The 221,385-nt window shown below is 68.9% G+C and carries 234 protein-coding genes and 14 pseudogenes (1 of these 248 cut by a window edge); 92 read left to right on the top strand and 156 right to left on the bottom strand.

Features of this window, described 5'->3' with window-relative positions:
* Window positions 1-47: 47 nt before the first annotated feature.
* Together QRX50_RS50595 and QRX50_RS50350 are read right to left on the bottom strand one after the other, a co-directional pair.
* Window positions 48-308 carry a hypothetical protein gene (locus QRX50_RS50595; RefSeq protein WP_491700790.1) on the bottom strand — a complete coding sequence of 87 codons (261 nt, stop codon included), beginning with the start codon at window positions 306-308 and terminating at the stop codon, window positions 48-50.
* 22 nt (window positions 309-330) lie between these two features.
* A complete protein-coding gene (locus QRX50_RS50350) occupies window positions 331-600 on the bottom strand; it encodes a hypothetical protein (RefSeq protein WP_434533290.1) in 270 nt (89 codons plus the stop codon).
* A 356-nt stretch (window positions 601-956) separates the two neighbouring features.
* Between QRX50_RS50350 and QRX50_RS20060 the strand changes: the two genes are divergently transcribed.
* Both QRX50_RS20060 and QRX50_RS20055 read left to right on the top strand, forming a co-directional pair.
* Window positions 957-1,310 carry a hypothetical protein gene (locus tag QRX50_RS20060; protein ID WP_285973462.1) on the top strand — a complete coding sequence of 118 codons (354 nt, stop codon included), beginning with the start codon at window positions 957-959 and terminating at the stop codon, window positions 1,308-1,310.
* 403 nt (window positions 1,311-1,713) lie between these two features.
* The gene (locus QRX50_RS20055; RefSeq protein ID WP_285974511.1) at window positions 1,714-1,908 is read left to right on the top strand and encodes a hypothetical protein; all 195 of its coding nucleotides are present in this window, start codon (window positions 1,714-1,716) and stop codon (window positions 1,906-1,908) included.
* Window positions 1,909-2,072: 164 nt separating this feature from the next.
* Here the strand turns inward: QRX50_RS20055 and QRX50_RS49590 are convergent, their stop codons facing one another.
* The 10 genes from QRX50_RS49590 to QRX50_RS20005 all read right to left on the bottom strand — a co-directional run bounded on the left by QRX50_RS49590 (window position 2,073) and on the right by QRX50_RS20005 (window position 10,647).
* Complete coding sequence (locus QRX50_RS49590; protein WP_353074129.1) at window positions 2,073-2,378, bottom strand: hypothetical protein; 306 nt, start codon at window positions 2,376-2,378, stop codon at window positions 2,073-2,075.
* Window positions 2,375-2,701, bottom strand: coding sequence for a gas vesicle protein GvpJ (gene gvpJ, locus QRX50_RS20045; RefSeq protein WP_285973460.1), 327 nt, complete (start codon window positions 2,699-2,701; stop codon window positions 2,375-2,377). Before gvpJ ends, QRX50_RS49590 begins: the two co-directional genes overlap by 4 nt.
* 75 nt (window positions 2,702-2,776) lie before the next feature.
* Entirely contained in the window at window positions 2,777-3,895 is a 1,119-nt protein-coding gene (locus QRX50_RS20040) for an SRPBCC family protein (RefSeq protein WP_285973459.1), read from the bottom strand.
* A gap of 5 nt (window positions 3,896-3,900) precedes the next feature.
* Window positions 3,901-4,515, bottom strand: coding sequence for a hypothetical protein (locus tag QRX50_RS20035; RefSeq protein ID WP_285973458.1), 615 nt, complete (start codon window positions 4,513-4,515; stop codon window positions 3,901-3,903).
* Window positions 4,516-4,816: 301 nt separating this feature from the next.
* Entirely contained in the window at window positions 4,817-5,308 is a 492-nt protein-coding gene (locus QRX50_RS20030; RefSeq protein WP_285974510.1) for an ANTAR domain-containing protein, read from the bottom strand.
* Window positions 5,309-5,598: 290 nt separating this feature from the next.
* Window positions 5,599-6,404, bottom strand: a protein-coding gene (locus tag QRX50_RS20025; RefSeq protein WP_285973457.1) for an IS5 family transposase whose coding sequence is annotated in 2 segments (ribosomal slippage) — window positions 5,599-6,059 and window positions 6,059-6,404 — 807 coding nt in all. Because the reading frame shifts where the segments join, the coding sequence is not laid out codon by codon here.
* A gap of 57 nt (window positions 6,405-6,461) precedes the next feature.
* The gene (locus QRX50_RS20020) at window positions 6,462-7,229 is read right to left on the bottom strand and encodes a GAF and ANTAR domain-containing protein (protein ID WP_285973456.1); all 768 of its coding nucleotides are present in this window, start codon (window positions 7,227-7,229) and stop codon (window positions 6,462-6,464) included.
* Window positions 7,230-7,760: 531 nt separating this feature from the next.
* Complete coding sequence (locus QRX50_RS20015; protein WP_285973455.1) at window positions 7,761-7,997, bottom strand: nuclear transport factor 2 family protein; 237 nt, start codon at window positions 7,995-7,997, stop codon at window positions 7,761-7,763.
* A 752-nt stretch (window positions 7,998-8,749) separates the two neighbouring features.
* On the bottom strand, window positions 8,750-9,922 hold the full coding sequence (locus QRX50_RS20010; RefSeq protein ID WP_285973454.1) for a hypothetical protein: 1,173 nt from the start codon (window positions 9,920-9,922) through the stop codon (window positions 8,750-8,752).
* 587 nt (window positions 9,923-10,509) lie between these two features.
* Window positions 10,510-10,647 carry a hypothetical protein gene (locus QRX50_RS20005; protein WP_285973453.1) on the bottom strand — a complete coding sequence of 46 codons (138 nt, stop codon included), beginning with the start codon at window positions 10,645-10,647 and terminating at the stop codon, window positions 10,510-10,512.
* Window positions 10,648-10,933: 286 nt separating this feature from the next.
* Between QRX50_RS20005 and QRX50_RS20000 the strand changes: the two genes are divergently transcribed.
* From QRX50_RS20000 to QRX50_RS19985, 4 genes are all read left to right on the top strand, one after another.
* Complete coding sequence (locus QRX50_RS20000; RefSeq protein ID WP_285973452.1) at window positions 10,934-11,074, top strand: hypothetical protein; 141 nt, start codon at window positions 10,934-10,936, stop codon at window positions 11,072-11,074.
* Between the two features lie 362 nt (window positions 11,075-11,436).
* Complete coding sequence (locus tag QRX50_RS19995; RefSeq protein ID WP_285973451.1) at window positions 11,437-12,909, top strand: nitrilase-related carbon-nitrogen hydrolase; 1,473 nt, start codon at window positions 11,437-11,439, stop codon at window positions 12,907-12,909.
* Between the two features lie 1,958 nt (window positions 12,910-14,867).
* Window positions 14,868-15,068: a cold-shock protein gene (locus tag QRX50_RS19990; protein WP_285974509.1), complete on the top strand. Its 201-nt coding sequence runs from the start codon at window positions 14,868-14,870 to the stop codon at window positions 15,066-15,068.
* A 95-nt stretch (window positions 15,069-15,163) separates the two neighbouring features.
* Window positions 15,164-15,742: a DUF6292 family protein gene (locus QRX50_RS19985; RefSeq protein ID WP_285973450.1), complete on the top strand. Its 579-nt coding sequence runs from the start codon at window positions 15,164-15,166 to the stop codon at window positions 15,740-15,742.
* A 597-nt stretch (window positions 15,743-16,339) separates the two neighbouring features.
* Here the strand turns inward: QRX50_RS19985 and QRX50_RS19980 are convergent.
* The 4 genes from QRX50_RS19980 to QRX50_RS19965 all read right to left on the bottom strand — a co-directional run bounded on the left by QRX50_RS19980 (window position 16,340) and on the right by QRX50_RS19965 (window position 20,075).
* Window positions 16,340-17,527, bottom strand: coding sequence for a hypothetical protein (locus QRX50_RS19980; protein WP_285973449.1), 1,188 nt, complete (start codon window positions 17,525-17,527; stop codon window positions 16,340-16,342).
* Window positions 17,524-17,886, bottom strand: a complete 363-nt coding sequence (locus QRX50_RS19975) for a hypothetical protein (RefSeq protein ID WP_285973448.1) — start codon at window positions 17,884-17,886, stop codon at window positions 17,524-17,526. The genes QRX50_RS19980 and QRX50_RS19975 overlap by 4 nt, the downstream gene beginning before the upstream one ends.
* On the bottom strand, window positions 17,853-18,341 hold the full coding sequence (locus QRX50_RS19970) for a CBS domain-containing protein (RefSeq protein WP_285973447.1): 489 nt from the start codon (window positions 18,339-18,341) through the stop codon (window positions 17,853-17,855). Before QRX50_RS19970 ends, QRX50_RS19975 begins: the two co-directional genes overlap by 34 nt.
* 645 nt (window positions 18,342-18,986) lie before the next feature.
* Entirely contained in the window at window positions 18,987-20,075 is a 1,089-nt protein-coding gene (locus QRX50_RS19965) for an IS630 family transposase (RefSeq protein WP_285973446.1), read from the bottom strand.
* Between the two features lie 57 nt (window positions 20,076-20,132).
* Between QRX50_RS19965 and QRX50_RS19960 the strand changes: the two genes are divergently transcribed.
* From QRX50_RS19960 to QRX50_RS19950, 3 genes and pseudogenes are all read left to right on the top strand, one after another.
* Window positions 20,133-22,073 (top strand): ATP-dependent nuclease, encoded by a 1,941-nt coding sequence (locus QRX50_RS19960; protein ID WP_285973445.1) that lies wholly within the window; start codon window positions 20,133-20,135, stop codon window positions 22,071-22,073.
* 2 nt (window positions 22,074-22,075) lie between these two features.
* Entirely contained in the window at window positions 22,076-23,884 is a 1,809-nt protein-coding gene (locus QRX50_RS19955) for a UvrD-helicase domain-containing protein (RefSeq protein WP_285973444.1), read from the top strand.
* A 183-nt stretch (window positions 23,885-24,067) separates the two neighbouring features.
* Window positions 24,068-24,864, top strand: a pseudogene (locus QRX50_RS19950) (IS5 family transposase); the annotation flags it as partial.
* Between the two features lie 254 nt (window positions 24,865-25,118).
* Here the strand turns inward: QRX50_RS19950 and QRX50_RS19945 are convergent.
* From QRX50_RS19945 to QRX50_RS19900, 10 genes are all read right to left on the bottom strand, one after another.
* Window positions 25,119-26,171 carry an EcsC family protein gene (locus QRX50_RS19945; protein ID WP_285973443.1) on the bottom strand — a complete coding sequence of 351 codons (1,053 nt, stop codon included), beginning with the start codon at window positions 26,169-26,171 and terminating at the stop codon, window positions 25,119-25,121.
* Between the two features lie 308 nt (window positions 26,172-26,479).
* The gene (locus tag QRX50_RS19940; protein WP_285973442.1) at window positions 26,480-27,694 is read right to left on the bottom strand and encodes a KTI12 family protein; all 1,215 of its coding nucleotides are present in this window, start codon (window positions 27,692-27,694) and stop codon (window positions 26,480-26,482) included.
* Window positions 27,695-27,719: 25 nt separating this feature from the next.
* Window positions 27,720-29,105, bottom strand: a complete 1,386-nt coding sequence (locus QRX50_RS19935; RefSeq protein ID WP_285973441.1) for an nSTAND1 domain-containing NTPase — start codon at window positions 29,103-29,105, stop codon at window positions 27,720-27,722.
* Window positions 29,106-29,697: 592 nt separating this feature from the next.
* Window positions 29,698-30,066, bottom strand: coding sequence for a hypothetical protein (locus QRX50_RS19930; RefSeq protein WP_285973440.1), 369 nt, complete (start codon window positions 30,064-30,066; stop codon window positions 29,698-29,700).
* A gap of 830 nt (window positions 30,067-30,896) precedes the next feature.
* On the bottom strand, window positions 30,897-31,628 hold the full coding sequence (locus QRX50_RS19925; protein ID WP_285974508.1) for a DUF2637 domain-containing protein: 732 nt from the start codon (window positions 31,626-31,628) through the stop codon (window positions 30,897-30,899).
* 380 nt (window positions 31,629-32,008) lie between these two features.
* Window positions 32,009-33,325, bottom strand: coding sequence for a tyrosine-type recombinase/integrase (locus QRX50_RS19920; protein WP_285973439.1), 1,317 nt, complete (start codon window positions 33,323-33,325; stop codon window positions 32,009-32,011).
* A 388-nt stretch (window positions 33,326-33,713) separates the two neighbouring features.
* Window positions 33,714-34,385 (bottom strand): hypothetical protein, encoded by a 672-nt coding sequence (locus QRX50_RS19915; protein WP_285973438.1) that lies wholly within the window; start codon window positions 34,383-34,385, stop codon window positions 33,714-33,716.
* 19 nt (window positions 34,386-34,404) lie between these two features.
* Entirely contained in the window at window positions 34,405-36,675 is a 2,271-nt protein-coding gene (locus QRX50_RS19910) for a hypothetical protein (protein ID WP_285973437.1), read from the bottom strand.
* Window positions 36,662-37,186 carry a hypothetical protein gene (locus QRX50_RS19905; RefSeq protein WP_285973436.1) on the bottom strand — a complete coding sequence of 175 codons (525 nt, stop codon included), beginning with the start codon at window positions 37,184-37,186 and terminating at the stop codon, window positions 36,662-36,664. The genes QRX50_RS19910 and QRX50_RS19905 overlap by 14 nt, the downstream gene beginning before the upstream one ends.
* Before the next feature lie 155 nt (window positions 37,187-37,341).
* On the bottom strand, window positions 37,342-37,536 hold the full coding sequence (locus QRX50_RS19900) for a hypothetical protein (RefSeq protein ID WP_285973435.1): 195 nt from the start codon (window positions 37,534-37,536) through the stop codon (window positions 37,342-37,344).
* A 451-nt stretch (window positions 37,537-37,987) separates the two neighbouring features.
* Between QRX50_RS19900 and QRX50_RS19895 the strand changes: the two genes are divergently transcribed.
* Complete coding sequence (locus tag QRX50_RS19895) at window positions 37,988-40,429, top strand: hypothetical protein (protein ID WP_285973434.1); 2,442 nt, start codon at window positions 37,988-37,990, stop codon at window positions 40,427-40,429.
* Between the two features lie 559 nt (window positions 40,430-40,988).
* Here QRX50_RS19895 and QRX50_RS49585 read toward each other — a convergent pair.
* The 11 genes and pseudogenes from QRX50_RS49585 to QRX50_RS19840 form a co-directional block, all read right to left on the bottom strand.
* Window positions 40,989-42,029, bottom strand: a complete 1,041-nt coding sequence (locus QRX50_RS49585) for a tyrosine-type recombinase/integrase (protein WP_353074160.1) — start codon at window positions 42,027-42,029, stop codon at window positions 40,989-40,991.
* Window positions 42,030-42,618: 589 nt separating this feature from the next.
* Window positions 42,619-43,008 carry a hypothetical protein gene (locus tag QRX50_RS19885; RefSeq protein ID WP_285973432.1) on the bottom strand — a complete coding sequence of 130 codons (390 nt, stop codon included), beginning with the start codon at window positions 43,006-43,008 and terminating at the stop codon, window positions 42,619-42,621.
* 555 nt (window positions 43,009-43,563) lie between these two features.
* Window positions 43,564-43,752, bottom strand: a complete 189-nt coding sequence (locus tag QRX50_RS50590; RefSeq protein ID WP_491700789.1) for an RHS repeat-associated core domain-containing protein — start codon at window positions 43,750-43,752, stop codon at window positions 43,564-43,566.
* Between the two features lie 37 nt (window positions 43,753-43,789).
* Window positions 43,790-44,887, bottom strand: a pseudogene (locus tag QRX50_RS50585) (type IV secretion protein Rhs); the annotation flags it as partial.
* Window positions 44,884-45,774 (bottom strand): RHS repeat domain-containing protein, encoded by an 891-nt coding sequence (locus QRX50_RS19870; RefSeq protein WP_285973431.1) that lies wholly within the window; start codon window positions 45,772-45,774, stop codon window positions 44,884-44,886. The pseudogene QRX50_RS50585 and the gene QRX50_RS19870, both read right to left, overlap by 4 nt.
* A 233-nt stretch (window positions 45,775-46,007) precedes the next feature.
* A complete protein-coding gene (locus QRX50_RS19865; protein ID WP_285973430.1) occupies window positions 46,008-46,430 on the bottom strand; it encodes a hypothetical protein in 423 nt (140 codons plus the stop codon).
* A gap of 16 nt (window positions 46,431-46,446) precedes the next feature.
* Window positions 46,447-46,635: a DUF6531 domain-containing protein gene (locus QRX50_RS19860; RefSeq protein ID WP_285974506.1), complete on the bottom strand. Its 189-nt coding sequence runs from the start codon at window positions 46,633-46,635 to the stop codon at window positions 46,447-46,449.
* A gap of 99 nt (window positions 46,636-46,734) precedes the next feature.
* The gene (locus QRX50_RS19855; RefSeq protein ID WP_285974795.1) at window positions 46,735-47,214 is read right to left on the bottom strand and encodes a golvesin C-terminal-like domain-containing protein; all 480 of its coding nucleotides are present in this window, start codon (window positions 47,212-47,214) and stop codon (window positions 46,735-46,737) included.
* A gap of 199 nt (window positions 47,215-47,413) precedes the next feature.
* Window positions 47,414-47,722 (bottom strand): cytochrome c oxidase assembly protein, encoded by a 309-nt coding sequence (locus tag QRX50_RS19850; RefSeq protein ID WP_285973429.1) that lies wholly within the window; start codon window positions 47,720-47,722, stop codon window positions 47,414-47,416.
* A 194-nt stretch (window positions 47,723-47,916) separates the two neighbouring features.
* Complete coding sequence (locus tag QRX50_RS19845) at window positions 47,917-48,285, bottom strand: SDR family oxidoreductase (RefSeq protein WP_285973428.1); 369 nt, start codon at window positions 48,283-48,285, stop codon at window positions 47,917-47,919.
* A complete protein-coding gene (locus tag QRX50_RS19840) occupies window positions 48,279-48,488 on the bottom strand; it encodes a hypothetical protein (protein ID WP_285973427.1) in 210 nt (69 codons plus the stop codon). The genes QRX50_RS19845 and QRX50_RS19840 overlap by 7 nt, the downstream gene beginning before the upstream one ends.
* Before the next feature lie 243 nt (window positions 48,489-48,731).
* On the opposite strand from QRX50_RS19840, the gene QRX50_RS19835 reads away from it, so the two are divergent.
* Entirely contained in the window at window positions 48,732-49,328 is a 597-nt protein-coding gene (locus tag QRX50_RS19835; protein WP_285967564.1) for a DUF2231 domain-containing protein, read from the top strand.
* A complete protein-coding gene (locus tag QRX50_RS19830; protein WP_285967565.1) occupies window positions 49,325-49,819 on the top strand; it encodes a hypothetical protein in 495 nt (164 codons plus the stop codon). The genes QRX50_RS19835 and QRX50_RS19830 overlap by 4 nt, the downstream gene beginning before the upstream one ends.
* Before the next feature lie 257 nt (window positions 49,820-50,076).
* Here QRX50_RS19830 and QRX50_RS19825 read toward each other — a convergent pair whose 3' ends face one another.
* A complete protein-coding gene (locus QRX50_RS19825) occupies window positions 50,077-50,313 on the bottom strand; it encodes a hypothetical protein (protein WP_285973426.1) in 237 nt (78 codons plus the stop codon).
* 258 nt (window positions 50,314-50,571) lie between these two features.
* Between QRX50_RS19825 and ctaD the strand changes: the two genes are divergently transcribed.
* Window positions 50,572-52,344, top strand: coding sequence for an aa3-type cytochrome oxidase subunit I (ctaD, locus tag QRX50_RS19820; protein ID WP_285973425.1), 1,773 nt, complete (start codon window positions 50,572-50,574; stop codon window positions 52,342-52,344).
* 444 nt (window positions 52,345-52,788) lie between these two features.
* On the opposite strand, the gene QRX50_RS19815 is transcribed toward ctaD, so the two are convergent.
* A complete protein-coding gene (locus tag QRX50_RS19815) occupies window positions 52,789-53,472 on the bottom strand; it encodes a DUF6766 family protein (RefSeq protein WP_285973424.1) in 684 nt (227 codons plus the stop codon).
* Between the two features lie 82 nt (window positions 53,473-53,554).
* Window positions 53,555-53,932 (bottom strand): hypothetical protein, encoded by a 378-nt coding sequence (locus QRX50_RS19810; protein WP_285973423.1) that lies wholly within the window; start codon window positions 53,930-53,932, stop codon window positions 53,555-53,557.
* 161 nt (window positions 53,933-54,093) lie between these two features.
* Here QRX50_RS19810 and QRX50_RS19805 point away from each other — a divergent pair, with 161 nt between their 5' ends.
* Genes QRX50_RS19805 through QRX50_RS19795 form a run of 3 tightly spaced genes read left to right on the top strand, consistent with a single transcriptional unit; the run spans window position 54,094 to window position 57,508 of the window.
* Window positions 54,094-56,496 (top strand): molybdopterin oxidoreductase family protein, encoded by a 2,403-nt coding sequence (locus tag QRX50_RS19805; protein ID WP_285973422.1) that lies wholly within the window; start codon window positions 54,094-54,096, stop codon window positions 56,494-56,496.
* A complete protein-coding gene (locus QRX50_RS19800; protein ID WP_285973421.1) occupies window positions 56,493-56,972 on the top strand; it encodes a hypothetical protein in 480 nt (159 codons plus the stop codon). The genes QRX50_RS19805 and QRX50_RS19800 overlap by 4 nt, the downstream gene beginning before the upstream one ends.
* 59 nt (window positions 56,973-57,031) lie before the next feature.
* On the top strand, window positions 57,032-57,508 hold the full coding sequence (locus QRX50_RS19795; RefSeq protein WP_285973420.1) for a DUF6098 family protein: 477 nt from the start codon (window positions 57,032-57,034) through the stop codon (window positions 57,506-57,508).
* A 50-nt stretch (window positions 57,509-57,558) separates the two neighbouring features.
* On the opposite strand, the gene QRX50_RS19790 is transcribed toward QRX50_RS19795, so the two are convergent.
* Window positions 57,559-57,801 carry an acyl carrier protein gene (locus QRX50_RS19790; RefSeq protein ID WP_285973419.1) on the bottom strand — a complete coding sequence of 81 codons (243 nt, stop codon included), beginning with the start codon at window positions 57,799-57,801 and terminating at the stop codon, window positions 57,559-57,561.
* 172 nt (window positions 57,802-57,973) lie between these two features.
* Complete coding sequence (locus QRX50_RS19785; protein ID WP_285973418.1) at window positions 57,974-58,390, bottom strand: DUF6292 family protein; 417 nt, start codon at window positions 58,388-58,390, stop codon at window positions 57,974-57,976.
* A gap of 594 nt (window positions 58,391-58,984) precedes the next feature.
* Here QRX50_RS19785 and QRX50_RS19780 point away from each other — a divergent pair.
* From QRX50_RS19780 to QRX50_RS19760, 5 genes and pseudogenes are all read left to right on the top strand, one after another.
* Window positions 58,985-61,015: a CocE/NonD family hydrolase gene (locus QRX50_RS19780; protein WP_285973417.1), complete on the top strand. Its 2,031-nt coding sequence runs from the start codon at window positions 58,985-58,987 to the stop codon at window positions 61,013-61,015.
* 104 nt (window positions 61,016-61,119) lie between these two features.
* Window positions 61,120-62,396 (top strand): annotated as a pseudogene (locus tag QRX50_RS19775) (ATP-grasp domain-containing protein).
* Between the two features lie 315 nt (window positions 62,397-62,711).
* Complete coding sequence (locus tag QRX50_RS19770; RefSeq protein ID WP_285973416.1) at window positions 62,712-63,191, top strand: hemerythrin domain-containing protein; 480 nt, start codon at window positions 62,712-62,714, stop codon at window positions 63,189-63,191.
* 104 nt (window positions 63,192-63,295) lie between these two features.
* Complete coding sequence (locus QRX50_RS19765; RefSeq protein WP_285973415.1) at window positions 63,296-64,486, top strand: zinc-dependent alcohol dehydrogenase; 1,191 nt, start codon at window positions 63,296-63,298, stop codon at window positions 64,484-64,486.
* Window positions 64,487-64,595: 109 nt separating this feature from the next.
* The gene (locus tag QRX50_RS19760) at window positions 64,596-65,393 is read left to right on the top strand and encodes an SDR family oxidoreductase (RefSeq protein WP_285974505.1); all 798 of its coding nucleotides are present in this window, start codon (window positions 64,596-64,598) and stop codon (window positions 65,391-65,393) included.
* A gap of 30 nt (window positions 65,394-65,423) precedes the next feature.
* On the opposite strand, the gene QRX50_RS19755 is transcribed toward QRX50_RS19760, so the two are convergent.
* Both QRX50_RS19755 and QRX50_RS19750 read right to left on the bottom strand, forming a co-directional pair.
* Window positions 65,424-65,834 (bottom strand): ANTAR domain-containing response regulator, encoded by a 411-nt coding sequence (locus tag QRX50_RS19755; protein WP_285973414.1) that lies wholly within the window; start codon window positions 65,832-65,834, stop codon window positions 65,424-65,426.
* 72 nt (window positions 65,835-65,906) lie between these two features.
* The gene (locus QRX50_RS19750) at window positions 65,907-66,158 is read right to left on the bottom strand and encodes a hypothetical protein (RefSeq protein WP_285973413.1); all 252 of its coding nucleotides are present in this window, start codon (window positions 66,156-66,158) and stop codon (window positions 65,907-65,909) included.
* Between the two features lie 828 nt (window positions 66,159-66,986).
* On the opposite strand from QRX50_RS19750, the gene QRX50_RS19745 reads away from it, so the two are divergent.
* Together QRX50_RS19745 and QRX50_RS19740 are read left to right on the top strand one after the other, a co-directional pair.
* Window positions 66,987-67,325: a helix-turn-helix domain-containing protein gene (locus tag QRX50_RS19745; protein ID WP_285973412.1), complete on the top strand. Its 339-nt coding sequence runs from the start codon at window positions 66,987-66,989 to the stop codon at window positions 67,323-67,325.
* A gap of 756 nt (window positions 67,326-68,081) precedes the next feature.
* Window positions 68,082-69,137, top strand: coding sequence for a fatty acid desaturase family protein (locus QRX50_RS19740; RefSeq protein WP_285973411.1), 1,056 nt, complete (start codon window positions 68,082-68,084; stop codon window positions 69,135-69,137).
* Window positions 69,138-69,775: 638 nt separating this feature from the next.
* On the opposite strand, the gene QRX50_RS19735 is transcribed toward QRX50_RS19740, so the two are convergent.
* Entirely contained in the window at window positions 69,776-70,384 is a 609-nt protein-coding gene (locus QRX50_RS19735; protein WP_285973410.1) for a TetR/AcrR family transcriptional regulator, read from the bottom strand.
* Window positions 70,385-70,502: 118 nt separating this feature from the next.
* Between QRX50_RS19735 and QRX50_RS19725 the strand changes: the two are divergent.
* The 3 genes and pseudogenes from QRX50_RS19725 to QRX50_RS19720 form a co-directional block, all read left to right on the top strand.
* Window positions 70,503-71,062: pseudogene (locus QRX50_RS19725) on the top strand (YihY/virulence factor BrkB family protein); the annotation flags it as partial.
* Between the two features lie 122 nt (window positions 71,063-71,184).
* A complete protein-coding gene (locus QRX50_RS50345; protein ID WP_434533289.1) occupies window positions 71,185-71,352 on the top strand; it encodes a hypothetical protein in 168 nt (55 codons plus the stop codon).
* 183 nt (window positions 71,353-71,535) lie between these two features.
* Entirely contained in the window at window positions 71,536-72,600 is a 1,065-nt protein-coding gene (locus QRX50_RS19720; RefSeq protein ID WP_285973407.1) for an NUDIX domain-containing protein, read from the top strand.
* A 234-nt stretch (window positions 72,601-72,834) separates the two neighbouring features.
* Here the strand turns inward: QRX50_RS19720 and QRX50_RS19715 are convergent, their stop codons facing one another.
* From QRX50_RS19715 to QRX50_RS19705, 3 genes are read right to left on the bottom strand one after another with little or no spacing between them, the layout of a single operon-like run.
* Window positions 72,835-72,996, bottom strand: coding sequence for a hypothetical protein (locus QRX50_RS19715; RefSeq protein WP_285973406.1), 162 nt, complete (start codon window positions 72,994-72,996; stop codon window positions 72,835-72,837).
* Window positions 72,993-73,223, bottom strand: a complete 231-nt coding sequence (locus QRX50_RS19710) for a hypothetical protein (RefSeq protein WP_285974794.1) — start codon at window positions 73,221-73,223, stop codon at window positions 72,993-72,995. The genes QRX50_RS19715 and QRX50_RS19710 overlap by 4 nt, the downstream gene beginning before the upstream one ends.
* Window positions 73,183-73,413, bottom strand: coding sequence for a hypothetical protein (locus QRX50_RS19705; protein ID WP_285974504.1), 231 nt, complete (start codon window positions 73,411-73,413; stop codon window positions 73,183-73,185). Before QRX50_RS19705 ends, QRX50_RS19710 begins: the two co-directional genes overlap by 41 nt.
* A gap of 127 nt (window positions 73,414-73,540) precedes the next feature.
* Between QRX50_RS19705 and QRX50_RS49580 the strand changes: the two genes are divergently transcribed.
* Window positions 73,541-73,702, top strand: a complete 162-nt coding sequence (locus QRX50_RS49580) for an ANTAR domain-containing protein (RefSeq protein WP_353074159.1) — start codon at window positions 73,541-73,543, stop codon at window positions 73,700-73,702.
* Window positions 73,703-73,831: 129 nt separating this feature from the next.
* Here QRX50_RS49580 and QRX50_RS19700 read toward each other — a convergent pair.
* Window positions 73,832-74,029, bottom strand: a pseudogene (locus tag QRX50_RS19700) (AMP-binding protein); the annotation flags it as partial.
* Window positions 74,030-74,369: 340 nt separating this feature from the next.
* Here QRX50_RS19700 and QRX50_RS19695 point away from each other — a divergent pair.
* Window positions 74,370-75,551: a serine/threonine-protein kinase gene (locus tag QRX50_RS19695; protein ID WP_285973405.1), complete on the top strand. Its 1,182-nt coding sequence runs from the start codon at window positions 74,370-74,372 to the stop codon at window positions 75,549-75,551.
* Between the two features lie 217 nt (window positions 75,552-75,768).
* On the opposite strand, the gene QRX50_RS19690 is transcribed toward QRX50_RS19695, so the two are convergent.
* Together QRX50_RS19690 and QRX50_RS19685 are read right to left on the bottom strand one after the other, a co-directional pair.
* Window positions 75,769-76,539, bottom strand: a complete 771-nt coding sequence (locus QRX50_RS19690; protein ID WP_285973404.1) for a DUF2382 domain-containing protein — start codon at window positions 76,537-76,539, stop codon at window positions 75,769-75,771.
* Window positions 76,540-78,127: 1,588 nt separating this feature from the next.
* A complete protein-coding gene (locus QRX50_RS19685) occupies window positions 78,128-79,147 on the bottom strand; it encodes an ATP-dependent DNA ligase (RefSeq protein ID WP_285973403.1) in 1,020 nt (339 codons plus the stop codon).
* A gap of 315 nt (window positions 79,148-79,462) precedes the next feature.
* On the opposite strand from QRX50_RS19685, the gene ligD (QRX50_RS49575) reads away from it, so the two are divergent.
* From ligD (QRX50_RS49575) to ligD (QRX50_RS49565), 3 genes and pseudogenes are all read left to right on the top strand, one after another.
* Entirely contained in the window at window positions 79,463-79,972 is a 510-nt protein-coding gene (gene ligD, locus QRX50_RS49575) for a non-homologous end-joining DNA ligase LigD (RefSeq protein WP_353074128.1), read from the top strand.
* Window positions 79,920-80,045, top strand: a pseudogene (ligD, locus tag QRX50_RS49570) (non-homologous end-joining DNA ligase LigD); the annotation flags it as partial. The gene ligD (QRX50_RS49575) and the pseudogene ligD (QRX50_RS49570), both read left to right, overlap by 53 nt.
* A 79-nt stretch (window positions 80,046-80,124) precedes the next feature.
* A complete protein-coding gene (gene ligD / locus QRX50_RS49565) occupies window positions 80,125-80,385 on the top strand; it encodes a non-homologous end-joining DNA ligase LigD (RefSeq protein WP_353074127.1) in 261 nt (86 codons plus the stop codon).
* Between the two features lie 49 nt (window positions 80,386-80,434).
* Here ligD (QRX50_RS49565) and QRX50_RS19675 read toward each other — a convergent pair whose 3' ends face one another.
* Entirely contained in the window at window positions 80,435-80,839 is a 405-nt protein-coding gene (locus QRX50_RS19675; RefSeq protein WP_285973402.1) for a DUF2188 domain-containing protein, read from the bottom strand.
* Here QRX50_RS19675 and QRX50_RS19670 point away from each other — a divergent pair.
* The gene (locus QRX50_RS19670; RefSeq protein WP_285973401.1) at window positions 80,832-81,149 is read left to right on the top strand and encodes an ANTAR domain-containing protein; all 318 of its coding nucleotides are present in this window, start codon (window positions 80,832-80,834) and stop codon (window positions 81,147-81,149) included. The genes QRX50_RS19675 and QRX50_RS19670 overlap by 8 nt on opposite strands.
* A 174-nt stretch (window positions 81,150-81,323) precedes the next feature.
* Here QRX50_RS19670 and QRX50_RS19665 read toward each other — a convergent pair whose 3' ends face one another.
* Complete coding sequence (locus QRX50_RS19665) at window positions 81,324-81,458, bottom strand: hypothetical protein (RefSeq protein WP_285973400.1); 135 nt, start codon at window positions 81,456-81,458, stop codon at window positions 81,324-81,326.
* A 170-nt stretch (window positions 81,459-81,628) separates the two neighbouring features.
* Here QRX50_RS19665 and QRX50_RS19660 point away from each other — a divergent pair, with 170 nt between their 5' ends.
* Window positions 81,629-82,465, top strand: coding sequence for an SAM-dependent methyltransferase (locus QRX50_RS19660; RefSeq protein WP_285973399.1), 837 nt, complete (start codon window positions 81,629-81,631; stop codon window positions 82,463-82,465).
* A 264-nt stretch (window positions 82,466-82,729) separates the two neighbouring features.
* Here QRX50_RS19660 and QRX50_RS19655 read toward each other — a convergent pair whose 3' ends face one another.
* Both QRX50_RS19655 and QRX50_RS19650 read right to left on the bottom strand, forming a co-directional pair.
* Entirely contained in the window at window positions 82,730-83,503 is a 774-nt protein-coding gene (locus tag QRX50_RS19655; protein ID WP_285973398.1) for an AbiV family abortive infection protein, read from the bottom strand.
* Window positions 83,504-83,878: 375 nt separating this feature from the next.
* Window positions 83,879-84,142 carry an ankyrin repeat domain-containing protein gene (locus QRX50_RS19650; protein WP_285973397.1) on the bottom strand — a complete coding sequence of 88 codons (264 nt, stop codon included), beginning with the start codon at window positions 84,140-84,142 and terminating at the stop codon, window positions 83,879-83,881.
* 171 nt (window positions 84,143-84,313) lie between these two features.
* Between QRX50_RS19650 and QRX50_RS19645 the strand changes: the two genes are divergently transcribed.
* Window positions 84,314-84,757 carry an amidohydrolase family protein gene (locus tag QRX50_RS19645; RefSeq protein ID WP_285973396.1) on the top strand — a complete coding sequence of 148 codons (444 nt, stop codon included), beginning with the start codon at window positions 84,314-84,316 and terminating at the stop codon, window positions 84,755-84,757.
* 59 nt (window positions 84,758-84,816) lie between these two features.
* Here QRX50_RS19645 and ilvD read toward each other — a convergent pair whose 3' ends face one another.
* From ilvD to QRX50_RS19620, 5 genes are all read right to left on the bottom strand, one after another.
* Window positions 84,817-86,514, bottom strand: coding sequence for a dihydroxy-acid dehydratase (gene ilvD, locus QRX50_RS19640; protein WP_285973395.1), 1,698 nt, complete (start codon window positions 86,512-86,514; stop codon window positions 84,817-84,819).
* Between the two features lie 9 nt (window positions 86,515-86,523).
* Window positions 86,524-87,060 carry an iron chelate uptake ABC transporter family permease subunit gene (locus tag QRX50_RS19635; protein ID WP_285973394.1) on the bottom strand — a complete coding sequence of 179 codons (537 nt, stop codon included), beginning with the start codon at window positions 87,058-87,060 and terminating at the stop codon, window positions 86,524-86,526.
* Window positions 87,061-87,293: 233 nt separating this feature from the next.
* Window positions 87,294-87,512 carry a hypothetical protein gene (locus tag QRX50_RS19630; protein ID WP_285973393.1) on the bottom strand — a complete coding sequence of 73 codons (219 nt, stop codon included), beginning with the start codon at window positions 87,510-87,512 and terminating at the stop codon, window positions 87,294-87,296.
* A gap of 1,314 nt (window positions 87,513-88,826) precedes the next feature.
* Window positions 88,827-89,186 (bottom strand): MmcQ/YjbR family DNA-binding protein, encoded by a 360-nt coding sequence (locus tag QRX50_RS19625; RefSeq protein WP_285973392.1) that lies wholly within the window; start codon window positions 89,184-89,186, stop codon window positions 88,827-88,829.
* Window positions 89,187-89,298: 112 nt separating this feature from the next.
* Complete coding sequence (locus QRX50_RS19620; RefSeq protein ID WP_285973391.1) at window positions 89,299-89,868, bottom strand: TetR/AcrR family transcriptional regulator; 570 nt, start codon at window positions 89,866-89,868, stop codon at window positions 89,299-89,301.
* Window positions 89,869-90,009: 141 nt separating this feature from the next.
* Here QRX50_RS19620 and QRX50_RS19615 point away from each other — a divergent pair, with 141 nt between their 5' ends.
* The 3 genes from QRX50_RS19615 (at window position 90,010) to QRX50_RS19605 (ending at window position 92,341) form a co-directional block, all read left to right on the top strand.
* Window positions 90,010-90,573, top strand: a complete 564-nt coding sequence (locus QRX50_RS19615) for a TetR/AcrR family transcriptional regulator (protein WP_285973390.1) — start codon at window positions 90,010-90,012, stop codon at window positions 90,571-90,573.
* A 160-nt stretch (window positions 90,574-90,733) separates the two neighbouring features.
* Window positions 90,734-91,531, top strand: a complete 798-nt coding sequence (locus QRX50_RS19610) for an SDR family NAD(P)-dependent oxidoreductase (RefSeq protein WP_285973389.1) — start codon at window positions 90,734-90,736, stop codon at window positions 91,529-91,531.
* Window positions 91,532-91,699: 168 nt separating this feature from the next.
* Window positions 91,700-92,341 carry a nitroreductase family protein gene (locus QRX50_RS19605; RefSeq protein ID WP_285973388.1) on the top strand — a complete coding sequence of 214 codons (642 nt, stop codon included), beginning with the start codon at window positions 91,700-91,702 and terminating at the stop codon, window positions 92,339-92,341.
* 28 nt (window positions 92,342-92,369) lie between these two features.
* Here the strand turns inward: QRX50_RS19605 and pcaDC are convergent, their stop codons facing one another.
* Window positions 92,370-93,539: a bifunctional 3-oxoadipate enol-lactonase/4-carboxymuconolactone decarboxylase PcaDC gene (pcaDC, locus tag QRX50_RS49560; protein ID WP_353074126.1), complete on the bottom strand. Its 1,170-nt coding sequence runs from the start codon at window positions 93,537-93,539 to the stop codon at window positions 92,370-92,372.
* A gap of 231 nt (window positions 93,540-93,770) precedes the next feature.
* On the opposite strand from pcaDC, the gene QRX50_RS19590 reads away from it, so the two are divergent.
* The 5 genes from QRX50_RS19590 to QRX50_RS19570 all read left to right on the top strand — a co-directional run bounded on the left by QRX50_RS19590 (window position 93,771) and on the right by QRX50_RS19570 (window position 98,382).
* Complete coding sequence (locus QRX50_RS19590; protein WP_285973387.1) at window positions 93,771-94,028, top strand: hypothetical protein; 258 nt, start codon at window positions 93,771-93,773, stop codon at window positions 94,026-94,028.
* Window positions 94,022-95,260, top strand: a complete 1,239-nt coding sequence (locus QRX50_RS19585; RefSeq protein ID WP_285973386.1) for a Rieske 2Fe-2S domain-containing protein — start codon at window positions 94,022-94,024, stop codon at window positions 95,258-95,260. The genes QRX50_RS19590 and QRX50_RS19585 overlap by 7 nt, the downstream gene beginning before the upstream one ends.
* 80 nt (window positions 95,261-95,340) lie before the next feature.
* Window positions 95,341-96,303, top strand: coding sequence for a PDR/VanB family oxidoreductase (locus QRX50_RS19580; RefSeq protein WP_285973385.1), 963 nt, complete (start codon window positions 95,341-95,343; stop codon window positions 96,301-96,303).
* A 136-nt stretch (window positions 96,304-96,439) separates the two neighbouring features.
* A complete protein-coding gene (locus tag QRX50_RS19575; RefSeq protein ID WP_285973384.1) occupies window positions 96,440-97,702 on the top strand; it encodes a GAF domain-containing sensor histidine kinase in 1,263 nt (420 codons plus the stop codon).
* A gap of 5 nt (window positions 97,703-97,707) precedes the next feature.
* On the top strand, window positions 97,708-98,382 hold the full coding sequence (locus tag QRX50_RS19570) for a response regulator (RefSeq protein WP_353074158.1): 675 nt from the start codon (window positions 97,708-97,710) through the stop codon (window positions 98,380-98,382).
* A gap of 24 nt (window positions 98,383-98,406) precedes the next feature.
* On the opposite strand, the gene QRX50_RS19565 is transcribed toward QRX50_RS19570, so the two are convergent.
* The gene (locus QRX50_RS19565) at window positions 98,407-99,084 is read right to left on the bottom strand and encodes an SDR family oxidoreductase (protein WP_285973382.1); all 678 of its coding nucleotides are present in this window, start codon (window positions 99,082-99,084) and stop codon (window positions 98,407-98,409) included.
* Window positions 99,085-99,439: 355 nt separating this feature from the next.
* On the opposite strand from QRX50_RS19565, the gene QRX50_RS19560 reads away from it, so the two are divergent.
* Together QRX50_RS19560 and QRX50_RS19555 are read left to right on the top strand one after the other, a co-directional pair.
* Window positions 99,440-100,207: a GAF and ANTAR domain-containing protein gene (locus QRX50_RS19560; protein WP_285973381.1), complete on the top strand. Its 768-nt coding sequence runs from the start codon at window positions 99,440-99,442 to the stop codon at window positions 100,205-100,207.
* A gap of 60 nt (window positions 100,208-100,267) precedes the next feature.
* A protein-coding gene (locus QRX50_RS19555) for an IS5 family transposase (RefSeq protein ID WP_285973380.1) occupies window positions 100,268-101,136 on the top strand; the annotation gives its coding sequence in 2 pieces (ribosomal slippage) (window positions 100,268-100,642 and window positions 100,645-101,136; 867 coding nt in all).
* 15 nt (window positions 101,137-101,151) lie between these two features.
* Here the strand turns inward: QRX50_RS19555 and QRX50_RS19550 are convergent.
* Together QRX50_RS19550 and QRX50_RS19545 are read right to left on the bottom strand one after the other, a co-directional pair.
* Window positions 101,152-101,889, bottom strand: coding sequence for a GAF and ANTAR domain-containing protein (locus tag QRX50_RS19550; RefSeq protein ID WP_285973379.1), 738 nt, complete (start codon window positions 101,887-101,889; stop codon window positions 101,152-101,154).
* 25 nt (window positions 101,890-101,914) lie between these two features.
* Entirely contained in the window at window positions 101,915-102,646 is a 732-nt protein-coding gene (locus QRX50_RS19545; RefSeq protein WP_285973378.1) for a GAF and ANTAR domain-containing protein, read from the bottom strand.
* 189 nt (window positions 102,647-102,835) lie between these two features.
* Here QRX50_RS19545 and QRX50_RS19540 point away from each other — a divergent pair, with 189 nt between their 5' ends.
* The 4 genes from QRX50_RS19540 to tal all read left to right on the top strand — a co-directional run bounded on the left by QRX50_RS19540 (window position 102,836) and on the right by tal (window position 107,771).
* Entirely contained in the window at window positions 102,836-103,915 is a 1,080-nt protein-coding gene (locus QRX50_RS19540) for a fatty acid desaturase family protein (RefSeq protein WP_285973377.1), read from the top strand.
* Window positions 103,912-104,343, top strand: coding sequence for a DUF5994 family protein (locus QRX50_RS19535; RefSeq protein ID WP_285973376.1), 432 nt, complete (start codon window positions 103,912-103,914; stop codon window positions 104,341-104,343). Before QRX50_RS19540 ends, QRX50_RS19535 begins: the two co-directional genes overlap by 4 nt.
* Before the next feature lie 65 nt (window positions 104,344-104,408).
* Window positions 104,409-106,610 carry a transketolase gene (gene tkt / locus QRX50_RS19530; RefSeq protein WP_285973375.1) on the top strand — a complete coding sequence of 734 codons (2,202 nt, stop codon included), beginning with the start codon at window positions 104,409-104,411 and terminating at the stop codon, window positions 106,608-106,610.
* A gap of 36 nt (window positions 106,611-106,646) precedes the next feature.
* The gene (tal, locus tag QRX50_RS19525) at window positions 106,647-107,771 is read left to right on the top strand and encodes a transaldolase (protein WP_285973374.1); all 1,125 of its coding nucleotides are present in this window, start codon (window positions 106,647-106,649) and stop codon (window positions 107,769-107,771) included.
* Between the two features lie 34 nt (window positions 107,772-107,805).
* Here tal and QRX50_RS19520 read toward each other — a convergent pair whose 3' ends face one another.
* Both QRX50_RS19520 and QRX50_RS19515 read right to left on the bottom strand, forming a co-directional pair.
* Window positions 107,806-108,057 (bottom strand): hypothetical protein, encoded by a 252-nt coding sequence (locus QRX50_RS19520; RefSeq protein WP_285973373.1) that lies wholly within the window; start codon window positions 108,055-108,057, stop codon window positions 107,806-107,808.
* Complete coding sequence (locus tag QRX50_RS19515; RefSeq protein WP_285973372.1) at window positions 108,057-108,392, bottom strand: hypothetical protein; 336 nt, start codon at window positions 108,390-108,392, stop codon at window positions 108,057-108,059. The genes QRX50_RS19520 and QRX50_RS19515 overlap by 1 nt, the downstream gene beginning before the upstream one ends.
* Window positions 108,393-108,863: 471 nt before the next feature.
* Between QRX50_RS19515 and QRX50_RS19510 the strand changes: the two genes are divergently transcribed.
* A complete protein-coding gene (locus QRX50_RS19510; RefSeq protein WP_285973371.1) occupies window positions 108,864-111,284 on the top strand; it encodes a lysylphosphatidylglycerol synthase transmembrane domain-containing protein in 2,421 nt (806 codons plus the stop codon).
* Between the two features lie 25 nt (window positions 111,285-111,309).
* Here QRX50_RS19510 and QRX50_RS19505 read toward each other — a convergent pair whose 3' ends face one another.
* The 9 genes from QRX50_RS19505 to QRX50_RS19465 form a co-directional block, all read right to left on the bottom strand.
* Entirely contained in the window at window positions 111,310-111,600 is a 291-nt protein-coding gene (locus tag QRX50_RS19505; protein ID WP_285973370.1) for an iron-sulfur cluster biosynthesis protein, read from the bottom strand.
* A 52-nt stretch (window positions 111,601-111,652) separates the two neighbouring features.
* Entirely contained in the window at window positions 111,653-112,471 is an 819-nt protein-coding gene (locus QRX50_RS19500) for a GAF and ANTAR domain-containing protein (protein ID WP_285973369.1), read from the bottom strand.
* A gap of 5 nt (window positions 112,472-112,476) precedes the next feature.
* Window positions 112,477-113,175, bottom strand: a complete 699-nt coding sequence (locus QRX50_RS19495) for an ANTAR domain-containing protein (protein ID WP_285973368.1) — start codon at window positions 113,173-113,175, stop codon at window positions 112,477-112,479.
* Entirely contained in the window at window positions 113,172-113,435 is a 264-nt protein-coding gene (locus QRX50_RS19490) for a WhiB family transcriptional regulator (RefSeq protein WP_285973367.1), read from the bottom strand. The genes QRX50_RS19495 and QRX50_RS19490 overlap by 4 nt, the downstream gene beginning before the upstream one ends.
* Window positions 113,436-113,461: 26 nt before the next feature.
* The gene (locus tag QRX50_RS19485) at window positions 113,462-113,815 is read right to left on the bottom strand and encodes a hypothetical protein (protein ID WP_285973366.1); all 354 of its coding nucleotides are present in this window, start codon (window positions 113,813-113,815) and stop codon (window positions 113,462-113,464) included.
* A 337-nt stretch (window positions 113,816-114,152) separates the two neighbouring features.
* Window positions 114,153-114,392, bottom strand: coding sequence for an STAS domain-containing protein (locus QRX50_RS19480; RefSeq protein ID WP_285973365.1), 240 nt, complete (start codon window positions 114,390-114,392; stop codon window positions 114,153-114,155).
* A gap of 383 nt (window positions 114,393-114,775) precedes the next feature.
* Window positions 114,776-115,918 (bottom strand): ice-binding family protein, encoded by a 1,143-nt coding sequence (locus tag QRX50_RS19475; RefSeq protein ID WP_285973364.1) that lies wholly within the window; start codon window positions 115,916-115,918, stop codon window positions 114,776-114,778.
* A 272-nt stretch (window positions 115,919-116,190) separates the two neighbouring features.
* Complete coding sequence (locus tag QRX50_RS19470) at window positions 116,191-116,700, bottom strand: DUF5994 family protein (protein ID WP_285973363.1); 510 nt, start codon at window positions 116,698-116,700, stop codon at window positions 116,191-116,193.
* Window positions 116,701-116,763: 63 nt separating this feature from the next.
* A complete protein-coding gene (locus QRX50_RS19465) occupies window positions 116,764-117,228 on the bottom strand; it encodes a DUF5994 family protein (protein WP_285973362.1) in 465 nt (154 codons plus the stop codon).
* 252 nt (window positions 117,229-117,480) lie between these two features.
* On the opposite strand from QRX50_RS19465, the gene QRX50_RS19460 reads away from it, so the two are divergent.
* On the top strand, window positions 117,481-117,933 hold the full coding sequence (locus QRX50_RS19460; RefSeq protein ID WP_285973361.1) for a DUF5994 family protein: 453 nt from the start codon (window positions 117,481-117,483) through the stop codon (window positions 117,931-117,933).
* Window positions 117,934-118,019: 86 nt separating this feature from the next.
* Here QRX50_RS19460 and QRX50_RS19455 read toward each other — a convergent pair whose 3' ends face one another.
* From QRX50_RS19455 to QRX50_RS19415, 9 genes are all read right to left on the bottom strand, one after another.
* Entirely contained in the window at window positions 118,020-118,172 is a 153-nt protein-coding gene (locus QRX50_RS19455) for a hypothetical protein (protein ID WP_285973360.1), read from the bottom strand.
* The gene (locus QRX50_RS19450) at window positions 118,169-118,339 is read right to left on the bottom strand and encodes a hypothetical protein (RefSeq protein ID WP_285973359.1); all 171 of its coding nucleotides are present in this window, start codon (window positions 118,337-118,339) and stop codon (window positions 118,169-118,171) included. Before QRX50_RS19450 ends, QRX50_RS19455 begins: the two co-directional genes overlap by 4 nt.
* Window positions 118,318-118,782, bottom strand: a complete 465-nt coding sequence (locus tag QRX50_RS19445) for an alpha/beta fold hydrolase (protein WP_285973358.1) — start codon at window positions 118,780-118,782, stop codon at window positions 118,318-118,320. The genes QRX50_RS19450 and QRX50_RS19445 overlap by 22 nt, the downstream gene beginning before the upstream one ends.
* A gap of 157 nt (window positions 118,783-118,939) precedes the next feature.
* Window positions 118,940-120,091 (bottom strand): N(5)-(carboxyethyl)ornithine synthase, encoded by a 1,152-nt coding sequence (locus tag QRX50_RS19440; protein ID WP_285973357.1) that lies wholly within the window; start codon window positions 120,089-120,091, stop codon window positions 118,940-118,942.
* A 239-nt stretch (window positions 120,092-120,330) separates the two neighbouring features.
* On the bottom strand, window positions 120,331-121,452 hold the full coding sequence (locus tag QRX50_RS19435; RefSeq protein WP_285973356.1) for an AI-2E family transporter: 1,122 nt from the start codon (window positions 121,450-121,452) through the stop codon (window positions 120,331-120,333).
* A gap of 93 nt (window positions 121,453-121,545) precedes the next feature.
* Window positions 121,546-122,535 carry an acyl-CoA desaturase gene (locus tag QRX50_RS19430; RefSeq protein WP_285973355.1) on the bottom strand — a complete coding sequence of 330 codons (990 nt, stop codon included), beginning with the start codon at window positions 122,533-122,535 and terminating at the stop codon, window positions 121,546-121,548.
* Between the two features lie 234 nt (window positions 122,536-122,769).
* The gene (locus tag QRX50_RS19425; protein ID WP_285973354.1) at window positions 122,770-123,450 is read right to left on the bottom strand and encodes a hypothetical protein; all 681 of its coding nucleotides are present in this window, start codon (window positions 123,448-123,450) and stop codon (window positions 122,770-122,772) included.
* A 31-nt stretch (window positions 123,451-123,481) separates the two neighbouring features.
* Complete coding sequence (locus tag QRX50_RS19420) at window positions 123,482-124,009, bottom strand: hypothetical protein (RefSeq protein ID WP_285973353.1); 528 nt, start codon at window positions 124,007-124,009, stop codon at window positions 123,482-123,484.
* 52 nt (window positions 124,010-124,061) lie between these two features.
* A complete protein-coding gene (locus tag QRX50_RS19415; RefSeq protein WP_285973352.1) occupies window positions 124,062-124,769 on the bottom strand; it encodes a hypothetical protein in 708 nt (235 codons plus the stop codon).
* 373 nt (window positions 124,770-125,142) lie between these two features.
* On the opposite strand from QRX50_RS19415, the pseudogene QRX50_RS19410 reads away from it, so the two are divergent.
* A pseudogene (locus QRX50_RS19410) lies at window positions 125,143-126,144 on the top strand (ferritin-like domain-containing protein).
* 69 nt (window positions 126,145-126,213) lie between these two features.
* Here the strand turns inward: QRX50_RS19410 and QRX50_RS19405 are convergent.
* Genes QRX50_RS19405 through sigK form a run of 3 tightly spaced genes read right to left on the bottom strand, consistent with a single transcriptional unit; the run spans window position 126,214 to window position 127,722 of the window.
* Window positions 126,214-126,393, bottom strand: coding sequence for a hypothetical protein (locus QRX50_RS19405; RefSeq protein WP_285973351.1), 180 nt, complete (start codon window positions 126,391-126,393; stop codon window positions 126,214-126,216).
* 46 nt (window positions 126,394-126,439) lie between these two features.
* The gene (locus QRX50_RS19400) at window positions 126,440-127,162 is read right to left on the bottom strand and encodes an anti-sigma factor (protein ID WP_285973350.1); all 723 of its coding nucleotides are present in this window, start codon (window positions 127,160-127,162) and stop codon (window positions 126,440-126,442) included.
* Complete coding sequence (gene sigK / locus QRX50_RS19395; protein WP_285973349.1) at window positions 127,159-127,722, bottom strand: ECF RNA polymerase sigma factor SigK; 564 nt, start codon at window positions 127,720-127,722, stop codon at window positions 127,159-127,161. Before sigK ends, QRX50_RS19400 begins: the two co-directional genes overlap by 4 nt.
* A gap of 198 nt (window positions 127,723-127,920) precedes the next feature.
* On the opposite strand from sigK, the gene QRX50_RS19390 reads away from it, so the two are divergent.
* Together QRX50_RS19390 and QRX50_RS19385 are read left to right on the top strand one after the other, a co-directional pair.
* On the top strand, window positions 127,921-129,489 hold the full coding sequence (locus tag QRX50_RS19390; protein WP_285973348.1) for a molybdopterin-dependent oxidoreductase: 1,569 nt from the start codon (window positions 127,921-127,923) through the stop codon (window positions 129,487-129,489).
* A gap of 133 nt (window positions 129,490-129,622) precedes the next feature.
* On the top strand, window positions 129,623-130,288 hold the full coding sequence (locus QRX50_RS19385; protein ID WP_285973347.1) for a fasciclin domain-containing protein: 666 nt from the start codon (window positions 129,623-129,625) through the stop codon (window positions 130,286-130,288).
* Between the two features lie 80 nt (window positions 130,289-130,368).
* On the opposite strand, the gene QRX50_RS19380 is transcribed toward QRX50_RS19385, so the two are convergent.
* The 6 genes from QRX50_RS19380 to QRX50_RS19355 form a co-directional block, all read right to left on the bottom strand.
* Window positions 130,369-130,719 (bottom strand): DUF6292 family protein, encoded by a 351-nt coding sequence (locus QRX50_RS19380; protein ID WP_285973346.1) that lies wholly within the window; start codon window positions 130,717-130,719, stop codon window positions 130,369-130,371.
* 100 nt (window positions 130,720-130,819) lie between these two features.
* On the bottom strand, window positions 130,820-131,248 hold the full coding sequence (locus QRX50_RS19375; protein WP_285973345.1) for an ATP-binding protein: 429 nt from the start codon (window positions 131,246-131,248) through the stop codon (window positions 130,820-130,822).
* An 87-nt stretch (window positions 131,249-131,335) separates the two neighbouring features.
* Window positions 131,336-131,716, bottom strand: coding sequence for an STAS domain-containing protein (locus tag QRX50_RS19370; RefSeq protein ID WP_285973344.1), 381 nt, complete (start codon window positions 131,714-131,716; stop codon window positions 131,336-131,338).
* Window positions 131,717-131,798: 82 nt separating this feature from the next.
* Window positions 131,799-132,164 carry an STAS domain-containing protein gene (locus tag QRX50_RS19365; RefSeq protein ID WP_285973343.1) on the bottom strand — a complete coding sequence of 122 codons (366 nt, stop codon included), beginning with the start codon at window positions 132,162-132,164 and terminating at the stop codon, window positions 131,799-131,801.
* On the bottom strand, window positions 132,161-133,408 hold the full coding sequence (locus QRX50_RS19360; RefSeq protein ID WP_285973342.1) for a PP2C family protein-serine/threonine phosphatase: 1,248 nt from the start codon (window positions 133,406-133,408) through the stop codon (window positions 132,161-132,163). The genes QRX50_RS19365 and QRX50_RS19360 overlap by 4 nt, the downstream gene beginning before the upstream one ends.
* Complete coding sequence (locus QRX50_RS19355) at window positions 133,408-134,205, bottom strand: alpha/beta fold hydrolase (RefSeq protein WP_285973341.1); 798 nt, start codon at window positions 134,203-134,205, stop codon at window positions 133,408-133,410. The genes QRX50_RS19360 and QRX50_RS19355 overlap by 1 nt, the downstream gene beginning before the upstream one ends.
* A gap of 154 nt (window positions 134,206-134,359) precedes the next feature.
* Here QRX50_RS19355 and QRX50_RS49555 point away from each other — a divergent pair.
* Together QRX50_RS49555 and QRX50_RS50340 are read left to right on the top strand one after the other, a co-directional pair.
* Window positions 134,360-134,611: pseudogene (locus QRX50_RS49555) on the top strand (GMC family oxidoreductase N-terminal domain-containing protein); the annotation flags it as partial.
* Window positions 134,565-135,344 carry a GMC oxidoreductase gene (locus QRX50_RS50340; RefSeq protein WP_434533288.1) on the top strand — a complete coding sequence of 260 codons (780 nt, stop codon included), beginning with the start codon at window positions 134,565-134,567 and terminating at the stop codon, window positions 135,342-135,344. The pseudogene QRX50_RS49555 and the gene QRX50_RS50340, both read left to right, overlap by 47 nt.
* Here the strand turns inward: QRX50_RS50340 and QRX50_RS19340 are convergent.
* Window positions 135,341-136,546, bottom strand: coding sequence for a beta-ketoacyl-[acyl-carrier-protein] synthase family protein (locus QRX50_RS19340; protein WP_285973340.1), 1,206 nt, complete (start codon window positions 136,544-136,546; stop codon window positions 135,341-135,343). The two genes, QRX50_RS50340 and QRX50_RS19340, sit on opposite strands and share 4 nt — an antisense overlap.
* A gap of 180 nt (window positions 136,547-136,726) precedes the next feature.
* On the opposite strand from QRX50_RS19340, the pseudogene QRX50_RS49550 reads away from it, so the two are divergent.
* The 3 genes and pseudogenes from QRX50_RS49550 (at window position 136,727) to QRX50_RS19320 (ending at window position 138,770) form a co-directional block, all read left to right on the top strand.
* Window positions 136,727-137,778, top strand: a pseudogene (locus QRX50_RS49550) (LLM class F420-dependent oxidoreductase).
* An 18-nt stretch (window positions 137,779-137,796) separates the two neighbouring features.
* A complete protein-coding gene (locus QRX50_RS19325) occupies window positions 137,797-137,928 on the top strand; it encodes a hypothetical protein (protein ID WP_285973339.1) in 132 nt (43 codons plus the stop codon).
* A gap of 314 nt (window positions 137,929-138,242) precedes the next feature.
* Window positions 138,243-138,770, top strand: coding sequence for a winged helix-turn-helix transcriptional regulator (locus tag QRX50_RS19320; protein WP_285973338.1), 528 nt, complete (start codon window positions 138,243-138,245; stop codon window positions 138,768-138,770).
* Window positions 138,771-138,808: 38 nt separating this feature from the next.
* Here QRX50_RS19320 and QRX50_RS19315 read toward each other — a convergent pair whose 3' ends face one another.
* The 5 genes and pseudogenes from QRX50_RS19315 to QRX50_RS19300 form a co-directional block, all read right to left on the bottom strand.
* The gene (locus QRX50_RS19315) at window positions 138,809-138,964 is read right to left on the bottom strand and encodes a CGNR zinc finger domain-containing protein (RefSeq protein WP_285973337.1); all 156 of its coding nucleotides are present in this window, start codon (window positions 138,962-138,964) and stop codon (window positions 138,809-138,811) included.
* 125 nt (window positions 138,965-139,089) lie between these two features.
* Window positions 139,090-139,398: pseudogene (locus QRX50_RS49545) on the bottom strand (ABATE domain-containing protein); the annotation flags it as partial.
* A 7-nt stretch (window positions 139,399-139,405) separates the two neighbouring features.
* Window positions 139,406-139,564 carry a hypothetical protein gene (locus tag QRX50_RS19310; RefSeq protein WP_285973336.1) on the bottom strand — a complete coding sequence of 53 codons (159 nt, stop codon included), beginning with the start codon at window positions 139,562-139,564 and terminating at the stop codon, window positions 139,406-139,408.
* Window positions 139,565-139,596: 32 nt separating this feature from the next.
* On the bottom strand, window positions 139,597-140,577 hold the full coding sequence (locus QRX50_RS19305; protein ID WP_285973335.1) for a Rossmann-fold NAD(P)-binding domain-containing protein: 981 nt from the start codon (window positions 140,575-140,577) through the stop codon (window positions 139,597-139,599).
* A 34-nt stretch (window positions 140,578-140,611) separates the two neighbouring features.
* Window positions 140,612-140,917 carry a putative quinol monooxygenase gene (locus tag QRX50_RS19300; protein ID WP_285973334.1) on the bottom strand — a complete coding sequence of 102 codons (306 nt, stop codon included), beginning with the start codon at window positions 140,915-140,917 and terminating at the stop codon, window positions 140,612-140,614.
* A 167-nt stretch (window positions 140,918-141,084) separates the two neighbouring features.
* Here QRX50_RS19300 and QRX50_RS19295 point away from each other — a divergent pair, with 167 nt between their 5' ends.
* The gene (locus QRX50_RS19295; protein WP_285973333.1) at window positions 141,085-141,624 is read left to right on the top strand and encodes a winged helix-turn-helix transcriptional regulator; all 540 of its coding nucleotides are present in this window, start codon (window positions 141,085-141,087) and stop codon (window positions 141,622-141,624) included.
* A gap of 142 nt (window positions 141,625-141,766) precedes the next feature.
* On the opposite strand, the gene QRX50_RS19290 is transcribed toward QRX50_RS19295, so the two are convergent.
* Genes QRX50_RS19290 through QRX50_RS19260 form a run of 7 tightly spaced genes read right to left on the bottom strand, consistent with a single transcriptional unit; the run spans window position 141,767 to window position 148,008 of the window.
* A complete protein-coding gene (locus QRX50_RS19290; RefSeq protein WP_285973332.1) occupies window positions 141,767-142,654 on the bottom strand; it encodes an alpha/beta fold hydrolase in 888 nt (295 codons plus the stop codon).
* Complete coding sequence (locus tag QRX50_RS19285) at window positions 142,651-143,367, bottom strand: alpha/beta fold hydrolase (RefSeq protein ID WP_285973331.1); 717 nt, start codon at window positions 143,365-143,367, stop codon at window positions 142,651-142,653. Before QRX50_RS19285 ends, QRX50_RS19290 begins: the two co-directional genes overlap by 4 nt.
* Before the next feature lie 37 nt (window positions 143,368-143,404).
* Window positions 143,405-144,187, bottom strand: a complete 783-nt coding sequence (locus QRX50_RS19280; protein ID WP_285973330.1) for an ABC transporter ATP-binding protein — start codon at window positions 144,185-144,187, stop codon at window positions 143,405-143,407.
* The gene (locus QRX50_RS19275) at window positions 144,184-144,957 is read right to left on the bottom strand and encodes an ABC transporter ATP-binding protein (RefSeq protein WP_285973329.1); all 774 of its coding nucleotides are present in this window, start codon (window positions 144,955-144,957) and stop codon (window positions 144,184-144,186) included. Before QRX50_RS19275 ends, QRX50_RS19280 begins: the two co-directional genes overlap by 4 nt.
* Window positions 144,954-145,937, bottom strand: a complete 984-nt coding sequence (locus tag QRX50_RS19270) for a branched-chain amino acid ABC transporter permease (RefSeq protein ID WP_285973328.1) — start codon at window positions 145,935-145,937, stop codon at window positions 144,954-144,956. The genes QRX50_RS19275 and QRX50_RS19270 overlap by 4 nt, the downstream gene beginning before the upstream one ends.
* Window positions 145,934-146,812, bottom strand: a complete 879-nt coding sequence (locus QRX50_RS19265) for a branched-chain amino acid ABC transporter permease (RefSeq protein ID WP_285973327.1) — start codon at window positions 146,810-146,812, stop codon at window positions 145,934-145,936. The genes QRX50_RS19270 and QRX50_RS19265 overlap by 4 nt, the downstream gene beginning before the upstream one ends.
* 8 nt (window positions 146,813-146,820) lie before the next feature.
* On the bottom strand, window positions 146,821-148,008 hold the full coding sequence (locus QRX50_RS19260) for an ABC transporter substrate-binding protein (RefSeq protein WP_285973326.1): 1,188 nt from the start codon (window positions 148,006-148,008) through the stop codon (window positions 146,821-146,823).
* 246 nt (window positions 148,009-148,254) lie between these two features.
* Between QRX50_RS19260 and QRX50_RS19255 the strand changes: the two genes are divergently transcribed.
* Window positions 148,255-149,049, top strand: coding sequence for an IclR family transcriptional regulator (locus tag QRX50_RS19255; RefSeq protein WP_285973325.1), 795 nt, complete (start codon window positions 148,255-148,257; stop codon window positions 149,047-149,049).
* On the opposite strand, the gene phtC is transcribed toward QRX50_RS19255, so the two are convergent.
* From phtC to QRX50_RS19220, 7 genes are read right to left on the bottom strand one after another with little or no spacing between them, the layout of a single operon-like run.
* The gene (gene phtC, locus QRX50_RS19250; protein WP_285973324.1) at window positions 149,046-149,762 is read right to left on the bottom strand and encodes a 3,4-dihydroxyphthalate decarboxylase; all 717 of its coding nucleotides are present in this window, start codon (window positions 149,760-149,762) and stop codon (window positions 149,046-149,048) included. The genes QRX50_RS19255 and phtC overlap by 4 nt on opposite strands.
* A complete protein-coding gene (locus QRX50_RS19245; protein ID WP_285973323.1) occupies window positions 149,759-150,985 on the bottom strand; it encodes an NAD(P)/FAD-dependent oxidoreductase in 1,227 nt (408 codons plus the stop codon). Before QRX50_RS19245 ends, phtC begins: the two co-directional genes overlap by 4 nt.
* Window positions 150,982-151,179, bottom strand: coding sequence for a ferredoxin (locus QRX50_RS19240; RefSeq protein ID WP_285973322.1), 198 nt, complete (start codon window positions 151,177-151,179; stop codon window positions 150,982-150,984). The genes QRX50_RS19245 and QRX50_RS19240 overlap by 4 nt, the downstream gene beginning before the upstream one ends.
* Before the next feature lie 19 nt (window positions 151,180-151,198).
* On the bottom strand, window positions 151,199-152,002 hold the full coding sequence (hcaB, locus tag QRX50_RS19235; RefSeq protein WP_285973321.1) for a 3-(cis-5,6-dihydroxycyclohexa-1,3-dien-1-yl)propanoate dehydrogenase: 804 nt from the start codon (window positions 152,000-152,002) through the stop codon (window positions 151,199-151,201).
* On the bottom strand, window positions 151,999-152,325 hold the full coding sequence (locus QRX50_RS19230) for a hypothetical protein (RefSeq protein ID WP_285973320.1): 327 nt from the start codon (window positions 152,323-152,325) through the stop codon (window positions 151,999-152,001). The genes hcaB and QRX50_RS19230 overlap by 4 nt, the downstream gene beginning before the upstream one ends.
* Window positions 152,322-152,903: a 3-phenylpropionate/cinnamic acid dioxygenase subunit beta gene (locus tag QRX50_RS19225; RefSeq protein ID WP_285973319.1), complete on the bottom strand. Its 582-nt coding sequence runs from the start codon at window positions 152,901-152,903 to the stop codon at window positions 152,322-152,324. Before QRX50_RS19225 ends, QRX50_RS19230 begins: the two co-directional genes overlap by 4 nt.
* Window positions 152,900-154,291 carry a Rieske 2Fe-2S domain-containing protein gene (locus QRX50_RS19220; protein ID WP_285973318.1) on the bottom strand — a complete coding sequence of 464 codons (1,392 nt, stop codon included), beginning with the start codon at window positions 154,289-154,291 and terminating at the stop codon, window positions 152,900-152,902. The genes QRX50_RS19225 and QRX50_RS19220 overlap by 4 nt, the downstream gene beginning before the upstream one ends.
* Window positions 154,292-154,699: 408 nt before the next feature.
* Here QRX50_RS19220 and QRX50_RS19215 point away from each other — a divergent pair, with 408 nt between their 5' ends.
* Complete coding sequence (locus QRX50_RS19215) at window positions 154,700-154,993, top strand: MDR/zinc-dependent alcohol dehydrogenase-like family protein (protein WP_285973317.1); 294 nt, start codon at window positions 154,700-154,702, stop codon at window positions 154,991-154,993.
* A 91-nt stretch (window positions 154,994-155,084) separates the two neighbouring features.
* Here the strand turns inward: QRX50_RS19215 and QRX50_RS19210 are convergent, their stop codons facing one another.
* The 4 genes from QRX50_RS19210 to QRX50_RS19195 all read right to left on the bottom strand — a co-directional run bounded on the left by QRX50_RS19210 (window position 155,085) and on the right by QRX50_RS19195 (window position 157,649).
* Entirely contained in the window at window positions 155,085-155,561 is a 477-nt protein-coding gene (locus QRX50_RS19210) for a hypothetical protein (RefSeq protein ID WP_285973316.1), read from the bottom strand.
* 5 nt (window positions 155,562-155,566) lie between these two features.
* The gene (locus QRX50_RS19205; RefSeq protein WP_285973315.1) at window positions 155,567-155,725 is read right to left on the bottom strand and encodes a helix-turn-helix domain-containing protein; all 159 of its coding nucleotides are present in this window, start codon (window positions 155,723-155,725) and stop codon (window positions 155,567-155,569) included.
* A 66-nt stretch (window positions 155,726-155,791) separates the two neighbouring features.
* Window positions 155,792-156,640, bottom strand: a complete 849-nt coding sequence (locus tag QRX50_RS19200; RefSeq protein WP_285973314.1) for an NAD-dependent epimerase/dehydratase family protein — start codon at window positions 156,638-156,640, stop codon at window positions 155,792-155,794.
* Window positions 156,641-156,926: 286 nt separating this feature from the next.
* Window positions 156,927-157,649 carry an alpha/beta hydrolase gene (locus tag QRX50_RS19195; protein ID WP_285973313.1) on the bottom strand — a complete coding sequence of 241 codons (723 nt, stop codon included), beginning with the start codon at window positions 157,647-157,649 and terminating at the stop codon, window positions 156,927-156,929.
* 409 nt (window positions 157,650-158,058) lie between these two features.
* Here QRX50_RS19195 and QRX50_RS19190 point away from each other — a divergent pair, with 409 nt between their 5' ends.
* Together QRX50_RS19190 and QRX50_RS19185 are read left to right on the top strand one after the other, a co-directional pair.
* Window positions 158,059-158,541, top strand: a complete 483-nt coding sequence (locus QRX50_RS19190; protein WP_285973312.1) for a CGNR zinc finger domain-containing protein — start codon at window positions 158,059-158,061, stop codon at window positions 158,539-158,541.
* 40 nt (window positions 158,542-158,581) lie between these two features.
* Window positions 158,582-159,355 (top strand): maleylpyruvate isomerase family mycothiol-dependent enzyme, encoded by a 774-nt coding sequence (locus QRX50_RS19185; protein ID WP_285973311.1) that lies wholly within the window; start codon window positions 158,582-158,584, stop codon window positions 159,353-159,355.
* Window positions 159,356-159,635: 280 nt separating this feature from the next.
* On the opposite strand, the gene QRX50_RS19180 is transcribed toward QRX50_RS19185, so the two are convergent.
* Both QRX50_RS19180 and QRX50_RS50335 read right to left on the bottom strand, forming a co-directional pair.
* Entirely contained in the window at window positions 159,636-160,850 is a 1,215-nt protein-coding gene (locus QRX50_RS19180; RefSeq protein ID WP_285973310.1) for an MFS transporter, read from the bottom strand.
* Between the two features lie 270 nt (window positions 160,851-161,120).
* A pseudogene (locus QRX50_RS50335) lies at window positions 161,121-161,327 on the bottom strand (alpha/beta fold hydrolase); the annotation flags it as partial.
* Between QRX50_RS50335 and QRX50_RS50330 the strand changes: the two are divergent.
* The 3 genes and pseudogenes from QRX50_RS50330 to QRX50_RS19170 form a co-directional block, all read left to right on the top strand.
* Window positions 161,278-161,481: pseudogene (locus QRX50_RS50330) on the top strand (hypothetical protein); the annotation flags it as partial. The pseudogenes QRX50_RS50335 and QRX50_RS50330 overlap by 50 nt on opposite strands.
* Complete coding sequence (locus QRX50_RS19175) at window positions 161,477-161,842, top strand: acyl-CoA dehydrogenase family protein (RefSeq protein ID WP_434533287.1); 366 nt, start codon at window positions 161,477-161,479, stop codon at window positions 161,840-161,842. The pseudogene QRX50_RS50330 and the gene QRX50_RS19175, both read left to right, overlap by 5 nt.
* Window positions 161,843-162,606: 764 nt before the next feature.
* The gene (locus QRX50_RS19170; RefSeq protein WP_285973309.1) at window positions 162,607-162,885 is read left to right on the top strand and encodes a hypothetical protein; all 279 of its coding nucleotides are present in this window, start codon (window positions 162,607-162,609) and stop codon (window positions 162,883-162,885) included.
* Here the strand turns inward: QRX50_RS19170 and QRX50_RS19165 are convergent.
* From QRX50_RS19165 to QRX50_RS19150, 4 genes are read right to left on the bottom strand one after another with little or no spacing between them, the layout of a single operon-like run.
* Window positions 162,872-163,171: an alpha/beta fold hydrolase family protein gene (locus QRX50_RS19165; RefSeq protein ID WP_285973308.1), complete on the bottom strand. Its 300-nt coding sequence runs from the start codon at window positions 163,169-163,171 to the stop codon at window positions 162,872-162,874. The two genes, QRX50_RS19170 and QRX50_RS19165, sit on opposite strands and share 14 nt — an antisense overlap.
* Window positions 163,171-163,530: an alpha/beta hydrolase family protein gene (locus tag QRX50_RS19160; RefSeq protein WP_285974501.1), complete on the bottom strand. Its 360-nt coding sequence runs from the start codon at window positions 163,528-163,530 to the stop codon at window positions 163,171-163,173. The genes QRX50_RS19165 and QRX50_RS19160 overlap by 1 nt, the downstream gene beginning before the upstream one ends.
* Window positions 163,530-163,760 (bottom strand): alpha/beta hydrolase family protein, encoded by a 231-nt coding sequence (locus QRX50_RS19155; RefSeq protein WP_285973307.1) that lies wholly within the window; start codon window positions 163,758-163,760, stop codon window positions 163,530-163,532. The genes QRX50_RS19160 and QRX50_RS19155 overlap by 1 nt, the downstream gene beginning before the upstream one ends.
* Before the next feature lie 8 nt (window positions 163,761-163,768).
* Window positions 163,769-164,296, bottom strand: a complete 528-nt coding sequence (locus QRX50_RS19150) for an aldehyde dehydrogenase family protein (protein WP_285973306.1) — start codon at window positions 164,294-164,296, stop codon at window positions 163,769-163,771.
* 422 nt (window positions 164,297-164,718) lie between these two features.
* Between QRX50_RS19150 and QRX50_RS19145 the strand changes: the two are divergent.
* Window positions 164,719-165,423, top strand: a pseudogene (locus tag QRX50_RS19145) (class II aldolase/adducin family protein); the annotation flags it as partial.
* Between the two features lie 247 nt (window positions 165,424-165,670).
* Here the strand turns inward: QRX50_RS19145 and QRX50_RS19140 are convergent.
* Window positions 165,671-166,543, bottom strand: coding sequence for an alpha/beta fold hydrolase (locus tag QRX50_RS19140; RefSeq protein ID WP_285973305.1), 873 nt, complete (start codon window positions 166,541-166,543; stop codon window positions 165,671-165,673).
* A gap of 93 nt (window positions 166,544-166,636) precedes the next feature.
* Between QRX50_RS19140 and QRX50_RS19135 the strand changes: the two genes are divergently transcribed.
* The 3 genes from QRX50_RS19135 to QRX50_RS19125 are packed head-to-tail and all read left to right on the top strand — an operon-like array spanning window position 166,637 to window position 168,566.
* Window positions 166,637-167,137 (top strand): CGNR zinc finger domain-containing protein, encoded by a 501-nt coding sequence (locus QRX50_RS19135; RefSeq protein ID WP_285973304.1) that lies wholly within the window; start codon window positions 166,637-166,639, stop codon window positions 167,135-167,137.
* 24 nt (window positions 167,138-167,161) lie between these two features.
* Window positions 167,162-167,743 (top strand): helix-turn-helix domain-containing protein, encoded by a 582-nt coding sequence (locus QRX50_RS19130; protein WP_285973303.1) that lies wholly within the window; start codon window positions 167,162-167,164, stop codon window positions 167,741-167,743.
* 10 nt (window positions 167,744-167,753) lie between these two features.
* Entirely contained in the window at window positions 167,754-168,566 is an 813-nt protein-coding gene (locus QRX50_RS19125) for an MOSC domain-containing protein (protein ID WP_285973302.1), read from the top strand.
* A gap of 79 nt (window positions 168,567-168,645) precedes the next feature.
* Here the strand turns inward: QRX50_RS19125 and QRX50_RS19120 are convergent, their stop codons facing one another.
* Entirely contained in the window at window positions 168,646-169,332 is a 687-nt protein-coding gene (locus tag QRX50_RS19120) for a nitroreductase family protein (RefSeq protein WP_285973301.1), read from the bottom strand.
* Between the two features lie 38 nt (window positions 169,333-169,370).
* On the opposite strand from QRX50_RS19120, the gene QRX50_RS19115 reads away from it, so the two are divergent.
* The gene (locus QRX50_RS19115; RefSeq protein ID WP_285973300.1) at window positions 169,371-170,315 is read left to right on the top strand and encodes a LysR family transcriptional regulator; all 945 of its coding nucleotides are present in this window, start codon (window positions 169,371-169,373) and stop codon (window positions 170,313-170,315) included.
* A 2-nt stretch (window positions 170,316-170,317) separates the two neighbouring features.
* Here the strand turns inward: QRX50_RS19115 and QRX50_RS19110 are convergent, their stop codons facing one another.
* The gene (locus QRX50_RS19110; protein WP_285973299.1) at window positions 170,318-171,166 is read right to left on the bottom strand and encodes a DUF427 domain-containing protein; all 849 of its coding nucleotides are present in this window, start codon (window positions 171,164-171,166) and stop codon (window positions 170,318-170,320) included.
* Window positions 171,167-171,271: 105 nt separating this feature from the next.
* Window positions 171,272-171,988 (bottom strand): SDR family oxidoreductase, encoded by a 717-nt coding sequence (locus tag QRX50_RS19105; RefSeq protein WP_285973298.1) that lies wholly within the window; start codon window positions 171,986-171,988, stop codon window positions 171,272-171,274.
* Between the two features lie 331 nt (window positions 171,989-172,319).
* Between QRX50_RS19105 and QRX50_RS19100 the strand changes: the two genes are divergently transcribed.
* Window positions 172,320-173,036 carry an SDR family oxidoreductase gene (locus tag QRX50_RS19100; protein WP_285973297.1) on the top strand — a complete coding sequence of 239 codons (717 nt, stop codon included), beginning with the start codon at window positions 172,320-172,322 and terminating at the stop codon, window positions 173,034-173,036.
* 66 nt (window positions 173,037-173,102) lie between these two features.
* Here the strand turns inward: QRX50_RS19100 and QRX50_RS19095 are convergent, their stop codons facing one another.
* Window positions 173,103-174,341, bottom strand: a complete 1,239-nt coding sequence (locus QRX50_RS19095) for a cytochrome P450 family protein (protein ID WP_285973296.1) — start codon at window positions 174,339-174,341, stop codon at window positions 173,103-173,105.
* Between the two features lie 205 nt (window positions 174,342-174,546).
* On the bottom strand, window positions 174,547-175,443 hold the full coding sequence (locus tag QRX50_RS19090) for a LysR family transcriptional regulator (RefSeq protein WP_285973295.1): 897 nt from the start codon (window positions 175,441-175,443) through the stop codon (window positions 174,547-174,549).
* 215 nt (window positions 175,444-175,658) lie between these two features.
* Here QRX50_RS19090 and QRX50_RS19085 point away from each other — a divergent pair.
* Window positions 175,659-176,129, top strand: a pseudogene (locus QRX50_RS19085) (MOSC domain-containing protein); the annotation flags it as partial.
* A 124-nt stretch (window positions 176,130-176,253) separates the two neighbouring features.
* The gene (locus QRX50_RS19080) at window positions 176,254-177,228 is read left to right on the top strand and encodes a 2Fe-2S iron-sulfur cluster-binding protein (RefSeq protein WP_285973294.1); all 975 of its coding nucleotides are present in this window, start codon (window positions 176,254-176,256) and stop codon (window positions 177,226-177,228) included.
* Window position 177,229: 1 nt separating this feature from the next.
* Here the strand turns inward: QRX50_RS19080 and QRX50_RS19075 are convergent, their stop codons facing one another.
* Both QRX50_RS19075 and QRX50_RS19070 read right to left on the bottom strand, forming a co-directional pair.
* Entirely contained in the window at window positions 177,230-177,448 is a 219-nt protein-coding gene (locus QRX50_RS19075) for a hypothetical protein (RefSeq protein WP_285973293.1), read from the bottom strand.
* Window positions 177,449-177,564: 116 nt separating this feature from the next.
* Complete coding sequence (locus QRX50_RS19070; protein WP_285973292.1) at window positions 177,565-178,911, bottom strand: MFS transporter; 1,347 nt, start codon at window positions 178,909-178,911, stop codon at window positions 177,565-177,567.
* Window positions 178,912-179,137: 226 nt separating this feature from the next.
* Here QRX50_RS19070 and QRX50_RS19065 point away from each other — a divergent pair, with 226 nt between their 5' ends.
* Both QRX50_RS19065 and QRX50_RS19060 read left to right on the top strand, forming a co-directional pair.
* Window positions 179,138-181,906, top strand: coding sequence for an AfsR/SARP family transcriptional regulator (locus QRX50_RS19065; protein WP_285973291.1), 2,769 nt, complete (start codon window positions 179,138-179,140; stop codon window positions 181,904-181,906).
* Between the two features lie 129 nt (window positions 181,907-182,035).
* Window positions 182,036-183,205, top strand: coding sequence for a serine hydrolase domain-containing protein (locus tag QRX50_RS19060; RefSeq protein ID WP_285973290.1), 1,170 nt, complete (start codon window positions 182,036-182,038; stop codon window positions 183,203-183,205).
* Here QRX50_RS19060 and gcvH read toward each other — a convergent pair.
* Entirely contained in the window at window positions 183,181-183,561 is a 381-nt protein-coding gene (gene gcvH / locus QRX50_RS19055; RefSeq protein ID WP_285973289.1) for a glycine cleavage system protein GcvH, read from the bottom strand. The two genes, QRX50_RS19060 and gcvH, sit on opposite strands and share 25 nt — an antisense overlap.
* Before the next feature lie 376 nt (window positions 183,562-183,937).
* Here gcvH and QRX50_RS19050 point away from each other — a divergent pair, with 376 nt between their 5' ends.
* Both QRX50_RS19050 and QRX50_RS19045 read left to right on the top strand, forming a co-directional pair.
* Window positions 183,938-184,531, top strand: coding sequence for a helix-turn-helix transcriptional regulator (locus QRX50_RS19050; protein ID WP_285973288.1), 594 nt, complete (start codon window positions 183,938-183,940; stop codon window positions 184,529-184,531).
* Between the two features lie 39 nt (window positions 184,532-184,570).
* A complete protein-coding gene (locus QRX50_RS19045; RefSeq protein WP_285973287.1) occupies window positions 184,571-185,983 on the top strand; it encodes a M20/M25/M40 family metallo-hydrolase in 1,413 nt (470 codons plus the stop codon).
* 41 nt (window positions 185,984-186,024) lie between these two features.
* Here QRX50_RS19045 and QRX50_RS19040 read toward each other — a convergent pair whose 3' ends face one another.
* The gene (locus tag QRX50_RS19040; protein WP_285973286.1) at window positions 186,025-186,210 is read right to left on the bottom strand and encodes a hypothetical protein; all 186 of its coding nucleotides are present in this window, start codon (window positions 186,208-186,210) and stop codon (window positions 186,025-186,027) included.
* A gap of 96 nt (window positions 186,211-186,306) precedes the next feature.
* Here QRX50_RS19040 and QRX50_RS19035 point away from each other — a divergent pair, with 96 nt between their 5' ends.
* The 3 genes from QRX50_RS19035 to QRX50_RS19025 are packed head-to-tail and all read left to right on the top strand — an operon-like array spanning window position 186,307 to window position 188,633.
* Window positions 186,307-186,765 carry a helix-turn-helix transcriptional regulator gene (locus QRX50_RS19035; RefSeq protein ID WP_285973285.1) on the top strand — a complete coding sequence of 153 codons (459 nt, stop codon included), beginning with the start codon at window positions 186,307-186,309 and terminating at the stop codon, window positions 186,763-186,765.
* A 37-nt stretch (window positions 186,766-186,802) separates the two neighbouring features.
* Window positions 186,803-187,399: a TetR/AcrR family transcriptional regulator gene (locus tag QRX50_RS19030; protein ID WP_285973284.1), complete on the top strand. Its 597-nt coding sequence runs from the start codon at window positions 186,803-186,805 to the stop codon at window positions 187,397-187,399.
* Between the two features lie 55 nt (window positions 187,400-187,454).
* A complete protein-coding gene (locus QRX50_RS19025; RefSeq protein WP_285973283.1) occupies window positions 187,455-188,633 on the top strand; it encodes a Glu/Leu/Phe/Val dehydrogenase dimerization domain-containing protein in 1,179 nt (392 codons plus the stop codon).
* Between the two features lie 12 nt (window positions 188,634-188,645).
* Here the strand turns inward: QRX50_RS19025 and QRX50_RS19020 are convergent, their stop codons facing one another.
* Entirely contained in the window at window positions 188,646-189,644 is a 999-nt protein-coding gene (locus QRX50_RS19020) for an outer membrane protein assembly factor BamB family protein (RefSeq protein ID WP_285973282.1), read from the bottom strand.
* A 394-nt stretch (window positions 189,645-190,038) separates the two neighbouring features.
* Here QRX50_RS19020 and QRX50_RS19015 point away from each other — a divergent pair, with 394 nt between their 5' ends.
* Window positions 190,039-190,335 (top strand): hypothetical protein, encoded by a 297-nt coding sequence (locus tag QRX50_RS19015; RefSeq protein WP_285973281.1) that lies wholly within the window; start codon window positions 190,039-190,041, stop codon window positions 190,333-190,335.
* 63 nt (window positions 190,336-190,398) lie between these two features.
* Here the strand turns inward: QRX50_RS19015 and QRX50_RS19010 are convergent, their stop codons facing one another.
* The 12 genes from QRX50_RS19010 to QRX50_RS18960 all read right to left on the bottom strand — a co-directional run bounded on the left by QRX50_RS19010 (window position 190,399) and on the right by QRX50_RS18960 (window position 201,899).
* Window positions 190,399-191,520, bottom strand: a complete 1,122-nt coding sequence (locus QRX50_RS19010) for a lactonase family protein (RefSeq protein ID WP_285973280.1) — start codon at window positions 191,518-191,520, stop codon at window positions 190,399-190,401.
* A gap of 110 nt (window positions 191,521-191,630) precedes the next feature.
* Complete coding sequence (gene gcl, locus QRX50_RS19005) at window positions 191,631-193,400, bottom strand: glyoxylate carboligase (RefSeq protein WP_285973279.1); 1,770 nt, start codon at window positions 193,398-193,400, stop codon at window positions 191,631-191,633.
* A gap of 26 nt (window positions 193,401-193,426) precedes the next feature.
* Window positions 193,427-194,308 (bottom strand): 2-hydroxy-3-oxopropionate reductase, encoded by an 882-nt coding sequence (locus QRX50_RS19000; protein ID WP_285973278.1) that lies wholly within the window; start codon window positions 194,306-194,308, stop codon window positions 193,427-193,429.
* A 79-nt stretch (window positions 194,309-194,387) separates the two neighbouring features.
* On the bottom strand, window positions 194,388-195,704 hold the full coding sequence (locus QRX50_RS18995) for a (Fe-S)-binding protein (RefSeq protein WP_285973277.1): 1,317 nt from the start codon (window positions 195,702-195,704) through the stop codon (window positions 194,388-194,390).
* Window positions 195,701-196,849: an FAD-binding oxidoreductase gene (locus tag QRX50_RS18990; protein WP_285973276.1), complete on the bottom strand. Its 1,149-nt coding sequence runs from the start codon at window positions 196,847-196,849 to the stop codon at window positions 195,701-195,703. The genes QRX50_RS18995 and QRX50_RS18990 overlap by 4 nt, the downstream gene beginning before the upstream one ends.
* A 5-nt stretch (window positions 196,850-196,854) precedes the next feature.
* Complete coding sequence (locus QRX50_RS18985; protein WP_285974500.1) at window positions 196,855-198,303, bottom strand: FAD-linked oxidase C-terminal domain-containing protein; 1,449 nt, start codon at window positions 198,301-198,303, stop codon at window positions 196,855-196,857.
* A 172-nt stretch (window positions 198,304-198,475) separates the two neighbouring features.
* A complete protein-coding gene (locus QRX50_RS18980) occupies window positions 198,476-199,222 on the bottom strand; it encodes a haloacid dehalogenase type II (RefSeq protein WP_285973275.1) in 747 nt (248 codons plus the stop codon).
* 30 nt (window positions 199,223-199,252) lie between these two features.
* Window positions 199,253-199,939: an ArsR/SmtB family transcription factor gene (locus tag QRX50_RS18975; RefSeq protein WP_285973274.1), complete on the bottom strand. Its 687-nt coding sequence runs from the start codon at window positions 199,937-199,939 to the stop codon at window positions 199,253-199,255.
* A gap of 54 nt (window positions 199,940-199,993) precedes the next feature.
* Window positions 199,994-200,662: a GntR family transcriptional regulator gene (locus QRX50_RS18970; protein WP_285973273.1), complete on the bottom strand. Its 669-nt coding sequence runs from the start codon at window positions 200,660-200,662 to the stop codon at window positions 199,994-199,996.
* 49 nt (window positions 200,663-200,711) lie between these two features.
* Window positions 200,712-200,831 carry a hypothetical protein gene (locus QRX50_RS49540; protein ID WP_353074157.1) on the bottom strand — a complete coding sequence of 40 codons (120 nt, stop codon included), beginning with the start codon at window positions 200,829-200,831 and terminating at the stop codon, window positions 200,712-200,714.
* A gap of 253 nt (window positions 200,832-201,084) precedes the next feature.
* Window positions 201,085-201,396, bottom strand: coding sequence for an ANTAR domain-containing protein (locus QRX50_RS18965; protein WP_285973272.1), 312 nt, complete (start codon window positions 201,394-201,396; stop codon window positions 201,085-201,087).
* A gap of 59 nt (window positions 201,397-201,455) precedes the next feature.
* Window positions 201,456-201,899, bottom strand: coding sequence for an ATP-binding protein (locus QRX50_RS18960; RefSeq protein WP_285973271.1), 444 nt, complete (start codon window positions 201,897-201,899; stop codon window positions 201,456-201,458).
* A 284-nt stretch (window positions 201,900-202,183) separates the two neighbouring features.
* On the opposite strand from QRX50_RS18960, the gene QRX50_RS18955 reads away from it, so the two are divergent.
* Window positions 202,184-203,563 carry an MFS transporter gene (locus QRX50_RS18955; RefSeq protein ID WP_285973270.1) on the top strand — a complete coding sequence of 460 codons (1,380 nt, stop codon included), beginning with the start codon at window positions 202,184-202,186 and terminating at the stop codon, window positions 203,561-203,563.
* Here QRX50_RS18955 and QRX50_RS18950 read toward each other — a convergent pair.
* Window positions 203,535-204,218, bottom strand: a complete 684-nt coding sequence (locus QRX50_RS18950) for a TetR/AcrR family transcriptional regulator (RefSeq protein ID WP_285973269.1) — start codon at window positions 204,216-204,218, stop codon at window positions 203,535-203,537. The genes QRX50_RS18955 and QRX50_RS18950 overlap by 29 nt on opposite strands.
* Window positions 204,219-204,293: 75 nt before the next feature.
* On the opposite strand from QRX50_RS18950, the gene QRX50_RS18945 reads away from it, so the two are divergent.
* A complete protein-coding gene (locus tag QRX50_RS18945) occupies window positions 204,294-205,415 on the top strand; it encodes an FAD-dependent oxidoreductase (protein ID WP_285973268.1) in 1,122 nt (373 codons plus the stop codon).
* 487 nt (window positions 205,416-205,902) lie between these two features.
* Here the strand turns inward: QRX50_RS18945 and QRX50_RS18940 are convergent, their stop codons facing one another.
* The 5 genes from QRX50_RS18940 to QRX50_RS18920 all read right to left on the bottom strand — a co-directional run bounded on the left by QRX50_RS18940 (window position 205,903) and on the right by QRX50_RS18920 (window position 210,518).
* Window positions 205,903-207,036, bottom strand: coding sequence for an IS701 family transposase (locus QRX50_RS18940; protein ID WP_285974499.1), 1,134 nt, complete (start codon window positions 207,034-207,036; stop codon window positions 205,903-205,905).
* Window positions 207,037-207,235: 199 nt separating this feature from the next.
* The gene (locus QRX50_RS18935; protein WP_285973267.1) at window positions 207,236-207,910 is read right to left on the bottom strand and encodes an NADPH-dependent F420 reductase; all 675 of its coding nucleotides are present in this window, start codon (window positions 207,908-207,910) and stop codon (window positions 207,236-207,238) included.
* Window positions 207,907-208,944, bottom strand: a complete 1,038-nt coding sequence (locus QRX50_RS18930) for an LLM class flavin-dependent oxidoreductase (RefSeq protein ID WP_285973266.1) — start codon at window positions 208,942-208,944, stop codon at window positions 207,907-207,909. The genes QRX50_RS18935 and QRX50_RS18930 overlap by 4 nt, the downstream gene beginning before the upstream one ends.
* Entirely contained in the window at window positions 208,937-209,989 is a 1,053-nt protein-coding gene (locus QRX50_RS18925; protein WP_285973265.1) for an LLM class flavin-dependent oxidoreductase, read from the bottom strand. The genes QRX50_RS18930 and QRX50_RS18925 overlap by 8 nt, the downstream gene beginning before the upstream one ends.
* A gap of 55 nt (window positions 209,990-210,044) precedes the next feature.
* Window positions 210,045-210,518 (bottom strand): MarR family winged helix-turn-helix transcriptional regulator, encoded by a 474-nt coding sequence (locus QRX50_RS18920; RefSeq protein WP_285973264.1) that lies wholly within the window; start codon window positions 210,516-210,518, stop codon window positions 210,045-210,047.
* Window positions 210,519-210,612: 94 nt separating this feature from the next.
* Here QRX50_RS18920 and QRX50_RS18915 point away from each other — a divergent pair, with 94 nt between their 5' ends.
* The 3 genes from QRX50_RS18915 to QRX50_RS18905 all read left to right on the top strand — a co-directional run bounded on the left by QRX50_RS18915 (window position 210,613) and on the right by QRX50_RS18905 (window position 212,694).
* The gene (locus QRX50_RS18915) at window positions 210,613-211,176 is read left to right on the top strand and encodes an NADPH-dependent FMN reductase (protein WP_285973263.1); all 564 of its coding nucleotides are present in this window, start codon (window positions 210,613-210,615) and stop codon (window positions 211,174-211,176) included.
* 170 nt (window positions 211,177-211,346) lie between these two features.
* Complete coding sequence (locus tag QRX50_RS18910; protein WP_285973262.1) at window positions 211,347-212,186, top strand: LLM class F420-dependent oxidoreductase; 840 nt, start codon at window positions 211,347-211,349, stop codon at window positions 212,184-212,186.
* A gap of 136 nt (window positions 212,187-212,322) precedes the next feature.
* Window positions 212,323-212,694, top strand: coding sequence for an ankyrin repeat domain-containing protein (locus QRX50_RS18905; protein WP_285973261.1), 372 nt, complete (start codon window positions 212,323-212,325; stop codon window positions 212,692-212,694).
* Window positions 212,695-212,750: 56 nt separating this feature from the next.
* Here QRX50_RS18905 and QRX50_RS18900 read toward each other — a convergent pair whose 3' ends face one another.
* The 3 genes from QRX50_RS18900 to QRX50_RS18890 form a co-directional block, all read right to left on the bottom strand.
* Complete coding sequence (locus tag QRX50_RS18900) at window positions 212,751-214,217, bottom strand: catalase (RefSeq protein ID WP_285973260.1); 1,467 nt, start codon at window positions 214,215-214,217, stop codon at window positions 212,751-212,753.
* A 25-nt stretch (window positions 214,218-214,242) separates the two neighbouring features.
* Complete coding sequence (locus QRX50_RS18895) at window positions 214,243-214,662, bottom strand: Fur family transcriptional regulator (RefSeq protein WP_285973259.1); 420 nt, start codon at window positions 214,660-214,662, stop codon at window positions 214,243-214,245.
* A 545-nt stretch (window positions 214,663-215,207) separates the two neighbouring features.
* Window positions 215,208-216,128 carry a LysR family transcriptional regulator gene (locus tag QRX50_RS18890; RefSeq protein WP_285973258.1) on the bottom strand — a complete coding sequence of 307 codons (921 nt, stop codon included), beginning with the start codon at window positions 216,126-216,128 and terminating at the stop codon, window positions 215,208-215,210.
* A 70-nt stretch (window positions 216,129-216,198) separates the two neighbouring features.
* Here QRX50_RS18890 and QRX50_RS18885 point away from each other — a divergent pair, with 70 nt between their 5' ends.
* The 5 genes from QRX50_RS18885 (at window position 216,199) to QRX50_RS18865 (ending at window position 221,125) form a co-directional block, all read left to right on the top strand.
* On the top strand, window positions 216,199-217,128 hold the full coding sequence (locus QRX50_RS18885; RefSeq protein WP_285973257.1) for an SDR family NAD(P)-dependent oxidoreductase: 930 nt from the start codon (window positions 216,199-216,201) through the stop codon (window positions 217,126-217,128).
* Window positions 217,125-217,955: an SDR family NAD(P)-dependent oxidoreductase gene (locus tag QRX50_RS18880; RefSeq protein ID WP_285973256.1), complete on the top strand. Its 831-nt coding sequence runs from the start codon at window positions 217,125-217,127 to the stop codon at window positions 217,953-217,955. The genes QRX50_RS18885 and QRX50_RS18880 overlap by 4 nt, the downstream gene beginning before the upstream one ends.
* A 117-nt stretch (window positions 217,956-218,072) precedes the next feature.
* On the top strand, window positions 218,073-218,723 hold the full coding sequence (locus QRX50_RS18875; RefSeq protein WP_285973255.1) for an alpha/beta fold hydrolase: 651 nt from the start codon (window positions 218,073-218,075) through the stop codon (window positions 218,721-218,723).
* A gap of 76 nt (window positions 218,724-218,799) precedes the next feature.
* Window positions 218,800-220,293, top strand: a complete 1,494-nt coding sequence (locus QRX50_RS18870; RefSeq protein WP_285973254.1) for a trypsin-like serine protease — start codon at window positions 218,800-218,802, stop codon at window positions 220,291-220,293.
* A gap of 58 nt (window positions 220,294-220,351) precedes the next feature.
* Window positions 220,352-221,125 carry a hypothetical protein gene (locus tag QRX50_RS18865; protein ID WP_285973253.1) on the top strand — a complete coding sequence of 258 codons (774 nt, stop codon included), beginning with the start codon at window positions 220,352-220,354 and terminating at the stop codon, window positions 221,123-221,125.
* Here the strand turns inward: QRX50_RS18865 and QRX50_RS18860 are convergent, their stop codons facing one another.
* On the bottom strand, window positions 221,126-221,385 hold the 3' portion of the coding sequence (locus QRX50_RS18860) for an LLM class flavin-dependent oxidoreductase (protein ID WP_285973252.1). 595 nt of this gene lie beyond the right edge of the window; 260 of the gene's 855 nt are visible here — the last part of the coding sequence; its start codon lies beyond the right edge, outside the window; the stop codon is at window positions 221,126-221,128.

Raw genomic sequence — 221,385 nt, 5'->3', positions numbered from 1 at the left:
GCCGCGGTCCCATCCCCGAGCACTGCGATGATCGAGCCACCAGCGCGCTACCGCGTAGACGAACGCCACCGCCACGTTCGTGCAGAACTCCGCCTCATCCCGTCCATGACCGCGAGGAACACCAGGCCGGCGGTGGTACGCGAGGCCGACGGCCGGACTCCGTGGCGATCGACCCAGATGTTCACCCTCCGCGGCCCGGCAGGGCTGAGCTCGACCGTGAGATCTCCACTGCGGGCCGCCCCGTCGGGCGCGGTCCACGTCCCGCGGACGTGGCGCGCAACGGCGAGCCCTCGCTGCCGACTGCGGATGCGGCAGAGTGACCGGGGACAGCTACCACAGATGCACGGTGCTTCCGCGGTTACGGCCTTTGATTTTGGTGGTGGTGGCCGCTACCCGGGTGGTGGGGATCAGCGTGCCCTCCACGATCACGCGGGTATCACCACGCAGCCGCCGGTCGGCGAGTACCTGGTGCAAGTCCGGGGCCTGGCCGGCCAGCCCGGTGATGGTTTCGTGCAGGTACCGGCAGGCGGTCGCGACACTGATCCCGTGGTCGGCGGCGAGGCGATGAACCGGGACAGCGTCGCGAAACCACCGCAGCACCAGCAGCGCCTGCTGATACGGGCTTAAGTGGGCGGTCAGATGGCCTGGAAGCCGACCTAACCGAGCCCGCCGGTGAAAATCGTGTCTATGAGCTCTGTTCCGACCAGCCTGGGAAATGTCGTGGCAGTTGCGGCCTGGCACGCGGGCTATGCTTCACTGGACGTCTCTTGTTGTCGACTCGCGGACCGTCCCGAAACGTCTTTGGGATGGCCCGGGCGCTCCGGCTGAGCCGCGTACGCCGGCAGGCTGGTGGGAGTCGCTGCCTTGGGCGAGGTTCCCCGGAGGAATAGTTCTCGTGCTCGCACGTCTCCGCCCGGACTGTCGCCGATGTGACGTAGTACGGCGAGGAGATAGCCGTGCGCGGCGACGAGATCGGAACGGGCCGCGTCATCGCGCATTTCCACCGCCTGTTGCTGGGCTTGGTCGAGGAGCACGCAGACGCGCGGCTCGTGGGCATCGAGAAACGGGCGGGCGCGGGCGGTCGTGTGGGCGAGCACGGTCATCATGATCGGGATCTCGGCGGTACTCGGGGAAACGGCGAGGATCGCGGAGAGAACCTTGATCTGCATGGCCAGGCCGCGCAAGAGCTCGTGGCTGGGTCCGTCGGCGTCGCGCGGAACGTGGTGGTCAGTGCACACGTGAAGCCCTTCTCTCTGGCAACGTCGCAGGAGAAACGTGGCCTGTCGCGGACAGTGACGGTGGCGCGGTGATCATGCGCAGCACACCGGGGTCGTTGCAGCTGCTCCTCCCTGGCGACGGTACGAGGGACACACCAGCGCGTCCCCTTACCCCCCGACGAACGAGGGGACGCGCAGGCACGCCCCGTCAGCTGAGGCTGATGACCTTGCCTGATCCTTCGGCGGGGAAACGCCTGGCGAACGCCGACATGACACTGCGGACGGTAGAACCCCCCGAGCGGGTGAGGTGCGGCAGGCAGCCGACCGATGGTTCCCGGCGGCGGGTCCCTCAGGCGGGTGGTTCGGTGCGGCAAGCGGAGGATTCGGCGTCATGACGGTGATCGCGCGCGGTTCACTCGTTGTGAGGGCTGTCCACAACACGAGGGGAGCGGCGACTGCGCCCGCCCATGACGAATCGTTCACGGCCGGAGATCACGTGACCTACTTGCCGGGCCGGCAACCTGACGCCACGCAGCGGTTGCTGCGCCGCGGCGTGGTGGCGGGCTCCACGGTCTTCGACGCCTACACCGAGACACAGTGGGTTACGGTGCGGGCCGAAATAACGGCGCAGGACACCGAGCCCGAGTGGGTGCGGGCGGACAACATCGTCGATGTCGTGCCGGTGTCATGACCGCACACTCCACAACCGGCCTCGATCCGGATGTCCACACACCAATCTTCGACGCTGTGCTCGCCGAGCACCGTTCACGCGCGAACGGCCCCGCCGCGCCTGACAACGGAGGCGCCCGCCACGAAACCCGGCAAACACCCGAAGAAGGTGTGGATGGCCATGGTTCAACTTTTCGAAAGTGGCAACGTGGCACCGGTCTTGGGTTTCTCCCCACGCGCCAGGATGTCGGCCGACGAGGGGTGCGATGCTCCTCGATCACCTCGACCTCCACTACCCAGCCGTCTTCGTGCGGCTCGACCGACGTAACGCAGCGCGGCGATCGGGCCACCGTGCACTGTGGTCACCTCCGCAGGTGGATCCCCTACTCCGCGCGCATCGTCGTCGATCTCGACGTCGCCGGGCAGGATGCCGTAGACGTAGATCGCCGGCTCGGTCCCGGTCTCCGTCCCGGTTTCGATTTCGGCGGTCACTGGCTTAACCGTCGCTTCCGGCCGCGGCCAACGGGTTCTTCCTCGTCTTCGCCGAGGATGTCGCGCAGCTTGTCCCGGCTGCCCCAAGCGCCCCGCGTCTTGGCCTTCGCGCCGCCGGAGGTCACGTCCTCCAACAGGTCAGGCAGGCCCTTTTTCTCGGTACCGGAGATGTCCAGCCGGTTCACCGCTTCCGCGAACCGCAGGTACGTGTCGACACCCGCCACCCCGATCCGGGCGTCGATGGTCAGCAGCTCGATGCCCACCAGGGACACCCGCACGTACGCGTCGATCACGAGACCCTTGTCCAGGATCGTGTCGATCACGTCGGCGAGGCTGCTCGAACTCGGCCGGTCGAGGCCACCGCCCTCGCCAGACGGCTGTCGTCATCGCTTGCTCCCTCAACTTCTGCCCGCGCCCGCACGGGCGCGGCCGCGGCGAGGCCGCTCTTCCTCGGCCGCCTCGTCGGTATCTTCGGCCTCTTCCGGCTCCTCTTCCTCCGGCTCCTCTTCGGACTCTTCTTCCTCGTCGGGCTCGTCCTCGGACTCGGCGGCCTCGTCCTCTTCGGAACCAGTGTCGGCGGACTCTTCGTCCTGCTCAGCCTCCGTGTTCGCGCTGTCGTCGCGGTCGGTGTCCTCGTCCTGCCGCTCGACGACCTGCCCGTCGTGGATCTCGCCGTGCCAGCCCTCGATGTCGTCGGGGTTCAGCAGGTCCTCCATCATCACCTGGCGGCGGAAGTGCTTGAGCTCCAGCCGCGCCCGACGGCCCTGGGCCCGCCAGATGTTGCCGGTGCGCTCGAACAGGCCCTGCGGGTGGTAGGCGAGGACCAGCACGACCTTGGTGAGGTCGGGCGTGAGCTCGTGGAACGTCACCGCGCCATCGACGTGGCCCTTGGCTCCCTTGGAACGCCAGACGATCCGCTCAAACGGCACCTGCTCCAGAATGCTGGCCTCCCAGGTGCGGTGCGACCAGAAAACCTGCGCCTTCCACTCGGTCTTCTCGTCGCTGACCTGCTCGACGTTGCTGACCTTCTTCATGAACGCCGGGAAATCGGTGAACCGGGTCCACTGGTCGTACACGAGGTTGATCGGCGCACCGATGTCGATCTCCTCGACAATATTGGTGAGCTTGATCTTGGCGCCTTTGCCGCCACCCCCACCCCCACCGCCGCCGCCGAAGGCGTTCTTCGCCTTCTGTGCGATGCCGGACAGGCCGCCCTTGACGGCGCCCATCATCGCCTGGCCCTTGATGCTGCCCTTGCTGCCGGTCACCGCCGCGAGCAGGCCACCGCCGTCGCCTCCGGCGAAGTCTGACAGTCGCCCGGCCGTCGAAGACATCTTTTTCGTCAGCGCACCCGTTGCTCGGGTCATCGCCGCTTGGCCCAGCCCGCGCAGGGCATCGGTCAGCTCACTCGTGTCCCCGCCGGTCGCCTTCGACGCGGTGCTGGTGGCCGTGCCGGCCGTGTTGCCGGCTGTGTCCGTCGCCTTGTCGGTGGCGTTCTTCAAAGTTTCGGTGACCACTGCGTTTACCTCCTTGCCCGTCGGGCGGGCGAGCGCTTGGTGGCGGTGCGTGCACTGCCGGAACTTTTGTCGTCATCGGACGACGCGGATCGCCGGCTCGGCGAACGCCGCTGTGGCGGCTGTTCGCCACCGTTGTCGGTGTCATTGTCGTCATCGCTCGGGTGGCGGCTCGCCGCACGCCGACGCTGGGGCTTCTCGGGCTCCGGCTCTTCCTCGGCTTCGGCTTCGTCCTCGTCGACGGCTTCGGCTTCGCCTTCCGGCTCTTCCTGGAGTTCGTCCTCGCCGTCGTGCTCCTCGTCGGCTTTGGACTTCTTGCCGCGGGTGAGCGCGCCACCGTCCTGGAGGCGTTCGCTCAGCGACTCGATCCTCCCGCTGGCCGCCGTCACCGCCGCGGACTTCGCCGCGGCGAGCAACTCGTCACGCGCCAGCGACGTCAGCTGGCCGATCTCCGCGGACGAACCCAGCTGCTCGAGACCACTTTGGACGAGCTTCGCCGGTGACACCCCGGCCTTGCCGGTCGCCCCGGCGGCCGCGATCATCAACGCGAGGCGCCCCTTCTTCGTCCGCCCCAGTAGATAACCGGCTGCGACCCCGAGCGCCATCGGTGTTCCTGCCTTCATTGCCGCTCCTCCCGACTCTTGCGGTAGCGAGATCCCCACGCACAACCCGCACGCCGCCCCCGAAAACAACGCGAACAGGAATGTGGCTTCGTCATCCAACTCAGCTACCCGCATCCTTGTGTGCAAAACACGAGATCATGGCAAACGGGTTTCTTCCTTTCACGGTAAGGACAAAACTGTTCACGGGAGCGGTTCCGAAGCTCGTTTTCTGTGATGCTGAAAATCAACTTCCTTGGCACCCTGGTTGCGCCTGCAGGTCTTCGGGAAAATGCGCGAACCGATGCACGTCGGCTTGATCTACCTATTTTTCAACACACCATCCACACGCGAACGGTGCCGGTGGCGCCAGGCTTCTTGGTTGCGCCCGCCTTGCCGGGTTCGACTCCATCGACGGAGGAGGGACGCAGAGTCGCCAACCATGGATCACGACGGAGTTCAGTGCACAAGAGCACGACCAGGACTTGATCGGCATCAAGCGCGGTTCGGGCAGGACCGGTATCGAGGACGTGGACGCCTGCCGACACTCGAACATCGACAACGCTGTGAGCAGCGCGGACGCCTCTACTCGGGCGATTCGGCGTGCACCTCGAATGCCCGGCCGAGGAGGGAGCGGCGGATCTCGGCCTGCGCGCACCGCACTGTGGTGGGGTCGGAGAGTGTCGGCTCGGCTTGGCTGCCGACGGCCACGAAAACGGTTGCGACGGTCGTGCCGCTTGAAGTTGGTGTGCTGGGAGGCCTTGCGCAGCGCGTCGAACGCCTCGTCGGCCGACCAGTTGCGCAGCAGCATCAGCATGCCCTTGGCCTGCTCGATCACCGGCGGCCGCGACGCCAGCGCCTCCTCCAGCTGTGCCACCGTGGCCTCGAAATCCGCGTCTCTGTCCCTACTCGTCTCCTCTGGTCGCACCGCATCCCGCGCGCGGACGCCTTTCTTTCTTGCAGCCTGGTGACTCAACAACCCGTCGATGCCGCGGTCGGAGCTGGAGCGGATCGCGTCCGGCCGCGGGACAATAACGGCTCGCGGGGACGGAATGAGGGAGCAACTGAGTAACGCGTCGGTCCGAGGTCGTGGGCTTAGAGCATGTCTCACTTGGTGAGTTTCTTGTAGCAGGTGATGGCGGCGCCGAGGGTGAGGAAGGCGAGGTAGTGGCTAGGTTTGCGTTCGTAGCGGATGGCGAGTCGGCGGTAGCCGAACAGCCAGGCGATGGCCCGTTCGATGACCCAGCGGTGTTTGCCGGGTTTGTCGCTGGATTCGATGCCTTTGCGGGCGATGCGCGGGATGATCCGGCGGTGGCGGAGCCAGTCGCGCCGGGCGGGGATGTCGTAGGCCTTGTCGGCGTGCAGCTTGGCCGGTTTCCTGCGGCGCGGTCCGCGGTGGGAGCGGATGGCCGGGATGGCGTTGACCAGGGGTTTGAGCGCGTGGCTGTCGTGGGTGTTGGCCGCGGAGATCGCGACAGTGAGGGGCAGGCCGTTCCGGTCGGACAGGGCGTGGATCTTCGAGCCGGGTTCGCCGCGGTCGACCGGGTTCGGGCCGGTCAGCCCGCCCCTTTATTGGCCCTGACGGACGCTCCGTCGAGGACCGCACGGGACCAGTCGATCACGCCTTTGCTGCCCAGCTCGTCCAGGACTGCTCGGTGCACCTCGCGCCACAGTCCGGCGGTCGCGCACTCGCTGAACCGGCGATGCGCCGTCGGTACCGTGACCCCGAAGCTGGGCGGCAGGTGTCGCCAGGCGCACCCGCTGGTCAGCACGAACACGATCGCGGTGAACACTGCCCGGTCGTCCACTCGCGACATTCCACCGCCCTGCGGGCGCGTCTTTCGCGCCGGGATCAGCGGTTCGACCAGCGCCCACAACTCGTCCGGCACCAGCCGCCGTGACAACTCGTCCATCACATTTCATGATCTTGCCCGCAGGCCAATCAAAATCCAAGTGAGACACGCTCTTAGTCACGAACGCGGGTGTTTCAAGATCGCGGCCAGGTCGGCGGTGCCGTCGCCGACGGCGCGGGCGAGGTCGGTCAAGCGCAGGTGGCGGGAGCGGGCGTATCCGCGAAGCCGCGTGAACGCTTCGTCCATCAAGACCCTCCCGTGCTGGGCGAGTGCCCCTTTTGCTTGTTCGATCACCACGCGGCTGTTGAGCGCGGTCTGCAACTGGTCGGTGAGCTGGTCGCCGCGTGCGATGGTCCGTTGCTGCAGAATGCCGATGGTGGCGACGTCGGCCAGCGCCTGCCCGAGCTCGATGTCTGCGCGGTCGGCGCCGCCGGGTTCGGCGTTCAGCAGGGTCAGGCCGCCGATGACCTGGTCACGCAGCCGCATCGGCAGGGCCTGTGCTGCACGGAAGCGGCACTCTGCCGCCGCTGCAGTGAACTTCGGCCAGCGCTGCGTCTCGGCCGCCAGGTCCGTGCAGGACATGGGTGCTCCGCTGCGCACGCAGTCGATACAGGGGCCGTCGTCGGCCTGCACGGCGAACAGCTCCAGCAGCTCCGCCCGCTGGGAAGAGGACGCCGCGACCTGCAGGTTCCCGTCGGCGTCGAGCAGGATCACCCCGGCGGCGGACACCCCGAGCAGATCGACGCAATGTTCCGTCAGCAGGTGCAGGAAGTCGGCGATGTCGAAATCGGCGACGAGGGTGTCGGCGAGCCTGACGAACGTGCGGGAGACCCGCCGCAGCCGGTCGTGCAACGTCGTTTCGGGCCATTCAGTGGTGTTTGTCATGAGCGTGATTCCCCCGTCCTTCCCCCGGTCACGACCGGGACACGTCGGTGGTGTCGGTCAGCAGTTCGTGGGGGTCGAGTTCCGTCGTGGCGATGTCGCGCGCGACGTCAGACAGTCGGCGCCGGTGCGCGGGCGTAGCCGCGCATCGCGAGGTACGCCTGGTGCACGCTGACGCCGGTTCTCCACTCGCTCCTCCAGACGCACGACCTTCCTACGACTACCCACAGCGCACGCCCCTCATACGCAACCGCGTGAGGACTCATCGCGGCCACCGACGCGGTGGTTATGAGAGGTGTTGCGCGAATCGCGACCTGCGAGAACGTCGCGCGGAAAGGCTGTTCGAAGACCTGTCACCACTGACCATTTATGCGACAACAGCAATCGCGCTCGGTCGGCACCTCGTCGAGGTCGAGGTGAAGTGGACCGACCACGCGGCCGGTGAGGAGCGAAGCGAGTGAAGCCCGTCGGCGGACGCGTGCACATCACTGCGAGCAGAAGCGCCTTCCGGCCGCCCGGGAAGGACTTGCCGGGTCAGGAGCCGAAATCGGTCATGGTGCGGTGCGCGAAGAGCCACTCGCCGTCCACGCGCACGACCGGATCGTCGAACCGGGCGAGTGCGGCGACGCGAGGTGTGTTCTGCTTCGGCGGCTCGACCGACGTCACGACGAGGTAGCTCCAGACGCTCGCGGTGTCGGTATCGGACTTCCACCCGACAGCATCGACGATGAGACGCTCGAGATCGGGCCCGCACTGTTGAGCCGGCGCCACACTCTGAAGTACGTCGCGCTCGTCGACGGTTCTCCAACAGTGAGCCTGCACCGACGGCCGGCCTACGTCCAAGTCCGAAAGAGGATTCGGACAAACTTGCCGCTCCGGTGGCTTATGACGGCGTTGATCATCGCGATGGTAGTGGCCGTCGCTGCCCCGTTGCCAGGGTCGTAGAACCACGGGATACCCGCTGGTGTGTTTTGGGTGGTCGCGGTGGTCTTCTCGGTGATCCTGCTGATCACCACGTGGAGAAGGTGACCTGCTCGGCGCCCTCTGGCGATCCGCCTCGACCACGCCGACGGAGCCACCCCTGCACCCACCACGCCGGCCAAGCGAGCACCCGCACCGGAGCCGCGCGAGCTGGGCAACGGCCACGCTGCCGCGCGGCTGCCGATCGCCGTGCCACCGATACATCGGGGAACCCTCGCCTCCTACCTGGATCGGCTCGCCGCGTCACCTGACGAGAACCGGGCCCAGGGCAGTCAGACTGCGCCGACCCCGCGGCACGCAAGGCTTCACAGTCACTGAGGACTACCTCCGACACCTACTCGCGTCCGACCGATCGAAGCAGTTGAACTTCTCGCTTCGGAAGCAGTCGCCTCACCCCGACTGTGCACATGCGTCTCTAAAACGATCGTTCGCGAGACACACGTGGCTGATCGACGTTTCCGCAGGAGAGATCTGTAACGCATGTCGTGTCCGCGCCAATGTCACGTTCTCGGTTTGGGATACGGTCTGGACCATTCGACGGGTCAGCCTGTTGCGTTCCACCAGGCATTCGGTTGCTCGCCGGGCTGCTCGACTGCCGCCCGGTCGCCCGCGCCCGCGGTGGCGAGGGAGGGGGCGGCCGGCGTGGTCGGGAGGTCGAACAGCTTCGGAAGTCGGGCGTTCATCAGCTCGTCGTCCGCCCGTTCGTGCTGTATCACGCGGACCACGCGCGCTTGCTGCGCCGGGTCGTGCAGGTTCGCCCGCCGGCGGGCGCGGCGCACCTTGCGCGTCCACCGCGCCGCGGCCGACCACCGGCGCTTGCCATCGCCCTGAGGTTTGCCCGCGCTCAGCAGCCGGGCGTACCGGTCGGCGGCCCGCTCGCGGCGACGTTGCAGCGCGTCCCGCTCCGGCTCGCCCAGCCCCGTCCAGGACAGTGCTGCATCGCGCAACTCGCGCAGCAGGCGGCCAAGGTAGGACAGCTCGGTGGTCGTGCCGCTGTGGCGGCGGGCTTCGCGGACGTCGACGCCGAGGGCCTGATGGATCGCCAGCAGGCCGAACACGGCGAAGACCAGCCGCACGACCAGCTCCCGCGGATCGATGTTCAGCGCCACTGCGACAACCGCCTGGCCGCCGAACAGCGTCCACAGCAGCGCCCGGGCCTTGCCGAGGCCGGACCGCCCACCCTCAGGCCGGGTGAGGATGTCGCGCATCTCCAGAGCCGCCGATAGCAGACCGATCTCGATGAGCAGGAAGACCACGGCGGTCTCCCACAGGTGGAAGTGCAGCACCTGGGTGAAGTACCGGGCAGACGTGTCGCCAGACAGGAACAGCGCCCCGGCGAACATCGCGTACCAGCCCTTGGCGTGCAGTGGCGACCCCGCCTGCACCTCGACGGTCCGCTTCGGCGCGAGCGCCACCAGCACACCGCCGGCTGCGAGCAACACGACCACCGCGCCACCGGCCGCGATCAGACCGAGCCGCCAACCTGGGCCCTCGATGAACCACGCGAGCCAGCCCGGTGCCGCGTGGAGCAGCCGGAGCGCGATCACCAGCGCCAGCGCCACGAAAGCCACCAGGCCCAACGTGACCATGGCCCCGCCAACGGAGGCGCGCCAGCCCGTCCGACGCTCGCGAGTCTCCACGGGGACGGCTGCGAGCGAGGGCTCGGTGGGCACCTCTGCCGTCGGCTGCCCGGCGGGCTGGTCATCGGTCGACACGGCAGGCGCCCGGTCAGCTAGGGCGGTCGGCGCGACCATGGGAGCCTCGACGTCCTCCTGGTCAAGCGGCAACTGGGGGTCTGTGTGCGGCTTTGACGGGTCAACCCGCGCGTCGAACAGCGGATGGGGCCGGTCACGGCTGGTCGGGTCGGCCCGACCGGCGACAGGATCGGCCTCAACCTGCGGAGACGTCATGCGCAGCCCCTCGTTCCTCTCGATGCCGGCGGCTTGCTCACCCACCAGTGACCTCGGCTCCAGGCGGGCCGGTCGATTGTGGCCGGACTCCCCGGCCGCGTCCCGTCGGGGTAGGGCTGGGCCGAGATGAGACCCTGACGCCGAGTGCCAGCCGCCGTGGCCGGCGCGACCGGGCGGCTCAGTCCTCACCCGAGCACAGCTCGAGCAAGCCTGTACCGCGTGACCGCGCACAGGCGGGCTCTGGTGGTGCAACGAAGACCTCCCGCGCGCGACATTGACCGATATGACCGAAGATCAGTCCGCTGCTGACACCACTGGCACCGACACCGGTAGGCCGAAACTGCCGCTGAGCCCCATGGCGCTGTTCTGGACCATCACGGGCGTCGTTCTCTTCACTGCGGCCGCGGCGGTTGCCTTGTGGTGGCCGGCCACTCGGCCTCAACGGCGCCGACCTCGCCTCGGCCCGCCTCGACGGGCTCAAGATCGCCCTCAGCATCGGCGTCGGCGGCGGCGTCGTCGATCTCGACCATCCTGATCCCGCTGGTGGCAGTCACGCGGCCGCTGCTGGTCGCGACCCTCGTCATTCTTGTGCGGTGGCTGGTGAAGATCGGCCGGTACAAGCTGGAGAGGGTCGGCAAACTCGACCAGTAGCAGCGGGCTATCGATCAACCCGCTGCCATCAGATGCCGGGCTCCCCGGTAGCTCTACCGAAGCCGGTACTGACCGCTGGCCGCGCGGGCGGTCGAGGAGGCACAGCAGTGAAGCGCTACCAAGTCACCGTCACCCGCGAGGGCAAATGGTGGCGCAAAATGGTGGATGGTGCACATCCCCGAGATCGACGGGCTCACCCAGGCCCGCCGCCTCCGCAAAGCACCCCTCATGGCCCGCGAAGCCATCGCCGCCGCCCTCGACCTCAACCCGGACGACATCACTGTCGACGTCCACGTCGAGTCGTAAACCAAGCTCGCCGCGGACGCCCGGCCCGCGCTGGCCGCTGCGATCGACTACATGCGCGGCGGGGACATGCTTACGGTGCAGGAAGTCGACGGCATCGCCGCCGAGAACACCTCGAGCGCGACCGAGCAGCCAGCTGTCGCCGGTGAGCTGAGCGGCACAGTGATCTTCAGCGCTCCCGATGACTGTCCAAGCGCGAAACGAGCGCGCGAACACGGCCAACTTCTCGATCCCACATAAGACCTGGTCGTCGACGCCTGGCAAGGCGCGGAGGTGGGGTTGGCCCTACCCCGATTGCTCCGGTCTGGCCCAGTGCCCAGCTGCCGGGCTGCTGGGAAAGTCAGCGGGAACTGAGAGGGGCAGGGATGAAGTCAGCTTTCGCCCTCCTGGCCGGGTTGGCCGGCTCCGCGGCTCTGTTCTATTTTGGCACCGGGCTCGCCCCGGTTGCCGCGCTGACCTGGCTCGCGCCGTTGCCCGTACTGCTGCTCGCCCCGCGCGTGCGGCAGGCGAGCGCGCTGGGGGTGGCGTTCGGCGCATACCTGCTCGGCACGAGCAACAGCTGGGGATTTCATGTGCATTCCCATGACGAACCGATGCTCCCGGTCGGCCTGGTGATCATTTTAGGCATGTCGCTGACGTTCATGCTCGTCGTCTGGCTTTTCCGGGCGCTGGTGGTGCGTGGCCGTACTCTCTTGGCCGCAGTGGCCGCCCCCGCCGCGTGGACGGGTGTTTTGTACATCGTGTCCGTCACGAACCCGATGGGGCTGGTTGGGACCCGCGCCAACGATCAGGGCGACGTGGCGTTGGTACTGCAGACCGCGGCCATCGGTGGGATGTGGATGGTCGAGTTCCTGGTGATCTTCGTGCCCTGCGCGGTCGCGGGGCTGGCTGCACCCGGTGTGCCGAGAGGAGCCCGCCTGCGCACCGCGACCGTGGCCGTGGTGGTTGTCGTGGCCGCTCTCGGGTTCGGTGCACTGCGCCTGGCGGGCACCGGTGGCGCACCACAACGCGTTGCGGCCATCGCACCCAATCAATACTCCTGGGCGCCGCCGGTCAGCGAAGCGCTCGTAGCCGGCTACGTGCGCGAGATCGAGAGCCTGCCGACTGGGGTACGGACCGCGGTGCTGCCGGAAGGTGCGTTGGCCGTCGAAGGGGCTGCCCCCGCCTCGCTCATCGAGCCGATGCGCCAGGCCGCTCAGGCGCGCGACATCGACATCGTGCTCGGCTTCGTCCAGACCGAGGGCCACGCGCATGACAACATCGCCCTGGTCTTTCCCGCGGACGGCGGAAACCCGGTGCGATACCTCAAGCAGCACGATCTCGTAAACCCGCACGGACACGATCTGGTCTTTGCTCCGGGAACCCGAACCGGTATCGAGATCTGCGCCGACCTCGACTTCTCCCAGCCGAGCCGCGACTACGGCACGGCGGGCACCACCCTGCTCGCGGTTCCCGCCTCGGACAACAACGAGAACGGTTGGCAGCACAGCCGCACCGGCCTGCTGCGGGGCGTGGAGAACGGGATGCCCGTGGCATGGTCGGGTCAGAACGGCTCACTGATGATCGCCGACGGCTGGGGGCGGGTGCTGGCGCAGGCACACACCGGCGGGCCAGCCGCGTTCACCACGATCGTGGCTGACGTCGCGGGCCCCGGGCCGACGAGCTACAGCCGTCTCGGCGATTGGTTCGCCTGGCTCTGCCTCACCATCGCCCTCGGTGGCCTGATCGCCGCCCTGCCCATCTCCGCGAAGCTGGGGCGAGCTCGCGATCATCGGCGAGTTGTCCGGTCGGCAGCTGAAGGTGGCGAGGGAGCAGGCCGGAGCGCGAAGCCGAGGTAGGTCCCCCCGCACGCGCCCGCAGGGCAGGCCTGCGGTCGCGGTCACCCACCATGCGGGCTCGGTGGACGAGGCGTGCCACGGCGCGATTCGCAAGCTCGAAAGCGTGCTGGATACCCAGTCCGGACGGTCGGACCACCGCAAGGGTGGGGAGTCCATCCGGCACATGACAGAGGACGGTCCGCGGTGAGGCGCGCAGGCTCCCGAGCGGGTTCGCTCGATGCTCTGATCTTGACCACGATTCTCGTTTGAGCGACGCTGCGCGGGGACTATCCCCGTCTGGCGCGGCAGTCGGCTGACGAGGACAAGGGCGAGCAAGGAGATCGTGAGCGGCAGCACAGGGCTGTTGCCACCGGGAGGGTCCGCCCGCGCGGCAACAACGCGCGGGGAGTCTCGGTCACAACGTTCCTATCCATTCGCTCGGCGAACCCAGGGACGGTCACCCAGCACACCTGCACCGGGTCACACCGGGCCGGTGTCGTTGCCGGTCGTGTTACCTCGGCCGAGTGTGTCCAGGGCGTCGGAGATCGCTTCGGCTGACGGCCAGCCGAGCTAGTAGCTCCGCCCGGGCTGTGATGGGCCAGCGACTGGCCCTGGACCCGGCTTGAGCACGACCGGGCATTGTTGTAGCCAGCCACCCCGGAGGGGCCCACCGCTCCGGCCATACCAGGCCGACCTCGACACCGTCCAACTGAGGAAAGACCTTGGGCAGGCCGAGGCGCTCCGAGCCGCCGACGGTCGTGGCCGCCCGGTTCACCCCGGCGTCGTGGAAGGTGGGGACCCGCTTGACGGCGCGCTCGTCGACCGCCCGGGCAGGACTCTCGAGCACGGGCAGCAGTCAGCGAAAGCGTCTTCGGTCGCGGCGCCACTGATTGGCCAACGATCAGCTGTTGGATTTGCTCGTCGCCGAGCTGTCGCCGTCGAGGCCGGTCCGGTCCCGCTGTGCCTGTGGCGGCTGGGTATGTCGAGGCTGGGGGCTGCTCACGGAGCTATTCCAGGGCCCTGACCTGGTCTTTCGGATTGCAATAAGCTCCCCAGGTCCACACTCTAGGGCGTTCACACCGCGCCAGCCGGCCCACGTGACCTGTTATCCCAGGTCCGACAGGGTGACCGGTGCGTGACCAACACGCCAGCGAAGAGAGAGCGGGACTACCGGCGCCAACCTGGCGTCCGGGGACGGCGTCGGTGACGGCGGAATCGCACCCCACCACCGGTGCTCCAGAGGTGAGCAACCGCTCCTCGACCTCGGGCGCCAGGTGTGAATAGGTCTTTACGACCCGGTTGTCCAGGTGATGCCGAGCGGTCGCGCCTGCGCGCTCTCTTGGAGCCGGGCGTAGTCGCCGGCGGTGCGTGTGGCGTCGCTCATCGACTCCGCGGTGCCGACGTAGCGGTCGCTGGCGTGGAGAAACGAATGTCGCGCGCACGGTGCAGATCAGCCTCAGACAGGCCGTGGACAGTGGGGTGCGACGTGGGATGACTGAACAGCACCTGCGGGACCGGTGTCGTGACGTGGCGGGAATGTGCGTACGTGCGTAACAGAGAAACTCCTCGGTGATCAGCCGACCGACGAAGGTGGCTGGTGAAAGAAAAAGTGATAGCCAGCCGCAGCGCGAATCATGTATCGGCCGCTGCGACGGTCACAGGTTGCCGGTGATCGGACAGCGTCGTCTTCGTGACCTGGGTCGGAAGCACGACGCGAACCTGCTCGTAAGAGGTTACACCCCTCCGGCCAGTGACCGCCGACCAGGGGAGGCCGTGACCCCTTCCGCTTGACGGTCTCCCTGCAGGTGTGCTCCACTTATGATGGTTGAAGATTTTTGTGTTCGTTTCTCTTATGACGCCCGCAGAGGTTTTTGGCGGGCGGTGTCTCGATGTCCTTCCGGCTCCTGATTTCCGCGCTCGCAGCCCGGTCGCCTCGTCCGAGGTTATGCCGCATGTTCGACGCGACAAGGAGTTCGTGTATGTCCCAGGGCACTGTGAAGTGGTTCAATTCCGAAAAGGGCTTCGGTTTCATCGCCCCCGACGACGGCAGTGCTGAGTTCGTCCACTACTCGGAAATCACCGGCGGCGGTTTCCGCAGCTTGGACGAAACCGCCCGGGTGCAGTTCGACATCGGTCAGGGCAATCGGGGCCCGCAGGCCACGGCGGTGTCGGTCCTTTGATTACCACCGCAGCGGCCGGCCCAGACACGGCGACACGGCCGGCTGACCGCCCCGCCGCAGCGTCCGGTTCTCCGGCGGCCCGCGAGGTGTCGGCCATGACGTCCGCGTCTACCGGGAGAGACGCGGGACCAGCGGCCCGTTTCGCCGCAGCCCATGACAATGGCCTGCGGGAGCGCGATGAATACCGCGAGCTCGCCGCCCGCACGGTCACCCGGATGGCCCACGACCGGACGGACAAGGCTCTCCTGCTGTCCATCCTCGGCCTGGAACCCGCAGCGGACACCGGCCCGCGGGACCTCGAGCCCGCACTCGCGGAGTACACCCGCCAAGTCGCCGAGCAAATCGGCGTGCCCGCCGACGCGGTGACGTACGAGGTCACCGACACGGCGACCGCCTATCTCGGACTCACCCGGCGTACCACCGATCTCCCGCGGCGCGACCTGATGCTCGTCTGGGACGAACGACACGGCTGGTACATCGCGATCGAGCCACGCGGAAACGACCAACCGCCAGTGATCAGTCATCTCGGCATCCAGATCGCGCCACCCCCGGCCACCGTCGCGAGGTTCGTCGCCGACGTGCTCCACGGCCGCAGGCGCGGGCAGCTCAGCCCGCTACCGCCGCTGCTCGACCGGGTAACACTGGCAGCACAGATGGCCGGAATCCCGGCGTAACCGCGCAAGTCGGGTCGCACCGCCGCCGGCCTTCAGCTGGGGTTCACTTCTCTCGGGAACGGTTTCGGCTTTCTGGACAACACTTCCTTGGTGCTGGCGCAGCAGTCAGGGCTGGGCGTGTGGAGCATCGGGACTCCTGTGGCCGTTCTGCGCGCTCATTGTGCTGGGCGAGGCCGGCGACCAATTTCCCGGCGTGCCCGGTTCCACCACGATGGACGACTCGATGCTCGTGAGCGCCCAGCCAACCGCCGGCTACGTCAGCGTCGCCCTGGTCAACGGCCGCTGCGTCCACGGCCCCTATCCGCCGACTGCTTTCACAGCCATCGGTGGGAATCAGCGCTTCCAGCCGGAAACCGCAGCCACCGCAGACAGCTCGAGTTTCCGCCGCGACGCGATCGTCAAGTCTGGCAATCCAGGTGGATATTGCCTCCACGTCACAGAGGACCCAGGGTGCCGTACACGGCACCCGGGGTCCTCAAGGGTTGGGTTTCACCATTGTCAACCGGCGTGACCGCCGGCGTCGCCGGCCAGTCCAGGCTAACTATCCCGAAGTTCGACTCGTGATTGACAAATGGTTCGGGCCTTCACACCTGCACGTCAGCCTTCTTCCGGAGGCGAATCCTTCAAGGCTGGCAGCACGTCAACCCCGTCGACCACACGCAGCTCGACCACTCTTACATTCCTTCCAGGTCGTCGCCATGACAGCTGGTCGATCAGCACGCGGCTCGAGAAGGCAGGCCAGAAAACGACCGTTGTTGCCGAGGGAAGTACATCGACGGCATCAGCGGCGGCAAAAGTGCCGACCATGCCCTCTCCAGGCAGAAGATCAGCAAATTTGCGGCGCCTCTCAGTAACGCGTGTTTGGCCGCTCACCACGTCCCCGCCAAGCAAGCCAAAGACGTCCAGATAGTCGCTAATATAGTGAGCCTCTGTGCTGGTTTCGACCATAACGACGCAGCTACGTACTTGGCCGAAAGCACGATCGACCTCAGCCTTTGTGGCGACGAGCCAGGAGTCGATCGCAGTGCTCTCCATCCGCTCCAACAGCGCCCAAGCGCGCTCTACAATCTCCGGCTCTTTGTCGGGGTCGGATGCCAGGACCAGTAGCTCTCGGTGCAATGTTGGCCAGCTGCGGGACAGGGATCGCCAACGCGCACCCTTACGCACCGCTTCCTCGCGTAAGAGCGCAAGAACGTCGTCGCGTACTTGTCGCTCCTCGGATGATTCTTGAAGGAAGACAACCTTTGCGACCATGACGCCACGTTCGATGAACTCCTCGCGAGTCATCTGCCAGATCACCGGCCCCGCCGTGGCGTGGTGGGGCAACTCCTCAATGTGGACGAGGGAGATCACTCTGCCAGCGTTGGAATCGAGATTCTGTATCACTTCGGAATCCTGGCCGCCACGAAGATGATCGTGCACGACCAGCGCCGGGCGCAATCCGAGCAAGATACGGCGACTTGGCCCGTGCTCCGCAGCAGCACTCGTGGTGATCAATACGTCAGCACACAGCTGAGAGCCGTCCAGGACGTCAAGCGCGATGGGAGCCAAAGGCGTCGCCTCGACATCTTCCTCTTCGCGCAGGCGTTCGGCCCACTGGTCAGCCTCAACTCGGGTTCGCGTGAGGATCACAACCAATCCCGACCCGGCGATCGAGCGGATGTAGCGCTGGATCGCACGACGCACTCCCACACCAGCTGGAGCAGCGACGATCCCGGTCCGGGGACCATCCGCGGCTTCCAGAGCACGGAGCAAGTCGGCCTGATGAACCCACAGCGCGATCATCGGTCGCCATCCCGGGTCCGAATCTTACGGCGCAGCCAGATGGTAGCGTTCCGCAGTTTTTGCAGATCTTCCGGCGAGGCAACTTCCCGAAAATGGAACACCTTGTTCCTGATCTCGATAACCGGCTCCACCGTGATGCGCACAAGCTCCCGGTTCGCGCGGAACTGAGCCTTAAAGAAACGTCCGAAGTTGGAGCCGTGCAACAAGACTGAGATCAGCTCTCCTAGGGTCAGGTCCTCGAATCGCTCTCCCGAGCCATCGGGATGCCCGGGTAGGGCGAGTCCCAGCGCCTCGACCAGGTCATCAGCCGTGCAGACGTCACGCATCAGGTCCCGAATCGCGAGCTCGATGTCCTGCAACAGGATGAACGGCCGCGTCTTCGACCAGAGGAAGCGTTCAGATCATCCGTAGTCACCACCGCGATAAGGTTTTCTTCGTCGCCGACCAACACCGCGCGGTCAGCTTCCAAAGAGCCCAAGACGGCGCTGATCTCGTCGGCACTGCGGACAAACTGCAGGTCCTCCACGAGGTCGTCAACGGGCGCGACCAGCGGGTCGTCCTGGGCACGCAGGTGGGTCAGCCCGCGCGCCAGCGAACGGTAGGTGAAGGTGCCGATCACACCGCCACGCGCGGTGAGCACCGGGAGCTGGTCGAAGTCCCGAGCGCGCATGGTTTCGAGCGCGTCGCAGACCCGAGTGCCAACCGGCACGCTCACCACGTCCTGGTCAATCGGTACCAGCTGGTTCACCCGGAAGAATCCCGGAGTGGTCAGCAGAGCAGACGCCGGAAACAGGCGATCTGCTGATGCGGCCACGGACGACTCCCTCAGGTCCAACTGAGAGGATTCTAGCGGGCACGCTGGCACACCGTGCCTGTCCGCCGGTTCACGTCACCCGCGGCCGCCACATTGACCCTGGCAACCCACCTCGAGGACCGGGGCAAGATGGCCGCCGCCGGTGTGACACACCGGTTCTTCCAGGCGGCCGGCAGCCTGGAAGACTGCTGGTGGCGCGATGCACAAGCCGTATCGCCGCGTCCAGGAATTCAGTCCGGCGGATAGCGATCGAGCTGGGCAGCGGACTCGTTGAGTTCACGAGCCTCGATCAGGAGTCGGTCTAACAGCTCTCGGTCCACGCTCCAGCCGAACAACGAGCTTGCATGAGGGCGTTCCTGAACCGCTACGACACCGGGGTGTCGGCCGGGTCGCCGTGTCCGTGCTCGGTCACCACCACCCGGAGATCGCCTTGGCGTTTGCGCGAAAGACATCGACCGCTTGGGCCTAGTCGCTATACCGAGACACGGTCAGCTCCAACCCATTGCCACAACCACACCTTCGTGTACAGAACCGCCGATCGGTGTAACACGAGGTCGAAACCTGCGACTTAGTGCAACAACTGATCAAGTCGAGCCCTCGGACCGGGTTCGGCCTAAGGAGCGCACGGGTGAAGCTAGTGCCGTATCAAGCAACGTTGGGTAGGTAATCGGGGCGGCGGATTTTGGAGTTGATGGCGAAGTGGCGTTTGGGGTGGCTGTGGCGGTTGCGCCAGCGGAGGTAGCCGGTGATGGCGGCTTCCTGGGCGGCGTGGCTGGGGTAGTCGCTGCCGTCGAGGGTGAAGTAGCGGACCGCGGTGAACTCGCACTCGATCCAGTTCAGCCAGGACGCGTTGGTGGGTGTGTAGATCAGTTCGATGTCGTTGGCCGCGCACCAGTCCCGGACCTCGGCCTTGCCGTGTGGTCCGTAGTTGTCGCTGACCAGGTAGAGCTTCCCGGTCGGGAAGCGGCGGCGCAGTTGCTTGCAGAAGTCGAGGAACTGCGGCCAGCGTTTGCGGTCGCGGAACCGGTAGAACATCTGCCCGGAGGCCAGATCGAGCGCAGCGAACATCTGCCGGACACCCTTGGTGCGGGTGTAGGTCGCGCGCTGCCGGGCCGGGCGGCTGCGGGGAAACCAGCCGCGGCCGGGGCGGGGTTGCAGGTTCAGCGGCCCGAACTCATCGACACAGATCACTCGCCCGTCGGCGGGTGGGTGATCGTAGAGGTCGAGGATGCGGTTCTTCTTGGCCACGAAATCGGGATCCTTGCTGGCTTTCCACGTCTTCGTCGCCTGCCATGACACGCCTGCCTTGCGCAGGATCTGCCGGACGGTCTCGGTGCTCGCCCTGATCCATGCGTGTTCGGCGAGGTAGGCGACCAGCTTGGTCAGGCTCCAGGTCGTGAACGGCAATCCCAGCTCGGCGGGCTTGCAGGCGGCGATGCGGCTGATTTGATCACGGGCGGCCGGACCGAACTTACGAGGTCGACCGCCCCTCCATTTTGGGGACAACGCCGCGAACCCGGACTCGTTGAACGCGTGGATCACCTCCCGCACATAGCCTTCGGTCGCGGCGAACATCGCCGCGATCTCCTTCGCGGACCGGCCTTGCGACGAGGCCAGCACAATCCCGGATCGTCGCAGCCGCACCCGATCCCGGGCCGACCTCGTGATCTTGACCAGCCGCTGGGCCTCCTCCGGCTCCAGCGACCGCGCGAACACCTCCGGCTGACGCGCCACCAGCCTCACCTCCACAGCCAGCCTCGCGATCACCGGCCCGGATGTCCACACGACACGATGACAACGTCAACGTTTCTTGATGAGGCACTAGTCGAGGTCGAGGCGCAGAACTTCCGATCGCTACGGGACGTGCGCTTACCCGTGCGGGAGTTCTTGACCGTCGTGATCGGAGAGAACAACGGCGGCAAGTCCAACCTACTGAACGTCATCCGGCTGGTGACCGACCCGCTCGACGGGAGGCGAGACCGGTACTGGGATGTCGATGACGTCGCGCGGCTGCCCGGCGCGTCTTCGGTGACCCTGTCCGCCACGTACGCGTTGACAGCACGAGAGCAGCTGGGCATCTACAGCCAAGGCCTGCTCGAGGACATGACCTCGGTCCGCTACCAGGTCTCCTACCTACCGCCGATCGGGACAGAAGTACGCGGCAAGCTGCAGTGGACCGCTGGGCAGGGCCGGTCCACCGACCGCGATCCGGAGCCGGAAGCCCGGGGACGGCTGCGGCACGTCTACCTACCACCACTGCGCGACGCGCAGCGCGAGCTCAACTCCGGCTCCGGGAGTCGGCTGCGGGTCATCTTGCACTACCTGCTCGCCGAGCTCGGTATCGGCGAAGGCGACTTTGTCGGAGAAGTGCGGGACACGTTGGACGCGGTCAGGACCAGCTCGCGGGCCGGCAAAATCCTCGGCGCTGCGGAGACCGCGGTGCGCACACCACTCGCTGACATCTCGGCCGGCGCCAGTCCGCAAGACGCGGACGTATCGTTCGCCGACCCGACGCTGCTTTCGATCGCCCGTTCTCTACGCATCCGGATGAACGACCACGGGCTCTCCCCACGCGACATTGTCGGTTCTGGACTCGGCTATGCGAACCTGCTGTTCATCGCCACTGTCGTCGCGGAACTGCGTGCCGCCCGCGATCACGACCTCACGGTCTTCCTGGTCGAAGAGCCGGAAGCGCACCTGCACCCGCAGCTGCAGACCTTGCTTGTCGAATACCTGCGCGACGCGGCAGTGGCCTCGGCAACGGAATCGGAGATGCGTGAGCACGCCGGACGCATCCAGGTCATCGTCACCACACACTCACCGTTGATCACATCCTCCGCAGCTGTCGAGGACCTCGTCGTTCTCAAGCGCAAGCCCGTGACCAACGCGGGGCAGCAGGAAGCGCTCGACGATGCTGAGCCGCCGTCCCCGGCCACTGGCCTGCCGCAGCACGGCCAGCTCAGTCTGTTCGAGACGAAGGCGATCCCGCTGAGCGAGCTTGACTTGGACGGTGGCCACGCGAAGCTGAAGCGGTATCTTGACGCGACGCGCAGCGCGATGCTGTTCGGCCCGCGTGTCGTGCTTGTCGAGGGCATCGCCGAGTCGCTTCTGGTTCCGGTATTCGCTCGACAGGTACTGCATCGACCTCCCGCGACCCCTCTCTTCCCAACCGTGCACGATGGCAAGCCAGCCGAAATCGATGCGACCGCGGGTGAACGTGCCAGCTGGGCGCGGTTTGTCGGCACCACGATCGTCGCCATCGACGGGGTCGACTTCGTCCCGTACTTACGTGTCTTGCTCACCGAGTTCAACGGCGGACGCGTCGCCGAGCGAGTCGCCGTGATCACCGACCAGGACCCCACCGCTCCCGGGGATCGACGCGCCGCATTGGTCAACCTGGCCTCTGACCTCGGCGCCACCGACAAGGTAAAAGTCTTCGTTGCCCAGCCAACGCTTGAGCCTGAGCTGCTTGCCGCTGGTGCTGTCAACCGCGAGGTGATTGAGAAGATTTTCACGCTGCGCCGCAAGCAAGCCGGCCCCAAGGCATGGGCGAGATTGAAGGACTTGACCGACCGCGCCGCGATCGACGCCGCTTTCCTGGACGAGTTCACGCAGCTGAGGCTCCGCAAGGGCGACTTCGCCCAGGACATCGCGCAGCTAAGTGTCGATCATGAGGGTTTCACCGTGCCGGCCTACCTCGCAGACGCGATCCGTTGGATCTCGGAGACGTAGCCGTGGCAACTCTGGAGCAGCGGCGTGCCGCAGCCCGTGACCGACAGCAGCGCGCGATCACGCAGCCAGCTCCGCTGTACGTGCAAGCGTGCCCAGGCGCGGGTAAAACCCGAGTGATCGTCGACAGGCACCTGACGTCCACACGCAGCGGTCACCGCGGCCGCGCGGTCCTGTCCTTCACCCACGTCGCGTGCGATGAAGTGGTCCGACGATGCCGCGACGCAAGCCAACCCCACCTCGCTACTTTTCCGAACTTCGTAGGCACCATCGACACGTTCCTCTGGCGCTACCTCGTCCGCCCCTTCCTCAGCTCGGACAGAACCTGGAACCGCATCGACTCCTGGGACCGCATCAGCGCCACGGTCGAGGTCTGGGACGGCAAGATGCCGCACACCTTGCGGTTGAGCGACTTCCAATGGAGCCGTGAACCGGACGCAGCACACTGCCGCGCGCAGCTGCTATTCAAGGTGCGAAACGCGAAGTCGTACAAGACCCTGGAGAGCAAGGGATTGCTCGACGCGGCCGCCGAACAGGCAATCCACCGACGTAACGAGCTCGCCCGGCAAGGCCACGTCACCGGACACGAAGCTCGCATCCGTGCACTGCGTGCGCTGCGCGAGCAGCGCAACGACGCAATAGCCCTCGTCGCCGGCCGATTCGACGAGATCGTCATCGACGAAGCCCAAGACTGCTCGGGGCTCGACCTGGCGATCCTCGCCGAACTCAGGGACGCAAATGTCCCCCTGGTGTTCGTTTGCGACCCCGACCAGGCGATCTACGAGTTCCGCGGGGCGCAGCCCGACCGGGTCCGCACCTTTGGCGAGTCTCTAGGGTCCAGCATCGACCTCGTCGGCAACTGGCGAAGCAGCGCCGCGATCTGCGCGCTCGCAGCCACCCTGCGCCCGGCGTCAGTCACCAGACCCAAAGATGATCCAGTAGGACCGAACCACGCGGAACAGGATGGAATCCTTCTCATCCCAGCGGACAAGGCACAGGACGTCCACGCCCTCGCCGCGTTCAACGCCTACGCCGAAACCAGGGACATTCCCGCCGAGCATCGGCTTGTTCTGTCGCACGCTGCGGCTAAGCTGCCCAGCACTGCGCAGAACACCACGCTGACACCTCCGGACAACTATTCCGCCCGAGCGGCCTGGGCAGTCCGCATCATGGCCTCCGACACCGCCCCCACGACCTTGCGTGAGACCGCAACCGAAATCCTCGAGCGCACCATCCTCCGCTACTGGTACACCGACACGGACACCGAACTTCGCACCGTCGGTACAGCCTGTGAAAGCCTTGGCGTCGAGCGGTCACGGCTACGGATCCTGGCCGCGCGGATGGCCTCTGCTCTGCCCAGTCCCGACTCGACACCGTTCGTTGACTGGTGCGCGGCTGGCAACAGCTATCTCAGGACGATCCCGCCTGACCCCGCAATGACCCGACGCGACAACAGCGGAAGTCTCCGCAACAGCGCCTCAGCAGCAACGGTCGTGCAAGCGCTCAGACGTGGCGCCGAACCGACCCCGGAAACCCGCATCCGCGGCAGCGTCATCCACCAGGTCAAGGGCGAGGAAGAAGACGCCGTCCTCGTGGTGGTCCCAGACGACGCTCGCACCGATGCTCTCGTCGACGCCTGGTTTTCCGGAGTCCACTCGGCCGACGTCGCCGAAAGCCTCCGCGTGCTCTACGTGGCAGCAACCCGAGCACGTCGCCTTCTCGCTCTTGCACTGCCGACGGCGCACTGTCACGAGCTTGCCGACTACCTCAAGACCAAAGACGTCGCCTGCGAAGTTCTCACGCCGCTAACCTGACAGGCGCCGGTCGGGAAGGCAGCAACGCCCCAGGCCAGCGCCGGGCGCGCGGCACAGTTCCCCGATCACGGGCGATCCGCGGTCAGCACGACCATCGGATCGTCGGCATCCCCGACCCTTAGAGCGTGTCTCGTTTGGATCTTTCCCACTGGCCTGCGATGATCTTGTGCTGTGATCGACTCGCTGTCGCAACGGCTGGTGCCCGATGAGTTGTGGGCGCTGGTGGAACCGCTGATCCCCGCCGGCAAGGGAGCGTCCGCAGGGTGGTGGGCGTGCGCGGACGGATCCGCGCGCGGTGTTCACGGCGATCGTGTTCGTGTTGACCAGTGGTTGTGCGTGGCGGCATCTGCCGCCGTCGTTCGGTGTGTCGGTGCCCACGGCGCACCGGACGTTCACCGAGTGGACCGACGCGGGACTGTGGCGGCAGTTGCACCGGGCGGTTTTGGACGAACTGGGCGGCCGGGGACTGATCGACTGGTCACGCGCGGTCCTGGACGGGGCGTCCGTCAGGGCAAAAAGGGGGCGGACTGACCGGCCCCAGTCCGGTCGACCGCGGCAAACCCGGCTCGAAGATCCACGTGCTGTCCGACCGGGCCGGCCTGCCCCTGACCGTCGGAATCTCCGCGGCCAACACCCACGACAGTCACGCACTCAGGCCCCTGATCAACGCGCTGCCGGCCATCCGCTCCCGCCGGGGACCCCGGCGCCGGAAACCGGCCAAGCTCCACGCCGACAAGGCCTACGACATCCCTGCCCTGCGCGACTGGCTGCGCCAGCGCCGGATCCTCCCGCGCATCGCCCGCAAAGGCATCGAATCCCGGGACAAGCTCGGCAAACATCGGTGGGTGATCGAACGGGCCATCGCCTGGCTGTTCGGCTACCGCCGACTCACCATCCGCTACGAACGCAAAGCCGGCCACTACCTCGCCTTCCTCACCCTCGTCGCCAGCATCACCTGCTACAAGAAACTCACCAAATGAGACAAGCTCTTACCCGGGCCAGCCGCTGCAAGCTACAGGATGGCGGCCTCGAACTTCTCGTTACAAGCAACGCCGAATCATGTGCTCGCGAGGAAGATCAGGCACGTCGTCGGCATTGCGTGGAGACGCGCGATCATGCCGGTGTGCGTAGGTTCGACCTCGCCATTGGCTGCCACACCATCTACATGCGTGAAACGTGAGCCGCGAGCTGGACCAGGACGCCCTCCTTCAGGGTTTCGCATCAAGGTCAGCCATCAGCCGGCCCGTTGGGTGTCCTGCTCGTCTGCGGTCGCCTCCTCGACGATCTCCGCGATGTGGACCGTGTCGTCGCCCAGGGCGGGGTCAACACTCTCCGTGTTTACGGCGACATCGACCGTCTTCAAGTTGTGTTTCTCGCGCAGGAACCGCTCACGGTAAAGATGCTCGGCGTCACTGGTCAGGTTGGACAGCAACCGCGCGTTGAGGCCGGCGCCGATCGCGATACCGAGGACCGGCACGGCCTGTCCGAGCTTCTTCTTCGTCAGCTCCGTTGCGGATCGCTCATAGAACGCTTTGACGATCCGCGTGACGCCGTTCTTGTTCAGCTGTTCCCACGTCGCCCTGCGGGCAAGATCGTTCACGACCTTGTTCAACTGGACGTAGGCGAAGCTCTTGCCGGTCTGCTGAGCCATCCCGAAGTTGAGGACGCCGAGCGCAAAGACCCGCTCCTGCGGCAACTCGGTGTCGTAGCCGTAGTACGCGGCGGTGTGGGCGATCGCCCTTGTCATCGCACCCAGCACGAACACGGCGTCGGCCGCGATCGTCGCGGCGACCGTGCCCGCACCGGGTGCCGCACCGGCGCCCGCGCCGAAGACGCCGCCGGCTGTCGTGAGCAATTCGCCGCCGGAGACCGCCAGGCCGGCGCCCGCGCCCTCGACCGCGCTGAAGGTGGTGTAGCTCAGCCCGAGACGAGGTTTGGCCTTGTCGATGTCAACGAGGTCGAGCTGGTGAATGTCGCTCAGCTCGCTGACAGCGTGCCCGCGCTTGGCATAGGCCGCGACGACCGCCTTGCGCCGCAGCGTCGCCTCGCTGGCCTTATTCACCAACGTCAGCAGTCCGTCGATCGAGTTGTGGACGATCGCAGTCAGCTGATCCACGCCCGGCACTTGCTCCAGCCGTCCCTTGGCGATCTGGCCACCCCTGGCCATCCGATCACGAACGCGCTGCGGCACCAGACGGCGCTCGCTGACCGCCAACCGCTCGCTACGCCAGCGCTCGATGTCCTGCCACGCCGCAAGCTCATACGGGCTCATCTGCTCGATGCCCATGACCACCCCTCGATGACGAACCGCTCCGACTTCTGCGGCGAACTCATGGGGCATGGTAGGCGTTCACATTGCCGACAGCGCCGAGCAGTCGACGACGAGGAACGGCGGGAGTTCGATCGTCTGGGCGGCGGCCTGGGTCTTCGGCTACTCAGCCACCGCCTCGACCCCGACTTGCCTAGCGCGCCTACGATCACCATCACCCATTCTGGAGTCAGAAAAAGGTCGAGCTGCGAGCTGCACGAGACCAACCCGGCGCAATGGCGGAGAATAACGTAGACGCATCAGCGATTGTACTTAGTATGTATGCGTCATTGCACTGAAGGCATTAATGGGTTACCCCGTTTCCAACACGCTTCGTAGTTGAACGTAATACTCGACATCCTGACGACGACCGCTGATCCGGGATCGTCCATGCACAGAATCACCCCTGCGGTCGGCAAGATGTATCCGGCGTCGAAACTTGGCGAGACCAGGTGCCTGTCGTGCAGACGTGGAACGTCCGAATACGCCATCACGCGCGCATCGACACCAGCGATACCTTCGAGTGACCTGCCAATATCGCGTCGCACATTTGCATAGTCATCGACGGGCTTGCCGAGCAGTCGGACAGGGGCGTCGGTCGCGCTCCTCACATCCTTCAGGAAGCGGGCCAACTGGTCGGGCTTCTCGTAGACATAGCGGTCCACCCACAGGGCATTGGGTACGTCGTCGAGCAGTTCGGCGAACCGGGCGACCGAGTCGGCCCTGGCCTTGGGCCAGCCCGGGTTTCTGCGCCGCAGTTCGGTCAGCAACGTCGACTGCGTGACCGCCCTCGCGACTTCGTATGTCCCGTCGGCCTCGGCGCCGAGTCCGCGAAGTGCTTGACGGCCTGCGCCATCGGCGTCGGAGAAGCTGCGGCCTCCTAGCAGTACGCGCGCCGCGTCCGAAGGCAGGTCACGTATATACGACGGGGCGTTCGCCGAAACGAAATCCGAGACCGCGTCCGGACCAGAAAGCGCACCGGAGCGGAAGGCAGCGTGCGCCAGCGATGTCGCGTCTCCGTAGTACGAGCGCGCTTGATCGACAGTCAATCCGAGGACCGCCGCATCCTCCTCCGAGAGTCTTGGAAGTTCGATGAAGTCCGCGCGCCCGAGAAGTGGGCTGCCGCTGACTCTCAAGTCGAGAGCGTCCGCGTAGCGGCTGGTGAACAACGCTCCGATATCTCGGCCCCCCGGTCCGTCGACCAGCTGACCATAGAGCTGCGAGTGCAGTACACCACCCCGCGACTGCCGGACCGCGTTGCCATAGCTGTCAAAGACGAGCTGGGCGCACCTGTGCTCGGCCAGCCGACGCTCAACTTCCGACCGCAACAGTGCGTGTTCCTGTTTTTGGTTTGCGTCATTGACTGCTGCGCCGTCGAAATAGAAGGCGGAGTTGCCCAGCTCATCAGCGATCGCCTTCGATAAGATCGTCTTGCCCGAACGGGGCAATCCTCGGACCACCAGCAGACTCCCGTCGATGAGTCGACCGGCGATGTGGTGCACCCAAGCCTGTTCACTGGGCAGCAGTTCAGCGCGAGACACTACCGACCGCCCTCTTCACGGCGCGAATCCTAGGCTGAAGCGTGTCCTGCCAAAGTAAACCGTAGGGCGCAGCGTGCGCAATCTGGCTCACGTCCTCTTGGATCAGCTCGCGTGCGAATTCCGCTTCCTCGGTATCGGAAGACCAAAGCTGTTGAAGCAAAGCGGCCTCGCCCGGGAACCATCCGCCGAAGGATTCCAAGATCTCGGCTGCCTGCTGAAGTGGCGTACCTGAACCCGTCGTGTTCGTCGCCACCTCGACCGCCTCCACCGTCATGTTCCACGGGACTTCACCCCGTGGACGATCCATCGCGGCGAGCGAACATGCCTTCCGGGTCAACAGCGGATGCCCCCCGTACTCCGCGTAGAGGAAGTCGATCACCCGGTAGTCCCGCACGCGCACACCCATTCGACGACCGAGATCACGCACCATCTCGGCCATTTCGTCCCGGGACAGCGGAGCCAGATAGTGCAGGCGAACGAGCTTGTACAACAGGTTGTCCGTGCCGTTGGGCAGCAACGGCGTTTCGAAGATCGCCGGATCTACTCCCGCGCAGACAAGCACGATTTCCGCACCGGGACGCGCGCCCTGGATCATTCCCCGCAATTGGGTCAGCGCAACGAACAGTTGCGCCGCTTCCTGTTCGCCGAGGTAGGACCGGACGGGAAACAGCTGGTCCACCTCATCGATGAAGAGCTCGACGGTGACGCCGATGAACTCGGCAAGCACTTCCACGTCGCGGAGCCAGCTCTGTCGCACCAGAGCACTGTCTGTCGTCACCTCTCCGCGCCGGGAGATGGTTCGCAGTCTCGGCATCGAACCTTCACCCGCGGACGCCTTCGCCGCGGTGAACATGCCTTCCAGGACGCGGCCCCGGAAGTCGTCCGCCCCCGTCACGCCGCTGATGTCCAGCCAGACGACCGGCTTCCCGGCCTCGCGCCGAAGGTCGCTGACCAGATTCATCAGCGAGGTCTTCCCAGCCTTTCGCAGGCCGAAGATCCCGACCGACTGGCGACGCTCGATCGCGGCGATGATCTGGTCACGCTCCGCGCGGCGGCCGAAGAAGCCACTGGCGGCCCGAACCGGCGCCGTGATGTCGTAGTGGTCGACGGAGGTGAGCACCGAAGACATCCGGTTTCGGATATCCGGTGCGTCCGTCGCAAGATCGGTCAGCAAAAGGTTGATCGCGGCGAACTCACCTCGCCGCCGGCGAGTGAGCGCGTCGACCAGAGGGTCGAGGCCGGCGATCACCATCAGGCCGGGGTCGAGCCGGGCGTTGCTCCGAATTCGCTGTTGCACCTGCTCGAGCAGGCGAGGTTCGACTTGCTTGTACTCCACGTAGACCAATTGGATCTCCGCGTGAGCGTCGAACATCTCGGCTACGTATGCAGGTAGCGTGATGTTCAACCACCAGCGGTGAGCGTCGTCCTTTTCCGGCTCGAACCGCCATATTCCGCATTCGGAACGAGACAAATATTTGAGAAGCGCTTCTCCGTACCTCGTCTCCGCGGCAAACCTGCGACGAAACTGATCAAGGACCAGCTGGTTCTCGGTAGAAACATAGTTCCCACGCGACGCGGACAACGGTCCTCCAGAGTTTCCGAGCAATGGCCTTCGAGACCTAGTATATCGCCGAACCGCGGCGACACCTGTGCTGACACGCGTTACCGACTACCATCCTGCGCCGGACATCGGCCAGAAATACCTCACATGCCACGGGCATATCCGGTGAAATGTCGCCCTCCGCCCTGAGTGCCACAGTCCGGCCCTGGACAGCGGCGTTTGTACAGACCGAACGGCACGTCCCGCAACTGGGGGTTTTTCGCCGCTTCGGGGGTCTTGATGACGAGATTCTCGGTGTAGCCCTCGGTCGCCGCCTTTACAGTCAGGTCGACCCCCGGAAGAACCTCCGGGTATGTAGCGGTTTCTCCGGAAAGAGTCGGAGCCGGAAGGTCACTGGTCCACTTCATACTGCCGCCGTGCCGTCTTCTCCCGCCTGGACAATGGGCTTCGCGGCCGAGCCTGTGCCCCCGGGATTGAGGCTGACGTCCACGGTGACGGCTTTGGGGCCGATCGAGCCGTCGGGTCTTCGCACCAGCGTCGGGTCGATCGGCGCCCAGCCGGAGCCCTGCTTGACCCGCACTGGGTGCACGTACTCGGTCAACGTCCACGAACCATCCGGATTCGCGACCGTCTTCGACGTCTCCGTGGTCTCGGACGACACTTCGACCTGCTTGCCACCCGCACGGGCGCAGGCCGTCGCCGTCGCCTCGTCCGGCGCGGAATCCGGAACATTCGCAGCCGGAGCCGCGAACACCGGCTGAACCAGAGCCACCGAGCTGACAACAACCGCAGCCGTGACAACGACAGCGCGCACCAACAGAACGCACGGATATCCCCTCGCCACGAGCAACCAGCCAACCCGCTGGGCCCCCCACGAACCCAAGATCACCCTGCCAAATGCGATTAGTCAAAAAATAGACCAAGCGGCGTATTTAACGGAGAGCGGCCGCACTGGCCAAACCACACCTAGGGGAATTAAGCGGCAAATACAGCAAACCGGACCAGCACTGTGCGATCTCATCGCGACATGAGTCAACTCTCCGACATCCACCACATCGCCAGACGATCACCCCGCCGCAGGCAGGCGCGTAGCCGCGAGGACACACCATAGAGCGAGTCCACACTGCCCGATTCGGCCAAACGAAGACCCCGCCGCGAAATCACACACCAACGGATCCACACCGTCCCCGCGGCTGAGACGCCGCCCAATCAGGGTGACAGCCCAGCCCGCCATAACTGCTGGCTGGCCTGTGCGGCATCACCAACCCTGGAGCAAATCTGGAGCAGCGGCACGTGATCAACAGTGATCAACGGCGTCAAAATGCGCTGAGCTGCCACCAACTGCATCGCCCGACCAGCAGGTTCTCCATAACCGCAGGTCAGCGACTTGATCGAACCTCACTGGCAGTAAGAGGGTCACGGACTTCGCTCGTCGTCCGAGCTCGGTCGCGGCGACCATCTGCCCACCCTCACAACATGCTCGCCCAACCACAGCATGACGAAGCCGTGCAACCCCGCTCGCCTCCGGCATATCGTGGTCGGTTTGGCGCTGCGGCGCCTATGCGCTGATCACATGCACAGGCGCCGCAGCGGACCCCCAAGTCAGTCCGCTTGAGCGACGTCCACCCGGCCCAGTCGACCTTTCGGAATCTTGTTGGCAGCTCGCCACTGGCGCAAGACCCGCCGACCGTAGTTGTGCGTACCGGCCACCCGATCCAACTCGGCGCCATTCGGAGTCCGACCGCCGGCGGCTTCACGCAGGTAGTGCTCCCACATCCTCTGCTCGGCCGTCATCCCGCCCGGTGCGGACGAATGCGACACCGAGTGCAAGCCGACGATCTCGGCGGTCTCGTGAACCGACTCGTCGTCGAGACCGCGTTCGCTCCGCTCTCGGCGTGCGGCAGCCGTCTCGGAGCCAGTCTCGACCGCTGTCCGGCGCTTCAGTGCGCCGTTGAGCAGCTCGACCGCCAACAGCAACACCAACGGAGGACAAGCAGCCACCGTCACCTGAAGCACGCTGGGCATCGGCGCCGAGCCGATGTTAGCCACCAGCGACAAACAAATCCCGAACACGAACGCCAGCCACGCCACCCAACGACCTTCCGGCCGAGCACCATGGTGGCTCTTCCACAACTCAACCGTTGCGATCGTCAACAACCCGTCAACAAGCAGCGGCCAGATCGACGCCGTCACCCCATCCGCACCGAACCGAAGCGCGAACCCACGTCCGTGCCGATACGACGCATACGCCGCACCGAGAGCAACCACGCCGGTGCAGACGCACTGAACCGACAGAGCAAGGTCACGGACAACCCACCCGACCACGCGCCTCACAACCCCACCATCCCCAGCCGCGGCACACCCACCGGCTTCGTCCAGGTGCACGAGCAACGCCACACCGACCACCGAAGATGATCCAGACCAGGCAACACCACCCGGCACATGCGAGCCCGAGGCGAGCCCGAGCGTGCAGACACAGCCCGGCAAACCGCGGCACATCCCGACACCCCAGTGCCCCCAGACCCCAGGAAGACGACCTTCTCCGGCATCACTCGACACCATCCGACCTCTTAACCAGCGGGTTCGGGGTTCGAGTCCCTGATGGCGCACTTCCAGAAACCAAAGCCCACCAACGGTTTTCCCAATTTTTCGGGGTAACCGCCGGTGGGCTTTGATCTTGTGTGCAGCCCGCGTGCAGCCGACGTGTCGCCTGGTCAGTTACCGACCGCGACGAGCCGCGCCCGCGGCGACCCACTGCGTTGCCGGGGCACCACTACCTCGTGGATCCGGGCCCCACGGTGATAGCCCGCTCTCCGGACGAGCGCCGCTGTCGCATCAGCAGCCTGCTGCGCCAGGCACGGCAGCACACTCGTGTACGTGTCTGCAGTAAGCACGATGCTGGAATGCCCGAGCAAAGCCTGCACCACCCGCAGCTCGTTCCCCGCCGCGAGCGAAAGCGTCGCCGCGCCGTGCCGAAGGTCGTGGAACCTGATCGGCGGCAGACCTGCCTCGTCAACCAACGCCCGGAAACTGCGCGACACGTAACTCGGGCTCCACGGACGGCCGTGGTCGTGGGAGAACACCCAATCGCCGGCCGGATCCCGCCGGGCAAGCCGACGCAGCAGCGAGACGGTTCCCCTGTCCAACGCGACCAGGCGGCAGCTGGCATCCGTCTTCGGCAGGCAGACACCACGGCCATCACGCTCGATGAGCTGCCGCACCACCGACAGCGTCCGACTCGCCAGGTCGACGTCGCACCACCGCAGGCCCAACGCTTCCCCGCGCCGCAACCCTAGCAGCGCCGCCACGTGAAAGAGTGCATACAACTGGTGGTCACAGACGTGCTCGAGGAACATCGCGGTCTGCTCCGCCGTCCACACCGCGACGGGCGGACGCTCGCCGGTCCGGCGCCACTGCTCGACCCGGGCCTCGGTCCACACCATTGCACGGGGCCGACGCGCCGACGGCAACTCCACCCAGCGAGCCGGGTTGTGCACGATCAATCCGCGCCGGATCGCGCCGTTGAGCGCAGCCCGCAGAACTTCGCGGATCCGCTGCAGCGTGGTCGGCGACAACGGCCGGGACCGCGTCGCGTTCGCCCGCATCAACGCCGTGAACGCCGCCTGCACTTTCCCGACGCTCAGTTCCGACAGCGCAAGCCCGCCCACCCGCGGCTGCAAATAGTCCCGGATCAGCTGCCCATACAGCCCTCGTGTCGACGGCCGCAGCGCTGTCCTCGTCGCCAGCCACACGTCCAGCCACTGGCCCACCGTCACCAACGCCCGCCCGGGATCCACGTCGTCGCCGAGCCAGAACCCCCGCGCACGCTCAGCCGCGACACGCGACACAAACCCGCCACGCTGCAAACGACGCCGACCGCCATCACGACCCGCCGCCAGTTCGACCGTAAAGTACCAACGCCCGTGCCCGCGCTCGCTCAGCCGCGGACAACGCAGCCCCCACCGGCGGCCATCGGCCGGGTTGACGCATCCGCACCGCTTGAAGACCCGCCCACTGGATCGCTTCGCCATGACGCCTCCATTCACAGAGAACACCGACCCACCGAGGATGCGTGCGCGCGAAGACACCCTCCAGCGTCGGACGTCCAGGCACCGGTGCGGCCGCGGGATAGCGGACGCGGAGCGACTGGACGTCGAACGGTATGAGCACGTCGGGCGTCTCCAACATCGCGTTCCGTGGCTCCGCTCGCGGGGCGACGGAACTAGGGCGCCGACGACCTTGGCTTGGCGGTTTCGCCCAGCCATGCACGCGCGGAGGAGCTGTCAGCCAGTCGGCGGCGGGTAATGGCTTCGGCAGGATGCGGCCACGCGCGACGACGGCCCAGCCGTTCTCGCTGCCCACGCGCGGATCACCCGGGCGCGGTCGCGGTCGTCCGGCGGGGACGCGGTGCACCTCGGATCATTGGTTCTCAGGCAGGTGCGAGGCTACCTCGTCAGCCATCCGCTTGTTGCCGAACCGGACCATCTCGTCGGAAAGCAACTTCAGCAGTGCCTGCTTGTCCGCAACATCTAGATCTCGAATGAAGGCATCGAGGATGCGCGCGACGTGCAGCCAGCTCATCGATGGATCGTGCTCGGAGATCTTCGTGATCAGGTGCGTGATCTTGTCGTATACCCCCTCATCCAGCTGGTCAGGATGCTGCATGAACCAGTAGGACATCGCCGCCCCGGGATCAGTCAGCACGGTGTCTCGGAAGCGCTGCAGCCGCCGCAGTTCACGTTCTTGAGTTGCGTCGGCTAGTTCCTGCTCGCGGACCAGTTGCTCGTGATGTCGCGCCTGCCTGAGCGTCTCCGGCTCTACCGTGACAGTCGCCGAGGCATCGTGGACAGCGATCTCCGCCCCAGGCGCTCCGAGCCGACCCAAGGAAGCATTTATTTCGGCCTGAGCGGTGCTGAGGTGCGTGATCGGGGTCCGCGCGGCCACGTTCGCGGCGGTGCAAGTGAGCAGGGATCGCGCGGCCTGGTCGGGCTGAGATTGGCGGCGGGACGAAACGCGCAGCCGCCAGACGCCCTCGAAACGCGCGGTGAAGTAGAGGCCACGAGTACTGCTGGCGAGCCTTTCCGTGAACACGATGCGGCCACGTGGGCGCCTAAACATCCGGGTTGGCGACGGGCTGCTCATTCGGAGCTGCCGCGAGCCCCGGGGCATTGAGCATCTCGAGCTCCGGCGCGAGGCTCGCCACGTGAGAGAGCACCGACTCCCGCACCCGGGTGCGGGCCGTCTCCTGCCCGCCGGGTTGCTCAGGTGCCCAGACCACCAGTACCGAAGTGAGGTAAACGAAACTTCGCAGCGGCGTCTCAGTCGGCCCGGTCGGACGGACAGCGCCGGCGAGTATTCGGTGCAGGGGCCAGAGGAACTCAGGGTCGGTGACTGCCAGATCGAGCCAGCAACCGAGCGCGCCCAGCACTGCGTCGACTGGCGGTCGAACACGCATTACCGCGCGCCACCCGGCCACGAGACGCTCGTGTTCCGCGGATACATCCCAATCCTGCGTCCTGGCCAAGAGCTGAGGTTGGCCGGTGTTGTCGTCGCGGAGTGCGGCAAGTGTCAGGAACGCGGCCGCCCCGGCGCTGCGGCGGGCCGCATCTGCCGCGTTGCACCAGATGGAGATTTGGCGGACAAGGTCGGAACGCAGGTCGGCATTGCGCCACAAAGCCGCGACTGCAGCGCTGACTGCGCTGGCCAGTTCCGTGTTTTCGTCGCGCGCGAGTGTGGCGATACGGTAGAGCGCTGCCTTGGGATGGATTGTCGAGAGTTCGCCGGCGCAAACCTCGGCTACCATGGTCTTCATTGCGACGGACGGCTGCTCCGGCTTAGCCCAGGCCAGCAGCTCGTCGCGCATCTGTTTGCCCAAAGCCGGGTCCAGCGACGCAGCGGTGAGCAGGTGCCGCAGGATCGGTCTCACCTGCTCGTCAACAACCCATTCGGCGGCAACTTCGCGCAGCAATGTCAACGAGCGGTGCCGGACTGACCAGCGAAGGACATAGCTGGCGATCCGGTCGGTGACGGCGTCTGTTGGCAGGTCTCCCAGAGCTTGGGGCAGCCCACATAGCCAGGTCATGAATTTGGTCTGGAGGTGCTGGCGGTCGATCCAGAAGTAGTCGAGTATCGCGTCGGCATAGCCCGGCTTGTCGAAGGTGACCAGGTCGTCGTCGGCCAGAGTTGCACCGGCGTCGTGGGCCATCTCCAGGATGCCGGCGCCACGAAGTCCGGTGTTGTCGGGCCGGGATTCGCCTAGCGCCACCGCCAAGTCTCCGCTGGAGGTGAACACCAATCCGGCTGGGCACCCTTCCAGCACCGCGGCGGCCAACAGAAAGTGGCGGACCTGACTGTCGCGGTGAGCCCGGTGCCAGTCCACCAGTTGCTTCCGCCAGTTGCCGTGTACTCTCCAGACGGTTTCGACCCGAAGACGCAGCAGGTCGTCGCCGGTCGGTTCGGCACCGTCGTCCTCGGACAGCTGCGATGCAGATCGGGCTTCGACATCGATAATGGCATGTACCCACTGAACGGCCTCGACAGGTATGGCACGGGCAAGCCGGTCGCTGATCCGGGTGTCTGCCAGGTAAGGCCTGGCGTCGATCGGCGGAGTCAATACAGACAGGCGTGCCGTCACGATCGCGTCCGCGGCCACCGGCCGACAGGGATATTCGAGCTCAGCCGCGCCAGCGTTGGCTGTGTTCCAGAGATCTTCGTCGACGATCACCGCCAGATAAGACTCACGAGCACGCAGCCGGTCGCGTTCGCCCAGGAGCGCGCGACCAAATGACGACTCGAGTTGCGACTCGCCTCTCAGGTCAAGCAGCCAGCCTGAGAGGCGCTCGATACCGAGTGCGGCCACGTCCAGCCGATCATTGACTTCCCGACGCACTTCGCGCAGCACTACACCGGGCCGCTGCTGCAGCAGCGCGACTGCAGTGTGGTGCCGTCCCGAATCGGGGGCACCGACCAAGACGACGATGTGGTGCTCACGTAGGCGCTGCTGCGCTTCATGGAGGGTCGGTGGCTCGGCGAATGCCGTGGCGCACGCCGCGATGTAATCCGGCGTCAGGTCGTGGTAGTTCAGCAGACGCCGGACGTTTTCGACGATCCCCGCAGCCAGCCCCCCGCTCTGATTGCCAACGTGGATGTTGACCTGCACATCGCCTGGTGATCCGCGGCGGTACACCGCGGCGTCCTGGTATCCGGAATCACCGTCGCCAGGAGCCCCATCGACGGCAGTCCGAGACAGCAAGTGGCTCTCGGGTGTCGAGCCGGTCGGGTCAGGCACAGCAGCTTGGTTGCCCGCAGTTACCTGTTCCGTCGTGCCCTGAGCCTCTGCCGACACTGTGCGGGCCAGGCGCTCGTCGTCAGCCAATGTCATCGCCGTCGATGCCGATGATCGAACCACCAGTACGGACTTGGCCGACCACTTGCGTTACATCCGCGGAGCGGACGCGGCTGGCTCGGATGCCGATGGCCTCGTTGGCCAAGACCTCGATCCGCTGTTCCACGCGCGCACCAGTGCCGGGACGCTCCTCACCGTGGAAAGTGATGCGTTTGCCGTAGATTTGCTCCAGCAACTCCCGTGCTCGCGCCAGGTCAGCCCGCACCGCCGCGTCGGTTCCGTCGAGCCGTTCCGGCTTGCGCTCGTAGACGCTGAGTGTCCCGACTAGTTCCTGGATCTCCGGCAAGCGAGCTTCGACAACGGCCGACGTCGCGGTCACTGGGCCCAGTTCACCGCGCACAACTGCAGGTACCGCGATCTGTTCTACGTCTTCCTGGTCATGGTCGTCTCGAGAATCCAGTGTGTGCGCCAGACGGCCGAACAGAAAGTTGAACGCCTGGTTCAGCGCGGCTCCGGCCAATACCGGAAAACTTAATGGATCCACCATCCCGGTCCCCTCGCTCGAATAACCTTGTTATCTCAACAGTATTTCTGTCGGAGACCACAAGTCCACCGTGCAACCGTATCGACCGATCTTCGCGGCTCATCGCGTTTCCCAGATAATCACACATTCGGCGCAGGAAACTCCGAAGCCGATGACACTCAGTGCCCGACAAGATCACCCGTCGATCCGCTATGTTTGCGCCAACCGAGGGTCTCGCACATCACGTCCGCGACGACACCGGCGCCGCCGTCACGCACAGCACGCGCCATGGCGACGGCGTGGGTCAGCGCGTCGACGGCGGGGCGTTCGACCAACGCGCCGACTATGTCGCCCGACGCAGGCACCACGATCATCACCGGAGCATTCGGCTCGCCCCGCAGCGCGCACCTGCCGCACGTCCTCGACGTCGGCTCTGTAGACAGCCGCAGGGCTCATCGAGCCGGCCGCAGCTAGCGCAACTGGCGGATCGCGGGTAACCCTCGGACACGCCGCAGTGAACCGCACGTCAACACCGCATCCCTCGGCCAGCCGTCTCGGAGCAGCTTTCTTGTTCGTGGGCTGGCCGGGCACGAAAGTTCGCGCGCTCTGGGGTTTGTCCCGCGCGCCGTCACGTGCCGACTCCCCCCCAGCACCACCCGCCCGCCAGTGCGGATTGCTTGACCGGGTCGAGCAGTCCCATATTCGTGCTCGCCCCCTCCGTCGACCCTGCGATGCTCAGGTGCCGACGACAATGCGAACTCGGCCTACGAGCACCACGCCAAAGCGCCGATGCTCGCGGGCTCGGCACTTGGGTAAATTAACCCGATGAGCGGAAAACAGCAGAAGGCGCGACGGGCGAGACAGAAGCGCCAGAAGGCCCAACGCCAGCGTGCCACTGGCCACGCCGCGCCAGGCGTGGCCACCGAATTAGCCCTGATGGTCGAGCGGTTCGCTCAGTACACCGCAAATTCCGATGACAACTCAGGCGCTGCTGAGGCTGCTCGTCAACGGCTGCGGGAGCTGGCCCGGACGATCGAGCAGCGGGCCTGTGGCTTGGACCTGCTGAAGGCGGTCTCCGCCGTGCGCGTCGGAATGATCATGAAGCAAGGAAGTCACGGGATCGAGCAGTCTGCAGCCGCCCTCGAGGTGATCGCGCTGGTGCTGGCGTGCCGCGATCGCGCCGCCGAGCCGGTCGTTGTCCACCTGGACCCTGCACGGTTCACGCCGGATCCGCTGGAGGCGGCGGCGAGGGAGGCTCTGTCGGTGGGCAGCTTGATCGGCATTCTCGAATCCCCGCCGAGCAACGCAGAGCAGGCTGTCGTCTTCCGGTCGGTGCAGCGCGAGGTCAACCTGCGAAACCCGGTTTACCCACACATGCTGCTCGACACTTTGCTGGGGCTGTTCGGGGACGAGAAGGTCAACGACGTCTGCCGTGAGGTGCTCGGTTTCACTGGTCTTGAGGCGGTGCGCGTGATGGAGGCAGTACGTACCGCGCCACTGTCTTCTATCCAGCAACGTTTTTCTCGCATGGAAGACGCTCGCGACGCGTCGCTTCCTTACCTGGAAGCTTTCCGAGACGAGGAGCGGGATTCCACCTCAGCGCCTGATCCCGGCGCCGTTCGCGTGGCCCAGGCGATGTTCGATGCTGTGAGCGACCTGACGACGAATATCGGCGCGGCGACCCTCATCGACGTCAGCGCAATCGCCTCGTCCACAGGATACGAGCCGACCGTAATCGAGGCAGTGCTGGACACTTTCACCCTTGACAGCGATCTTGGACCTGACGAGACCCTGGACCGGTTCTTCCGCGGTGACAATCCGCTCCGGACAGCTCCGATCGTGGCCGATCCTGCCGGTCGGCGCGTCCTCGTTCACGATTGCCTGGCGCTACCCGCCGTGCGGGAGGTCATCGAGACCCGGCTCAAGGCGGCGGGGCGCATGACGGCCTACGAGGACCACCGTGGGCCGTGGGTGGAGAAAGCGGCTATCGACCTCCTCGAACGAGCCCTGCCGAACGCCCGCGTGTACCGGTCACTCAACTACTTCGTTCCCGATCCGCGAGCAGCGCAGCCCCAGCTCGAACCGGCCGATTTCACCAAGCGTGTCGAAGCCGACGGTCTTTTGCTCATCGATGACGTCGCGCTGATCATCGAGGTCAAGTCCGTCTCACTCACCGGCGAAGCACGCGGCGGCGTCGCTCGCCGCCTCCGCGGGAAACTCCGGGACATCATCACCTCGGCCGCTGACCAAGCCGGCCGTCTTCGCGACCGCATCCTCACCGATCAGCGCCTCCGCCTTGACAACGGCGAATGGCTCGACCTCAGCCGAGTGCGCGAGGTCCACACCATCGCGGTGGGCCTCGAAGACCTTTCCGGTGTCACCACCGCCATTCCAGCCCTGCTCGCCGCGGGGGTTCTCCGGCGCGACAACATCCCCTGGACCGTCTCGATACACGACCTGCGCGTCGTGTGCGAACTGCTCGACCGACCGAGCGAGCTGATCCTCTATCTCCGCCGACGCACCCAGCCGGAAACCACGTGGAAGTACCGAGCAGTCGACGAGCTCGACCTCTTCATGCTGTTCCTCGAAGCCCACTTCTTCTTCGAACCCGATCCTGAACGCCTCAACGCGGACCTACCGTGGTCGCTCGCACCACGGACCGGAGACCAGCGACGACATCGGGAACAGGTCCCTCAGGTGGTCGAAAGCAGGACCGAGCCGCTCGACGCCTGGTACTACGCCGACGAAGACGGCACCAACGCAGCCAAGCCCCGCTACAACGCCAACGACACCATCATCCGCTTGGTGGATGCCATCACCGAAGCCGCCGAGACCGGCTGGCTCGCGACCTGCACCGCGCTGCTCAGCCTGAACGGCGGGGCACAGAGAAAGTTCGGCCGCCTCGCCAAGGATCTCGCAAAGGTCGTCCGTCAAGATGGTCAGCATCACTCCGTGACGACGCTGCTGGGGGACGACACCGGACGGCACATGTTGCTCGTCTGGGCCTGTATCGGGCGCCGCGAACAACCGGCTGAAGCAGCCGAGTACCTGACGCCTTACCTGAAAGCCAAGAAGATCCAGACAGGTGCGTGCCGCGCGGCTTGCCTGATCTTCGACAGCCGCGGCCAGACCCTGCAACAGGTTCTGTACGACAACACACCAGTGGATCGAGACGCAGCGCCCGAACCAAATGCCGGCTTGTTCCCACTCGAACGGATGACCCGAAGCATCCCCCGTCCTGGACGAGCACAAAGACCGAAGCGGTAACACGACACCGAGCACAACGTCTGGCCCACACCCTGACGGGCGCAAGAAGGCGACGACCAAGGTCCGAGCCGCGACAACTCGACCAACTCGCGAAAACGGGCCAGTGTTGCGATCCCAGCACCGCCTCCTGAATGTGCCCTACGCGGAGATGCTCCGCCCCGCTCGGACCAACTTCACGAGGGCGCGCGACCGATCCGTGCCTACTCCCAGCGCCTTCCGGAGGTTTCGGCAGAGACCGGCCGCTGATACAGCTCACGATACCGCCGATACTCAAGCCGAGCCCAGTCCAGCAAATCAGCGTCCACGCTTTTGGCGGCTCGGCCGAGGTGCTGCCTGAGTCAGTGGTCTGGGCAACGCCAGCCGGACACTCGGCAACTGATACGGCAGCCAACGCCTGCAGCAGGGCCGGTCCCACCTCCGCCCAGCCGGTCAACAACAACGGACCCACTGCATCGAACAACGCCTTCCCACCTCGCCGACGATCAACGGCTCAGCAACGTTCAACGCCAAGGTCACCACACTCGCGGCCAACAACAGCCGCCGAGCCGGCCGAATCACCTCAGCAGGAGCGCCCCGCACCGACAGATCTACCGCAGGTGCCACCAGTGGAGCGACCCAGGCCGGCACTCCCAGCCGAAGCGCCAACGTGAACACGTTCCCGAAACCGGAAGATGAAGGTCAAAGCCACGATGACTCCCACAATCAGCGTGACCCCCGAGCGAACCGGACCCCGCCCCTCGGTTGGGCTCATCACGGCAACCCTCCTGTCCCGCAGTCCGCACCGCGCACCAGGACCGACCTGCACAAACACCTCGACAGAATCCGGCACACGCGAGCCCGAGAAGAGCCCGAGAGGTCGCGTACACGACGGCAGACGGTGACACAGGCCGACACACCAGCCACCTGGTGGCCCAGGAAAACGGCAATCTCCGGCATCACTCGACACCGTCCGACAGCTCAGGCCGCGAACTCTTAACCAGCGGGTTCGGGGTTCGAGTCCCTGATGGCGCACCCTCATTCCCCAGGTTCGGATCACCTCCGGTCTGGGGATTTGCGTTGCGTGGAAGCGAATCTTCCGGTTGCCCATCGTCCACAATGGCCGGTGACGTGCCCGAGTCGTGCCCGAGCTCTCGCGTTGCCGACCGCAGGAGCTCTTCGCGGTAGCCTCGGCCGCCGCAAGCGCGACTTCGGGCACGACGTCGTGCGAGTGTCCATGGTCACCGTGATCGACAAAATGCCTCAGCATGTGCTGCACAACCTTCATGTCCGCCCCTGCCTCGAGTGCCAAGCTTGCCGCGGTGTGACGCAGATCGTGCAGCCGGATCGGCGGCAATCCAGCACGACGGGTGAGCTCCTGGAACCGGGCCGCCACATCCGCCGAGCGCAACGGGCTGCCATCAGACTGGGTGAACAACAGGCCGATCTCGAACCACGCGGCGCCGAGTCTGGCCCGAGCGCCGGAGGCATTGGCGCCGGAGACGTACGCCTGGCCGCGGTGGTCGGGCTGGTGGATGGCTGGCTCGGCTGGGCGCACCTCGCCGCGGCGTTGCTGACGGCGTTGGTCCTCGCGCTGGTGCTGTCGGCCGTGCCTCGCCCGCATCAACGTGGTGCGGACGGCAAAACGCTGGTGCCCTTCGGGCCGTGCCTTCTTGCCGGCGCGCTGGGGGTCGTGCTGATCAGCGGTGGCCGGTGACGAATTGTTCTGGTCGGGATAGCTGTGCTCGAACCTCAGAGCCCTGGGGTACACACCGATCGAGAAGGCCGGGGTGACGCGTAGAGGGAGGGGCGTCACCCCGGCCAGCGAAATCGAGGCAAGGGCCGTCGGCCCCCCGAAAGGTTCAACAGCTCGGATCGAAGACTCGGCTCGCATGCATCCACAATGGAACGCCGACCGTCCCGGCGGAACCGGCGGAAGCGCACAGTCATGTGCTGATTTTGTGCGCGTTTTGTCAAGCCGGAAACCATTGTCAGTTCACCAGCAACGTCAGCGATGCCGCGCAGGATCGACGTCGTCACGACTACCTCGGCAGGCCAGTCGAATCGATAGGGATCTCAAAGGCACATCGTCAGGAGCGCACCGGTTGCGATTGTGGCGCGTTTGGAGCCGGCGCACCGTTATGCTGCGCTCTGTTGGCTTTCAACCGCGTAGTCCCCTGTCTGTGCTGCGGTGGATCGGGGCGCCGCCTCCATCATGGGCGATGCCAGGGCTGAGCTTTCAACCAGGTCAGGTAGTCATCGAAGATGGTAGCGGTCCCGCCGGGGGCGTCGCGCTTCTCGAAGAACTCGTCCAGCAGGGAGAAGAGCAGATCCACCGCCGCCTGCTTGCCCTCGCCAGCGGCCTCGTCGCGCCACCCCGAGGTGAGGTCGGGAAAGGCGAGGTGCAGCACCAAGGAGACCCAGGTCAGGTTGTTGCCGGCGCCGACCCGCGGCACGAGCAGCTCCGTGAACCCTGTGAGCAACTGGCCGTCGTTGCCGGCGTCGATGCCCAGCAGGTACGTGCAGTAGTCGTGGTAGCTGCCGTCCAGGCCGTACATCCTCGGGCGCCGATGGATCTCGGCGAACAGCTTGCGGTAGTCCACGATCGAAAATCCTTGTCTACTTCGGGGCAAACCTGAGTACGTCGGCGTACTCAAACTGCTCCTTGAACTCCTCCAACGGGACACCCTCAGGGCCAGTCCATTGATCGTAAGCCCAGCCGTCCTTGACCACGAATGTGTGATCGCCCCAGAACGTGTCCTCCCCGTGGTACGGCCCGAGGGTCATCTTCGGGCCTAGTGGTTTGACCTCCCAGAGTTCGCCACCGATCCGGCTCTGGATCTGGTCGGCGACCTCTTCGCAGCCTGAGCTGTTGGGGATGCCGGAGTAGGGCCGCTGCGCGACGCCGGAGTTTGCCGGGCTGCCACCGCTACTGCCGCTCGAGGATGAGCTGCTGCTGTTCGAGTGACCGCTGCCGCCGTTGGTCGCCGCGTGCATGGCGCCGCCGATCAGGCCGCCGGCCGCCGCCCCGGTGGCGATGGCGCTGCCACCCTCGAGCGCGAGTCCCCCGCCCAGCGCAGCGGCCCCGCCGGCACCCAACGCGACACCGCCTTCGACGAGGCCACACGGCTCAGCGATGATGCATGCGGCCGTACCGATCACCCTGCACCGACACCGACCCAGCACCAGAATCCGCACAGGCCGCTGAAGTCCGTGCCGTTGAGGGGGTTCCCACCGAGGTAGGAGTACGGCGTGCCGGTCTGATCGACGAGCGGGTCGACCGTGAGGAACTGCGCTGTCGACGGATCGTAGTAGCGGGCAACGCAGGTAGACGAGCCCGGACTCAGGATCGGTGTACTGCCCGGTGTAGCGCAGGCGGGTGTCGGCTGCGCCGGCGTGCGTCGCCACGCCGTACGGCGGGTAGGTGAAACTCCCGGCGACTGCTCCGGCGCCGTTGAGCAGCGCGATGGTCGAGCCGACCTGGTCGTGCACGAACCAGTTCGTCCCGCCGACCGAGGTCTGCTCGATCGGCAGTCCGTCCGGCCCATAGACGTAGGCGGTCGTGCCGTCGGAGAGCAGGTTGGGTGTCGGGCTGTCGTCCCAGGTGAATCCGATCGTGGCGCCGCCGGTCGTCTTCGTCGCCCGCAACCCGGCTCCGTCGTAGCCGTAGCTCGCCGCACCACTGGGTCCGACGAAACTGGTGAGCCGGTTGGCCTGGTCGTAGTGGTAGGTCGTCGAGGTGCCCGCCGAGACGCGGTTGCCTGACGTGTCGAAGCCGTAGGCGACCGTCCCGCTCGTGGTGAGCTGGCTGGCTGGGTCGAAGGTCTGCGCTACGTCTCCGACGGTGATCGGGTTGCCGGCCCCGTCGTTGGCGTAGGCCGCTGCACCACTGGTCGTAAGCTGTTCGCGGTCGTTGTAGGTGAAAGCCTGGGTGGAGCCGCCGGTTGTCAGGGAGCTGAGTTGGCCTGCGGGGTCACGGCCGTATCCGGCGGAGTTGACGGTGGCAGCGGGAGTCGTCGCCGTGGTGGAAGAAAGGGTCGCGGAGGGGTCGTAGCCGTTGGTGACCGTGACCCCGTCGGGGTAGGCAGTGGTGGCCAGGCGGCCGTCGGGGCGGTAGCCGAACGTGGTCTTGTTGTTGTTCCAGTCGGTCACGGTCGCGAGTCGGCCGGCCACGTCGAACGTGCGGCTGACCGGCGTTGTCTGGCCGGGGTACGTCAGGGAAGTCTGCTCGCCTGCGTCGTCGTACCCGTAGTCAACGGTCGGCCCGGCTCCGGTTGTCTTGGTGACGATGTCGCCGAACACGTCGTACGACCAGGTCGTCGTGCCGGTGCCGTCGGTCATCGACACCCGCTGCCCGGCGGGGTCGTAGCCGTAGTCGATCGCGTGGGTCGTACCGTCCGAATAGGACACGCTGGTGAGCCGGCCGGCCGGGTCGTGGCTGGTCGTGGTCGTGCGGCCGGACTGGTCGAAGACCTTCGTCAACAACCCGGCCGGATCCAGGGTGGAAGTGGCAACACGGTTGTCGGGGTCGGTGTGGGAGACACCGCGGCCCTGGCTATCGTAGCCGAACAAGGTTTTGTGTCCGAGCCCGTCGATGACATCGGCTTTGGTGCCGTTGGGGTTGTACTCGGTGGTGGCGAACGTCCCGTCGGCCGCCGTTGTTTGACCTGCTGCCCGGCCTCGTTGAAGGTGTCGGTCGTTGTGTGGTTGTTGGCGTCGGTGACCGAGGTCTTGTGCCCGTCAGCGTCGAAGCCCGACCGGGAGATGTGCCCCAGCGGATCGGTCGTGGCGACGACGTCGCCGTAGATGTCGTAGGTTGTCGTGGTGCACCCGTTCGCGGGCGGCACGCAGCCCGGTTGGACGCCGGCGGCCGTGCCGACCGGGCTGACGGTCGATGTCAGGAAGCCTCGACCGGTGTCGTAACCGTAGGCGGTCTTGTCCCCTGCGGGGTCCGTGCTCGACGTCTTGTTCCCGAAAGTGTCGTAGGTGACCTTTGTGGTGTGGCCGAGAGGATCTACCGTGCGCGAGCGATCGGCTGGGTGTGCGGCGTCGTCGTAGAAGTAGTTGATCGTCCGAGCCGGAGCGGGCCCGAAATTGCCGGTCGTCGATTCGACGACGTTGTTGGCTTGGGTGACCGTGGTCGCGGTCAAATCAACGATGCCGGCAGATCCGGCCGGGATGTGGTCGGCTTGGTCGTACTGATTGACGGTGGCGACGCCGTCGCCGTCGATCGATTCGATCTGGGTTGCCGTGGTCGTCGTAGAGGAAGTTCGTGGTGACACCGAGCCCGTCGACTCGGAGATCCGGTTGCCGTGGTCGTCGTAGGCGTAGGTGGTCATCGTGCCGTCGGGGTCGGTCGCCGTGGACACCCCGAGCGTGACGGGATCGTAGGTGTAGGACCAGGTGCCGGCGTCTGAGCTGCCGTATCCCTTGATTTCGGCGGTGAGCAGGCCGTTCGTGTATGTGTCGAGCGTCTTGTGGCCGCCAGGATCCGTGGTGAGGGTCTGCCCGGCGGCCAGCCCGCTCTCGGGGCCGTAGGTGAAGGTGGTCGTGTGACCGAGCGGCTCCGTATGCGTGGCGACACGTTCGAAACTGTCGTAGGTCATGGAGGTGACCGCCGACGCGCCGGCCGAGAAGTTGGTGCGGCTGCGCACGAGGACATCAGGTAGGCCGCGGTGTAGGTGTACCGGGCGTGGTCGTCGTCCTTGACCGCCGGGGTCCTTGTCGTGCCGACGCCGTAGACGTCGGTCAAGTTGCCGGCGGCGTCGTAGCCGTAGCTGATCTCGCGGCCCGTCTGGTCGGCCAGGTCTGTGATGTGGTTCCCGGTCCAGGTCAGCGTGTAGCTGCGACCGCCCGGATCAGTGATGGTGTGCAGGTGGCCGGCACTGTCATAGGTGAGGCTCGTCGAATACTGCGGGTTCGCCTTGGTACCGGCGAGATCCTGTTCTGCCGTCAGGTGCCCGGTCGCCTTGTCGAAGGTGAAGATGTCCTGACCTCGGCGGGTGTAGACGTAGCTGTCTCCCACCGCGCTCAGCGTCACGTCATACCGCGGCGCGGCCGGTATAGCTGCCGTTGGTGTGGACGAAAGCGACTTGTGAACCGTCTTCTTGTCGGATCGTCACCGTCCCGGAACCGGCGTCCGTTGCCGCGGAGAGGTTGTAGGAGTACGTCCAGCCCCAGCCGAACGGCCCGTCCGTGGGCGCCCGCTTTGTTGGGGCCGTTCGGGTCAGCGATGCTCTCGGCGTAGGTGCGGCTGAACTTGAGAGCTTCGCCTCGGCCCGGTGTCGCGAGGTCGGTCCACGTCTGTCCGAAGTAGCCGGTGGCGGTATCTACAGGGTCACCTGCTGTGCGAGCGACGCAGCTGCAATTGACCCAGGCGGGGTTGGATCCCTTGGGTGCATCGAGGATGCCGGGCGGCCCGCCGATGGGCTGGCCCGGAGTGCCACCCACAGGGACAAAGGCGATCGCGTCGTAGGCGACGTCAAAGTCCGAGTAGCCGGAACCGCCTCGGTCGAGCGAGTTGCCGCTGTTGGTGAGGACGACGTTGCCGCCGTTTCCATGGCGAAGGTCCCGATGGTCACCCATTGCTCGGAGTTCCACGCTTGGTTCACGCGGATCTTCCACGGCGCCACACCGCCACCGGGGTTGATGTTGTACACGACGTTGGTCGCTTCGGCGCCGAGGCCGGGGATGTGAAGCTTGATCTTGTAGTACTGCAGTGACGGCAGGTTCGGGGTCCAGGTGCCGGTGTTGATCAGGTCGGGTTCGGTGCCGTCCTCGGTGTGGGAGAGAAGAAGCTGACCGTGCAAGTCGGGGACCGCCAGCTGACACTGTCCAACCTGGACAAGCCGCTCTACTCAGGCGGCTTCACCAAAGGCGAGGGGCACTTACTCCCCGCAGATGCTCCGGCGAAAGCCCACCCCTGGGCCGTTCGCGGGGACCGACGCAACTGTTGGTGTCTGAACTACCTGGCATCGTCGCTTCTGTCTCTGAGATCCAGAGCCGGTGTCACGGCTCACCGTCTTCGGGCCGATCTGCGGTGCAGTCCGTCGCCTCCTGGGCCTGGCTGATGAAACCGGCCTCCGATGGATCGTCATGGGGCATGGGCACTCGTCGTGTGTTCGCGATCGGCGCCCCCGCCTTCGCATGGCACGCCTCCCAACACACCACTGCCGTGAACAGCAGCCCGGTCAGAAACACCTGGATGTGGACCACCCCGTGCGGCACCGGGTCGGCGTCGGAGGCAGCGCAGAGACCGGTCCGGTAGAGCAGCCACAGGCTGCCTGCCTCCAGGACGGCCGTGACCGGCGGGAACAATAGGACCCCCCACGGGCCGGATCTGAGAACCCGCGGGGTACCTGCGCACCGAAGGACTCCACCTGGTCTTCGGGCATCGTGGACGGGATCAGCGGGGGCCACATAGGGCCCGGCGCGACACTGTTGGCGCGAATCCCCTTCGGGCCCAGCATCTGCGTCAACGCGGCGGTCACGTTGGCGATCCCCGACCTTCGTCACGTCGTAGGGCAGCAGCAGCGGGCGGGTTGTCGGAGTTCACCGAGGGCCGCCGATGATCGACGAGTCCGGCCGCATGTGGGGCACGGCTTCACAAAGTGGAAGAACGCGCCGAGGTTGGTCGCGAGCGCGTGGTCCCACTCCTGGTCCGGGATCCCCTCGAGCGTCTCGGGGAACATCTGGAACGCTTCGTTGTTCACGAGGACGTCGATCCGGCCGAACTCCTCGACCGTCCGAGCGACCAACGCCCGGCAATGCGCCGGATAGGCGACATCACCGGGGACGAGCACCGCCTTGCGGCCGGCCTCTTCGACCCAGCGCCGCGTCTCCTCGGCGTCCGCGTGCTCGTGAAGATAGGAGATCAGCACATCCGCGCCTTCGCGCGCGTATGCGTCGCCACGGCGCGGTCGATGCCGCTGTCCGCGCCGGTGATGAGCGCGGCCTTGCCGGTCAGCTTGCCGGAGCCGCGGTAGGTGTGCTCGCCGTGCTCGGGCCGGGGCGTCATCGCCGACGTCGTTCCGGGCGGGCGCTGCTGCTGGGCAGGCTGGGCGGGCCGGGCCTCCCCTGTCACCCCGTTCGACCGCTTCCCGCGCGCCTGCCCGCTCTCGCGCTCAAGGCGTCACTCCCGTCCGGATCGGTCCGCCGCGCGAGCCTGTGGCGTCGTCCTTGAACTGCCCGTCCTCGGGTGCGGACTCCGCCTGGGTCAGCCGGCGCAACGTCGTCGCAGGCGGGTATCCGGCCATACGGTCACCACGGCCGGCCACGTTTTGGCCAACGCGAGATTGGTGCCGGGAACCACGGGGTAGCCCGCGGCATGACCGACGAGACCGCACAAGCTGTTCCGAAGATCCGCAGCGAAGGGGGACGGGCTGCGGCACCTCATCGTGTGTTGTCCGCGATGGAAACCGCACGAGGGATTGATGCGCCCGCGGCGACGGTGGCGAAGCCGTTGATCCGGCTCTTCGGCGGTCGGGTCGGCCGTGAGCTGCGCGGGCGTCGGCTCGGGCATCCGCTGCACCCGCTTGCCGTCACCGTCCCGATCGGGGCTTGGGTGTGTTCGGCGCTGCTCGACCTGGTCCCAGGCAGCGACGCAGCCGCCCGGCGGTTGGTTGGGATCGGCCTGCTCGCCGTGGCACCGGCTGCGGTGCTCGGCGCGGCCGACTACAGCGAGCTGGACGAGCGGCAGCGACGTGTCGGGTTCGGTCATCTCGTGCTCAACAGCCTCGGGGCCGCGTTTTTCACCGGCTCCTACCTGCGCCGCCGGCGCGAGCCGGTCGGCGGCAAGATCCTCGGCGTCGTCGGCTTGGTGGTTCTCAGCGCGGGCGGCGCGCTCGGCGGTCACCTCGCCTACGCGCAGGGCGCCGGGGTCTTCCGGTGGCAGTCCCCGCGCCCACAGGCGGTCGACCGGTGACCGAGTTCCTGCGCATCTACCTCCGCGACCAGTTCGCCCTGGGCATCACCTGGCGCGAACTGGCGCGCCGGGCCCGCGACAACAACCGCGGGACCGAACTGGGAGACGCGCTGGCCAAAGTCGCCCAAGCCATCGCCGAAGACGTGCGGACGTTCGAACTGATCATGCGCACGCTCAACGTGCGCCCGAACCGCGCCAAGGCCGCGGCCGCCTTCGCGGGGGAACGGCTGGGACGGCTCAAATACAACGGCCGCCTGCGGTCCTACTCCCCGCTGAGCCGTTTTCTTGAACTAGAGGCCCTGGCCATGGGCATCGAAGGCAAAAAGATCCTGTGGACCACCCTCGGTGACCTGGCCGGCCTGCGCGCACGCGTGCCGTCTGTCGACTTCGACGACCTCCTGGCTCGAGCCGACCACCAGCGAAACACAGTCGAACCCTTCCGCCGCCAGATCGGCATCGAGATCATGACCCCCACCCACCAGGAGAACTGAGCGCGGCGACGCCGTTGGCGTCCGCGCCATCGAAGACGCGGCCGGCGAGCCGGCGCATCCTCGCGCTGAAGCTTGCGGTGCTCATGAGGGGCGGCGCTGGTCGGCTTGGCGGCACGAGCTGATAGTGCGGTAACGGCACCGGCTTCCGCCAGGCCGCTCGAGCCCGGCTACTGGCCACGCTCAAGAGAGACCGGCCCACCCGTTCGCCACCACGTCGCCGCGGGAGCGCGCGAGGGTTTCGTTAACCAGGCGGCGGGTCACCGATTTCTCATACTGCCCTCGCTCCGGCTCTGGCGTTCGAGGTGCATGCAGACGGCGATGTTGCCCAGGACGAATCCCGCGAAGGCCACCGGTAACACCACGAGCACGCCGAACAGGATCAGCGCCAGCGCGATGACGTCCAAGGCGAGGTTCACCGCCAACCAGCCGCGACCCAGGCGCCACGCGACCTCACCGAAGGTCCGCCGCACCCAGACCGCGTCCGTGGCTTTCAACTGACGTTCGGTCGCGCGGAGACGTCGAGCCGCGTTCCGTGCTGAGACGGTCCTCCGCCCGCCCGGAACCGTTGAGTCCATCGCCGCCACCTCGATCCGGAGAAGCGGTGCTGTCGGCTGCGCTCGGCGCGTGGCATACCCGCACCGGGCGTCATCAACCATCGATTTTTTCAAGCACGGGTTTACCGACGGCCGGAGCGGGTAGGTGCGGGCCGTCAGCGATGAGGATGTTCCGGCGACGACGAGACCGAGGACCCGATGACCGACACCGCCGCGCGCCCCACGCCCGTCCCGCTCCGACCGGCCCGCAGGGAGCCGCTCGGATCGGTGATCCTGAAGACGATCCGCACCACCGATCACAAGACGATCGGCCTGCTCTACCTGTCGACCTCGTTCGGGTTCTTCCTCATCGGCGGGTTGACGGCATTGCTGATGCGCGGCGAGCTGGCCCAGCCCGGGCTGCAGTTCCTCTCGCCGGAGCAGTACAACCAGCTGTTCACCATGCACGGCACGATCATGCTGCTGCTCTACGCGACCCCGAACCTCTTCGGCTTCGCCAACTTCATCGTGCCCCTGCAAATCGGGTCGCCGGACGTGTCCTTCCCCCGCTTGAACGCCTTCTCGTATTGGCTTTATCTCTTCGGCGGCTTGATCGTCTTGTCCGGCTATATCACCCCGGGCGGCCCGCCGGACTTCGGCTGGACCGCATACACCCCGCTGTCGAGCGCCATCCACTCCCCCGGTGTCGGCGGGGACCTGTGGATCACCGGGCTGATCGTCACCGGCCTCGGCACCATTCTCGGCGCGGTCAACATGATCACCACCATCGTGTGCCTGCGGGCGCCCGGGATGCTGATGTGGCGGATGCCGATCTTCACCTGGAACATCCTGTTCACCGGCATCCTGATCTTGCTCGCGTTCCCAATCCTCACCGCCGCGCTGTTCGGGCTGCTCGCCGACAGACACATCGGCGCGCACGTGTTCGACCCGGCCAACGGCGGCGCCATTCTGTGGCAGCACCTGTTCTGGTTCTTCGGCCACCCGGAGGTCTACATCGTCGCGCTGCCCTACTTCGGCATCGTCACAGAAATCATCCCCGTCTTCAGCCGGAAACCACTGTTCGGCTACAAGACCATGGTATTCGCCACCATCGGTATCACCGCGTTGTCGGTGGCCGTCTGGGCCCACCACATGTTCGCCACCGGCGCGGTGCTGCTGCCGTTCTTCTCGTTCATGACGTTCCTCATCGCCGTGCCCACGGGGATCAAGTTCTTCAACTGGATCGGCACGATGTGGAAGGGGCAGCTGACGTTCGAGTCGCCGATGCTGTGGTCGATCGGCTTCCTCGTCACGTTCCTGCTCGGCGGGCTCACCGGCGTCATCCTCGCCGCCCCCGCACTCGACTTCCACGTGCACGACAGCTACTTCGTCGTCGCCCACTTCCACTACGTGCTGTTCGGGACGATCGTGTTCGCCACGTTCGCCGGCATCTACTTCTGGTTCCCCAAGATCACCGGCCGCATGCTCGACGAACCGCTGGCCAAGTGGCACTTCTGGACGACGTTCATCGGCTTCCACACCACCTTCCTCATCCAGCACTGGCTCGGCGACGCCGGCATGCCACGCCGCTACGCCGACTACCTGCGCAGCGACGGGTTCACGGGGATGCACACGGTCTCGACGATCGGGTCGTTCATCCTGGGTGCATCGGTGCTGCCGTTCATCTGGAACGTCGTCAAAAGCTACCGCTTCGGCCAAGAGGTCAACGTGGATGACCCTTGGGGTTACGGCAATTCGCTGGAGTGGGCGACGACCAGCCCACCGCCACGGCACAACTTCCTCGAGCTGCCCCGCATCCGCTCCGAACGGCCCGCGTTCGAGCTGCACTACCCGCACATGTTGGACCGCATGCGCGACGAAGCGCACGTGACCCGAGGGCACCCCCAGGGCAAAGCCTCGCTCTCCGAGGTCGCAGCAGGCGCGACCCAGCCGGACGAGCAAGGCGGCACTGAAGACCCCCGCGGACGCTGAACCGAGAGCCGTTGGCCGTTGCGCCGCGCGCATTGTCCTCGCGATCCGGACGTGGATCTTCGAGCAGATCCACGCCTTCGACCTCCGCATCTGCGGTGCCTCAGCTTGCCGTGCCGTCACGCACGGCCCGGCCGACTGCACCGTCTCGGCGGTGAGCAGCAGACCGGAAAGCCTGGCGCCGGAGAGTTCGTCGGCCAAGCGCAACTCAGGGTTTATCGGGCCCTCGCTGCGCCAGCTTCACTGGAGGGCGGTCGTCACGCAACAGCCCATGGGCCAGCAGCCGGTGCTTCACCGGTTCGGACAGCCTCGGCGCACAGCGGACGTCCCTCACCTGCGGCTCGGCCGAAACTGACCCGAAGGTCAGCCCGGCATCCGCATGCGAACGTCGGTGGAGTCTGGCCATCGTCGGGACAGGCGAGGGTTGAATCCCGATGCCGTCGCTGGTCAGCCTGATTCGTCAGTCACGTGGTGTTCAGCGCCGACGGGTTTGGATTCGGGCGAGCCGCGCTGGCGGAGGTAAACGCTGAAGATCGCCATGCAGCCGATGGCCAGGAACTCCGACTGCCAGTTCTGCAGGGTGCGGTTCCAGAAGTCGGCCGAGAGCAGGTACTCGCCCCAGCTGACCGGGTCACCGAAGTCGCTGAGCTGTTCCGCGTTGTAGGCGCTGACCCCGGCGATCGATTGGGCCAGCCACGACAGCAGGAAGACCGTGCCCATGACCAGCCCGAGCGAGCGGGAGAACACCGCCGTTCGCCGGCCGCCCGCTTTCGCCCACCGAGGGGACCCGTCTCGGACGTGCCGGCCGAGCAGCTGATCCCGGTCACTTTCGGGTCCGGCTTTGCGCAGAGCCTTCGATTCGGGAGAACCTCGCTGCACGAGCCAGACCGTCGCGGAGACGTAGAGGAAGAACTGCAGGTATTCGGATTGCCAGTTCTCGGCGACGTCGACGGCGAACGACGAGGACGTGAGGTAGTCCAGCAGACCGACAGTCTGAGCGCCGTGGGCGAGCTGCTGGTCGTTGAAGGCGGCGAGGCCCGACCACGCCTGGCCGACCAGGCTGAACAGGAACAGCACTCCGAAAGCGAGTGAGAGGCCGTTGTCCCGCATGAAGGACCGGAGTGTGGTCATCGGCCCAGCACCCCGATTGCGATGAAATAGGCCAATCCGGCGAGGACGAGCACCAGGTAAACGGCAAACACCGCGCGGGCCTTCATCGCCCGCCGATCGTGCAGTCGTAGACCTGCTCGTTGCGCGGGTGGCAGCCGGCGCCGGTGATGCGCCAGCCGTCCGGGAACTCGTGCAGGAACAGGGTGTCCGCAGCCGAGCGCGCCTGAGCTTCGTCGCTCCACACAGACGCTGACACGACGGGGGCGTGCGGCACTGTAGCGAGCGCCGGCTGGCACCCGGCCGGTCCGAGCGCGTCCCGTGCGCGCGGAGCGAGCAACGCGCAGGCCTCGACGGCCGTGCCTGCGGCGGCCGTGGTGACGAACGCCTGTGCTGCGGCCTGGGCATCCGGACTGTCGGCGGCACAGCCGACGACCGAGACCAAGAACGCCGCTGCGATCACACTGCCGATGACCTTGTGCACGCGTCGAAATACCCCGCTCGCGGCTGATTTACACCTCGGCGATGCTGTGATCGCCAGTTCTCGGAGTCGGCGATAGCAACAGTTGCGTTACGCAAACAAGACCGTTTGCCTCCGGCCCCCGCGGGTATTCACTGATCGCCAGATGAGTATCGGGAGGTGCAGTGCCACAGCGTGACGGGATCACCGAGCCCTGGGGAGCCAGGAGACCGTACGGGCCCGGTGAGCACTGGCCGACCCGCGTGGACAGTTACCTCGCCGACGGCGTGACACCGGAGAGCGTGCAGCGGTGGGTGCGGAGTGCGGCGGTGCTCCACTCGAATGGCGACGGGCTCGACATCGCGGTTCGAGACAGCCGAATCGTCGGAGTGCGTGGCCGGTCCGACGACCGCGTGAATCGCGGTCGGCTGGATCCGAAAGACCTTTTCGGGTGGCAGGCCAACTCGGCGAGCGACCGCCTGACCACGCCGCTGGTGCGCCGGCACGGCGAACTCGTCGAGGCGAGCTGGGACGAAGCGATGGACCACATCGTCCGCCGCAGCAGAGAGCTCCTCGACGAGCAAGGGCCCGGCGCGCTCGGGTTCTACACCAGCGGGCAGCTCTTCGCCGAGGAGTACTACGCCCTCGCCGCCGTCGCCCGTGGCGGCATCGGCACGAACCACCTCGACGGCAACACCCGGCTCTGCACGGCGACGGCAGCGGCGGCCTTGAAGGAGTCTTTCGGCTGCGACGGCCAGCCCGCGTCCTACACGGACGTCGACCACGCCGACGTGATCGCGCTTTTCGGGCACAACGTGGCCGAGACGCAGGCGGTGCTGTGGTCGCGCATCCTCGACCGGCTCGCCGGGCCCGAGCCGCCGGCCCTGCTGTGCGTGGACCCGCGCGAAATGCCGGTCGCCCAGGCCGCGACGCTGCACCTCGCGCCGCTGCCCGGCAGCAACGTCGCACTGATGAACGGCCTGCTGCACGAGATCATCGAGAACGGCTGGGTCGATCGCGGCTATGTCGAGCGGTGCACGGTGGGATACGACGATCTTGCGGCGACCGTCGCGGACTACCCGCCTGAGCGTGTGGCGGAGATCTGCGGCCTCGAGCCCGCGCAGATCCGGGAGGCGGGCCGCCTGCTCGGGACGGCGGAACGGCTGTTGTGCACTGTGCTGCAGGGCTTCTACCAGTCGCATCAGGCCGCGGCGGCCGCGGTGCAGGTGAACAACCTGGTGCTGCTGCGCGGGATGCTCGGCAAACCGGGCGCGGGCGTGCTGCAGATGAACGGCCAGCCCACGGCCGAGAACACCCGGGAATGCGGTGCCGACGGTGACCTGACCGGGTTCCGCAACTGGGCCAACGACGAGCACGTGGCCGAACTCGCGAAGCTGTGGAACGTCGACGTGAGCCGGATCCCGCACTACGGCCCACCGACCCACCTCATGCAAATGCTGCGCTACGCCGAAAACGGCAGCCTGCGGTTCCTCTGGGTCTCGGCGACCAACCCGGCCGTCTCCCTGCCCGACCTGCACCGCATCCGCTCGATCCTGGCGCAGGACCGGCTGTTCCTCGTGGTGCAGGACGCGTTCCGGACCGAGACCGCCGAGCTGGCCGACGTCGTGCTGCCGGCGGCGATGTGGGGTGAGAAAACCGGCACGTTCACCAACGCCGACCGCACGGTGCACCTGTCCGAGAAAGCGGTGGAGCCGCCGGGACAGGCGCGAGCCGATCTGGACATTTTCCTGGACTACGCCCGCCGGATGGACCTGCGTGACGCCGACGGCGCGCCCTTCCCGGCGTGGACCGACGCGGAGTTGGCCTTCGAAGCCTGGAAACGCGCGTCGAGGGGACGGCCGTGCGACTACAGCGGCCTGAGCTACCGGAAGCTGCGTGAGGTCAGCGGGATCCAGTGGCCGTGCACAGAGGAACGCCCGGACGGCACCGAGCGGCTCTACACCGACGGAAAGTTCTTCGCCGCCCCCGACTACTGCGAGAGCTACGGGCGCGACCTGGTCACCGGCGCGCCGACCGAACCCGTCGAGTACCAGGCGATGAACCCCTCCGGCAAGGCGATGCTCAAAGCCGCCGGGTACCTCCAGCCGCACGAGCGACCCGACGAGGCCCATCCGTTCCTCCTGATCAACGGCCGCACCATTCACCACTTCCACACCCGCACCAAGACGGGGCGCGCACCGCAGTTGGACGCCGCGGCCCCGGAAGTGTGGCTGGAAGTATCCGAAGCGGACGCTGCCGCGGCGGGTCTGTCCGAAGGGGACCTCGCCGAAGTGTCGACGCCGCGCGGTGCCGTACGCGCCCACGTCCGGCTCGGCGGGATCCGCGAAGGGGTGCTGTTCCTGCCGTTCCACTACAGCTACTGGGACGTCGACCACGCCGCGAGCAAGGACGGCGACCGCGCGGCCAACGAGCTGACCTTCACCGACTGTGACCCTGTCTCCAAGCAGCCGCTGTTCAAAGTCGCCGCCGCCGCGTTGCGCAAGGTCGGCGACGAACAGCCCGCGCCCACGATCGCGCCCGCCCACACGACCGTCCACGAAGAACTCGTCACAGGAGCCACCCGATGAAACTGGGCCTGGCGATACGCGAACTCCACCGAGCCGAGAAGTCGATGGCGCGCGACCTGCGCAAGACCGCCGACCGCCACGCGGCCGAGCACGAGGTGCACCACGTCGCCCAGGACCTGGCCGGATGGTCGGAAGAGCACGTGCACGAGCTGACCCGGCACGGGAGGAACTACGGGCTTCACCTCGACGAGCGTGTCCCCGGATCAGGGCCGCTGGCGCCGCTGCGGACCACGCTCGCCGAGCTGAGCGCTGGCCGACCCGAACCCGGGCTCCTGCTGCTCGCCGACCTGCGCCGCTTGCACCGCAAGGCCGCCGGCGTCTCGCTCGACTGGGAGCTGCTCGCCCAAGGCGCGCAGGCAGCGAAGGACACCGAACTCCTCGAGCTGGCGAGCCGCTGCCACCCGCAGACGTTGCGGCAGATGAAGTGGACCAACGCCATGCTGAAGAGCATGTCCCCGCAAATCCTCACCAGCTGAACGGCACCACGATGACCGGCTCCACACGGCGATCGTCCGCGCAACCGCAGGGACGGGACATGCCGACCGTCCACGACCTCGATCAGCTGTCCGAACTGTTCACGGCCGACGCCGGTGATGATCTCTACGTCCGCTGGTCACATGGACCCGACGTCGACCTCGACCCGGCGCGGGCACAGCAGTCCAGCCGGGACAGCCTCACCGGCGTGCCACTGCCCGGTCTGTCCGCGAACCCCCTGCGGAAGGAACCGTGGTGGGAGGACCGCTCGGTTCGGCTCTGGCTCGCGCGCCGGCTCTACGACTACCAACACCTGCGCGATCTGCGCGGTCCCGGCGTGCGCCCCTGGGTTCTGCGTGGCACGGAAGTCGCGCGCGGGCCGGACAACGAGCCACTCGTACGCTGCGACGAACCGCTGGCCTGGGTCGCAGACACCGTGCTGTGCGAATCACGCGCCCTCGTCGACGCCCAGGGATCGCGCGAATGGGGCCCGATGGACCGACGCCCTCGACCGGCCGAGCGCACGGCCACCGGCTGAGCCGGCGACCGTGTGCACCGGCGCCGCTTCCGGCTTGCGGCCGAACGGCTTCAGGTGACGGCTGGGCCCGATTCCGAGCTGCCGGACAGCTCTTCGATGAATTCGTGACACTGCTTGGCTCGCGCCGAGTCTTCCGCCATCACGGTGCGGAAGAAATCGGCGATGTCCTGCTTGCCTGCGTTGTCCGCGTCCCTGACGTACTGGCCGTAGTCGTGTCCCGCTTTCAGGGCGTGGTACTGCACCGACACGAGGTCGTAGGTGACGTCGTCGAATCCGGTTTCGCCGGTGGCCATGATGTCTCCTCTCCGCAACTGGGTTGCGCCGCGGCTGACACCGCTGCGGAGGTGGGGCACCCGCGCCACCTAGGTCGACACGGGCGGGTCGCTGCATCAGCATCGTTTGTGCGTCCGCGTCGGGCGGATGTCGACTCACAGCTGACGGTCCCCATGGGCGCATGGCAAGACTTCACCGACTGGTCGGTGTGGAGGCAAGTTCCGGCTGCCGCGACGGGTGGGCCGAAATTTCCGACGGCGTGGGCGTCACCGTCGCGGCTGACTGCGCCCGCGTTCGCAGCTCGTTCTGTAGGCGGCGCGCGACCCGCGACGGGGCCGGGCGGACCGATTCCGGCCACGCGGCAACGATCACAGGCGGTTCGTCTCTTTCAGGTTCGAGCGCGAGCCGCCAGCCGTCGTCACTGCTCCACGCGAGCATCAGCAGCCGCCCGGGCCACGCGCGTGACGTGTCGGCGAGCGCGACGTACGCGGTCGAGGGCGTGCCGCACTCGCACAGCACCGCGGTCGCTTCCACTCCGACCTGCTCAGCGACTGACTCTACGTAGTGGCGCAGCAGCAGTTCTTCTCGATACGTGGGCTCCGGTTTCACCGGTCACCACCACCTTCACGTGAGCCTGCCCCGTGGATGGATTCACCGTGCGGTGACTGGATTCCCGCGGGCGGAGGTGTGAAACCGACCCCTTTTGTGGCCGACCGGTCTCCGCGTTGCCATCGCTGGTGCCAACCGCGGCGAACGGACGTTGGCGGGTACGCAGGCGCGGTCATCCGGACGCGACGAGAACCAGGCTGTCCGCGCGTGGCGCGGAGGACGAGGAGAGGTGCCGATGGCACTGAGGCTGGGGTTTCCCGTGGTAGGGGTCACCGACCTGTCTCGTGCCAGTGCTTTCTGGAGCGCTGCGCTCGGGCTCGAGGTCTCACCGGAGTGGGATAGTGGAAACTGCCGGATCGCGACTTCGTGGTACTCGCCGACCCCGACGGGAACGTGTTCTGCCTCGCAGACCTCAGCCACGCGCCATCGGCGGCGGTTCGTGAACGAGCGCCACCTGTTTTGCGCATCGTCGGCCGCGAAGCCTGCGGTGATCCGCGCCAGTGGCAACCTCACCGCCGCGGCGGTGAGAAGCAGAGCTGCCGGTGGAACGGTTGGTGTGTTTCCGAGACCGTGGGTCCGGGTACGCGAAGATCCATGGGTACCCGTGCGCTCGCGTCGCTGCCGTACGACATCATCGAGGACGAGAACGTCTGGATTTCCGTGTCGGGCGGGATCCGGCTGGCGGCCAGAATTTGGCGACCGGCCGGCTCGGAATCCGTGCCGGTGCCGGGAATTCTGGAGTACATCCCCTATCGCAAGCGTGATCTCACTTCGGTTCGCGACTCGATTCATCACCCCTACCTCGCCGGCCACGGGTACGCCTGTGTGCGTGTCGACATCCGCGGCACCGGGGAGTCCGAGGGGGTTCTTGAGGACGAGTATCTGGAGTCCGAGCAGCAGGACGCGGAGGACGTGCTGGCGTGGCTGGCATCGCAGCCCTGGTGCAGTGGCGTCACGGGGATGATGGGCATCTCGTGGGGCGGGTTCGCCGCGCTGCAGGTGGCCGCGCGGAAACCGCCGAGCCTGCGGGCGATCGTGATCTCGTCGTTCACCGACGACCGGTTCGCCGACGACATGCACTACATGGGTGGTTGTCTGTTGTCGGACAACGTCGCGGAGTCCGGCACGATGTTCTCCGACGCGACCTTGCCGCCGGATCCCGCGCTGGTGGGGGATCGCTGGCGCGAGATGTGGCTCGCGCGGCTGGAGCACTGCAGCCTGTGGGCCGAGCAGTGGCTGCGGCACCAGCGGCGCGACGAGTACTGGCGGCACGCGTCGGTGTCGGAGAACTACCACGACGTGCAGGTGCCGGTACTCGCCTCCAGCGGCTGGGCCGACGGCTACTCGAACGCGGTGACGAGGCTGCTGGCCCACCTCGACGTGCCGCGGCGCGGCCTGATCGGCCCGTGGTCGCACAAGTACCCGCACCTGGGCGAACCCGGGCCGGCGATCGGCTACCTCCAGGAAGTGGTGCGCTGGTGGGACCACTGGCTCAAGGACGTCGACAACGGTGTGATGGACGGCCCGATGCTGCGCACGTGGATGCAGGACAGCGTCCCGCCGTCGACCTCCTATGAAGACCGGCCAGGGCGGTGGGTCGGTGAGGCGTGCTGGCCCTCGCCCCACGTAGCGCCGTCGGAACACCCGCTCGCGCCCCACCGGATCGCCCGGCCCGGCGAAACCGCCCCCGAGGAAACTCTGCATCTGTCCTCGCCGCTGTCGGTGGGTCAGTTCGCGGGGAAGTGGGCTTCCTACAGCGCACCTCCCGACCTGCCCTACGACCAGCGCGAGGAAGACGGCGGATCGCTCGTCTTCGACACTGACGTGCTCACCGACCGCTGTGAAATCCTTGGTGCACCTCAGGTGCGGCTGACGATCTCGGCCGACCGGCCGGTGGCGATGGTGGCGGCGCGGCTGTCGGACGTGGCCCCGGACGGGAGTGCCACCCGTGTGACGTACGGGCTGCTCAACCTCACGCACCGCGAAGGCCATGAAAACCCCGTTGCTCTGGAACCCGGGCAGGTCTACGAGGTTCAGTTCGAACTGAACGGGGTGGCGCAGGCTTTCCCAGCGGGGCACCGGATTCGGCTTTCTCTGTCCACTTCGTACTGGCCGCTCGCCTGGCCGCCGCCGGAGCCGGTCATGCTGTCCATCCACACCGGACAAAGCACGCTGACCCTCCCGGTGCGGCCGGTCGCAGAATCCGACGAGGTCTCCGAGCGGCCGTTCGAACAGCCGGAAGGGACGCCGCCGGTCTCGACCACCGCACTGACCCCGCCCGAGCAGCGCTGGACGGTCTCGCGGGACCTGGTCGACTACCACTCCGCACTGGACATCGTGAAGAACTCCGGCACCGTCCGGTACAACGACATCGACCTCGCGATCACCCGTGACGTGCACGAACGCTACAGCTGGGTCGCCGACGACTTCTGCTCCGCCATGGCCGAAACGGAATGGGTCGTGACGTTCGAACGAGGCGAGTGGTCGGCCCGGAGCGAGACCCGCACCCGGGTTTCCTGCACCCCCGACGAGTTCATCGTCGACGCCCGCCTCGACGCCTACGAAGGCGCCCGCCGGATCATCTCGCGCAACTGGCACCGCGTGGTCCCGCGCGATTTGGTCTGAACCGCGTTCACCCTGCTGTCGTGCATGTTGTGCCAGATGGCCCAGTTTGTCGCCGTGGTCACGGGGAATTCCATGACCACGACGACGAACGGGAAACCGACCGGATGACGAAGAACATTTTCGTGATCGGCCTCGACGCCGACAACGCACGAGTGCTGGAACGCTTGCCGGACGCCGAAAACTACACGTTCCACGGCCTGCTGACCCCGGAGGAGCTCCAGCACGGCGAGATCGACATCGTCGGGCTGCTGGACAAAGCCGCGGAGGAGTTGGCCGCGTTCGAGGGCCGGATCGACGCGATCGTCGGCTTCTGGGACTTCCCGGCCGCGACGCTGGTGCCTCTGCTGTGTGAGCAGCACGGCCTGCCGCACGTCCCGCTCGAGGCGGTTCTCAAGTGTGAGCACAAGTACTGGAGCCGGCTCGAACAACGGGCGGTGATTGACGAGACGCCGCCGTTCGGCATCGTCGATCTCGACGAGGAAGAACCAGGGTTGCCCGAGGGCATGTCCTTTCCCGTGTGGCTCAAGCCGGTGAAGTCGTTCTCCTCGGAGCTCGCTTTCCACGTGACCGATCAGGAGGATTTCGCCGCCGCTGTCACGGAAATCCGCCAGGGGGTCGGACGCGTCGGCGACCCGTTCGATCACGTCCTCGGCAAGGTTGATCTGCCGCTTGAGATCGCTTCGGTGGGTGGGGCCGCCTGCCTCGCCGAGGCGGAGCTGTCCGGGGTACAGGCCGCGGTGGAGGGGTACGTCTGGAACGGCGAGGTGACCGTCTACGCAGCACTGGACTCGGTCGACTACCCCGAACGCTCTTCGTTCCTCAGACACCAGTACCCATCCCAGCTGCCCGACGACATGGTGCGGCGCATGGAAGACGCCGCGCAGCTTGTGATGCCCCGGATCTGCTTCGACAACGCGACCTTCAGCATCGAGTTCTTCTGCGACGTCGGGACCGCTCAGGTCAGCCTGCTGGAGATCAACCCACGGCATTCGCAGTCCACGCCGAGCTTTTCGAACTGGTCGACGGTGTCACCAACCACGACATCATGGTCCGACTCGGCCTCGGCGAAGCACCGAAACCCCGTGATTCCCACGGTCCCTACCGCATCGCCGGGCGGTGGTATCTGCGGCGATTCTCCAGCGACGCTGTGGTGACGCGGGCGCCGACCGAAGCCGAGATCGCCGCGTTGGAGGAGAAGATCGACGGCATCGTGATCGACGTCAGCCCGCGCGAAGGGCAGCGCCTGTCCGAGCTTCCCGAGCAGGACAGCTACTCCTACGAGCTCGCGCAGATCCTCATCGCCGCGCAGAGCGAGCACGAGATGGAACAGAAGTACGAGCAGTGCGTCGCCGAGCTGCGGTTCGAGTTCGCCGAGTCGTGAGCGCCGACTTGCGATGACGAGTAAGCCGGTCCTGAGCCTGCAGGGCATACTTCTGTACTGAGCTCTACAGGGCGCGGTCATCCCTGAGGACCTGTGCGATGTCGGGTGCGTGGTGCACGAGTCGCCGGCCCGTAAAGCGGCCACCCCCGCGGTTCCCCCTGTGCTGGGCGGCCCGACCAGAACGATTCGCCACGCCGAGCGGGCGCGCAGCAACGGCACGCCGGATGTTTTCCCCGTGATCCCGGGGGTACTCCGGCGTGCATGTCGCCCCCGGGGGTCCGGGGGCGAGACGGCGAGGGTGAAGGAGGAGGGTCGGTGTCCACTGACGCGATCGTGTTGCTGAAGGACGACCACAAGACTGTCGAGAAGCTCTTCAAGCAGTTCGAAAAAGCGGGGGATAAGGCGTATCAGGAGAAGCGGCGGGTGGTCGACTCGATCATCGAAGAGTTGACTGTCCACGCCTACATCGAGGAAGAGATCTTCTACCCGGCTGCCCGGGAAGCCGTGCCGGAGACGGCGGATCACGTGCTGGAAAGCGTGGAGGAGCACCACATCGTCGTCTGGATGTTGTCCGAGCTCATCGGCTTGGACGCCGCGGACGAGACGTTCGACGCGAAGGTCACCGTGCTTGTCGAGAACGTCCGCCACCACGTGGGCGAGGAGGAGAACGACTGGTTTCCGCAGGTGCGCTCCGCGATGGGACGCAAACGCCTGCAGGAACTGGGGCAGCGCATGGTCGACGCGCGGGCACAGGCGCCGAAAGATCCACTGAAACTGCACAGCGCGACAGCCTGAGCAGCCGACACGAGCCGGTTCCGGACAGGTGAATCGCGTTTGCGCTGCCGGTCGTCAGGAAATCCGGGAACCAGTTGGCTTTTTCCATGGTGAAAGGGAGCGCGATGAAGGCAGTGACCTGGCACGGCAAGCGCGACGTCCGCGTGGACACCGTGCCCGACCCGAGGCTCGAGGAGCCGACGGACGCGATCGTGCGGATCACGTCCACCGGGATCTGCGGGTCGGATCTGCACCTGTACGAGGTGCTCGGTGCCTTCATGACCGAGGGCGACATCCTGGGGCACGAGCCGATGGGCGTGGTGGAGGAGGTCGGCGCGGCGGTGACCGGGATCAAGCCCGGTGACCGTGTGGTGGTCCCCTTCAACATTTCGTGCGGCCATTGCTGGATGTGCGAACGTGGCCTGCAGTCGCAGTGCGAGACGACGCAGGTGACCAGCCAGGGCAAGGGCGCGTCGCTGCTCGGGTACACCAAGCTCTACGGCCGGGTGCCGGGCGGGCAGGCGGAGTACCTGAGGGTGCCGCAGGCCCAGTACGGGCCGATCAAGGTCCCGGACGGCCCGCCGGACGAGCGGTTCGTCTACCTGTCCGACGTGGTCCCGACGGCGTGGCAGGCCGTCGAGTACGCGGACGTGCCCGGCGGCGGTTCGGTCGTGGTGTTCGGGCTGGGGCCGATCGGGCAGATGGCCTGCCGCGTCGCGCGGCACCGCGGGGCCGGCGAGGTGATCGGTGTCGACCTCGTACCGGAGCGGCTCGCGCGAGCGCGTTCGCACGGCGCCACTGTCCTTGACGTCCGCGACCACAAGGACATTGCCGAGTCGATCCGGCAGCTCACCGGTGGGCGGGGCGCGGACGCGGTGATCGATGCCGTGGGCATGGAGGCTCATGGCGCGCCGATCGGCCGATTGGCGCAGAGCCTCGTCGCCCTGTTGCCGCAGCAGGTCGGCGCGAAGATCACCGAGAAGGCGGGTATCGACCGTCTGAGCGTGTTGTACGCCGCGATCGACAGCGTGCGTCGTGGCGGCACGATCTCACTCTCGGGTGTGTACGGCGGGATGGTCGACCCGCTGCCGATGATGGAGCTGTTCGACAAGCAGATCCAGCTGCGCATGGGCCAGGCCAACGTGCGGCATTGGATCGACGACATCATGCCGGTCCTCACCGCTGACGGTGATCCGCTCGGGGTCGAGGGTTTCGCCACGCACAAGCTGCCACTGGCCGACGCGCCGCGGGCGTACGACATCTTTCAGAAGAAGCTCGAGGGCGCGCAGAAGATCCTGCTGCAGCCCGCCGCCTGAGCGCTGCACCAGTGGCACACACCGTCGATCCGCATCTCGAGGAGGGCCCGTGGCCGAAGAACGACTACGCCCGCCGCAGCGACAGGAACCGCCAGGCCTGACCGAGGACATGGACCCGCGGCCGCGAGACACGATGGCCGGCTACGAGGGGCGCGGCCTGCTCGCCGGGAAACGGGCTTTGATCACGGGCGGGGACTCCGGGATCGGACGTGCCGTGGCGATCGCATTCGCGAAGGAGGGCGCCGACGTCGCGATCGCGTACCTCAGCGAGCACGAGGACGCCGAGTACACCGCTGAGCGGGTTCGCGCCGAGGGCCGCGAATGCCTGTTGCTGCCGGGGGATCTGGCTGTCGCGCACCAGTGCCGCGAGGTCGTCGACCAGACTGTGCGCCACCTGCACGGGCTCGACATCCTGGTGAACAACGCCGCGACTCAGTGGCCGGTGGACAACCCCGAAGATCTGACCGAAGAACAGTGGATGCACACGTTCGACGTCAACATGCACAGCTACTTCCGGGTCACTGCGGCCGCACTGCCGCACCTGCGCGAGGGCGCGGCCATCATCAACACTGGTTCGGTGAACGGCCTTCGTGGCAACAAGTCCCTCATCGACTACTCCGCGACGAAGGGCGCGATACACGCGTGGACCATGGCTATGGCGCAGGCGCTCGCCGATCGCGGCATCCGGATCAACTGCGTGGCGCCCGGCCCCGTGTGGACGCCGCTGATCCCGTCGACGTTCCCGCCGGAGAAGGTCGAGAAGTTCGGGCTGCAGGTGCCGTTCGAACGCGCCGCGCACCCGGACGACCTTGCGCCGTCCTACGTTTTTCTGGCCGCCAACCGCCTTTCGTCGTACTACAGCGGCGAAGTCATGGCAGCGCTGGGCGGCGAGACGACACCGGGCTGAGCGATCCCGGCGGGGTCACCCCGAACCCCCTCAACTGCTCGGCAGTGCACGCACTGACGCCGGCGACGGACTGGGTGATGACCCGGAAGCGGGATGTCCGTACGTGGCACCCCGGTCAAGTCGAGGCCGTGGGGCCTCCTGGCGGGCTCGGGGTGCGGTGGTGAGGAACTCGTCGAGGAACGCGCGTGCGACGTCGCAGAGCTTGACGTTGGTGTCCTGGGACAGCTTCACAAGCACGGCGAACGCCTCGTCCGCACCGCAGCAGCGCTGTGCCATCAGCACACCCTTAGCCTGTTCGATCACCCCTCGGCTCTGCAGCGCCTGACGCAGCTGTCGGTTCTCCTCGGCGAGCACCGCCAAGGCATCAGTGCCCTCGGGCGCGTGCCGCGGGGTCGGCGTCGATCGGCTCGTCCGCCAAGGCTGTGACTCCACCGTGGACATGGTCGCTCCCCTCGATCCGCTGGCCATCCGATCCGCAGGACATTCGAATTTACCCGTGGCTGGCGCGGTTGGTCACGCGCCGAGCCGGCTGTAGAGGCGGCTGGCGAGGGCGGCGGCCAGCTGGCTGAGCTCGGCGGTGGGGTCGAGTTGGGCGTATTGGCCGAGCAGTTCGGCGATGACGTAGGCCTCGGTGCCGGACAGAAGCGCTGTCCACGGCTCCCGGCGGCCGCGTTCGATCAGCTGGGTAAGTGCACGGGTGTACTCCCGGTGGTCGCGCACCTTGTCGAGGTCGAACGGATCCTGCCGCGCGGTGGAGTCGGCCATGCCTCATCACCCTTCTGTGTACCGGTGCCCATCGCGTGTCGGCGCTGACCTGCGAGTTCGGGCCGGCGAGGGTTCATGTCGCCGACACGGGAGCAAATCTATGGTGGCTGGGGTAGACATTCAACCCGGGCCGTGTGTAGTGTTCTCCATGTACCGAGAGAGACAACGTCAAGCAGGCGCGGGAGATGACGGAACTACCCGCGAGATGAGACAAGGCGGTCAGGCAGGGCGGGGCCAATCAACGGACAGGTCTCGGCTGGTGACCGGTGAACGACCCGGGATCGGCACGGAAGACGGAATTGGCCAGACGGTCCCGGTGCAGGACGCAAGCGGCGCAGGTGCGCTTGTGAGGTTGTTGACCGCTGCAATATGTGAGTACCGCAGTATCTATCCGGTAAGTGGCAGTGCGAAGTCAGTGTGTGCAGGACGGTCAGGTGGCCGGAGCCGATCACGGACGGGGTTCCGGGCAGTGACCAGCGGCGTTACGCATGCTGGGGCCGATCAGGGAAAGGGTTCCGGCCTGGTGACGCCCGCAGCGGTAGCAGTGGAAGTGCACAGTAAGAAGAAGAACCCGGAAAGAAGGGAAAGGGCACATCATTGGATCGCCCGCGGCGGCTGTGCAGTAGTGCCGCGCGGGTACCGCAGTCCCATCGGATTGGAAGGTGGTTCTCGGTTACGAGTAAGCGATCCCCGCAGTCTCCGCCTCTCCGGCGGACGACGCGGGTACAGGAAGCCGACGTCCGCGTCGGTTGACAATGGTGAAACCCAACCCCTGGGACCCCGGATGCCGTGCACGGCATCCGGGGTCCCTTGTGACGTGGAGGTGGAATGACTCCTGACCAACGCAACGCCCCCGCACCCGGTTCGGGCGGGGCTGACAAATTCGACGACGACCAGTACCCCGCCTACACCATGGGCCGGGCCGCGGACATGCTCGGCACCACCCAGAACTTCTTGCGCAGCCTGGATGAAGGCGGCCTGATCGAGCCACAGCGCTCCGCCGGCGGGCACCGCCGCTACTCGCGGCACCAGCTGCGCATCGCCGCGCGAGTGCGAGAACTCGTCGACGAGGGCACCGCCATCGACGCCGCATGCCGCATCATCTCCCTCGAAGACCAACTCCACGAAGCCCAGCAGCGCGACACCAGTCAACAACCCGCCGGCTGAGCCTGCGAGGTGCACCGCCGACCCGCGCGGTACACCTCCCCAGGTGCAACCTCTACGCCGTGGCATTCGCCGCCGGACCGGAGCGGGAAAGCTCGAAGGAAGCGGGAGGTCGTCACGCGAGGGTCTGAGCTGCTCCTGCTCCGACGATTCCGACGATCAGCGAGAAGCCGTGGCTACACCAGGCCTCGGGCCCGGTGGCAACGACCCGTGCACAGTCGACACGGGGTGAGGGTTGAGCATCGGCAGCCCAACCAGTTCGGTGCTGCGTTCGTCGTGCGGCGGGCAGAGGAGAAACGCGGCTTCCGCGGGTGGGAAGAGCCGTCTCGTGCCGCGGGTCACAGCGGAGTGGATGGCGACGCGCGAGCGGTGAATTCGAGTGCCGCCCTACGCCGAATGCTGCAGTCTCGATGCGCATCGGCAGCGTCCCCACGGGAGCCAGGCGAATCTATGGCATTGGTGAGCGAGCCTAAGCCCGGCCCGGTGGTAACCCTGGTGGGCGCTCGATGAGGTGTTCACAGGGTTCGCCGGCTCGCCGGTCGCGGTGGTCCGCCGCGAGCTGTAGACGGCTGGGAGTGTGTGGCTGCCGGCTGCACGAGGATGCGGGGGATGTGTTCGCGGCCGAGATCGCCGCCGGTGAGCGGGTCGAGATTGACGCGGGTCGGGCGTGTTTGGGTTTCCCGCCCCTGGGGAATCCGATGATCCAGTCCAGTAACTCGCCCCGGACCTCGGCGACGTAGGAATCCGGGAAGGACCAGCATGCCCGTGCCCGCTGAACCGGCCTCAGCCAGTGTTCGCCCTGCCGTAGCGACGCCCCGAAGCCAGGGCGACCACCACTACCGTGAGCTCGCCCGAAAGGTGCGCTCGGCGGGTCTTCTACGCCGCCGGTACGGCTACTACGCGGTCAAGATCGGGGGCACCCTCCTCGCCTTCGCTGGCGGATGCGTTGCGTTCGTCGTGGTCGGCGACTCCTGGTGGCAGCTCGGAATCGCCGTGTTCTTTGCGGTGATGTCCGCGCAGCTCGCGTTTCTCGGCCACGACGCCGGGCACCGGCAGATCTTTCACGGGCGCGAAGCCAATGACCGGCTCGGCCGGGTCCTCGGTGGCCTCGTCGGCATCAGTTACGGCTGGTGGATGGGCAAGCACAATCGCCACCACGCGCAGCCCAACCACGAGGACGCCGACCCCGACCTCGACATTCCCCTGCTCGCCTTCACCCGAAGCCAGACCCGCGACCGGCGTGGACTCGTCCGCTGGACCGCCAAGCACCAGGCGGCGCTGTTCTTCCCGCTGCTCCTGTTGGAGGGCCTCAGTCTGCATTGGGCCGGCGTCCAGGCCGTGTGGCGCGGGGACGTGGACCACAGGCGCAGCGAAGCTCTTCTTCAGCTCGCACACCTCGCGATCTACCTGACCGCGGTGTTCACGGTCTTGTCACCGCCGGTGGCGATCGCTTTCATCGCTGTCCACCAAGGACTGTGGGGTGTCTACATGGGATGCTCCTTCGCGCCCGGCCACAAGGGCATGCCCACCTACACCGGCGGCGCCGTCCCGGGTTTCCTGCACCGGCAGGTTCTCACCAGCCGCAACGTCCGTGGCGGCCCCTGGGTCGACTTCGCGTTGGGTGGCCTGAACTACCAGATCGAGCACCACTTGTTCCCCGGCATGCCCCGCGTCAACCTCCGCCGCGCCCAACCGCTCGTTCGGAACTTCTGCACCGCACAAGGGATCGACTACGCCCAGTGCGGACTGCTGCGCTCCTACCGCTACGTACTGGCCCACCTTCACGACACCAGCGCACCGCTGCGCGAGGCCTAGCAGGTCGGCCGCCTACGAGAGCTACCTCGACGACCGGCTTTCCGACCACAGTGATGAGTTCTGGTCCGGATAAGCACCATCGTGATCGGCCGGCGGCTGATGTGGGGGAGCAGGCGCGGGGCGATGTGCGTGTAGTACCGCACGACGTCGCCTTTGGTGCACCCACTCGGATAAAGCAGTTTGTACAGGTTGGACAGCGTCAGCCGACGTTCCCCAACCTGCACGGTCAGCTGCTTCTCGGGCATTGGGTTCAGCCGCCGGCGCCGCGGCTGGTGTCGGGGACGAGGGCTTCGCTGCGAACGCGGTCCGGTCTCACGCAAGACGGCACGTGTATATGCACGTACATTCCCACCGCTCGTAGGCCGTACGGGTCGGCGGCGCCGGCCCGGTCACGGCCAGCGCCTTGATCAGGCCCCGCCGACGGAAGCCGACCAGCCGGGCCTGGCGTTGAGCCCGGTACGTCCGAGCCACGCACGCAGGCGACTGCGCACGCGCAAACGTGCGGGCTGGCTGCTGGCGCCGACGGCCGGCTCGACACGGACACGGCCCCAGCCTGCCCAGTAAGGCCGGCGTCGACGACCGGCCCGGACGACGCCGTCCGGTGGCGAGAAGCCGACAACCTCAGCCGAAGACCGACCTCAGGCGGGTCCGGCCGCCGCGTCGATGAGCGTTTGGGCGAGTTCCTGGGCGTCTTCGAACGGGCGGGGGTCGTTGAGCGAGGTCGAGAGCGCGCGAGCGCCCTCGAACAGCACCGCGAGCCGCCGGCCCAGGACTTCGGGCTCGCGCGCGCCCGCCTCGGCGGCGGTCTTGATCAGACGCGCGGCGAGTTCCCTCTTGTGACGCTCGACCAATGCCGCGGCTTCGGGCATCGTCCCGGCGGCTTCGACGGCGGCGTTGTGCAGCGGACAACCGCGCACCACCGTTGCCGAAGCCGGGCCGGCCGGACGTTCGGCGAACAGCTCCAGGAGCCGCTCGCGCGCACTGAGGTCGCTGCGTTCCAGCGCGGACTCGGCGAGGACCTCCTCGTCCGACTCGATCCACTGCACATACGCGCTCACCAGCGCTTCCTTGCTCGGAAAGTGCTGATAGAACGTCCGCGTGGACACGTGCGCCACGGCTGTCAGCTTCGCAATGCCGGTGGCGTGTATGCCATCGCTCGCGAACAACTCGGCCGCAGCACGCAGGATGCGCTGACGCGCCCCACGCCCGCCCGCGGGGGCAGCGACCGTCACCTCACTCGTTCCCATACCCTAAGTATAGCGATCGTTTTACATCTCGCCGACCGCCTGCCAGCTTCAAGTTCAGCGATCGATTTACTTCGCGTTGGCGTCCCGCACCGTCGGACCGCGCACGGTCGGACAGACGTGGAAGGTCGTCCCGCTGCGCGTGGCGCTGACGGTCGGCGTCGTGGTGGTCCTGGTGGTTTGCGCGCTCGGGGTGGTGGCGACCGGAACCGTCGCGTAGCGCCTGGGCGAGCTGCTCGGGGTGGGCCGGACCGGGGTCCTGGTGTGGGAGATCGCGAAGTGGCCGGTGATCGCAGTTCTCGTCAGCCTGGTGTTCGCACTGCTCTACTGGGCCGGCCCCAACGTGCGGCAGCCGAGCTTCCGGTGGCTCACGCCCGGCGGACTGGTCGCCGTCGTGCTGTGGGTGCTGGCCTCGGCGGGATTTGCGCTCTACGTGGCCAATTTCGGTTCGTACAACAAGACTTACGGGTCGCTCGCCGGGGTCATCGTGTTCCTGGTGTGGCTGTGGATCTCCAACATCGCCCTGCTGCTCGGTGCCGAGCTGGACGCCGAGCTGGCCCGCGGCCTCCGGCTCGAGGCGGGCGGCGGGGGTGGTGAAGACGAGCCGTTCCTGCGCGCGACACCACGGCGATGGACGCTGACGAAGCGGACGCCGTGTCCGGCGAGGTCGCGCGGGAATGAGCGCGCCGCCGACCGGCCCGTTGCCGCTCCTCGGTTTGGACGAGCGCTGGCGTGGTATTCGCCGGGCCAGGGGCACTCCGGCAGACATCGGCCGGTGAACCGGCTACGCCCGTGGAGGAAACATGAGCACACCCGAAATCGACCCGGTCACCGCGGAAAGCATGGAAGAAGACGCTGACTTCGGTGACGAACACACCGAACCGACCTTCCGCGACCAACCTCCGGAGACACCGGGCGCCAGGACAGAAGACGAGGGCGGCGGCGATCACGGCGGTATGGACCCGCGTTGAGGCCGAGCGAAAGCGTAGGCGCCCATACGCATCTGCGTGTATTGGGTCTGGGAGGCGAACCACTACGGGAGTTGAAGCGGTGTGAATTGCCGCGAAGGCGCCGAGGCGCGACGGGGTGGCCCGGACTTGGTGCTGTCCCTGACCGAGGATCAGAGAGCTGCACTGGGAACCGATGCGGCGGAGTTGGCAGAGGCGCTGGACACGGTGCTGGTGGGGCTGGCGGCGATGCGGAAGGGGCGTGACGCCGAGTCCCTGGGAGACGAGACCACCCTCAAGGACCGTCCGGGCGATACCGGACTGGCGTGGGACGAGCGGTTGCTGCGGGACGTGTGCGGGCTGCTGGCCCATCTCGAGGGTGTGCGTTCCGCCGGAATCCGGGCGCACACACGCGACGGCGGGTCGTACGGCCAGCTGGCGGCGGCCATGGGCGTGCCCCGGGCCACCGCGCAACGTTGTCGGGACGACCTCGGGGAGCCGGGGCCGGCCGAGTTGTGGGCGACCGGAAGCCGCAGCGGGGTGAGCCACGCCGGCTCGCGGGTGCCGGACACGATGCGCTCATGGTCCACGCCGTGGCCGGGATACATCCCGGTGGACATCACCCCGTCGGAACTCGTGGGCGCTGGACTGGAACGCAGCGTGCGTGAAGGTTGGGCTGATCCCTACGCGACGCCGAGCGATGTCCCGGACTGGGCTGACCGGCAGGCGGCTGCCCTGGTGCCGTACCGGCTCGATGAGCGGCGTCGGCCGCTGAACCCCACCGGCCGCACCGGAAGGTGTGGACGGCACCTCGGAAAATGGGGCGAGAACCAGGCCGCAGACCCGATCGTCGTGGCCGGCGCCGGCGGTGCGGAACCACAGGTGCTGCTCATCCTGCGCCAGGACTGCGCGGAGTGGGCCATCCCCGGCGGCATGGTCGACCCGGGTGAGACCGCAGAGCGCGCGCTGGTCCGCGAGCTGCGCGAGGAAACCGATGTAGACCTGGCCGGTATGGATCCGAAGATTCTGACGCGGACCTACGTGGACGACTGGCGGAACACCGATCACGCGTGGGCGTCGAGCACGGTGGCGCTCTACCAGATCGAGGAACCGCTTACGGCCACCGCGGGTGACGACGCGGCCGCGGTCTTGTGGGGTCCGTTCGCCAGCCTGGACGGACTCGTGACGGCGATCGAGGGTGCTGGAGGGAAGCTGTACGAAGGGCACCGGCCGTTGCTGTCGGCGGCTCTGAAGCACCTCCGCGACGTCTGATGCGCCCTCGCCGGCCACCGCGTCGGGAAGTGCGCCACCTCCGGTCTGAAAGGGCCGTGCCGGCCTGAACGCCCATCGGTGTGAGCCCGCCGTCGATGAGGGGTGATGCGCCGGCCAACGGCCGGTCCCGCCGGTTGATGCGACCGCTGAGCCGGCCACTTCCGGGTTGTCCTCAGCGCGGGCGGGTCGAGCCGGTGGTGCGACGGTACGCGGTCGCAGCACCGACACCCGACCTCACGTGTGATCCCGCACGTTCTCCTTCGCTTGGCGCGCGTGGTCCCCGACGTCGCCGGCAGCAGACTGTGGCTCGTCCGTGACGGTCGAGACGGCCTCACCGGCCGTGGATTTGATCGACTCGACGGCCCGCTGCACGGGCTCGGCCAGATTGTCCTTCATCTCCCGCGCGGCCTGCTCCACGACTGGCTGGGCGTGTTCGCGCGCGAGATCCTCGCTTGGCCCACGACCTCCCGCTCCCGCTCGGTGCCCGGCAGCAACGAGGCGACCAGCCAGCCCGCGCCGAAGGCGATCAGGCCGGCGGCGAGCGGGTTGCCCTCGGTTCCGCGGCGAACCGGCTTCGGGGTTTCACCCAGCGTTTCCGCCGCGGAAGCCGCGGCGGACCGCACCTGGTCGGCCGCGTCGGAGGCCAGAGAACCGGTGTGAGACGTGACCGATCCGAGGGCGTCCTTCGCCGACCGGGATGTCCTCGCCAGTGCCCATCACCTTGTCCTTGGCATTCGTCATCGCCGAGCGGACACGCCCGACGCGCCGCTGCACGATCCGGCTGGGAGTGACCTTCTCGCTCAACGCGTTCACATCGGCACTCAGCTCCCGCTGGGTGGTCTTCCGGAACACCGGCTACCACACCCTGCTACGCCTCCGCCCCGACCCTCACCGGGCGCTGCAGACCCGAGGAGGGATCGAGCAGGCCAAAGGGGTGCGGATGGCCCAGCGCCGCTGCGGCCCGCAGGAGGCGTTCGCCGGCCTCGTGAGGCTGTCCCAGGACACCAACGTCAAGCTCCGCGACGTCGCGCGAGCATTCGTGGACGAGTTTCTGTCCACCGTCCCCGCGGAACCGCAAGGTGGCCCCACAGCCGCTGCTTGACCGAGGGACCACCTGCGGATACGCCCTCTCCAGGCCACAGGGTGGTCTTCGCCGGCACGCCACCACGGGGCCTATCCGATCATCCTCGCGGGAAACACGCCGAACGGTGGGCGGGTGCCGCGCGCGGGCGATCTGCGTGAAGCGGTCGGAAATCGCGCGCACGCCGAAGTCGGGTGAGCACGACGACCAGATCGCGCCCAGCGACGCCGCCGCCAGGAACGCGACGAGCGTCTGCGGGCAGTTCGGCGCCAGCGCCACCACGCGGTCGCCCTTCGCGACGCCCAGCGCCTTCAACGCTCCCCGCGCCGCGGCGACCTGCGCGCGAATCACCCAAATTTCGACCTTCTACAACGGCATCGCGGTCAGCTCCAGTGGCACCCGGCTATGTTCGCCGTCCCGCCCCGGTTCCTCGCGTTCGACCCCACCTCGAGTCAGTCCGGCTCGCCGGACAGCCGGTCGCCGATCACGGAACTCGCTCCGGGCACTGGTGGCACCACTTTCCTGATTCTCGTTTAGCGGACTGTGCCGCTGGATACTTGGTGGGTCACCGACAACATGGGGGTAGCTGCCGATGACGGACGAGCGAGCGAGCGACGGCGTCACCGCTCCTCGGTTCTCCCTCGGTGGCGACGTTGTGCCCCGGGATGATCCAGACCAGCCTCTGGCTTTGACCGTCGGACGCTACGAGGTCCAGCACCTGATCGGCAGCGGAGGTACCGCGCGGGTCTACCGGGCGTTCGATCGAAGGCTCGGCCGCCCGGTCGCGCTCAAGGTGTACGACCGGGACGTCGTCGCGGCGGACCAGGTACGGCGGCTCCGGGAGAAGACCATCCAGGCCGGTATCGACCACCCCGGGGTGGTGGCCGTGTTGGACAGCGGGACCGATCACAGCAGGCCGTTTCTGGTGATGCAGCTGGTGGACGGCGGAAACCTCGCCGAGCGCCTGCTCGCCGGGCCCTTGCCGGCCGCAGAAGTGTCCGGGCTGGGGGTCCGCCTCACCGAGTCGCTGGCACACCTGCACAACCGGCGCGTCGTGCACCGGGACCTCAAGCCCGCCAACATCCTGCTCGGCCCCGACGGCCCGCTGATCGGCGATTTCGGCATCGCCCACGAACTCGGCTCGACCCACATCACCGGCACCGGGTTTGTGACCGGCACGGCCGCCTACCTCGCACCGGAGCAGATCACCGGTGAACCGGCCGGACCGGCCGCCGACGTCTACGCACTCGGCCTCATCCTGCTCGAGTGCTTGACCGCGGAGCGGGAGTATCCCGGCACGATGGCCGAATCGGCACTCGCGCGGCTGCACCGGTCTCCGCGTATCCCCGACGGGCTGCCCGGTCCCCTCGCACACACCCTCACACGCATGACCGCCCGCGAACCAGAGCACCGCCCCACCGCACACGAAGCATTGCAGATGCTGCGCCAGCCCACGACCACGCACACCGGCACCGCGGTCACTGGCCAGGCCCGCGTGCCGGGTTCCACGCGGCGCCGACGAACCCCGATCGCCTTGAGCGGCCTCGCAGCCACGGCCGCGGCGGCAGCAGTTGTCGTGGCGCTCACGAGTCCCGACGCGCCCCGCCCGTCAACTCCCGCCGCCGAAGCACCCACGATGACCGTCCCGGCCCCTTCGGCGACGCCTGTGCAGATCATCCCCGCCCCCTCACCGGCGACGTCCGCAAAGTCACCTGCGACGGCGATCGCTGGGCCACCAGCCCCGCCAGGCCCGGCCTCACTGCCCGGCCCTGGCGCTCTCACGGCCAACCGCGACGACAAGGCTGCCAATCCAGCCGACAAAGCCAAGGGGAAACCCAAGGACAAGGGCAAGGGCCACACCCACCCCTGACACCGCGCAGCCAACCGGACTTCGCCTCCGGCGGCACACCGCGCCCACCTACGGCGTGGCAAGCCGCGAGCCGTGCCCTCATCGCGGGCCGGGCGAGCGATCCGGATCTGGCATCGCCGTGGCGGCCGGTGACGGCGTCGGGGCGCGGTCGCCGGCCGTCCGGCGACGGCGCAGGGGTGCGCGCCCCGACGTCCGCTGACCGAGGTGAGCGCGGCGCTTAATGGCGCGGGCGGTTCTCGGGCAGGTCGTCGGTGTCGATGCGCTCCTTGCGCACCTCGCCGGAGACCGTCTCGGTCTCGGTGACCTCTTCCTTCGCCAGTCGTACTCGTTCGACCGGCACGGCCTCGGTCTCCACGACCGGCCGTTCGGCGTGCAGGGTCATCTCGTGCTCTTCCTCGGAGATGGCCGGGCCGTCGAGAGCGGCGCCGGCGTTGGCCTCGGTGATGGGTTCGCGCTCGACGTGGACCTCTTCGTGCGTCACCGGGACCGAGACCTGCTGAGTCTCGGTGACGACGTACTTGCGAAGCGTCGCCCGGCCGGTCTGCTCTCGCTGTGTGCCCACCCGCAGCCGTTCCTCCGAACGCGTCATCGCGTCGTCGGTGGTGGGGCCGGAGGTGTCCCGCCCGGTGTCGGCCACAGTGTCGGTCCGCCCGACCTGGCCTTGTCCGGTGTCGAGACCGTAGTGCTGGTAGAGCCGGCTTATCTCGCCTGGGTCGAGATGGTTGCCTGAGGGGTCGACGTGGGGTGCATCCTTGACGACGTCCTTGTCGTAGGACGCCTGGAGGTCGTCACCGCGGGGTTGCAGGCCCTGGACGGGCAGGAACGTCTCGCTCGTGCCGAACAGGCCGGTGTTGACGGTGACCCATGAAGGGGCGCCACTGGCGTCGTCGGCCCACAACTGGCCGACCTTGCCGATCTTCTGACCAGCCGTGTCGTGAATGGTTTTTCCGGCCCAAGAAGCGAAATCCTGGGAATGAGGCACTGTCATTTTACTACTTCCTCGTAGTGGTGGGGTCTGGCTTCGCCGCCGATTACCCGGCTGCGCAGAAGAGACACCTGTTCGCGGGGATTTTTTTCTGCCGGCCACCACTGTCACGTGTTTGATGATCTGCGACTTGCCGACAATAAGCGCGTTGAGCTGTACAGACGTCCTCTTTTGACCTTGCCCGGATTTCGATCAGCACCGGTTCACGAAATAAGTTCGCCGACGACGGTGGTATCCGGTCAATCGCAGCCTTCATCCGTCGATGCCACAACCGCTGCACAGACCCGAGCCAGGACTGCTGGCCGGATGATCTCAGGCGGATCCCTGTGGTGCTGAGTCGCGGGCAGCGGACACCGACTGTTGCTTGAAGCCCTTGCGCGTCCGTCGACGACGACCTGCTTTTTGCCCTCGCCGTCATCGCCGGTGGACCGACTCTGAGCCGGCTTCTTTTCTTCGGCGGAACGGGCGCACGATCAGCACCGTCACCTGTCCGCCGCGTTACCAGCAGACCTATCGGACGGCGATCGACCACACCCATCGCGCACTGGAGCTCTACCGGGCGCTGGGCCAAGCGATGTGGGAGGCGGAGGCCTTGAACCTGTTGGGCTGGTTCTCCGCCCGCCTCGATGACTACGACGCTGCAGCCGAGCACCTCCAAGCCGCTCTCTCCCTATTCCGGCCCCACCATGCACTGACCAACCAGGCCCATGCCCTGGGCAACGTGAACCTGATGTTTCGCCGATCAGTGACGAGCCACCGTGTTCTGCGAAAAGACAAGATCAATGGATACCGGTTTCAACGTCTGTCGTCTCCAGGCTCGACGGCCGAAGCCGGTGACGTAGCACCTATCCCTTCGAAGCCCGGATCCGGACCAATGGCGACGGCCGGAGCTGGCTGGCCTTGCTCGAGGGCATAGCGGAGGAACGGAGGTTCACCGGCGAACTGCTGCAGACGGTACCCGACGTCGCCGACGCCAGATATGACGAAAACGGAGGCTTAGTGGTGATCAGCCCCGCTGGCGCAGTTCGATGGCTATCCGGATCGCGGTGAACTCCAGTCCGAAATGCCGGTAGCAGCTGGCGACGGATGCCCACGGCCGCAGGTCAAGGCATTGCGCGTTCGGCTCTCTACCCCAGCCGTTCCACGATGGAGGCCAAGACCGGGCCGCTCCGGGTAGACCTGACGACCTGAACTGCGCGCCGCTCCCCCAACCCGTAACACCGGGCGCTCCGGCGGCGTCTCCTGCTGCGGCGCACCACACACCACCCGACTCATTCCCTGACGTTCTCCGTGAGGATCGGCGGACGCCGGTCGTGCAACGGAGCGACGGCTTCGAAGGCGGCTGAGGCCTTCAGCACCAGAGCATCGTCCATGCGGCGACCCACGATCTGAAGGCCGACGGGAGGACCCGCCGCACGAGCAGGAAGGAAATCCCGCCGTCACCTGCATGCGCGCCCGCGGCCCCCTCGCCTCCACTACCCACGACCTACCCGACGGAGCCCAAGTCCACCTCATGCCCGACCAACCACCCACCAACACCCACGCCGACGGCAACCCGGATCGCGTACGTCGAACTTCACGTGTTCGCCGACTACAACAGCTTCTTCGTCCAAGACGAAACCGCCCGGTTCGACCCAACGACTGGGCCATGCCCCTCATCAACAACCCGGTCTCGCTCAGGCACGACGTCGTCCGGGGAGAGGTCGAGGCGCACGCGGTGCACTCGGGGTCGTTGCCGGTTGGTGAAGACCAGGACGGAGCTTTCGGCGCGGACCTCTACGACCAGGCTGGGGTGCACCGGTCGGTACTCGGTCACGCTGGGGCGGCCGAAGACGCCCGTGGAGATCTTCCTGGATCCCTCGCCGGTGAGCGCGAGGTGAGGACCCGCTTCGGCGCGCAGGGCATCGCTCAAGGCATGGGAGAGGCCGATGCCTTGCAGCGCACCCGGGGGGTCGGGACGCGCGAGCACCAGCTCGGTCGGGTGGTTCGGGTCGCCGGTGACACCGACGACGACGGCGTCGACGACCACGGTAGAGCGGACCTTGATCCAGTCCGCGCGTCCAGGCCGGTAGGGCTTGCCCGGCGGCTTGACCACGACTCCTTCGATGCCCACGCGCGCGCAGGCGGGATCCATCCACGTCATGGCCTGGTCGCGGTCGGTGGTGGCGGGCATCAGCTGCAGCGGGGGCGGCACGCCGTGCATCAGCTGTTCCAGCCGGGCGCGGCGTTGCTGGTAGGTCGAGCTCCGGTGATCACGGTGTCCTTCGGCCAGCAGGTCGAAGGCGACGTAGTAGATGACCGCGCCGCTCTCGGCGCGAGTGCGCGGGCTGCCGGCCAAGGATCCGAAGTCGAGGCGCCCGTCCCGGTGCGCCACGATCTCGCCGTCCAGCACGACGTCGCCGAGGCTCGTAGCCGCGGCGAACAGCTCAGGGAAGCGGTCGGCGAGGTTGTTGTCGCGGCGGGATTGCAGCACGCCATCCCGGGGGAACAGCACACCACGCCAGCCATCCATTTTGGACTCGAACGACAGCGGCCGGGCGGTGCTGGATGTCGGGACCTGCTTCTCCGCGCGCAGGAGCGCCATCTCGACCGGAGGCCGCACTACCGCCATGGCCGCAGTCCTTCCGCGATGTGGCCGGGTGACGTCCGCTGTGGTGTCTCGTGCTGCACGATGGGCCCTCCGTCCTCGGTGGGGCGGGCAGGACGGGTTGTGACAGCGTCGGATGACGCTGCTCGCATGTTAGGCCGTTTGGTTGGTGGTCGTCCGATGTGTTCTGGTCACGGTGTTGTAGTGGGTAGCTGGCGGCGCTTGTCGGCGATGTGGCGCCGGCGTTCAGCAGCCAGCAACGACCGTGCGTGCACCGCGCACGGCCCGACCTCGACGCGGCGACGTGCCGCGCGGTCGTGGCAACGGGAGGTGAGGCCGATGGCGGAGAAGAAGCTGACCGTGCAGGTCGGCGAGCGGCAACTGGTGCTGTCCAACCTGGACAAACCGCTCTACAGCACGGGATTCAGCAAAGCCGAGGTCGTGCGGTGCTACACGCACATCGCCCCGGTCCTGCTCCCCCACATCAGCCGCCGGCCGATCACGATGGTGCGCTTCGCGGACGGCACCGATGGGGAAGCGTTCTTCGAGAAGAACTGCCCGCGCGGCGCACCCGACTGGGTCCAGACGGTGACGCTGCCCAGCTCCGGATCCCGCAGCGACCGCGGCCCCGGCACGATCACCTACCCGCTGATCGAAGACCTGCCGAGCCTGGTCTGGGCGGCCAACCTCGCCGCGCTCGAGCTGCACGTGCCCCAGTGGATGGTCGGCCCCGGTCCGAAAACGCCAGTCCCCGGACCGGCTGGTGTTCGACCTCGACCCGGGCGAGGGCGCCAGCGTGGTCGAGTGCGCCCGTGTGGCGGAGCGGCTACTGGAGGTCCTCACCGTTGACGGGCTCGCCCCGCTGCCCAAGACCAGCGGCTCGAAGGGCCTCCAGATCTGCTGCGGCGTCCGAACCCGCCGGCCCGACCGAACCTCCACCTACGCCAAGGCCATCGCCGAGCGGACTCGCCGCCGAGATGCCCGAGCTCGTGGTGTCAAAGATGGCGAAAACCCTGCGCACGAACAAGGTGTTGATCGACTGGTCCCAGAATCACGTCTCGAAGACCACGATCGCCCCGTACTCGCTGCGCGGCCGCGACACCCCCACCGCCTCCACCCCGATCACCTGGGACGAAGTTCGCTCCTGTCGCACCCCGGCCGAGTTGACGTTCACCGCCGAGGACGTGCTGCACCGCATCGACGAGCACGGCGACCTGCTCGCCGATCTGCACGACACCCGGGTGGCGTTGCCCGGCCGCTGACCCGCCGGCCGCTGGCCCACTGCGGGAGGGCAACACCGGCAGCGGCGGGTCAGCCGGGGATGTTGCGGGAGTCGCGGCTGCGCGGATAAGTGTGGCGCACGGCGATCGTGCCATCCATGTTCCGAATGAAGTGCTCCACGACGCGCTCGATCGCCATCTCCCGGCCCTTGGCCACCGCCTCCTCTTTCGAGCCGTGGGTGTGCGAGGCCTGCTGGTTGCCCTCGACCTTCGTCTTCCACTGGCCGGCCTCGTAGAAGCTCTCGACGTCACCCTTAACGAGCCTTCCTCCCTGTCCACCGGGCGCGCCCGCCGCGCCACCTTCACGCTGAATACCCGGGCCTCCACTACCAGGAACGCCGGTTTCAGGCGACCACCCGACGGGGTAAATACGGATGTCCTCGCGGGATCGGGTGACCAGCGGATCGAGGGGAGCAACCGTGTCGTTGGTGGACACACAGGCTGAGCGGACGAGCTGGCCGGCGCCGGCTGCCCGCCACGCGCACGAAGGCGTTGAGGCCGCGGCGGCCCTGGCCGAGGAGAACCGGCAGCTGCGGGACGCATTGCAGACCCGAGGAGTGATCGAACAGGCCAAAGGCGTGCTGATGGCCCAGCGCCGCTGCGGCCCGCAGGAGGCGTTCGACGTGCTCGTGACGCTGTCGCAGGACACCAACGTCAAGCTCCGCGACGTCGCACAAGCGTTCGTGGACGAGTTCCTCGCCACCGTGCCCGCAGAATCGCGCGGTGGCCCCGCGGCCCCTGCTTGACCGCGTGGCCACCTGCGGACACGTCACTTCCGGCCACACGGTGGCCTGTCACCGGCGCGCCACCCAGGGCCTACCCGTACATCCCCGCAGGAAACACGGCAAACGGGCCGGGTACTCCGGGTCGCCGGGCCCGTCTGCCAGACGCTCAACATGCCATCGCTCTACGGCGTGCATTCACCGCCGGATCGCGTACTGACTCGACAGCTGCTTCGAGTTCGCGATCACGTCGTCCCACGGCACCACGAAGCCGGTGATCTCCGTCAGGCACCCCGCGCACAGACTTATTGACCGGACCGTCCACACCGTCATCGCCGAGAAGCGCACCGCGAACGGCTGATCACCGCCGGTCAGGCATATCCGCCCGATTTTCGGCTAGTACTACGGCGACCCCGGCTTCGAGATGGTGGGCACGTTCGGCGATTTCGCCGAGGGTGACTACGCTCGGTACCGCTCTTGACACGAGTGACTGGAGGCAGCGGATGTCATCGGACGCCATGCAGCAGGACCCGAACGCACCGGTGGGGATCGACCCGAACCGCGCGAGCGTGGCGAGGGTGTACGACGCGTTGCTGGGTGGCAAGGACAACTACGAGGTGGACCGGCAGGTCGTGCGGGAACTGACCGCGGCCATGCCTGACGTGGTCGACCTCGCGGTCGAGAACCGCGCGTTTCTCATCCGCGTCTGCCGTTTCATCGCGAGCCAGACCGGTGTTCTGCAGTACCTCGACTGCGGTTCGGGGCTGCCGACCGCGGAGAATACGCACCAGGTGGTGCAGCGGATTCGGCCGGAGTCGAGGGTCGTGTACGTGGACAACGACGAGCTGGTCGTCGCGCACGGCCGGGCGCTGCTCGAGGAGAACGACCTCACCCGCTTCATCGAGGGCGACATCTTCGACCCGCGCAGCATCCTCGACGACGAGACGGTGCGTGGCCACCTCGATTGGAGCGAGCCGATCGCCCTATTCCAGATGGCGACGCTGCACCACCACAAGGGCGAGCGGCACCGCCCGGCCGAGGTGATGCACGAGTACATCGAGGCGCTGCCGTCCGGGTCCTTCGTGGCGCTCACCCACATCCTTGACCCCGAGGGCGAGGACACCGAGGCGATGCGCAACCTCGAGGAGGCAGTGCGCAACGGCTCCCTCGGCGGAGCGACGGCACGTACACGCGCCGAGATCGCCGAGCTGTTCGACAACCTCGAGCTCGTACCGCCAGGCCTGGTTGAGCTGGTGAACTGGTGGCCGGACGGACCGCGGCTCAGGCCCCTCAACACCGCACAGCGGCTGTTCGCGGGTGGCGTCGCCCGCAAGCTCTGAGCCTGCCGGGCTCTCTTCGGCTCTACTTCTACGAGCCCCTCTTGGGTAGGTTGTGCTCCAGCCGGCTGTCACTGCTTCGCGCGGTACCAGTCCGGGCCTTCGACCTCGAAGGTGTCGTCCGCGGTCACACGTTGGGGTGCTGTTTCGCCGAAACGGCGCCAGGCCTTCTCGGTGCGTCGCTGCTCGGCTTCCAGCGTCCCTAAACGACCGGGTCGTCGTCAACGGACTCGCCCAGCGTTCGGCCGTGACCATGACGTGCCGAAGTCAGGACTCCGCGGCCTGATCATTTTCCTGGTCAGAGGGTATTTCGGGTTTTTCGCCGGCGGGCTCGGCAGACCGCGCCGTCGTCTCTGCTGGATCGGGCTTTCCGCGCGAGCCCGCGTCCAGAAACGCTGCCCAGTCTTCAGGGTGAGCTACGGGAAGTAGCCGGAACTGTTGCTCATGGGTGCTGTCATACGGCGTCGTGGCGTCGTGCTTCATCCGAGTGTGATCGCGGATGAGTAGCATCTCGATCACCTGCGCCGCGGTCTGCAGGTCGGCGTCCGTCGTTCCGGCTGGGACCGCAGTCGGTGACTGCACGGATCCGTCGTCGGCCCGATCAACATAGAAGCCCCGCTGTTTGGCGCGGTTGGCCTCGCGAGCGGCAAGCTCGGCTTCTTCTTGCCGTCGCGCATAGGTCTTTTCCCACGTGTCGAGGTTCGAAACCAGCTCGCGGATACGGCTGTAGTCTCCCCGGAACTCGGCAAGCTCGTCGCCGAACACGACCGCTTCGAGGTACTTCGCCGTGTGACTACGTCCGTGCTGCGCAAGCTTATCCACTGCGCGGGGAGTTTCGTCCCCCTCGTTCCAGCTGAAGGAGAACTCCTCGTAGATCCAGCGGGCCTTGCCGAGTTCTTCCTGCGCCAGGACACTTAATGAGCGAGCACGCCCATACGAGCCGGCAGCCAACAAGGTATGGGCGTCAGCGACCAAGGCAGATGCGTTGTCCATCAACGCTTTCCAGAACTCGCGCGCCGCGGACGGACTCATCTCGACCATGGGGTCAGCCTGCATCATGCCGGAACTTGGGTCGACCTGGGAGTCCTACTGCACGCTCGGCAGGATGATCGAAGAGGATGCCGGTCCTGAGTCACTGGAGTGCCTGGCGCGCATCGAGCGGCTGGACCGGGCGCGAGCCGAAGCGCTCGACTGGCTTTCGGCCGCTGGTTCGGCCAGGGGTTCCTCGGCGCTGAGCAGCGCGACCTCGTCGACGTCTGCTCCGTCCCGAGTGGAGGCAGACCAGGCCCGGATCGCCACTGTCGAGGGCCCGTGTCTTTTCGGCGTCCGCGTTCGACAGCTCCCCTACGAGCTGCTCTGGGCTCGCGAGGTACCGGCCGCCGACATCGAGGCGGCAGGCCGGTGCCTCGTCGCACATCAACGGAAACCTGATTCAGCCGCACTCATGCCCGTATGGTCATTGGCAGGACGCAGAGGATCCGCACCCTGCAAGAGCAGATACGCCGTGGTGTCGACACGCAACGCCTCACCGGTCTGCACATGGCCGTCAATTTCGGCATCAACCGCATGGTGCAACAAAGTAAGACCATGATGTTCCTCGTTTACGTCAACACCACCTTCCAATATAGTGCGAAGTGTTTTAATATCTCCATTCTCGACCGCGATGTGCGCTCTGCTCATTGCACTCAACGATTACTTCCCCCTTCTGCCACGTTTGCGGAAACATTTGGAAATTGTAGTACCACGCGTAATGTCGCTGAGGGTTCCCTGGAGCTCCCACCTCCGGAACGGCGCCCTCCTGAAAAGTTTGGCCACGGCGGCCGCCCGCATGGTGCACAGACGGGCACGCGCATGCAGTGGGGTGTCGATGTCGGGTCGCTCGAACTGAGCACGCAGGTGCATCGCGTCGAACGGCCAGTTGTGCGCCACCACGATGCGGCCTGCCAGCCGCTCGACCCCGCGGCGCCGCACACCACCTTGTCGCATAGCCATCTCCTGCACGACATCCATTCGGTCATGGACCATTTCCGGTACTGCGCAGACCTGGTCGGCATCGAGCACGTCGCGGTCGGGCCCGACATCCTCTACGGCGACCACGTCGGCCTGCACACCGTGTTCGGGCATCTGCTCGGCAAGGCGACAGGAGGCGGACCGCGCCACGAGAAAGTGCCCTATGTGGACGGATTGGAGCACCCGACGGAGCACTTCGGCAACATCTGGAGGGAGCTGGTCCGAGACGGGCCCTCCGACAGCGAGATCGCGCCGTGCTGGGCGGCAACATCCTGCGGGTGCTGAAGGAAGTCTGGGCATGACCGCTGCGCCCGGCCGGATCGCCGGACGCAGTCCTGCCTGCGTTACCCGCAGACAGCGCCCTGAGAGGCCGAGCCGACGAGCCTGGAGTACTTGGCCAGCACGCCGCGCGTGTAGCGAGCGGGCAGCGGCGTCCAGCCCGCGCGGCGGGCCGCCAGCTCGGCGGCATCCACGCCGAGGTCCAGCATGCCGGTCGCGACGTTGAGGCTGACGGGATCACCATCGCGGACGAAGGCGATCGGCCCGCCGTCGGCTGCCTCCGGGGCGACATGGCCGACGCACAGGCCGGTCGTGCCGCCGGAGAAACGGCCGTCGGTGAGCAGCAGGACGTCCTTGCCGAGCCCCGCGCCCTTGATCGCCGCGGTGATGGCGAGCATCTCCCGCATCCCCGGCCCGCCCTTGGGGCCCTCGTAGCGGATCACCACGACGTCGCCTGCGATGATCGTGCCGTCCTCCAGCGCGTCCATCGCGGCGCGTTCGCGATCGAACACCCTGGCGGTGCCGGTGAACACGTCCGAGTCGAAACCGGCGGACTTCACGACCGCGCCGTCCGGCGCCAGGGAACCACGCAGGATCGTGATGCCGCCGGTCGGGTGAATCGGCGAGGCCATCGCGCGCAGCACCGTGCCGTCCGGGTCCGGCGGCGCGACCTCGGCCAGGTTCTCGGCGACCGTACGCCCGGTCACGGTCAGGCAATCGCCGTGCAGAAGATCCGCTTCCAACAACGCTTTCATCACCACGGGCACGCCGCCGATACGGTCGACGTCGGTCATCACATACCGTCCGAACGGTTTCACGTCGGCCAGGTGCGGCACCCGCGCACCGATCCGCGTGAAGTCGTCCAGGCTGAGCGCTACCTCCGCCTCGTGCGCGATCGCAAGCAGGTGCAGCACCGCGTTGGTGGAGCCGCCGAACGCCATCACCACGGCGATCGCGTTCTCGAACGCCTCCCGGGTCATGATCTGCCGAGCGGTGATCCCCTTGCGCAGCATCTCGACCACCGCCTCACCGGACCGCCGCGCGAACCCGTCACGCCGCCGGTCCGTCGCCGGCGGAGCCGCGCTGCCGGGCAGCGACATACCCAGTGCCTCGGCCGCACTGGCCATCGTGTTCGCCGTGTACATCCCGCCGCACGCGCCTTCGCCGGGGCAGATAGCGCGCTCGATCAATCCGACGTCCGCGCGGCTCATCAGGCCCCTGGCGCAGGCACCGACTGCCTCGAACGCGTCGATGATCGTGACTTCGCGCTCGCCGCCGTCCGACAGCGTGACCCGGCCGGGCAGGATCGAACCGGCGTAGAGGAACACGCTGGCAAGGTCGAGCCGGGCGGCCGCCATCAGCATTCCCGGCAGCGACTTGTCACAGCCGGCCAGCAGCACCGAGCCGTCCAGCCGCTCGGCCTGCATCACGGTCTCCACACTGTCCGCGATCACCTCACGCGACACCAGGGAGAAGTGCATGCCCTCGTGGCCCATCGAGATACCGTCGGACACCGAGATCGTGCCGAACTCCAGCGGGTAGCCACCCGCGGCGTGCACGCCGTCCTTGCTTGCCTTCGCCAGCCGGTCCAGCGACAGGTTGCACGGCGTGATCTCGTTCCACGAAGAAGCGACACCGATCTGGGGCTTCACCCAGTCGTCGTCACCCATGCCCACGGCCCGCAGCATCCCGCGCGCGGCGGTGCGCTCCAGGCCGTCCGTGACGTCGCGACTGCGCGGCTTGATGTCCGGAGTCTCGTCCATGGACGGAGCCTACCGCTCCACCACGCCACGAGGAGCACCAAAAGAGCTGTCACGGATAGCGAAGCAGGGTGGCAGGTTCGGAACCGTGCAGCTCGACGTCAGGCCGGCCCACAGGTCCGCGACGGCCAACACCACGAACAGGCCCAGTGCCCGGTAGGGACGAGTGGTCAGCCGGACGGCCGCTCCGGCGGGGGCGGCGAGGCCGAGCAGCAGCAGTGCTCCGGCCGCCTGCGCGGCTTCAGCGGTGCAAGCGCCGACGAGGGCGGGAAAACCGAACCCGATCAGCCGCACCGGCAGGCCGCAGGCAGCGGCGACGTCCGGATCCAGGGTCGCGAACAGCAGCCGCCGCGCGAGCAGCTGCATCAGCAGGCACAGCGCGGCACCGATGACCGCGGCGAGAACGGCGTTACCGGAACTGAAGCCGAAGATCGATCCGAACAGGACGTTCACCCCGGCGGCGCCGTTGCCGGTGCTGCGGTTGGTGGTGTAGACGGTGAGGAAGAAGACGCCGAGTCCCAGGATCCAGGCGAAGATGTTGCCGATCACGACGTCGTCCGGGTGTCCCCTGCGGCCCAGCGTGCCCCATCAGAACCGCGATCGCGATGGTCGCGGTGAAGAGCCCGATGCGCGGCTCGATCCCGAAGGCGAGGGTGGCCAGCGCTGCGATGAACGCGACGTGGCTGAGCGCTTCGCCGGTGAGGACCTGTGCGCGCAGCACAAGGAAGTAACGCCCGTTTTCGACCCGATTACAGTTCTCGACTCTCGTCCCACAGCCAGTCTCACCAGCTGCCTTCCGATTCAACGCACCGACGAGCAGCACGACCACCAGCAGCACCAGCAGCCAGGCACCCTGCCACCGTCAACACCGGCGGCGAACCAACGACGACCGCCACCACCAGTGTGCCGACGAGAACCCTGCCGAGCACCCGAACTGCGATCAGCGCCGCACGGTCGCGAACAACCACCTCGATGCTCGCCTTTCGTTCCAGAGAAAGCATCTACGGCACCGACGAACTCCACGACACAATCCGACACCGGCGAGCCCGAGAAGTCCGAACCACGACGACACTCGACGACACCAACATGCGACCACAACCGACGCTGAGCCGAGGAAACGATCTCGTCCGGCATCACTCGACACCATCCGACACAGCAAGGTTCCGACTCTTGACCAGCGGGTTCGGGGTTCGAGTCCCTGATGGCGCACCCTCATTCCCCAGGTTCGGATCACTTCCGGCCTGGGGATTTTGCGTTATGTGGAAGCGAATCGTCCGGTTGCCCATCGTCCACAATGGCCGGTGACGTGCCCGAGTCTTGCCCGAGCTGTCGCGTTGCCGACCGCGGGATGATCTTCGCGGACGACGGGTCAGCTCCTGGAACCGGCCGCCACATCCGCCGGGTCCAACGGGCTGCCATCAGACTGGGTGAACAACAGGCCGCTCTCAACCCATGCGGCACCGACCCTCATCCTGGTGAGCGAGGTGCGCACGCAGCACGACGACGGTGTCGGCGTCCAGCGCGACGAGACCTTCCGACGAGGTGGTCTTCGGGGCCGACTCGCCGACCTCCTAGCCGTACTGCACCCGGCCAGTCTGCTGCGGCAGTCCACACCTTCGCCTTCGGCGGATCGCGGGCGACAGCTCGACCAACGACGCCACGTTCACCGCCAACAAGCCTTCCTATTGACCGCCGGGTTCAAATGGCACGCAAGATCTCCCGGATCCGAGTTCGCAGGCCTTGGCAGGCCCGCCGCACATTCCGCCGTGCCTGCCAGCGCAGCGTTTGCCGACGCCGCAAGGGTCGTTTAGGGCCTGCTGGGCGCCGACTTCGCGACGAATCGGGCGCACGTCACAAATCGTGGAGGTCACGGTTGCCGTGGCCGTCCTCACGCAGCCGGTTCTATCCGATGATCATGAACGGAAAGACTCATGCTGATGCGTCTCGCACAGCTTCTGCCGGTGACATCACTGGCCGGGGCACAGTCGTGTCGGAGGCGTCGCACGTGGCGATTTCGCGAGTGTCCATTGACGTGAGTCTCATCGGCCTGACCGGTGTCCATCCAGAGTGGACAGTGAGTGCTGATCCCCGTTCATCGGAAAGCATGCGTGAGGCGGATCGGTCTTGTCCATCGCGGATGCGGCGAGCGGACAATCTCTCCACACTGTGACTCATCCCGAACCGGGAACCGCGGTAGACGGCCTGGACGGCTTCCAGCACCGCTACGCCGAAGTGAACGGCACCCGCATCCACTACGCGATCGGCGGCGCTTCGACCCTGCCTACTCGTCGAACTCGTCGTCGACCGCGGGACGGTCATCCCGGGCCATCGGGATGGGCGAGGTCGTAGGCGCGGGAGACCTTCTGGGGGACCACCATCCGCCATGCGTCCACGACGAGCTCGCGGGCCTCGGTCGGGTCCAGCGCGGCGAGCTCGGCGTGGACCCAGTTGAACCGCATGTCCGACGCCGACGGCATGAGGAACTTCGCAGGCTCGCCGGCGACGAGCGCGGCGCGCTCCTCCTTCGGGAACGCGAACTCCATCACCGTCTCGTCGAGGGAGAACGCGACATAAACGATCTGCTTGACCCGGAACTTCAACCGGCCACGCACGTAAACCGGATAGGAGCGCTCGAGCTCCGAGCCCAGGGCGCGAACATCCTCGACTACCGCCATGATGCACCTTCTCACCCGACGACGAGGCCGGCCAAGTCGCGCTCCCATCACCAGGGTGCTCCTCGAACAGCAGGTGCGGCCAGTCGGCCGCGCGCTCGGGGTCGCCTCGGGTTCAGTCGAGCAGGGTGAGCAGTGCCTCGACGTCGGCCTCGGGGTCGCCCACGCCGCCGCGCACCTGGACCCGCAGGCCCAGCCAGGCGTTGAACAGGATGGTGGCGAGCACCTCGGGGTCGCGCGAGGACCGCACGCTCCCGTCGCGGCGGCCTTGCCGGAGTAGGTCCGTCAGCAGCTGCCGGGTTGCGGCGAAGTGGTGTTCCACACTCCGCGCCACCTCGTTGTCCTCCGGCGACACTTCGGTGGCGCTGTTCACGGCGAGACAGCCGCGGCTGCCGACCGCGCCTTCGACCACGGAGGTTTCGAGCAGGGTGCGGATGGCCGACCGGGCGTCCACGGCCGAGTCGGCCCGTTCGCGTTCGACGGCTTCGCGCTGCGTGATGTAGCGGCCCAGGGAGCGCAGGAACAGGGCATGCTTGTCACCGAAGGTGTCATACAGGCTGCGCCGTCCGATCTTCATGTGGTCGACGAGTTCCTGCAGGGACGATTTCTCGTAGCCCCGTTCCCAGAACAAGCTCATCGCGCGCTCCAGCGCGACCTCGGGGTCGAACTCCTTGCTGCGCGCCACCGGGAACCTCCTTCGGTCATCGAGGCTACTCTGTTGAGAACGATTGGTGCACAAAGGCCGTGAGTCGCCGGTCACTCCCCCGAGCACAGCCAGTTCACGGCGTTATCATAGATGGTGGTGCGAATCTAAGAGAGGGGTGTCATGAGCCGCGTTTCACAGGCCCAGGCCCAGGAGAACCGCAAGAACGTCGTGGCCGCCGCGTCTCGGCTGTTCCGCGAGCAGGGTGTGCCGAATCTGCGGGTCGCGGACCTGATGAAGTCGCTGGGCATGACACACGGGGGCTTCTACAGCCAGTTCGCGTCGAAGGAGGCGCTGCTGACCGAGGCGACCGCCCTGGCCTTCACGAACCTGCTCGACCAGCTCGCGGGCTTCGACGAGTCAGCGGGGGAACACGGCGCGGCGCAGCGGGCGCTGGTCGAGTACTACCTCTCGCCGGAGCACCGCGACGACCCCGGTGACGGCTGCCCCACCGCCGGCTTCGTCGGCGACCTGGCCCGGGAGAAGACCGAGCCGCAGACGCGCGAGGCCTACGGCGACGGCATGCAGGGCTTCGCCGACTGGATGTCCACCGAGGACAACGACGGCCTCTCGCGCGTCTGCACCCTCGTGGGCGCGATCCTGCTCGCTCGTGCAACGGCAGATTCCGCGCTGTCGGAGAAGATCCTCGACAGCGCGCGCACCAGCGTGCTGGACACTTTGGACTGACCCGGCGTCCTGGCTCACGGCCGCACGTGAGCCAGGACTCCCTCACCCGCCTTGCCGTCTTTAAATTGGTACGGTAACTTAAAAGCCAGCCAAGGTGCTCTCGCACCCCGAGTCGGCTGTTCCCCTATTCGCAGATCCGTTGGCAGAGAGTGGTTTTGACATGAGCGACAACACCCGACCGGGCACGGCCGTCGTCACCGGCGCGTCCACCGGCCTGGGCGCCGACTACGCGCGGCGCCTCGCCGAGCGCGGCCACGACCTGGTCCTCATCGCCCGCACGAAGGAGCGCCTCGACAAGCTGGCCGCCGAGATCACCGGCAGCACCGGCCGCAAGGTCGAGGTCGTGGTCGCCGACCTCACCGACACCCGGCAGCTGCAGCAGGTCGAGGACAAGCTGCGCGGCGACGACACCATCGACGTACTGGTGAACAACGCCGGCGGCTCCCTGTTCGGCCCGCTCAACGGGGCCGACCCCGCCGCGCTCGAAAACCTGGTGACCCTGAACGTGACATCACTGACCCGCCTCACCACCGCGGTGGTCGGCGGACTGGTGGCCCGCGGCCACGGCACGATCGTGAACATCTCCTCGGCCCTGGCACTGAACATCATGCCGGTCTCCGCGACCTACAGCGCCACCAAGGCCTACGTGCTCGCCTTCACCCAGAGCCTGCACCAGGAACTCGCCGAGACCGGCGTCCGCGTGCAGGCCGTACTGCCCGGCGCACTGAGCACCGAGTTCTGGGACGGCTCCGGCATCGAGCTCTCCGCGTTCCCGGACGAGTGGGTCATGACCTCCGCGGACGCGGCGGACGCGGCGCTGGCCGGCCTGGACAAGGGCGAACCGGTGACCATCCTGTCGCTGCCGGAACTCGGCGAGTGGGAGGACTACGAGGCCGGCCGCCAGAAGCTGATCCCGAACCTGTCGCTCTCGACCCCGGCTCCGCGCTACACCACCTGACCGGCGCTCCCCCAGCTGCGGTTGCCCACGGTCCACTCCGGCCGTGGGCAACCACGTGTTTCGTAGCAGCCCCTGACCCGCGCACCGTCACGCGCGACACGTGGATTCCGCAACGATCGGTGCGTAATAATGACGGCCACCGTCCTCGACCAGCTTGGGGAGATTCCCGTGACAACGCTCGACTTGACGCCCGACGAACTGCTCTCCACCACCAGAGCCGTGCGCAAGCGGCTGGACTTCACCCGGCCCGTGCCCGACGAGCTCATCCGCGAGTGCGTGACGCTGGCGCTGCAGGCACCGACCGGGTCGAACGTCGTCACCGCACGCTTCGTGGTCGTCACCGATCAGGAAAAACGCGCCGCGCTCGGGGAGATCTACCGCGACGGCTACGACAAGTTCATGCGGTCACCCGGCTACCCACGCCGCTGGAAGTTCGAGGACGCGGAAACCAAGGCCCAGTACGACAAGATGTCCAGCTCCGCCGAGTACCTCGGCGATCACATGGGCGACGCGCCGGCGCTGGTGCTCGGCTGCAGCACCGGGCCTGACCGCTACTCCGCCGTCGCCGGGGCGTCGAACGTCCTGCCGTCGATCTGGAGCTTCATGCTCGCCGCCCGCGCACGCGGCCTCGGCACCGCGTGGACGACGCTCCACGCGCTGCGGGAGCAGGAGATCGCGCAGCTGCTGGGAATCCCGTACGACAACGTCGCGCAGCTGGTGATGATACCGCTCGCCTACACACTCGGCACGGACTTCAAGCCCGCGCCCCGGCCGGACGCGGAAGAGGTCATCCACTGGAACCAGTGGTGACCCCGATCCGGCGCCAGGGCGGCGGTCATCAGCCGGCGCTTCCGGTTTCCTCGGCGATGATCCGGTCGGCGATGCCGAACGCGGTGTTGGCGGCCGGGACACCGCAGTAGACGGCCGATTGCAGCAACACTTCCTCGATGACTTCGGGCGTCAGGCCGTCCTGCAGCCCCGCGCGCACGTGCAGGGCGAACTCGTCGTGGCGGCCGGTGGCGATCATCGCCGTCAAGGTCAGGCAGCGGCGGGTCTCCCGCGACAGCCCGGGCCGGGTCCAGATCTCGCCCCAGGCGTAGCGGGTGATGAAGTCCTGGAAACCTGAGGTGAAGGCGGTGGTGCGGGCGACCGCGCGATCCACGTGGGCGTCGCCGAGGACGGACCGGCGGGTGGCCAGGCCGGCGGCGTACCGGGAGGCGTCGTCGGTGGGGACGGCTGAGCCGGCGTCGGTGTCGAGGTGCTCGAGCAGTGCGGTCAGGACCGCCGAAGGCCGCTCGACCGCGGCCAGATGTGCCGCGCCGGCGATCTCGACGAGGCTCGCACCGGGAATCCGGTCGGCCAGTTCGCGGGCGTCGGCGATCGGCGTCGCGAGATCGGCGCGCCCGGCCACCACCAGGGTGGGGGCGCTGATCCGGGGCAGTTCGGCGCGGAGGTCGAACGGGGCAAGGGCGTCGCAGCACGCGGCGTAGGAAGCCGGGTCCGCCCCGCGCAGATCGGCCACCAGGGCCTGGGCCGCGGGCGAGTTCGCGAACGCGGGGGTGAACCACCGGCCGGCCGCCGTGTCGGCGAGCGGGCCGGTCCCGGCGGCCCGGACGCTGCTCGCCCGCTGGACCCATTGCCCGGCGTCGGCGAAGCGAGCCGAGGTGCAGATCAACGCGAGCGACGCAACCCGGTCGGGGTGGTGCACGGCCAGCCAGGAGCCGACAGCGCCGCCGAGGGAGATCCCGGCGTAGGCGAACCGGTCGACGCCGAGCCGGTCCGCCAGCGCCAGCACGAGGCCGGCGAGATCGGCGACCGTGGCCCCCTCGCGCAGGAGCCCGGCCGGGGAGCCGCCGTGCCCGGGCAGATCGAAGCGGATCACGCGTCGACGACGAGCCAGCGCCGGCACCTGCGCGTCCCACACCGCCGAGGAAGTGCCGAGCGACGGCGCGAGAATCAGCGGCCGCCCTCCGGCCGTGCCCTCGACGCGGTGGTGCAAGCCAGTCATCGGGTGCCTCTTCCGGGTGGGATTGGTCGGATCTGCAGCTTCGCCCGTCTCACGGAGATCAGTCAACGGAGACGAGCCGGATCACACTTTTCGAAATGGTCGACCCCGTTCTTCTCGGCCAAATGACGTAGGCGCACGGGAACAATGACGTACCCCGCGGCGGAGCAAAGTCGGATTGTGCGGGTTTCCGCAGGTTCTTAATGTCGTCTTCGTGTTTACAGGAGGCGCACAATGACATCGATCGTCCATCTCCTGGATGGTGCGTGCACCGCGATCCTCGACGGTTACCACGACGGGCGGAAACACCCGGCGGAGCTGCACGTCAGCGATTCCGCGTTCGCGACCATCTCCCGGCTGAAGCAGGTCGAGGTGTCCCGCGGTAACCCGCTCATGCTGCTCGACCTCGTGGTGGTGGCCGACCCCTCGCTCCGAGGCGAGGCGACAACGGTGACGTGGCAGCGCAATCCAGGACAGGAGCAACAATGTTGACGTCGGAGGAAAACGAATACCTGTGCCGGGTCGGACCGGGCACGGCGATGGGGGCGCTGCTGCGCCGGTACTGGCTGCCGATCTGCCTTTCGAGCGACGTGGCCGAACCGGACTCGCCCCCGCGGAAGTTCCGGGTGGTGGGTGAAGACTTCGTCGTCTTCCGCGATTCCTCCGGCACCGTCGGGGTGCTGGACGAGAAGTGCATGCACCGCGGTGCCTCGCTGGCCATCGGACGCGTCGAGGACTGCGGGATCCGCTGCTTGTACCACGGGTGGAAGTTCGGGGCCGACGGATCGATCCACGAAACGCCCAACCTGCCGGACTCCCGCTTCCGCAAGCGGTTGCGCGCGCCGGCGCACCCGGTCCACGAGGCCGGCCAGATCGTGTGGGTGTACCTGGGCCCGGCGGACAAGCAACCACCCCCGCCCAGCTACGTGTGGATGAACGTGCCACCGGAGAACCTGGTCACCACGAAGATGGTGCTGCGCGGCTCCTTCATCCAGGGCGTCGAAGGGGAGATCGACTCATCCCACGTCGGCCTCCTGCACCAGACCGAGGTCGCGCTGGCCCGGACCGGCACCTACGACCCGGACGGCATCGGGCGCGACCGCTTCCCCACGACCGACGACGCTCCGCTGCTCGAGGTCGAGGACACGGCGTTCGGCTTCCACTACGCCGCGATCCGCAAGCTCAAGGGCGACCAGGAGGGCAAGTCCTACGTCCGGGTCACCCCGTTCATCATGCCCTTCCAGGCGCTGATCCCCCCGATGAACCTCGGCTTCCTGTACGTGCCGATCGACGACACCCACACCTGCACGTACGTGGTCACCGGCGATCCGGAGAAGCCCCTCGACAAGGCCGAGTGGCTGCACTGGCGCAGTCTCGAGGACGTCCAGGCGCCCGACTACCTCCTGAGCCCGGTCCAGGACCGGGAGGCCATGGCGGCGGGCACGTCGTTCTCGGGCGTTCCCGGGCTCATCCCCCAGGACGCCCTGGTCACGGACTCGATGGACGACATCGTCGACCGGTCGAAGGAGCACCTGGTCGCGGCCGACGTGGCCGTGGTGCGGATGCGCCGGCTGCTGATCGAGGCCGCGCGCCGCCTCGAAGCCGGCGAAGACCCGGTGGGCCTGGACGGCTCCGTCGACTGGGCGAAGTACACCGCGGGCTCCGGAGTGATCCCCGAGGGAACTCCCTGGCAGACCTTGGTGCCCGGCAACACCGCCACCTGACCCGTTCCGCGGCCGGGCCGGCGGGTTCCTGCCCGGCCCGGCCGCGCGCCCTGCGAAAAATCGATGTGAAGGTGACCCCGATGAACGCGACAGCTCAGGAGACCGAGCTCGACCTCGTGGTGCGCAAGCGGACCGCGCTCACCCCCGAGGTGGCCGAGCTGGTGCTCGCGAGTGCTGCCGGCGGTGAGCTCCCCGCTTGGGAACCGGGCAGCCATGTGGACCTCATCCTCCGGGAAGGACTCGTCCGGCAGTACTCGCTGTGCGGTGACCCCGGCGAGCGGGACGTCTGGCGGCTCGCGGTGCTGCGCGAACGAGAGAGCCGCGGTGGGTCCCGGCACGTGCACGACGAGCTGACCGACGGCTCACCAGTGCGGGTCCGCGGTCCGCGCAACAACTTCCCGCTGTTGCCGGCCGCGCGGTACCGGTTCGTCGCCGGTGGGATCGGCATCACGCCGATCGTGCCGATGATCGCCGCCGCCGAGAAGGCCGGCGCGCGGTGGCAACTGCTGTACGGGGGCCGCACCCGCCGGTCGATGGCCTTCGCCGAACAGCTCACACAGGCCTACGGCGACAAGGTGATCCTGTGCCCGGAGGACGAACTCGGCCGGCTCGACCTGGACAGCTGGCTCGCCGAGCCGCGCGACGACACCCTCGTCTACTGCTGCGGGCCGGAACCGCTCCTGCTCGCCGCCGAAGCGCGTTGTGCGGCTTGGCGTGCTGGCTCCCTGCGGCTCGAGCGGTTCGTGCCTCGCGCCGCACCCGCGTCAGCCGAAGAGGCCACGTTCGAGGTCGAGCTCACGGTGAGTGGTCTCACCGTGACGGTCCCACCCGGCAAGTCCGTCCTGAAGGCGGTGGAGGAAGCCGGTGTGCGGGTGCGCTATTCCTGTGAGCAAGGCACCTGCGGGACCTGCGAAACCGAGGTCGTGGCCGGCACGCCGGAGCACCGGGATTCCCTGCTCGACGAGGAAGAACGAGCGGAGGGGAAGACGATGATGATCTGCGTTTCGCGGGCGGCGTGCCCGCGGCTGGTGCTCGCGCTGTGATGCTGGTCCTGCCGCGCGGATCCGGTGCGGAGAAAGCGGTTTCGCGCCCACTCCTCGTGTAGCGTCGGGTGCACGACAACGCCGTGGTACGGATGAGGTTTGACCGTGGATCCTTCGCTCAAAAAACCGGATCGGCATGGCCACTGAAGAGGATCTCCGGGCGCTGGCCCGGGTGGCGGCGAGCCTGGCCGAATCGGACTCGTTCGCGCAGACGCTGGCCGCCCTGGCCACGGAAATCCGCCGTTCCGTCGGCTTGGCCGCGGTGCACCTGAGGCTCAGCGACCCGGCCGGCCGTGAGAAGCCCCTCGGCGCTCTCGCCGGGCTTCCCGGAAGCGCGGAGGAGCTGAGTGATCGGATCGCCGAGTGCCAAGCGCTCGGTGCCGAACTGGTCTCGCTCAGCGCGATGGCACAACGGCGGCCCGTCGTCGTGGCCGGGCGCTGGAACACTTTCACCCGCGATCCGTTGTGGCGGCCCCTTCGGGCGGTCCACGCGGCGACCACCTGGGAGACTTTCGTGGCCGCACCGCTGCTCTCGCGCGACGGCGTCGTCGGGTACCTGAGTGCCTTCTACCCACCGGGCCGTGAACCCGATCCCGATGACCTGTCGTTCCTCGCCGCGGTGGTGGACCAGGCGGCGGTGACCATCGACCACGCCGGCATGATCGTCGACGGGCGAGAGCAGGCCGCTGTGAGGGAGCGCCGCAAATTGGCACGCGATCTGCACGACTCCATCGTGCAGGACATGTTCTCCTTGTCCATGCACGCCCGCGCCATCGGTTTGGCGAGCAAGGCACCCGACGCGGAGGCGGCCGCCAAGATCCGCTCCGACGCCGCCCAAGTCGTGGACTTGTCGTACTCGGTGATGAAAACCTTGCGGTCCATGGTCGCGGAGCTGCGCGCGCCGGAGCTCGACGAGCGGTCGCTCGTCGCGTCCACAAGGGAATGGGTGACCGAAGCGAGCAGCGGCACCGGCCTCGACGTCAAAGTCGTCGACGAGGTGGGTGAACCCGCGCTGCTGCCGGACCAACGTGAGGACGTGTGGTATCTGGTGCGGGAGATGTTCCACAACGTGGTCAAACACGCGAGGGCCCGCCACGCGGTGGTGCGTTTCACCCAGCGCCGTGACGAAGACGCGCGCACCTTCCTCATCGTGGAAGTCTCCGACGACGGCGTGGGTTTCGAGGAACGGGCCCACCGTCCGGGCCACATAGGACTGAACTCGATGAGCGAACGGGCCGGCCGGCTCGGCGGCACGCTCACCATCCTGACCGGCCCCGGAGAGGGCGCTCTCGTCCGGCTCGAGTTCTGCACCGAGGTGTCGCAGGTGTCGCCGAACTCCGCCGACCGGGTCGACATCGACTGGCGGCCCCGCGACGACTTCCCGGGCGGCACCCGTTGAGTACCGTGCCCGCCGAGGCGATCCGATTGATGCTCGTCGACGACCACGCGGTCGTGCGCGCCGGGCTGCGCTCCTACCTCAGCGAGGTCCCGGGCCTCGAAGTCGTGGCCGAGGCGGCGAACGGGTCGGCCGCCCTGGACCTCCTGGCCGAGCTGGCCGGCGAAGGACAAGCTCCCGACGTGATCCTGATGGACCTGGTCATGCCCGGCATCGACGGCATCCAGACGAGCTTGCGCATCTCGCAGCGCCATCCCTCGGTCAAGGTCCTGATCATGACCAGTTACAGCGAGCGGGAACAGGTCAAGGGCTCGCTCGAAGCCGGAGTGTCGGGGTACCTCCTCAAGGACGCCGACTCCGACGAGGTCGTCTCGGCCGTCCACGCCGCTCTGCGGGGCGAGCTGTACCTGGACGCGGCCGTCACGCGCGGGCTGACCGAGCCCGCGGAGCAGACTTCGCGCTCCCTCGATGTCCTGACGTCGAGGGAGCGCGAGGTGCTGAGCCTCATCGCTTCGGGACAGTCGAACCGGCAGATCGCGACCCGGCTCGGGATCACCGAGCGCACCGCGCGCACCCATGTGAGCAACCTGCTGGGGAAGCTCGCGGTCACATCGCGGACGCAGGCCGCCTTGCTCGCCGTGCGGGCCGGCCTGGCAACGGAAAACAGCGGTCCGGTTGCCTGACGGCCCGTCGACACCACTCCACGATCAGAGCGCGACGCCGAGATTTTCCTTGGCCCGTCGGCTCTTCTCGTCGGCGATGATCTCGTTGGCACCGGCGGCGACACCGTCGAGCCCGGCCTTCGCCACGGCGGCCGGGTCCACTTTGTCCTCCGGCGCGACGTAGTCGGCCATGTCGGTGGCCATGTAGCCGACGTGCAGCGACGCGACGTGGATCCCCTTGGGCCTGAGCTCCTCGCGCAGCACGTTGCTCATCGCCCAGGAGGCGCTCTTGGCCGCGCAGTACGCGCCGTACGCCGAGACGTGCACCCAGCTGAGCACCGAGAGGATGTTGAGCACCGCACCCCCGCCGTTGCGCTCGATCACCGGCGCGAACGCGCGAGTGGCCGCGAGCGTGCCGAAGTAGTGGGTCTCCATCTCGAGCCGGATGTTGTCGAACGAGCCGTCGATCAGTGCGGTGTGCGTTGAAATACCCGCGTTGTTGATGAGGAAAGTCGCGTCGGACGCGAGCGCCGCCGCTTCCCCGATCGACGCCTGGTCGGTGAGGTCGAGCCTGAGCGGCACAGCTCCGGCGAGCTCGACGGCCTCCGGACGGCGCGCGGCGGCGTATACCTTCGCGCCGCGCTCGATGAGCTGCTCGGCGAACCGCAGGCCGAGGCCACGGTTGCCACCGGTCACAACGGCCACGGTTTTCGTGAAGTCCACGACTTCCCTCTCTGGTGTGGGTCTGTTCCTGTTGCCGGACGGAGGATGTGTGCGGCCGCGGTGCCCCGGAGTTCCAGCCCGAGCTTCGTCACCGTATCCTATTGAGAACGATCGGTGCAAATAGCGCGGTGCCGCCGAGCCGAGATCCGCCCGGAGACGATCGACGGCCGTACGTCCGCTCTCTTGTGGACACTGTTTTCGACGGCCTCACCACGCGCTGAGCCCGTCAGCGCCCGGGCGTTCCGGCGCGGAATCGCCCGCGGCGGGCGCGCTGCTCGGTGGTCCGCCGGGCAGTCCGCGCGTACCCTGGCAGGCTTCCTGGTGCCTGGACCTCGCCGGAGACAGGAGCAGAGCCATGGACGACCACTCCGACCCGGCCGCCCGCCCCCTGGCCGACCGGGAACAGCGGCTCGCCCGCGCGTTCGTCGCCCTTGCCGACACGCTTGCCGCCGATTTCGATGTCGTCGACTTCCTCGGGATGCTCACCGGGCAGGTCGTCGACCTGGTCGACGTCGCCGCGGCGGGGGTGGTCCTCCGCGGCGCGCACGACCGGCTGGAGGTGGTGGCGACGTCGTCGCACCGGGCGGAGCTGCTCGAGCTGTTCGCGGTGCAGTCCGGCGCCGGCCCGTGCGTCGACTGCGTCCGCTCGGGCGAACCGGTTTCGAGCCCGGACCTGCAGGCCTCGGCCCGCCGTTGGCCTCGGTTCGCCGCCGCGGCGCGCGATTGCGGGTTCCGCTCCGCCCACGCGCTGCCGATGCGGCTGCGCGAACAGGTCCTCGGGGGACTGACGCTGCTGGGCACCGAGCCGCGCGGCATAGGAGCCGACGACCTCGCTCTGGCGCAGGCCCTGGCCGACGTGGCGACGATCGGGATCCTTCAGCAGCGCACCATCGAACACGGGGACCAGCTCTCCGCCCAGCTGCGGACCGCGTTGGACAGCCGGGTGCTGATCGAGCAGGCCAAGGGCATGCTGGCCGAACACGGCCGGGTGTCGATGGCCGAGGCGTTCGGCCACCTGCGCGGCTACGCGCGGGCCCACCAGCGCCGGCTCACGGAACTCTCGGCCGAGGTCGTCGACGGCAGAGCCGACCTCGGCCTCGTCCTGCGCCGGCCCCCTGCCTGACGGTGCCGCCTAGGGCGTGTCCTGTAAGTGGTTGACCTGGGTGTCTGGTAACTATGCGCGGTGGTTGGTCGTGGTGAGTTGACGGACAAGGCGTGGGCGGTGATCGAGCCGTTGCTGCCGCCGCAGCAGGGCGGCGGCCGGCGGTGGCGGGATCACCGCCAAGTCATCAACGCGATCCTGTGGAAACTGCGCACCGGCGCCCCGTGGCGCGACCTGCCCGAACGCTACGGACCCTGGAAGACCGCGCATGAACGGCTGCGGTTGTGGACCAAGGACGGCACGTGGAGCCGGATCCTCGATCACGTCATCGTGAAAGACGACGCCGTCGGCGACCTCGAATGGGTCGTCTCGGTCGACTCGAGTGTTGTCCGGGCGCACCAGCACTCCGCCGGCGCCCGGAAAAAGGGGGATGCGCAGACGAAGTGGAAGCCCTCGTCATCGAAGGGGAAAGACTCGGGCGGTCCCGCGGAGGACTGAGCACGAAGATCCACCTCGCGGTCGAAGGACGTGGCCTGCCGATACGGATCCTGCTCACCCCGGGCCAGGCGGGAGACAATCCGCAACTGCTGCCACTGCTGGACGGCATCCGCGTCGCCCACGATGGCCCTGGACGTCCGCGGTGCCGGCCGGAGACGGTGATCGCGGACAAGGCCTACTCGCATCCCTCGACCCGCGAGGCGATGCAGATCCGGCGGATCAGGTTCATCAGCCCGGAACGCGACGACCAGATCGCCCGCCGCAAGGCCAAAGGCTCCCGCGGCGGGCGACCACCGGCATTCGATGCCGAGGTCTACAAGCAGCGCAACGTGGTCGAACGCTGCTTCAACCGGCTCAAACAGTTCCGAGACCTCGCCACCCGCTACGCCAAACGCGCCGCCTACTACCAAGCCGAACTCACCATCGCCGCCATCGTGCTCTGGCTTCGATGACTTACAGGACAGCTCCTAGCCGCGGGCGAAGACGTCGGCGGGACTGACGGTGCCGTCGGCGAGGTCACGCGCGACTTCGGACAGCCCGCGTTCCTGGTCGTGGGCGTAGCGGCGCAGCGCGGTGAAGGCCTCGTGCATGTCGACGCCACCGTGCTCGGCCAGCACGCCCTTGGCCTGCTCGATCACGGCGCGCCGCCGCAGCGTGGCTTCGAGCTCCTCCGCCAGCAGCTCCGCGCGCGAGGCGGCCCGGTTGTGCAGGATCCCGATCGTGGCCACGTCGGCCAGCGCCTGGCCGACGGCGATGGTGTTGTCGTCGGGGTCGACCGGTGCCTGTTTCAGCAGGGTCAACGCGCCGACGGTCTGCTCCCGAAGCCGCATCGGCACGGCGGAGGCCGCGCGGAAACCGGCGTCGAGAGCAGCCGGGGCGAACCGCGGCCAGCGCCGCAGCGCGGCTTCGGTGGCGAGGTCGCCGCTGCGGACCGGCCGTCCCTCGGCGACGCAGTCGAAGCACGGTCCTTGCCGGGCCTGCACGGCGAACAGTTCGACCAGATCCGCCCGCTCGGACGAGCCGGCGGCGGGCCGCCAGCCTCCGCGCTGATCGGAGAGGATCACGCTCGCCGCGTCGACCTCGAGCAACTCGACACTGCGCTCGGTCAGCGCGGCCAGGAAATCCAGCACGTCGAAGCCGACGACAAGGGTGTCGGCCAGGGCAACGAAGGTGCGGGCCAGCCGCTGGTCTGGGGTCGCGCTCATACAACACGCCTTTCTTCGCTGGTCATCATGCGGGTTTCTCCTCATCGGTGAACCGCAGCGTTCGGGCCACGACCTGGCGGGCGACGTGGCTCAGCGTCGCCCCTTCGGCGAACGCGTGGCCGCGCAGCCGCAGCAGGGCCGCGTCGGCGGTGACCCCGAGCTGGACCTTCACCATCCCCACCGCCTGGTGGATCTCGATGTGGGAATCGGCCAGCCACGACAGATCGCTGACGGCGTGCCCGTCGAGATGGCCGACGACCACCTGGGTGGCCACGTCGGCCAGCAGCAGGGCGTCGGCCAGCTGGCTCCGCGACAACGGACCCGCCTGGTCGCGGTAGAGGTCGAGCGAACCGAGCCGCACCACCCCCACCTGCAGCGGGAAGGAGAAAACTGCCGCGGCGCCGAGCCTCGCCGCGGCCGGGCCGAACGCGGGCCACCGAGCGCTCTCGGCGAGCAGATCGGGGACCAGGATCGGGCCGCCGGTGGCGTAGGCGTCCAGGCACGGGCCCTCGCCGACGGTGAACTGCAAGTCGTCCAGCCCGGCGCTCACGGTGTCACTGGCGTGCACCAGGCCACGGTGGCGCCCGGGACCCGCGCCGTTGCCATTGCCTTTGCCGTTTCCGAGTACTGTCGCACCGGCGCCGGACACTCCGAGCGTGCCCACGCACACGTCGCAGACCCGCTCGATGCGCGGGCCGACCGGCTCTCGGCCGACCTCGGCGAGCAGCCGGTGCAGCTGCCGCCGCCGATCGTCCATCACGGCACTCCCGTCTCGGCTCTCCCGCCGACCGATTGAGCCTATGCCGTGGCCGCGGTGGGCGCTCGGGCGTCCCGGGGTCGCCGGAGCGCCGCGCGTGTTTGGCCGGCCCGGATCGCGGTTATCCGGGCCGAGAGCCACCACGGCCGCCCCGGACCTGGCGACCCCACCCGTCCGGGAAGGACACCCATGCCGCCGCGCACCAATACGGCCTCGGCCGATGCCCTCTCACCGCTCACCTCGCCCGACGCGGGGGACCGCGACTACGTCGAACTCTCCCGCGAGATCCGCGCCGCCGGACTGCTGAAGCGCCGCAGGGGTTACTACGCCGTCAAGATCGGTCTCACTTTCCTGGCCTTCGCGGCGGGCTGCGCCGCCTTCGCGCTCATCGGGGACAACTGGTGGCAGCTCGCCACCGCGGTGTTCTTCGCCGTGCTGTCCACGCAGCTCGCCTTCCTCGGCCACGACGCCGGACACCAGCAGATCTTCCGCAGCCGTGCGGCCAACGACCGGCTGGGCCGGGTGCTCGGCGGGATCGTCGGCATCAGCTACCAGTGGTGGACCGGCAAGCACACGAGACACCACGCCCACCCCAACCACGAGGAGTCCGACCCCGACCTCGACATCCCCTTGCTGGCCTTCACCCGCGACCAGTCGCGCGACCGCCGCGGCCTGGTCCGCTGGACCGCGCGCAACCAGGCGATGCTGTTCTTCCCGCTTCTGCTGCTGGAAGGCCTGAGCCTGCACTGGGCCGCCGTCGAGGCCGTCCGGGACCCGGCCACGCCTCGCCGGCGCAGTGAAGCGCTCATCCAGCTGGTGTCCCTCGCGAGCTACCTGACCGCCGTGTTCCTCGTGCTGTCGCCGCCGGTCGCGATCGCGTTCATCGCCGTGCACCAGGGCCTGTGGGGTGTCTACATGGGATGCTCGTTCGCGCCGGGGCACAAGGGGATGCCGACCTACTCCGGCTCGGCCACCCCCGGGTTCCTGGCCCGGCAGGTGCTCACCAGCCGCAACGTGCGCGGCAGCCGCTGGGTCGACGGGCTGCTCGGCGGCCTCAACTACCAGATCGAGCACCACCTGTTCCCGACGATGCCGCGGCCCAACCTCCGCCGGGCCCAGCCGCTCGTGCGGGCGTTCTGCGCGTCCCACGGCATCGACTACGCCGAATGCGGGCTGGTGCGGTCCTACCGCTACGTCCTCGCGCACCTGCACGAGGTGAGCGCACCGTTGCGGTCACCCCGCCCGTCCGCCAGAGAGGTCTCGTCATGACATCACAAGAGCACGCACCGGACGCCGGCGTGCGGCTGGAACTGAAGCCGGCGGGCTCCGGCCCGCGGCCGACCGACGGGACGTGGTGGCCGCGTTCCCGCGACACCGCCACGGAGTTCCCCGCGCTGCTCGACGCGGTGCGCGACACCATCTCCCCCGTCGAGCGGATCACCTACCACCTGTCCGACGGCTGGGAGATCACGAACCGCAAGCTGTCCCGCGAGGGGAACCTCGTGCGCCTGGAGGGATTCCTCCACTCGCTGTCCGGCGGGAGCATCACGCTGACCGCCACCCAGGACCGGCGCCTCGTGCTACTCGTCGTGCCACCGGCGACGCCGGACGACACGGCGGCCGGCTACCTGCGCGCGGGCGCCGATCCGGAAGACCGGACGAGCATCGGCGAGTACTTCTCCACCACGGCGCACTGACCGTCCACTGCAGACATCCGGGGCGCACGGCACCCGGTCCCCCGACCCAGGAAGAACCTCACCCCATGACACGTTCGGCCACCACCCCCGTCCGCGATCCGTTGCTGGTCCCGCCCGTCGCGGTCGAGGCCGGCTGGACCGGCACCGACGTCCGCGCGGTGGACACGATCCGGGTGCTGGCCGCCGACGCCGTCCAGCGGGCCGGCAGCGGCCACCCCGGTACCGCGATGAGCCTGGCGCCGCTGGCGTACTTGCTTTTCCAGCAGGTGATGCGGCACGACCCGGCCGATGACCAGTGGCTCGGCCGGGACCGGTTCGTGCTGTCCTGCGGCCACTCGAGCCTGACGCTGTACCTGCAGCTGTACCTGAGTGGCTACGGACTGGAACTCGCCGACCTGGAAGCGCTGCGCACGTGGGACTCCGCGACGCCCGGGCACCCGGAGCACCGCCACACCCGCGGTGTGGAGATCACCACCGGCCCGCTCGGGCAGGGCTTCGCCAGTGCCGTGGGCATGGCGATCGCCGCCCGGCGGGAACGCGGGCTGCTCGACCCGGACGCCGCCGACGGCGAGAGCCCGTTCGACCACCACGTGTACGTCATCGCTTCCGACGGCGACCTGATGGAGGGCATCACCGCCGAGGCCGGATCGCTGGCCGGGCACCAGGAACTCGGGAACCTCGTGGCGTTCTACGACGCGAACCACATCTCCATCGAGGACGACACCGACATCTCCTTCAGCGAGGACGTCGCGGCTCGCTACGCCGCCTACGGCTGGCACGTCCAGTCCGTCGACTGGACCGGCTCCGGCCGCTACGTCGAGGACGTGGACGCGGTGCTCACCGCCGTCGAGGCGGCCAAGGCGGACACGGGCCGGCCGTCGCTCATCGTGCTGCGCACCGTCATCGGCTGGCCCGCGCCGACCAAGCAGAACACCGGCGCCGCACACGGTTCCGCCCTGGGTGCCGAGGAGGTCGCCGCCACCAAGACGCTGCTGGGTTTCGACCCCGAGCAGAGCTTCGCGGTGGAAGGCGAGGTGCTCGCGCACGCCCGCGAAGTCGGCGATCGCGGTCGCACCGCCCACGAACGCTGGCAACACGGCTACACACGCTGGCGCACCCGCAACCCGGACCGCGCCGCGTTGCTGGACCGGCTGCGGAACCAGGAGCTGCCCGATCGCTGGACCGACGCGTTGCCCACGTTTCCCGCGGACAGCAAGGGCATGGCCACGCGGAAGGCGTCCGGTCAGATCCTCACCGCCCTCGCCCCGGTGCTGCCTGAACTGTGGGGCGGCTCGGCGGACCTGGCCGTCAGCAACAACACCACGATGGAGGACGAGCCGTCGTTCATCCCGGAGGGCAAGCAGACCGCGCAGTGGCAGGGCGGCCCCTTCGGCCGCACTCTGCACTTCGGGATCCGCGAGCACGCCATGGCCGCCATCCTCAACGGCATCGCGCTGCAGAGCCTGACCCGCCCCTACGGCGGCACCTTCCTGGTTTTCAGCGACTACCAGCGCCCCGCGATCCGCCTGGCGGCGTTGATGAAGCTGCCCGTCACCCACGTGTGGACCCACGACTCGATCGGCCTGGGCGAAGACGGCCCGACGCACCAGCCTGTGGAGCACCTCGCCGCGCTGCGCGCGATCCCGGGCCTGGACGTGGTACGCCCGGGTGATGCGAACGAGACGGTCGTGTGCTGGCGGCGGATCCTGGAGAACCGGGACCGGCCCGCCGGGCTGGCGCTGACGCGGCAGAACGTTCCGGTGTTCGACCGCACCGGCGAACTGGCTCCGGCCGAAGGCGCCGCCCGCGGCGGATACGTCCTCGCCGACAGCCCGACCCCGGACGTGCTCGTGGTCGCCACTGGTTCGGAGGTCCAGATCGCCCTCGACGCCCGGAACCTGCTCGCCCGCGACGGGGTTTCGGCCCGGGTGGTGTCGATGCCGTGCCGCGAGTGGTTCACCGCGCAGGATCTGTCCTATCAGGACGAAGTGCTGCCGCCGTCGGTGCGGGCGCGGGTGAGTGTCGAGGCCGCGGTCGCCCAGGGCTGGCGTGACGTGGTGGGCGACGCGGGGCGGATCGTGTCGCTGGAGCACTTCGGCGCCTCCGCCGACTACCGGCGGCTCTACGACGAGTTCGGGATCACTCCCGCCGCCGTCGCGACCGCCGCGCACGACAGCCTGCGCGACGCGGCCGCCGAGCCTCGCCCCGGCGGAGTGCAGCAGGCGCAGGCCCCCACCACGGGCGGCACCGGCGATCGCCCCGCCTGACGAACCGCCCTGACATCCCCGCTTACGGAGGTTTCCATGACCACGCACCACAACGACCCACTCGCCGACCTGTCCGCCTCCGGTGTGTCGGTCTGGCTCGACGACCTGTCCCGTGAGCTGCTCGAGAGCGGCGACCTGGACGCGCTGATCGCGGACAAGCACGTCGTCGGGATCACCACGAACCCGACGATCTTCGCCTCCGCTCTCGCGCACGGCGACCGCTACGAGGCGCAGCTGCGCAAGCTGGCCGAGGCCGGCAGCAGCGTCGAGGACACCGTCTTCGTCCTCACGACCGACGACGTCCGCTCCGCGTGCCAGGTCCTGCGACCCGTCTACGACCGCACGGACGGCGTCGACGGCCGGGTGTCGCTCGAGGTCGATCCCGGCCTCGCCCACGACGCCGCCGCGACCGTGGACCGCGCGCGTGAGCTGTGGGCCGCGGTGGACGAGCCGAACCTGCTCGTCAAGATCCCCGCCACCGCCGAGGGCCTCGCCGCGATCACCGCGGTCATCGGCGACGGCATCAGCGTCAACGTGACCCTCGTCTTCTCCCTCGACCGCTACCGCGAAGTGCTCGACGCGTACCTCACCGGCCTTGAAAAGGCCGATCTGGAGGGGCGCGACCTCACCGCGATCCACTCCGTCGCGTCGTTCTTCGTCTCCCGCGTCGACACCCGGGTCGACGCCCTTCTCGACCCCATCGGCACCTCCCGGGCCCTGGCCGTCAAGGGCAAGGCCGCTCTCGCCAACGCGCGGCTGGCGCACCGGATCCACGAAGAGGTCGCCGCGAGCGCCCGCTGGGACCGCCTCGCCGGCACCGGGGCGCGGCTGCAGCGGCCCCTGTGGGCCTCCACCGGTGTGAAGAACCCCGACTACCCCGACACCGTGTACGTGTCCGAGCTCGCCATCCCGGGCACGGTGAACACCATGCCCGGCAGCACGCTCGCGGCGTTCGCCGACCACGGCACCGTGCCCGCCACCCGGGTGCAGGACACCTACGCCGCGGCCGCGGACGTGTTCGCCGAGCTCGCCCGGCTGGGCATCGACTACGACGACGTCGTCGCCACGCTGGAGCGGGAAGGGGTGCGCAAGTTCACCGACAGCTGGGACGAGCTGGGCAAGACCGTCGGCGGCCGGCTCCGCCAGCTCGCGGCCGGCTGAGAAGGACCACCGGCGAGCGGGGGAGCGGCTCGGCCTAGACCGAGCCGCTCCCCCGCTCCTCGGGCCGGACGGTGAGCGTCACGCGAGTGGATCCGCGGCGCAGCAGCACCCACCCGTCGGCGGCGCGCTCGACGTCGTAGCCGTCGGCGAGGTAGCGGTCGAGCCGCCCGCCCAGCGCGGCCGCGTCGGCGACTCGCTCGGTCGTGGCGGCGCCGACGAGGGTCAGGCTGGTGTGCAACGCCGATTCCAGCCGCAGCTCGGCGGTGACCGGGAACGGGTTAGCCATCAGCGCGCCCCCTCGGTAACGGCCTGCCCGTACCCGGACTTCGCGACGGTCCGCAACGCCGCCCGCAGCAACCGGGCGACCTGCGCCGGCGTCCAGCCCGCCAGCTCGGCGACTTCCGCGACCGTGCGCCGCTGGACCGCGGCCGCCCACAGCGTGAAGCGTTGCCGTAGCGGCAGCAACGCCACCTCGTCGAGCAGGAGCGCCTCCTGCAACACCGCGCGCAACCGGTCCCGCGCGATCCCCGCCGCGAGTTCCCCGTGCACGGCGGCCAGGACCAGCCCGCGGATCCGCGCGTCCTCGTTCGGTGCCCCGGCCGGCGATCGGGTGGCGACCACCCTCGACACGCTCCGCCAGACCCGGGCGCGCGTACGGCGGGAGCACCCCGTGCTCACGGTGACCCGGTAGGCCAGGTTCACCATCCGCACTTCGAGGTCGTCCGCGCCGCTCGACCAGGGTGGGGCGGCGCTCAGGTGCCCGGGGGGTCGCGCGGAACGGGTGCCCGCGGTCACGGGCTTGCCTCGCCGGTGGGAGACAGCCGCGTCAGCAACCAGAGGAGCTCCTCGGCGCTGAGGAGACCCGCGTCGGCTGCCTTGACGAAGGCCGTCGCGGCTCTTTCGGCGACAGACGGCTCGTGCGGTGTCGTAGCCTCGTCGGACATGGGCGCGCCCCTTCGCACGACGGGATGACCGGAGCCCGAAGTCTGGGGGCGCGCCGTCGGGGTACCCCGGCCACATGATCGTAAACTCGCCGACCTCGTGCGCGTCGTTCTCCTGGTTGTCCTGGCCGCGGGTCGGGCGGACGCTGGGGTGGTCGACCGTGCGACCCGCGATGAGTCCGAGGCAGCAGTGAAGGGCAACAACGAGAGTTCGGCGGCCGCGAGCGGCCGGCGCCGGATTTCGCTGTCGATCGGCCGGAGACCAGGCGACTTGATCTCGCTGGCGACCGCGGCCGCCGTGGTCACCTTGTGTGCGCTCGTGGCGAGGAACCCGGCCGTCAATCCGGTCGAGGTGGTGATCTACCAGCAGTTCGGGAAGATCCCGGCCGCTTCGCTCTGGGTGTGGCGGGTGCTGGCGGGGATCGGGAGCTGGATCGGCATCGCCGCCGCGTCCGCACTGGCGTTGTACTTCAAGCGGATACGGCTCGGGGTGTACCTCGCGACGGCCGGAACCCTGGCCTGGGGATCGGCGCGGATCCTGCACCGGTTCATCGGGTACCGGCCCGTTCCCGCCGAGCTGTTCGCCGACCCGGCGAGCCGGCTTCCCGGTGCCGCCGGGTTCGACTTCCCGTCCTCGACCGCGGCGGTCGCGGCGGCGATGGCCACGGTCGCCGCCCCCTACCTCACCGTCAAGTTCCGCAACCTGGCCTGGGCGGTGGCGATCCTGGTCGCCGCGGCCGACGTGTACCTCGGCGGCCAGCTCCCGCTGGGGGCCTTCGCCGGGGTGTTCCTCGGCTGGGGCGCCGGCACGATCATCCACCTGGTGCTGGGGGCGCCCGGTCGCCGAACGTCGGCGGAAGCGGTGCACCACGCACTGGGCGTGGCCGGGGTGAACCCGATCCGCGTGCTCCCGATCAAGAAGAACACGCGGGGACCGCTGCAGTTCACGGTGGACACCTCGACGGGTGACCGGCTGCGAGTGGAGATCGTGCGCCGGCTCCACCGCCGGGCGGGAGCGTGGTACCGGCTCAGACGGCTGCTGGCCTCCCTCGACGTCGAAGACGATCCTCCGCTCTCGACCACTTACCACGAGGCCGAGCACGAAGCGTTCGTCACGCTCTTCGCCGACCGCGCCGGGGTGCGGACGCCGTCGGTCGTATCGGTCTGCGAGACCGAACACGGCTCGCCGCTGCTGGTGCGCCGGGAAGTCGAGGGCCGCCGCTTGACAAAAGGGGATTCCGCCGAGATAGGCGAGCCGGTGCTGGACGGCATCTGGCAGCAGGTCGCGATCCTCTCCGCGGCCCGGATCGCCCACCACGACCTGCGGCCCGAGAACTTCCTCGTCGACACCGCCGGCGACGTGTGGCTGCTCGACTTCACCTTCGGCAGGGTGAGCGCGGCCCCGGCCCGCTGCGCGCAGGACCTCGCCGAGGCGCTGGTGTCCTTGACGGCGCTGGTCGGTGTCGAGCGGACGGTCCGCAGCGCGCGCAGGACGCTGTCGCCCGACCGGCTCGAGGCGGCTCTGCCCTACCTCCAGCCCCTCGCGTTGCCCCGCAGGATCCGGACCCAGATCGACGGCCGCTACGTGCTGACCGATCTCCGTGAGACGCTCGCCGACACGATCGACCGGCCCATCCCCACGTTCCGTTCCCCGGTGCGCCCGAGGACGATCATCGGACTGCTGCTGTTCGGCGCGGCCGTGTATGTGCTGCTGCCGCAGCTGTCCGGCCTCCACGAGGTGGTGGGCTCGCTGCGGGACGCCCACTGGGGATGGTTGATCGCGTCCGTGGTCACCGGTCTGCTGGCGATCGTGATGTCGTCCGTGTCGATCCTCGGCTCCAGCGTGACACCACTGCCGTTCTGGCGCACCACCGCGGTGCAGCTGGCGGCGGCGTTCACCGGGCGCACCACGCCCGGCGGCGTCGGGTTCTTCGGCATCAACATCGCTTTCATGGAACGCCTGGGCATCCGCCGCGCCCACGCCGTGGGCGTCACCCTGCTGAACCTCGCCGCCACGGGCGCCGTCTCGGCGCTCTGGTGCGTGATCGGCGTGTTCGCGCTCGGTGGTTCGGGAGTGCTGCGCGGGGTGTCCATCCCGCACGGGTGGCCGGTCCTGGCGGGTGCGGCCGGTGCGCTGGTCATCGCCGGTGTCGTGGTCGGCTCCCCACTGGGGCGTCGCCGGCTGGTCCGGCCCTCGTTGGCGATGGCCCGCGATCTGCTGCCCGTCCTGCGCGATCCGATCCGCGCGCTCGAGTTGTTCGGCGGCGCGGGCGGCTACCTGCTGTTCTCCGGTCTCGGGCTCGCCACCAGCCTGGCCGCCTTCGGCGTTCGAGTTCCCGTGGCGGCGGTGCTCGTGGTGTTCGTGGTCGCCCAGTCCCTCGGGCACCTCGCGCCGATTCCCGGCGGACTGGGCGCCGTGGAGAGCTTGATGGTCGCTGGGCTGAGCGCGGTGGGTGTCCCGCCGGCCGCCTCGGTCGCGGCGGTCCTCACTTCGCGGCTGCTGACCTACTGGCTGCCCGTCCTACCGGGAATCGCGACTTTCCGCTATCTCCAACACCACGGCACCATCTGACCACGACTGACCACGACGGCGCTGATCAGTTCGTGGTGGTGATCAGGAATGTGTAGTGCCCGTTGATGTTCTTGGTGACGTCGAGCGTCTTGTCGGTGAGCCGGACCCGGGTTTCGCGGGCGAGGAACACTTGGGTGTCGGCGGTGGCGATGACGTCGTCTCCGGGGGCCGGGTGCGCCGCGACGTCGACGGAGAGCACGGCGCCGTCCTCCGGTGGGCCTTCGAGGGTGAGGCGCAGGCCGCCTTCGGCCTGGACGTTCTCGGACGCGGTGAGCCGGTTGATCGCCTCGGCGGCGGCTGCGGTGATGGTGAACATCGTGGTCTCACTTTCTCTGTCCGGCGGCGGTCGCGGGGAAGGCGCCGACCGGTCACCGGGGTCCGTGGTGGCGCACCGGCTTTTGCGGCTGAGTGCGGTGGGCGAGGATCGCGGAGAAGTCCGCCGTGCCCTCGGCCACTGCCCGGGCGAGTTCGGAGAGCCGCTGGTTGTGGGAGCGGGCATAGCCGCGCAGAGCGGCGAACGCCGATTCCATGTCGAGGCCCTCGCCCCGAATGGAGAGCACGCCTTTGGCCTGTTCGATGATGATCCTGCTGTTGAGCGCGGTCTGCAGTTGTTCGGAGAGCAGGTCCGCGTTCTCGATGGCCCGTTGTTGCAGCATGCCGATGGTGGCGACGTCGGCGAGCGCCTGTCCGAGCCGGGTGCTGGTTTCGTCGATTCCGTTCCGGTCGGCCTTGAGCAAGGTGAGCACGCCGACGACCTGGCCGCGCAGCCGCATGGGAACCGCTTGGACGGCCTGGAACCCGCATTCGTGGGCGGCCGCGGCGAAGCGCGGCCAGCGGGCGGCGTCCGCGGTGAGATCCGCGCTGGCGACCGGGACCCCGCTGCGAACGCAGTCGATGCAGGGCCCGTCGTCGGTCTGCACGGCGAACACCTCCAGCACCTGCGCGCGTTCCGAGGACGCCGCTGCCGTGCGCAGACCGCCGTGCCCGTCGAGCAGGATCACCCCGGCCGCGGACACTTCGAGGAGCTCGACGCACTGGTCGCACAGCATGTGCAGGAACTCCAGCGCGTCGAACTCGTCGACAAGGGTGTCGGCCAACGCCACGAACGTGTCGGCCAGACGCTGGTCGCGTCCGTGGCGCCCGGTTGAGCCTGCGATGGTGCGGACGGTGTGGGGTTGTTCGGACATGCCGGTCACTCTCCTGTCTCGAGTCGGAGGCGCTTGCTGATGATCTGCTGGGACACCTGGTCGAGGGGTGTCTGGTGGGCGTAGGCGTGTGCGCGGATGAGCAGCAGCGCGTCGCGCATCGTCACGTCCAGCTGCGCAGTGACGACTCCGGTGGCTTGGTGGACCACGGCGTGGATGTCGGAGAGCCAGCCGATGTCCATCGGGTCCGGGCTGCGCAGATCGTCGAGGACCGTGTGCGCGGCGATGTCCGCCAGTGCCAGCGCGTCCCGAAGCTCGCCCCTGTTCAGCGAACCCACGCTGGTGCGGTACAGGTCGAGCGTCCCGAGCCGGACCGCGCCGAGGCGCAGGGGGAACGAGAACACCGCGGCCACGCCGGCAGCCCGGGCCCCGGGGGTGAATCCCGGCCAGCGGGCCTCCGCGGTTGCCAGGTCGCCGACCAGGGCGGGACCGCCGCGTTCGTGCGCCGCCGGCCCGGGGCCTTCGCCGACCGTGCGCTGCAGGTTGTCGAGGACCAAGCTGATCGCGTCGGTCGCGCACGCCACCGCCTGCGCGGTGCCGTCGTCGCCGCCCTGAACGGTGATCGCGCCACCGGTGACCGCGCACACCTCGACGCAGAGGCCGCACACCCGTCGCAGCCGGGCCGCCGGGTCGCTGTTGTCGGCGCGGAGCAGGGCCACCAGCTCGCCGTACCGTTCGGCGCTCACGGCGAAGGCAGGCTGTCAGCGCTCGGCCGTACGGCGCGGCGATCGGTTTCGGACAGGCCGCCCCACACGCCGTAGACCTCCTCGGTGACCAGGGCGTGCGTGCGGCACTGCGCCATCACCGGACAGCTGCGGCAGATCTGCTTGGCTCTGGCGTCGCGCTCGGCTTTGCCCCGGCCGCGTTCGCCTTCGGGGTGGAAGAACAGGGCGCTGTCGAGGCCGCGGCAAGCGGCAAGCAGCTGCCAGTCCCAGCTTTCGGCCACGGGAGCGGGGCGTCGCCAGCCGTGAGTCACGCGGAGTCACCGCCTGCGGCGCGGGTGCCCGAGTGTGCGCCCACGCTGCACCGGTGCCGCATCACGTGGCCGATGCGGGCGAGCCCGGTGGACGTCACCGCGAAGAGCCCGGCCAAGATCAGCCACCACGTGTCGCCCCGCAGGGCGCGGCCGGCACACGCACCGGCGAAGACCACGAGCGCCAAACCGATCCTTGCGAAGAAGTGCCTGTGCTGCCGTGCCGGCGGGGCAGCGCGGGCCGCCATCCGCTCCGCGTCGGGGCAGTCGGCTTCGTCAGGTGTCGCGTACCTCGCGGAACCGTCGGAGGCACCGACGGCGAGGCCGGGAGAGATCGGCCGGGGTCTGGTCATGACAAGTCCTCAGTGGACAGTTTCGGACTGGATCGGTCCTGCGTCCGCCGGGGTCCCGGGCGTGGCTGTCTTCCAGCTTCTGGATGCGAAGTCTCGTTGCGAGCCGTCACCTGATCATAGGCCTCCGGGGAGAAGGCCGCGGGCTCGGGCGATCTCCGCGTCAGGCGCCCTGCATCTCTATCCACCGGAACGGCGGCCGTGTTCTCGTTCCGGGGCGGCGATGGCGGAGGCCCGTGAGGCGTGGATGACCAGTTGTTCGTGCAACCGGGTGATCTGCAGCGGGCGCCAGGTCGCGCGGCTCGTGGCGACCAGCCGCAGGTCGGTGTGCGGAGCTGCTTTACGGTGCACGCAGCAGGACTTCGAGCCCGGCGGAGTTCAGGAACCAGACCTCGGACAGGTCCACCACGAGCCGCCGGGGCCGTCGAGCCAATGCCGATTCCAGTGCTTCGCTCATCGTGGGCGCGGTGTGATGATCCACGTCCCCCTCCACGACGAGCACCAGCGTCCGGCCACTTTGCACCACCGTGAGGTTCAAGATCGAGCGCCGGCCGGGTTCACCGCCGGCAGAGAGTGCCACGGGAACGGCCACCGCGGCGCGCTCCGGCGGCGGACGGCGAAGACGGCGAAGATCGAGTGCTGTGAGTTTCACGAGGGGGCTCCTGCCCTGGCGGTCGCAACCAGCCCCTGCCGCGCGAACGACGAGCACGCGGCCTGGGACAGACGCGGCCGCTGAATGACGGTCGATCGTCGTGAGGGCATGGGCTGGGCGCTCCGGCGCTGTCTCCGGCAAGCCTACCGCTACGCGGCGGACGCCGATCCTCGTTCGTGTCCGGCGGTACCGGGCCCGCGACCGCTGTCGTGTTCCGGCGACGTCGATGAAAGGGGCGCGGCCCGTGAGTCACAGCGCCGGCCGAAAGAAATCGATCGTGTCATCGCCTTCTTCGTGGAGTGTTGTCCCGCTCATTCGGATCGACGCCGGAACTTGCGGGCGCGCAGGACGAAGAGAAGCGAACCACCGAGCACGACAAGAAGGAATCCGAGGCCGAGCGCGGGGCCGAGAAGTGGGCCGGCGCCGGTACTGGCGAGGTGCGAGGGCCCGGTGGGGAAATCCGCCGGCCCTGGGCCGCTGCCGTTCGAGCCGCTGTCGGTCCAGCTCGCCCCGAGACCGCCCGAGCTGGTCGTCGTTTCCGTGGCGCCGCTCGATGAGTCCGTGGTCGTCGTAGTGGTCGTCGGGCTGGTCGTGTCGGTGTCGCTGGTGGTGGGGCTGGTGGTGTCGGTATCACCGGTCGGGCTGGTCGTGTCGGTGTCGGTGTCGCTGGTGGTGGGTGTGGTGTCGGTGGTGGGTGTGGTGGTGTCGCAGTCGGGTGTGGTGAACGTGTTGTCGTCCAGGGACACCTGGCCGTTGCGCGCCAGTGCGCGACCGGCGACCACCGTGCCGGTGGTCACCGTGATCGAGGTCAGCGCCATGATCGTGCCGACGAAGTTCGAGGTCGTGCCGAGCGTCGCCGAGCTGCCGACCTGCCAGTACACATGACACGCCTGGGCGCCGTTGACGAGGTTGACGTCGCTGGCCGAGGCCGTGATCAGCGTGGACGCCACCTGAAAGATCCACACGGTGTTCGGGTCACCCTGGCCGTCCAGGGTCAGGGTTCCGCTGAGTGAGAGCGGGCCCGTGGAGTTGTAGACCCCGCCGGTCAGCGTCTGACCGACCAGATCGTCGGCGACGCTCGCGGTCGGCGCGCGCCCGGCAGCGTCCTCGTAGGCGATGACGAGATCAGACTGGGCCTGAGCGGCCGCGGCATCCGCCGCGTGTGTGGCACCCGCCGCGGTACCGGGCGGGAAACCGGTGATCGCGGTTCCCGGACTGACTCCCAGATCCCCGCTCAACGTGCCGGGACCCGTGTTGGTCACGGTCTGGCCGCCCAGCACGGAGTAGGGCTCGGCCGTGCCCAACCCGACCGGCGCCTCGGCCGCGGACGCCTCCGGCACCGACACAGCCACCAGAAGCAGGACGCTCGCCGCCACACCGAGACTCCCGACCGCATACGAACGGCCTCGGCGTGATCCTCGAACCGAGCTTATTCTGGCGGGATCGCCGTCCATTCGCCTTGCCTTCCGTCGATTCGACGATCGAGGCCGGCAAGGTCCGGGCCGGAAAACGGGCGCCACGCACAGGACATGTAGATGCGAAAAAGAAAAATTCGTCTGGCGACCACCGAAATAATGGCGCGGAACGGCCACCACGGGGGTGAACGCCAAGCCCGTTTCCATCGCCATCACCAGGGCAGGGGAAAATGTTCACCCGGACGTAGAGTCGCTTGTCCGCCCGAATGAACGTTGGTCACCGGTGGGTCTCACCGAGACGCTGGCGCGGGTCAGGGACGGGAAACCGCAGCGATCGCGGCGGTCGAGCCGCCTTCGGATTCCCAGCGGTAGACGTCGTTTTCGGCCGGCGGGTGGGCAAGGCCGGCACCGTCGAGGAGCGCCTCCGGGCGGGTTGCGTCGTTCTGGTCCGAGGCCGCCGACATCGCGCGCTCGACGATGACCTGCGTGGTGCCCGCGGGGACGACGAGCAGGGTCAGGCGGCGCATCAGGCTGCCGGTCACGTGCACGATGTGCGGATCCTGAGCGCGGAACCCCTCCAGCCGGATGATCATGCCGCGGTTAACCATTCTGGTTCCGGTCACCGTCCACGCCGCCGAGGGGAACGCCACGCGCCACACCGGTCCGATCCGTTCGGCGAGCGCGGCCGCGAGTTCCGGGACCTCGGCGGTCAGATCCGTCGAACGCGGCCACCAGGCGCCGTCGACGAAGCCAGTGACGGAAAGCAGTGGCTTGAGCCGCACCCGGGAGCCGTCAAGCGGCGCGTGCGGTGTGTCGACCATGAGAACTCCGATCCCGGTCAGGACGGCCGGTGGAGTGCCGGCCGCACGTCGGCCATGGGGGGATCAAGCCGGACCGATGACACCGCTATCACTCAAGATCAGCTGCGCGGAGTCGGTGCTGTTCTGGGCGGACGTCGCGACCAGGGCGCGTTCCGCGGCGGCCGGATCGGCTTCCGGCGGGATCACCAACAGGGTCAGGTGGTGGATGCGCGGCCCGATCACCACGACAGTGTGCTGCTGCAGCCCGAAGAATCCCGCCAGCCGAACGAGATCGGGGCCGTGGGCGAGCCGGGTCGGCGCGAGGTCCCACGCGGCCGGGTTGAAGCCGATGCGTTCCACTCGGCCGAGTTCGGCGGAAATCGAGGAGACGAGGGCGCTGAATTCCCCGACCGGGTCCCGCGACCGCGGCCACCAGGCGCCATCGAAACAGCCCTTTGTCGCTGCCGGTTCCTTGAGCCGCAGCCGATTTCCGGTCGCGAGCGAGCCGATCACCGTTCCCGCGGCACCGCGGTCCGATCCGAACGTCATGGTGGCACTCCCGTCCGGCTTGCCTCGTGCGACGACCGCTTCCGCGGTTTTTCCGCGGAGCGCCGTCCTCGGCCGGCAGAGTCGAATTCTGTGATTTCACGGGCCAATACGCTCAGTCTACGCCGAGCGCACCGACATCAGGAGTAGCGTGCTGGTACCAGGGGCGAAGTTGTACCCGGCCGCTCGCCGGTGCCACCTCTGGCGCACGAACAATCCCCGGTCCCGTCGAGGGCCGGAGGTGGGAGCGCCGGAATGGCGACCTCGATTCAGCCGGAAACCACGACCGAAGACGAACAGCTCCACGAACCCCGGCTGCGGATGAAAAAGGCCGGCGCCGAACGCGGCCACGTCGACGGCGGCTGGTGGCCGCGTTCGACGGACCTGGAGGCGGAGCTGCCCTCGCTGGCGGCCGCGGTCGAGCAACGGGTGGGACCGGTCACGCGGGTGTCCTACCACCTGGACACCTGGGGTCCGGCGACCCGCAAGGTGTACCTCGGCGACCGGATCGTGCCGCTCGAGGGCTTTCGGTTCACGAACCCGCACACGATCACGGCGATCGGCTCGGATTCACGTCAAGTGATCCTGCTGGTCGTCCCCCCGGAGACTCCCCCGGAAGCGGCCCACGCCGCGCTGCGGGCGGCCGCCGGCGAGGGGTCCACCACCGCCACGCCGGAAATCCTGGCCGGCGAAGGCGTTCCCGCGTAGCGCCACGAGACCGCCGGAACCCGGCCCGATCCGCGCCAGTGGGTGAGCACCAGTCTGCCGCCCCTCTGAGCGAATCGCCCCGCACCTCAGGTGAAAAATCGCGCGATCCGGTCCATGGCCCTGGGGATGTGCACCTCGCCGGCGAGCACTTCGTGGCGCGAACGCGGATAAACGGCGCGCAGCATCGCCACGCTGCGCGCGTACTCCGGAGTGGTGCTCCCACCTTCGACGAAAGTCACCGGCGCCGGCACGCCGGCCAGTACTCGGCCGGCACTTTCAGGCCGGTCGCGGACTCGAGGTCGGCGATGAGGCCGGGGACGAGCCGCGCCAGCTTGGCGACCGTCCCGTCGGCAGCACCTTCGTCGCGCGGTGCGGGTGCCCCGCTCAACGCGAGCGCGAGGCGCACCGCGTCGTGCGGCTTACCTGCCGCGACGGCTTTCCGGCAGCCCTTGAGCATCGGTTCAGCGGGCCGCCGAGCAGCGCCGCCGGCGGCTCGTACAGCACCATCCCCGCGACACGCTCCTCGGCGGCGCGCGCGGCGGCCAAGCTCACCAGGCCGCCGAAGGAATGCCCGAACACCATCGCGGGCTCCGAGGCCTCCCCCAGCACGGCGACGAGATCCTCGGCCTGCCGGTCGAACGTCGCCGGCGCCGACCCCGGCTCGGTCCGCCCGTAACCCCGGCGCTCGACGAGCACGACCGTGTACCGGTCCGCCAGCACCCGGGCCAGCGGCAGGTACCGCTCCAGCGGCGCGAGCACACCCGGCGCGATCACCAGCGGCCGCCCCCGGCCCTCCGTCGAGAAGTGGATCTTCGTTCCGTCCGGCGAAATCGCATTCCCATCACGCACCGCGGCGCCACCCTCCCTCGGCCTGTCCGTCGTCGGAACGATCTTTCCATCGCGGCGTACGCAGTGGTGAAGCGCGGCTGACGGAACGACGTTCGCGGTGCCGGGCGGGTGCTCGTGCCCTGACCCTGGGCGGTCAGGACACGAGCTTCGCCGGAGCTCAGAGCTTCTGGTGCGGGTATTCCGGCGAGCGGTGCTGGAAGGACAGGATCGCCGGGTTCTCGACCGTGCCTTCGCGGATCTCGATGGCACGCCGGACGGTGGGGTGATCGTCCCAGGTGGCGGAGCCCGCGAGGACCGACCGCAGGTGCGGCAGGAGGGCTTCGCTGATCTCCCAGGTCGCGGAGTTCCACAGGTAGGACGGGCTGTGGTCGACGGCGTAGTAGGTGATGCCGTCCCCGACCGGGAAGGTCGGCTCGGCGAACGTCGTCGGCTGTGCCCAGCTGAAGCCCATGCCTTCGTCACACGAGACGTCGACGATGAGGCTGCCCGCGGTGAACGCGGCGAGGTCCTCTTCGATGAGGAAGGTCAGCGGCGCGTCGGTGTCCTGCAGCACGCAGTTGACGACGATGTCGTGCTCGGCGAGGAACCCGGCCAGCGGCACCCGGCCCGTCGGGGTGAGCGCGTGGCTGCGGCGGAGATCGCCCGGGTTGTTCACGTCGTGGTCGATGTGCACCATAGTCGCCGAGTGGATCGGCGAGGCGACCGCGCTGAGGCCGCGTGCGGTGAGGACGTCGACGTCGTGGATCCCGTGGGCGTTCAAGGCCGTCACCGAGCCGCGCGCCGTCGCGCCGAACCCGATCACCACCGCCCGCAGCCGTCGGCCGAAGTCGCCGGTCGACCCGATCAGCTGCAGGCCGTGCACCACCGAGCAGTACCCGGCCAGCTCGTTGTTCTTGTGGAACACGTGCAAGCCGAACGACCCGTCACGGCGCCAGTGGTTCATCGCCTCGAAGGCGATCACCGTCAGCCGCCGGTCGATGGCGAGCTGGGTCAGCTCGGCGTCCTGCACGCAGTGGGGCCAGCCCCACAGGACCTGGCCGTCCCGCAGTTCGGCGACGTCGCCGGCCAGCGGCTTGGCCAGCAAGACGACGTCGCACTCGGCGATCAGCTGCTCACGCGAGCGCAGCCCCGCGACGAGGCCCGCCAGTCGCTCGTCGGATACGCCGAAGGATTCGCCGTAGCCGTGTTCGAGGTAGATGGTTTTCCGGAGATCGGCGTCGATCCGGTCGAGGTGGTGCGGGTGGATCGGCAACCGGCGTTCGTTTTCTTTCCGCGAATGCGAGATGACGCCGAGACTGAGCTGGTGCACCTGGAGCCCCTTTGCTAGGACCCAGTCCTAACACACTCGCCGCGATCGCCGTGAACGCTGGTCCTGGTGGTGGTCGCTGCCGAGCACCAGGGCGAGCGCGGCCCGGCCGGCGCGGCAGGAGCAGCCCAAAGACGATCGCGGCCACGGCGACCGTCCCCGCTGTCCACGATCGCGGGGCGGAGGTGGGGTGACTCTCGCCGACGGGCGGTTTGGATCCGCTTGGACGAGGGAAGACCCGCTCAGGCTCGGTCGAGGCGCGGGTACAAGATTTCGCGGACGATCAGCAGGGCCGCTGCGGCGATAGGAATGGCCACCAGTGCGCCGACGATGCCCAGCAGCGCGCCGCCGACGATGACGGCGACGACGGTGACGAGGGCGGGCACCTTCACCGCGCCGCCGATGATGCGGGGCACCAGGACGTAGTCCTCGACGAGGCGGTAGCCGACGAAGAACCCGATCGTGGCAAGGCAGACCGGCAGTGACACCGTCAGGGCGACCAGGCTCACGAGCACGCCGCCGACGACCGAGCCGACCACCGGGATCAGGTCGAGGATGGCGACGGTGATCGCGAGCAGCGCCGCGTAGGGGACGCCGAAGATCAGGAGCCACGCGAGGGTCAGCACACCGGCGATGACGGAGATGGCCAGGTTGCCGAGCACGTAGCCGCCGACCTTGGTGGAGATTTCGTCGCCGAGGAGGATGGCCCGCGGCCGGCGCGAGTGCGGGATCAGCCGGTAGCCGCCCGCGCGGATGCGGGGCAGGTCGGCGAGGAAGTACACCGTGAGCACGATCAGGATCAGCACATTGGTCAACGCGCTGAACACGGCCTGGCCGGCGCCGAGCAGCCCGGTGCCGAGACCGGGGCCGTTGAGCACGCCTTCGAGCTGCGATTGCAGGTGGAAGCGGTCGTTGAGCTGCCCGAGGACGGTGTTGTGGTTCTGGGCGTCGTGCAACCAGCCGGGAGCCTTGGCGACGAGCTGCGTGCCCTGCTCGACCACCACCGGGATCGCCGCGGTGAGGAAGCCGCCGAGGGCCAGCAGCCCCACGACGAACACGGTCGTCACCGCGAGCCAGCGGCGGAACCGGCGTCGAGTCAGCCACGAGACCGCGGGTTCGAGGCCGATGGCGAGGAACAGCGCGAGCCCGATCAGCACCAGGATGTCCTGAAGCCCGACCACGATCTGCACCAGCCCGTAAACCACCGCCACGCCTGCCGCGCCCGCCAGGCCGAGCAGGAAGGGCGACCGCCGGTTGAGCGGTTTTCCCTTGGCCCCCAACGGCTGTGCGGTCGTGCTCAGCTCGGCCGCGGCGGCTTCGGCGTCGGCGAACGAACCCTGCTCGGGTTCCTGGGATTCGGGCACGGCTGGGGCCTCCGGAGGTGCGGGTGTTCGGAACGTGGAGGCTGCGAGGTCAACCCGAGCTGATCGAACCAGGGTTGGGTCCGGCGCGCAGTGTCATCGGGGATCGAGCACTCCGCGTTCGAGCCCCGGCGCGTAGCCCGGGTTCAGCTTACGGACCAGGCGTTCGGGCTTCGGCCAGCGGACGTCGGTGGCCCAGCCGGCCTTCTCGAACAGCCAGATGATCCGCGCGGAGATGTCCAGCTGGCCGCGGCGGACGCCGTGGCGGGCGCCGGTCGGGTCGGCGTGGTGGGAGTTGTGCCACGACTCGCCCATGGACGCGATGGCCAGCGGCCAGAAGTTCGCCGACTTGTCACGCGCGGCGTAGGGCCGGTCGCCGATCATGTGGCACAGCGAGTTCACCGACCAGGTCACGTGGTGCAGCACCGCGACGCGCACGAGGCTCGCCCAGAAGAACGCGGTCACCGCGCCCCACCAGGACATCGTGGCGAGTCCGCCGATGAGGGCGGGCGCGAGGAGCGTGAGGACGGTCAACGCGGGGAACGAGCGGTCGATGCGCGCGATGTCGCGGTCGGCGAGCAGATCGGGGGCGAACCGCTGGGCGTTGGTCTTCTGGCGGTCGAACAGCCAGCCCATGTGGGCGAACCAGAATCCCTTCGCGAGCGCGGTGGGCGAGGTGCCGTAGCGCCACGGGGAATGCGGATCGCCTTCGCGGTCGGCGAAGGCGTGGTGGCGGCGGTGGTCGGCGACCCAGGTGATCACCGGCCCCTGCATGGCCATGCTCCCGGCCACGGCCAGCGCGATCCGCAGCCCGCGGCGGGCCTTGAACGCACCGTGCGTGAAGTACCGGTGGAACCCGATCGTGACGCCGAGGCAGGTGAGGACGTAGAACCCGGCGGCCAGCGCGAGGTCGATCCAGCCCAGGCCCCAGCCCCACGCGAACGGCACCGCCGCCACCAGCGCCACCAACGGGACGACGGCAAACAGCTTCACCAAGGAGTTCTCGGTCCGGGTCTTTTCGCCCGACAGCATCGGCTGCGCGGGTTTTCGCGCGTCACGGCTGGGGCGGGTGAGGGTTTGTGTCATGCGATCGCTCATTTCTCGGAGACGGACGGTGGTCGCCGAGTTCTGGGGCGATTACCACCGGGATATCCCGGTCGGGGTGGGGCAAAACCGTCGGATGGGTCACACGCGCGTCACGAGCGGACGATCCGGCGAAGTGTCCACAGTGGATTTCTTGCCGGCGAGTGCTGAACCCGAACGGGGCGGGGCACCGGGATTTTTCCGGCACCCCACCCCGTTTCAGGTGTCCCGCTTCCGTCAGACGGTGCGCGGGGCGTGGGCGAAGGTGTTCCAGCCGGTGGCGTCGGCGTTGCCGCCGTTGCCGGCCGGGCCGGAGGCGCCGCCCGTGGTGGTGCTGGTGTTGCCGGCGTCGCCGGTCACCCCGGTGGAACCGGTGGCGCCGGAGTCACCCGAGCCGACCGTGGTGCTCGAGTGGTCAGCCTGGTCCGGCGAACCGCCGCGGCCCCAACCGGCGTGGCCCCACGCGCGGTGGCCGGAGCCGCCGCCGGTGGAGGTGCTGGCGGTGTTGCCACCGGTGGCACCGGAGCCGCCCGAAGTGCCGGAGGCGCCCGTCACCGCGGTGTTCGTGCTGGTGGCGCCACCGGCGCGGCCGGAGTTGCCGCCCTTGCCGGCGAACGCACCCGAGAGGACGTTGCCGAGCGAGCCACCGTTGCCGTTCCACGACCAACGGTCACTGCCGCTGTTCGACGCGGTGCTCGCACCGCCAGCCGTGGCGTCGCCGCCGTTGCCCGCCGGGCCGGAGGTACCACCGGTCGTGGTGCTCTGGTTCGTGGCGTCACCGGTGGTGCCGGTGGAGCCGGTCGAACCGGAGTCGCCCGAGGTGACCGTGGTGGTGCAGCGGGCAAGCAGGCAGAGCCCGTAGGCGCTGTTGCCCCCGGTGGCGCCGGAGTCGCCCGAAGTGCCGGACGCGCCCGTCACCGCGGTGTGGGTGCTGGTGGCGTCGCCGGCGTTACCGGAATTGCCACTGTTGCCGCCGGAAGCGGTGCCGGAGACGAATCCGAGGATGCCGCCGCGGCCACCGCGTGACGAGCCGGTGTGCGTGGCCGCCGCTGTTCCGGTGCCGCCATTGCCCGCCGTACCGGAGTCGCCGCCGGTGGTGGTGCTGGTGTTCGTCGCGGTCCCGGTGCTGCCGGTCGATTCCGGTGTCACCCGAGTTGCCCGACGAGACCGAGGTCGTGCACGACGCCAGCACACACAGGCTCGCGGCGTGGTTGCCGCCGGTGGCGCCGGAGCTGCCCGAGTCACCGGAGTTCCCGCTGACCGCGGTGTTGCCGCTGCTCGCGTTCCCCGCGTCGCCGGAGTTCCCGCCGGTACCGCCGTGGCTGCCGACCGACGTCACGCCGGCGACCACGGAGTGCAGGCCGTCGCCGAGCCCTCCGAGCGGGTTGGTGTCCGCACTGGCCACCGCGGTGCCCAGCAGGACGAACCCGCCTGAGATGAACGCGGCCGTCAAGCCCCGTCGCACGTACTTGCGCATGGTTTCCCTTTCCTTATGTCCATTGTGGATTGATGGAGGTGGAAAGGGACACTCATCCAGGCCGGTTGTCGCTCTCGAACATCGGCCAACGCAGCTCGCCGCCGGCTTCGGGTGGCGCGCGCCATCGTTGCGCCACACCACGCGTGCCGGCTCGTGCCGCCAAAATGGCCGCGGCACCGTCGTGCTGAGCCGAGGCGGACAAGGTGCCCGAATCGCGGCGCCCGGTCGTGTCCGGCTGGAACGGTCCTTGTGGAACACCTTGCCAGGAGCCACCGGACGTCACCGGCACGTCCCGCACCGGCGGTGCCGGCTTGCCGGGCGTGGTGACCGACGGCTCGCCGACCTCGTGCTCGCGCACCGATACGCCCGTCGCCGCGGCAGTGTCCGGCGTCGGCGCGACCACCGGATCGCTGTGCGAGCCTGCTGACGAAGCAGCCGGCGCGGGATCGACCCGGCCGTCCACCGGATCGGCCGTCGGCGCTGTCGGCGACGCCGGCGGGACCACCGCGGTCACCGAACCGACCACCGGGGACACCGCGTCCGTCACCGGACGCACCACCTCGGCCGCCGTTTCGACAACCGGGGCCACCGCGCCCGAAACCGGACGCAACACCGACCCGACCAAGCCGTGGACCTCGGAAAGAAGCCCGCCGGGCTGAGCCGTGTGCTGACCGTCCTGTCCGGACGTCGGTTGCTCCGCCGCGCTCGCACGATCGGCCAGCACCATGGCGAGCAAGGCGAACCCGCACATCACGCTCATCACGAACAGCGCCCGGACAGGGGACGGCCAGACTTGTCCGCCCGGCAGATCATCGGAGATGTTTCCATGTATTCACCTCCTTTCGTGACGTTGCGAGTCGCTCGTCAGGGGGTCTTCGCGGCGGCGCACCCGAACGGATGGGTGCGGGGCTGATCTTTTTCTTTTGCCCCAACAGGTTTGGGCCACTGAAATGCGGGTACGCCGCCACGCCGCCCGGGAGCCGCCGTCACCCGATCCAGGTTCGGACCAATCCACGTCCCCAAGCGGCACCGAACTCCGGTGGTCCACGCAAGATCCACCCCTCGCGCGCACGTCCGGCGCGGGGGACGCCCGGCACGGCCGTCCGCGGTGCCGGGTCGGAAGGAGATCGCCTGTGTTCGGCAAGCGTTATGCCGCCTCCATGATCACCCGGAGCGCGGAGAATCCCCAGGATCGGCGCAAGTTCCTCCAGGCCGCGGGCATGACCGGGCTCGGCGTCGTCGGCGTCGGCGCGCTCGGCGGACTCGCCCTCGCCGGTCCGGCGGCCGCGGCGACCCGCCGGTCCGCGCCGGTGGCCGAGGCCGGCGCCGAGGTGAGTGACGGCGCGGTGCTGAACTTCGCCCTCAACCTCGAATACCTCGAGGCCGAGTTCTACCTGCACGCCGTGACGGGCAAAGGCCTGGCCGACTCGATGACCACCGGCACGGGCACCCGGGGCGGGGTCACCGGTGGCCGCGCGGTGCGGTTCGAGACGAAGGCCACCAAGCAGTACGCCCAGGAGATCGCGGGCGACGAGAAGGCGCACGTCGCGTTCCTGCGCTCCGCGCTGGGCGCCGCGGCGGTCAGCCGGCCCGCGATCGACCTGCAGTCCAGCTTCACCGCCGCCGCGCAGGCGGCCGGGATCGTGAAGCCCGGGCACACCTTCGACGCGTTCGCGTGCGAGTAGAACTTCCTGCTCGCCGCGTACCTGTTCGAAGACGTCGGGGTCACCGCCTACAAAGGCGCGGCCCCGCTGATCAGCAACAAGACCTACCGCGAAGCGGCCGCGGGCATCCTCGCGGTCGAGGCCTACCACGCCGGCACGATCCGCAGCGCGCTCTACCAGCGCGGTGGTGGCCTGCTCGGCACCGGTTTGTTCAGCACCGACCTGAAAAAGGCGTCGGTCAAACTGTCCGCCGCCCGCGACAGCCTCGACGGCCCCGCCGACGACGACCAGGGCGTGATCGACAGCCACGGCAACGCCGACATCGTGCCCACCGACGCCAACGGAATCGCCTACAGCCGCAGCCCCGGCCAGGTCCTCAACATCGTCTACCTGACCGACAAAGCCGCGACTTCAGGCGGGTTCTTCCCGAAGGGCGTCAATGGCGACGTCAACACCAGCGCCGCCGGCTGACCCCGGCACCAGAGGAAAACGAAGGGGGTGGCGGGCCAGGTGGCCCACCACCCCCTTCGTCGCGTTCGGTCAGCCGGAGAGTGCGGCGGCGGTGACGACCGTGATCCGGGTGGACCCACGGCGCAGTACCAGCCAGCCGTCGGCCGCGCGCTCGATGCCGTAGCCCTCGGCGAGGTAGGAGTCCAGCTCCCGGGCCAGCTCGGACCCGTCCGCGACGTGGTGGATCGGCTCGTTCGCTTGTGCAGCCACGTGTGCTCCTGCGGATCGGGCTCTCGAGTACGAAGTGGATCGCAGCTCACCCGAGGTCGAGCCGGAGCACCCCAGGGGTCGTCGGCCGCGGTGATCCCGTCGCGGGTTCGGTGGTGACGGCGATGTGGTCGACGTCCGCGGGCAGCGCGCTGACCAGCGGGCCGGCGTCGGGGCGGAGCAGGCCGGCCGACCGAGGACCGCGCGGGCCGATCAGCCAGACCTGGTACGCGTGGGCGGGGTCGAGGGTCGCGACGCCGTCGAGCGAGACCGCGACCCGCGCGACGCTGCGGGAGGCCTCGGCGGTACCGGTCCCGCCGGTGGCGGCGCGCGCGGTGACGGTGACGGCGTCGGGTGCGGCCAGGATCTGGCCGTCCGCGGTCACGACCGTCGAGCCGCGATCGCCGCCCGGGCCGTCGCCCAGGGTGATGCCCCCGACGACGCCGGCGGCCACTGCCGCGGCGGCGGCGACCGCGATCGCCGCCCGCGTGCGCCATCGCCGCGGGACGCCGGCCGCGGGCCGCGGTTCGTGGACGAGCGGCGGAGCCTGGCGCGTCGCCGTGATCCGCGCGAGCACGGCCGAGCGCAGCCGGGCCGGCGGCTCGGCGTCGGCGGCGACGCCGAGCAAAGCGGCCACGGCTCGCAGCTCACGCACCTCGTGGGCGCACACCTCGCAGTCGCGCAGGTGCCGTTCGAACTTCGCCCGCTCGAAGTCGCCGATGGCGTCGAGCACGTAGGCGCCGGTGAGGGCGTGGGTTTCGGCGGTGGTCATGCTCGTGCTCCCAGGACGTGGCGCAGGCGGATGAGGCCGTCTCGCATGCGCGACTTGACGGTGCTGACGGGGATGTCGAGGAGGGCGCCGACTTCGCGATAGGTGTACCCGTCGTAGTACGCGAGCTCGATCGAGCGGCGCTGCAGGTCGGTGAGCGAGGCGAGCGCCGCGCGCACGTCGTCGCGTTCCAGGCGCAGCATCGTCTGCTCGGCGACCTCGTCGAAGTCCCGGTGCGGGTCCAGGCGGCCGGCGCGGGTCTCCCGATCGGAGCCCGACTGCTCGGACCGCACGCGGTCGATCGCCCGCCGGTGCGCGATCGTCAGCGCCCACGATCGCACGTTCCCGCGTTCAGGCGTGAACGTCGCGGCCTTGCGCCAGATCTCCAGCATCGTCTCCTGCGCGACCTCCTCGGACTGCGCCCGGTCCCGCAGCACCCGGACCACCATGCCCAGCACGGGTCCCGCGAGCTCGTCGTAGAGCCGGGCGAACGCCGCCTCGTCCCCGAGCGCCACCCGTGCGAGCAGTTCCTCGGGTGTCGCGGTTTCGTCCAGTGTGGACATCGGAGGCGGCGCCATCGTCAAAGCTCCGGCGTGACCGGCCATGTTAAGTCCCTCCCGGCCGAACCGCCGAGTCTGCCGCCGGCGCTCAGCCGACGGGTCACCAGGCATTCGCCACCGGTTCCGGGCTGTATTGGTGCCGATCGGAAACTCACCCGAGCAGGTGCCCATCCGGACGCCGCGCGGGGCCGAATGACCGGTATGGCCACTACCGAAGCTCCTGCCGCGCCGAGCACCTCGCCGCCACGGCTGCGCATCCCCTCCGCGGCGCTCTGCGGGGTGCTGGCGCTGCTCGCGGCTCTGGGGGCCGGGCACCTCGTGGCCGGGTTCATCAGCATCAACGCCTCGCCCTACCTGGCGGTCGGCAACGGCGCGATCGACCTGACACCGATCGAGCTGAAGGACTTCGCGGTGCGGACGTTCGGCACCTACGACAAAGTCGTGCTGCTCGGCGGCATGGCCGCGGTGATGGTGGCCGCGGCTGCCGTGGCCGGGGTGCTGTCGCTGCGCTCGCCTCGACCGGGGGTGGTCATCGTCGCCCTGTTCGGGCTGCTCGGCGGCTTCGCGGTGTACCAGCGCCCGGACCTGACCGCCGTGGCGCTGCTGGCGCCGGCCGCGAGCCTGGTGGTGGGCGTGGCCGTTTTCCTGCTGCTGCACCGGATCGCGCCCCGCAAGAATGCGCCGGCCGAGCGATCCGGGGGTGCGTCGCGGCGGTCGTTTCTCCTCGGCGGGGCGGGTGCTCTCGTCGGGGCCGGCGTACTCGGCGGGGCCGGCCAGCTGGTCAGCGGCGCCCGGGACGCGACGGCGTCCCGGGCGGCGATCGGTGCCCTCGTGCCCGCGAAATCCGCGCCCGCGATCCCGGCCGACGCCGACTTCGCAAAACTGGGGACACCGACGTTCCTGACGCCCAACCCCAAGTTCTACCGGGTCGACACGGCCTTGTCGGTGCCGCAGCCGCGCGCGGAGGACTGGAGCCTGCGCATCCATGGCATGGTCGAGCGTGAAGTGCGCTACCGCTACGCCGACATCCGCAACCGCCCGCTGGTCGAACGCACGATTACGATGACCTGTGTGTCCAATGAGGTCGGTGGCGACTACGTGTCGACGTCCGACTTCATCGGGGTCGACCTGGCCGATCTGCTGGCCGAGGCCGGCGTGCGCCCGGGTGCGGAGCAGCTGTTCTGCACGAGTGTCGACGGCTGGACCTCCGGCACGCCCGTGGCGGCGGCCCTGGATCGCGACCGCGGCGCGATGCTGGCGATCGGGATGAACCGCGAACCGCTTCCGCTGGAACACGGGTTTCCCGCCCGGCTGGTCACGCCGGGGCTCTACGGCTACGTGTCGGCGACCAAGTGGGTCGTGGACATCGAGGTGACCACCTGGAAGGCCCGCCAGGCCTACTGGCTCAAACGCGGCTGGGGCGAGCAGGCACCGGTCAAGACCGAATCACGCATCGACACCCCGAAGGGCTTCGACACCGTGCCGGCGGGTGCGGTGCGGCTGGCCGGGGTCGCGTGGTCACAGCACAACGGCATCGCCGACGTCGAGATCAAAGTGGACGGCAGCCCGTGGCAACGGACCACGCTCTCGGCCGAGGTCAACGTGAACACCTGGCGCATGTGGTGGACCCAGATCGCCGTGAAACCCGGTACGCACCAGGTGTTCGTCCGTGCGACCGACAAGACCGGCTACACCCAGACCGACGCGCGCGCCGGCACCGTCCCCGACGGCGCCACCGGCTGGCACTCCACCACGTTCATCGCGACCTGACCGGCCCATTCGAAAGAGTTGCCTTCCCCACCCATCCTTTTCCCGACCGGCGCCGAATCCCTCACGAGAAACACCCCGGCGACCCCACTAGGCCGGTCCTGGCTCAACTGTCCACTGTGAATGGAGCTTTACCGTGAAATCCCTTCGTATTGCCGGAATCGGCGTCACCGCCGTCGCCGCCCTCGCGCTCGCCGCCTGCGGCAGCAGCACCGACAGCGGCAGCGCCCCGGCATCGTCCGCGCCGATGTCCTCGGCCCCGATGTCCAGCGCCGACTCCGGTGTCTCCAACGGCATGACCACCAACGCCGACGTCTTCGGCCCCGCCTGTTCGCAGCTGCCGCAGGGCAACTCCCCCGGCTCGCTCGACTCCATGGGCCCGCAGCCGGTCGCCTCCGCCGCGTCGACGAACCCGCTGCTGACCAAGCTGGTCGCCGCGGTCAAGGCCACCAACTTGGTCGACACGCTCAACAGCCAGCAGGCCATCACCGTCTTCGCCCCCGCCGACCCGGCGTTCAACGCCCTCGGCGACACGAAGTTCAACGAACTGGCCAAGAACCCCGACCAGCTCGCCCCGATCCTGCAGTACCACGTCGTCGGCAAGCGCTACGACGCCAAGGGCCTCGCCACCGCCGGCACCGTCACCTCGCTCAACACCGCGGGCGGCCCGCTCAAGATCGAAGGCACCGGCGACAACATGACCGTCAACGGCGCCAAGATCCTCTGCGGCAACATCCCGACGAAGAACGCGACCGTCTTCGTCATCGACAAGGTCCTCACCCCGGGTACCAACAAGAACTGACTCCCGCCCCGGACCGACGAGCCCGGCGTGCTTGCCCACAAGGCCACGCCGGGCTCGTTGCAGTTCGGCAGGTCCAGTGGCTACGCGGAATCTCCCGCCGGCGCCACGACCTCCGCCGAGTCCCGCAGCGCGTCGCGCAGCCGGCGAGCCACCCGCGCGGGCGCCGGGCGCAGCGGGCGCGGCCACGTGGCGATGATCACCGGCTCTTCAGGGCCGTCGGGCTCCAGTGCGAGCCGCCAGCCTTCGTCGCCGTTCCAGAGCAGCATCAGCAGCCGCTCGGGCCAGGCGCTGCAGGAGTCGGCGAGCGCGATGTACGCGCTCGGCCGAGGCCCGCTCTCGCACAACGCCGCGCCCGCCTCAACGCCGACCTGCTCGGCCACGGCGTCAACGTAGTGCCGCAGCACCAGGCCTTCTCGATACTCGGGCTCCACCTGCCACCTCTCACCATCGTCTCGGGACGCCCCCGGCGCCGTGACCGGGGTTTCCTGCCGCCGGTGCGCCGAAACCCCGGCCGAGGGCGCCCGCGTCGGGCTAGGTTCCGTCGGGGTGCAGGCGCCAGGTCATGGTCACGGTGGTGCCGGCGCCGGTGCGGACGATCTTGGCATCATCGGACAAGATCCGGATGAGGGCCAGTCCGCGGCCGCGCGACGGGTCGGGTGCGGACGCCGAGCGCTCCCAACGGCCGAAGTCGGTGACCGTGACGCGGATCAGGCCGGGCTGGTGCTGGGCGCAGAGTTCGACGTCGCCGGCGGCGCCGGCCGGGTAGGCGTGCTCGGCGGTGTTGACCAGGGCCTCGTAGGCGGCCAGTGCGATGTCACCCACGAGGTCTGGCGGCGGGTGGTGCGCCGCGACCCAGCTGGTGAGTTTGTGGCGCACTTTGGTCACGTCGCCAGTGCGCGCCGCCGACGTCACCCGCAGCTCGGGGGTGACGGGCGCGCCGAGATCGCCGGCCGGAGCCATGTGCGCCACCTCGCGCTTTCCTGATCGGGTTGGCCTGGACGTCATGGCTCGGGGTACCCGCGCACGGCGCTCCCAAGCACCGGATCCTCACTCGGCGGCCAGGGCCTCCTCCACCGAGGGGTACGTCGCGAGCTGCTGATCGAGGCCCACCAGCTTCAGCGTGCGACCGAGGTAGTGCTCGACCGCGAGGCGCAGACTCGTCTGCTCCGCGGCCTTCAGGTGCGCGTCGACCAGGGCCGCGATCGCTCCCGAGCCGAAGAACTCCACGGCGGTGAGGTCGATCACCAGCACCTCGGGGCCGTCTTCGACCGCTTCGCGAATCGAGGTCTGCAGCCGCGGGGTCGTCACCGCGTCGAATTCTCCCTGCGCGGTCAGCACCACAGCGGAACCGGTGCGGCGCAGGCTGATGGTCGTTTCCCCCGCGAACGAGCGCGGGTCTTGTCCTGGGTTCGGATCTGATGCCTGCATCCCCCGATCCTCGTCCGCCCGCCGCGGGCCCGCACAGCCACCGATGCCGCGGTGAGCGGCCCGGGACGGCCGTGGCGCCCGGTCACTGGTCGGAAGCGCTTGCCGCCCAAGCCTTCCGGGCGTCTTCGGTGGTGGAGTAGCTCTTGAAAAGCTCGGCCAGCCCGATGAGATCGAGCGTGCGGGCCAGCTGGCCGGGCACCGCGGCCAGCGCGATCGCCGCGCCGGCCGCGAGGGCCACGTTGCGGGCCGCGATCAGGGCCGAGACGCCGCTGGAATCGCAGAACTCCAGGCCGCTCAGGTCGACGAGCAGCTGCTGACCGGCTGCCGGGGCGAGAAGCCGGATCGCTTCGAGCGCGTCGGGCGCGGTGGCGGCGTCGAGCTCTCCGCTGAGCTCGAGCACCGGGCCGGATGCGGTGTCGCGGGTGGTGACGGTGAACTCGATGGTCACGGCTCCTCGTCTCCGGTGTGCGGAATGCTGAGGGCGAGCAGGGCGGTGTCGTCGTCGACGCCGTCGGCGAACCCGGCGAGCAGGCCGGAGATCGCGGCCACCACCGTCGTCGCGGTGGCCGGGGCGAGGGTCGAGGCGAAGTCACGCAGCTGCTCCTCGCTGTAGCGGACGCGGCTCTGGGTGCGGGCCTCGGTCAGTCCGTCGGAGTAGAGCACCAGGGTGTCGCCGGGCCCGAGGTGCCGCTCGACGGAGACGAACCGCGCGTCGGGCAGCGCGCCGACCAGCTGGCCGCCGGGCGTGTCGACCAGCTCGGCCGCGCCGTCACGGCGGATCAGCAGCGCGGGCGGGTGCCCGCCCCCGGCCAGGGTGACGGTGGCGCCGCCGGCGTCGGGCACGAGCAGACCGTGGACGACGGTGCAGTACCGCGGATCGGTGCCGTGGTACTCGTGGTTGAGCACCGTGTTGAGGTTGCCCAGCACCCGGACCGGGTCCGGCTCGTAGACCGCGGCCGCGCGCAGGGTGTAGCGGGCCAGCGAGGTCACCGCGGCGGCCTCGGCGCCCTTGCCCGACACGTCGCCGAGGAAGAACCCCCACGTGTCACCCGTCAGCGGGAACAGGTCGTAGAAGTCGCCGCCAACCTCGTCGGCCGAGGCGGGGTGGTAGTACGCGGCGACGTCCATGCCGGGCACGGCCGGCAGCACCGGGGGCAGCAACGTCCGCTGCAGCGTGGTGGCCAGGCGCTGCACGCGGTCGCGCTCGCCCTCGGCCTCCTGGCGGGCCCGCAGCAGCTCCTGCTCGTAGGCACGACGATCGCGCGCGTCGAAGACGGTGGTGCGGATCAGCTGGCCTTCGCCGTCCAGACCGGACTTCACCTTGGACGTGACCAGAACCGGCAACCTCGTCCCGTCCGCGCTCTTGAGCTCCAGGGCGATCCCGCCGAGCTCCCCGTGCATGCGCAGCGACGGCGCGAAATGCGTCTCGTGGTACAGCCGGCCACCGACAGTGAGCAGGTCGGCGAACCGGCGCCGCCCGACGAGCTCCTCACGCCGGTAGCCGAGCCAGCCGAGCAGCGTGGTGTTGACCTTGGCGATCGTGCCGTCCATCAACGTGGACAGGTAGCCGCAGGGCGCGTGCTCGTAGAGATCCTCGGCACTGTCCTCCAGCAGGGCGGAGAAGGACGCGGCCAGCGCCTCGGGGTGTTCACCCGCCGACCCGCCGCCGGCGTCGCCGGTCTCGCTCATCATCAGCCGGCCGCGAACGCCGTGATCGCGGCCGCGGTCGCCTCGGGCGCGCTCAGCTGCGGGCAGTGGCCGGTCGCGTCGAGCGTCACCAGCACGCTGCCGTCGATTCGCTCGTGGACGTAGCGCCCGACCTCGGGCGGCGCGATCGCGTCCTGGGTGCACTGCAGCACCGCCGTGGGCACGGTGACCTTCGGCAGATCCGCGCGGTTGTCCGAGAGGAACGTGGCCTGCGCGAAGACCCGGGCGATCGCCGGGTCGGTGCGGCAGAAGCTGTCCCTGAGCTCCTCGCCGAGCTCGGGCCGCTCCGGGTGGCCCATGATCACCGGCGCCATCGCGCCCGACCACCCGAGGTAGTTCGCGTCGAGCGAATCGAGCAGTTCGTCGATGTCGGCGCGGCTGAACCCGCCGCGGTAGTCACCGTCGTCGAGGTATCGCGGCGACGGCGTCAGCAGCACCAGCTTCGCGAACCGCGCCGGCTCGCAGTTGGCGGCGAGCACCGCGACCATCGCGCTCACCGAGTGCCCGACCAGCACCACGTCACGCAGCCGCAGCTCGGCGCAGATGTCGAGCACGTCCTGCGCGTACCCCTCCAGCCGCGAATACCGCGGCTCCGACCACGCCGCCAGGTCCGACTTGCCCGAGCCGACGTAGTCGAACAACACCACGCGGAACCGCTCGGCCAGCGCCGGCACGACGAGCCGCCACAGGTTCTGATCGCACCCGAACCCGTGCGCGAGCAGCACCGTCGGCCCGTCTTCCCGCCCGGTCACGGTCACGTTGTTCCTGCTGCGCACGTCCACCTGGCCATCCTGTCACCGATAGCCCTGGCGTGGCTCGTCCGGTCACGGCGCGCGTGTTCGCTCCTCGGGTTTCCGTCGTGCACTCCGCCGCGCCGATTTCGCGGCTCTACGAGGATCCGTTGCCGCTGCCCGTCAGCCCGATCGGCACGCCGCACCCGACGGCGCAGCCTTCGTCCAGGCGGCGCTGGCGGCGGGCCACCCGCGCAACGACGACTTCAACGGCGACGAGCTGCGCGGAGTCGGCTTCAACGAGATCACCGTGCGCGACGGGCGCCGCATGAGCGCATGGCAGAGCTTCGTCGCGCCGGTGCTGGACCACCCGGCGCTGACCGTGACCACCTCGGCGTTGATCGACCGCGTTGTGGTCGAAGGCGGCACCATCGGTTCCCCGGCGATCCTGCTGCGCAGCGGCATCGGCCCGGCCGCGCACCTGCGGGAGGTGGGGATCGACGCCGAGAACGTCGCCGGCGTCGGCGAGAACCTGCACGACCACTCGTTGGTCAGCGTGGTCTACGAGTCCGTCAAGCCGCTGCCGGCGGGGCTGGCGAACCCTGCTGGAGGCGCAGTTCTACGCCGACAGCACCGGCTGGACCGGCCCGGCGCCGGGCCTGTCCAGCCGCTCTTCCTGCACCTCGTCCACCCGGCCGAGGGCTACGAGATGCCGGAACACGGCTACACGATCGCCGCCGGCCTCGTCGCCCCGAAAATCACGCGGCACGCTGCGCTTGGCCTCGACCGACCCGCGGGCGCCGGCGCTGGTCGACCCGCAGATCCTGGCCGACCCGTACGACCTCGAGGCACTGTGCGATGCCATCGAGATGAGCCGTGAGATCGGCGCTCAGCCCGCGTTCGCCGAGTGGCGCAAGCGCGAAGTCACGCCGGGGCCGGAGGCCACCACGCGCGACGCCGTGCGCGAGTTCGCCCGCCGGTCCGTCGGGACGTCTCACCACCAGGTCGGCACCTGCCGGACGGGCGTCGACGAGCTGGCCGTGGTCGACCCGCGGCTGCGGGTCCGCGGGGTGGCCGGGCTGCGGGTGGCCGACGCGTCGATCATGCCGGTGGTGCCGTCGGCCAACACGAACGCGCCGTCGATCATGATCGGTGAGAAGGCGGCGGATCTGATCACCGGCGGGCACTAGGCGACCGGCGAGAACACCAGACTGCCGTTGTGCCCGCCGAAGCCGAAGCTGTTGGAGAGCACGGGTCCCGGCGTCCACGGCGTGGGTTCGCGGGCCACGTCGATGTCGAGCGCCGGATCCTGTGTGGACAGTCCGAGCGTCGGCGGGATCAGCTCGTGTGCCATCGTCAGCGCCACGGCGACGGCCTCCACCGCGCCGGCCGAGCCGAACGAGTGCCCGGTGGCGCCCTTGATGCTGGTCACCAGCGGCCGGGCCGCACCGAACACGCGGCGGATGGCGTGGGCTTCGGCGGCGTCGTTGAGCGCGGTCGACGTGCCGTGGGCGTTGATGTGGGTGATGTCCCGCGGCGTGTAGCCGGCGTCCTCGATCGCCATGCGCATGCAGCGCTCGGCGCCGGCACCGTTCGGGGCGGGTGCCGTGACGTGGTAGGCGTCGGCGGTCGAGGCGGTGCCGTCGATGGTCAGGTAGATGCTCGCGCCGCGCTCCAACGCGAGCTCCAGCGGTTCGAGCACGAGGATGCCGGCCGCTTCCGACGCGGCGAGGCCGTCTCTGTCCACATCGAACGGACGTGAGATCCCGCTGCGGCTCAGCGCGCGCATGTTTTTGAACCCGGCCACGCACACCGGCGTGAGGCTGGAGTCGCTGCCACCCGCGAGCACGAGGTCCGCCGCGCCCGAGGCGATCAGCTTTGCGCCCGCGGCGATCGCGTCGGTGCCGGCCGCGCAGGCCGTGGTGATCACCGACGCGCTGCCCTGGAAGCCGTAGCGGATGCTGAGCGCGGCGGCGCCGGCGTTCGGCATCGTCATGGGCACCGTGTGCGGGGAGACCTTGCGTTCCCCGTGCGCGGCCAGGACCGTGGCCTGTGACTCCAGTGTGGACACACCACCGATGCCCGTGCCGAGCGAGACGGCCGCGCGTTCGGTGTCGAGTACCGCCACCGTCGGCTCGATCTCGCCGGTCAGCAGCCCCGCGTCCGCCAGCGCCTCGTCGGCGGCCGCGACGGCCATCTGCGTCGCGAGGTCCGCCGTGCGCGCCACCCTGTGCGACATCCAGCGCCGCGGGTCGAAGCCGCCGAGCCGCCGCACGTTCGCCGCGGCGGCCGGACGCGACAGCCCGGCCCAGAACTCCTTCACCCCGATGCCGGCCGGCGACACGACACCGATCCCGGTCACCGCGACGCGCCGGTTGAGGGCTGGCTTCATGCACGTGCTCCTTCGAAACAGAGCCCACCATCTGGCTAGGCTTTTACACAGTCAGGTTGTAGTCTACGGGACGACCGCGCCGATCGAACACAGGTCACACCGGCGGTTGACGAGTGAGTTGCATTGCGCAACCCTGAGAGCACGCAGCAACTTCACCGAAGCAGGAAAGCAGGCGGGACCGTGCTTGTCGGCATCTACAACGAGTACAGCGCGAAAGGCACCTTCCGCGACCTGGCCGAAGACGTCGTCGCCTACGAACGCGCCGGCGCGGACATCGCCTACGTGGCCGAGGTGTACACGTTCGACGCGGTGAGCCAGCTCGGCGCGCTCGCCGCGCTCACGAGCACCATCCGCATCGGCTCGGCGATCCTGCCGATCTACACGCGCACGCCGTCGCTGATCGCGATGACCGCCGCGGGCCTGGACCACGTGAGCGAGGGCCGGTTCGTCCTCGGCCTCGGCGCGTCGGGCCCGCAGGTGATCGAAGGGTTCCACGGCGTCCCCTACAACGCCCCGCTCGGGCGGACGCGCGAGGTCGTCGAGATCTGCCGCCAGGTCTGGCGCCGCGAACGCGTTGTACACCAGGGCAAGCACTACCGCATCCCATTGCCCGAGAACGAGGGCACCGGCCTGGGCAAGCCACTGAAGCTGATCAACACGCCGGTGCGCAGCCGGATCCCCATCCTGATCGCGTCGATCGGACCCCAGAACGTTGCCATGACCGCCGAGCTCGCGGACATCTGGCAGCCGTTCTTCTTCCTGCCGGAGAAGGCGAAGGACGTCTGGGGCCGGTCGCTGGCCGACGGCGCCGCCAAGCGCGCCGAGGACCTGCCCCGCTGCAGATCGAGGCCCAGGCGGTCTTCCGCATCACCGACGATCCCCAGCCTGTGCTGGACGCGATGCGTCCCACGCTCGCCCTGTACATCGGCGGCATGGGCGCGAAGGGCCGCAACTTCTACAACGACCTCGTCCGCCGCTACGGCTTCGAGGCCGAGGCGGAGAAGATCCAGGACCTCTACCTGGCGGGCAAGAAGCAGGAAGCGGAAGCGGCCGTACCGGACGAGCTGCTCCGCTCGATCTCCCTGATCGGCCCCGAAAGCCACGTCCGCGAACGCATCGCCGCATACCGGGAAGCCGGCGTCACCACCCTCACCATCACCCCGGCCGGCGCGACGCGCGACGAGCGGGCCGGCGTGGTCGAACAGTTCCGCGCAGTGGTGGACCGGAGCTGACGAGCTTCACCCGCGAGCTTGGTCGAATCAGGCCTCACCGCGGCGGATCTGCTTGCCGCGACAGCATCCGACGCGGTGTTCGACAGCGCGGTCGTCGGCTGGCCGGGCCTGTCCCGCGACCTGCCACCCGGGGCCTGGGCCGCGCAGTAACTCCCCTCTCCCCGGACACCGGTGAGTACGCGCAAACCCCAACCACAACAACGATCCGGCGCTCGACTTCCACAGCCCGATCCTGCACCGTCTCCCCCGAACCACTGGCGAGCAGCGTCCGCGGCCACGCGACGTCGGCCTAAGTCCGTCTCGGCGAGGAGCTCGGCCCGGCTAGCTTCTTGGCCGGGCAGCCAGAGCACGACGGGTCTCGCGGTCCCTGACCTGGTCATGGACCCCAGCCGGCTTTGCCAAAGGCATAGCCAGCACACCAACAGCCTGGCTATGGTCAAAGCTAGGCAGGTACAGTGGCTGTCATGGCACACACACAGGAGCCCGAGACGGACCTGCCCGTGGTCACGCGCGTCGGCCGGTTCGTCGACCGCGACGCGTGGACTGCCGAGGGCTGGTGCAAGATCGAGCGCGCGCTGGAGCTCGTCGGCACGCGCTCGGCGATGATCCTGCTGCGCGAGGCGTTCTACGGTGGCCGGCGCTTCGACGAGCTCACCAGGCGCACCGGCCTGAGCGACGCGGTCGCGGCCAAGCGGCTCAAGCAGCTGGTCGACGACGGTCTGCTGCGCCTGCAGCCCTACCGCGAGCCCGGTTCGCGCACCCGCCACGAGTACGTGCTGACCGAGCGGGGCCGTTCGCTGTTCCCCGTGGTGGTCGCGATGATGAGCTGGGGCGCCACTTTGGCGGGCCCGGCCGGCGGCGTCGAATTGGTGCACGCCGGCTGTGGTGAACCGCTCCTCGCCGCCGTGCGGTGCGCGGCGGGCCACGACGTGACCATGGCGGACACCGAGGCGCAGCTCTCCCGCGACGCCAAGCGGGCGCGGCGGGCGTAGCCTGCCCCGGCTGTCGCGAGTGGACTGACTCACGGCGCTCACAGCACCACCCGCCGGCGCCGGGCGCGGGAAGCCCGCAGGTTGGCGATATTGCCGCAGACCTTGACGTCGTGCCAGACGCGGCTATTGTTGCGGGGCGGTCGTGGAACGCGATCGGGCACGCCGAGTCGCGACAGGTCTTCAGGCGCTGCCATTCGTCCAGCCGGCCGGCGTGGTGGATCTCGAGCAGCACCGCGCCGCCGACGAGCTGCCACCCGCTGCCGGCCGGTTCGAGGTCCAGCCGGCCGTCGGGGGCGGTGCCCGCGGTGAGCGTCAGCCCGGACAACGCGGGCAGCACCGGCTCGTCCTTCGTCCGCACGAGGGCCGCGAGTTGTTCCCGCAGCTGCCGCAGCTCGTCGACATCCGCGGCCCGGAGCCGCACCCGGCGCCGGCGATGGCCTTCGGCTTCCGCCCATGCCGCCATCGCCGCGCCCGCCCAGCGTTGCCCCGAGGCCACTGTGGACAACAGATCGGCGAACCCTCTCCGCGGGCTCGGCCGGGTGTTCAGCAGGTCCTGGACGAGCGCCAGCCCGCCCGGCGCGGCGGCGATGCCGAACCGCTCGCCGGCCGGCCAAGCCCCGGCGCCCACTCGCCGCTCAGCAGACACGACGGAACACACCGGCCGAGTCGTCGTCCGTCCGCTGCGAGACCTCGGCGTCGGCGACGAACGTGGACCCGTGGAACGGGCCCGGGTACAGGTGCCGGATCGCCGGCCGCAGCCCGTTCTCCCGCTCCGGATCCACCGCGTAGGACAACGGACTCTCCTCGATCGGTCAGGCCACCCGCGTCACGGAGCGGGGACGAAACGCGGCCCGCTGGTCGCGAAGTCGGCGCGGTTCTCGGCCACGAACTGGGCGACCGAGAGCGGCGGCCGTCCGCCGATCTTCTCGACCACGTCGTTCGTGCCGGAGAACACACCGTTGCGGTAGTCGATCGCGACGTTCGACAGGTGCTGCACGAGGTGCGCGTCGGCGCCTTTCTCCAGCCCCGACGCGGCGAACTCCTCGACGCTGATCGGCTCGTAGTGCACCGGGTGGCCGAGCTCGGTCGCCATGGCCTCGGCGATGTCGTGGTGGCTCATGATGGTCGGCCGGGACGCGAGCTTGCCGTCCACGACGGGGAGCACGTAGCGGTGCGTCGGGAACAGAAGGCCCGAAACCGCTTGGTGCGCCTCCGTATGGTGCGTCGCGGGCAAGTTGCCCAGCACGTAGGGCGAGTAGTCGACGCGGCGCTGCAGGCCGCGTTCGTCGTAGTAGAACGTCTGCTGCGTGCTGTGCGTGGCGAGGTACGAGGGGAACGTGACGTGCAGCCGCCGCCAGTCGCGGCCGCCGGCGGGCTCGAGCTCCTCGGTCAGCACGCCGGGCAGGGTCAGCAGGTACGGGTTGGTGAGGTAGTTCCACATGCCGTACCCCGCGGTACAACGCGTGCAGCGCGTCCCACCGCGTACTGCGGACTCGCGGCGGGAAGGACTCGCGGGGCGTGCGGCGCTCCTGGAGCACGACACCGTCGGCGTCTTCGATCGTGACCCCGCTGGCGTGTACACCCCGCGCAGCTCGCGGCCGGTGTAATCGGTGAAGACCGTTCGCTGCCGGTGCACGTCGACGGTCAGGTCGACGCCGGCGAACGTCTTCTCCTGGCCGAGGCCCGTCCACGTGGGACCGACCATGTGCAGGTGCGCCCGAACCGTGCGAACTCTGCTCCACCGCTCGCGGCCGCCGTGCGTTTCCAGCACCAGGTCCAGCAACCCGGTGCGCTGACCGTCGTTCACCGATCCAGCTCTTCCGCCGGTCTTACGAGCAGGCTCAGACGGCGGCCTTGTCGTCGACCAGGTTGCCCTTCATGAGCCACACGGGACCCTCGGCGTAGGTGCTTGCCTCGGCGAAGAACGCGCCGAAGTACGGGCCCTGCGCGTGGGTGTTGAACGCCTCGACGTCGGCGTAGACCTCGTTGAGGTAGAACACGTCCGGGTTCTCCTCGTCCGCGATGACCTCGAACCGGACCGAGCCGGGTTCGTTGGCCAGGGAGTCGACGCCGGTCTTGCGGGCCACGCGCACGAAGTCGTCGCGGTGGTCCGGCTGGACGGTGAAGGAAACGAGGAACTGGTACATCGCTGGTTCTCCTGGGGAATTCGACAGGCACCGATCGGCACCGATAGGCACTGACAGGCGCCGACAAACACTGAGCAACAGAGGCAAACGAAGTTCAGTCAATGAACTACCGGCGACTGTAGTACAACTCTAGTTCAGTGAGTGAACTAGCGGAGTAGACTGCCTTTATGTCCCTTCCCAGCACCTACGCGGACCGCAACTGCTCCCTGGCGCGAGCCCTGGAGATCGTCGGCGAACGGTGGACCTTGCTCATCGTGCGCGACGCCTTCTACGGCGTGCGCCGCTTCGGGGACTTCGCGACGCAGCTCGGCATCCCCCGCGCCGTGCTGACGGCCCGGCTGAAACTCCTCGTCCGCGAAGGCGTGCTCACCCGCGACGACAGCGCGGGCACCGTCGAGTACGTGCTCACCGACAAAGGCGTGGCGCTGTGGCCGATCGTCCGCTCGCTCATCAACTGGGGTGACGACTTCTACTCGCCGGCCGGGGTGAAACGCGCGCTGCGCCACGACGCGGACGGCGCGCTGCTCGACCACGAGGGCCGATGCGAGCAGTGTGGCGAGCTCGTCGCGCCCGGCGACACCCGCATCGAACCCGGCCCCGGCTACAAGCCGACCGGCGCCGAGCTCGACCCGGTATCGGCCGAGCTCAACCTCCCGCGGCGGCTCCTCCAGCCGCTGTCGGCGCCGCGCGGCGCGACTACCAGTTGATGGGCTGACTACCAATCGAGGGGCACTGCCAGGAACGGCCCTCCGGCGCCACCTTGCGTGACTCCAGCACCTGCTTCGCGGGCACACCGGCGGCAGCTCGGGCCCGATGCCCGCCCAGCGCTTCGCCTGAGACCGAGCGGGCTCAGGAAACCCCGTCCAGCCACCCGATGACGAGCTCCGCCAACGCTTCGCTGTTGTCCTCACTCATCAGCATGTGCCCGTTGCCCGTGTGTTCCGGATCGTCGAGGAACCGGTACGTGACCTCGGCGCCGTGCGCGGACAGCCACTCGGCGGTGGCGCCGTCGGCCGCGCGCGGGTGGTCCGTGTCGCGGTCGCCGGTGAGCACCAGCACGGGCTTGCCATCGAAGCGACCGGCCCCGCGCAGCTGGCTGCCGCGGAGATTCTGTCGCTGCGCCAGCAGCCCGGCGGGGATGGGGCCGAGCTGCCGGCTGTACGACGCCACCGCGTCGGCCGGAAACCTCGTGCTGGCCCCGATCATCTTCGCCCGGGCGAACGCGTCGCTCGGCCACCACAGGCCGTGCTTCGGGAGCCGCCAGCGCAGGGCCAGCCCTTGGATCTCGACGTCGTTTTCGGTCTCGTCCAGGACGGTGGGCTCTGGCTGGATGTCGCCGGGCGGGCCGGGCGCGAGCGCGACGAGCGCGGCGATCCGATCTCCGTGCGTGGCCGTCAGCCGGAAGCCGAACGGCCCGGACATCGAGTGCACGACGAGCACCACCGGCCCGTCCTGCGCCTCGAGCAACGCCCCGAGCGCGGCGCAGACGACCTCGCCCGTGACCTCGTCCGGCGGCAGCGACGTGCTGCGCCCGGTGCCGGGCCAGTCCGGCACGAGCACGCGGTAGCCGTGCTCGGCAAAAGTGTGGGCCCAGCCCGGGCGACCGTCCGGAGTGGACAGATAACACGCACCGGTCACGCTGCCGCCGTGCACGAGGACGACACTGCGCGCCGGCGCGTGGTCCGGCCGCAGCTCGTCGTAATACAGCGGCGCCAGGAAACCGGTGCGGTGCCTCACGCGGTGGCCTTCAGCAACGCCTCCGCGAGCTCCGCGGGGTGCGTGAGCATCGCTTCGTGGCTGCCGGCGCACTCGACGATCCGCGGGTCGGCCAGCCGCGCGGCGGCGGCCTGGTAGACCGTCTTCGGCACGGCCTGGTCCTCCAGCAGGTACACGTAGCTGCTCGGCACGCCGGACTCGAAGAACCGCGAAATCCGCGCCGGCTCGGTGAACCAGCCGAACGGCGTGGGTACGAGCCGCGAAGCCGTGGCGGCCGCGAGTGCTTCGTCGGCATCCTGCATGAACGACGCCGACCACAGCGCGGGCGGGATCGCGACGGTGTTGTCGGAAGTCTGCTCCGCCAGCGCGGTGACTCCGCCGACGAGCTCCTCGGGCAGCACGTCGTTCACGCACTCGCCGTCGAGCAGCACCCACGCGTCGACGAACACGGTGCGCTCCACGCGCTCAGGCCGCCGTTCCGTGACGAGCTGGATCACCGGGCCGCCACCGCTGTGGCCGACGAGCGTGAACCGGTCGAAGCCGCGACGGTCGAGCTGCCCGATCAGGTCGTCGACCATGGCGGTGAGGGTGACGCCGGAGCGGTCGACTTCACCGTCTTCCAAGCCGCGCAGCGTGGGGGCGAACACGTCGTGGCCGGCGGCGCGCAGGTGTTCGGCGACGGTGTCCCACGCCCAGCCGCCCTGCCATCCGCCGTGGACGAGCACGATCTTCATCGGTGAACTCCTCGCTGAGTTTCTCCTGTGGACAGTCCTAGGTGGTCTGCAGCGGTTCGCGCAACCCCGCCGGCAGCGCGCGGGCGTGACCCACCGCAACGGCGTCGCGGGCGGTGCCGAGGTAGTGGCGGCTCACGTCCTCGTCGGCGAGCAGGGCCGCCGCGGTGTCGGTGCGGGTGATGGTGCCGTTCTCCATCACCACGCCGTGGTCGGCGATGCCGAGCGCGGCGGCGGCGTTCTGCTCGGCCAGCAGGATCGTCACGCCGTCGCGCGCGAGCTGTTGCAGCACGCCCAGGATCTCGGTGACCAGCAAGGGCGCGATGCCCAGCGACGGTTCGTCGAGCAGCAGCACCTTCGGTTCCCGCACGAGCGCCCGCGCGATGGCCAGCATCTGCTGCTGCCCGCCGGACAGCAGCCCGGACTGGCGGGTGGCGAACTCGCGCAGGATCGGGAACAAGCCGTAGACCCGCTCCAGCCGCTCGGTCGCCGCCGTGCCGCGCGCCCCGGTGCCGTGCAGGCCGACCTGCAGGTTCTCCGCGACGGTCAGGTCACCGAACAGCTGCCGCCCGGCCGGGACGAGGCACACGCCGCGGCGCGCCACCTCGTGCGCGGCGAGCCCGGCGACCGGTGCGCCGCCCAGCATGACCTCCCCCGCGGACGGCCGGTGCAGCCCGGCGAGGCACTTGAGCAGCGTGGTCTTGCCCGCGCCGTTGGCGCCGATCATCGCGACCATGGTGCCGTCGGGAACCTCGCAGGAGACGTCGTGCAGCACGCGGGTGGAGCCGTAGCGGGCGTCGAGGCCGCGGACGGTGAGGTTCATGGCTTCACTCCCAGGTAGGCCTCGATCACGGCCGGGTCGGCCTGCACCCGCTGGGGCACGTCGTCGGCGATCACCCGGCCGGCGTCGAGGACGGTGACGTGGTCGCTCACGGTCATCACGAGCTCGATGTTGTGCTCGATCACCACCAGTGAGATGCCGCCCGCGCACACGGCCCGCAGCGCGGCCGCGAGCTCGCCGGTCTCCGTGTCGTCGAGCCCGGCCGCCGGTTCGTCGAGCAGCAGCAACGTGGGCCCACCCGCGAGTCCCCGGGCGACCTCGACCAGCCGCTGGGCACCGGCGGGCAGCTCACCCGCGAGGCTGTCCGCGAACGCGCCGAGCTCCAGGAACTCCAGCAGCTCGTCGGCGCGGCGGCCGAGCGCGCGTTCCTCGCGGCGGGTGCCCGGCAGGCGCAGTCCGTCGGACAGGAACCGCGCGCGGGTGAAGCGGTAGCCGCCGAGCATCACGTTCTCGCGCACCGTCAGCGTGCCGACCAGCCGCGCCGACTGGAAGGTGCGCGCGAGGCCGAGCGCGGGCAGCCGGTGCGGCCGGATGCCGGTGATGTCGCGCCCGGCGAACTCGACCCGGCCTGCGTCGGGCGCGGTGAACCCGGTCATGAGGTCCAGCAGCGTGGTCTTGCCGGCGCCGTTGGGGCCGATGATCGCGCGCACGGTACCGGGGGCGACGGTGAAGCTCACGTCGTCGACCGCGGTCACGCCGCCGAAGCGGCGGGTCAGGCCGTGGACGGCCAGCAGCGGGGTCTCGGTGGTCATCGCTGCACCGCTTTCTTGATCGCGCCCCAGATCCCGCGCGGCAGGTAGGTGATCACGAGGATGAGCACGACCCCGGCCACGAACGGCGACCAGGACGCGAAGCTCTGCCCCACCTCCGGCAGCCCCTGGATCACGAGCGCGCCCAGCAGCGGCCCGACGATCGTGCGCGCGCCGCCGAGCGCGAGCATGATCACGATGCTCAGCGCCACCGTCACCCCGACCACCTCGGGCGAGATGAACCGCAGGTAGAACGCGTAGAGGCTGCCGCCGAGCGAGGCGTAGACGGCGGAGACCACGAACGCGCTGGTCTTGTAGCGGGCCGCGTTGATGCCGAGCATCGTCGCGGCCGCCGGGTCGGCGGCGATGGCCGAGAGCGCGCGCCCGGTCTGGGACCGCTGCAGGTTGCCGACGAACCACGCGCCGAGCCCGCACACCACGAGCAGCAGGTAGTAGTTGGCCTGGTCGCTGAACACGTCGAACGTGCCAAGGCGCAGGCTCGGCACGCCGACCAGGCCCGAGGGCCCGCCGGTGAACCCGGTGAGCCCGGACGCGAGCGACTCGGTGATCACGGCCAGCCCCAGTGTCGCCAGCGCGAGGTAGTAGCCGCGCAGCCGCAGGAACACCGTGCCGAGCCCGGCCGCGACCGCCGCGGAGACCACGGCCATCACGATCATCGCCACCAGCGTCGGCCAGTGCCAGCGCAGCGTGAGCAGACCCGCGCCGTAGCCGCCGATCGCCATGAACAGCGTCTGTCCCAACGAGACCTGGCCCGCGTACCCCATGAGCAGGTTGAGCCCGAGCACGATCAGGAAGAAGATCCCGGCGATCACGAGCAGGCCCAGCCAGCCCGGGACCAGCAGCGGCAGCACGAGGGCGACGACCACCGCGACGGCCGCGACGACCAGCCGCTGCGGCGACCGGCCACGGCGGGCCTGCGGGCGGGCCGCGATGGCCGGAGTGGTTTGTTCCTGCGTCGTCATCGGCGCACCTCGCTCGTCTTGCCCAGCAGCCCGGTCGGTCGCACCAGCAGGAGCACGATGAGCACGGCCATCGCGATCACCTGCGCGAGGTCACCACTGGTGTAGCGGCTGAAAAGTCCTTGCAGCAGACCGAGAACGAGGCCGCCGACCACGGCACCGGCCGTGCTGCCGAGACCGCCCGCGACCGCCGCGATGAACCCGGCGACCGCGTACGGCGTCACCGTGGAGAACTGCAGGAACGTCGCCGGGATGACCGTCGTGCCGGCCAGTGCTGCCATCGCGCCGGCGAGGCTGAACGCGATCAGCCGGACGCGCCCGACGTTGATCCCTTGCAGCGCGGCGGCTTCCGGGTTGCTCGCCGTGGCGCGCATCGTCAGCCCGAGGCTCGTGCGCTGCACCAGGAACCACAGTGCGGCCACCGTGACCACGAGCGCGCCGATGATCCACAGGTATTGCGACACGATGCGGACGCCGCCGATGGTGATCGCCGTGTCGCCGCTGAAGGGCTGCATCGTGTACGGCAGGTTGCCCCACACGAGCAGCAGCAGCCCGCCGATGGCCTGCAGCAGGCCGACGGTGACCAGCAGCATCCGGTCCGGCGTCGCGCGGGCCGCGGCCGGCGCCATCACCAGCCGTTCCACCACCGCCATCAGCAGCGCGAAGAGCGGCACCACGATCACCACGGTGACCAGCGGCGGCACCCCCAGCCACTGCTGGATCGACACGGCCAGCAGTGCCGCGAGCACCACGAACCCGCCCTGGGCGAGGTTGATGATGCGGCTGATCGAGTAGACGAGCGAAACGCCCAGCGCGATCAGCGCGTACACGCCCCCGTCGGCGAGGCCGCCGATGAGGACCTGGATCAGTCCGGACATGGCCGTGCTCATCTCCCCACGAAGGTCAGCCGGCCACCGCTCGCGCGCACGATGCCGACGTCGTCGGCGCCGATCCCGCGGTGGTTGTCCGGAGCGAACGAATACGTGCCGACGACACCCGGGACCCCGCGCAGGCTCTCCAGCGCGTCACGGGTTCCGGCGACATTGCCGTGGGCCTTCTCCAGTGCCTGCGCGACGAGCAGCACTCCGTCGTAGGCGACGCCGGGGCCGAAGTCGGGGTCGGCGCCGTAGCGGGCGCGGAACTCGTCGTGGTAGCCGCGTTCCAGCTGCTGCACCTGGGTGCCCGGATTCTGCTGCTGCCACCAGAAGTCACGGGTCGCCGGGATGAGCAGCGTGTCCGGTGTGTAGTCGGCGATGCGGCGCAGGAACGCATAGGTGAGATTGCCGTCGGTGGTCGCGACCGGGAGCTTGAGTCCCATCTGGTCGATGCCCTTGAACGCGACACCCGCGGCCGCGCCACTGCTCCACACCACGAGCGCCTGCGGCTTGCCCGAGCTGGTGGCCTGCAGCTGCGAGGTCACCGACACCGCGGTGGGGCTGTAGCTGGCCTGTCCCACCACGGAAACGCCTGTGTGCGCGGCGGCCGACTGGATCGCGTGCGCGCCGTCGAGGCCGCTCGCGTCGGTGGTGTAGATGAGCCCGACGCGCGTGATGCCCTGGCTCTTCCAGTACGCCAGCAGCCGCTCGGCGAGCGTGTCGGTCGGCGCGCTGGCCGACCACTGGTACGAGCCCGGTTTCGGCTTCACCCCGGGGGAAAGGCAGTAGTCGATCAGTTGCGCGCTGGACGCCAGCGGGATCACGGCCTGGCAGGGACCCGACAGCGACGGCCCGACGAGCGCGTCGACGCTGCCGAGCATCTTGCGCGTCTGCAGCACGGCCTGCGCGGGATTGCTCTGGTCGTCGGCGGTGCGCAGTCGCAACTGCTTGCCGTTGACGCCGCCGCGCGCGTTGATCTGGTCCACCGCCAGCTGCGCGCCCTGCAGCTCGCCGACGCCGAGCTGGCTGCCGGTGCCGGTCTGGCTGGTGATGAGGCCCAGGGTGTAGACGGAGTCGTCGGAAGCGGCTGAAGCGGAGCAGCCGGCCGTGGCGAGTGCGAGAGCCGCGAACACGAAGCCGAAGCGGCACCGTGGTGGGGACGGTCTCGGCGGCGGGGAGAACTGAACAGCAACGGTCATGGTTCACCAGTCTTCTGCGATGAAGAAGTGCGCTCTGTCTAACAGAGGTTGACAACCGGGTCAAGGCACAGGTTCGCCGTGCTTTCCCAGCGTTTCGGAACGGTTGCGGACCGCGTTTTCCGTGCCGCACAAACGCGATTCGTTCTCGAGTTCTTGGCTGCCGGGCACGGGTTCCTGGCGCGAGCCACCCGCGGCGCGGTGATCACCGGGACCCGCCGGGTTCGCCGCTTGCCGTACGATTCTGCTATGAAGAAGCCCGCTCTCGACCCCGCCGGCGCGCACTCGCCCGCACCGCAGTACCCGATCGACTCGGTCGACAAGGCGCTTCGGATCCTTCTGCTGCTGGGGGATCGCCCCGAGCTGCGGATGACGGACGTCGCCGAGTACCTGGGTGTCGCCTCGTCCACCGCGCACCGGCTGCTGGCGATGCTGCAGTACCGCGGCTTCATCCGGCAGGACGCGCGGACGAAGACGTACCGGCCAGGCACTTCGCTCACGGCCGTCGCCTTCGCGATCCTGCAGCGGTTCGACGTGCGCGAGGCACTGCGGCCGTTCCTGGAGAAGCTCAACAACGAGTTCGCCGAGACCGTGCACCTCGCGATCCTCGACGGCACCACGGTGCGGTTCATCGAGGCCGTCGAAAGCCCGCGCGCGGTCCGGGTGGCCTCGCGGCTGGGTCAGGCGATGCCCGCCAACTGCACCTCGACCGGCAAGGCGCTGCTCGCCGAGCTGTCCACCGAGGACCTGCACCGGATGTACCCGGACGAGCAGCTGGAGACGCTCACGCCGAACTCGATCGGCACCCGCGCCGAGCTGGAGCTGGAGATCGAGAACGTGCGCAGGCGCGGATACGCGACCAGCAGCGAGGAGAGCGAGGAAGGCGTGGCGTCGGTCGCCGTCGCCTTCCCCGCCGGGAACCTCCCCGCGCGGCTCGCGCTGAACGTCTCGCTGCCGGTCGGGCGGCTGTCGCGCGCCGAGGTCCGGCAGATCGGCGAACGTCTCAAGGAGACGGTCGCCGAAGCCACGCCGCTGCTGCACTAGCCGAGCCGGGCGAGCTCGTGGCGCCAGGCCACGCCCTCGTTGAAGGCCGGCCCCAGATCGGGCAGCTCCGCCAGATCCTCGGGCGGCAGGTCGACGAGCCGGCCGCCGGCACTCACCACGGCCAGCGCCATCCGCGCGAGCGTGTCCACGGACAGCGCGCGCAGCACGGCTTCCTGCACCGAACCGCCGCTGCTCGTGAGCCCGTGCCCGCGCAGCAGCACGACCGGCCGGCCGGCCATCGCCGCCACCATTTCCTGCGCCAGCGTGCGGTTGCGGACCAGGACCCCACGCGGGTACACGGGCACGCCGCCGGCCGCGAGCTTCGCGCCGGGGATGTCGTAGGCGCCGACGATGGGCCGGATCGCCAGCCCCGCCAGGTCCGCCGCGACGACCGAAGGCGGGTGCGCGTGCACCACGGCCTTCACCTCGGGGTCGGTCCGCAGCACCTCGGTGTGCAGCGGCAGCTCGTTGGGGACCGACCAGCCGTCGAGCTCACCGGCCGCCGCGGCCGCGCCGTCGAGGTCGACCAGCCGGATGTCCTCGGGTGACGTCCACGCCAGCCCCCGTTCCTGCTGCCCGCGGCAGCGCACGAGCAGGCGGCTGTCGTCGACGCGCAGGGAAACGTGGCCAAGGAACCCTTCCGCCAGCCCGCGGGCCGCGAGCACGCGGCAGGCGTCGGAGACGAGCTGCCGTTCCTGCGGGAACTCGGTCATGCAGCGCTCACCGGGGCGATCAGCTTGTCCAGCACGGAAAGTCCTTCCTCGTAGGGGGTGCCGGCGGTGATGAGACGGCGCGCGGCGACGAGCAGCTTCGGCCAGTTCACCGTGACGGCCGCGGAAAGCCGGCCGGCTTCGTCGCGGTAGAGCGCGCCGAACCGCGGTGGGTCGGTGGTGGGATCACCCGCCAGCTCGAAGCCGGTCGCCCGGTTCGGCCGTCCGGCGATCTGGATCTTCCAGTCGTACTGGTCGCTCCACGCGTATTCGGTCGGGCGGTACAACACCGGCTCCTCCGGGTGGACGACGTTGTGCGCCACGCACGCCGCCTGCTCGACGGCGTTGGTCCAGTGCTCGACGCGCACGTGTTCGCCGTGACCGGCGTGGAACCAGCGGGCGACGTCGCCGACGCCGAAGATCTCCGGGTGCCCGGTGGCGTGGCAGAACTCGTCGCACACGAGGCCGTTGTCCAGCTCCAGCCCCGAATCGGCGAGCCACTCGACCGCCGGCACCGCGCCGATGCCGACGACCACCGTGCCCGCGGGCAACACCGTTCCGTCGGTGAGCGTGACCTCGAGCGCGCCCACGTGGCCGGACACCGCCCGGACGCCGGTGCCGAAGCGCGTCTCGACGCCGTGGCGCCGGTGGACGTCGCCGACCAGCCGGCCCACCTCGTCACCGAGCACGCGTGCGATCGGCGACGGCAGGGGGTCGACGACCGTGACCACCCGGCCGGCGGCGTGGGCGGTGGCCGCGACCTCGGCGCCGATGAACCCGCCGCCGACGACCACGAGCGGCCCCGGTTCGGCGAGCGCGTCCCGCAGGCCCGTGCCGTCGGCGAGGGTCCGGAGCACGTGCACCCCGGATTCGGCGGCCCACGGCGACGGCCGCGCGGTGGCGCCGGTGGCGATCACCAGGGTGTCGTAGCCGAGGGTCGTCCCGTCGGCCAGCTCGACACTGCGCGCGGCCGCGTCGAGGCCCGTCGCCGCGACCCCGAGCCGCAGCTCGATGCGGTCGGCGGCGGCTTCCTCCTCCGTGAGCAGCGCCAGCCGGTCGTGCTCCCACGCACCGGCGAGGAACTGCTTGGACAGCGGCGGTTTGTCGTACGGTACATGCGGCTCGGCCCCGACGAGCACGATCCGGCCGTCGTGGCCCTGCGCCCGCAGCGCCTGCGCCGTGCGGACGCCGCCCACCGACGCGCCGACGATCACGACCGTGCTCATCCGTCGACCACCCCCAGCGCCTTGACCGGGCAGCTGCGCGCGGCCGCTTCGACGCGGGCGCGATCGGCGTCGGGGATGGTTTCGATCAGCAGGACGACTTTGCCGTCGTCGTCGATGTCGTAGACGTCGGCGGCGGTGGTGAGGCAGTTACCGTAGCCCTGGCAGAGGTCGGTGTCGGCGGTGAGCTTGGCCATCGGTCTTTCCGTTTCGGGTTCAGGATCGCTTGCGGGGCGCGGAAACACCGATGCCGCCGTCGGGGTGGACGGCCTGACCGGTGATGCCGCGGGCGCGGTCGGAGGCGAGGAACACGTAGCTCCACGCGTGGTCCTCGCCGCTGAGCGCCACGTGCAGCGGCACGCGGGCGGCGAGCTCCTCGGCCCGCCGCGGCGCGTCGCCGAGACTGCGCTCGGCGGTGCCGAGGCTGGGCAGGCCGCGCAGGTCGGTGCCCAGCGTCCCGCCGGGCGCGACGCCGTTCACGCGGATCTCCGGCGCGAGGTCGTGCGCGAGCGCGGTGACGAGCCCGCGCACCGCGAACTTCGACGACAGGTACAGCACGCCGCCGCGGCCCGGGTAGTACGACGACGTCGACTCGGTCAGCAGCACCACGCCGTGGCCCGAACGCTTCAGCTCCGGCAGCGCGGCCTTCACCGAGTGCAGGTGGCTCTTGACGTTGGTGCGGAACATCTCGTCGAACGCGTCGTCGAGCACGGCGGCGTCGAGGTCCTCGATGCTGCGGTAGAAGTCGAACACGCCGACGCAGTTGACGAGCACGTCGAGGCCGCCGAACGCGGCGACAGCGGCGGCCACGGCGGTGTCGTTGGCCGCTCGCGTGGTCGCGTCGCCGACCGTGACAGGTACGTCCGGGGCCTCGGCTTCGAGCGCGGCCGCCTTGGCCGCGTCGCGTTCGAGCACGGCAACCCGGGCGCCTTCCGAGCGGAACGCGTCGACCACCGCGCGGCCGATGCCCGAACCGGCGCCGACGATCAGCGCGCGCCGGCCCTCCAGCCAGCCCGTCATCGGTCTTCCTCCGGGTTCGTGGCTTCAGCGGCCACGAGCGGGCCGAACGGGTGGCCGATCATGGCGGAGAACGTCTCGGTGTTCTGCCAGGTCAGCGCCTCCAGCTCCAGCGGGCACAACGACACCCACTGGCCCGACTTCGGCGACTCGATCAGCAACCGGGCCCCGTTGCGCGTGTCGACGCGCCGCACCATGATCTCGGCGAACTCGTTGCCGAGCCGGATCACCTCGCCCGTCGTGTGGGCGACCAGTTCGTCGTGTTCCGCGGCGGCCGCGGCCGCCGCGCGGGCGTCCTCGGCCTCGCCTTCCCAGGAGAGGTTCACAGGAAGATCGCCAGGTTCTGCATGCGGATCACCGAATCGTCGACGAGGATCGTGCGCCGCGCGAGCTGCCAGCCGTCGGGGCTGCGGCGCAGCAGGTCCTCGCGGCCGGCGGAGACGATCGAGCCGGCCAGCACGTCGCCGCGGCTGCGGAACAGCAGCGTCGCGGATTCGACGACGAGGTGGTTGTCGTCTTCGGTCGCGAAGGTGCGCACGTTGGACAGGTGGTGGCGCAGGCGCGAAGGCGGGTCTTCGGTCCAGGCGTGCTCGGTCATGAACCGCGCGACGCGCCGCGACAGCGAGTACTTGTCCTCGTCGAAGTGCGCCATGCCCGGCGCGGTGTCGAACCCCGCCCCCAGCGCGGTGGTGACGCGCACCGGCATCAGGTAGTGGATGTCCTCGGTGAGCGTGGTCAGCCACTGCTCGTAGTCCTGCGCGTCAAGCAGCCACGCCTCGTCGACCAGCCACTGGTGGGCCTGCAGGTGGCGGGTGTCGTCGAACGGCAGCGGCCGGCCGGTGCGCTGGATCCTCGACGCGTGGCCGCCGAGCGCGGAGCGGCTGGAGTGCGTTTCGGTGGTCATGCCTGCACCGCCTCGGCGGTCTCGGCCGGCGCGCCGACTTCCAGGGCCGTGGCCGATTTCGCCGGCTGTTCGAGGTAGTCGGCCCAGCGGTTGAGCAGCTCGCGCTGGTTGTACTCGCCGTAGCCGGTGTGCGCGACGCCCGGGCCGTGGAACTGCTCCGGCGTCAGCGCGGGCACGACCTCGGTGTCGTCTTCGAGGATGCCCATGCGGCTGTTGAGCTTGAGGCGCCGCGCCATCGAGCCGGCCGCGGTGTTGGTGAGCGAGACCCAGTTCTCGACGTCGTCCTGCTCGAACATGCCGGTGGAGCCGAAGCACATCAGGTAAGCCTTGTAGGACAGGGCTTTGTACTCCTCGGGTGCCTCGGCGTCGACCGCGAACCAGGACAGCACCTCGGTCTCGTTCTCGCTGATCGGCTGCCACTGGCGGACGGAGATGAACGGCAGCACGTCGTCGGAATCCGCGACGCGCGGCCAGTTGTGCACGAACGACAGGTTCGGGAACACCGACGCGGCGGAGATCATGAAGCCGTCCTCGCCGATCACCTGCTGCTGGGCCTGGGAGAACGTGGTCTTCATGCGGTCGACCATCACCTGCGGGTAGCCGACGTACCGCGTGCGCTCGTCGAACCCGCCCGGCGGCAGCTTGTAGGTGGTGCCGCCGCCGTTGCCGGCCCAGTAGGTGGCGCCGTCCTTGCGCTTCTCCGCCTTCGGCTCGCGGAACAGGCCGATCTCCACGACCGACGTGTGCGTCTGCGGGGTGTGGTACATGTCGCCGGCGAAGTTCTCGGCGCCGATCTTCCAGTTGGCCTTCACGCGCCAGCGCTGCGGGCCGCGCAGCTCGATGCCGCTGGGGCTCTGCTTGGTGTAGAAGTCCAGGTAAAAGCGGAAGTCGCCGAGGAAGTCCACCAGCGGCGGGGCTTCCGGGTCCAGCGAGATGAAGATCATCCCGTTGTAGGTGTCGAGGTTGGGCGCCGGCAGCAGCCGCTGGCCCTTGCGCTTGAACCCGGCCTCGCCGCCGTAGGCCTCCTGGTGGAACGGCAACCCGACGATCCGGCCGTCGTTGCGGTAGGACCAGCCGTGGTACGGGCACCGGAAGTGCGACGCGTTGCCCATCTCCGCACGGCAGACCTGCATCCCGCGGTGCAGACACATGTTGAAGTGCGCCCGGATCTCGCCCTTCTCGTCGCGCGTGACGATGAACGAGTCGTCCAGCACGCGGCGCACCACGTAGTCCCCGGGCTTGGCGATCTCCGACTCGTGGGCCACGAACAGCCACGCCCGGCCGAAGACCCGCTCCCGCTCCAGCTCGAAGATCTCCCGGTCGTTGTAGATGTGCGCCGGGATCATCCCGCGCCGCACGTCGGACAGGGTGCCGGACTGATCCGTCATCGTCGACTCTCCTCAAACCCGCAAACTCTGTAGAGCAGAACTAATCTCTGAACAGTAGAGCAGAAGCGGAGATCGGGAGTCAATCGGCGCGCCCGCCCTCGCTGTGCGAGCCAGGACACGCCGAAGAGCCCTCGAGGCAATGGGTGCGCATGCCGTCGACGGTGCCGAATCGGCTCTCGGCCGCGAGACCCTCCTACGCGGTGGGGCCCCGAGCATCGCCGCGGCCCGTGCGGATCAGCGAACTGGTTCCCGTCCGGCTGTAATCCGAGGCACACACCCCCGGCTCGACCTGGGGTTCCCGCCCTGGGTGCGGCCGCGATCCAACCCAGGTCCCTGCGGTTTCGGTCAAGCCGGTGAACCCTGGTCTGACCGTGTTGGAATCCACGCCCGCGCTCTGAGGAGAAGCCCATGTCAACGTCACGCACCCGGCGCTACGTCCTCGCCGCCCGGCCCGCCACCACGACCGGGCCGCTCGAAGACGGCGTGCTGCGCTACGAGGACCACGCGCCCGTGCCCGCGTTGCGCGACGGCCAGGTGTCGGTGAAGGTCGGGTGGCTGTCGCTGGACGTCGCCACCCGCGGCTGGATGAACGACGTGCGCAACTACCTCCCGCCGGCACCCCTGGGCGAGGCGATGCGCGCGCTCGGTGCCGGCGTCGTCACCGAGTCGCGGTATCCGGGCCCGGTGCCGACGACCCCCTGATCCACCCGGCCGCCGAGGACACCGCGTCGACCATCCCCCGCGCCCGGTTGGTCATCATCCCCGGGATGGGCCACCACCTGCCCCGCGAGCTCTACGACCGCGTCGCCGACACGATCGCGCAACTCGCCGCAACCGCAGCCTGACCGGCCGCCCGCGCCTCACCCGCGCGGGCGGCTTCAGCTGTCCCGGACCACGGCCAGGATGATGCGCCCCACCGCGTCGATCGCCTGCGGCCCCGGCAGCCGGCCCGCGATCGCTTCGCGCGACAGTGCTTCCGCCGCGCCGATGACCCGAACAGCACGGCCCGGCCCAGCTCGCCCGGCACAAACCGGTTCAGCGCTTCGAGATACAGATCCACGTAACGCTCACGCCCGGCGTGCAGCACTTCCGCCATGTCCGGACTCGTCGACAACGCCGCCGTGATCGCGCCGTACTCCTGCCCGATGTGCAGCACACAGCCGACGTACGCCTCGGCCAGCAACGCGGCCGCTTCCTCCAGCGTGCGCGCCTTCGTGTCGAAGGCCACCCGCACCGCCTCGGACTGCTGCTCGTCGACCCGCTGGTACAACGCCTTCACCAGCCCGCGCGCGTCTCGAAGTGCCCGTAGACGATCGGCTTCGTCACGCCCGCTTGTTCCGCCACACGCGCCAGCGTGAGCGCGTCGGCCCCTTCCGTCCCCACCACCGCCGCGGCCGTATCGAGCACCTGGCCGTGCCGCTCGTCGTACGACATCCGCCGTCCGGCCACGTGTCCTCCAGCCCGCAGTAAGTTACGAACTGTCTTACGGTGTCACCGGGATCAGCCCTGAGCGAAGACCGCCAACGGGTCTGTGTGCCGCGGCCCCCAGCCCAGCTCACGCTGGGCCTTGGCCGGCGTCAGCTGCTGGTCGAGAGCGAACGCGTCCGCGATCGGGCCCATCTCGGCCCGCGCCTGTGCCAACGAGATCGACGTCGTCCTGCCGGCGAGGCCCGCCGCGTGGGCGCACGCCTCGGCGACCTGCTTGGCGGTCGGGTTGACGCCGCCGACACCCACGTAGACCGAGCCGGCCGGCGCGGCGAGGGCGGCGACGTACAGCGGGGCGAGGTCGTCGATGTGGACGAGCGCCCAGTGGTTGGTGCCGTCGCCGAGGTAGGGGATGGCACCGTTCTTCTTGCCGGGCTGGACGAAAAAGACGTCGATCAGGCGGTTGTCGCCGCCGTAGAGCAGGCCGGGCTGCACGATGACGGGGCGCCCGCCGTGGGCCAGCACGGCGTCCTCCACCGGCTTGCGCCACGCGACCGCGGCAGGCGGGTTCCAGGGCGCGGTCTCGTCGGCGACGCCGTCGGTGTCGCCGTAGACCCAGGTGCCGCCAGTGTGCACGTAGGTGCCCGCGCCGACGCCGTCCTGCATCGCCGTGGCGGCGGCGAGGTCCTCGTCGCCCGATTCGGCCTGCGCCAAGTGGATCACGGCGTCGGCACGGGCCGCGGAGTCCTTCAGCACGGCCAGGTCGCCGAGACCGCCGCGGACCGCCGTGGCGCCGACCGCCACCACGGTCGCCTCCGCGCGGTCACTGCGGGCCAGCGCGTCGACCGCGTGCCCCTGCTTCACCAGCTCCGCGATCGTGGCCTGTCCGATGTAGCCGGATCCCCCGGTCAAGAAAACCCTCATGACAACTCCCTTTGCTCACAATGGATACAGAACAACTGTGCGTCGAGGCCGAGGCGTACGTCCAAGACCTCTTCCGCTCGCTGTGATACCTTCCGGACATCACCGCGCGGCGAGGTGCCTCGCGAACCAGTCCCGCGCCGCCTGCGAAGCGACCTTGAAGCCCTCGCCCGTGTACGCGTCGAAATGCCCGCCCGGCAGGAAACGATGTCCTTCGGCTCGGCCGCGCCGGAATACGCGACGGCCGCGAGGTTGCCGCCCGTCAGGCCGTCCTCGCTGCCGACGATCATCAGCAACGGCGTCGGCGTGACCTCCGGCAGGTACTTCGCCGGCTCGTAGCAGTAGAAGTTGTCGAGGCTGCGCAGCGTGACCTCGTTGGCCAGCCGGGATCCAGCTCGGCTCGAGCGTGGGTGAACCACTCGTACGAGTCCCGCGTCGGCAGCCCCACGAGCTGCCCTGGGTCAGTGCCGATGACGGGGATCGTCGCGGCGGCTTCCCCACGAGCGCGGGCCCGGCGGTCGGCCGTGAACACGTCTGGGCCGACGACCTGGTTGTCGACCCGCGCGAGGTTCGCGTAGGTCGCCCGGCCGCTGACGAACGGCGCCTGCGTGACCACGGCCTTCACCCGCCGGTCCATCGCCGCGACGACATAGGCGTGCGCACCCGAGAAACTGGTGCCCCACACGCCGACGCGGTCCGGGTCCACATCGGACCGGTTCTGCGCGTGGGTGATGCCGTGCCGGTAGTCGCCGACCTGCACCCACGGGTCGATCTCGTGCCGGGGCTGTCCCGGCGCTGCTTCCGAATCACCCCAGCCGCGGTTGTCGTAGAGCAGCACCGACAGCCCGCCGTCGGCGAAGACCTCGGCGAACCGGTCGAGGTACATGCGCTTGGTCGAGCTCCAGCCGTGCGCCATGACCACACACGGCGCGGGCCCGGTGACCCCATCGGCCTCGTAGAACCAGCCCCGCAACAACGCTCCTTCGGCATCGAACTCGATGTCGTGACGCATGAGTGCCTCCTCGCACTGGTACCTAACGGATCTGCGCACCGACGAAAGCCGCGACGTCCTCGATCTCGTCGCGCGAGCCGCCCGCGCGGGTTCAGCTGCGCTCGGCCAGTGCTTTCAGCAGCGCTTCGTCGGCCTGCTCACCCGAGGCCGGTTCTGGCCGGTGATCAGGTTGCCGTCGACCACCACATGCGCACCCCAGGCCGGGCCCGAGGAGTACTCGGCACCGGCGCCACGCAGCCGTTCCTCCAGCAGCCACGGGACGTTCTGCGCGAGGCCGACCTGCTGCTCCTCCTCGTCGGTGAACGCGGTGAGCTTGCCTGCATCGGGCCGTGGCCGCCCGGGATCAGCACCCCGTCGAACTGGCCGGGTCCACGTCCTCGAGCCGCGCGGGCGACTGCAGCAGCTCGCGGTGAGCTTCGAGGTACGGGCGCATCTCGTCGGCGCGGGCCGGGTCGTCGCCGTTGACCTTCGGGCTGACGCGACCGACGCCGACGCGGCCACCGCCCGCGAACTACGCGACGCGTTGCTGGGGATCCTGCGCGCGCACGTCGGCTGCGACGAGGGCGTGGCGATGGTGGCCGAATCCGAAGCCCACCTGCAGCGGGCCGCCCTGCGCTTCCCGGTGACCACGGTCGTCACGGCCCAGGGGTGCGAGCAGCACCCGACGGGCACCGGCGTCGACCGGTCGTTCTCACACCTGCTCAGCGCATTCGCCGACCTCGCCTCGCGGGGCGCGTGGCCACGGGTGAAGGTGTGCAAGAACGACACGTGCTACACCGCGTTCCTCGACAAGACGCGCAACTCCTCGGCGCTCTACTGCAGCATGGCGTGCAGCGGCCAGATGGCCATCCGCGCGTACCGCGAGCGGAAAAAGGAGTGCGCCGCTCGGTGATCGGCGGAACACAGCCGTCCATTCGGGAGTTGTGCGTGGCATGAGCCAACTCGTGGACCGCACGATCACCGCCCTTCGCACCGAGCACGACACGCTCGCCGCCCTCGTCCACACTCTCACCGACGAGCAGCTGGCCACCACCAGCGGCGCCGCCGAATGGACCGTCGCGCAAGCCCTGTCCCACCTCGGCAGTGGCGCGGAGATCGGCCGCGCGCCGATCGCCCGGGCCGCCGGCGAGACCGTGGCGGCCGAAGACAACCCGACGATCTGGGCCCGCTGGGACGCGTCCGCGCCGCGCGCACAGGCCGAAGGTTTCCTGGAGCACGACGCCCGCTGGCTCGAGACCGTCGAGGCCCTCACGCCCGAGCAGCGCTCGTCGCTCACCGTCGACCTCGGCTTCCTGCCCGAGCCGGTCTCGCTGCTGACCGCCCTGGGCATGCGCCTCAACGAGGTGGCCAACCACTCGTGGGACGTACGCGTGACTTTCGACGCGAAGGCCGGCGTGGAAGCCGCCTCCGCCGAGGTGCTCGTCGACCTGATGGCGGGCCCGATCGGCTTCATGCTGGGCTTCTTGGCAAAGCCAGCCGAGCTGGGGAAGCCGGCGTCCGTCGCCATCCCTGGTGCCGGCCTGGTGATCGACGAAGCCGTGACGGTGGTGGACCACCTCGAGTCACCGTCGGCCACGTTCAACGGCCCGGCCGAAGCCTTCATCCGTCTGGTCAGCGGCCGGCTGAAGGCCCCCTACGACGACGGCGTGACCGTCGACGGTGCCCTCTCGCTCGACGACCTGCGCCGGGTGTTCCCCGGCTTCTGACGCGGGGTTCCCCTCGGGTTGGGACGGAATGGACAGCGGGCTGACCGGTTTCGATCACGGTCAGCCCGTTTTCTATCTTTCCGGCGATAATCTACGCACGTGAGCGGTTCTGGGGTGTGCGGTCTGCCGCACGGATTGTGCGAATTCGGACGGCCGAACGTCGAGCACCACGCCCGCGACGAGGAACGCACTCCACCAGCCGCTGCTGTCTCCAACTTCGGCCACGCCATAGCCCGAAGTGAACAGGGCAGCGTGGTTCGACGCGTGAGCCGGGCGACGATCAGGTCCGCTCGGCGACTCTTCGCACCCGGTGCACCGTCCTCGGGATCCAGGCCCACAGCGCCCCGGCCGCTGCGAAGCCGACCAGTCCACTGACGACGATCCCCAGCCCGAGCCCGGCCAGCGCGGTCACCCCGGCCAGCAGCAGCGGGCCGAGGCCGGACCCGACGTCGGCCAGCTCGTTCCAGATGCCGATGTGCGTCGGGCGGCCGACGGTCGGCGAGACGTCGGCGCCGAGCGTCATCACGATGCCCGAGCCGAGGCCGTTGCCCAAACCCATCACCATGGCCACGAGGGCGAGCAGAACCGGCCCGTGTGCCAACGGCATGAGGACGAAGGAAACCCCGAGCACGAACGTGCAAGGGACGGCGACCCACCGGCGGCCGCGCCGGTCCATCACCTTGCCCGCCGGGTAGAAGACCAGCGCGTCGATCGCGCCGGCGCAACCATAGATCACCGAGCTGACCGTGGGCGACAGGCCGAGGTGGGCTGCCCACAGGGGAACCACGGTCTGGCGCGTCTGCCGGATCCCCGACAGCAGAAGGATGCCGACGCCGAGCGTCGCGTACACCCGCCACTTCCGCCTGATCATCCCCCACGTCGTGATCGCCGCCGCGGCCGCGCGGTGTTCCTCGGTCGTCTCCAGGTCCGGCACCCGGTACACGACGATCCCGGCCGCGAGCACCGCGACGAGGCTCAGGTAGTACGCACCGGGCTGCCCCCAGACCTGCATCGCCGCGGCCCCGGCGAACGGACCCAGGAACAGCCCGACGCGCATCGTCCCGCCGAGCGTCGACAGCGCCCGCGCCCGCATGTGCAGCGGCACCGTTTCGGTCAGGTACGACTGCCGTGCGAGGCTGTACACCGCGCTCGCGGCGCCGATCAGCAGCACACCGGCGCCGTAGACCAGCAACGCGGACTGCCCCGCGCCGACGTTGAGCAGGCACAGCACCAGCCCGGCGGCCGTCACCCCGGCCGCCACCAACATCGACTTCCGCTCACCGACCCGCGTGGCGAGAATGCCCGCCGGGATGTTCGCGATCAGGGAGCCGATCCCGAGCAGCGCCCCGATCAACGCCGCCACCGACGTCGTGGCCCCGCGGTCGATCGCACTCAGCGCGACGACTGGCAGCATCGACCCTTCGGCCAGCCCGAACAACGCGGCGGGCCCGTACACCGCGACAGCCACCGACCGCAGCCGGAACTCCTCAGCCATGCCCGGCCACCGCCGTGGTCGGCAGGGCCCGGCCGGCACCGTTCGCTCTCCGAGCGCAGGAGTGCCACTGAGCGAGGCGACTTGGTATTTCGGCGGCGAGAAGTCCTGTGCTCACGGGGCCGATCTTCGCAAGCCCGGCCTCCCGACCGGCCCGCTCGTGGCGAGTCCCACACCGGTCACCGACCGACTGGAGCACCACTCCCGCCGCGGAACTACACAATTCTCCTCGAACGGACTTTTCGTTGGACAGGCCCCTCTTCCGCCGAGGCCTCAGAACTCGTCGACGTCCACGATGGCCTTGGCGAACGGCTGCGGTGCTTCCTGGGGAACGTTGTGGCCGATCCCGGCGAACGTGCGGTGCTCGTACTTGCCCGTGAACTTGTCGCGGTAGACCTTGCCGTCGGCGGCGGCGTCGAAGTCACTGCCGATGGTGATCGTCGGGACGCCGATCTTCGGCGAGGCCGCGAGCTTCTGTTCGTGCGAGCTCTACTTCACCGACTGCACCATCCCGGCGGACCGCATTGTCGGTGAATCGGGGTACGGGCTTCAAACCGCGATGCGTACGTTCGATCACATCCGACCGACGATCGGCGCCCAAGCTGTGGGAATCGCACAGGGCGCGCTCGATGCTTCACGCGCGTATGTCAAAGAACGCACACAGTTCGACAAAACGATCGCCGAGTTCCAGGGCAGTTCATGCTCGCCACATGGCCACGAAGATCGAGGGCGCCCGCAGTCTCGTGTACCTGGCCGCCGCGAAGGTCGAGCGCGGTGAGCCGGACAAGACCTTCTTCGCCAGCAGCGCGAGGTGTTTCGCCTCCGACGCGGCCATGCAGGTGACCACCGACGCCGTCCAGCTGTTCGGCGGCGCAGGCTACACCCGCGGCTTCCCCGTCGAACGCATGAAACGCGACGCGAGAATCACGCAGATCTACGAGGGCACCAACCAGATCCAGCGAATGGTGATGGCGCGTGCGCTGCTCAAAGTTTGACTTCGCACACGCCGTTGCGAGACGGCGAACACCTTCTGCGATTTCCGGCGCACCCGAGGTGTCGGCGAACCCCAGCCGCAGGTGCGGAGCCGGGGCCTCGGCGGCGAAGTATCCACGGCCGGGCGACACCGCCACCCCGGCACGCAGTGCCGCGGAGAGGAGGGCGGTTTCGTCCGTCCCGGCGGGCAGGCGCAGCCACAGGTACCGGCCACCCGTCGGCACCCGCGCAGGGGCGAGCGGAGGCAGCTCCCGCCGGAGCGCGGCCACCATCGCGTCGCGGCGCTCCCGCAGACCCGACGCGAGCGCACGCAGGCGCCGCGGCCACGACGGCGCCGCCACGAGGTCCAAAGTGGCCTCCTGGAACGGCCTCGGCACGAAGAAGCTGTCCACCACCTGGATGGCCCGCAGGCGTTCCAGCACCGGCCCCCGCGCGGCGAGTGCCGCGACCCGCAGGTTGGGCGACGTGGCCTTCGTCAACGATCCCAAGTGGACCACCGCGCCGTGCGGCAGCGAGTTGAGCACACTGGACCTCTCCGTCCGCTTCCTCAAGGCCATCCGCACCGACACGGGCCCCATCACGGCCCCGGCCGGGTCCTCCACTCCGGGGCCCAGATCGTCCTGGCCGAAGCCCGGCAGGAGGACAACGCGGGCATGCTGCCGGCCTCGGCGACGGCGAACTGCTCCGTCTCCCGAGCGCCCGGAACGTAACGAAGGAGACGAATGCCGCGATCGACTGATCAACCCGCGGATCCGAGGAGCAGTCTGTGCCATCACGCGCCACCGTCGCCATCGTCAGCGTCGCGGCCATCGTCATCGGGGTGTTCCTCACGTTTCGCGGCGTCATCGGAGGCCCGGACTTCGTGACCCCGTCCGGCGCGGCGTGTGACCCCGCGATCGAGTGGCAGGACTACACAGTCGGCGACTGTTTGCCGGTGGAACGGCACAGCCCGACGTTCGCGCTCGTCCTCGCACACGTGGGGCTCCTCGGGCTGATCCACGCGCGCCTGGTGATGCAGCGGAAGCGGAAGCTCAGCGTGCGGTGACGCGGCCCAGGAAGGCGACCTCCGCGGCGACCGTGTCGGCGAAGCTCGCGCCGCCCTCGTAGACGTCATAATGGCCGCCCGCCACGCGGGGCAGCTCGGCCGACGGCGCGGTGGCCGCTAGGCGCAGCACCGGGCCGATCGGGGCCATCGAATCGTGTTCGGGAACCACCAGCAGCAACGGCACGGCCACCTCCGCCGCGCGCCGCACCGGGCGGCGCCACACGAAGCTGAACAGCGACCGCGCGGCGACCCGGTTGCGCCAGACCGTGCCGTCGTCCGGGGTCATCAGGCGTTCGCCGAAACGGGAGTCCGGTGTCGTGCCGATCGCGATGCCGCCGGGATCGCCTGCGCCCGGGACGTACCGCGGCGGCCCAGCAGCCCGCCGACGACGTCCCGCGCGGCCAGCCCCAACAGCCGCAGCGACTGGCCGGCCGGTACGAGCCGCGCGGCCGCGACCGCGTCGACGAGCGGAGCCGGCGCGATCGCGCCGGCGATCCGCCGGTCCGTGACGGCGAGGTCGACCACGTGCCGCCCGGCGAACGACGTGCCCCACACGACGATGCGGCTCTCGTCGAGCATCGGTTGCGCCGCCGCCCAGCCGATCGCCGTGCGGTAGTCCTCGCGATGGCGCGACACGGAAAGCACTACGCGCGGCTGCCCCTCGGAGCCGCCGAAACCGCGGTCGTCGAACACGACGCTCGCCAACCGGCTCGCTGGAACCGGGTCGCGAACGCGGCGAGGCCGCCGGCCTCGATCGCGTCGATGCCGTGCGCCAGCACGACAACCGGGTGTGGTCCGGCGCCGTCCGGGAGGTAGAGCCAGGCCTCCAGCTCGTCGCCGGACGCGGTGGGAATCCCTACCGTGTCACCGGACATGGGCCCGCTCAGTACGGGGAGACACGGCGTCCACGGTGGACAGAGATCCACTTCAGCGTGGTGAACTCCGCGAGGCTCCACTCGCCGTTGAGGCGGCCGAGGCCGGAGCGCTTCTCGCCGCCGAACGCGACGATGGGTTCGTCGTGGATCGTGGCGTCGTGGATCGTGGCGTCGTTGACGTGGACCATGCCGATCTCGATGCGCTTGGCGAACTCCACGCCGCGCTCCAGGTCGCGCGTGTGGACGGCGCCGCTGAGCCCGAACGGCGTGTCGTTGGCGATGGCGGCGGCTTCGTCCTCGTCGTCGAACGGCATGAGGCGCGCGACGGGCCCGAAGAGCTCGGCCTGCGCGATGGGCATGTCAGTGGTGACGTCGGCCAGCACCACGGGTTCGAAGCGCGTGCCCGACACCTCGCCCCGCAGCAGCGGCCGCGCACCGGCGGCGATGCCTTCCTCGACCTGACGGCGCAGGGCCTCCGCTTGCTTGGCGTTGATCAGCGGACCGCGCTCGTACAGCGAGCGGTGGACCAGCACCACTCGCCCGCGATGAGCTGCTTGTCGAGGTCGGCCCATCCGGCGGCCAGAGTCGAGATCATGTTCCACCGATAGCACGGTCTCGGCCGCGATTCCGCTGTGCGGCAAGGGAAATCGTTGACCGACGCCCAGATCTGATCGAACGGCTACGGATGCCGGTTCCCGAGGACGGAGTGACCACCCGGGCAGACATCACTGGCCGTTCAGTCCGTTTTCGGGGCAAATCCCCCGGACGGGAGCACACTGTGACCCGCGGAGCAGCCGCTCTCCCTCCCCCCGCTGCTCCGCTCTCTCGCCGGCAGGTGGTGACGGAGTCCCCCGAAACCCGTCACCACCTGCTTCCCACTTTGCCACTCAAGTGAAGCTATTTGCCCATCAGGCAAACCGTAGGCATAGCGGGAGAAGCCAGCACCCCAGCGAGGAGGATGAGCGTGAGCATTTCCACCGAAGCACCGGAGACCGCCGACCAGCTCGACCTGGGTGACCTGCCGACGGACGCGGGCACGATCGAAGCCGAACGCGCGGCGCGCAAACTCGACCTCGCCGTGGCGTTGCGCCTGTTCGCCCGGTACGGCTTCGACGAGGGCATCGCCGGGCACCTCACTGTGCGCGATCCCGAGTTCCCGGACCAGTTCTGGGGCAACCCGTACGCAGTGCACTTCTCCCGGGTCAAGGTCAGCGACCTGCTGCTCATCGACGAGGACGGCAAGGTCGCCGAGGGCTCCCGGCGGACGAACAAGGCCGCGTTCTGGATCCACTCCTCGGTGCACCGGGCGCGCCCGGACGGCGTGGCGGTGGCCCACGCGCACAGCGTGTTCGGCCGCACGTTCGCCGCGCTCGGAAAAGAACTCGACCCGATCATCCAGGAATCCTGCGCGTTCTACGGCGATCATGTCCTGTTCGACGAGTACAAGGGTCTTGTGCTGGAGAAGACAGAAGGTGCGCGAATTGCCACACGTCTTGGTGGACAACGCGCAGCGATCCTGCGCCACCACGGCCTGCTCACCGTCGGCCGGTCCGTGGCCGAGGCCGCGTGGTGGTTCATCGCCATGGACCGCGCCTGCCAGATGCAACTGCTCGCCGACGCGGCGGGCGCCCCACGCATCATGACGAACGAAGAAGCAACCCTGGCCCACCGCCAGTTCGGCAACGCCAACATGGCGCGCCACAGCTTCACCATCATGGCCGACGGCGAAGTTCCTTCCAGACAAAGGCTTCTGCACACAAGCCGACACGGGCCGACGGCCGGAGTGCGGGCTCCGGCGCCGGCCCGCCGGGGCCGCGAGCCCTGCGCGACGGGGATGGCGTCGCGAAGGGGCGGGCCACCTGGAGTGAAGCCGGTGGCGGTGGGGGAACTGGCCCGCCGCAAGGGGAAGCTCAGCGCGACGGCGCCACGCGGCCCAGGAAGTCGCGGATGTGGGTGGCGACCTCGTCGCCGGCGCTTTCCAGGAGGAAGTGGCCGCCGTCGAGGAGGTGGATCTCGGCGTTGGGCACGTCGGTGGCGAAGGCGGTGGCGCCGTCCGGGCCGAAGATCGGGTCGTTCTTGCCCCAGACCGCGAGGACGGGCGGCTGGGTCTTGCGCAGGTACTCATGCAGGGCGGGGTACATCGGCGGATTGGTGGCGTAGTCGCGGAAGAGCGCGAGCTGGATCTCGTCGTTGCCCGGGCGCGAAAGCAGGGCGAAGTCGTGGTTCCAGGTGTCAGGGCTGACGAGGGTCTCGTCGGGGACGCCGGTGACGTACTGCCACTTCGTCAGGTCGAGGCTGAGCGCGCCGCGGATGTTGGCCTCGGTTTCGGCGTTCTGCTCGGCCTGGTAGTCCCACACGACCTTCCAGAAGCCCTCGACGAAACCGGCGTCGTAGGCGTTGCCGTTCTGCGTGATGATCGCGGTGATGGCGTCCGGGTCGGCGAGCGCGAGGCGCCAGCCGATGGGGGCGCCGTAGTCCTGCACGTAGATCGCGTAGCGGGTGATGTCGAGCTGGCGCAGCAGACCGGCCGTGAGGTCCGTCAGCGCGTCGAAGGTGTAGCCGAACTCGTCGGCCGAGGGCGCGTCGGACAGACCGAAACCGAGGTGGTCGGGCGCGATCACGTGATAGCGGTCGGCCAGCGCCGGGATCAGGTTCCGGAACATGAACGAGCTGGTCGGGAAGCCGTGCAGCAGCACGACCACGGGGGCGTCGGCGGGCCCGGCCTCGCGGTAGAAGAGCTGCCGGCCGTCGACGGTCGCGTAACGGTGGTGAACTGCGGTCATGATGTCTAACTCCTAACACATTGTTTGTTGGTTAGAACTCAAACAGGGTTCGCCTAACTTGTCAACCCCGAGTTTGGCGGTTAGTCTGAACCCGTGACCGACGAGAAGCTGCTGCTCGACCTGCTGAACACCACCCCGGTGCTCGACGGGACACCGCGCGACGAGCTCGCCGACGCCGAGCTGGGCCGCGAGTGGCTCGCCGCCCACGGGCAGCCGACGTCCGCGCAGGAGTGGCGCGCGCTGGTCGACGTGCGCTCGGCGCTGCAGGACGTCGTGCGCGGCGACGCGGAGCCCGAAGCCTTGGCTCCCTTCGTCGACGGCGTCAGCTACCGCGCGGTCTTCGACGACGGCGGCATCAAGTGGGACCTCGACACCGCGTCCGGCCGCGCGGCCGCCTCGCGCGCGGTGCTGGCCTGGGACACGCTGCGCCACGCGAGCCCCGGCCGGCTGCGGCCGTGCGCGAACCCGGAGTGCCGCCGGTTCCTCATCGACCACAGCAAGCCGAACACCGCCCGCTGGTGCTCGATGGCTGTGTGCGGCAACCGCATGAAGGCCCGCCGCCACTACCAGCGCACCCGCCAGGCCGGCGCGTGACCGGCCGCCGGGCAGGGTCTGACCATGGGTGACGACAGCGACATCGACCGCCTGGTCGCGCGCAAACTCCAGCAGCTGCGCACCGACCGCGGCCTGACGCTCACCCACCTCGCGGAGCTCACCGGGATCTCCGTCGCCCATCTGTCGCGCCTCGAGCGCGGGGAACGGCAGCCCTCGATCGGCAGCCTCCTGCAGCTCGCGCGCACCTACGGCATCTCGATCGGCAAGCTCGTGGCCGACCAGCCCGACGAGGAGTACCACCTCGTGCGCGCCGGCCAGGGCGTGGCGCACAAAAACGCTGAGGGGCGCTACGAAGTGCTCAGCGGGCCGCGGGCCACCATCGCCGTGGTCGGGCTCGAACTGCCGCCCGGCACCGAAACCGGCGCCGTGCACCACACCGGCGAGGAATGGCTCCACGTCCGCGCCGGCGCCGTCGTGCTGTTCCTGGGCGACGAGGAGATCACGCTCAAATCCGGCGACTCCGTGCAGTTCGACTCCGGCCGCACGCATCGGCTGCACAACACGTCCACCCGCGCCGCGCGAGTGCTCATCGCGTCGACCGCGTCAGCCGTCCACCATCCCGTGTCCGGTTCCGATCATCCCTGAGGAGGCAGACGTGCGTGTAATCGCGTTGCGGCGTTATCCGGTGAAATCCATGCTCGGCGAGGAAGTCGCCGAAGCGCGGGTCGGCGCCGCCGGCCTCGACGGCGACCGCACGCTCGCCGTGATCGACTCCGACACCGGCTTCGTCGCGACGGCGAAGCACCCGCGGCTGTGGCGCCGGCTCCTGGAGCTCGCGGCCGAGACCGACGGCCGCGTGTTCATCACCTTCCCCGACGGCACCAGACTGGCCGCCGACGACCCCGAAGCCGGCGCACGACTGTCGGACCTGCTGGGCCGCGCGATCACAGTGTCCGGAATCCGTCCCGACGGCGCGTCCGTGGAGCGCCCGGACCCGGAAGACGTGCTCGACAACGGCGTGAGCGCCGTCGTTCCGGCCCAGACGCTGCAGATCGGCCAGGGCACGCCCGGCCACAACTTCGTGGACCACTCCCCGATCCACCTCATCAGCACCGCGACACTGGACCACCTCGACATCGAGGCCATCCGCTACCGGCCGAACCTCGTGATCGCGACCCCGCCCGGCACCGGCGCGTTCGTCGAGAACCACTGGCTGGGCAGGGAAATCCAGTTCGGTGACGCCGGCACGGGCGCGCGGCTGCGGGTCACACTGCCGACCCCGCGGTGCGCCGTGCCGTCGCTGGCCCACGGCACGCTGCCGCGCAACCCGCAGGCGGTGCGGGCGGTGATGGCGGGCAACCGCGTCGACGTCGCCGGCCTCGGCAAGGCCATGCCGTGCGCGGGCGCGTACGCCGAGGTCGTGCGGCCGGGCACGCTCCACCTGGACGACCCGATCACCGTGTCCTGACTGCACCTGTCCTGCGCACCTGTCCTGACAGCAGCTGTCCTGAAAGCACCTGCCCTGACAGCAGCTGTCCTGAAGAGCATCAGTCGCCGACGAACACCAGCGCTTCCGACAGCGGTTTCCGCGTGAGGTCGGGGACCTCGCAGTCGTCGGCCGGATAACCCACCGGGAAGAGGATGTACGGCCGCTCGGTCGCCGGGCGGTGCAGCACCCGGCTCAGGAACGCCATCGGGTTCGGCGTGTGCGTCAACGTCGTGAGTCCCATCGAGTGCAGCGCGGCGATGAAGAACCCACAAGCGATCCCGACGCTCTCGGACGCGTAGTACGTCTTCTGCAGCTGTCCGTTCGGCAACACCCGGTGCTTCTGTGCGAACACGACCACGAGCCAGGGTGCGACTTCCAGGAACTCCTTGTGTTCGTCCGTTTCCAGCGACGCCAGTGCGGCGCGCCATTCGGGGATCTCCCGCTCGCGGTAGAACCGTTGCTCTTCCTGTTCGGCAGCCACCCGGATCTGGTGTTTCACCACCACATCCTGTGTGGCGACGAACGTCCACGGTTGCTGGTGCGCACCACTCGGTGCGGTGTTCGCCGCGCACACCGCGAGCTCGATCGCCTCGACCGGCACGGGGTCGGGCGAGAACCAGCGCACCGACCGCCGCCGGTCCAGGTGCCGGTGGAACTCGGCGCCTGCGCGCAGGCCCTCGTCGACGGGCAGCCGCGGCGGGGCGTACGGCACGAACGGGTATCGGTGCTTCCGCGTCTGAGTCACCCTGACCACACTGCCAACCAGCGATTACCGAGTCCAGCTTGAACAACTGGGCCCAGTTATATGCTGGGCTCATGAATCTGCCGAACGTGACCATCCGGCAGCTCGAATACCTGATCGCCGTCGCCGAAACGGGCTCGCTCACCACCGCGGCGACGCGCTGCCACGTCTCACAGGCCGCCATCTCCCTGGCTCTCACCGAGGTGGAACGCGCCCTCGGCCTGCGGCTGGTGATCCGGTCACCCCGGCGTGGTGCTTCGCTCACAGCGGCGGGCAAGCAGGTGCTCGCCGGCGCGCGGCGCGTGGTCGGCGCCATGAGCGACCTCGGCGTCGAGGCCCGGGGGCTGGGCCGCGACGTGAGCGGCACGCTGGTCGTCGGCTGCTACGGCCCGATCGCGCCGTTCCACCTGCCGGCCGCGATCGCGACGTTCGAAAGCGATCACCCGGACGTCTCGGTGCGCTTCGTCGAGGGCAGCCTCCCCGAGATCCAGGACCATCTGCTCGACGGCCGATGTGAGATCGCGTTCCTTTACGAACAGGACGTGTACCCGGCGATCACATTCCGGACCTTGTACGACCAGCAACCGGCAATCCTCTTGCCCGGCAGCCACCGCCTGGCCGGCCGCGAGTCGCTCTCGCTCGAGGAGTTGGCCGACGAGCCCTTCATCCTGCTCGACGTGCCGCCGAGCGAACGCTACTTCCGCGCCGTGTTCGAGTCCGCACATCTGGCGATGGTGCCCGCACACCGTGCGCGAAGTTTCGAACTCGCGCGGTCGCTAGTCGCACGAGGTCTCGGCTACTCGATGACCGTCCAGCAACCCGCGCTGTCGCATTCCTACGAAGGCCTGGCGGTAATCGCACTTCCGTTGCGCGAAAAGGCACCTTCGACGCCCGTCGTCATGGGCTGGCCGGCCGGGGGCCCGCTCACGCATCGCGCGCAGGCGTTCCTCGACCACTGCGAACGGCTGTTCGCGGAAGGGCGCTGACCTCAGCGTCCCGATACAAACGCCCGATCCAGGCCCGTCTTCGCTCCGCCCCGGCCGAGCGTGTGGTGCAGCCGCTTGCCGTCGACGTACACTCCGAGCTTGTTCGGGTCGAACGCCACGAACCCGGCGACCGCCGCGGACTCCGCCGGCGGGTCCACATAGGACCATGCGGCCCCGGACTGTCCACCGATGGCGTAGTACGTCGCAACCCCCTTGTACGGACACCGAGTCCGCAGGGTCTCCTCGGACAACGCGGTCTCGTCGACATCCGCCCGCGGCAGGTACCACTGCGGCTCACGGTCCGATTCGTACAGCACCCGCGACCGGCGTGACTTCGCGACCACCCGTCCGTCCACTTCGACCAATACCTCGCGCGAGGCGTTGCGCACGTCGACGCGGTGATAGGGGTCCGCGGCGTGAGCGGTGATGCGCTCGTTCTCCTCCTGGAACCCGTCCATCGCCCGCCACGAGAACGCGACGAGGTCCGCGAACTCCGCGGCGTGGGCCGGCGGACGCACGTGCTGCCAGGCCGCACCCTCGTGAACCCGGTCCCCGACGCGGACGGCGAACCACGCCGTCTTCCCGAGATCCGGGTGCAGCGTCGTCCGCTGCCGGAACTCCAGTACCTCCAGGCGCACGTCCGAAGCCGGGAAGTACGCGACCGGGAACCGGACCGGCGTGTGCAGGAGAACCACGTCCTCGCTGTCCGCGATCCACTCCCCCGCGAACCGCACCCGCAGCCGGCGCCGCAGGGGTTCGCGGTACGACAGGCGATCCGGCAACGCGTCGGGCACGAGGAACTTGCCCCGGAACACGTCCGGCTCTGGAGTGAGCAACCACGGCAGTGGCATCACGAACCTCCGTTCATCGTTTCGATCCCCTCAGCGCGTCCGGCTCGGGAACGCCGCACCGCCGTCAAGCCACCAAGCCATCACAACCGTCCACTCAGGACAGTGTCATACCAGCGGCTCACCACCGTCGACGCCCATCGACACCCCGGTCACGAACCCGTTGGTGAGCGCGAAGAGCACCGCGTCGGCGATGTCCTCCGAAGTCCCGATCCGCCGCGCGGGATTGCTCGCCGAACGCTGCGCGAAGAGCGCGGCCTTCTTCTCGTCGCCGAGTGCGTCGTACGCGCCGGTGTCGATCGTCCCCGGCGAGACGGCGTTGACGCGGATCGGCGCGAGCTCCACGGCGAGCGCCTTAGTGAGCGAGTCGACCGCGCCGTTGGTGGCGGCGACCGCCAGCATCCCGATCGACGGCTTGCGGGCCGTCGCTCCCGAGAAGATCACCATCGAGCCGTCGGCCGGCATCTTCGGGGCCAGGTGCTTCGCCAGCAGGATCGGGCCGATGACCTTGGTCTCGAACGAAAGCGCGATCGTGCCGTGTGCCAGGTCGCCGACCAGTCCGCGGGCGCGAGCCGACGCTGTGGACACGATGTGGTCGACCTGCCCGAGACGCGCGGCGAGCGCGGCCACGCTGGCCTCGTCGGTCAGGTCGACCGTTTCGACCGAGACACCCGGATCGTCGTACGCACCCTTGAGCTTCTCCTCGTCGCGACCGGCGACGACGACCTCCGCACCCGCGGCACGCACCGCGAGCACTACGGCCCTGGCGATGCCGCTGCCACGGCCGACGACGAGAACCTTGCGTCCCTTGAGGGATTCGGACATGAGCGTGTCTCCCTTGAACAGTCCCGCGAAGAAGCGTAGGCCGGGGGTTCGGCCCGCTTCATGAAAGTTTTCTGCCCGTGAGCGAGAGTCGGCGAATGCTTCACTCGTACTCAACTAACGTATACAATGACGGTATACCCATTAGTCATCACGGCGCAAGCCCGGGTTTTCACTCACGCGCACGATCAAGGTCGCCAACCGGAAAGATGCCTAATGGTTGCCAGAGACTCATGCACAAAACCTCACCTGACCTGCCACAACATCGATGACTCCCCGGCTCGCCAGGACCGTACGGTGGAAGAGTCCACAGAGGAGCACGGGAAGGACGGTCGTGGAGACAGCGCTGGAGAATCGCACGGTTCTGGTCATCGGACGGCCGAGCGGCATCGCGCGGGCGGTCACGCTCGCGGCGCGCGCCCAGGGCGCCCAGGTCGTGGTCGCCGGCCGCGACAAGGCCAAGCTGGCGCAGGCCTACGACGACGAGGGCATCCGCGCCGAAGAGGTCGACGTCACCGTCGACGAGTCCATCGCGGCCCTGGCCGAACGCCTCGGCTCGGTCGACCACCTCGTCACCACGGCGTCGTCGCGAGCCCGCGGCCTCCTCGCGGAGCTGGACCGCGACGCTCTGCGCCGCTCGTTCGACACCAAGGTCATCGGGCCCGTCATGCTGGCCAAGCACTTCGCCCCGCACCTCGCCGAAGGCGGCTCCTTCACACTCTTCTCCGGCGTGGCCGCGTTCAAGCCCGCGGTCGGTTTCCTCGGCGTCGCCATCACCAACGGCGCGGCCGACTTCCTCACGCGCTCGCTGTCGTTGGAGCTCGCACCGATCCGCGTCAACGCCATCTCCCCGGGGGTCATCGACACCGGCATCTGGGACGCCATGGGCGAAGAAGGCAAAGCCGCCTACTTCGAGCACTTCCGCACGCACAACCCGGCCCGGCGCATCGGAGCCGTCGACGACATCGCGTCCGCCGTGCTGTTCGCGATGACCAACCCGTTTTTCACCGGCGTGACCCTGCGCGTCGACGGCGGCGAACCGCTGACCTGACCCGAAAACCGGCGAACACGACAGTGGCCTCGATTCCGCACGGAATCGAGGCCATCGCCGTGTCCGTCAGAGGGACGCGTCGCGCCCCAGCCGCACCGGCAGCTCCGCGTGGCCGTTGGACAGGAACGAGCTCATCGGCACCAACCGCGTCGACGGCTGCGCGAACGCCAGCTCCGGGAACCGCTCGAACAACATCCGCAACGCCGTCGTCGCCTCGAGCCGCGCCAGCGGCGCACCGAGGCAGTGGTGGATACCGTGCCCGAACGCCAGGTGCTGCTTCACCCCGCGCGTGATGTCGAACTCGCCCGCGGTCTCGCCGTACTCCGCCTCGTCACGGCCGGCCGCGGCGTAGGCGGCGAGGATCGCGTCCCCCTCGGGGATCACGACGTCACCCAGGTCGATGTCGGTCACCGCGTACCGCAGCGGCAGATACGCCACGGGGGCTTGCCACCGCAGGGTTTCCTCGACCACGTCGCTCCACGGGCGCTCGCCGGACCGCACGAGCGCGAGCTGCTCCGGGTGCGTGAGCATCGCCGTCATGGCCTGGTCCAGCAGGTTCACGGTCGTCTCGTGCCCGGCGGTCAGCATGAGGATGAGCGTGTCGACGACCTCGGCGTCGGTGAGCCGGCCGAAGCGGACGGAGTCGGCCTGGATGATCGCGCTCGTCACGTCGTCGCCGGGCTGCGCGCGCTTCTGCTCGGCCAGGCCCGTGAGGATCCGGTACATGTCCTCGGCGTTGGCCTGCGCGGCTTCGGGGGTGGTGGTGGTGTCGAAGACGGTGTCCACCACCTTGCGCAGGCCGGCGCGCTGTGAGTCGTCCACGCCGAACAGCCGGCAGATGACCTCCACCGGCAGCTGATACGCGAAAGCTCCTCGCAGGTCGACGACACCGTTCGCCCGGCCCAGCGAGGCCACCTCGTCGAGCAACGTCGCCGTGATGCGTTCGACCCACGGCTTGAGCTCCATCGTCCGCTTCGCGGTGAAGCCCGACGCGACCAGCGAGCGCAGCCGCCGGTGATCGCTTCCGTAGGCGGTGAACATGTTCTGCACCGAAACCCAGAGCCGCAGCGGCCAGTCGGCGGCGATGCGGTCTTCCTTCCACGCGGCCCAGTGCTGTCGCGGATCTTTGGACACCCTGCTGTCGGTCAGCAGGGACTTCAGCGTGCCGGCGTGGCCGACCGCCCAGGCGCGGACCCCGCCCGGCAGCTCCACCACCACCGCCGAGCCGCCTTCGCGCAACCGCGCGCCTTCCGCTTGGATGTCGGTCCCGTCGACGTCGAGTACATAAGCCTGCAGCTGATCCACGTACGGGCTTCTTCCGTGTTCGGGGGAACGCCCGCCGGATCGCACGAAGCCGCGATAATCCTTGCGGGAGAAGAGAGTCCGGTGCCGGTTCGCGCCCGCGAACCCACCTCGCGTTCCCGGTCGACAACCAGGTCGACCGCCACGGTAACCGCGTCCGGCGATCCGAAACCCGCGGCGCCGAGGCCGAAAGAATTCCGTCACACTCTCAGTTCGCGCGCGCCGGCCGGGCGCCTGGCAGCCCACGTCGTCGAAGGTCGCCCACGAACAGGCCGACGAGGGAATCCGACGGAGCCGCGACCACCACCACGATCTCGCGCTCCACCAGGGGATCCAGCCGCCGCACCACTCCCGGCGGGCGAGCCGGCAGCGCCGAGACGGGCACGATCGTCACGCCCATGCCCGCGGCCGCGAGCTGCGCGGCCGTGCGCGGACTCCTGGTGCGCAGCACGGGATCCAGCACCACACCGTGTTCCGCGGCGAGCTGGTCGAGCCACACCGACAACCCGTTGTCACTCACGAAGTGAACGAACGGCTCCGCGGCGAGATCAGCGAACGGCACCGACAGGCGTTCGGCGAACGGATGGCCCGCCGGCGCGACGACGACCACCTCCTCCTCGCCGAGCACTTCGAGGTGCTCACCCGTCTCGGACGGGCGCGGCCCCACGGCGACGTCGACCTCGCCCGACGCCACGAGTTCCACCATCCGGTCGGAACTCGTGTGCTCACTGAGTTCGATCAGCACCTCGGCCCGGCGCGCTCGCCAGTGCCGCAGCACCGGCACGAGCAGCCACGCCGTCATGGTCTCCGCGCAGGCGATCCGCAGCCGCCCCGCGCCACCGGACCCGATCTGCCGGCCCACGCGCACCGCGCGTTCGGACGCCTTCAACGCCACCCGCGCCTCTTCCGCGACCGCTTGGCCCGCGGCGGTCACGCGCACGCCGCGGCCCATCTTCTGCACCATCGGGGTGCCGATCTCGCGTTCGAGCGACGCGAGCTGGTGCGACAGCGCGGGCTGCGACATCTGCAACGAGGCCGCGGCACGCGTCACCGAGCCCTCTTCCACGAGGGCGACCAGACATTCCAGGGCGCGCAGCGTTGTCATTCGGAAAATCTAACAAGATCCGCCATAAATTTCATGTGACGTGACCATTTCCGCGCACCGGGGAAAACGCGCGCCCACAGTAGTTCGGCGCCATCGAGGAAGGAGCAGGCGTGCCAACGCTGGTGTCGGTCAACGTGGGAATACCCAAGGACGTCGAGTGGAACAGCAGGATCGTCCACACCGGCATCTGGAAGAGCGCGGTCAGCGGCCCCCGGATGGTTCGGCAGCTCCACGTCGACGGCGACGGACAGGGCGACCCGGCCGGGCACGGCGGCGAGCAGCGGGCGGTGTTCGTCTACCAGCTGGAGTCGATCGAGTACTGGCAGGCGTACTTCAGGCACGACAGCTACGAGTTCGGGCAGTTCGGCGAGAACTTCACCGTCACCGGCCTGCCCGACGACGAGGTCTGCGTCGGCGGCCGCTACCGCATCGACGAGGCCGAGTTCGAGGTGACGCAGCCGCGGGTGACGTGCTTCCGCGTCGGCATGCGCCTGAACGAGCCGGAACTGCCGTCGCTGCTGGTGTCCCACGGACGGCCGGGGTTCTACTTCCGCGTCATCCGCGAGGGCCATGTCGCGGCCGGCGACGAGATCGTCCGGACGCGGCGCGGGCCGCACGAGATGACCGTCGCCGACGTCGACGCCCTGCTCTACACCCCGAACCGCACCACCGAAGCCCTCGAATCCGCCGTCGACATCCCCGCGCTGAGCCCCGGCTGGCGCCAGTCGTTCCGCGACCTGCTCAGCCCGGCCGCCCAGCCCGCGGCCCCGGGCTGGGCCGGATTCCGGCCGCTGACCGTGACGAAGCTCAGTGCGCGAGAGCGCGACCATCACGTCGGTGTACCTCGACGCGCCCGGCGAAGTCCTCCCCGCCGCACGGCCGGGCCAGTACCTCACCGTGCGGCTGCCGGGCGCCGACGGAACGCCGCCGGTCCGCAGCTACTCGCTCTCGACGACCGAGGGCTACCGCATCAGCGTGAAGCGCGACGGCGCCGCGAGCACCTACGTGCACGACGTGCTGCGGGCCGGCGACCTCCTCGACGTGGCCGCGCCGCGCGGCGACTTCGTGCTGGAGCCGGGTTCCGGCCCGGTCGTGCTGCTGTCCGCCGGCGCCGGCGTCACCCCCGTCCTGGCGATGCTGCACGGGCTCACCGCCGAGGAGCCCGAGCGCGAGGTGTGGTGGATCCACACGGCCCGCACCGCGGCGGACCAGGCGTTCGGGTCCGAAGTCCGGGACCTGCCCGCGCGGCTGCCGAAGAGTCACGCGCACTTCTTCCACACCCGCCCGGTTTCCGGCATCGAAGGCCGCCGCGTCACCGGCCGGACGCTGAAGGAGCTCGCCCTGCCCGCCGACGCCACCGCGTACGTCTGCGGCCCGCAAGCCTTTATGGACGACGTCCGCGAAGCCCTCGTGGCGCAGGGTTGCCCCGACGTCCGCACGGAACTCTTCGGCGCCCTCGCCGCGATCAACCCCGGTATGCGCGGGGCCGTCACCGTCGCGCCCCACCAGCCGGACGGCCCGCCCGGAACCGGTCGCGCCGTCACCTTCGCCCGCAGCGGCCTCACCGTCCGGTGGCGCGACGACGGGGAAACCCTGCTGGAGCTCGCCGAAACCTGTGCCGTCCCCACGCGCTGGGCCTGTCGCAGCGGCGTCTGCCACACCTGCGACACCCCGCTGCTGGACGGTACGACGACGTACGACCCCGTGCCGCTCGAACTGCCCCCGGCCGGGCGGGTCCTCGTATGCTGCGCCCGGCCGGAGACCGACGTCGTGCTCGACCAGTAGCTCACCGGCCGCGCAGCCGCGGCGACACCAGCCCGGCGATCGAACACCCCACGAGGATCACGCCCAACACGGCCACGACAACTTCCAGCGCGGGCTGGTTGACGCTGCTGGTGCTGAGCACCAGCACGGCCTGAACGGCCAGCGCGAGACCGATGAGGAGCCAGAGCACGCACAGCCCCGCGGTTCGCGGGATCACGTGCCATCGAGTGCCAGCCGCCATGAGAACTTCCCTTCGTCCGGGTCGGCACCTGGCTACCCGGCGGCCTCATCGGGTGAACCGGTCCCACGCCGATCTTGATCGCACGGACCGATTTCGCTGCTCGAACGGACAATGGATCAGCGGGCGGGCCGCGTCGCGAACCCGGCCGAGACGAGCGCGAGCACCACCACCGCGGCGAGCACGCTCAACGCGATCGGCAGCCGAGCCGTGAACGCCGCCGTGTTCAGGACCGCGCCGAGCACGGCCACCGACATCAGCGCGCCCGACTGCCGGCTCGTGTTCTGCACGCCGGACGCGACGCCCGACTGGTGCACCGGCACGCTCGGGACCAGCAGCGACGTGAGCGCGGAGAACGCGATCGTGCTCGACACCCCGACCAGCAGCAAGCCGGCCGCGACCGGCACGTACGCCGTGGCCGAAGTGAAGATCAACAGCACCGCGACGCCGGACGCGCAGCAGGCGAAGCCGGCCAGCAGTGCCACGGAGTTGCCGAACCGCCGGGACAGCGGCCGGTAGACCACGAGCGAGCCGATCGTCGACCCGACCGTGAGCGGCAGGAGCGCGATCCCGGCCTCGCCCGCCGACCAGCCGCGCGCCTGCTGGAAGTACAGCGACATCACGAAAAGCGTGCCGTAGAACAGAAACCCCATGAACGCCGCGCTCGCCACCGCGACCGAGCGCACCCGGACCGAGAAGAAGCCCCTCGGCAGCATCGGCTGCGCCACGCTGCGTTCGACCAGCCAGAACGCCGCAGCGGACAGGAGGCCACCGGCCAGCAGGCCGAGGCTGAGCGGGGAACTCCAGCCGGCGCTGCCGCTCACGATCACGCCCGCGGTGATCAGCCCCAGCGTCGCCACCGCCGTGAGCTGCCCGGCGTGGTCGACCTTGCGCTCGTGGCGCGGCGCCTCCGTGATTCCCGCCCGGGCCAGCAGGATCGCGGCGACGCCGATGGGCAGGTTGATCAGGAAGATGCTGCGCCAGCCGAACGCGTCGATCAGCAGCCCGCCGACCATCGGCCCGACCGCGGTGGAGATCGCGCCGGTGGACACCCAGATGGCCGTGGCGCGGGCGCGTTCGGCCTCGTCGGAGAACAGCGTGCGGATCAGCGCGAGCGTCGCCGGCAGCAGGGCCGCCGCGCCCCCGCCCTGTACTACGCGGGCCGCGATGAGGACGTGCACCGACGGCGCGAGCGAGCAGGCCAGCGACGCGGCGGTGAAGATCGTGGTGCCCCAGAGGAAACACCGGCGCAGGCCCCAGCGGTCGCCCAGCGCACCCGCCGTGAGCAGCAGCGCGGCGAGGCACAGCGTGTACGCGTTGATCACCCACTGGACCGAGGCCAGGGACGTCTTCAGGTCGTCGCGCAGCGCGGGCACCGCGATGTTGAGCACGCTGCCGTCGAGGATGATCGCGAAGTACCCCAGGCAGATGCCGGTGAAGCCCACGGTCCGGGCTCGTGCGGCCATGTCAGGGCTCCTTTCGCGAGTCTCCCCGCGAATGTAGCCGCCGCGACCGAATCCGTGCGGCGCGACGCGGCGCATTCCTTAATCGAATGATAAGGATTCCGGATCCGAATTCATCGGCGGCGCGGAACTAGAATGCGGGACGCGGTTACCTGTCGGGTGAGACATTCGACGACCGTGCTTAAGATGCGGCGAATGTTCGCGCGGAGCGGGTCAGAGGTGGTCTCAGATGTCTCTCGGCTTCCGGCTCCTGGGCAACGTCGAGGTGGTCCGGGGCGAGGAGCCCCAGCCGATCGGTCCGGCGGGGCCGCGCGCCATCCTGGTGGCGCTGCTGCTCGAAGCCGGCCAGCCGGTCTCGCTCGACGACCTCGTGGTCCGCGTGTGGGGCGACGAAGCACCGGGCAGCGCGCGGGGCATGGTGCACAGCTACTTCACCCGGCTGCGCACGGCGCTGGCGGGTGAACACCAGATCGTGCGCCGGGGCCACGGTTACGTGCTCGACGTCGAGCCCGACCACGTCGACGTCCAACGCTTCCGGCGGCTGATCTGGCTCGCCCGCCGCTCGGCGGACGCCGAGGAGCAGGTCGGGTTCTACGACGAAGCGCTGGACCTGTGGCGGGGCGAACCGTTCGCGGGCCTGGACAGCCCGTGGCTGCGGGAGTTCCGCACCGCGCTGCGGGCCGAGCGCGAGGAAGTGCTGCTGGCCAGAACGGACCTGCAGCTCGAGCTCGGCCGCCACGCGCAGGTGCTGCCGACGCTCACCAGCCGGGCCGAGCACCATCCGTACGACGAACGGCTCGCCGGACAGCTGATGGTCGCGTTGCACCGCACCGGCCGCCAAGCCGACGCGCTGCGGCACTTCCAGAAGGTGAAAACGCTGCTGGCCGAGGAGCTGGGCGTGGATCCCGGTCCCGCGCTCAGGGCCGTGTACCAGGCGATCCTGCGGGACGAGACCACTGTGGACGATCACCTCTCGCGTCCCGGTCCGGCGGACGACGATCCCGGCCTGCCACCGCCGGTTCCGCGGCAGCTGCCGGCGCCGCCCCGCGCGTTCACCGGGCGGGACCGGGAGCTCTCGGCACTGGCGGACGCCCCGGTGTCGGTGATCGTCGGCCCCGGCGGAGTCGGCAAGACCTGTCTCGCGCTGCGCTGGGCGCACGACCACGCCGGCCGCTACCCCGACGGGCAGCTGTTCGTGGACCTGCGCGGGTTCGCGCCGTCCGGGGACCGCGTGCCACCGGAGACCGCCGTGCGCGCGTTCCTCTCCGCGCTCGGCGTGAAACCGGCGGCCGTCCCGCAGGACCTCGCCGCGATGAGCGGTCTCTACCGCAGCCTGGTGGCGGACAAACGCCTGCTGGTCGTCATCGACAACGCGCTCGACGCCGACCAGGTCACCCCGCTGCTGCCGGGCACCCCGCAGTGCCCGGTGGTGGTCACGAGCCGCAACCGGCTGACCACGTTGGTCTCCAGCCACCACGCCGACCTCATCTCCCTTGACGTCCTCGACGGCGCCGCGGCTCGGCAGCTGCTCGTCTCGCGGCTGGGCCCTTCGCGAACAGCGGCGGAACCGGCCGCCGTCACTCGGCTCGCCGACGCGTGCGGGGGCCTGCCGCTGGCCCTGAGCATCGTCGTCGGCCGGGCGCAGGAGCACCCCGAGTTCGCGCTCACCGCGCTGGCCGACGAGCTCGTCGACTCGGGCTCCACCCTCAACGCGCTGGAAATCGGCACCGACCTCGGCATCCGGGCGGTGCTGCGGACGTCACTGGCGGCGCTGGCGGGCGAGCCCGCGGAGCTGTTCACGCTGCTCGGTCTCGTGCCCGGCCCGGACATCTCCCTCGACGCCGCGGCGTCACTCGCGGGCAGGACCTACGCGGCGACGCGGACCGCGTTGCGAGTTCTCGAACGCGCTTCGTTGGTCCAGCAACACGAGCCGGGCCGCTTCCGCCTCCACGACCTGGTGCGTGCGTACGCGCGAGAACTCGCACAGCTTTCGCGCGACAACGAACAAATCACGTCCGCGCTCCACCGTCTCACGTGCTTTTACCTCCACACCCTGGTTCACGCGGTCACCCTCGCCGACGCCGGGCGCCCGCCCATCACCCCCGTGCCGCTGCCCGCGGGATGCACGCCGGTGCCGCTGCGCGACGGCACCGAGGCCAAGCGGTGGGTGAACACGGAGGCCGAGAACATCGGCGCCGTCCGATTCGTGGCGACAGCACGTGAGTGGCACAAGATCGTGTGGCAGCTGGCGTGGGGCAGCAGCTCGCTCTACGCCACCCAGGGCGACGCGCATCAAGCCATCGGCATCTGGCGAGACGGCCTGGCGGCCGCGCAGATCCTCGGGGACCGCGGCTCCGAATGCCTGGCGCACCGCGTGATCGCGCAGGCGCTCACCCGCACCGGCCGCCACGAGGAAGCCGTCCAGCACGTCGAGGTGGCACTGACCATCGCCGAGGAACTCGGGGACGTGTCGCAGCGCGTGCTCAGCCTCAACGCGTGGTCCGAGATCTCCGTGCGCGCGGGGCGGATCGCCGAGGCCGTCGAGCTGAGCACGGAGGCGTGGCAGCTGGCCACCGGGCTGCCCCCGGCGATCCGGGCGTGGGTGGGCAACCACCTGGCGTGGGCGCTGCAGCTGGAGAACCAGCACGAAAAGGCGCTGGAAATCTCGGAGAACACGCTCGCGCTGGCCGACGAGGCCCGCATGAACAACATCCGGCCGGCCATTTTGGACACGCTCGGAACCATCCACCTCGGCCTCGGCAATCTGGACCGGGCCATCGCCTACCTCGAGGAAGCGCTGGCGCTGTTCGGGGACGAGATGTTCTCCATTCCGGACACCCTGCTCACGCTCGGCGCCGCCTACGAGAAGCTGGGCCGCCACGACCTCGCGGTGAAAAGCCTGCGCCAGGCGGTGGATCTCTACCATCAGCAACACCGCGAGCACGACGGGCGGCAAGCCCGGCGCGCGCTCGACGAACTCCTGCGGGAGACCGCGTGATCGAGCGGGCGACGTTTCCCGCCTTTCCGGCCAACTCCGAGTTTTCCCGCCGCACGGCCGGGGAGAATCGGCTTCGCCGGGCCGCCACCAGCGCGTCCGGCGACTTCGCCTCGACCTAAGGAAAGCCCGATGCCCCTCTCGTCCCCCGCACCCCTCCACGGTGAGACCGCCGAAGGTTTCGAGCCGGTGGCCCAGGCTTTCCGCGAGAACTTCAGCGAGCGTGACGAGCTGGGCGCGGCCGTTACCGTCGTGGTACGCGGCCGGGCCGTGGTCGACCTGTGGGGCGGCTGGGCGGACGAGGAGCGCCGGGCTCCGTGGCGGCGCCCGACCCTGACCAACCTGTGGTCGAGCACCAAGGGCCTGGTCGCACTGTGCGCGTTGCAGCTCGTGGAAAGCGGCGACCTCGACCTCGACGCGCCGGTCGCCCGCTACTGGCCCGAGTTCGCCGCCTCGGGCAAGGCCGACATCCCGGTCCGGTGGCTGCTTTCGCACCGCTCCGGCGTCACCGGGGTCGCGCCCGAGCATCCGCTGCAGATCGACGACCTGCTCGACTGGACGAAGATGACCCTGCTCCTGTCCGCGCAGGAGCCGCTGTTCGAACCGGGTTCGGCGAGCGGGTACCACGCGCTGTCCTACGGTTTCCTCGTCGGTGAGGTGATCCGCCGGATCACCGGGCAGACTGTCGGCGAGTTCTTCCGGGCCAACGTGGCGCAACCGCTCAACGTGGACGTCCACATCGGAGTGAGCCGCGACGACCTCACCCGCTGCTCCACGATGGTGGAGCCGACCGCAGGTCCGGAAAGGACTGTCGTGCCGGACCGCGCGACGCTGGCGGCGCTCGCCAACCCCCTTCCGCTGGGCCGCACGGCGAACCTCACCCGCTGGCGCGTCGCGGAGGTACCGGCGGCCAACGGGCACGGCACCGCCCACGGCCTGGCCACGATCTACGGCGCCCTCGCCGATGGTTCGGAACGGCTGCTCCGGCACGAAACCATCGAGCTCGGCCGCACCGGTCAGGGCCGCTGCCGCGACCTGGTCATGTGCCTGGACAACGAGTTCGGCCTCGGTTTCACCCTCGGCGGCGACCAGCTCAGTTTCGGCCCCAACCCCCGCGGCTTCGGCCACGACGGATTCGGTGGCTCGACTGGGTTCGCCGACCCGGAGAACGGCGTCGGCTTCGGGTACGTGATGAACCGGATGGGCTCCCACCCCCGCGACGACCCGCGCAAGATGGCACTGGTCGAAGCGACCTACGCCTGCCTCGCCCGCGTGGCTCAGCCCTCGGTGAAGGTCCGGTAATCCGGTGCGCCCAACAGCTTCGTCTCCCCGGCCCGCACGTCGACGGTGATGAGCCAGCCGTCGCCGTACGGGTCGTCGTTGACGACCTCCGGGCTGTCGGCGAGCAGGCCGTTGACCGCGGTGACCACCCCGGGCACCGGTGCGTAGACCTCCGCCACGCTCTTCGTCGACTCGACCTCGCCGAACGGCTCGCCCGCCACGACCTCGGCACCCACCGCCGGCAGGGACACGGAAATGATGTCGCCCAGCTCCTCCTGGGCGAAGTCGCTGACGCCGACGCGTGCGGAGTTGTCCGGCAGCCGCCGCACCCACTGGTGGGTGACCGTGTACTCGACCTCGGGGTCCACTTCGGCCATTTCGGTGCCACACCTTTCGCGGGCGGACGGGTTGCGGTTCACTGCTGCTCGCCGGACGAGCGTAGATCGTCCCCGACCGCCGCGACGGGGTCGTCGTATGAGTCTTTCCGAGGCTCGGCCACCGAAGAACGAATGACACCGACGGTGCGCGGGTGATCGCCGCGCGCGATAAAGCTTTCCTCAATGCCGGACCAACGCGCCCGAGGCATGCTGGAGAAGCACCAGGAGCACACCCGCGTCCCCCACCGGCTCCGGCTGACGAGACAGGCAAGGAAAGAGCACCATGGAACACGTTGCGGTCCGGCCCCGGCCCCCCGTCCCGGGATCCCACCCCGTCGCGCTCCGGCCGCGGGTCGCCCAGCAGGTTTCGGTCCGGGTGGAAGCCACGGACACCCTCAGCGCCACGGGCCTGCGGCTGGTCCTCGAAAGTCACGCCGGCCTCGTGCGGGCGCGCTCGGGCTCGCGTCCCGACGTCCTCGTGTTCTCGACGCCACACGTGAACACCGCGGCGGTGGCGGAGCTGCGGGCCCTGCAGTCCTCGGGTGTCCCGGTCGTCCTGCTCACCGCCCGGGTCGAGGAAGCCGCGCTACTCACGTTGATCGAGCACGGGGTGGCCGCCGTCGTCGACAGCAAGTCGGCCGACGGCGCCGAGCTCGCCGCCGCGGTGTCGGCCGCCGCGCACCAGCACAGCGTGATGTCGCAGGACCTGCTCGGCACGCTCTTCGGCCTCGTGCGGCGGATGCAGCGCGAAACACTCGGTCCCCTGGGCGTGAACAGCGCCGGCCTCACCGAGCGCGAGGTCGAGGTGCTGCGGCTCCTGGCCGACGGGGCGGAAACCGCCGAGATCGCCCGGAAGCTGACTTATTCGGAAAGCACGATCAAACACGTCCTGCACAGCCTCACCACCCGCTACAAGCTCCGCAACCGCGTGCAAGCCGTCGCGTTCGCGCTGCGCGCCGGCGTGTTGTGATTCGCTGATCGAGTAGTCACGAAGAAACGGGGCGGACTGGTGGAAATCGAACAGGTGCGACAACACGTCAAAGCCGCTTGGGCGGACCGGGTCCTGCCGAGCCTCGCTGAGTTCGTGGCGATCCCCGCGGTCTCTCCCGCGTACGACGCGCAATGGCGCGAACGCGGGCACCTGCGCCGCGCGGTCGAGCACGTCCGCGGCTGGATCGAGGCGAACGCGCCCGCAGGCAGCACCGTCGAGGTCGTGGAGCTCGACGGCGTGCCGCCTCTGCTGTTCGCGGAAATCCCCGCCACGCCGGGAGCGTCCGGCGACGGCACGGCACTGCTCTACGGGCACCTCGACAAGCAGCCACCGTCCGACGGCTGGTCCGAAGGGCTCGGCCCGTGGCAGCCGGTGCTGCGCGGTGACCGGCTCTACGGCCGCGGCGCGGTGGACGACGGTTACGCGCCCTACGCGGCTCTCACCGCCGTCACCGCGGTCCGGGCCGCCGGCGGCGAGCACTGCCGTGTGGTTCTCGTGCTGGAGGCGGGCGAAGAATCCGGCAGCCCCGGCCTGCCGGACTACCTCAGCCACCTGGCGGACCGGCTCGGCCGCGTGAGCCTCGTGACCTGTTTGGACTCCGGCGGCGGTGACTTCGAACGGCTGTGGGTCACGCGGAGCCTGCGCGGGATCCTCCAGGCCACGCTCACCGTCGCCGTGCTCGAAGAAGCCGTGCACTCCGGGATCGCCAGCGGTGTCGTCCCCAGCTCGTTCCGCGTCCTGCGGCTGCTGCTCGACCGGCTCGAGGATCCCGCCACCGGAAGGGTCCTGCTGCCGGAGCTGAACGCGCCGATTCCGCCCGAACGCGTGGCGGACGCGCAGCGGCTGGCCGAGCTGCGTCCAACCTCGACATTGCACCCGCTTTCCCTGGTCCCCGGCGGCCGGCCCGCCGCCGACGACGAGGCCGAGCGCATCCTCAACAACACCTGGCGCCCGACACTGTCGGTCACCGGCGCGGCCGGCCTGCCGGACGTGGCCGAAGCCGGCGCGGTGCTGCGGGCCTCGACCTCGCTGCGGCTCAGCTTCCGCCTGCCGCCCACCGTCGACGCGGCCGACGCCGCCGCCGCACTCGAACGAGTGACCACCACCGACGTGCCGTTCGGCGCTTCCGCGACGATCACCGACTTGATGGCCCAGGACGGCTGGTGCGCGCCCGAGCCGCCGGGGTGGTTGTCCAACGCACTCGAATCCGGCGTTTTCGAAGCCCCGCACCAGTTTCTGGGCCTGGGCGGCGGGATCCCGTTCATGCAGCTGCTCGGCCGGGCCTACCCGGACGCGGCGTTCCTCGTCACGGGCGCGGTCGGTGCCGAGTCGAACATGCACGTGCCCGACGAGTGGCTGAACATCCCCTTTGCCCGCCAGGTCACCGAAACCGTCGCCCACGTGCTGGCCGCGCACGCTCTCCAGCGTTGAGGAGACCCATTCGCCGTTTCGTGGTTCGGCCACCGGATTTCTCATGTGACCGAACTCTTGCGAAACCGGTTCCCGGCGAAATCGCTCAGTATCTTCGGTGGGAGAACGGCACCGGAGGAGGGATTCGTCGTGACGTCCAGTTCACCCGTCGCGGCCCGGCCGCGCCGGTCGCTCACCGAGGTCGCGGTCACGGTCTTCGGCCCCGATCCGCTGACGACCGAAGGCATCCGCAAGCTCCTCGGCGTCGAAACCCCGCGCACGGCAGGAGACGAGCCGGCCCCGACGTCACCGTCGTCGCCGACGACCGCTTCTCCACGGCCACGATGCGCCGCGTTCAGGCCGCGGCCGTGCTCACCGCCCCCATCGTCCTGCTCACCGCCGACGTGCGCGAGCACTCCCTGCTCTCCCTCGTCAGCCACGGCGTCGTCGCCGTTCTCGACCGCACCACCGCCACCGGCGCCGACCTCGCCGACGCGGTCCTCTCGGGAGCCAACGGCTCCGCGGTGATGTCACCCCGCCTGCTCGGCACCCTCGTCGCTCAGATCCGCGGCCTGCAACGCGACGTCCTGGAACCATTGGGCTACACCGGCCCCGGACTGTCCACACGGGAGGTCGAGATCCTCCGCATGCTCGCCGAAGGCGTCGAAACGCGCGAGATCGCCAAAACCCTCGTGTACTCCGAAAGCACGGTGAAGAAGGACCTGGCCTCGATCATCGGCCGCTTCAACCTTCGCAACCGCACCCAGGCGGTGGCTTTCGCGCTCCGCGCGGGTGTCCTGTGAGCCACTACTGACTGGCAAGTCAGGATAAGCTCATCCCGTGAGCCGCAGCCGGAAAGACACCACCGTGCGCCGGGACGAGATCCTGCGCGCCACCGTTCGCCACATCGAGCAGGCCGGAATCCACGCCGTGCGCATGGCCGACGTCGCGGCCGACCTGTCGGTGAGCACGTCATTGGTGCTCTACCACTTCAAGAACAAGGAAGCGCTGATCGCGGAAGCCTTCACCTGGGCCGCGCAACGCGATCTCGAGAAGCTCGAACAGCTGACCGCGGGCCTGGCCACCGCGTCCGAACGCCTCAGCACCGCACTGGACTGGTACGCGCCGACGGGGCAGGCGAAGCGGTGGCGCCTGTGGATCGAAGGGTGGTCGGCGGCGCTGCGCGAACCCGAGCTCCGGCAGGTCGGCCGCGAGCTGGACCTGCGCTGGAAGGAAGCGCTCGTCACGATCATCCAGGACGGCGTGCACGCCGGCGAGTTCACCGCGCCCGACCCGCGCGGCGCGGCCTGGCGGATCACCGCTTTCCTCGACGGCCTCGCCGTGCAGGCCCTGGTGCACGGCGGGGTGCAGAACCGCGAGCGGATGCAGGAGTGGGCGCGCCGGCATGTCGTGCGCGAGCTGGGGCTCGCCCGTTGACAACCGCTCGTTCGCTACTGCATGGTGATTCAGTAGCGAACGAATCGGGGCACACATGACAGCGCGGGAGCCACACCTCTCGATCACCTGGACCGACGCCGAGACGGGCCGCCGCGGGTTCGTGGTCGTCGACCGCCTGGTCCGCGGCGTCGCGAGCGGTGGGCTGCGCATGCGCGAAGGCTGCACGCTGGACGAAGTGCGCGGCCTGGCGGCGGGCATGACCCGCAAGGAAGCGCTGCACTACGAACCCGGCGCCCGCTACATCCCGCTCGGCGGTGCCAAGGGCGGTCTCGACTGCAGCCCGCACGACCCCGCCGCCCGCGGCGTGCTCACCCGGTTCCTGGCCGCAGTGCGCGCGATCGTCGAACGGCACTGGACCACCGGGGAGGACCTGGGCGTCCGGCAGGAGACGATCGACGAGGTCGTGGTGGAGCTCGGTTTGGACAGTTCCGTGCAGGCGGTGTACCCCTTGCTGGACAACGCCGACGAGGCGCGCGCCCGGCTGGCGAAGGCGTTTTCGATCGAAGTCGACGGCGTCGCGTTGCCCGAGCTCGTCGGCGGGCTCGGGGTGGCACAAGCCGCGCTCACGGCCATGGACCGGCTCGGTCTGCCGGCCGCGGCGCGCCGGGCCGTCGTGCAGGGCTTCGGTTCGATGGGCGGCGCAACCGCGCGCTACCTGGCCCGGGCCGGCGCCCTCGTCGTGGGCATCGCCGACGCCGACGGCGTGGTGGCGAACCCCGAGGGCCTCGACGTCGAACGTCTTCTGCACACCCGCGACCCTCTGGGCGGCCTGGACCGCACACAGCTGCGCCCGGCCGACCGCGAACTCCCGCCGGGCTCCTGGCTCGACGTCGAGTGCGACGTCCTCGTCCCGGCCGCCGTTTCCTACTGCCTCGACGAGACGAACCAGCACCGCGTCACCGCGCAGCTCGTCGTCGAAGCGGCCAACATGCCGACCACAGCCGGGGCCGAGGCCGCGCTCGCCGCCCGCGGCGTCACCGTGATCCCCGACTTCGCCGCCAACTCGGCCACCAACGCCTGGTGGTGGTGGACCCTCTTCGGCGACATCGACGCCGACGCTCAGCAAGCCGAAGCCAAAGTCCGCGAAGCCATGGACCGCATCATCACCGACCTGCTCGCCCAGGCCGAGGCCGCCGCGGTGTCCCCCAGGGCGGCCGCGCAACAGGTCGTGGACCGCAAGCTGGCCGAGATCGAGCTCCGGTACCCGGCCTGAACCGAGCCTCGGTCAGTCGATGGCGGTGACCAGGCCGTCGCGACTGCCGATCACCAACGCGCCGTCGCCGGTGAGGGCCGGGTAGCTGTCCACCTTGCCGCCGAGGGCGAGGTCGAAGAGGCGGGTGCCGTCGGGGTTGTAGCCGTAAGCGTGGCCGTTTTCTCCGCCGAAGTAGAGGTGGTAGGTGCGGTCGACGATGGTGGAGCTCCAGATCTGGGCGCCGATGGGGCCGTAGTGGGTCGTCTCGTGTCCGGTGTGGACGTCGAAGACGTGGACCTGTCCACTGTGGTCGGCGACGTAGGCCAGGCCGGTGGCGGTGACCACGGGCGAGGAGTACGTGATCACGCGCGGCGCCTGCCAGGCGAGTTTCCCATCGGGGTGGTAGGCCCATTCGGCGCGGCCGTTGGTGCCCAGCAGCACGGTGCCGTCCGGAGCGAGGCCCGCGGAGACCTCGGTGATGTCGTCGTGGGGGTCGCCGCGCCAGGCGATGCGGGCGGAGCCGCCTTGGTCGTCGAGGGCGATCAACGACGAGTCGGCGGTGGTGTAGACGCGGCCGTGGCCGTCGGTGACCACCGAGCCGTAGGAGGTCGTTCCGGTGTCGACGGTCCACACGAGGCGACCGGACGCGGTGTCCACTGCGGACACCGTGCCGTCGCCGGTCCCGACGTAGACCCGGGTCCCGTCGAAGGACACCGGAGACGTCACCCGAGAAGTGAACTCTTTCGTCCACAGTGGCCGACCGGACGGAGACAACGCGATCAGGTCTTCGCCACTGGGTAGGAGGATGGTGCCGTCGCGGAGGACGAGGGGTGAGATCGACAGGTCGCCACCGACGGGGTCCTTCGTGTCGTAGGTCCACTTGTCGTGCCCGTCGGCCGGGTCGAGGGCGTGGAGCACGCCGCCGTTCGAGGCGATGAACACGGTGCCGTCCGCGCCGACCACCGGACCCGGGGTCGTGGCGCCTTCGAGGCGCCGTTGCCAGCGGATGGTGCCGCGCGTCGGTCCCGACACCGCCGAGGCACCCGAGTGCCTGGCGTCGTGCAACGCCGAAGGCCAGGGCGTCCACGTCGCGACACCGGCCGACGCCTGAGGAAACACGAAGGGAGGCGCGGCCGGCGTGACCGCAACAGCGCCGCAGGCAGCGAGAAGGAACACACCGGCAGCAAGGGCACCACGTCGGAACACCACGTCCCCGAAGCTACAAGCGCCTGGGCCATCCCAGGGCCACCCCGGTCATTACGAACCCCTAACCGGCACCGTCCTCAATGGCCAGGAGCAAGCCCTCGAAGTCTTCCTCGTTCGGGCCGCACCACTAGGCAGACGCGGCGTTAGCCAACGGTAAGGGATCTTTGCCGTGACGCGAGGCACACTACGAACAGTGGTCATCCAGCCAAGGAGCGTTGCCATGCAAAGGTCACCGGAAACCGCCCACACACCGCACCTGAGCCGCAAAGCGTGGGTCATCCCGGCCGCAGCGGCGGGGTTCGCCCTGTTCGTAGCGGCCGGCGCGCGAGTCGCCGCCATCTTCGCCGAGTCCATGATGAGCGGCGTCGCCCTCATCGGCTCGTGGCTGATCCTCGCGCTGGGCCTGGCCTACGCGGGCACGCGGCTGCGGCCGGGGCTCGGCGCGGCGCTGTTCGTCGGGTTCGCCGTGGGTGTCCTCGCCGTCGCGTTCTTCGGCGGGATGCACATGCTCACCTGAGATCTTTCGAATTCCTCACCGATAGGGGGAAAGCCGTCGTGGCCACGAACGAGGGCGGCCCGGTCAGCTCTCCGGTAGGGTGATGCTCGTCAGGTCCGGCTGACGGCCACCCGTGAGTACCGGCGGCCGCGGGGTGCCCACCGAACCGTCGGCGGCCAGCGGATAACTCGTGACACTTCCGTCGCCGTTGGTGTTGAAGTTCGCGTTGTAGAGGCTGCGGCCGTCGTGGGACAGTGCGATGCCCTCGGCTCCGTTGCCGCCGGTCGCCACCGCCGGGCCTGCCGGGCTGATGCCGGTGGCCGTCACCGTGAACGTGGTGATGTGCCCGGGCCCGGTGCCGTTCGCGAAGTTGGCGATGTAGGCGCGGTCGCCTTGAGCGGTGAGGACGATGCCGCGGGGCTCGTGGGCCGGGTTGGGCACGGTGCTGACCAGCGTGGGCCGGGAATTCGCGCCCAAGTGGAGGAAGCTGATGCTGTCGGCCAGGGAATTCGTGACGAGGACGTGCGAGCTGTCCGGGGTGATGGCGGCGAAGAACGCCCCCTTGCCCGTGGCGACGGTCGTCACCCAGGTGAGGCTGCCGTCACCGGCGATGGTGAACGTCGAGATGTCACCTGAAGCGCTGTTGGCCGTGACGAGCGTGCGGCCGTCGGGCGAGACCGCCAAAGCCGTCGTGCCGCGGCCGTGGGCGGGGATCGTCGCGACGCCGTGGGGCAGGCCGTCGGCCGAAACGCGGTAGTGCGAAACGGTTCCGTCGCCGCCGTTGCTGAAGTTGGCCGTGTAGAGGTTCTTGCCGTCCGGGCTCAGCGCGATGCCGGACGGGGTCACGGGTTCCGGTGCCGGACCGTGCGCGGAGGGGAAGGCGGTCAAGCGCCCGTCGACTTCGATCCGGAATGGAGTGACGTCCCGCGTGCCCCAGTTGCCGACGTAGAGCCATTTCCCGTCGCGCGAACGGACAGACGCCTGCGGGTGGGTGTCACCTTTCCCCACCGGCAGCGAAATCGCCGGTGTCTTCAGCGCACCGTCTTCATCGAGCCCGAACTCGGCGACGGTGTCGGACGCCCAATTGGTCACGTACACCGCGCGGGGCCCCGGGGCCGCGGGCGCGGCGGGCTCGTCCGAAGAACAAGCTGCGAGCCCGACCGCGACCACGGCCGCGAGACCACCGGCTATCACGCGTTTCACCATGAATGTTTCCTTCGTCTTGGCCGGGCTGACCGAAACCAGGCTAATCGCCGACGAAGGCGTGGCAGTAGTTTCCGATTCCTTACGGCACGGAACCCTCCACTTCGGACGCGTCAGTGCGTGAGCGCGGTCGGCGCGTCCTCCGGGCGTTCGGCCAGCGGCTCGAACTCGTTCACGCCAGCGAGGTCCGCACCCATCGAGATGTTCGTGACGCGTTCCAGGATCACCTCGACGATCACCGGCACGCGGTACTCGGCCGCCAGCTGCCGCCCCTTCTCCAGCCCCGCCCGCAGATCCTCGGGCCGGCGCACGCGAATGGCCTTGCAGCCCAAGCCCTCGGCCACCTTCACGTGGTCCACGCCGTAGCCGGCCGTCTCGGGCGAGTTGACGTTCTCGAACCCCAGCTGCACGCAGTAGTCCATGTCGAAGGCCCGCTGCGCCTGCCGGATCAGGCCGAGGTAGGAGTTGTTGACCAGCACGTGGACGTACGGGCGGTTGAACTGCGCGCCGGCGGCCAGCTCCTCGATCATGAACTGGAAGTCGTAGTCCCCGCTGATCGCCACGACCTCGGCGTCCGGGTCCGCGGTGGCCACGCCCAGCGCGGCCGGGACCGTCCACCCGAGTGGCCCGGCCTGTCCACAGTTGATCCAGTGCCGCGGCCGGTACACGTGCAGGAACTGCGCCGCGGCGATCTGCGAAAGCCCGATGGCCGAGACGTAGCGGGTGTCCTTTCCGAACACCTGGTTCATCTCTTCGTAGACGCGCTGCGGTTTGATCGGCACCTCGTCGAAGTGCGTCTTGCGTTCCATCGTGGACTTGCGGCGCGCGCAATCCGCTGCCCACGTCGCGCGATCCGGCAGCGTACCGGCATCGCGTCGCTCCCGGGCCGCCGCGACGAACTGCTCCAGCGCGGCTTTCGCGTCGGACACGATCCCGTAGTGCGGCGCGAACACACGGCCGATCTGCGTCGGCTCGATGTCGACGTGGACGAACGTGCGCTCGCCGCGGTAGACGTCGAGATCACCCGTGTGCCGGTTGGCCCAGCGGTTGCCGATGCCCAGCACGCAGTCGGCTTCGAGCATGGTCGCGTTGGCGCCGCGGTGGCTCGTCTGGATGCCCGCCATGCCGGCCATCAGCGGGTGGTCGTCGGGGATGGTGCCCCAGCCCATGAGCGTGGGGATCACCGGGATGCCGGTCAGCTCGGCGAACTCGACCAGCAGGTCGGCCCCGTCGGCGTTGATGATCCCGCCGCCGGCCACGATCACCGGTCGCTGGGCCGCGCCCACCAGATCCAGCGCCCGGTCGACCTGGGCGCGCGTCGCCGCCGGTTTCGCGACGGGCAGGGGTTCGTAGGAGTCGATGTCGAAGTCGATCTCGGCCAGCTGCACGTCGATCGGCAGGTCGATCAGCACCGGGCCGGGCCGGCCGGTGCGCATGAGCCAGAACGCCTTCTGGAACGTGCCCGGCACCTGCGCGGGCTCCATCACCGTCACGGCCCACTTGGTGACCGGGGCCGCGATGGCCGCGATGTCGACAGCCTGGAAGTCTTCCTTGTGCAGCTTGGCCACCGGCGCCTGGCCGGTGATGCAGAGGATCGGGATCGAGTCCGCGCTGGCGGAGTACAGACCGGTGATCATGTCGGTGCCCGCCGGGCCCGAGGTGCCGATGCACACGCCGATGTTCCCCGGCTGGGTCCGGGTGTAGCCCTCGGCCATGTGCGAGGCACCTTCGACGTGGCGGGCCAGCGTGTGCGCGACGTTTCCGTCTCGGCGCAACGCGGCGTAGAAGGGGTTGATGGCGGCGCCGGGCAACCCGAAGGCATTTGTGACACCTTCGCGGCGCAGCACTGCGACGGCGGCGTCGGCTGCGGTCATTCTGGGCATGAGTCCACTCCTGACAAGTGACTGTCCTACTGGGACCGGCCGGCGAGCTCTTCGGTGAGCTTGAACAGACCGGAATGGTCGAGCCCGCCGTCGCCGCGAGCGACGAGGGAGGCGATCAACTGGGCGACCGCACTGCCGAGCGGGATCGCCACCCCGGCTTCCCGTGCGGCCGCGGTGACGATGCCCATGTCCTTGTGGTGCAAGGAGAGGCGGAAACCGGCGGTGAAATCGCGCTTGAGCATGTTCTCCGACTTGCGGTCGAGGACGGTGCTGCCGGCCAGCCCGCCGCCGAGCACCTCCACGGCGACCACCGGGTCCACATCGGACGCTTCGGCGAGCACGAGCGCCTCGGCGAGCAGCTGCAGGTGTCCGGCGACCATGAGCTGGTTGGCGGCTTTGACGGTCTGGCCCGCACCGTGCGGACCGACGTGCACGATGGTGCGCCCGACGGCCTCGAGCACCGGCTTGGCGGCGGCGAAGTCCGCGGCGGCGCCACCGACCATGATGGACAGCACGCCCTCGACGGCACCGGCTTCCCCACCGGACACGGGCGCGTCGAGCACGCGGACGCCGGCTTTCGCACCGGCTTCGGCGACCGCGCGGGCCGTGGCCGGCTCGATGGTGCTCATGTCGATGACCAGCTGACCGGGGTGTGAGTTCTCGAAAATGCCGCCTTCGCCCATCACGACAGCCTCGACGTCCGGCGAGTCCGGCACCACCGTGATCACGACGTCCGAGTCCTTGACCGCTTCGGCGATGCTCGAGGCGCCCCGCCCGCGCGCGGCGACCAGCGCGTCGACCCGCTTCGCGCTGCGGTTGTAGCCGACGACGTCGTACCCGGCCTTGACCAGGTTCTCGGCCATCGGCAGGCCCATGGTGCCCAGGCCGATGAAACCCACCGTGCTCATGTGAAATCTCCTGTGAAATCGGCGCGCTGAACCAACACCGGAAAGCCGGCGGTGGAGAAATGGTGCGGTGAAATGACCCTCAGGAACGCGTATCGAGTGGATCGACGTTGCGAATGGACGCGTCGAGCAGCTGGAGCGGGTGTACGACCGGGATCCCCTGGTCGAGGAATCGGCGGATCTGCAGCAGGCCACCGGCGTTCGCGGTGGCCACAACGTCGGGTTCGACGTCCGCGAGGTGCTTCGCTTTGCGGCGGCCGAGTTCTTCGGCCGTCTCGGGCTCTACCAGGTTGTAGATCCCGGCCGATCCGCAGCACAGCTCCGCCTCGGCGATGTCGTGCACGGACAGCTCCGGGATACTGCCCAGCAGTTCGCGCGGTTGCCGGCGAATTCCCTGGGCGTTGGCCAGGTGGCAGGCGTCGTGGTACGCGACCTTGGTCTTCATCGGGTGCCGGGTGGCGCGGGCGGGGAGGTCCGCGATCAGCTCGTTGACGTCCCGCACTCGCGCGGCGAAGGTCCGCGCCCGCTCGGCGTATTCGGGAACGTCCGCGAGAAGGTCGCCGTACTCCTTGAGCGTGGAGCCACAACCGGCCACATTGGCGACGACGACGTCGAGGTCGTAACGCTCGAACATCTCGATGGTACCCTTCGCCCGGGTGAGGCCGTCTTCCTCCTGTCCCGCGTGGACGGACAGCGCACCGCAGCACTGGTTGTCCTGCGGAACGTAGACGTCGCAGCCCTCGGCGGCGAGCACCCGGATGGTGGCGGCGTTGACGCCACCGAAGAACACGCGGTTCGCGCAGCCGGCGAGCAGCCCCACGCGCAGCCGCGCTTGGCCGGCCGACTTGAGGGTCCGTTCCGGCGTCTTCGTCAGCAACGCCCGCAGCGTCACCGGCGGCAGCAACGCTTCCAGCGCCCTGAGGCGGGGCGGCAGCAGCTTCACGATGCCCAGCCGGTGGACGAGCGCGCGCAGGCCCAGCCGGGTGTAGAGCAGGCCGCCGAACGCCGCGAGCCGCAGCCGGCGCGGATACGGGAACAGCGAGAAGACGAACGCGCGAAAGACCTTGTCGAAGAAGCCGCGTGGCACATGGCGCTCGACCTGCGGCCGGACCGACTCGATGAGCTTGTCGTACTGCACACCGGAGGGACACGCGGTGGTGCACGCCAGGCAGCCGAGGCAGGTGTCCATGTGGTGGCCGAACGTCTCGTCCACGCCGATCTCGCCCCGGGCGGCCAGGTCCATCAGGTAGATACGCCCGCGTGGGGATTCCATCTCCTGGCCGGTGACGACGTACGTCGGGCAGGTCGGGAGGCAGAATCCACAGTGGACGCAGTCGTCGAGCAGCTCGCGCTTCGGCGGGTGGTGCTCGTCGAAGGAGCTGCCGAGGGTCGAGGTCATGACGCACGCTCCTCGTCTTCGAGCCAGGGTGAGAACCGGCCGGCACCGAACCGTCCGGCCGGGTCGAACTGCCGCTTGATCGCCTGCAGCACACGCACCGGCGCCGGTGGCGGGCCCCATCCGCGGTCGGCGGAGAGACCGTCGCGGCGCAGCACGGTCACGGCCGCGCCGAACTCCGCGTGCAACTGCGTGAGGAGTTCGTCGTGGTCGCCGCCGGCGAACCGCACGGTGTGGACGCCGATCGCCATCGAACTGGCCACCGCGGCTCCCGCGGCCACCATCCGCGTCACCAGAACCGGGCCGGCGGCAGGCATTGTCCCGATTCGCACAACTGTTGTCCCTTGAACACCATCCGCGATCGCGGCAACACCCGCCCAGGCCGCGTCCGCCTCCTCGGCCGTGAGTACCCGGGCCGTGGCGCCCGCAAGCCGGCACAGCTCACGTTCGCGCTGCTCGACACCCTCCGGTGTCCCTTCGAGCTTCACCAGCAGCCGTCCACCGGACCATTCGAGGGCCGACGCCTCCAACCCCGTCATGACGACCTTGCCGGCCAGGTCGAACGCCTCGACCGCACCCGCCTCGACCGCCACCGTGCACATCGCGGGCGGAAGCGGGTGTGACCGCAGAACCACTTCGGCGACGACCCCGAGCGTCCCGAGGGAACCGTGGAACAGCTTCGCCAGGTCGTAGCCGGCGACGTTCTTGATCACGTGTCCACCGGACCGCGCGACCGTGCCGTCACCGAGCACGACCGTCGTCCCGATGACCAGGTCGCGCAGGCTGCCGAACGCCGTGCGCAAGGGCCCGGCGTCGGCCGTGGCCAGCAACCCGCCGATCGTGGCGCCCCGCCGGGCGCGAGCCGGGTCGAGCACCACGCGCTGACCCGCCTCCGCGAGCGTCTCCTGAACGGTCGTGAACGGCGTACCCGCCCGAACCGCGATCGTCAGATCCGAAGGCGCGTATTTCAGCACCCCGGTCAACGACGTCGTGTCGATGACCGCGTCGGCCGGCTCGGCCGGCGCGCCCCACCCGGAGGCCGTCCCCGCACCGGTCACGAGCAGCCGAGGGTGGCTCGCCCGCGTGTCCGCCACCGCGGCGCGCACTTGCTCCACAGTGGACGGAGTGAACGAGATTTCCTGAGCCACGCCCTTCACATCCGCTCGATCAGGCCGGCGGCTTCGAGGGGATGTGGCTGGTAGACGCCCGGCCGTTCCCCGCACAGCCGCGGCGTCGGCAGCAGCTTGCCCGGGTTGCAGATCCCCGCGGGGTCGTACGCGAGCCGCAACCGCGCCATCGTGGCCAGGTCGTCCTCACTGAACTGCCGCGGCATCGAACACACCTTGTCCGTGCCGATCCCGTGCTCCCCGGACAACGAGCCACCCAGGTCCACGCACAGCTCGGCGATGGCCCGTGAGAGCGTCTCCGCCCGCTCGTGCTCGCCGGCGGCCTCGCTGTAGAGCACCAGCGGATGCAGATTCCCGTCCCCCGCGTGGAACACGTTCGCCACGCGCAGCCCGGCCCCGGCGGCCAGTTCGGAGATCCGAGTCAGCGCCGTCGCCAGCTGCGTACGCGGGACAACCCCGTCCTGCACGAAGTAATTCGGGCTGATCCGCCCGACCGCGGCGAACGCGGCCTTGCGGCCCTTCCACACCAGCGCCCGTTCCTCGGCGCTCGCCGGAATGCGCAGCTTCGTCGCCCCGAACTCCTCGCACAGCCGCTTCACCTGCGCGAACTGCGCGTCGACCTCGGCCTGCGGCCCGTCGAGCTCCACCACGAGCGCCGCGGCCGCGTCGCGCGAGTAGCCGGCGTCGACCGCCGCTTCGACAGCCTTGATGGCCAGCGCGTTCATCATCTCCACCGCCGCGGGCACGATGCCGGCCTCGATCACGGCGCTCACCGTGTCGCCCGCTTGCTCGACGGACGGGAAGTCGGCCACGAGTGTCTTGACCGCGGCCGGCTTGGCCAGCAGTTTCACGGTGATGCGCGTGGCGATGCCGAGCGTGCCTTCGGAGCCGATGAACGCGCCGAGCAGGTCGTACCCGCCCAGCTGCGGGCTGTCGCCGCCGAGGACCGTGGTCGAGCCGTCGGGCAGCACGACCTCGGCCGAGTGGATGTGGTGGACGGTGAAGCCGTATTTGAGGCAGTGCGCGCCGCCGGAGTTCTCCGCGACGTTGCCCCCGATCGTGCACACCTGCTGCGACGACGGGTCCGGCGCGAAGTACAGCCCGTACGGCGCCGCCGCCCGGCTGATGTCCACATTGGTCACTCCGGGCTCGACGATCGCGCGCCGGTTCACCACGTCGATCTCGACGACGGACCGCAGCCGCTGCAACGAGATCACCACCCCGTCGGCCACGGGCAGCGCACCGCCGGACAGCCCACTGCCGGCACCGCGAGCGACGAACGGCACGTCGTGCTTCGCGCAAACCCGCACGGCCGCGGCGACCGCCTCCGCCGTGCGCGGCACGAGCACCAGCGACGGGACGACACGGAAGCCGGTCAGCCCGTCGCATTCGTAGGACCGCAAGGCGACCGGGTCGGACGCCACCGCGTCAGCCCCCACGGCTTCGACGAACTCGGCGTGCAACCGCTGCGGCATCGTCGTCACCTCCACCAGCTCGTCCAGCGCTCCCCGGTTCACGGAGGCGGTCTGGAACATGACTGAGATACAAGTCGTAGCCCGTCCAACGCTAACTCTCAGCCTACCGAGCCACAAGGGCTGAAGACCAGAAATTTCCACCAAGTGTAATTGATTTTCCGCATGGTGAAATTCAATGACCTGCGTCGACACCCTTCCTAGCCCCGCGCAGCTGGCCGGCGAGGTCCGCGAAGCTCACCGCGCTGAGGTCGCAGTCCGTGGTCTCGGCGGCGTCGGCGGGCCGGTCGGGGCCCTTTTCCCCCGGTCGTTCGACGAAGGTCGTGCGGAACCCCGCGTCGCGGGCGCCGTGGATGTCCCAAGTGTGGGCGGCGACCATCAGGATGGTGCGAGGCTCGGCGTCGAGCAGCTTCGCCGCATTGACGTACGCGCGGCGATCCGGCTTGTACGCGCCCACGTTCTCGGCCGACAGGATCGCGTCGAACCCGAGGCCGGCACCCTTCACCACGTGGGTCAGCTGGGCGAACCCGCCGTTGGACAGCGCGACCACCACGAAGTCGCGGCGCAGCTCGGCCAGGCCCGCGGCGGCGTCCGGCCACGGCGGCAGCGCGTACCAGGCCCTGACCATGCGCTCGCGCGCCTCGGCGCCGAACTTCCCGGCGACGCCGAACACCTCCAGGCACTCGTCGAGCGCCTCGCGGTGCACGGCGTCGAGGTTCGCCCAGGCGCGCTCGCCGCGGTTGATCTGCCCGACCGCGGGCAGGTAACGCTCGCGCCACGCGTCCACGAGCGCGGGGCAGTCGAACTCGGTCTCGTGGTGTCCGGCGATCGCGGCCACGCCGTCGATCACGCCGCTACGCCAGTCCACAGTGGTCCCGAAGACGTCGACGGCGATCACCGTCACCTCGCTGACATCGAACATCTCGCTCCGTTCTCCGTTGAACAGCAACACTTACGCCTGCTCGACGCCCAGCCACTCGCGCAGCTCGCGCCGCCCGGCCTCGGTGAGATCGACGTCCCGGCTCGCCTCCAGGAGGTCGATCCAGCCCAGTTCGAGCAGCCGGCTCTTCACCGCGGCGCCGAGGCTGCCCGCGAGGTGGTTACGGCGTTCGCTCCAGTCCATGCACGGGCGGGCCAACGGCCGGGCGCGCCCGCGCAACCTGTCGACGTCGATCCCGTGCGCCGCCAGCTCGGCGCGTCCCGTGGCCGAAACGCCGTAGCAATCGTGGTCCTCGACGAGGAACCCCTTCGCCAGGAACGCGTCGTTGATGGCGACGCCGACGCTGCCCGCGAGGTGGTCGTAACAAACCCTGGCCTCGCGCAGCTTGCGCCCGCGCGTCGCCTGCCGCAACGACTTCGCCGGCCCGGGCGGCGCGAGCAGCAACAGGCCCTCGATCGCGTCGGCGACGGGGCCCGCGAGCCGGTACAGCCGCTGGCGGCCGGACACCTCGACGACGACCAGGCCGCCGTCCTTCAGCTTGCGCAGATGGGTGCTCGCCAGCGACGCCGAGATGCCGACCTCCGCCATCAACGCCGAGACCGGCTGCGGCCGTCCGTCGAGGAGCAGCAACAGCATCGCGGCGCGATTTCGGTCGGAGAGAAGGAATCCGATCCGGGCGAGATCCGCGTCACCTGCCATTCAGCCACGATAACTCCGGAACAGTTGAGCCCCGGTTGAACAATGGCCGGGCTGTTACAGCCCCGCGTCCTCGGTCACGCCCAGCGCGCGGCGGGTGCTGGACAAATGCGCCCGGACCGCCTCGTACGCGCGTTCGCCGTCCCCCGCGCGCACGGCTTCCGCGATTTCCTGGTGCTCCTCGAGGATCACGTCGAGGCGATTCCGTGTACCACTGCGGCCGCTCACGGTGGACTCGCCGACCATCCGCATCTGCCGATCGCGCAGCGAGCCGTACACCGAGCCGAGGATCGGGTTCGCGGCCGCGTCGACCAGCACGGTGTGGAACGCGCGATCGGCCTCCAGGAACTCGCCGAGCCCGGCCGCCGCCTGCTGCTTGGCCCGCTGTTCTTCCATGCCCGCGAAGACGGCTTCGCGCACCTCCGGCCCCGCGGCCGCGACCTTGCCGGCCGCGAACTGCTCCAGCACGAGCCGCGCCTCCAGCACCGCGCGGACCTCGTCTGGCGACACCGGCACGACGAGCGCGCCACGCTGCGGGTACAGCCGCAGCAGCCCTTCGCCTTCCAGCCGCAGGAACGCCTCGCGCACCGGCGTCCGGGACATGCCCAGCGCCTCGGCGACCTCGCCCTCGCTGATCAGCTCGCCGCCCGGGAACCCGCCGGACAGCACCTGCTCCTTGACATACGCGAGCGCGCGATCTTTCGCACCGAAGCGCTCGCTCGCCATCGGTCCTCCGTGAGGTCGGAAGAAATCCCAGTCGTATCTTAGCCGCCGGTCAGGCCGCGGCGAGCGCGGCGCGGAAGGTGGCCCGGTAGCTGCCCGCGGTGGTGCCGACCTGGCGTTCGAAGTGGCGGCGCAGGGTTACCGCGGAGCCGAACCCCACCGTCGCGGCGATCTCGGAGATGCGGTGGTCAGTGGTTTTGAGCGGGACCTTCGCGCTCGCGACTCGTGGTGTCGGCCATCAGCAGCGTCTCCAGTGGCGCGAGCTCGCCGAAGTCCACGCCTGAGGACAGCACCTTCCGGCTGCTCGGCGCGGCCACGCGAAGTGACTGGCGTCTTGGCGGCGTACACGCGCTCCCGCTAGCGAGCATGACTTGAGCCTTCAAGCCACTGCAGTCATGGCGTGAGCGGGTCGTTCCGTTCGAGACTCAGCTCTCGGCGCCGAAGTCGCTGCCGAGGACGCCCGCCCGCAGTTCGGCGAGCACGGCGTCGGCCGTCTCGGCCGGCAACTCGGGCTGCGCGCCCGTTCCGCTCGCTACGACGACCGTGGCGACGTCATGCAGTTTCACGTTCGTGTGCTGCGAGACCTCACGCAGGGCCTCGAAGGCCTCGTCGTCGGTCAAACTTCGCACCAACATGAGCATGCCCTTGGCCTGCTCGATCACCGGGCGCGTCGCGAGCGCCGCCGCCAGCTGCTCCACCTTGGCAGCCTGCTCCACCGGCTCCAGATCAGAACTCACGGGAAAATTCCACCACAAGATGGTGGGACCACACCACTTCCGGGAGCGGCCGGTCACCCTCACGAACCGGTGCTGTTGCCCGACTCCACGAGCTCGGCCCACACGGTCTTCCCGGTCGCCGTGACCTGCTGGCCCCACGCGACACACAGGGCGGCGATGAGGTGCAGGCCGCGGCCACCCTTGTTGTCCGGCGGCCGCGGCGCCGCACGGACCGGGGTGCTGTCGTCGACCTCGACGCGGACCCGACCGGGCAACCGCAGCAGCCGCACGCACTGCGGCGGGCCGCCGTGGGAGAGCGCGTTGGTGGCCAGCTCGTCGACGACCTGGACGACGTCGATCAGCACGTCGGCATCGACGTCGAGCAGGTGCTCGCGCGCCCAGCACCGCACCTGGTGCAGCTCGCCGCCGGCGCCGGTCAGCGGCAGCGCCGTCATCGCCGCGTCCGGTTCGAGCGCACGGGACAATCCACCAGCGGTCAGTGCTCCTTCTCCGAACTTCGGCATGATCCAGCGTCCTCATACCCCGATCCGAAGGAGTTGAAGCATCGCCAGGCCGGCACTGCCGGGTGGCGCTGGCCCTGGCTGAGTCGGAGGTGAACGAGTCCGGTCTCCGGCCGGCGTGGAGGTTCGGGGTCTGCGTGCGCCGGCAGAGGTTCGGGGTGCCGCTGACGGTGACGGGCGCGCGGCGGCCCCCGTGGCCGGTGACGGTGCCCTCCCCGGCGCCACCCCGATGTGATCCCCATCGCGACCACCCGGCCGGCCCGACCAGGCCAGTAGGGTCGACCGTCATGGGGTTTCGGCGGGGGTTGGCGCTGCTGGTGGCCGCCACGTTCTTCATGGAGATCGTCGACGCCACGATCATCGCGCCCGCGGCGCCGCTCATGGCGGCCGACCTCGGGGTGCGCTCGGTGGACGTCAACGTGACCATCACGGCCTATGTCCTGACCCTCGGCGTGCTCATCCCGATCAGCGGCTGGCTCACCGGCCGCTTCGGCGCGCGCCGCGTGTTCGCGACCGCACTGATCCTGTTCACACTTTCATCATTGGCGTGCGCACTCGCACCAAACCTTGTGCTGCTGACAACAGCGCGGGTCGTGCAGGGCGTCGGCGGCGCGATGATGGTGCCCGTCGGCCGGCTGGTGGTCCTGCGGGCCACACCCAAAAAAGATCTGGTCAAAGCCGTCGCCTACCTGACGTGGCCCGCGTTGCTCGCGCCCGTGGTGGCGCCGGTCGCCGGCGGGCTGCTGGCGCAATACGCGTCGTGGCGGTGGATCTTCGTGATCAACCTGCCCCTCGGCATCGCCGCGCTGGCCGTGGCGTGGGCGATCGTGCCGGATCTGCGCGCGGAGCGGCCGGCGCCGTTCGACCGCGTCGGGTTCGGGTGGGTGGCCGTCGGCACCGCCGCGCTGGTCGTCGCCCTCGAAGTCCTCGGCTCGGGCTTCGGCCCGGGAACGGCGGTGGCGCTGGTCGTGGCCGTCGTCGGCCTCGGCTCGGCGACCAGGCACCTGCTGCGCACGCCGAATCCCTTGCTCGACCTGCGAATCCTCCGCATCGCGACCTACCGCATCACCGCCGCCACGGGCTCCGTCTACCGGGGCGTGATCACCGCCATCCCCTTCGTCCTCCCGCTGCTTTTCCAGCTCGGCTTCGGCTGGACCCCCGCGCGCGCCGGCTTGGTGGTGATCGCACTTTTCGTGGGCAACGTCGGCATCAAACCCGCCACCACCCCTCTCATGCGCCGCTTCGGCATCCGCACGGTGCTGCTCGCGTCGATCCTCATCGGCGCGGCCGGGCTCGTCGGCCTGGCCTTCGTGCGGGCCGGCACCCCGCTACCCGTGCTGCTCGCCCTGCTCCTCGTCAGCGGCATCTCCCGCTCCACCGGCTTCACCGCCTACAACAGCGTCGCCTTCGCCGACGTCGACGAGCCCCTCATGAACCACGCCAACACCCTGCTCTCGACGCTGCAGGAACTCGGCGCGGGCTTGGGCGTGGCCATCGGTGCCCTGCTCATCCGCGCCGGCGGCCTGGTCACCTCCGACGCGCCCGGCCCGTTCCGCGTGGCGCTGGCGCTGCTGGCCGTCCTGCTGGCGATCCCGCTCGCCGCCGCGATCCGGCTGCCCCACAACGCGGGAAACGCCGTCACCGGGCGTGAATCCCGGCGAGGATGAGGTCGATCCCGGCGAGGAACTGCTCGCGGTCGTCGTGCTCGCGCGCCTGGCGGGCGACGGCCCGGGTGAACGGGTAGTCGTCCGGGTCGAGCTTTTCCCAAGCCGCCGACACCTCGTCGAGGAACTCCGCCCGGTCCACCACTGACCCGGCGACGCGGGCGTTCGAAGCGTTCTGCGCGGCGGAGCCGAGGATGTAGTGCATCAGCGCCGACGCCACGGTGAACCAGCTGTCCTCGGGCACACCCAGCGCGCCGACGTGCCGGCCGATGCCCTCGAAGATCCGCAGGGGCACCGATTTCGTCGGACCGTGCGACAGCTGCAGCGACACCTGCGTGGCCAGCCACGGGTGCTCGGCGACCGCGGTGAACAGGCCCAGCGCGACGGCGCGGATCTCGTCCCGCGGCGAGCCGGCGGCTTCGGCGGGCTCGGCCAGCGCGGCGGCGACAACGGCGTCGGTCGCGGCCTCGAGTAGCTCGCCCTTGTTCGCGACGTGCCAGTAGATCGCCCCGGGCCCGGTGGCGAGGCGCTCGCTCAGCGCCCGGAACGTCAGCCCGCCCTCGCCGGACGCGTCGAGCAGCTCGACGGCGGCCTCGGTGATGCGCTCACGGGAGAGCGCCTCGGTACGCCGCTGAGCTCGGCCGGTCCGTGCAACCATGCGGCCATCTTGACACATCTGGAATGCCGTTCCAATATTGGAACAGCGTTCCAGTCCACTTTCTGAGGAGTCACCATGAACACCGTCACGATCATCGGCGCCGGCCTCGGCGGCCTCACTCTCGCCCGCGTCCTGCACGTTCACGGCATTCCCGCCACGGTCTACGAAGCCGAAGCGTCTCCTGGTGCGCGAGCTCAGGGCGGGATGCTCGACATCCACGACTACAACGGCCAGATCGCCCTCGAAGCCGCCGAGCTCATGGCCGAGTTCTCCGGTCTGATCCTCGACGGCCGTCAGCAGATGCGGGTCCTCGATCCCGACGGGACCGTCCTGCTCGACCAACCCGACGACGGCACCGGAGGCCGGCCCGAAGTCCAACGCGGAGAGCTACGGCAGCTGCTGCTCGACTCGCTCCCCGCCGGCACCGTTCGCTGGGGCGCCAAGGTCGCCGACGCGCGCTCCTTGGGCGACGGCCGCCACGAAGTCAGCTTCACCGACGGCAGCGTTGTCGTAAGCGACCTCCTGGTCGGCGCCGACGGCGCGTGGTCCCGCGTCCGACCGCTGCTGTCGTCCGCCGTCCCCGAGTACGCCGGCACCTCGTTCGTCGAGATCTACCTCCACAACGCCGACACCCGCCACCCGGCGGCCGCGAAGGCCGTCGGCGGCGGGTCGCTCATCGCACCCGCGCCCGGCCGGGAGATCCACGCACACCGGGAAAGCGGCGACACGCTGCACACCTACGTCGTCCTCACCCGGCCCCAGGAGTGGTTCGCCGCCATCGACTTCACCGACACCGCCGCGACGGCCGCGCGCATCGCCCGCGAATTCGACGGCTGGGCCCCGGAACTCACCGCCCTCATCACCGACGGCGACACCGCTCCCCTTCTCCGCCCCCACTTCACCCTGCCCCACGACCACCACTGGGACCGCGTCCCCGGCGTCACCCTCATCGGCGACGCCGCCCACCTCATGCCCCCCAACGGCGAAGGCGCCAACCTCGCCATGCTCGACGCCGCCCGGCTTGCGCAGGCACTCGCCGCCCACTCGGGCAACGTCGAGAAAGCCTTGTCCGAATACGAACACGAAATGTTCCCCCGCAGCCAAGCGGTCGCCGCTGAAGGCGCCGAGATGCAGCAGCTCTTCGCCGGCAGCACCTCGGCCCGCGACCTGGTCGCCATGTTCACCGGCGCCGAGTGAGTGGGATCGGTTCCGTCGGCTTTACCGCCCCGGCATGCCAATGCCTTGGCCGACCTGTCGGCGGAACCGGCCCCCGCGCCGCAGGTCCCGGTATCGGCGGGACCCAACATCGCCGGACGCCGCGGCGACGTTCACCAGCACCGAGTAAGCCGCGCCAGTTCCGCCGGGTTTACGGCCACAGCACGCCGATGCCGTCGCCGAGCCGCCGGCGGAAACGGCCCCAGCGCCACAGGTCCCGGCATCAGCGGGACCCAACGTTGCCGGACACCGTGGCAGCGTTCACCGGCACTGAGTGAGTCGCACTGCTTCTAATACTGCAACGGCAGTTAGGCGAGTGGGTAGCCGCGTCGTTTGTAGTGGCTGAGCCGGGCTTGGTGTTGTCGTCGGCGGCGGAAGCGGGACCAGGCCCAGACGTGGTTGGCGGCGTCGGCGACACGCAAGACCAGCTTGGTAAGCAGGCGCCGGATCTCCGGTAGCGTGAATCCGATCATGCCCGGCTCGTCGGCTCCGGTTCCCCTTTTGTGACAAGGGATCGGGAGACGGCGAGCCAGGCGTGGGCGAGCATGGACAGGGTGATGTGGGCATACCACGCTCGCCAAGACCGGACCTGATACTGATCGAGTCCGGCTTCGTTTTTGGCCTGCTGGAAGCATTCCTCGATCCGCCAGCGAGTCCCGGCGATCCAGGCCAGGTCCAGCAGCGTCGAGCGGCGGGGTCCGTAGCAGACGTAGTAGGCGATCTCCGTCGGATCGGTGACCTTGCGGCGGGCGAGCAGCCAGTGCCCGCGCCCGGGCTGCCAGCCGATCCGGATCGGTACCCGCGCCCAGTCGTACTCCCGTGGCCCGTGCGCCCCGGCCCCGACCGACAACCGCCGCCACGCCCTGGCTGGCAGGTCCGCGATCAGCTCGTCGGCGCGGGTCTCGGTGCCGCCGGTGGTGACCAGGGTGTCGTTGACCTTGGTGGCCAGCACGTGTGCGGCGTCGTGGGCTTCCAGCCACAGCCGCAGGTACTTGACCTGCCCGTAGGCCTCATCGGCGGTGACCCAGGCGAACGGCACCTGCGCGGCGAAGGCCCGGGCCAACATCGCCATGGCCTGGCGCGGCTTGGTCTCGAACTCGGCCCCTTCCGGGATCCCCGCCCGCCGGCACCGATCCCGGTCCGCGATCCAGGGCTCGGGCAGATACAGCTCCCGATCGATCAGCGCATGCCCGCGAGCACCGGCATAGGCCAGGAACGTGCCGATCTGGCAGTTCTCGATCCGGCCCGCCGTTCCCGAATACTGCCGCTGCACACCGGCCGAGCGGACGCCTTTCTTCAGGAACCCGGTGTCGTCCACGATCAGCACGCCACCGGGCTCGCCGAGGTGCTCGATGACGTAGTCGCGAACGTCATCGCGGACGCCGTCGATGTCCCAGTCCGCCCAGCGCAGCAGCCGCTGCATCCCATCCGGCGACATCTCACCGGCCTGCTCGGCCAGCGTCCACCCATTCTTCCGCTCCAAACCAGCGACCAACCCGGACACATACTCCCGCGCCCGAGCCCGCGGCTCCGACCGCGCGAACCGGCCAGAGATCCGCTCATGCACCCGACCCAGCTGATCCATCACCACATCGACCACCACCACGATGATCTACCACAACGCCAGCAACTGCCGTTGCAGTACTAACGGCCCCCGTCGCACCACGCCAAAGCCACAGCCGAGCCGCCTGAGGGATTGGCCCCGCAAGTCCCGCCCGGTCGGCGTGTTCTCGATACAGCGACACACCCGGGGTCCCCAGACACCCTGGGCGCCGGCCACATCGGGCTCGCGGAGGCGCCGTCTAGTTCGACTCCGCCACCAGCCGTTCGCTGAGGGCGCGACCGCGTTCCGACTCCGGGAACCGCTCCAGCATCGCCCGCAGCTCCGCGGCCTCGACATTCGCCCCGAACGTTTCCGCGCCCGGCTCCAGGCGCACGCCCTCGGCCAGGCCGCCGGCGGGCACGGGGTCGAAGCCGAGCGCATCGACCACAGTGGACACTTCGGCCACGTCCGCGGGGTCGTCGCCGACGATGGCGATGGCCTTGCGGCCGGGCGTGCCGGCGGGGCGGGACTCCTCTTCGAGGTCGTGGTAACCCATGTGGTTGAAGGCTTTCACGACGCGCGCGCCGGGCAGGAACTTCTGCACCGTCTCGCTCGTGGAGACCTCCAGGTCGGCGCGGCGACCGTCCACTTCCCACCAGTAGTTCATGGCGTCGATCACGAGCTTGCCGTCCAGCTCCGCCGCGGGGATGCTGCGGTACTTGCCCAGCGGCAGCGCCAGGATCACGACGTCAGCCGCAGCGGCCTCGGCCGGCGTTGTGGCGACGGCGCCCGGGGCGAGGACCTCCACGGTGAGCGCGATCTTCTCCGGCGCGTCCGAGCCCGCGATCAGCACGCGGTAGCCGGCCGCCACCGCGAGGCGCGCGAGGACCGTGCCGACCTTGCCCGCGCCGAGGATGCCCAGCGTCTGCGTCATTTCCCCTCCGCCAGCAGGTCCCGGACCATCGGGATCACCTTCGTGCCGTACAGCTCCACCGCGTGCATCCGCGCGCTCGCCGGCTGCGAACCGCTGGAGTAGATGAGGTCGAACCGGCCGACGTCCAGGTCCTTCACCGCGCCGGCGATCTTGCGCGCGACCGTTTCCGGCGAGCCGATGTACATCGAGCCGTGCTCGATTTCGCTGTCGTACTCGGCGCGCTGGATCGGCGGCCACCCACGCAGCCGGCCGATGCGGTCGCGGATCACGCGGTAGCGCGGCCAGTACAGCTCGCGCGCTTCCTCGTCGGTGTCGGCGATGAAGCCGGGCGAGTGCATGCCGACCGGGTGCGCGGTCGTGCCGAACTCCGCGGCGGCGCGGCGATAGAGGTCCACGTACGGCGCGAACCGCTTCGCCGGCCCGCCGATGATCGCGAGCATCAGCGGCAGCCCGTAGTGGGCGGTGCGGATCACCGACTGGGGCGACCCGCCGACGCCGACCCACGTCGTCAGGCGGCCCGACTCCGTCTTGGGCAACACGTCGGCCGCGTCCAGCGCCGGGCGGAGCGTTCCGCTCCACGTCACGGGCTTCTCATCGAGTAACTGAACGAACAGGTCGATTTTCTCTTCGAACAACTTGTCGTAGTCGGAGAGGTCATATCCGAACAACGGGAACGACTCCGTGAACGAACCACGTCCGAGAATGATCTCCGCACGGCCGTTGGAGAGTGCGTCGACGGTCGCGAAACGTTGGAAAACGCGCACGGGATCGTCGGAACTCAACACGGTCACCCCCGAGGACAGGTGGATCCGCGACGTGCGCGTGGCGATGCCCGCCAGCACCGTCTCCGGCGTGGTGATCGAGTACTCCGGCCGGTGGTGCTCACCGAGCGCGATCACGTCCACACCGATCTCGTCGGCGAGCACGGCCTCGTCGAGCACGTGCCGGATCGCGGCGGCGTAGGACATCGGCGCGCCGGCGTCGTCCTCCGGGACGTCGCCGAAGGTGTCGAGGCCGAAAACCAGGTCAGACATGGGAAGGCGCCTTCGTGAGCAGTTCGCGAACCCGCGGTGCGACCTCGCGGCCGAACAGCTCGATCGACCGGGCGCGAGCTTCACGGGGCAGGTGCATGATGTCGTACTTCAGGTCGAAACGGTTGAGGCGTAGATCACCCGCCACGGTCGCGATCTTGCGCGCGACGGTGTCCGGCGAGCCGACGAACAGCGCGCCGCCCTCGATCTCCGCCAGGTAGCGACGGCGGTCCGGCTTGTAGAAGCCGCGCTCGGCCGCGAGGTTCGCGACCACCGGCTGCCAGTACTCCCACCACGTCTCGACGGCTTCGGCGTCGGTATCCGCGATCAAGCCGAGCGAGTGCTGTCCGACGGACAACACCGGCTGTTCGAATTGCGCCAAAGCGCGGTGGTAAAGCTCCACGTGCCCGGCGAACCGCTGCGGCCGGCCGCCGATGATCGCCAGCATCAGCGGAAGCCCGTACTTCGCCGCCCGCACGACAGAATCCGGGCTGCCACCCACACCGATCCACGTCGGGATCCCGCCCGGGCGCATCCGTGGGTGCAGTGTCTGGTCCACCAGCGGCGCGCGCACGGTGCCCGACCACGTCACGGACTCCTCGCGTTGTAAACGCATGAACAGTTCGAGTTTCTCTTCGAACAGGTGCTCGTAGTCGGCGAGGTCGTATCCGAACAACGGGAACGACTCCGTCGCCGACGCCCGCCCCAGCACGAGCTGCGCACGGCCGTTGGAGACGGCGTCCACGGTGGAGAAGTCGTGGTAGAGGCGGACGGGGTCGTTGGTGCTCAGGACCGTGACGGAGGTTCCGAGCTTGATGCGCTCGGTCGCCGTCGCGATGGCCGCCAGGAGCACCGGCGTCGCGCTGTCGTTGTGGCCTTCGCGGTAGTGCTCGCCGACGCTGAAGACGTCGAGGCCGGCTTCTTCGGCGAGGCGGGCCTCGTCGACGAGCAGGCGGACAGTCTCCGCGTCGCTCAGCGTGCGCGCTCCGTCGGTGACGACTTCGCCGAAGGAGTTCAGCCCGAACTCGAATCCGGGGTTCTTCGTCATGCCATCAGGATGCGTCGGCACGGCGGCCACCTGCCGCTCCCTCTCATGGAGACCTTCAGTCATCGGCTTCGATGCGCCGGGTGATCTTGTCGGCGGCTGTGCGGAGGGCGCGCAGCTCCGTTTCGGACAGCACGTCGTACACGAGTTCGCGCACGCGCTCGACGTGGCCGGGGGCGGACTCGAGCACGTGCGCGTAGCCGGATTCGGTGAGCACGGCGTGGGTGTAGCGGCCGTCCTCGGGGTCGGGCTCGCGGTAGAGGAAGCCGCGCTTCTGGAGCCGGCTGATGAGGTGCGACAGGCGGGAAAGCTCGGCGTTGGTCAGGATCGCCAGCTCACTCAGCCGCATCCGCCGGCCCGGTGCCTCCGACAGCGCTGCAAGCGCGTAGTACTCGACATAGCTGAGCTGGGCGTCTTCCCGCAGCTGCTTCTCCAGCTCGGTCGGCAGCCGGTGCAGCAGGTACGTGAACGAGCGCCACGTCTGCAGCTCTTCGGAGTCGAGCCACCGTGGGGCGGCCTGCCGGTGTGTCATGCGTCCCAGTCTAGCGCGTGACTTGAATGTTCAAGTTCGGGTGTTCAGTATTTGACATGAACATTCAAGTCAACTCCGGAAGGAACCGGCACACGTGAGTAACCTGAAGATCGCCGTCATCCTCGGCAGCACCCGCCCGGGACGCAACGGCAAGCAGGTCGCCGACTGGGTCTTCGCCAAGGCCAAGGCCCGCACCGGCGCGGACTACGAGCTCGTCGACCTGGCCGAGTTCCCGCTGCCCCACCTCGACGAGGCCCTGCCGCCCACCCTCGGCCAGTACGCCGGCGAGCACACCAAGGCGTGGGCCGCGAAGATCGACTCCTACGACGGCTTCGTCTTCGTGACTCCCGAGTACAACCACTCGACGTCCGCCGTCCTGAAGAACGCCATCGACTACCTCTACGCGGAGTGGAACAACAAGGCGGCGGCCTTCGTGTCCTACGGGTCACTCGGCGGCGCCCGCGCGATCGAGCACCTGCGCGCCATCTGCAGCGAGCTCCAGATCGCCCACGTGCGCCAGCAGCTGTCGTTCTCGCTGTTCACGGACTTCGAGAACTTCGCGTCCTTCACCCCGGCCGCCCTGCACGACGATGCGGCCAACACCCTGTTCACGCAGCTGGAGACGTGGTCCGGCGCTCTGAAGGCGATCCGGGACTGAGGCTTTGCCGGTGGGCACCGCACCGGAATTTCACCGGCGTGGTGCCCTCCGTCCACAAAGCACTGATCAGTGCCGGCTTGGGCTCACGCGTTCAGTCCAACCGTGAGCGGCCACGGAGGCGTGGCAGCGGTGTTGGCAGCTGGGGTTACTCCAGGTTTACGCTCACCACCATGCGATTCGCCATCAAGACTTCGCCCCAGAACACCGTCTGGGAGGACATGCTCGCGGTCTGGCAGGCGGCCGACGAGATCGAGCTGTTCGAATCCGGCTGGACGTTCGACCACTTCTATCCCATTTTCTCCGATTCGACCGGCCCCTGCATGGAGGGCTGGGTCACCCTGACCGCGCTCGCGCAGGCCACCAAGCGGCTGCGCCTGGGCACGCTCGTCAGTGGCATGCACTACCGCCACCCCGCGCTGCTCGCGAACATGGCCGCGACGCTCGACATCGTGTCCGGGGGGCGCCTGGAGATCGGCATCGGCGCCGGTTGGAATGAAGAGGAGTCCGGCGCGTACGGCATGGAGCTGGGCACGCTCAAGGAACGCAGCGACCGGTTCGAGGAAGGCTGCGAGGTCCTCCTGAGTCTGCTGACGCAGGAAACCACCACCTTCAAGGGCACGCACTACCAGCTCACCGACGCCCGCAACGAACCCAAGGGCGTCCAGAAGCCCCACCCGCCCATCTGCATCGGCGGCAGCGGCGAAAAGCGCACGCTGCGCACGGCGGCGAAGTACGCCGACCACTGGAACTTCACCGGCGGCACGCCCGAGCAGTTCGCCCACAAGCGCGACGTCCTGCACCGCCACTGCGCCGACATCGGCCGCGACCCGAGCGAGATCACGCTGTCCTCGCACGTGCGCCTCGAGCCCGACCTGGACTACGCCGCGGTCGCCAAGCAGGCCGAGGCTCTCGGCGAGGCCGGCCTCGACCTGGCGATCGTCTACCTGCCGCCGCCCCACACCCCCGCGGTGCTGGAACCGCTGGCGAAGGCGCTCGAACCGCTGCGCTGATCTTTCACCGGGGCCGCGCACTCATTTGTGCGCGGCCCCGTAGTGGGAGATCAGGACCATTTCCGAAGGCCGTCCAATAGTCAAAACGCATCGAAGGTCGGCTTGAACAACAATTAACCGATGCTAAAATTCCACCATGCCCGCTGACGAAAACGAAGACCTCCGAAAACGAGCCCGCACCGTCATGGCGGACCTCGCGCGAGAAGGCAACACCAAAGAGCTCGCGGAGTTCATCGAGCACGGCCTGGACGTCAACTCCCTCGACGAGGCCGGCAATTCACTCCTCATGCTCGCCGCCTACCACGGGCGCGGCGAGACCGTCGACTATCTGCTGCAGCACGGCGCCGATCCCGACATCTGCAACGCCCGCAACCAGTCGCCGATCGCAGGCGCGTTGTTCAAGGGCGAGACGGAAATCGTCGCCGCATTGAAGAAGGCGGGGGCCGATCTTGACGCCGGAACACCGAGCGCGCGGGAAGCCGCGAAGATGTTCGGGCAGAGCCTGTAGAAACAACCGTGCCCCCGTCGCGGCAACAGCAACGGGGGCAAACGGCCACAAAGGACTTACAGAGCGCCCAAGGCCTCGCAGGCCTTCTGCACACCCTCACCGTAGGCCGGGTCGGCCTTGGTGCAGTTGTCGATGTGCCGCTGGACGGTTTCCTTGCGCGCACCCTTGATCGCGCGCGCCGTGTTCTCGAACAGGCGCTGCTGTTCGTCCGCGGACAGCAGGCGGAACAGGTTGCCCGGCTGGGTGAAGTAGTCGTCGTCGTCTTCGCGGAAGTTGAAGTGGTCCGCGGTCGAGCCGACGGCCTGCGCCGGGTCGGCGTAGGCGGGCTGTTCCTGCCAGCGGCCGAAGTTGTTCGGCTCGACGCCCGGGACGCCGCCCTGGTTGCCGTCGACGCGCATGGCGCCGTCGCGGTGGTAGGTGTTGACCACCTTGGCGCCGCGCGGGTAGTTGACCGGGATCTGGTGGTGGTTCACGCCGACGCGGTAACGGGCGGCGTCGCCGTAGGAGAACAGGCGGCCCTGCAGCATCTTGTCCGGGCTGAACGAGATGCCGGGGATCAGGTTGGCCGGGGTGAAGGCGGCCTGCTCGACGTCCTGGAAGTAGTTGTCCGGGTTGCGGTTGAGCTCGAACTCGCCGACCTCGATCAGCGGGTAGTCCTTCTTGCTCCACACCTTCGTCAGGTCGAACGGGTGGAAACGGTACGTCGCCGCGTCGGCCTCGGGCATGACCTGCACGAACAGCTTCCACTTCGGGAAGTCGCCGCGCTCGATGGCGTCGAAGAGGTCGCGCTGGTTCGACTCGCGGTCGGCGGCGATGACGGCGCCGGCTTCCTCGTCGGTCAGGTTCTCGATGCCCTGCTGGGTGCGGAAGTGGAACTTGACCCAGTTCCGCTCGCCCGCCGCGTTGATCAAGCTGTAGGTGTGCGAGCCGAAGCCGTGCATGTGCCGGAACGACTTGGGGATGCCGCGGTCGGTCATGATGATCGTGACCTGGTGCAGCGCCTCGGGCAGGTTCGTCCAGTAACCCCAGTTGTTCTCCGGGTCACGCAAGTTGGTGCGCGGGTCACGCTTCACCGCGCGGTTGAGATCAGGGAACTTCAGCGGGTCGCGGTGGAAGAACACCGGCGTGTTGTTGCCGACGACGTCCCAGTTGCCCTCTTCGGTGTAGAACCGCAGGGCGAAACCGCGAATGTCCCGCTCGGCGTCGGCCGCGCCGCGCTCACCCGCGACGCTCGAGAACCGCGCGAACATTTCGCACTCGTTGCCCACCTTGGCGAAGATCGCGGCCTTCGTGTACTGCGAAATGTCGTGCGTGACGCGGAAGGTACCCCACGCGCCGGAGCCCTTGGCGTGCATGCGCCGCTCCGGGATGACCTCGCGGTCGAAGTGCGCCAGCTTCTCGATGAGCCACAGGTCCTGCAACAGCACCGGGCCGCGCGGGCCGGCGGTGACGCTGTTCTGGTTGTCCACGACCGGCGCACCCGCCGCCGTCGTCAGCGGTTTGGTGTTCTCCTCGAAAGCCACTTCATCTCCTTCAGGTGGTGGACAGTCAGTTTTCGTTGCAGGAAGGGCACAGGCCCCAGTACGTCACTTCGGCTTCGTCGACGACGAACCCGTTGGTGGCCGCCGGCGTCAGACAAGGCCGCTCCCCCACGGCGCAGTCGACGTCGGCGACCGCACCGCAGCGGCGGCACACCACGTGGTGGTGGTTGTCGCCCGTGCGCATCTCGAACCGCGCCGGCGACCCGGCCGGCTCGATGCGCCGCACGAGCCCCACTTCCCCCAACGCGGCGAGGATGTCGTACACCGCCTGCGTCGACACCGCGCCGAGCTCCGAGCGCACTGCTCGGACCACCGCCTCGACATCCGCGTGGGGTCGCTGCGCCACCGCGTGCAGCACAGCGGTCCGCTGCTTGGTGACCCGCAGTGAGACACCCCGCAGGCGCTCCGCAGGATCGGTGGCCGACATGAGGGCATCAGACCACGTTTTCTGGAACAAGTCCAGACTAGGGACTGGACACGTTCAAGTGAACCGAAGTGCTCATCTGAGCAAGGCGTCGTGACCTCGGCACTGCCTTGACCAGGGAGAACTGTGCGTCGACGATCAGGGTTGGCGCTTTGGCGACGCACCCGTGGCCGGATTCGCATATCCAGTGAGATCGTAGTCACAGGAGTTGATCACGACGGGACCTGAGTGTGCGTTCTCGCGCATGAGTACACAAAGTGATGACCGTGTGGACGGTATGTGCATCCATTGAGTGCCATCGAACAGCCGTCGAGCAGAAACTGGGGAAGTTTGCCCTGGGCGTCCAGCACCTCGACGCCCAGGACACGACCGTCCGCCAGGAAGTCGAGGTTGATCGTGCTGCCCACACCGCTGGGATCACGCCGCATTCGCTTCAGCGTCGTAGGTGACCTTGAGGCTCGCCACTGTTCGGTGTGTCCTTCCCCGAACATCCCGCGCGCCACCCGGCGACCGGGCCTGCTCAAGGTAGCGGCAAACGGCCTTCACCGTCAGAGCCCCGCACCCTTATCTTCCAACGCCGCCGCTCGGAACGCCTCCGCCAAACGGGCCGTGGCGTCCGACGGGCGGCCCGGCAGGCGGGCGAGCAAGATGCGCCGCCGTTCGGAGGGCCCGCCGCGGACGGGGAGGACACGGACGCCGGGCGGGAGCACCGGGGTGAGCGCGGCGGGCGCGGTCGTGATGCCAAACCCGGCGGCGACGAGGTGGAGCTTGGCGAGCCAGTCGCGCGCGGTGTGGGCGATGTCGGGGCGCTCGTCGAGGCCGGGCCAGACGCCCATGACGTGCTCGTTGCGCGAGCCGGCGATCCAGCGCTGGCCGGACAGGTCGGCGACGTCGATGAACTCGCCGCGCGCGAGCGGGTGGGTGGTTGGCACGGCGACGCACAGGCTGCGCTCGGAGAGGGTCTGCACCTGCAGCGCCGGGGTTTCGCTGTCGGGCGGCCGGAACGGCGGCGCCGACGCGATCAGCGCCAGGTCCAGCGTGCCCGCGCGCAGTGCGCGGACCAGCGCGGGGGTGCTGCCTTCGCGCGTGGTCACGGTGATGCCCGGGTGCGTGCGGCGCAGCTCCGCCAGGGCGCGGGGCACCAGGGCCGCACCGGCGCTGGCGAACCAGCCGAGCCGGACGCTGCCGTGGCCGTCGGGCAGGCCGACGAGGTCGCGGGCCGCGGCGTCCACCTCGTCGACGACGGTCGCGGCGCGGCGCACGACCAGTCGCCCGGCGGCGGTGAGGCGCACACCGTCGTGGCGGCGTTCTACCAGTGAGGTGCCCGCGGCGCGCTCCAGCGACGCGATCTGGCGGGAGACGGCAGACTGAGTGTAGCCAAGGGCGGCGGCCGCGGCGGTGAACGAGCCCCGCTCGGCCACCTCACGGAACACCCGCAGCGCAGTGAGCGACGCGTCGGTGAAGGCCATGACAGTTACGCATACCAGACTTGACGAACTTTCGCTGGCAGCATGCTCCGTGCCTACCTAGCGTGAAAGTATGACTTTGATCCAGACCCCCTTCGGCTTCGCCAGCACGGCGGCGGAAGTGGCCGAAAGCATCGAGCTCCGCGGGCGACGCGCGGTGGTGACCGGGGCGTCGTCCGGGATCGGAGTGGAGACCGCTCGCGCCCTGGCCTCGACCGGCGCCGAGGTGACCCTCGCCGTCCGCGACGTCGCCGCCGGCGAGCGCACGGCGAAGGACATCACCGCGAGCACCGGCAGCACCGCGGTGCGCGTCGCGGAGCTGGACCTCACCGACCCGGCCTCGATCGCCGCCTTCACGTCTGCTTGGGACGGTCCGCTGCACGTCCTCGTCGCCAACGCCGGCGTGATGGCGAGCCCCGACCAGTACACCGAGCAGGGGTGGGAGTGGCAGTTCGCGACCAACCACATCGGACACTTCCTGCTCGCCACCGGACTGTACCCCGCGCTGGCCGCCGACGGCTCGGCCCGCGTGGTCGTGGTCAGCTCGAGCGGACACCAGCTCTCGCCCGTGGTGTTCGACGACGTGAACTTCGCCTTCCGCCGCTACGACCCCTGGCTCGCTTACGGACAGTCCAAAACGGCCAACGTGCTGTTCGCCGTCGAGGCCACGCGTCGCTGGGCTCGGGACGGAATCACGGCCAACGCCGTCATGCCGGGCGGGATCTTCACCAACCTTCAGCGCCACACGAGTGGCCGCGGCAGCGGGACCGTCCCGCCCGAACTGATGAAGACCCCGGAACAGGGTGCGGCGACGTCGGTGCTGGTCGCCACATCTCCCCTGCTGGAAGGCATCGGCGGACGGTACTTTGTGGACTGTGCGGAGACGCCGACCATCGACCGGCGCGGGGAAGCGCCACAGTTGCACGGTGTCGCGCGTTACGCCCTCGACCCCGACGGTGCCGCGCGGCTGTGGAACCTCACGGAAGATCTGGTGCGAGCATGACCGTCGCAGTGGTCACCGGGGCCACACAAGGGTTGGGCCTGGCGCTCGTCGAGGGGCTCGCGCAGCGTCTGTCCACGCAGGACACTGTCTACCTCACGGGACGGGATCTCGGCCGGATCGGTGAGGCTGTGGAGTCACTGCCCGCGGGCGGGGCGACTGTCCGAAGTGAACTGCTCGACGTGGCCGATCCCGCGTCCGTCACCCGGCTCGCCACGGTGTTGAGCGAACGCCACGGCGGAGTCGATGTCGTGTTCGGCAACGCTGTGATGCGCGTCGGCCCCGACGACGACCCGCGGGAGATCGTGGGCCCCTATACGGATGTCAACAACTTCGGCACCACGAGGGTGATGCGGGCGTTCGCCCCGCTGCTGCGGGACGGCGGCAAGCTGCTCGTCGTCGCCAGCTCGCTCGGCACCCTGCACTACCTGGCGCCAGTACTGCACGATCGCTTCGACGCCCTGACCTCACTGGACGACGTCGACAAGACTGTCGCGAACTGGCGCGACGCGGTCGCGGACGGCAGCGCCCGCGGCGGTGCGTGGCCAGGGTTCGTGAACATCCCCTCGAAGATCGGGCAGGTGGCGGCAGTGCGCGCGCTCGCCTCGACGCGCCTGGCCGGCGACGCGGAGCGCGGGATCCTGCTCGCGGCGGTGTGCCCGGGGATGATGAACACGCCGACCTCAGCGCTGTGGTGGGACGTCAGCACGGCGCCCACGCCGGCGACAGCGGCGGTACCGCTCCTCGACCTTGCCCTTTCACCCACCGACCCCGATCACTACGGCCAGTTGATCCGCTACGGAGCCGTGCTGCCGTGGGCGCCGGGCTAGCGTGGCCGTAAAGCGACAGCCTGGGTGAGGAGGACAACATGCGAGTGTTCGTCCACGGAGTTCCGGAGACGGCCGTGATCTGGGACGGCCTGCGGGAGGCCGTGGGCGGGGCCGTCGGTGGCACTGGCGTTGCCGGGGTTCGGTGCGGCGCTGCCGGCGGGATTCACCCCGGCAAAGGACGCGTACGCCGCATGGCTGGCGGAGGAGCTGGCGAAGATCACCGAGCCGATCGACCTCGTCGGGCACGACTGGGGTGCGCTGCCGACACTCCGGGTGGCGACGCTCGGCGAGGTGCCGCCGCGCAGCTGGGTCGCGGACGTCGGGAGTGTGTTCCACCCGGATTACGCGTGGCACCCGTGGGCGACGACGCTCATTTCTCCGGGCGATGGCGAGGACTCCCTGCGCCACCGGAGGGAGGCCGATCCCGGGGAGTCGTTGATGCTGGGCAACGGCGTGCCTGCGGCGGCCGCGGCGGAGATGGCCGCCGCGCTCGACGAGGACATGAGCCGGGGCATTCTGGGGCTGTACCGCTCGGCGGTGCCGAACGTCGCGGCTTCGTGGGCACCTTCGCGCACGTCGGCGCCCGGGCTGATCCTCGTGCCGACAGCCGACCGCGTGGACGACGAGATGCGCTCGCGGGATGTGGCTGCCCGGCTGGGAGCGCGCGTCGAGCTCCTGGACGGGATGGGGCACTGGTGGATGTACGACCGGACCGGTCGCGTCGTGTCGGTGCTGCAGCAGTTCTGGGGCGCTGTCACAGGATCGTGACGTTCCGGTCGAGGTGCGCGCACACAGGGTGAGGAGTCTGAGCGGGTTCTGTGATCCACAGGTGAGAGGGAGCCCGTTGAAACTCCGAAGTGTGCTGGCCGTCGTGGCGGCCGCGTTGTCCGTGACCGCGTTGGGTGTTGCTCCGGCAACAGCGATTGTCGGCGGAGCCCCATCTCCGCGTGCGTATCCGTTCACCGGGTCGCTGAACCGGCCGGCCGACTCGCCCCGGCCCGATGGGCATGTGTGCGGGGTGACGCTGGTCGCGCCGCAATGGGTGGTGACGGCGTCGCACTGCGCCCGCAACGATCTCGAGACCCAGGTCGGCTACCCGCACGACTGGTCGGTGCGGCTGGGATCGGTGAGCGCGTCGTCCGGCGGTGAGGTGATCGCGGTCGAGAAGTTCGTGCGGCGGTCGAACGGCACCCTTCCGCACATCTTCGGCAAGGACATCGCGCTGCTGAAGCTGGCACACCCGGCGAAGGCCGCACCGATCAAGATCAGCGCGAAGGCCCCGGCGCCGGGCACCGGCGCGCGCATCATGGGCTGGGGCATGACCTGCGACCAGGCCGCGCCGCAGTGTTACCCCGACCACCTGCGCGAGGCCGACACTGTTGTCCAACCAACATCGACCTGTCTGGTTTCGCTCAGCGACCTGTGCATCGGCGCACTCGACGGCAAGGTGGGCCCCACCAACATGGACTCCGGCGGCCCGGCGCTCGTGAAGGAAGGCGGCGCGTGGACGTTGGCGGGTGTCGTCAGCGGTGGTGACAACGGGCCGGGGATCTACACGAACGTGCCCGCGTATGCCGACTGGGTGCGCGAGACCATCGCGGAACGCCACCCGACGCTCGAGGGCGCCGTGAACCTGGGCTCGTGCGCGGGGTCACTGGTCCGCAAGGCCGGCGCCGGTCCGGACGACCCCGGCCTGCTGCTGACCAACGGCCACTGCATCGCCGGCGACCACCCCGCCGTGGGCTCGGCGGTGACCGAGCGCGCGGAGGCCCGCGACGCCGCGGTGCTGTCCGCGTCGGGCGGGATCAAGGCGACCCTGCACACCACGAAGCTGTTGTACGCCACCATGACCGGCACCGACGTCGCCCTGTACCAAGTGGACAAGACCTACGCGCAGCTCGCCGCTGGCGCGAAGGTCTTCGAACTCGGCACGCGCGAACCCCAGCAAGCCGACCAGCTCGACGTGCTTTCGGGCACGCACGGGAAGACCTGGGCGTGTTCGGTTGCGAACATCGTCCCTGAACTCCGCGAGGGCGGCTACACGCAGCACAATGCGATCCAGTACAGCGAAGACTGCACCCCCGGCAGCGGCGATTCCGGCTCACCCGTGCTCGACCCGCACACCGGCCAGGTCGTGGGCATCCACAACACGTCCAACGACTTGGGCCAGGTATGCACTGTGGACAATCCGTGCGAGGTCGACGAGAACGGTGTGGTCACCGTCCACATGGGCCGGTCTTACGGGCAGCAGACCGCCGAGATTCCGGCGTGTCTCGGGGCTGGGTCGACGGTGGATCTTTCGTTGGCAGGGTGTGGGTTGACGAAACCGAAGGCTTGAGATGAGCGGGGTGGCCCCGGGCCTGTCGCCGGCCCGGGGGGGTCACTCCAATTTCGCGGTGAGATACTGGACGGTCACGGAAACCGCGCCGCAACGCGATTTCGTGGGCGCACCCGGTGCCGATCGACAGGATCTGGTCGAGGAGGACCGCGCCGAGGAGCTCCCGGGCGGATTCGGTGGTGAACGACAGGCCGGTGACGCGTGGCCGAAACCCTCACCGAGCGGTTGTGATCGGGCGATGAGCACCCGGTCTGGTTCGACGGAAAAGGCCACACGTTGGCCCGGAAGACTTGTCGCCGTCGTTTTTGTGGGAGTGGCCGCCGCGGGGTGTGCTGCCGGCGGTGCGGCGACGACAGTGGACGGACCCACGACGACGTCGTTCGTGGCGGCGGCGTCGCCCGAGCGGCTCAGTGCGGCGTGCCCGTTCCTGGACTCTGGCGAAGTCCAGCATGAGCTCGCGGACGGCAACAGCTTCGAAAGCATCGAGGAAGAACCTGAAACGCAGAGCGGTGTCACCCTATACGCCTGTTCGTATCACCGCGCCCTCGATTCCCACGCGGCTTTGGTGGAGCTGGGCGTCGGCGATGCGCCGGGGTTCGACTCGCCGGATGCTGCTTTCCGGGGTTCGGCTCGAGGCTGCGCCGACGAGCCAAAGCCGCTCACCGACGACGCCGTTTACTGCGCCACCGCCCAAGGCACGACCACCATCACCATCGCCAAACGGAGTCACGGGCTGATCCGGATCGCCCAGTTGGCATTCCGCCGCGCTCCCAGCGACGCGTTTCTCGACGGTTACGCCGCGCTGGCGAAGACGGTCGCCGGGAGGTTGTGATCAGCGCAGCGCCGGGGCGAGCGCCACGAGGTGGTCGATGCCCGGGCCGAACTCCGTGCCCACCGGGGAAAGCAGGGTGACGTGGTCGGCGCCGGCGTCGAGGTGCGCTTGGACGGTGGCGGTGACGTGGTCCGGGCCATCGAAGGCGACGAGGGTCCGGACCAGGTCGTCGGTGGGCTCGGCGGGGTAGCCGAGGTCCGTGAGTGTTGCCCGAAAAGCGGGGCGGCTGAGCCAGTTCGACACGGTTTGGCGGGCCGTCT

This window comes from Amycolatopsis sp. 2-15, from assembly GCF_030285625.1.
GTDB lineage: Bacteria > Actinomycetota > Actinomycetes > Mycobacteriales > Pseudonocardiaceae > Amycolatopsis > Amycolatopsis carbonis.
Note: the sequence above shows the minus strand (reverse complement) of the source record. Positions and strands in the feature narration are given on the sequence as shown.

Excerpts from the sequence above, each read along its gene's own strand:
- QRX50_RS20035 (WP_285973458.1), bottom strand. The coding sequence starts at position 4,515 with ATGAAGGCAGGAACACCGATGGCGCTCGGGGTCGCAGCCGGTTATCTA.
- QRX50_RS20030 (WP_285974510.1), bottom strand. The coding sequence starts at position 5,308 with ATGCTGATGCTGCTGCGCAACTGGTCGGCCGACGAGGCGTTCGACGCG.
- QRX50_RS20020 (WP_285973456.1), bottom strand. The coding sequence starts at position 7,229 with ATGACAAACACCACTGAATGGCCCGAAACGACGTTGCACGACCGGCTG.
- QRX50_RS20005 (WP_285973453.1), bottom strand. The coding sequence starts at position 10,647 with ATGGTCGAGATCGACGACGCCGCCGCCGACGCCGATGCTGAGGGCGAT.
- QRX50_RS20000 (WP_285973452.1), top strand. The coding sequence starts at position 10,934 with ATGGTGCACATCCCCGAGATCGACGGGCTCACCCAGGCCCGCCGCCTC.
- QRX50_RS19995 (WP_285973451.1), top strand. The coding sequence starts at position 11,437 with ATGAAGTCAGCTTTCGCCCTCCTGGCCGGGTTGGCCGGCTCCGCGGCT.
- QRX50_RS19990 (WP_285974509.1), top strand. The coding sequence starts at position 14,868 with ATGTCCCAGGGCACTGTGAAGTGGTTCAATTCCGAAAAGGGCTTCGGT.
- QRX50_RS19985 (WP_285973450.1), top strand. The coding sequence starts at position 15,164 with ATGACGTCCGCGTCTACCGGGAGAGACGCGGGACCAGCGGCCCGTTTC.
- QRX50_RS19980 (WP_285973449.1), bottom strand. The coding sequence starts at position 17,527 with ATGATCGCGCTGTGGGTTCATCAGGCCGACTTGCTCCGTGCTCTGGAA.
- QRX50_RS19960 (WP_285973445.1), top strand. The coding sequence starts at position 20,133 with ATGACAACGTCAACGTTTCTTGATGAGGCACTAGTCGAGGTCGAGGCG.
- QRX50_RS19945 (WP_285973443.1), bottom strand. The coding sequence starts at position 26,171 with ATGGGCATCGAGCAGATGAGCCCGTATGAGCTTGCGGCGTGGCAGGAC.
- QRX50_RS19935 (WP_285973441.1), bottom strand. The coding sequence starts at position 29,105 with ATGTTCGACGCTCACGCGGAGATCCAATTGGTCTACGTGGAGTACAAG.
- QRX50_RS19920 (WP_285973439.1), bottom strand. The coding sequence starts at position 33,325 with ATGGCGAAGCGATCCAGTGGGCGGGTCTTCAAGCGGTGCGGATGCGTC.
- QRX50_RS19910 (WP_285973437.1), bottom strand. The coding sequence starts at position 36,675 with ATGACATTGGCTGACGACGAGCGCCTGGCCCGCACAGTGTCGGCAGAG.
- QRX50_RS19905 (WP_285973436.1), bottom strand. The coding sequence starts at position 37,186 with ATGGTGGATCCATTAAGTTTTCCGGTATTGGCCGGAGCCGCGCTGAAC.
- QRX50_RS19900 (WP_285973435.1), bottom strand. The coding sequence starts at position 37,536 with ATGATCGTGGTGCCTGCGTCGGGCGACATAGTCGGCGCGTTGGTCGAA.
- QRX50_RS19895 (WP_285973434.1), top strand. The coding sequence starts at position 37,988 with ATGAGCGGAAAACAGCAGAAGGCGCGACGGGCGAGACAGAAGCGCCAG.
- QRX50_RS49585 (WP_353074160.1), bottom strand. The coding sequence starts at position 42,029 with ATGCGGGCGAGGCACGGCCGACAGCACCAGCGCGAGGACCAACGCCGT.
- QRX50_RS19835 (WP_285967564.1), top strand. The coding sequence starts at position 48,732 with ATGACCGACGAGACCGCACAAGCTGTTCCGAAGATCCGCAGCGAAGGG.
- ctaD (WP_285973425.1), top strand. The coding sequence starts at position 50,572 with ATGACCGACACCGCCGCGCGCCCCACGCCCGTCCCGCTCCGACCGGCC.
- QRX50_RS19815 (WP_285973424.1), bottom strand. The coding sequence starts at position 53,472 with ATGACCACACTCCGGTCCTTCATGCGGGACAACGGCCTCTCACTCGCT.
- QRX50_RS19800 (WP_285973421.1), top strand. The coding sequence starts at position 56,493 with ATGAAACTGGGCCTGGCGATACGCGAACTCCACCGAGCCGAGAAGTCG.
- QRX50_RS19795 (WP_285973420.1), top strand. The coding sequence starts at position 57,032 with ATGCCGACCGTCCACGACCTCGATCAGCTGTCCGAACTGTTCACGGCC.
- QRX50_RS19790 (WP_285973419.1), bottom strand. The coding sequence starts at position 57,801 with ATGGCCACCGGCGAAACCGGATTCGACGACGTCACCTACGACCTCGTG.
- QRX50_RS19780 (WP_285973417.1), top strand. The coding sequence starts at position 58,985 with ATGGGTACCCGTGCGCTCGCGTCGCTGCCGTACGACATCATCGAGGAC.
- QRX50_RS19765 (WP_285973415.1), top strand. The coding sequence starts at position 63,296 with ATGAAGGCAGTGACCTGGCACGGCAAGCGCGACGTCCGCGTGGACACC.
- QRX50_RS19760 (WP_285974505.1), top strand. The coding sequence starts at position 64,596 with ATGGACCCGCGGCCGCGAGACACGATGGCCGGCTACGAGGGGCGCGGC.
- QRX50_RS19755 (WP_285973414.1), bottom strand. The coding sequence starts at position 65,834 with ATGTCCACGGTGGAGTCACAGCCTTGGCGGACGAGCCGATCGACGCCG.
- QRX50_RS19750 (WP_285973413.1), bottom strand. The coding sequence starts at position 66,158 with ATGGCCGACTCCACCGCGCGGCAGGATCCGTTCGACCTCGACAAGGTG.
- QRX50_RS19745 (WP_285973412.1), top strand. The coding sequence starts at position 66,987 with ATGACTCCTGACCAACGCAACGCCCCCGCACCCGGTTCGGGCGGGGCT.
- QRX50_RS19740 (WP_285973411.1), top strand. The coding sequence starts at position 68,082 with ATGCCCGTGCCCGCTGAACCGGCCTCAGCCAGTGTTCGCCCTGCCGTA.
- QRX50_RS19735 (WP_285973410.1), bottom strand. The coding sequence starts at position 70,384 with ATGGGAACGAGTGAGGTGACGGTCGCTGCCCCCGCGGGCGGGCGTGGG.
- QRX50_RS50345 (WP_434533289.1), top strand. The coding sequence starts at position 71,185 with ATGAGCACACCCGAAATCGACCCGGTCACCGCGGAAAGCATGGAAGAA.
- QRX50_RS19715 (WP_285973406.1), bottom strand. The coding sequence starts at position 72,996 with ATGAAGGACAATCTGGCCGAGCCCGTGCAGCGGGCCGTCGAGTCGATC.
- QRX50_RS49580 (WP_353074159.1), top strand. The coding sequence starts at position 73,541 with ATGGCCCAGCGCCGCTGCGGCCCGCAGGAGGCGTTCGCCGGCCTCGTG.
- QRX50_RS19690 (WP_285973404.1), bottom strand. The coding sequence starts at position 76,539 with ATGACAGTGCCTCATTCCCAGGATTTCGCTTCTTGGGCCGGAAAAACC.
- QRX50_RS19685 (WP_285973403.1), bottom strand. The coding sequence starts at position 79,147 with ATGGCGGTAGTGCGGCCTCCGGTCGAGATGGCGCTCCTGCGCGCGGAG.
- ligD (WP_353074128.1), top strand. The coding sequence starts at position 79,463 with ATGGCGGAGAAGAAGCTGACCGTGCAGGTCGGCGAGCGGCAACTGGTG.
- ligD (WP_353074127.1), top strand. The coding sequence starts at position 80,125 with ATGGCGAAAACCCTGCGCACGAACAAGGTGTTGATCGACTGGTCCCAG.
- QRX50_RS19665 (WP_285973400.1), bottom strand. The coding sequence starts at position 81,458 with ATGACGGTGTGGACGGTCCGGTCAATAAGTCTGTGCGCGGGGTGCCTG.
- QRX50_RS19660 (WP_285973399.1), top strand. The coding sequence starts at position 81,629 with ATGTCATCGGACGCCATGCAGCAGGACCCGAACGCACCGGTGGGGATC.
- QRX50_RS19655 (WP_285973398.1), bottom strand. The coding sequence starts at position 83,503 with ATGGTCGAGATGAGTCCGTCCGCGGCGCGCGAGTTCTGGAAAGCGTTG.
- QRX50_RS19650 (WP_285973397.1), bottom strand. The coding sequence starts at position 84,142 with ATGAGCAGAGCGCACATCGCGGTCGAGAATGGAGATATTAAAACACTT.
- QRX50_RS19645 (WP_285973396.1), top strand. The coding sequence starts at position 84,314 with ATGCAGTGGGGTGTCGATGTCGGGTCGCTCGAACTGAGCACGCAGGTG.
- ilvD (WP_285973395.1), bottom strand. The coding sequence starts at position 86,514 with ATGGACGAGACTCCGGACATCAAGCCGCGCAGTCGCGACGTCACGGAC.
- QRX50_RS19630 (WP_285973393.1), bottom strand. The coding sequence starts at position 87,512 with ATGCTTTCTCTGGAACGAAAGGCGAGCATCGAGGTGGTTGTTCGCGAC.
- QRX50_RS19625 (WP_285973392.1), bottom strand. The coding sequence starts at position 89,186 with ATGGCGGTAGTCGAGGATGTTCGCGCCCTGGGCTCGGAGCTCGAGCGC.
- QRX50_RS19615 (WP_285973390.1), top strand. The coding sequence starts at position 90,010 with ATGAGCCGCGTTTCACAGGCCCAGGCCCAGGAGAACCGCAAGAACGTC.
- QRX50_RS19610 (WP_285973389.1), top strand. The coding sequence starts at position 90,734 with ATGAGCGACAACACCCGACCGGGCACGGCCGTCGTCACCGGCGCGTCC.
- pcaDC (WP_353074126.1), bottom strand. The coding sequence starts at position 93,539 with ATGACTGGCTTGCACCACCGCGTCGAGGGCACGGCCGGAGGGCGGCCG.
- QRX50_RS19590 (WP_285973387.1), top strand. The coding sequence starts at position 93,771 with ATGACATCGATCGTCCATCTCCTGGATGGTGCGTGCACCGCGATCCTC.
- QRX50_RS19585 (WP_285973386.1), top strand. The coding sequence starts at position 94,022 with ATGTTGACGTCGGAGGAAAACGAATACCTGTGCCGGGTCGGACCGGGC.
- QRX50_RS19580 (WP_285973385.1), top strand. The coding sequence starts at position 95,341 with ATGAACGCGACAGCTCAGGAGACCGAGCTCGACCTCGTGGTGCGCAAG.
- QRX50_RS19575 (WP_285973384.1), top strand. The coding sequence starts at position 96,440 with ATGGCCACTGAAGAGGATCTCCGGGCGCTGGCCCGGGTGGCGGCGAGC.
- QRX50_RS19560 (WP_285973381.1), top strand. The coding sequence starts at position 99,440 with ATGGACGACCACTCCGACCCGGCCGCCCGCCCCCTGGCCGACCGGGAA.
- QRX50_RS19550 (WP_285973379.1), bottom strand. The coding sequence starts at position 101,889 with ATGAGCGCGACCCCAGACCAGCGGCTGGCCCGCACCTTCGTTGCCCTG.
- QRX50_RS19545 (WP_285973378.1), bottom strand. The coding sequence starts at position 102,646 with ATGGACGATCGGCGGCGGCAGCTGCACCGGCTGCTCGCCGAGGTCGGC.
- QRX50_RS19540 (WP_285973377.1), top strand. The coding sequence starts at position 102,836 with ATGCCGCCGCGCACCAATACGGCCTCGGCCGATGCCCTCTCACCGCTC.
- QRX50_RS19535 (WP_285973376.1), top strand. The coding sequence starts at position 103,912 with ATGACATCACAAGAGCACGCACCGGACGCCGGCGTGCGGCTGGAACTG.
- tkt (WP_285973375.1), top strand. The coding sequence starts at position 104,409 with ATGACACGTTCGGCCACCACCCCCGTCCGCGATCCGTTGCTGGTCCCG.
- tal (WP_285973374.1), top strand. The coding sequence starts at position 106,647 with ATGACCACGCACCACAACGACCCACTCGCCGACCTGTCCGCCTCCGGT.
- QRX50_RS19520 (WP_285973373.1), bottom strand. The coding sequence starts at position 108,057 with ATGGCTAACCCGTTCCCGGTCACCGCCGAGCTGCGGCTGGAATCGGCG.
- QRX50_RS19505 (WP_285973370.1), bottom strand. The coding sequence starts at position 111,600 with ATGTTCACCATCACCGCAGCCGCCGCCGAGGCGATCAACCGGCTCACC.
- QRX50_RS19500 (WP_285973369.1), bottom strand. The coding sequence starts at position 112,471 with ATGTCCGAACAACCCCACACCGTCCGCACCATCGCAGGCTCAACCGGG.
- QRX50_RS19485 (WP_285973366.1), bottom strand. The coding sequence starts at position 113,815 with ATGACCAGACCCCGGCCGATCTCTCCCGGCCTCGCCGTCGGTGCCTCC.
- QRX50_RS19475 (WP_285973364.1), bottom strand. The coding sequence starts at position 115,918 with ATGGACGGCGATCCCGCCAGAATAAGCTCGGTTCGAGGATCACGCCGA.
- QRX50_RS19470 (WP_285973363.1), bottom strand. The coding sequence starts at position 116,700 with ATGGTCGACACACCGCACGCGCCGCTTGACGGCTCCCGGGTGCGGCTC.
- QRX50_RS19465 (WP_285973362.1), bottom strand. The coding sequence starts at position 117,228 with ATGACGTTCGGATCGGACCGCGGTGCCGCGGGAACGGTGATCGGCTCG.
- QRX50_RS19460 (WP_285973361.1), top strand. The coding sequence starts at position 117,481 with ATGGCGACCTCGATTCAGCCGGAAACCACGACCGAAGACGAACAGCTC.
- QRX50_RS19430 (WP_285973355.1), bottom strand. The coding sequence starts at position 122,535 with ATGACACAAACCCTCACCCGCCCCAGCCGTGACGCGCGAAAACCCGCG.
- QRX50_RS19420 (WP_285973353.1), bottom strand. The coding sequence starts at position 124,009 with ATGCGCAAGTACGTGCGACGGGGCTTGACGGCCGCGTTCATCTCAGGC.
- QRX50_RS19415 (WP_285973352.1), bottom strand. The coding sequence starts at position 124,769 with ATGAGCGTGATGTGCGGGTTCGCCTTGCTCGCCATGGTGCTGGCCGAT.
- QRX50_RS19400 (WP_285973350.1), bottom strand. The coding sequence starts at position 127,162 with ATGACCACCGCCGAAACCCACGCCCTCACCGGCGCCTACGTGCTCGAC.
- sigK (WP_285973349.1), bottom strand. The coding sequence starts at position 127,722 with ATGTCCACACTGGACGAAACCGCGACACCCGAGGAACTGCTCGCACGG.
- QRX50_RS19390 (WP_285973348.1), top strand. The coding sequence starts at position 127,921 with ATGGCCACTACCGAAGCTCCTGCCGCGCCGAGCACCTCGCCGCCACGG.
- QRX50_RS19375 (WP_285973345.1), bottom strand. The coding sequence starts at position 131,248 with ATGGCTCCGGCCGGCGATCTCGGCGCGCCCGTCACCCCCGAGCTGCGG.
- QRX50_RS19370 (WP_285973344.1), bottom strand. The coding sequence starts at position 131,716 with ATGCAGGCATCAGATCCGAACCCAGGACAAGACCCGCGCTCGTTCGCG.
- QRX50_RS19360 (WP_285973342.1), bottom strand. The coding sequence starts at position 133,408 with ATGATGAGCGAGACCGGCGACGCCGGCGGCGGGTCGGCGGGTGAACAC.
- QRX50_RS19340 (WP_285973340.1), bottom strand. The coding sequence starts at position 136,546 with ATGAAGCCAGCCCTCAACCGGCGCGTCGCGGTGACCGGGATCGGTGTC.
- QRX50_RS19320 (WP_285973338.1), top strand. The coding sequence starts at position 138,243 with ATGGCACACACACAGGAGCCCGAGACGGACCTGCCCGTGGTCACGCGC.
- QRX50_RS19315 (WP_285973337.1), bottom strand. The coding sequence starts at position 138,964 with ATGGCAGCGCCTGAAGACCTGTCGCGACTCGGCGTGCCCGATCGCGTT.
- QRX50_RS19300 (WP_285973334.1), bottom strand. The coding sequence starts at position 140,917 with ATGTACCAGTTCCTCGTTTCCTTCACCGTCCAGCCGGACCACCGCGAC.
- QRX50_RS19295 (WP_285973333.1), top strand. The coding sequence starts at position 141,085 with ATGTCCCTTCCCAGCACCTACGCGGACCGCAACTGCTCCCTGGCGCGA.
- QRX50_RS19285 (WP_285973331.1), bottom strand. The coding sequence starts at position 143,367 with ATGAAGATCGTGCTCGTCCACGGCGGATGGCAGGGCGGCTGGGCGTGG.
- QRX50_RS19280 (WP_285973330.1), bottom strand. The coding sequence starts at position 144,187 with ATGAACCTCACCGTCCGCGGCCTCGACGCCCGCTACGGCTCCACCCGC.
- QRX50_RS19275 (WP_285973329.1), bottom strand. The coding sequence starts at position 144,957 with ATGACCACCGAGACCCCGCTGCTGGCCGTCCACGGCCTGACCCGCCGC.
- QRX50_RS19270 (WP_285973328.1), bottom strand. The coding sequence starts at position 145,937 with ATGACGACGCAGGAACAAACCACTCCGGCCATCGCGGCCCGCCCGCAG.
- QRX50_RS19265 (WP_285973327.1), bottom strand. The coding sequence starts at position 146,812 with ATGTCCGGACTGATCCAGGTCCTCATCGGCGGCCTCGCCGACGGGGGC.
- QRX50_RS19260 (WP_285973326.1), bottom strand. The coding sequence starts at position 148,008 with ATGACCGTTGCTGTTCAGTTCTCCCCGCCGCCGAGACCGTCCCCACCA.
- QRX50_RS19255 (WP_285973325.1), top strand. The coding sequence starts at position 148,255 with ATGAAGAAGCCCGCTCTCGACCCCGCCGGCGCGCACTCGCCCGCACCG.
- phtC (WP_285973324.1), bottom strand. The coding sequence starts at position 149,762 with ATGACCGAGTTCCCGCAGGAACGGCAGCTCGTCTCCGACGCCTGCCGC.
- QRX50_RS19245 (WP_285973323.1), bottom strand. The coding sequence starts at position 150,985 with ATGAGCACGGTCGTGATCGTCGGCGCGTCGGTGGGCGGCGTCCGCACG.
- QRX50_RS19240 (WP_285973322.1), bottom strand. The coding sequence starts at position 151,179 with ATGGCCAAGCTCACCGCCGACACCGACCTCTGCCAGGGCTACGGTAAC.
- hcaB (WP_285973321.1), bottom strand. The coding sequence starts at position 152,002 with ATGACGGGCTGGCTGGAGGGCCGGCGCGCGCTGATCGTCGGCGCCGGT.
- QRX50_RS19225 (WP_285973319.1), bottom strand. The coding sequence starts at position 152,903 with ATGACCACCGAAACGCACTCCAGCCGCTCCGCGCTCGGCGGCCACGCG.
- QRX50_RS19220 (WP_285973318.1), bottom strand. The coding sequence starts at position 154,291 with ATGACGGATCAGTCCGGCACCCTGTCCGACGTGCGGCGCGGGATGATC.
- QRX50_RS19215 (WP_285973317.1), top strand. The coding sequence starts at position 154,700 with ATGTCAACGTCACGCACCCGGCGCTACGTCCTCGCCGCCCGGCCCGCC.
- QRX50_RS19205 (WP_285973315.1), bottom strand. The coding sequence starts at position 155,725 with ATGTCGTACGACGAGCGGCACGGCCAGGTGCTCGATACGGCCGCGGCG.
- QRX50_RS19200 (WP_285973314.1), bottom strand. The coding sequence starts at position 156,640 with ATGAGGGTTTTCTTGACCGGGGGATCCGGCTACATCGGACAGGCCACG.
- QRX50_RS19195 (WP_285973313.1), bottom strand. The coding sequence starts at position 157,649 with ATGCGTCACGACATCGAGTTCGATGCCGAAGGAGCGTTGTTGCGGGGC.
- QRX50_RS19185 (WP_285973311.1), top strand. The coding sequence starts at position 158,582 with ATGAGCCAACTCGTGGACCGCACGATCACCGCCCTTCGCACCGAGCAC.
- QRX50_RS19180 (WP_285973310.1), bottom strand. The coding sequence starts at position 160,850 with ATGGCTGAGGAGTTCCGGCTGCGGTCGGTGGCTGTCGCGGTGTACGGG.
- QRX50_RS19175 (WP_434533287.1), top strand. The coding sequence starts at position 161,477 with ATGCTTCACGCGCGTATGTCAAAGAACGCACACAGTTCGACAAAACGA.
- QRX50_RS19165 (WP_285973308.1), bottom strand. The coding sequence starts at position 163,171 with ATGACCCCGGACGACGGCACGGTCTGGCGCAACCGGGTCGCCGCGCGG.
- QRX50_RS19155 (WP_285973307.1), bottom strand. The coding sequence starts at position 163,760 with ATGTCCGGTGACACGGTAGGGATTCCCACCGCGTCCGGCGACGAGCTG.
- QRX50_RS19140 (WP_285973305.1), bottom strand. The coding sequence starts at position 166,543 with ATGACCGCAGTTCACCACCGTTACGCGACCGTCGACGGCCGGCAGCTC.
- QRX50_RS19130 (WP_285973303.1), top strand. The coding sequence starts at position 167,162 with ATGGGTGACGACAGCGACATCGACCGCCTGGTCGCGCGCAAACTCCAG.
- QRX50_RS19110 (WP_285973299.1), bottom strand. The coding sequence starts at position 171,166 with ATGCCACTGCCGTGGTTGCTCACTCCAGAGCCGGACGTGTTCCGGGGC.
- QRX50_RS19105 (WP_285973298.1), bottom strand. The coding sequence starts at position 171,988 with ATGTCCGAATCCCTCAAGGGACGCAAGGTTCTCGTCGTCGGCCGTGGC.
- QRX50_RS19090 (WP_285973295.1), bottom strand. The coding sequence starts at position 175,443 with ATGACAACGCTGCGCGCCCTGGAATGTCTGGTCGCCCTCGTGGAAGAG.
- QRX50_RS19075 (WP_285973293.1), bottom strand. The coding sequence starts at position 177,448 with ATGGCGGCTGGCACTCGATGGCACGTGATCCCGCGAACCGCGGGGCTG.
- QRX50_RS19070 (WP_285973292.1), bottom strand. The coding sequence starts at position 178,911 with ATGGCCGCACGAGCCCGGACCGTGGGCTTCACCGGCATCTGCCTGGGG.
- QRX50_RS19065 (WP_285973291.1), top strand. The coding sequence starts at position 179,138 with ATGTCTCTCGGCTTCCGGCTCCTGGGCAACGTCGAGGTGGTCCGGGGC.
- QRX50_RS19060 (WP_285973290.1), top strand. The coding sequence starts at position 182,036 with ATGCCCCTCTCGTCCCCCGCACCCCTCCACGGTGAGACCGCCGAAGGT.
- gcvH (WP_285973289.1), bottom strand. The coding sequence starts at position 183,561 with ATGGCCGAAGTGGACCCCGAGGTCGAGTACACGGTCACCCACCAGTGG.
- QRX50_RS19040 (WP_285973286.1), bottom strand. The coding sequence starts at position 186,210 with ATGCCTTCGGTCGTCAGCGGATCGGGGCCGAAGACCGTGACCGCGACC.
- QRX50_RS19035 (WP_285973285.1), top strand. The coding sequence starts at position 186,307 with ATGCGCCGCGTTCAGGCCGCGGCCGTGCTCACCGCCCCCATCGTCCTG.
- QRX50_RS19025 (WP_285973283.1), top strand. The coding sequence starts at position 187,455 with ATGACAGCGCGGGAGCCACACCTCTCGATCACCTGGACCGACGCCGAG.
- QRX50_RS19015 (WP_285973281.1), top strand. The coding sequence starts at position 190,039 with ATGCAAAGGTCACCGGAAACCGCCCACACACCGCACCTGAGCCGCAAA.
- QRX50_RS19010 (WP_285973280.1), bottom strand. The coding sequence starts at position 191,520 with ATGGTGAAACGCGTGATAGCCGGTGGTCTCGCGGCCGTGGTCGCGGTC.
- gcl (WP_285973279.1), bottom strand. The coding sequence starts at position 193,400 with ATGCCCAGAATGACCGCAGCCGACGCCGCCGTCGCAGTGCTGCGCCGC.
- QRX50_RS19000 (WP_285973278.1), bottom strand. The coding sequence starts at position 194,308 with ATGAGCACGGTGGGTTTCATCGGCCTGGGCACCATGGGCCTGCCGATG.
- QRX50_RS18995 (WP_285973277.1), bottom strand. The coding sequence starts at position 195,704 with ATGACCTCGACCCTCGGCAGCTCCTTCGACGAGCACCACCCGCCGAAG.
- QRX50_RS18985 (WP_285974500.1), bottom strand. The coding sequence starts at position 198,303 with ATGCCGCAGCGGTTGCACGCCGAGTTCGTCGAAGCCGTGGGGGCTGAC.
- QRX50_RS18980 (WP_285973275.1), bottom strand. The coding sequence starts at position 199,222 with ATGTTCGATGTCAGCGAGGTGACGGTGATCGCCGTCGACGTCTTCGGG.
- QRX50_RS18975 (WP_285973274.1), bottom strand. The coding sequence starts at position 199,939 with ATGGCAGGTGACGCGGATCTCGCCCGGATCGGATTCCTTCTCTCCGAC.
- QRX50_RS18970 (WP_285973273.1), bottom strand. The coding sequence starts at position 200,662 with ATGGCGAGCGAGCGCTTCGGTGCGAAAGATCGCGCGCTCGCGTATGTC.
- QRX50_RS18960 (WP_285973271.1), bottom strand. The coding sequence starts at position 201,899 with ATGCCGAAGTTCGGAGAAGGAGCACTGACCGCTGGTGGATTGTCCCGT.
- QRX50_RS18955 (WP_285973270.1), top strand. The coding sequence starts at position 202,184 with ATGGGGTTTCGGCGGGGGTTGGCGCTGCTGGTGGCCGCCACGTTCTTC.
- QRX50_RS18950 (WP_285973269.1), bottom strand. The coding sequence starts at position 204,218 with ATGGTTGCACGGACCGGCCGAGCTCAGCGGCGTACCGAGGCGCTCTCC.
- QRX50_RS18945 (WP_285973268.1), top strand. The coding sequence starts at position 204,294 with ATGAACACCGTCACGATCATCGGCGCCGGCCTCGGCGGCCTCACTCTC.
- QRX50_RS18935 (WP_285973267.1), bottom strand. The coding sequence starts at position 207,910 with ATGACGCAGACGCTGGGCATCCTCGGCGCGGGCAAGGTCGGCACGGTC.
- QRX50_RS18930 (WP_285973266.1), bottom strand. The coding sequence starts at position 208,944 with ATGTCTGACCTGGTTTTCGGCCTCGACACCTTCGGCGACGTCCCGGAG.
- QRX50_RS18925 (WP_285973265.1), bottom strand. The coding sequence starts at position 209,989 with ATGACGAAGAACCCCGGATTCGAGTTCGGGCTGAACTCCTTCGGCGAA.
- QRX50_RS18920 (WP_285973264.1), bottom strand. The coding sequence starts at position 210,518 with ATGACACACCGGCAGGCCGCCCCACGGTGGCTCGACTCCGAAGAGCTG.
- QRX50_RS18910 (WP_285973262.1), top strand. The coding sequence starts at position 211,347 with ATGCGATTCGCCATCAAGACTTCGCCCCAGAACACCGTCTGGGAGGAC.
- QRX50_RS18905 (WP_285973261.1), top strand. The coding sequence starts at position 212,323 with ATGCCCGCTGACGAAAACGAAGACCTCCGAAAACGAGCCCGCACCGTC.
- QRX50_RS18895 (WP_285973259.1), bottom strand. The coding sequence starts at position 214,662 with ATGTCGGCCACCGATCCTGCGGAGCGCCTGCGGGGTGTCTCACTGCGG.
- QRX50_RS18890 (WP_285973258.1), bottom strand. The coding sequence starts at position 216,128 with ATGGCCTTCACCGACGCGTCGCTCACTGCGCTGCGGGTGTTCCGTGAG.
- QRX50_RS18885 (WP_285973257.1), top strand. The coding sequence starts at position 216,199 with ATGACTTTGATCCAGACCCCCTTCGGCTTCGCCAGCACGGCGGCGGAA.
- QRX50_RS18880 (WP_285973256.1), top strand. The coding sequence starts at position 217,125 with ATGACCGTCGCAGTGGTCACCGGGGCCACACAAGGGTTGGGCCTGGCG.